The organism is Streptomyces sp. NPDC038135, assembly GCF_055601245.1.
In genome coordinates, this window is sequence record NZ_JBVJXS010000011.1 from 56,863 (window position 1) to 287,548 (window position 230,686).

The 230,686-nt window shown below is 72.4% G+C and carries 194 protein-coding genes, 5 tRNA genes and 5 pseudogenes (2 of these 204 running past the window's edge); 144 read left to right on the forward strand and 60 right to left on the reverse strand.

All coding sequences use genetic code 11. The annotated features are described in order from the left end of the window. From ACZ7JA_RS29415 to ACZ7JA_RS29435, 5 genes are all read left to right on the forward strand, one after another. Positions 1-383, forward strand: the 3' portion of a protein-coding gene (locus ACZ7JA_RS29415; RefSeq protein WP_351664511.1) for an LOG family protein. Its footprint begins 157 nt before the window's first position; only the last 383 of its 540 coding nucleotides appear in the window; the start codon falls outside the window, past its left edge; its stop codon occupies positions 381-383. A gap of 7 nt (positions 384-390) precedes the next feature. Continuing rightward, positions 391-1,089, forward strand: coding sequence for an SDR family oxidoreductase (locus ACZ7JA_RS29420; protein ID WP_351664509.1), 699 nt, complete (start codon positions 391-393; stop codon positions 1,087-1,089). Between the two features lie 43 nt (positions 1,090-1,132). Continuing rightward, on the forward strand, positions 1,133-2,131 hold the full coding sequence (locus tag ACZ7JA_RS29425) for a methionine synthase (RefSeq protein ID WP_470811407.1): 999 nt from the start codon (positions 1,133-1,135) through the stop codon (positions 2,129-2,131). Between the two features lie 15 nt (positions 2,132-2,146). After that, positions 2,147-4,342 (forward strand): NAD-dependent DNA ligase LigA, encoded by a 2,196-nt coding sequence (ligA, locus tag ACZ7JA_RS29430; RefSeq protein WP_450742854.1) that lies wholly within the window; start codon positions 2,147-2,149, stop codon positions 4,340-4,342. Positions 4,343-4,603: 261 nt separating this feature from the next. Then, a complete protein-coding gene (locus ACZ7JA_RS29435) occupies positions 4,604-6,844 on the forward strand; it encodes a putative bifunctional diguanylate cyclase/phosphodiesterase (RefSeq protein WP_351664503.1) in 2,241 nt (746 codons plus the stop codon). A gap of 13 nt (positions 6,845-6,857) precedes the next feature. Here the strand turns inward: ACZ7JA_RS29435 and ACZ7JA_RS29440 are convergent, their stop codons facing one another. Next, positions 6,858-7,436, reverse strand: a complete 579-nt coding sequence (locus ACZ7JA_RS29440; RefSeq protein ID WP_351664501.1) for a TetR/AcrR family transcriptional regulator — start codon at positions 7,434-7,436, stop codon at positions 6,858-6,860. Positions 7,437-7,523: 87 nt separating this feature from the next. Between ACZ7JA_RS29440 and ACZ7JA_RS29445 the strand changes: the two genes are divergently transcribed. The 6 genes from ACZ7JA_RS29445 (at position 7,524) to gatB (ending at position 12,103) form a co-directional block, all read left to right on the forward strand. Further along, entirely contained in the window at positions 7,524-7,895 is a 372-nt protein-coding gene (locus ACZ7JA_RS29445) for a DUF4267 domain-containing protein (RefSeq protein WP_351664499.1), read from the forward strand. A gap of 32 nt (positions 7,896-7,927) precedes the next feature. Next, the gene (locus ACZ7JA_RS29450) at positions 7,928-8,422 is read left to right on the forward strand and encodes a cupin domain-containing protein (protein WP_470811410.1); all 495 of its coding nucleotides are present in this window, start codon (positions 7,928-7,930) and stop codon (positions 8,420-8,422) included. A 115-nt stretch (positions 8,423-8,537) separates the two neighbouring features. After that, a complete protein-coding gene (gene gatC / locus ACZ7JA_RS29455; protein WP_018544665.1) occupies positions 8,538-8,834 on the forward strand; it encodes an Asp-tRNA(Asn)/Glu-tRNA(Gln) amidotransferase subunit GatC in 297 nt (98 codons plus the stop codon). Further along, positions 8,831-10,336 carry an Asp-tRNA(Asn)/Glu-tRNA(Gln) amidotransferase subunit GatA gene (gene gatA / locus ACZ7JA_RS29460; RefSeq protein ID WP_351664616.1) on the forward strand — a complete coding sequence of 502 codons (1,506 nt, stop codon included), beginning with the start codon at positions 8,831-8,833 and terminating at the stop codon, positions 10,334-10,336. The genes gatC and gatA overlap by 4 nt, the downstream gene beginning before the upstream one ends. Then, positions 10,333-10,572: a hypothetical protein gene (locus tag ACZ7JA_RS29465; RefSeq protein WP_351664495.1), complete on the forward strand. Its 240-nt coding sequence runs from the start codon at positions 10,333-10,335 to the stop codon at positions 10,570-10,572. The genes gatA and ACZ7JA_RS29465 overlap by 4 nt, the downstream gene beginning before the upstream one ends. 16 nt (positions 10,573-10,588) lie before the next feature. Next, complete coding sequence (gatB, locus tag ACZ7JA_RS29470; protein WP_351664493.1) at positions 10,589-12,103, forward strand: Asp-tRNA(Asn)/Glu-tRNA(Gln) amidotransferase subunit GatB; 1,515 nt, start codon at positions 10,589-10,591, stop codon at positions 12,101-12,103. Between the two features lie 247 nt (positions 12,104-12,350). Here gatB and ACZ7JA_RS29475 read toward each other — a convergent pair whose 3' ends face one another. Further along, positions 12,351-13,154, reverse strand: a complete 804-nt coding sequence (locus ACZ7JA_RS29475) for a methyltransferase domain-containing protein (RefSeq protein WP_351664491.1) — start codon at positions 13,152-13,154, stop codon at positions 12,351-12,353. Positions 13,155-13,230: 76 nt separating this feature from the next. On the opposite strand from ACZ7JA_RS29475, the gene ACZ7JA_RS29480 reads away from it, so the two are divergent. The 5 genes from ACZ7JA_RS29480 (at position 13,231) to ACZ7JA_RS29500 (ending at position 18,505) form a co-directional block, all read left to right on the forward strand. After that, a complete protein-coding gene (locus ACZ7JA_RS29480; RefSeq protein WP_351664489.1) occupies positions 13,231-13,605 on the forward strand; it encodes a hypothetical protein in 375 nt (124 codons plus the stop codon). 67 nt (positions 13,606-13,672) lie between these two features. Then, positions 13,673-14,248, forward strand: a complete 576-nt coding sequence (locus ACZ7JA_RS29485) for a GNAT family N-acetyltransferase (protein WP_351664487.1) — start codon at positions 13,673-13,675, stop codon at positions 14,246-14,248. A 35-nt stretch (positions 14,249-14,283) separates the two neighbouring features. Then, positions 14,284-14,928 carry a hypothetical protein gene (locus tag ACZ7JA_RS29490; protein WP_351664485.1) on the forward strand — a complete coding sequence of 215 codons (645 nt, stop codon included), beginning with the start codon at positions 14,284-14,286 and terminating at the stop codon, positions 14,926-14,928. A gap of 197 nt (positions 14,929-15,125) precedes the next feature. Continuing rightward, complete coding sequence (locus ACZ7JA_RS29495) at positions 15,126-15,317, forward strand: hypothetical protein (protein WP_351664483.1); 192 nt, start codon at positions 15,126-15,128, stop codon at positions 15,315-15,317. A 143-nt stretch (positions 15,318-15,460) separates the two neighbouring features. Further along, positions 15,461-18,505 (forward strand): helix-turn-helix transcriptional regulator, encoded by a 3,045-nt coding sequence (locus ACZ7JA_RS29500; protein ID WP_470811415.1) that lies wholly within the window; start codon positions 15,461-15,463, stop codon positions 18,503-18,505. 40 nt (positions 18,506-18,545) lie between these two features. Here ACZ7JA_RS29500 and ACZ7JA_RS29505 read toward each other — a convergent pair whose 3' ends face one another. Next, positions 18,546-19,715, reverse strand: coding sequence for a PQQ-dependent sugar dehydrogenase (locus ACZ7JA_RS29505; RefSeq protein ID WP_470811417.1), 1,170 nt, complete (start codon positions 19,713-19,715; stop codon positions 18,546-18,548). Between the two features lie 98 nt (positions 19,716-19,813). Next, on the reverse strand, positions 19,814-20,812 hold the full coding sequence (locus ACZ7JA_RS29510; RefSeq protein ID WP_351664477.1) for an aldo/keto reductase: 999 nt from the start codon (positions 20,810-20,812) through the stop codon (positions 19,814-19,816). A gap of 74 nt (positions 20,813-20,886) precedes the next feature. On the opposite strand from ACZ7JA_RS29510, the gene ACZ7JA_RS29515 reads away from it, so the two are divergent. The 6 genes from ACZ7JA_RS29515 to serA all read left to right on the forward strand — a co-directional run bounded on the left by ACZ7JA_RS29515 (position 20,887) and on the right by serA (position 30,825). Next, positions 20,887-21,840: a 2-hydroxyacid dehydrogenase gene (locus ACZ7JA_RS29515; protein WP_351664476.1), complete on the forward strand. Its 954-nt coding sequence runs from the start codon at positions 20,887-20,889 to the stop codon at positions 21,838-21,840. Positions 21,841-22,214: 374 nt separating this feature from the next. Next, the gene (locus ACZ7JA_RS29520) at positions 22,215-25,244 is read left to right on the forward strand and encodes a putative bifunctional diguanylate cyclase/phosphodiesterase (RefSeq protein WP_450742870.1); all 3,030 of its coding nucleotides are present in this window, start codon (positions 22,215-22,217) and stop codon (positions 25,242-25,244) included. Positions 25,245-25,487: 243 nt separating this feature from the next. After that, positions 25,488-27,335, forward strand: a complete 1,848-nt coding sequence (locus ACZ7JA_RS29525) for an acetolactate synthase large subunit (protein ID WP_351664473.1) — start codon at positions 25,488-25,490, stop codon at positions 27,333-27,335. 28 nt (positions 27,336-27,363) lie between these two features. Continuing rightward, positions 27,364-27,888: an acetolactate synthase small subunit gene (ilvN, locus tag ACZ7JA_RS29530; RefSeq protein WP_030216544.1), complete on the forward strand. Its 525-nt coding sequence runs from the start codon at positions 27,364-27,366 to the stop codon at positions 27,886-27,888. A 118-nt stretch (positions 27,889-28,006) separates the two neighbouring features. Continuing rightward, positions 28,007-29,005, forward strand: coding sequence for a ketol-acid reductoisomerase (gene ilvC, locus ACZ7JA_RS29535; protein ID WP_351664471.1), 999 nt, complete (start codon positions 28,007-28,009; stop codon positions 29,003-29,005). Positions 29,006-29,235: 230 nt separating this feature from the next. Next, positions 29,236-30,825: a phosphoglycerate dehydrogenase gene (gene serA / locus ACZ7JA_RS29540; protein WP_351664469.1), complete on the forward strand. Its 1,590-nt coding sequence runs from the start codon at positions 29,236-29,238 to the stop codon at positions 30,823-30,825. Between the two features lie 71 nt (positions 30,826-30,896). Here the strand turns inward: serA and ACZ7JA_RS29545 are convergent, their stop codons facing one another. Next, entirely contained in the window at positions 30,897-32,444 is a 1,548-nt protein-coding gene (locus tag ACZ7JA_RS29545; protein WP_470811420.1) for an MFS transporter, read from the reverse strand. Between the two features lie 98 nt (positions 32,445-32,542). Here ACZ7JA_RS29545 and ACZ7JA_RS29550 point away from each other — a divergent pair, with 98 nt between their 5' ends. Next, on the forward strand, positions 32,543-33,124 hold the full coding sequence (locus ACZ7JA_RS29550; protein ID WP_351664465.1) for a TetR/AcrR family transcriptional regulator: 582 nt from the start codon (positions 32,543-32,545) through the stop codon (positions 33,122-33,124). Positions 33,125-33,165: 41 nt separating this feature from the next. On the opposite strand, the gene ACZ7JA_RS29555 is transcribed toward ACZ7JA_RS29550, so the two are convergent. Then, positions 33,166-34,383, reverse strand: coding sequence for a PucR family transcriptional regulator (locus ACZ7JA_RS29555; RefSeq protein ID WP_470811422.1), 1,218 nt, complete (start codon positions 34,381-34,383; stop codon positions 33,166-33,168). 166 nt (positions 34,384-34,549) lie between these two features. Here ACZ7JA_RS29555 and ACZ7JA_RS29560 point away from each other — a divergent pair, with 166 nt between their 5' ends. From ACZ7JA_RS29560 to ACZ7JA_RS29575, 4 genes are all read left to right on the forward strand, one after another. Further along, complete coding sequence (locus tag ACZ7JA_RS29560) at positions 34,550-35,476, forward strand: proline dehydrogenase family protein (RefSeq protein WP_393441227.1); 927 nt, start codon at positions 34,550-34,552, stop codon at positions 35,474-35,476. Between the two features lie 39 nt (positions 35,477-35,515). Beyond that, on the forward strand, positions 35,516-37,147 hold the full coding sequence (pruA, locus tag ACZ7JA_RS29565) for an L-glutamate gamma-semialdehyde dehydrogenase (RefSeq protein WP_351664459.1): 1,632 nt from the start codon (positions 35,516-35,518) through the stop codon (positions 37,145-37,147). 93 nt (positions 37,148-37,240) lie between these two features. Continuing rightward, positions 37,241-37,525 (forward strand): alpha/beta fold hydrolase, encoded by a 285-nt coding sequence (locus tag ACZ7JA_RS29570; RefSeq protein ID WP_470811425.1) that lies wholly within the window; start codon positions 37,241-37,243, stop codon positions 37,523-37,525. Positions 37,526-37,743: 218 nt separating this feature from the next. Beyond that, the gene (locus ACZ7JA_RS29575) at positions 37,744-38,109 is read left to right on the forward strand and encodes an alpha/beta fold hydrolase (protein ID WP_470811427.1); all 366 of its coding nucleotides are present in this window, start codon (positions 37,744-37,746) and stop codon (positions 38,107-38,109) included. Here the strand turns inward: ACZ7JA_RS29575 and ACZ7JA_RS29580 are convergent. Next, positions 38,069-38,947: an alpha/beta fold hydrolase gene (locus ACZ7JA_RS29580; RefSeq protein ID WP_470811429.1), complete on the reverse strand. Its 879-nt coding sequence runs from the start codon at positions 38,945-38,947 to the stop codon at positions 38,069-38,071. The two genes, ACZ7JA_RS29575 and ACZ7JA_RS29580, sit on opposite strands and share 41 nt — an antisense overlap. 83 nt (positions 38,948-39,030) lie before the next feature. Here ACZ7JA_RS29580 and ACZ7JA_RS29585 point away from each other — a divergent pair, with 83 nt between their 5' ends. The 10 genes from ACZ7JA_RS29585 (at position 39,031) to ACZ7JA_RS29630 (ending at position 49,245) form a co-directional block, all read left to right on the forward strand. Continuing rightward, entirely contained in the window at positions 39,031-39,573 is a 543-nt protein-coding gene (locus tag ACZ7JA_RS29585) for a GNAT family N-acetyltransferase (protein ID WP_470811431.1), read from the forward strand. Positions 39,574-39,899: 326 nt separating this feature from the next. Continuing rightward, entirely contained in the window at positions 39,900-40,031 is a 132-nt protein-coding gene (locus ACZ7JA_RS29590) for a hypothetical protein (RefSeq protein WP_351664451.1), read from the forward strand. A gap of 146 nt (positions 40,032-40,177) precedes the next feature. Then, positions 40,178-41,221 carry a 3-isopropylmalate dehydrogenase gene (locus tag ACZ7JA_RS29595; protein WP_470811433.1) on the forward strand — a complete coding sequence of 348 codons (1,044 nt, stop codon included), beginning with the start codon at positions 40,178-40,180 and terminating at the stop codon, positions 41,219-41,221. A gap of 246 nt (positions 41,222-41,467) precedes the next feature. After that, positions 41,468-42,556 carry a branched-chain amino acid aminotransferase gene (locus ACZ7JA_RS29600; RefSeq protein ID WP_389305001.1) on the forward strand — a complete coding sequence of 363 codons (1,089 nt, stop codon included), beginning with the start codon at positions 41,468-41,470 and terminating at the stop codon, positions 42,554-42,556. A 214-nt stretch (positions 42,557-42,770) separates the two neighbouring features. Continuing rightward, on the forward strand, positions 42,771-43,481 hold the full coding sequence (gene ureA, locus ACZ7JA_RS29605; protein ID WP_470811435.1) for an urease subunit gamma: 711 nt from the start codon (positions 42,771-42,773) through the stop codon (positions 43,479-43,481). Next, positions 43,478-45,199, forward strand: a complete 1,722-nt coding sequence (locus tag ACZ7JA_RS29610; RefSeq protein WP_470811437.1) for an urease subunit alpha — start codon at positions 43,478-43,480, stop codon at positions 45,197-45,199. The genes ureA and ACZ7JA_RS29610 overlap by 4 nt, the downstream gene beginning before the upstream one ends. 15 nt (positions 45,200-45,214) lie before the next feature. Next, positions 45,215-46,234 carry an agmatine deiminase family protein gene (locus ACZ7JA_RS29615; protein WP_470811439.1) on the forward strand — a complete coding sequence of 340 codons (1,020 nt, stop codon included), beginning with the start codon at positions 45,215-45,217 and terminating at the stop codon, positions 46,232-46,234. A gap of 9 nt (positions 46,235-46,243) precedes the next feature. Continuing rightward, positions 46,244-46,855 (forward strand): TetR/AcrR family transcriptional regulator, encoded by a 612-nt coding sequence (locus ACZ7JA_RS29620; protein WP_351664439.1) that lies wholly within the window; start codon positions 46,244-46,246, stop codon positions 46,853-46,855. Positions 46,856-47,192: 337 nt separating this feature from the next. After that, positions 47,193-48,803: a citramalate synthase gene (gene cimA / locus ACZ7JA_RS29625; protein WP_389304989.1), complete on the forward strand. Its 1,611-nt coding sequence runs from the start codon at positions 47,193-47,195 to the stop codon at positions 48,801-48,803. 13 nt (positions 48,804-48,816) lie between these two features. Continuing rightward, positions 48,817-49,245: a VOC family protein gene (locus ACZ7JA_RS29630; protein WP_351664435.1), complete on the forward strand. Its 429-nt coding sequence runs from the start codon at positions 48,817-48,819 to the stop codon at positions 49,243-49,245. Position 49,246: 1 nt separating this feature from the next. Here the strand turns inward: ACZ7JA_RS29630 and ACZ7JA_RS29635 are convergent, their stop codons facing one another. The 3 genes from ACZ7JA_RS29635 to ACZ7JA_RS29645 all read right to left on the reverse strand — a co-directional run bounded on the left by ACZ7JA_RS29635 (position 49,247) and on the right by ACZ7JA_RS29645 (position 52,314). Next, a complete protein-coding gene (locus ACZ7JA_RS29635) occupies positions 49,247-49,846 on the reverse strand; it encodes a GPP34 family phosphoprotein (RefSeq protein WP_351664433.1) in 600 nt (199 codons plus the stop codon). A 443-nt stretch (positions 49,847-50,289) separates the two neighbouring features. After that, positions 50,290-50,412, reverse strand: coding sequence for a hypothetical protein (locus ACZ7JA_RS29640; protein WP_389450807.1), 123 nt, complete (start codon positions 50,410-50,412; stop codon positions 50,290-50,292). 33 nt (positions 50,413-50,445) lie between these two features. Beyond that, positions 50,446-52,314, reverse strand: coding sequence for a lectin (locus ACZ7JA_RS29645; protein WP_470811442.1), 1,869 nt, complete (start codon positions 52,312-52,314; stop codon positions 50,446-50,448). Positions 52,315-52,549: 235 nt separating this feature from the next. Between ACZ7JA_RS29645 and ACZ7JA_RS29650 the strand changes: the two genes are divergently transcribed. Beyond that, positions 52,550-55,561 (forward strand): glycoside hydrolase family 3 N-terminal domain-containing protein, encoded by a 3,012-nt coding sequence (locus ACZ7JA_RS29650; protein ID WP_470811444.1) that lies wholly within the window; start codon positions 52,550-52,552, stop codon positions 55,559-55,561. A gap of 58 nt (positions 55,562-55,619) precedes the next feature. After that, positions 55,620-56,993 (forward strand): hypothetical protein, encoded by a 1,374-nt coding sequence (locus tag ACZ7JA_RS29655; protein WP_470811446.1) that lies wholly within the window; start codon positions 55,620-55,622, stop codon positions 56,991-56,993. A gap of 123 nt (positions 56,994-57,116) precedes the next feature. Here ACZ7JA_RS29655 and ACZ7JA_RS29660 read toward each other — a convergent pair whose 3' ends face one another. Beyond that, positions 57,117-57,722 carry a YceI family protein gene (locus ACZ7JA_RS29660; protein WP_389450820.1) on the reverse strand — a complete coding sequence of 202 codons (606 nt, stop codon included), beginning with the start codon at positions 57,720-57,722 and terminating at the stop codon, positions 57,117-57,119. Positions 57,723-57,987: 265 nt separating this feature from the next. Here ACZ7JA_RS29660 and ACZ7JA_RS29665 point away from each other — a divergent pair, with 265 nt between their 5' ends. The 4 genes from ACZ7JA_RS29665 to ACZ7JA_RS29680 all read left to right on the forward strand — a co-directional run bounded on the left by ACZ7JA_RS29665 (position 57,988) and on the right by ACZ7JA_RS29680 (position 62,842). Then, on the forward strand, positions 57,988-58,494 hold the full coding sequence (locus tag ACZ7JA_RS29665; protein WP_351664421.1) for a hypothetical protein: 507 nt from the start codon (positions 57,988-57,990) through the stop codon (positions 58,492-58,494). Between the two features lie 24 nt (positions 58,495-58,518). After that, on the forward strand, positions 58,519-60,846 hold the full coding sequence (locus ACZ7JA_RS29670; protein WP_470811449.1) for a polysaccharide lyase 8 family protein: 2,328 nt from the start codon (positions 58,519-58,521) through the stop codon (positions 60,844-60,846). Between the two features lie 154 nt (positions 60,847-61,000). Continuing rightward, entirely contained in the window at positions 61,001-62,596 is a 1,596-nt protein-coding gene (locus tag ACZ7JA_RS29675; RefSeq protein WP_351664417.1) for an acyl-CoA carboxylase subunit beta, read from the forward strand. Positions 62,597-62,653: 57 nt separating this feature from the next. After that, a complete protein-coding gene (locus ACZ7JA_RS29680; RefSeq protein WP_199212144.1) occupies positions 62,654-62,842 on the forward strand; it encodes an acyl-CoA carboxylase subunit epsilon in 189 nt (62 codons plus the stop codon). Between the two features lie 169 nt (positions 62,843-63,011). On the opposite strand, the gene ACZ7JA_RS29685 is transcribed toward ACZ7JA_RS29680, so the two are convergent. The 8 genes from ACZ7JA_RS29685 to ACZ7JA_RS29720 all read right to left on the reverse strand — a co-directional run bounded on the left by ACZ7JA_RS29685 (position 63,012) and on the right by ACZ7JA_RS29720 (position 73,575). Continuing rightward, a complete protein-coding gene (locus ACZ7JA_RS29685) occupies positions 63,012-63,593 on the reverse strand; it encodes a GTP-binding protein (RefSeq protein ID WP_009314218.1) in 582 nt (193 codons plus the stop codon). Beyond that, the gene (locus tag ACZ7JA_RS29690) at positions 63,574-64,143 is read right to left on the reverse strand and encodes a DUF742 domain-containing protein (protein WP_351664414.1); all 570 of its coding nucleotides are present in this window, start codon (positions 64,141-64,143) and stop codon (positions 63,574-63,576) included. The genes ACZ7JA_RS29685 and ACZ7JA_RS29690 overlap by 20 nt, the downstream gene beginning before the upstream one ends. Positions 64,144-64,237: 94 nt before the next feature. After that, positions 64,238-64,651 carry a roadblock/LC7 domain-containing protein gene (locus ACZ7JA_RS29695; protein WP_005479603.1) on the reverse strand — a complete coding sequence of 138 codons (414 nt, stop codon included), beginning with the start codon at positions 64,649-64,651 and terminating at the stop codon, positions 64,238-64,240. Positions 64,652-64,661: 10 nt separating this feature from the next. After that, a complete protein-coding gene (locus ACZ7JA_RS29700) occupies positions 64,662-67,943 on the reverse strand; it encodes a nitrate- and nitrite sensing domain-containing protein (RefSeq protein WP_470811453.1) in 3,282 nt (1,093 codons plus the stop codon). A 375-nt stretch (positions 67,944-68,318) separates the two neighbouring features. Next, positions 68,319-68,894: a GTP-binding protein gene (locus ACZ7JA_RS29705; RefSeq protein WP_351664410.1), complete on the reverse strand. Its 576-nt coding sequence runs from the start codon at positions 68,892-68,894 to the stop codon at positions 68,319-68,321. Further along, the gene (locus ACZ7JA_RS29710) at positions 68,875-69,273 is read right to left on the reverse strand and encodes a DUF742 domain-containing protein (protein WP_143635912.1); all 399 of its coding nucleotides are present in this window, start codon (positions 69,271-69,273) and stop codon (positions 68,875-68,877) included. The genes ACZ7JA_RS29705 and ACZ7JA_RS29710 overlap by 20 nt, the downstream gene beginning before the upstream one ends. 111 nt (positions 69,274-69,384) lie before the next feature. Beyond that, a complete protein-coding gene (locus ACZ7JA_RS29715; RefSeq protein ID WP_003973453.1) occupies positions 69,385-69,798 on the reverse strand; it encodes a roadblock/LC7 domain-containing protein in 414 nt (137 codons plus the stop codon). Positions 69,799-69,807: 9 nt separating this feature from the next. Further along, on the reverse strand, positions 69,808-73,575 hold the full coding sequence (locus tag ACZ7JA_RS29720; RefSeq protein WP_470811456.1) for a sensor histidine kinase: 3,768 nt from the start codon (positions 73,573-73,575) through the stop codon (positions 69,808-69,810). Positions 73,576-74,142: 567 nt separating this feature from the next. On the opposite strand from ACZ7JA_RS29720, the gene ACZ7JA_RS29725 reads away from it, so the two are divergent. From ACZ7JA_RS29725 to ACZ7JA_RS29765, 9 genes are all read left to right on the forward strand, one after another. Beyond that, positions 74,143-74,334 carry a hypothetical protein gene (locus ACZ7JA_RS29725; protein ID WP_351664614.1) on the forward strand — a complete coding sequence of 64 codons (192 nt, stop codon included), beginning with the start codon at positions 74,143-74,145 and terminating at the stop codon, positions 74,332-74,334. A 450-nt stretch (positions 74,335-74,784) separates the two neighbouring features. Next, positions 74,785-75,570, forward strand: coding sequence for a fumarylacetoacetate hydrolase family protein (locus tag ACZ7JA_RS29730; protein WP_351664406.1), 786 nt, complete (start codon positions 74,785-74,787; stop codon positions 75,568-75,570). Then, positions 75,563-77,047: a glutamate--tRNA ligase gene (gltX, locus tag ACZ7JA_RS29735; RefSeq protein ID WP_389304969.1), complete on the forward strand. Its 1,485-nt coding sequence runs from the start codon at positions 75,563-75,565 to the stop codon at positions 77,045-77,047. The genes ACZ7JA_RS29730 and gltX overlap by 8 nt, the downstream gene beginning before the upstream one ends. Positions 77,048-77,175: 128 nt before the next feature. Then, positions 77,176-77,910, forward strand: a complete 735-nt coding sequence (locus ACZ7JA_RS29740; protein ID WP_389450835.1) for an HAD family hydrolase — start codon at positions 77,176-77,178, stop codon at positions 77,908-77,910. 90 nt (positions 77,911-78,000) lie between these two features. Beyond that, positions 78,001-78,072: transfer RNA gene (locus ACZ7JA_RS29745), tRNA-Gln, on the forward strand. Positions 78,073-78,110: 38 nt separating this feature from the next. Then, positions 78,111-78,183 (forward strand) — tRNA-Glu (locus ACZ7JA_RS29750). 62 nt (positions 78,184-78,245) lie between these two features. Further along, a tRNA-Glu gene (locus ACZ7JA_RS29755) sits at positions 78,246-78,318 on the forward strand. Positions 78,319-78,339: 21 nt separating this feature from the next. Beyond that, a tRNA-Gln gene (locus tag ACZ7JA_RS29760) sits at positions 78,340-78,411 on the forward strand. Positions 78,412-78,439: 28 nt separating this feature from the next. Further along, positions 78,440-78,512: transfer RNA gene (locus ACZ7JA_RS29765), tRNA-Glu, on the forward strand. Between the two features lie 53 nt (positions 78,513-78,565). On the opposite strand, the gene ACZ7JA_RS29770 is transcribed toward ACZ7JA_RS29765, so the two are convergent. After that, positions 78,566-79,210: a MerR family transcriptional regulator gene (locus tag ACZ7JA_RS29770; protein ID WP_470811458.1), complete on the reverse strand. Its 645-nt coding sequence runs from the start codon at positions 79,208-79,210 to the stop codon at positions 78,566-78,568. Positions 79,211-79,298: 88 nt separating this feature from the next. Here ACZ7JA_RS29770 and ACZ7JA_RS29775 point away from each other — a divergent pair, with 88 nt between their 5' ends. Next, positions 79,299-79,823: a DUF4188 domain-containing protein gene (locus tag ACZ7JA_RS29775; RefSeq protein ID WP_351664398.1), complete on the forward strand. Its 525-nt coding sequence runs from the start codon at positions 79,299-79,301 to the stop codon at positions 79,821-79,823. Positions 79,824-79,912: 89 nt separating this feature from the next. Here the strand turns inward: ACZ7JA_RS29775 and ndgR are convergent, their stop codons facing one another. Next, positions 79,913-80,629: an IclR family transcriptional regulator NdgR gene (ndgR, locus tag ACZ7JA_RS29780; RefSeq protein ID WP_009320373.1), complete on the reverse strand. Its 717-nt coding sequence runs from the start codon at positions 80,627-80,629 to the stop codon at positions 79,913-79,915. A gap of 192 nt (positions 80,630-80,821) precedes the next feature. Between ndgR and leuC the strand changes: the two genes are divergently transcribed. The 4 genes from leuC to ACZ7JA_RS29800 all read left to right on the forward strand — a co-directional run bounded on the left by leuC (position 80,822) and on the right by ACZ7JA_RS29800 (position 84,131). Then, on the forward strand, positions 80,822-82,246 hold the full coding sequence (gene leuC / locus ACZ7JA_RS29785; RefSeq protein WP_403675549.1) for a 3-isopropylmalate dehydratase large subunit: 1,425 nt from the start codon (positions 80,822-80,824) through the stop codon (positions 82,244-82,246). A 6-nt stretch (positions 82,247-82,252) separates the two neighbouring features. After that, entirely contained in the window at positions 82,253-82,846 is a 594-nt protein-coding gene (gene leuD / locus ACZ7JA_RS29790; RefSeq protein WP_351664393.1) for a 3-isopropylmalate dehydratase small subunit, read from the forward strand. Between the two features lie 264 nt (positions 82,847-83,110). Then, positions 83,111-83,341: an SCO5555 family protein gene (locus ACZ7JA_RS29795; protein WP_351664391.1), complete on the forward strand. Its 231-nt coding sequence runs from the start codon at positions 83,111-83,113 to the stop codon at positions 83,339-83,341. Positions 83,342-83,477: 136 nt separating this feature from the next. Then, positions 83,478-84,131, forward strand: coding sequence for an HU family DNA-binding protein (locus ACZ7JA_RS29800; RefSeq protein WP_401132473.1), 654 nt, complete (start codon positions 83,478-83,480; stop codon positions 84,129-84,131). An 82-nt stretch (positions 84,132-84,213) separates the two neighbouring features. Here the strand turns inward: ACZ7JA_RS29800 and ACZ7JA_RS29805 are convergent, their stop codons facing one another. After that, positions 84,214-84,417 carry a hypothetical protein gene (locus ACZ7JA_RS29805; RefSeq protein ID WP_351664387.1) on the reverse strand — a complete coding sequence of 68 codons (204 nt, stop codon included), beginning with the start codon at positions 84,415-84,417 and terminating at the stop codon, positions 84,214-84,216. Between the two features lie 110 nt (positions 84,418-84,527). Then, on the reverse strand, positions 84,528-85,166 hold the full coding sequence (gene cofC / locus ACZ7JA_RS29810) for a 2-phospho-L-lactate guanylyltransferase (RefSeq protein ID WP_351664385.1): 639 nt from the start codon (positions 85,164-85,166) through the stop codon (positions 84,528-84,530). Between the two features lie 218 nt (positions 85,167-85,384). Between cofC and ACZ7JA_RS29815 the strand changes: the two genes are divergently transcribed. From ACZ7JA_RS29815 to ACZ7JA_RS29825, 3 genes are all read left to right on the forward strand, one after another. Beyond that, a complete protein-coding gene (locus ACZ7JA_RS29815) occupies positions 85,385-86,227 on the forward strand; it encodes a lysophospholipid acyltransferase family protein (protein WP_389450845.1) in 843 nt (280 codons plus the stop codon). After that, on the forward strand, positions 86,224-87,234 hold the full coding sequence (locus ACZ7JA_RS29820) for an NAD(P)H-dependent glycerol-3-phosphate dehydrogenase (protein WP_351664381.1): 1,011 nt from the start codon (positions 86,224-86,226) through the stop codon (positions 87,232-87,234). The genes ACZ7JA_RS29815 and ACZ7JA_RS29820 overlap by 4 nt, the downstream gene beginning before the upstream one ends. Before the next feature lie 126 nt (positions 87,235-87,360). Further along, positions 87,361-88,518, forward strand: coding sequence for a D-alanine--D-alanine ligase family protein (locus ACZ7JA_RS29825; RefSeq protein WP_351664379.1), 1,158 nt, complete (start codon positions 87,361-87,363; stop codon positions 88,516-88,518). A 10-nt stretch (positions 88,519-88,528) separates the two neighbouring features. Here the strand turns inward: ACZ7JA_RS29825 and ACZ7JA_RS29830 are convergent, their stop codons facing one another. Next, positions 88,529-89,047, reverse strand: coding sequence for a DUF3515 domain-containing protein (locus ACZ7JA_RS29830; protein ID WP_351664377.1), 519 nt, complete (start codon positions 89,045-89,047; stop codon positions 88,529-88,531). 20 nt (positions 89,048-89,067) lie between these two features. Then, positions 89,068-89,301 (reverse strand): Lrp/AsnC family transcriptional regulator, encoded by a 234-nt coding sequence (locus tag ACZ7JA_RS29835; RefSeq protein ID WP_143635949.1) that lies wholly within the window; start codon positions 89,299-89,301, stop codon positions 89,068-89,070. Between the two features lie 205 nt (positions 89,302-89,506). Here ACZ7JA_RS29835 and ACZ7JA_RS29840 point away from each other — a divergent pair, with 205 nt between their 5' ends. Together ACZ7JA_RS29840 and thiD are read left to right on the forward strand one after the other, a co-directional pair. Then, positions 89,507-90,472, forward strand: a complete 966-nt coding sequence (locus tag ACZ7JA_RS29840) for a thiamine-phosphate kinase (protein ID WP_351664375.1) — start codon at positions 89,507-89,509, stop codon at positions 90,470-90,472. Continuing rightward, on the forward strand, positions 90,469-91,260 hold the full coding sequence (gene thiD / locus ACZ7JA_RS29845) for a bifunctional hydroxymethylpyrimidine kinase/phosphomethylpyrimidine kinase (RefSeq protein ID WP_351664373.1): 792 nt from the start codon (positions 90,469-90,471) through the stop codon (positions 91,258-91,260). Before ACZ7JA_RS29840 ends, thiD begins: the two co-directional genes overlap by 4 nt. A 106-nt stretch (positions 91,261-91,366) precedes the next feature. On the opposite strand, the gene rpmB is transcribed toward thiD, so the two are convergent. Beyond that, a complete protein-coding gene (gene rpmB, locus ACZ7JA_RS29850) occupies positions 91,367-91,552 on the reverse strand; it encodes a 50S ribosomal protein L28 (protein ID WP_003993230.1) in 186 nt (61 codons plus the stop codon). Positions 91,553-91,811: 259 nt separating this feature from the next. On the opposite strand from rpmB, the gene ACZ7JA_RS29855 reads away from it, so the two are divergent. Further along, positions 91,812-93,512 carry a DAK2 domain-containing protein gene (locus ACZ7JA_RS29855; RefSeq protein WP_470811463.1) on the forward strand — a complete coding sequence of 567 codons (1,701 nt, stop codon included), beginning with the start codon at positions 91,812-91,814 and terminating at the stop codon, positions 93,510-93,512. 23 nt (positions 93,513-93,535) lie between these two features. Here the strand turns inward: ACZ7JA_RS29855 and ACZ7JA_RS29860 are convergent, their stop codons facing one another. Then, a complete protein-coding gene (locus ACZ7JA_RS29860; protein ID WP_470811465.1) occupies positions 93,536-96,484 on the reverse strand; it encodes a tetratricopeptide repeat protein in 2,949 nt (982 codons plus the stop codon). Further along, the gene (locus ACZ7JA_RS29865; protein WP_470811467.1) at positions 96,484-98,310 is read right to left on the reverse strand and encodes an HSP90 family protein; all 1,827 of its coding nucleotides are present in this window, start codon (positions 98,308-98,310) and stop codon (positions 96,484-96,486) included. The genes ACZ7JA_RS29860 and ACZ7JA_RS29865 overlap by 1 nt, the downstream gene beginning before the upstream one ends. 202 nt (positions 98,311-98,512) lie before the next feature. On the opposite strand from ACZ7JA_RS29865, the gene recG reads away from it, so the two are divergent. The 8 genes from recG to mutM all read left to right on the forward strand — a co-directional run bounded on the left by recG (position 98,513) and on the right by mutM (position 105,806). Then, positions 98,513-100,729, forward strand: coding sequence for an ATP-dependent DNA helicase RecG (gene recG / locus ACZ7JA_RS29870; RefSeq protein ID WP_351664365.1), 2,217 nt, complete (start codon positions 98,513-98,515; stop codon positions 100,727-100,729). A gap of 107 nt (positions 100,730-100,836) precedes the next feature. Beyond that, positions 100,837-101,424: a 16S rRNA (guanine(966)-N(2))-methyltransferase RsmD gene (gene rsmD / locus ACZ7JA_RS29875; protein ID WP_470811469.1), complete on the forward strand. Its 588-nt coding sequence runs from the start codon at positions 100,837-100,839 to the stop codon at positions 101,422-101,424. A 26-nt stretch (positions 101,425-101,450) separates the two neighbouring features. Further along, positions 101,451-101,930 carry a pantetheine-phosphate adenylyltransferase gene (gene coaD, locus ACZ7JA_RS29880; protein WP_470811572.1) on the forward strand — a complete coding sequence of 160 codons (480 nt, stop codon included), beginning with the start codon at positions 101,451-101,453 and terminating at the stop codon, positions 101,928-101,930. Positions 101,931-101,987: 57 nt separating this feature from the next. Continuing rightward, positions 101,988-103,100 (forward strand): ATP synthase F0 subunit B, encoded by a 1,113-nt coding sequence (locus tag ACZ7JA_RS29885; protein WP_351664361.1) that lies wholly within the window; start codon positions 101,988-101,990, stop codon positions 103,098-103,100. A 146-nt stretch (positions 103,101-103,246) separates the two neighbouring features. Further along, a complete protein-coding gene (locus ACZ7JA_RS29890; protein ID WP_351664359.1) occupies positions 103,247-103,891 on the forward strand; it encodes a YceD family protein in 645 nt (214 codons plus the stop codon). 2 nt (positions 103,892-103,893) lie between these two features. Further along, positions 103,894-104,067: a 50S ribosomal protein L32 gene (gene rpmF / locus ACZ7JA_RS29895; RefSeq protein ID WP_007493396.1), complete on the forward strand. Its 174-nt coding sequence runs from the start codon at positions 103,894-103,896 to the stop codon at positions 104,065-104,067. An 8-nt stretch (positions 104,068-104,075) separates the two neighbouring features. After that, entirely contained in the window at positions 104,076-104,867 is a 792-nt protein-coding gene (gene rnc / locus ACZ7JA_RS29900; protein WP_389450865.1) for a ribonuclease III, read from the forward strand. Positions 104,868-104,948: 81 nt separating this feature from the next. Continuing rightward, a complete protein-coding gene (gene mutM / locus ACZ7JA_RS29905) occupies positions 104,949-105,806 on the forward strand; it encodes a bifunctional DNA-formamidopyrimidine glycosylase/DNA-(apurinic or apyrimidinic site) lyase (protein WP_470811473.1) in 858 nt (285 codons plus the stop codon). Between the two features lie 230 nt (positions 105,807-106,036). Here the strand turns inward: mutM and ACZ7JA_RS29910 are convergent, their stop codons facing one another. Then, entirely contained in the window at positions 106,037-106,435 is a 399-nt protein-coding gene (locus tag ACZ7JA_RS29910) for a winged helix-turn-helix transcriptional regulator (RefSeq protein WP_351664353.1), read from the reverse strand. Positions 106,436-106,550: 115 nt separating this feature from the next. On the opposite strand from ACZ7JA_RS29910, the gene ACZ7JA_RS29915 reads away from it, so the two are divergent. Next, positions 106,551-107,135, forward strand: coding sequence for a flavodoxin family protein (locus ACZ7JA_RS29915; protein ID WP_351664351.1), 585 nt, complete (start codon positions 106,551-106,553; stop codon positions 107,133-107,135). Between the two features lie 33 nt (positions 107,136-107,168). Here ACZ7JA_RS29915 and ACZ7JA_RS29920 read toward each other — a convergent pair whose 3' ends face one another. Further along, the gene (locus ACZ7JA_RS29920) at positions 107,169-107,471 is read right to left on the reverse strand and encodes a muconolactone Delta-isomerase family protein (protein WP_470811475.1); all 303 of its coding nucleotides are present in this window, start codon (positions 107,469-107,471) and stop codon (positions 107,169-107,171) included. Between the two features lie 157 nt (positions 107,472-107,628). Here ACZ7JA_RS29920 and ACZ7JA_RS29925 point away from each other — a divergent pair, with 157 nt between their 5' ends. Beyond that, positions 107,629-108,018 carry a DUF7144 family membrane protein gene (locus tag ACZ7JA_RS29925; RefSeq protein ID WP_351664347.1) on the forward strand — a complete coding sequence of 130 codons (390 nt, stop codon included), beginning with the start codon at positions 107,629-107,631 and terminating at the stop codon, positions 108,016-108,018. On the opposite strand, the gene ACZ7JA_RS29930 is transcribed toward ACZ7JA_RS29925, so the two are convergent. Continuing rightward, positions 108,012-109,112 carry a CAP domain-containing protein gene (locus tag ACZ7JA_RS29930; protein WP_470811477.1) on the reverse strand — a complete coding sequence of 367 codons (1,101 nt, stop codon included), beginning with the start codon at positions 109,110-109,112 and terminating at the stop codon, positions 108,012-108,014. The genes ACZ7JA_RS29925 and ACZ7JA_RS29930 overlap by 7 nt on opposite strands. Positions 109,113-109,293: 181 nt before the next feature. Here ACZ7JA_RS29930 and ACZ7JA_RS29935 point away from each other — a divergent pair, with 181 nt between their 5' ends. From ACZ7JA_RS29935 to ACZ7JA_RS29950, 4 genes are all read left to right on the forward strand, one after another. Beyond that, positions 109,294-109,575, forward strand: a complete 282-nt coding sequence (locus ACZ7JA_RS29935) for an acylphosphatase (protein WP_351664343.1) — start codon at positions 109,294-109,296, stop codon at positions 109,573-109,575. Positions 109,576-109,956: 381 nt separating this feature from the next. Next, entirely contained in the window at positions 109,957-110,160 is a 204-nt protein-coding gene (locus tag ACZ7JA_RS29940; protein ID WP_018544743.1) for a hypothetical protein, read from the forward strand. 243 nt (positions 110,161-110,403) lie between these two features. Next, positions 110,404-114,177, forward strand: a complete 3,774-nt coding sequence (locus ACZ7JA_RS29945; protein ID WP_470811478.1) for an AAA family ATPase — start codon at positions 110,404-110,406, stop codon at positions 114,175-114,177. Between the two features lie 226 nt (positions 114,178-114,403). Beyond that, a complete protein-coding gene (locus ACZ7JA_RS29950) occupies positions 114,404-115,822 on the forward strand; it encodes a sugar porter family MFS transporter (protein ID WP_351664338.1) in 1,419 nt (472 codons plus the stop codon). Positions 115,823-116,485: 663 nt separating this feature from the next. On the opposite strand, the gene ACZ7JA_RS29955 is transcribed toward ACZ7JA_RS29950, so the two are convergent. Further along, positions 116,486-117,961, reverse strand: coding sequence for a cytosine permease (locus ACZ7JA_RS29955; RefSeq protein ID WP_470811479.1), 1,476 nt, complete (start codon positions 117,959-117,961; stop codon positions 116,486-116,488). Positions 117,962-118,131: 170 nt separating this feature from the next. On the opposite strand from ACZ7JA_RS29955, the gene ftsY reads away from it, so the two are divergent. Beyond that, a complete protein-coding gene (gene ftsY / locus ACZ7JA_RS29960; RefSeq protein WP_351664332.1) occupies positions 118,132-119,334 on the forward strand; it encodes a signal recognition particle-docking protein FtsY in 1,203 nt (400 codons plus the stop codon). Between the two features lie 378 nt (positions 119,335-119,712). Here the strand turns inward: ftsY and ACZ7JA_RS29965 are convergent, their stop codons facing one another. Then, entirely contained in the window at positions 119,713-120,378 is a 666-nt protein-coding gene (locus ACZ7JA_RS29965; protein WP_351664330.1) for a bifunctional DNA primase/polymerase, read from the reverse strand. A 457-nt stretch (positions 120,379-120,835) separates the two neighbouring features. Between ACZ7JA_RS29965 and nsdA the strand changes: the two genes are divergently transcribed. From nsdA to ftsH, 6 genes are all read left to right on the forward strand, one after another. Next, the gene (gene nsdA, locus ACZ7JA_RS29970; RefSeq protein WP_351664611.1) at positions 120,836-122,314 is read left to right on the forward strand and encodes a transcriptional repressor NsdA; all 1,479 of its coding nucleotides are present in this window, start codon (positions 120,836-120,838) and stop codon (positions 122,312-122,314) included. Between the two features lie 331 nt (positions 122,315-122,645). After that, positions 122,646-123,995, forward strand: a complete 1,350-nt coding sequence (locus tag ACZ7JA_RS29975; protein ID WP_351664328.1) for an ammonium transporter — start codon at positions 122,646-122,648, stop codon at positions 123,993-123,995. Next, the gene (locus tag ACZ7JA_RS29980) at positions 123,992-124,330 is read left to right on the forward strand and encodes a P-II family nitrogen regulator (protein WP_389450882.1); all 339 of its coding nucleotides are present in this window, start codon (positions 123,992-123,994) and stop codon (positions 124,328-124,330) included. The genes ACZ7JA_RS29975 and ACZ7JA_RS29980 overlap by 4 nt, the downstream gene beginning before the upstream one ends. Positions 124,331-124,356: 26 nt before the next feature. Further along, entirely contained in the window at positions 124,357-126,807 is a 2,451-nt protein-coding gene (locus ACZ7JA_RS29985) for a [protein-PII] uridylyltransferase (RefSeq protein ID WP_470811482.1), read from the forward strand. Between the two features lie 126 nt (positions 126,808-126,933). Then, the gene (gene ffh, locus ACZ7JA_RS29990; protein ID WP_351664324.1) at positions 126,934-128,481 is read left to right on the forward strand and encodes a signal recognition particle protein; all 1,548 of its coding nucleotides are present in this window, start codon (positions 126,934-126,936) and stop codon (positions 128,479-128,481) included. Between the two features lie 91 nt (positions 128,482-128,572). After that, complete coding sequence (ftsH, locus tag ACZ7JA_RS29995) at positions 128,573-130,510, forward strand: ATP-dependent zinc metalloprotease FtsH (protein WP_470811484.1); 1,938 nt, start codon at positions 128,573-128,575, stop codon at positions 130,508-130,510. 27 nt (positions 130,511-130,537) lie between these two features. On the opposite strand, the gene ACZ7JA_RS30000 is transcribed toward ftsH, so the two are convergent. Next, positions 130,538-131,422 (reverse strand): class I SAM-dependent methyltransferase, encoded by an 885-nt coding sequence (locus tag ACZ7JA_RS30000; RefSeq protein WP_351664319.1) that lies wholly within the window; start codon positions 131,420-131,422, stop codon positions 130,538-130,540. Positions 131,423-131,947: 525 nt separating this feature from the next. Between ACZ7JA_RS30000 and ACZ7JA_RS30005 the strand changes: the two genes are divergently transcribed. The 17 genes and pseudogenes from ACZ7JA_RS30005 (at position 131,948) to ACZ7JA_RS30085 (ending at position 145,065) form a co-directional block, all read left to right on the forward strand. Then, positions 131,948-132,544 carry a hypothetical protein gene (locus ACZ7JA_RS30005; protein WP_351664318.1) on the forward strand — a complete coding sequence of 199 codons (597 nt, stop codon included), beginning with the start codon at positions 131,948-131,950 and terminating at the stop codon, positions 132,542-132,544. A gap of 325 nt (positions 132,545-132,869) precedes the next feature. Beyond that, positions 132,870-133,289, forward strand: coding sequence for a 30S ribosomal protein S16 (gene rpsP, locus ACZ7JA_RS30010; RefSeq protein ID WP_132889815.1), 420 nt, complete (start codon positions 132,870-132,872; stop codon positions 133,287-133,289). A gap of 5 nt (positions 133,290-133,294) precedes the next feature. Continuing rightward, positions 133,295-133,534 (forward strand): RNA-binding protein, encoded by a 240-nt coding sequence (locus ACZ7JA_RS30015; protein WP_109381758.1) that lies wholly within the window; start codon positions 133,295-133,297, stop codon positions 133,532-133,534. A gap of 84 nt (positions 133,535-133,618) precedes the next feature. Continuing rightward, positions 133,619-134,164, forward strand: coding sequence for a ribosome maturation factor RimM (gene rimM, locus ACZ7JA_RS30020; RefSeq protein WP_470811488.1), 546 nt, complete (start codon positions 133,619-133,621; stop codon positions 134,162-134,164). Continuing rightward, on the forward strand, positions 134,161-134,994 hold the full coding sequence (trmD, locus tag ACZ7JA_RS30025; RefSeq protein WP_351664313.1) for a tRNA (guanosine(37)-N1)-methyltransferase TrmD: 834 nt from the start codon (positions 134,161-134,163) through the stop codon (positions 134,992-134,994). The genes rimM and trmD overlap by 4 nt, the downstream gene beginning before the upstream one ends. 135 nt (positions 134,995-135,129) lie before the next feature. Next, on the forward strand, positions 135,130-135,480 hold the full coding sequence (gene rplS / locus ACZ7JA_RS30030) for a 50S ribosomal protein L19 (protein ID WP_199212174.1): 351 nt from the start codon (positions 135,130-135,132) through the stop codon (positions 135,478-135,480). A gap of 45 nt (positions 135,481-135,525) precedes the next feature. After that, complete coding sequence (gene lepB / locus ACZ7JA_RS30035; protein WP_470811491.1) at positions 135,526-136,230, forward strand: signal peptidase I; 705 nt, start codon at positions 135,526-135,528, stop codon at positions 136,228-136,230. Continuing rightward, positions 136,223-137,317, forward strand: a pseudogene (gene lepB / locus ACZ7JA_RS30040) (signal peptidase I); the annotation flags it as partial. The gene lepB (ACZ7JA_RS30035) and the pseudogene lepB (ACZ7JA_RS30040), both read left to right, overlap by 8 nt. Next, positions 137,208-138,215 (forward strand): signal peptidase I, encoded by a 1,008-nt coding sequence (lepB, locus tag ACZ7JA_RS30045; protein ID WP_401132520.1) that lies wholly within the window; start codon positions 137,208-137,210, stop codon positions 138,213-138,215. The pseudogene lepB (ACZ7JA_RS30040) and the gene lepB (ACZ7JA_RS30045), both read left to right, overlap by 110 nt. 111 nt (positions 138,216-138,326) lie before the next feature. Next, complete coding sequence (gene lepB, locus ACZ7JA_RS30050) at positions 138,327-139,103, forward strand: signal peptidase I (protein ID WP_351664307.1); 777 nt, start codon at positions 138,327-138,329, stop codon at positions 139,101-139,103. After that, positions 139,093-139,617 (forward strand): NUDIX hydrolase, encoded by a 525-nt coding sequence (locus tag ACZ7JA_RS30055; protein ID WP_351664305.1) that lies wholly within the window; start codon positions 139,093-139,095, stop codon positions 139,615-139,617. Before lepB (ACZ7JA_RS30050) ends, ACZ7JA_RS30055 begins: the two co-directional genes overlap by 11 nt. A gap of 56 nt (positions 139,618-139,673) precedes the next feature. Then, entirely contained in the window at positions 139,674-139,982 is a 309-nt protein-coding gene (locus ACZ7JA_RS30060) for a DUF2469 domain-containing protein (RefSeq protein ID WP_003965949.1), read from the forward strand. A gap of 114 nt (positions 139,983-140,096) precedes the next feature. Next, positions 140,097-140,462 (forward strand): YraN family protein, encoded by a 366-nt coding sequence (locus tag ACZ7JA_RS30065; protein ID WP_389450898.1) that lies wholly within the window; start codon positions 140,097-140,099, stop codon positions 140,460-140,462. A gap of 1 nt (position 140,463) precedes the next feature. Beyond that, the gene (locus ACZ7JA_RS30070) at positions 140,464-142,089 is read left to right on the forward strand and encodes a YifB family Mg chelatase-like AAA ATPase (RefSeq protein WP_470811494.1); all 1,626 of its coding nucleotides are present in this window, start codon (positions 140,464-140,466) and stop codon (positions 142,087-142,089) included. Next, positions 142,086-143,246, forward strand: a complete 1,161-nt coding sequence (dprA, locus tag ACZ7JA_RS30075) for a DNA-processing protein DprA (RefSeq protein ID WP_389450904.1) — start codon at positions 142,086-142,088, stop codon at positions 143,244-143,246. Before ACZ7JA_RS30070 ends, dprA begins: the two co-directional genes overlap by 4 nt. 353 nt (positions 143,247-143,599) lie before the next feature. Further along, complete coding sequence (whiG, locus tag ACZ7JA_RS30080; protein ID WP_351664297.1) at positions 143,600-144,442, forward strand: RNA polymerase sigma factor WhiG; 843 nt, start codon at positions 143,600-143,602, stop codon at positions 144,440-144,442. 65 nt (positions 144,443-144,507) lie between these two features. Next, a complete protein-coding gene (locus ACZ7JA_RS30085; protein ID WP_351664609.1) occupies positions 144,508-145,065 on the forward strand; it encodes a TetR/AcrR family transcriptional regulator in 558 nt (185 codons plus the stop codon). A 236-nt stretch (positions 145,066-145,301) separates the two neighbouring features. Here ACZ7JA_RS30085 and ACZ7JA_RS30090 read toward each other — a convergent pair whose 3' ends face one another. After that, entirely contained in the window at positions 145,302-145,865 is a 564-nt protein-coding gene (locus ACZ7JA_RS30090) for a peptidoglycan DD-metalloendopeptidase family protein (protein WP_470811574.1), read from the reverse strand. A gap of 300 nt (positions 145,866-146,165) precedes the next feature. Here ACZ7JA_RS30090 and rpsB point away from each other — a divergent pair, with 300 nt between their 5' ends. The 5 genes from rpsB (at position 146,166) to ACZ7JA_RS30115 (ending at position 150,887) form a co-directional block, all read left to right on the forward strand. Then, complete coding sequence (rpsB, locus tag ACZ7JA_RS30095) at positions 146,166-147,080, forward strand: 30S ribosomal protein S2 (RefSeq protein ID WP_351664293.1); 915 nt, start codon at positions 146,166-146,168, stop codon at positions 147,078-147,080. Between the two features lie 173 nt (positions 147,081-147,253). Beyond that, positions 147,254-148,090: a translation elongation factor Ts gene (tsf, locus tag ACZ7JA_RS30100; RefSeq protein WP_351664291.1), complete on the forward strand. Its 837-nt coding sequence runs from the start codon at positions 147,254-147,256 to the stop codon at positions 148,088-148,090. Positions 148,091-148,282: 192 nt separating this feature from the next. Beyond that, positions 148,283-149,041, forward strand: a complete 759-nt coding sequence (gene pyrH / locus ACZ7JA_RS30105) for a UMP kinase (RefSeq protein WP_351664289.1) — start codon at positions 148,283-148,285, stop codon at positions 149,039-149,041. Positions 149,042-149,226: 185 nt separating this feature from the next. Further along, positions 149,227-149,784 (forward strand): ribosome recycling factor, encoded by a 558-nt coding sequence (gene frr / locus ACZ7JA_RS30110; protein ID WP_067041614.1) that lies wholly within the window; start codon positions 149,227-149,229, stop codon positions 149,782-149,784. After that, positions 149,784-150,887, forward strand: coding sequence for a phosphatidate cytidylyltransferase (locus ACZ7JA_RS30115; RefSeq protein ID WP_351664287.1), 1,104 nt, complete (start codon positions 149,784-149,786; stop codon positions 150,885-150,887). Before frr ends, ACZ7JA_RS30115 begins: the two co-directional genes overlap by 1 nt. A 70-nt stretch (positions 150,888-150,957) precedes the next feature. On the opposite strand, the gene ACZ7JA_RS30120 is transcribed toward ACZ7JA_RS30115, so the two are convergent. Then, positions 150,958-151,611: a YceI family protein gene (locus ACZ7JA_RS30120; protein WP_351664285.1), complete on the reverse strand. Its 654-nt coding sequence runs from the start codon at positions 151,609-151,611 to the stop codon at positions 150,958-150,960. Positions 151,612-151,951: 340 nt separating this feature from the next. On the opposite strand from ACZ7JA_RS30120, the gene ACZ7JA_RS30125 reads away from it, so the two are divergent. The 6 genes from ACZ7JA_RS30125 (at position 151,952) to ACZ7JA_RS30150 (ending at position 159,112) form a co-directional block, all read left to right on the forward strand. Beyond that, positions 151,952-153,091, forward strand: a complete 1,140-nt coding sequence (locus tag ACZ7JA_RS30125; RefSeq protein ID WP_351664283.1) for a PP2C family protein-serine/threonine phosphatase — start codon at positions 151,952-151,954, stop codon at positions 153,089-153,091. A 123-nt stretch (positions 153,092-153,214) separates the two neighbouring features. Further along, positions 153,215-154,321, forward strand: a complete 1,107-nt coding sequence (gene rlmN, locus ACZ7JA_RS30130) for a dual-specificity RNA methyltransferase RlmN (protein ID WP_351664281.1) — start codon at positions 153,215-153,217, stop codon at positions 154,319-154,321. Between the two features lie 212 nt (positions 154,322-154,533). Beyond that, complete coding sequence (locus ACZ7JA_RS30135; protein ID WP_470811500.1) at positions 154,534-155,619, forward strand: thiamine ABC transporter substrate-binding protein; 1,086 nt, start codon at positions 154,534-154,536, stop codon at positions 155,617-155,619. Between the two features lie 47 nt (positions 155,620-155,666). Then, positions 155,667-157,268 carry an ABC transporter permease gene (locus tag ACZ7JA_RS30140; RefSeq protein ID WP_470811576.1) on the forward strand — a complete coding sequence of 534 codons (1,602 nt, stop codon included), beginning with the start codon at positions 155,667-155,669 and terminating at the stop codon, positions 157,266-157,268. Further along, the gene (locus ACZ7JA_RS30145) at positions 157,268-158,290 is read left to right on the forward strand and encodes an ABC transporter ATP-binding protein (protein ID WP_389304883.1); all 1,023 of its coding nucleotides are present in this window, start codon (positions 157,268-157,270) and stop codon (positions 158,288-158,290) included. Before ACZ7JA_RS30140 ends, ACZ7JA_RS30145 begins: the two co-directional genes overlap by 1 nt. Before the next feature lie 24 nt (positions 158,291-158,314). Continuing rightward, the gene (locus ACZ7JA_RS30150; RefSeq protein WP_470811502.1) at positions 158,315-159,112 is read left to right on the forward strand and encodes a maleylpyruvate isomerase family mycothiol-dependent enzyme; all 798 of its coding nucleotides are present in this window, start codon (positions 158,315-158,317) and stop codon (positions 159,110-159,112) included. A 75-nt stretch (positions 159,113-159,187) separates the two neighbouring features. Here ACZ7JA_RS30150 and ACZ7JA_RS30155 read toward each other — a convergent pair whose 3' ends face one another. The 7 genes from ACZ7JA_RS30155 to ACZ7JA_RS30185 form a co-directional block, all read right to left on the reverse strand. Then, the gene (locus ACZ7JA_RS30155; RefSeq protein WP_389304881.1) at positions 159,188-159,880 is read right to left on the reverse strand and encodes an LAETG motif-containing sortase-dependent surface protein; all 693 of its coding nucleotides are present in this window, start codon (positions 159,878-159,880) and stop codon (positions 159,188-159,190) included. Positions 159,881-160,041: 161 nt separating this feature from the next. After that, a complete protein-coding gene (locus ACZ7JA_RS30160; RefSeq protein ID WP_351664273.1) occupies positions 160,042-161,166 on the reverse strand; it encodes an LOG family protein in 1,125 nt (374 codons plus the stop codon). 44 nt (positions 161,167-161,210) lie between these two features. Further along, on the reverse strand, positions 161,211-161,618 hold the full coding sequence (locus ACZ7JA_RS30165; RefSeq protein ID WP_351664272.1) for a VOC family protein: 408 nt from the start codon (positions 161,616-161,618) through the stop codon (positions 161,211-161,213). Positions 161,619-161,729: 111 nt separating this feature from the next. Next, positions 161,730-163,145 (reverse strand): hypothetical protein, encoded by a 1,416-nt coding sequence (locus ACZ7JA_RS30170; RefSeq protein WP_470811505.1) that lies wholly within the window; start codon positions 163,143-163,145, stop codon positions 161,730-161,732. Next, positions 163,127-163,867, reverse strand: coding sequence for an ABC transporter ATP-binding protein (locus ACZ7JA_RS30175; RefSeq protein ID WP_351664268.1), 741 nt, complete (start codon positions 163,865-163,867; stop codon positions 163,127-163,129). The genes ACZ7JA_RS30170 and ACZ7JA_RS30175 overlap by 19 nt, the downstream gene beginning before the upstream one ends. Positions 163,868-164,076: 209 nt before the next feature. Then, positions 164,077-165,459: an aspartate aminotransferase family protein gene (locus ACZ7JA_RS30180; RefSeq protein ID WP_351664266.1), complete on the reverse strand. Its 1,383-nt coding sequence runs from the start codon at positions 165,457-165,459 to the stop codon at positions 164,077-164,079. After that, on the reverse strand, positions 165,444-165,965 hold the full coding sequence (locus ACZ7JA_RS30185) for an Lrp/AsnC family transcriptional regulator (protein ID WP_351664264.1): 522 nt from the start codon (positions 165,963-165,965) through the stop codon (positions 165,444-165,446). The genes ACZ7JA_RS30180 and ACZ7JA_RS30185 overlap by 16 nt, the downstream gene beginning before the upstream one ends. A 205-nt stretch (positions 165,966-166,170) precedes the next feature. Here ACZ7JA_RS30185 and ACZ7JA_RS30190 point away from each other — a divergent pair, with 205 nt between their 5' ends. Together ACZ7JA_RS30190 and ACZ7JA_RS30195 are read left to right on the forward strand one after the other, a co-directional pair. Continuing rightward, positions 166,171-167,610, forward strand: a complete 1,440-nt coding sequence (locus tag ACZ7JA_RS30190; RefSeq protein WP_389450969.1) for a gamma-aminobutyraldehyde dehydrogenase — start codon at positions 166,171-166,173, stop codon at positions 167,608-167,610. Between the two features lie 166 nt (positions 167,611-167,776). Continuing rightward, the gene (locus tag ACZ7JA_RS30195) at positions 167,777-168,964 is read left to right on the forward strand and encodes an ABC transporter substrate-binding protein (RefSeq protein ID WP_351664260.1); all 1,188 of its coding nucleotides are present in this window, start codon (positions 167,777-167,779) and stop codon (positions 168,962-168,964) included. Here ACZ7JA_RS30195 and ACZ7JA_RS30200 read toward each other — a convergent pair. Both ACZ7JA_RS30200 and ACZ7JA_RS30205 read right to left on the reverse strand, forming a co-directional pair. Further along, positions 168,961-170,076 (reverse strand): acyltransferase family protein, encoded by a 1,116-nt coding sequence (locus ACZ7JA_RS30200; RefSeq protein WP_470811509.1) that lies wholly within the window; start codon positions 170,074-170,076, stop codon positions 168,961-168,963. The two genes, ACZ7JA_RS30195 and ACZ7JA_RS30200, sit on opposite strands and share 4 nt — an antisense overlap. 60 nt (positions 170,077-170,136) lie before the next feature. Continuing rightward, complete coding sequence (locus ACZ7JA_RS30205) at positions 170,137-172,536, reverse strand: ATP-binding cassette domain-containing protein (RefSeq protein WP_389450975.1); 2,400 nt, start codon at positions 172,534-172,536, stop codon at positions 170,137-170,139. Between the two features lie 173 nt (positions 172,537-172,709). Between ACZ7JA_RS30205 and ACZ7JA_RS30210 the strand changes: the two genes are divergently transcribed. Next, positions 172,710-173,237 (forward strand): hypothetical protein, encoded by a 528-nt coding sequence (locus tag ACZ7JA_RS30210; RefSeq protein ID WP_351664254.1) that lies wholly within the window; start codon positions 172,710-172,712, stop codon positions 173,235-173,237. 33 nt (positions 173,238-173,270) lie between these two features. Here ACZ7JA_RS30210 and ACZ7JA_RS30215 read toward each other — a convergent pair whose 3' ends face one another. Continuing rightward, positions 173,271-173,957, reverse strand: a complete 687-nt coding sequence (locus ACZ7JA_RS30215; RefSeq protein ID WP_351664252.1) for a glycerophosphodiester phosphodiesterase — start codon at positions 173,955-173,957, stop codon at positions 173,271-173,273. 127 nt (positions 173,958-174,084) lie between these two features. Beyond that, positions 174,085-175,241 (reverse strand): annotated as a pseudogene (locus ACZ7JA_RS30220) (adenosine deaminase). A 123-nt stretch (positions 175,242-175,364) separates the two neighbouring features. Here ACZ7JA_RS30220 and ACZ7JA_RS30225 point away from each other — a divergent pair. Further along, complete coding sequence (locus ACZ7JA_RS30225; RefSeq protein WP_470811512.1) at positions 175,365-176,153, forward strand: DUF4190 domain-containing protein; 789 nt, start codon at positions 175,365-175,367, stop codon at positions 176,151-176,153. Positions 176,154-176,196: 43 nt separating this feature from the next. Here ACZ7JA_RS30225 and ACZ7JA_RS30230 read toward each other — a convergent pair whose 3' ends face one another. Beyond that, positions 176,197-176,760, reverse strand: coding sequence for an NADAR family protein (locus ACZ7JA_RS30230; protein ID WP_389304866.1), 564 nt, complete (start codon positions 176,758-176,760; stop codon positions 176,197-176,199). A gap of 211 nt (positions 176,761-176,971) precedes the next feature. Here ACZ7JA_RS30230 and ACZ7JA_RS30235 point away from each other — a divergent pair, with 211 nt between their 5' ends. The 8 genes and pseudogenes from ACZ7JA_RS30235 to ACZ7JA_RS30270 all read left to right on the forward strand — a co-directional run bounded on the left by ACZ7JA_RS30235 (position 176,972) and on the right by ACZ7JA_RS30270 (position 186,636). After that, positions 176,972-178,510: a gamma-aminobutyraldehyde dehydrogenase gene (locus ACZ7JA_RS30235; RefSeq protein WP_351664246.1), complete on the forward strand. Its 1,539-nt coding sequence runs from the start codon at positions 176,972-176,974 to the stop codon at positions 178,508-178,510. A 51-nt stretch (positions 178,511-178,561) separates the two neighbouring features. Continuing rightward, complete coding sequence (locus tag ACZ7JA_RS30240) at positions 178,562-179,809, forward strand: ABC transporter substrate-binding protein (protein ID WP_470811514.1); 1,248 nt, start codon at positions 178,562-178,564, stop codon at positions 179,807-179,809. Beyond that, positions 179,806-180,969 (forward strand): ABC transporter ATP-binding protein, encoded by a 1,164-nt coding sequence (locus ACZ7JA_RS30245; protein WP_351664243.1) that lies wholly within the window; start codon positions 179,806-179,808, stop codon positions 180,967-180,969. Before ACZ7JA_RS30240 ends, ACZ7JA_RS30245 begins: the two co-directional genes overlap by 4 nt. Before the next feature lie 2 nt (positions 180,970-180,971). Continuing rightward, entirely contained in the window at positions 180,972-181,901 is a 930-nt protein-coding gene (locus tag ACZ7JA_RS30250) for an ABC transporter permease (protein ID WP_351664242.1), read from the forward strand. Then, complete coding sequence (locus tag ACZ7JA_RS30255; protein WP_351664241.1) at positions 181,902-182,702, forward strand: ABC transporter permease; 801 nt, start codon at positions 181,902-181,904, stop codon at positions 182,700-182,702. Between the two features lie 23 nt (positions 182,703-182,725). Beyond that, on the forward strand, positions 182,726-184,156 hold the full coding sequence (locus ACZ7JA_RS30260; RefSeq protein ID WP_351664240.1) for an NAD(P)/FAD-dependent oxidoreductase: 1,431 nt from the start codon (positions 182,726-182,728) through the stop codon (positions 184,154-184,156). Between the two features lie 123 nt (positions 184,157-184,279). Further along, a pseudogene (locus ACZ7JA_RS30265) lies at positions 184,280-184,752 on the forward strand (hypothetical protein). 69 nt (positions 184,753-184,821) lie between these two features. After that, the gene (locus tag ACZ7JA_RS30270; protein ID WP_470811517.1) at positions 184,822-186,636 is read left to right on the forward strand and encodes a chitinase; all 1,815 of its coding nucleotides are present in this window, start codon (positions 184,822-184,824) and stop codon (positions 186,634-186,636) included. 73 nt (positions 186,637-186,709) lie between these two features. Here ACZ7JA_RS30270 and ACZ7JA_RS30275 read toward each other — a convergent pair. Further along, positions 186,710-187,549 (reverse strand): annotated as a pseudogene (locus tag ACZ7JA_RS30275) (phosphatase PAP2 family protein); the annotation flags it as partial. A 64-nt stretch (positions 187,550-187,613) separates the two neighbouring features. Next, positions 187,614-188,948, reverse strand: coding sequence for a 4-aminobutyrate--2-oxoglutarate transaminase (gene gabT / locus ACZ7JA_RS30280; protein WP_470811519.1), 1,335 nt, complete (start codon positions 188,946-188,948; stop codon positions 187,614-187,616). Positions 188,949-189,236: 288 nt separating this feature from the next. Between gabT and ACZ7JA_RS30285 the strand changes: the two genes are divergently transcribed. The 3 genes from ACZ7JA_RS30285 (at position 189,237) to ACZ7JA_RS30295 (ending at position 194,673) form a co-directional block, all read left to right on the forward strand. Then, positions 189,237-191,363: a type IV secretory system conjugative DNA transfer family protein gene (locus ACZ7JA_RS30285; protein ID WP_351664236.1), complete on the forward strand. Its 2,127-nt coding sequence runs from the start codon at positions 189,237-189,239 to the stop codon at positions 191,361-191,363. A gap of 139 nt (positions 191,364-191,502) precedes the next feature. Further along, complete coding sequence (locus ACZ7JA_RS30290; RefSeq protein WP_351664235.1) at positions 191,503-193,074, forward strand: PucR family transcriptional regulator; 1,572 nt, start codon at positions 191,503-191,505, stop codon at positions 193,072-193,074. Between the two features lie 153 nt (positions 193,075-193,227). Then, positions 193,228-194,673 carry an aldehyde dehydrogenase family protein gene (locus ACZ7JA_RS30295; protein ID WP_351664234.1) on the forward strand — a complete coding sequence of 482 codons (1,446 nt, stop codon included), beginning with the start codon at positions 193,228-193,230 and terminating at the stop codon, positions 194,671-194,673. 237 nt (positions 194,674-194,910) lie between these two features. Here the strand turns inward: ACZ7JA_RS30295 and ACZ7JA_RS30300 are convergent. After that, a pseudogene (locus ACZ7JA_RS30300) lies at positions 194,911-195,049 on the reverse strand (LacI family transcriptional regulator); the annotation flags it as partial. Positions 195,050-195,271: 222 nt separating this feature from the next. Here ACZ7JA_RS30300 and ACZ7JA_RS30305 point away from each other — a divergent pair. Next, positions 195,272-197,209: an acyl-CoA dehydrogenase family protein gene (locus ACZ7JA_RS30305; protein WP_389304851.1), complete on the forward strand. Its 1,938-nt coding sequence runs from the start codon at positions 195,272-195,274 to the stop codon at positions 197,207-197,209. A 30-nt stretch (positions 197,210-197,239) separates the two neighbouring features. Here ACZ7JA_RS30305 and ACZ7JA_RS30310 read toward each other — a convergent pair whose 3' ends face one another. Beyond that, a complete protein-coding gene (locus ACZ7JA_RS30310; protein ID WP_351664232.1) occupies positions 197,240-197,701 on the reverse strand; it encodes a hypothetical protein in 462 nt (153 codons plus the stop codon). Positions 197,702-197,977: 276 nt separating this feature from the next. On the opposite strand from ACZ7JA_RS30310, the gene dxr reads away from it, so the two are divergent. The 3 genes from dxr (at position 197,978) to ispG (ending at position 201,872) form a co-directional block, all read left to right on the forward strand. Further along, the gene (dxr, locus tag ACZ7JA_RS30315; protein WP_470811522.1) at positions 197,978-199,243 is read left to right on the forward strand and encodes a 1-deoxy-D-xylulose-5-phosphate reductoisomerase; all 1,266 of its coding nucleotides are present in this window, start codon (positions 197,978-197,980) and stop codon (positions 199,241-199,243) included. After that, a complete protein-coding gene (locus tag ACZ7JA_RS30320; RefSeq protein WP_351664230.1) occupies positions 199,240-200,544 on the forward strand; it encodes a M50 family metallopeptidase in 1,305 nt (434 codons plus the stop codon). Before dxr ends, ACZ7JA_RS30320 begins: the two co-directional genes overlap by 4 nt. Before the next feature lie 170 nt (positions 200,545-200,714). Further along, positions 200,715-201,872 (forward strand): flavodoxin-dependent (E)-4-hydroxy-3-methylbut-2-enyl-diphosphate synthase, encoded by a 1,158-nt coding sequence (gene ispG, locus ACZ7JA_RS30325; RefSeq protein WP_470811524.1) that lies wholly within the window; start codon positions 200,715-200,717, stop codon positions 201,870-201,872. 213 nt (positions 201,873-202,085) lie between these two features. Here the strand turns inward: ispG and ACZ7JA_RS30330 are convergent, their stop codons facing one another. After that, positions 202,086-203,936, reverse strand: coding sequence for a SpoIIE family protein phosphatase (locus ACZ7JA_RS30330; RefSeq protein ID WP_351664228.1), 1,851 nt, complete (start codon positions 203,934-203,936; stop codon positions 202,086-202,088). After that, positions 203,933-204,088: a hypothetical protein gene (locus ACZ7JA_RS30335; protein WP_470811527.1), complete on the reverse strand. Its 156-nt coding sequence runs from the start codon at positions 204,086-204,088 to the stop codon at positions 203,933-203,935. Before ACZ7JA_RS30335 ends, ACZ7JA_RS30330 begins: the two co-directional genes overlap by 4 nt. A 113-nt stretch (positions 204,089-204,201) precedes the next feature. Between ACZ7JA_RS30335 and ACZ7JA_RS30340 the strand changes: the two genes are divergently transcribed. From ACZ7JA_RS30340 to ACZ7JA_RS30350, 3 genes are all read left to right on the forward strand, one after another. Next, a complete protein-coding gene (locus ACZ7JA_RS30340; protein ID WP_470811529.1) occupies positions 204,202-205,050 on the forward strand; it encodes a GNAT family N-acetyltransferase in 849 nt (282 codons plus the stop codon). Positions 205,051-205,070: 20 nt separating this feature from the next. After that, complete coding sequence (locus tag ACZ7JA_RS30345; protein WP_351664225.1) at positions 205,071-205,604, forward strand: GNAT family N-acetyltransferase; 534 nt, start codon at positions 205,071-205,073, stop codon at positions 205,602-205,604. A gap of 109 nt (positions 205,605-205,713) precedes the next feature. Beyond that, entirely contained in the window at positions 205,714-207,417 is a 1,704-nt protein-coding gene (locus tag ACZ7JA_RS30350; RefSeq protein WP_351664224.1) for a proline--tRNA ligase, read from the forward strand. 391 nt (positions 207,418-207,808) lie between these two features. On the opposite strand, the gene ACZ7JA_RS30355 is transcribed toward ACZ7JA_RS30350, so the two are convergent. From ACZ7JA_RS30355 to ACZ7JA_RS30365, 3 genes are read right to left on the reverse strand one after another with little or no spacing between them, the layout of a single operon-like run. Beyond that, entirely contained in the window at positions 207,809-208,717 is a 909-nt protein-coding gene (locus ACZ7JA_RS30355; RefSeq protein WP_351664223.1) for an aminoglycoside phosphotransferase family protein, read from the reverse strand. A gap of 52 nt (positions 208,718-208,769) precedes the next feature. Then, a complete protein-coding gene (locus tag ACZ7JA_RS30360; RefSeq protein WP_351664222.1) occupies positions 208,770-209,255 on the reverse strand; it encodes a ferritin-like domain-containing protein in 486 nt (161 codons plus the stop codon). Then, positions 209,252-209,794, reverse strand: a complete 543-nt coding sequence (locus ACZ7JA_RS30365) for a hypothetical protein (protein WP_351664221.1) — start codon at positions 209,792-209,794, stop codon at positions 209,252-209,254. The genes ACZ7JA_RS30360 and ACZ7JA_RS30365 overlap by 4 nt, the downstream gene beginning before the upstream one ends. A gap of 224 nt (positions 209,795-210,018) precedes the next feature. On the opposite strand from ACZ7JA_RS30365, the gene rimP reads away from it, so the two are divergent. The 9 genes from rimP to ACZ7JA_RS30410 all read left to right on the forward strand — a co-directional run bounded on the left by rimP (position 210,019) and on the right by ACZ7JA_RS30410 (position 223,015). Further along, on the forward strand, positions 210,019-210,528 hold the full coding sequence (gene rimP / locus ACZ7JA_RS30370; protein ID WP_351664220.1) for a ribosome maturation factor RimP: 510 nt from the start codon (positions 210,019-210,021) through the stop codon (positions 210,526-210,528). Between the two features lie 2 nt (positions 210,529-210,530). Then, complete coding sequence (nusA, locus tag ACZ7JA_RS30375) at positions 210,531-211,529, forward strand: transcription termination factor NusA (protein WP_351664219.1); 999 nt, start codon at positions 210,531-210,533, stop codon at positions 211,527-211,529. Between the two features lie 101 nt (positions 211,530-211,630). Beyond that, on the forward strand, positions 211,631-211,936 hold the full coding sequence (locus ACZ7JA_RS30380) for a YlxR family protein (protein WP_351664218.1): 306 nt from the start codon (positions 211,631-211,633) through the stop codon (positions 211,934-211,936). 149 nt (positions 211,937-212,085) lie between these two features. Next, the gene (infB, locus tag ACZ7JA_RS30385; protein WP_470811533.1) at positions 212,086-215,136 is read left to right on the forward strand and encodes a translation initiation factor IF-2; all 3,051 of its coding nucleotides are present in this window, start codon (positions 212,086-212,088) and stop codon (positions 215,134-215,136) included. A gap of 213 nt (positions 215,137-215,349) precedes the next feature. Then, on the forward strand, positions 215,350-215,643 hold the full coding sequence (locus tag ACZ7JA_RS30390) for a DUF503 domain-containing protein (RefSeq protein ID WP_351664216.1): 294 nt from the start codon (positions 215,350-215,352) through the stop codon (positions 215,641-215,643). A 46-nt stretch (positions 215,644-215,689) separates the two neighbouring features. Then, positions 215,690-216,151, forward strand: a complete 462-nt coding sequence (rbfA, locus tag ACZ7JA_RS30395) for a 30S ribosome-binding factor RbfA (protein WP_351664215.1) — start codon at positions 215,690-215,692, stop codon at positions 216,149-216,151. Next, positions 216,148-217,053 (forward strand): tRNA pseudouridine(55) synthase TruB, encoded by a 906-nt coding sequence (gene truB / locus ACZ7JA_RS30400; RefSeq protein ID WP_351664214.1) that lies wholly within the window; start codon positions 216,148-216,150, stop codon positions 217,051-217,053. Before rbfA ends, truB begins: the two co-directional genes overlap by 4 nt. 1,401 nt (positions 217,054-218,454) lie before the next feature. Next, the gene (locus ACZ7JA_RS30405) at positions 218,455-221,937 is read left to right on the forward strand and encodes a trypsin-like peptidase domain-containing protein (RefSeq protein ID WP_470811578.1); all 3,483 of its coding nucleotides are present in this window, start codon (positions 218,455-218,457) and stop codon (positions 221,935-221,937) included. Positions 221,938-222,067: 130 nt separating this feature from the next. Then, positions 222,068-223,015 carry a bifunctional riboflavin kinase/FAD synthetase gene (locus ACZ7JA_RS30410; protein WP_351664213.1) on the forward strand — a complete coding sequence of 316 codons (948 nt, stop codon included), beginning with the start codon at positions 222,068-222,070 and terminating at the stop codon, positions 223,013-223,015. A gap of 74 nt (positions 223,016-223,089) precedes the next feature. On the opposite strand, the gene ACZ7JA_RS30415 is transcribed toward ACZ7JA_RS30410, so the two are convergent. The 3 genes from ACZ7JA_RS30415 to eccE all read right to left on the reverse strand — a co-directional run bounded on the left by ACZ7JA_RS30415 (position 223,090) and on the right by eccE (position 229,108). After that, complete coding sequence (locus ACZ7JA_RS30415) at positions 223,090-226,593, reverse strand: SCO5717 family growth-regulating ATPase (RefSeq protein ID WP_470811536.1); 3,504 nt, start codon at positions 226,591-226,593, stop codon at positions 223,090-223,092. 365 nt (positions 226,594-226,958) lie between these two features. Then, on the reverse strand, positions 226,959-227,738 hold the full coding sequence (locus ACZ7JA_RS30420; RefSeq protein WP_351664211.1) for a hypothetical protein: 780 nt from the start codon (positions 227,736-227,738) through the stop codon (positions 226,959-226,961). Beyond that, positions 227,738-229,108 carry a type VII secretion protein EccE gene (gene eccE / locus ACZ7JA_RS30425; protein ID WP_351664210.1) on the reverse strand — a complete coding sequence of 457 codons (1,371 nt, stop codon included), beginning with the start codon at positions 229,106-229,108 and terminating at the stop codon, positions 227,738-227,740. Before eccE ends, ACZ7JA_RS30420 begins: the two co-directional genes overlap by 1 nt. 206 nt (positions 229,109-229,314) lie before the next feature. On the opposite strand from eccE, the gene eccB reads away from it, so the two are divergent. Next, a protein-coding gene (eccB, locus tag ACZ7JA_RS30430; protein WP_351664209.1) for a type VII secretion protein EccB crosses the window boundary here: on the forward strand, positions 229,315-230,686 show its 5' portion. The gene runs 152 nt beyond the window's last position; 1,372 of the gene's 1,524 nt are visible here — the first part of the coding sequence; its start codon is at positions 229,315-229,317; its stop codon lies off the right edge, out of view.

Sequence of the window (230,686 nt, forward strand, 5' to 3'; positions counted from 1 at the left end):
AGGCGGGCGGCAGGCTGCTGGGCGTCTCCGTGGAGTTCCTCGCGTCGAAGGCGCGCCCCGGCGCCGACGAGATGGTGATCGCCGCAGACCTCGCCGAGCGCAAGAGGCTGCTGCTGGAGAAGGCCGACGCGGTGGTGATCATGGTCGGCGGCACCGGCACGCTGGACGAGGCCACCGAGATCCTGGAGCTGAAGAAGCACGGCCGCACCGAGAAGCCGGTGGTGCTGCTGAACACGGCGGGTTTCTACGACGGGCTCCAGCAGCAGTTCCTCCGCATGGACGCGGAGGGCTTCCTGCCCCGCCCGCTCGCCGAGCTGATGTACTTCGCCGAGGAGCCGGCGGCCGCCCTGGCCCACCTCGAGCAGTCACTGGCGTCCGGCTGATGCGAGCATGGCGGGCATGGCTACTCATGTGATCACCGGGGCCGGTTCCGGCATCGGCGCGGCCGTCGCCCGCCGCCTGCACGCGCGCGGGGACGAGATCGTCCTGCACGCGCGCGACGCGGGCCGCGCCAAGGAGCTGGCGGCCGAGTTCCCCGGCGCGCGCACCCTGGTGGGCGACCTCGCCGACCCCGATAAGCTCTCCTGGGCCTTCTCCCACCAGGCGCTCCCGGAGCGGGTCGACTCGCTCCTGCACATCGCCGGCGTCGTGGACCTCGGCGAGGTCGGCGAGCTGACCCCCAAGTCCTGGCGCCACCAGCTCAACGTCAACCTGATCGCCCCCGCCGAGCTGACCCGGCACTTCCTGCCCCAGCTCCGGGCCGCCCGCGGCCATGTGATCTTCGTCAACTCCGGATCCGGCCTGAACGCCAACGCCGGCTGGTCCGCGTACGCCGCCTCCAAGCACGGCCTGAAGGCGCTGGCCGACTCCCTGCGCCAGGAGGAGCACGGCAACGGCGTCCGCGTCACCTCCGTCTACCCCGGGCGTACGGCCAGCCCCATGCAGGCCAAGGTGCACCAGCAGGAGGGCAAGGAGTACGACGCCTCCCGGTGGATCGACCCCGAGTCGGTGGCGACCACCATCCTCACCGCCCTGGACCTGCCGAGGGACGCGGAGATCAACGACCTGACGGTGCGCCCCGGCCGCTGACCGCCGGTCACCGGGGGCGCGCCGGCTACGTAGGCTTCACCCCGTGGACGACAACATTCGCTTCGGTGCGGCCACCGGGATCGGCTCCATGCCCGGTGGGGACGCCCGGGAGGCCGCCAGGACCGTCACCGGCAGTTTCGAGGACTTCCCCTTCCTGCCCGAGCTGCCCGCGCGCGGGCCCGGCGCCGACATGATCGGGCGCACCGCCGGGATGCTCGTCGAGCTGTACGCGCGCGTGGAGCCCAGCGGCTGGCGGATCGGCGACCGGCCGGGCCGGGACACCAAGCGGGCCCGGTCGTGGCTGGGGGAGGACCTCGACGCGCTGGAGGAGTTCACCCAGGGCCACGAGGGCGACCTCAAGGTGCAGGCCGTCGGGCCCTGGACCCTGGCCGCCGCCCTGGAGCTGAGGAACGGAGAGGCGGCGCTTTCGGACCCGGGCGCCTGCCGCGACCTCGCCGCCTCGCTGGCCGAGGGGCTGCGGCTGCACCTCGCCGAGGTGCGGCGCCGCGTCCCCGGCGCCCGCCTCGTGCTCCAGCTCGACGAGCCCTCGCTCACCTCCGTACTGCGCGGCCAGGTGCGGACCGCCAGCGGCTACCGCACCCACCGGGCCGTGGACCGGCAGGTGGTCGAGGCCACGCTGCGGGACGTGATCGCGGTGCACGACGGCCCGGTCGCCGTCCACTCGTGCGCCCCCGACGTGCCCTTCGCCCTGCTGCGCCGGGCCGGCGCGGACGCGGTCTCCTTCGACTTCTCGCTCCTCACCGGACGTGACGACGACGCCGTCGGCGAGGCCGTGGAGGCCGGCGTGCGCCTGTTCGCCGGTGTCGTGCCCGGCGCGGGCGGTCCATTGTCAGACCCTGCCGGTAGCGTCATGGGTGTCAGGACGCTGTGGCGCAGGCTGGGGCTGCGTCCCGGGCTGCTCGCGGAGGCGGTCACGGTGACCCCGGCGTGCGGTCTCGCGGGTGCTTCTCCCGCGTACGCACGCCAGGTGCTCGCCCACTGCGTCCGGGCGGCGAGGTCCCTCGCGGACAACCCAGAGTAACGGGAGGACGACACGGTGGCCGGCGACAAGCAGCAGGCGGAGACGGCAGTGCCCGCCGAGGCACGGGAGAAGCACGCGCAGCTCGCTGAGCAGATCGAGGAGCACCGCTTCCGGTACTACGTGAAGGACGCCCCGGTCGTCAGCGACGCGGAGTTCGACCAGCTCCTGAAGAGCCTGGAGGAGCTGGAGGAGCGGTACCCGGAGCTGCGCACGCCGGACTCGCCGACCCAGAAGGTCGCCGGGTCCTACGCGACGGAGTTCACCGCGGTCGAGCACCGCGAGCGGATGCTGTCCCTGGACAACACCTTCAACGACGAGGAACTGGCCGCCTGGGCCGACCGCATCGCCCGGGAACTGGGCGAGCAGGAGTACCACTTCCTGTGCGAGCTGAAGGTCGACGGCCTCGCCGTCAACCTCACCTACGAGAACGGCCGGCTCACGCGCGCGGCGACCCGCGGCGACGGCCGCACCGGCGAGGACATCACACCCAACGTCCGGACCATCGCCGACATCCCGGACCGCCTGAAGGGCGACGAGGTCCCCGCCCTGGTGGAGATCCGCGGCGAGGTCTACTTCCCGATGGAGAAGTTCCTCGAGCTCAACGAGCGCCTGGTCGCGGCCGGGGACAAGCCCTTCGCCAACCCCCGCAACGCCGCCGCCGGTTCGCTGCGCCAGAAGGACCCGCGCGTCACCGCCACCCGCCCGCTGCACATGGTGGTCCACGGCATCGGCGCCCTGGAGGGCTTCACCGGCATGACCCGGCTCTCCCAGGCCTACGGCCTGCTGAAGACCTGGGGCCTGCCCACCTCCCCGCACAACCGGGTGGTCGACGACCTCGACGGCGTCCGGGAGTTCATCGCCCACTACGGCGAGAACCGGCACTCCGTGGAGCACGAGATCGACGGCGTCGTCGTCAAGCTGGACGAGCTGCGCCTCCAGGGCCGCCTCGGCTCCACCGCGCGGGCCCCGCGCTGGGCGATCGCCTACAAGTACGCCCCGGAAGAGGTCAACACCAAGCTCATCGACATCAAGGTGGGCGTCGGCCGCACCGGCCGGGTCACGCCGTACGCCCAGGTCGAGCCGGTCACGGTCGCGGGCAGCGAGGTCGAGTTCGCCACCCTGCACAACCAGGAGGTCGTCAAGGCCAAGGGAGTGCTCATCGGCGACACCGTCGTGCTGCGCAAGGCCGGTGACGTCATTCCCGAGATCCTCGGTCCGGTGGCCGACCTGCGCGACGGCGGCGAGCGGGAGTTCGTGATGCCGGGCGAGTGCCCGGAGTGCGGCACCCCGCTGCGGCCCATGAAGGAGGGCGACATCGACCTCCGCTGCCCCAACGCCCGTACCTGCCCGGCCCAGTTGCGCGGGCGCCTGTCCTATCTCGCGGGCCGCGAGTGCCTGGACATCGAGCACTTCGGCGACGTGGCCGCCGCCGCGCTGACCCAGCCGCTGGAGCCGGCCGACCCGCCGCTGGTCGACGAGGGCGACCTGTTCGACCTGACGGTGGAGAAGCTGCTGCCCATCAGGGCCTATGTGCTGGACCCGGACAGCGGCCTGCCCAAGCGGGACCCCAAGACCGGCGAGGACAAGGTCGTCGCGGTCTTCGCCAACCAGAAGGGCGAGCCGAAGAAGAACACGCTGGCGCTGCTGGAGAACATCGAGGCGGCGAAGACCCGTCCGCTCGCCCGCTTCCTGAACGGGCTGTCCATCCGGCACGTCGGCCCGGTCGCGGCTCAGGCCCTCGCGCGCGAGTTCCGCTCGATCGACCGCATCGAACAGGCCACCCAGGAGGAGCTGGCCACCACCGACGGCGTCGGCCCCATCATCGCCACCGCCCTCAAGGAGTGGTTCGCCGAGGACTGGCACCGCGAGATCGTCCGCAAGTGGAAGGCGGCCGGCGTCCCGCTGGAGGACGAGTCGTCCGGCGAGGACGAGGGCCCGCGTCCGCTGGAGGGGCTCACCGTCGTCGTCACCGGCACCCTGGAGAACTTCACCCGGGACGGCGCCAAGGAGGCGCTGCAGAGCCGCGGCGCCAAGGTGACCGGTTCGGTGTCGAAGAAGACCTCGTTCGTGGTCGTCGGCGACAACCCGGGATCCAAGTACGACAAGGCGATGCAGCTCAAGGTGCCCGTGCTGAACGAGGCGGGTTTCGGCGTCCTGTTGGAGCAGGGGCCCGACGCGGCGGCCGAAGTGGCGCTTCCGACCGAGGAGTAGCGGTTGAAGGCCACCCGATCGGTGCATATCAGATGCATACGGGTGGCCCGGGCGCATTCGGGCAACCGTCGACGACCGCTGCCCGAGGAAGCCTTCTGCGGCCTACTGTTGAGGTGTGCGCCTGCCGTGCCCCCAAGCGGTCGGGGCATCCCCCCTGCCCGCCAGGGGCGCGGGGAGAGGATTGCCGGGCGCGGAGCCGCTGATGGTTGTCGGGCACCGGGCCGCGTGGCGTGGGCACCGCCGGCTGTGAGAGGGACGGGAATGGAACCGACCGAGAGCGCCGCCCCGCACGCACGGCTGCGCCTGCGCCGCCGTGCGGGCGCGTGGCGGGCGGCCCGGTGGACGGGACGGGGCGCCGCACGCACCCCCGCCCTGCCCCGCCCGGCCCGAGCGGGCGCCGCGCCCGAGTCGCACCCCACGGTCCCGCCGGCCGCCGAGGCCGCCCGGACACCGTCCGGCGCCGACCCCGAACGCCTGCCGCCCTGGCCCGCGTCGCACGCGGCCCTCGTGGCCGCCGCCGCGCTCTCCCTCGCCGCCGGCTTCTACCGCGCCTTCGCCGGCCACCACGCCCTGTTCCCGTGCGAGACGCCGGGCTGGTCGCTGGCCGTGCTCACCGGCATCATCGTCGGCCACCTCGTGATGCTCGGCCGCGCCCGCTGGTGGGGCGGCACGGGCTCCGGCGCGGCCCTCACCCTGGCCGTCCTGCTGCTGTACGGCTGGATGCCGGCCGGGATGGTCAGCCTCACCGTCGTCGTCCTGGTCGGCATGGCCAGGCGGCAGCGCTGGCGGCAGGGCGTGCTGCACGGCGCGGTCGACATCCTCGGCATCGGCGCCGGCGCCCTGGTCCTGAGCTTCTTCGGGCGCGTGCCGAGCGTCGAGGAGCCCTGGCGCCCCGACAGCTGGGGCCTCACCACCGCACCGGAGGTGGTGTTCGTCGCGGCCGCCTACCTCGCGGTCAGCCGCGGCCTGCTGTGGTACTCGCACGCCCCGCGCGGCGGCCCCCTGCCCACCGTCGCCCGCTCCGCCCTGGTCCGCCAGGGTCTGCTCGCCGTGGCGCTGCTCGGCATCGCACCTCTGGTGTGCGTGGTCGCCGACGCGCGGCCGATCCTGCTGCCGCTGTTCGCCATCCCGCTGATCGCCCTCGACTCCACGCTGTGGATGGCCCGGGCCCGCGCCGAGGAGCAGTTGCGCGACCCGCTGACCGGGCTGCCCAACCGGCAGTGGCTGCTGGAGCGGATCTGGACCGCCCTGGACGACGCCGAGCGGATCGGCGCCCGCGCCGCGCTCATGCTGATCGACCTCGACCGGTTCCGCTCAGTCAACGACACCCTCGGCCATCTCGCCGGCGACCGGCTGCTGCTGCAGATCGCCGACCGGCTCCGCCAGGCCCTGCCGCGCGGCGCGGAGGCCGCCCGGCTCGGCGGCGACGAGTTCGCCGTCTTACTGCCCGTCGCGGACTCCACCACCTCGGCGACCCGCGTCGCCCGCGGCCTCGTCGCGGAACTCAGCTCCCCGCTCGACCTCGACGGCCTCACCCTCGTCCTGGAGGCCAGCGCCGGCGTCGCCGTCTTCCCCGACCACGCGCTGGACGCCGAAGGCCTGCTGCGGCGGGCGGACGTGGCGATGTACCAGGCGAAGCGGGACCGCACCGGCGTCGAGGTCTACGAGTCCAAGCGGGACTCCAACACGCCCGACCGGCTGGGCCTGCTGGGCGACCTGCGCCGGGCGCTGGACGCCCACGAGGTGCAGTTGCACTACCAGCCCAAGGTGCGGTTCGACGGGCAGGTCGCGGGCCTCGAGGCGCTGGTCCGCTGGGTGCACCCCGAGCGCGGGAAGGTTCCGCCGGACGAGTTCATAGCGATCGCCGAGTCCTCCGGTCTGATGCCCCATCTGACCGAGTACGTGCTGGAGACCGCTCTCGGGCAGGTCGCCGCCTGGCGGGCGCAGGGGCTGCGGGTGCCGGTGGCGGTCAACGTCTCCCCGCGGGACGTGCACACGCCCGGCTTCGCCGGCTCGGTCGCCGCCCGCCTGGCGCGGCACGGGGTCCCGGCCGGGGCGCTCCAGCTGGAGATCACCGAGCACGTCCTGCTGGAGGATCCGCAGCGGGCCGCCGACACCCTCGCCGCGCTCACCGGGCACGGCGTGAAGATGTCTCTGGACGACTTCGGCACCGGCTACTCCTCGCTGGTGCACCTGCGCCGGCTCCCGGTCAGCGAGCTGAAGATCGACCGTTCCTTCGTGGCCCGGCTGGCCGTGGACACCGAGGACGCGGAGATCGTGCGCTGCACGGTCGACCTGGCGCACTCGCTCGGGCTGCTGGTCGTCGCCGAGGGCGTGGAGGACGACGAGACCTGGGAGCGGCTGCGGGACCTGGGCTGCGACGCGGTGCAGGGCTGGCTGGTCGCCGCCGCGATGCCGCCGGACGAGACGACCGCGTGGCTGCGGGCCCGCGGGGCGCAGGGCTGGCAGCGGCCGCGGGCCGCGCTGCCGGCCGCCGAGTAGCGGCCGCGGGCGGTCAGCCCGCCGCGAAGTGCCCGACCAGCAGGGCCAGTCGGCGCTCGTGCGCCTCCTCCGGCAGCCGTCCGCTGCGCATCAGCGTCACCTGCCCGTGCAGCGCCGCCCAGAACGTCTCCGTGAGCAGACCCGGTTCGTCGCCCTCCGCCGCGACCGGCTCCACCGCGAGCAGCAGCTCCCCGAACGCGTCCTGCAGCGGCGCCGGCGCCTCAGGCGTGGCGAACGGCAGGTCCACCAGGTGGGTGAACATCGCGTCGTAGAGGGCCGGCCGGCGCCGCGCGAAGGACGTGTACGTCCGCGCCACCGCCGCCAGTGACTCCCGTGCGCCCCGGGCCCCGGCGCGTGCCGTGCGCAGCTCGTCCGCCAGGTCGGCGCAGCCCTGCACCGCGACCGCGGCCATGATCGCGCCCTTGCCCTTGAAGTGGCTGTAGAGGACGGGCTGGCTGTACTCGATCTCGGCGGCCAGCCGGCGCGTGGTGACCGCGTCCCAGCCCTCCGCCTCCGCGAGTTCCCGTGCGGCCGTGACGATCAGCCGCTCGCGTTCCGCTCGTTCGCGCTCTCGGCGCGTCTGGATCGACATGACTGTGATTCTAGCACTGCTAGTGTTTCTATCGACGATCTGCTAGCGTCGCTTTCATCACTAGCACTGCTAGCAAGGAGAGATGACATGACCGTCACCGCGTACACCCTGGCTGTCGTGCTCGACCTGTTCTGCCTGTTCCTCGGCTACCGCTTCCTGTTCCGGCCCGGGCCCGCCGCGGCCGGGTACGGCGTCGCGGCCGACCCGGCCGGCGACGCCGGGGCGTACCTCACGATCAAGGGCCTCAGGGACGGCGCCTTCGGCGTGCTGGGCCTGGTGCTGCTGGCCTTCGCCGGAGCGCGGGCGGAGGCCTGGTTCATGCTCTGCGTGGCGCTCGTGCCGCTCGGTGACACGCTGATAGTCCTGCGGCACGGCGGTGCGCGGGCCGTCGCGTTCGGCGTCCACTTCGCCACGGCGGCCGTCGTGCTGATCAGCGCCGCGCTGCTCTTCCTCGTCTGACCACGGCGCCACCGTCACCAGGGGGTTCGAAGATGTCGCTGTTCGTTCCGAAGTTCGACGAGACCGTGATCGTCCGCGAGGCCGAGGCCGAGGTGGTCGGCCGCGCGCCCATCACCATCCGCCTGCTGGCCGACAGCAGCGCGACCGGAGGCGCCCTGTCCACCCAGCGCGTCACCCTCCGGGAGGGCGCCGACGGCGCCAAGCCGCACTGGCACGACAACTCCGCCGAGATGTTCTTCCTGCTCGACGGCGCCGCCGACATTCTCTCCGGCGACGACGTCGTCACCGCGGGACCGGGCGACCTCGTCGTCGTACCGCCCGGCAGGCCGCACGCCTTCGCCGCCGTACCCGGAGCCGACGCCGACCTGCTGATCGTCCTCACCCCGGGCGTCGAACGCTTCGAGTACTTCCGCCACCTCCGGCGCATCGCCGTCGGCGAGGCCACGCCCGAGAGCCTGCTGGAGGTGCAGGAGCTGTACGACAACCACTTCCTGAGCAGCCGCGCCTGGGACGCCCGGCGCCACTGAACCCCAGGCGTCGCCGCCGTGGGGCGGGGGCACGGGCAAACCGTTTCACGGGCACCGCCCCCCGCCCCATAGGATTGAGCCCAAACCACACACACTCACCCCAGAGGAACGCTGCATGCCTGGCATCACGCGCGAGGAGGTCGCCCACCTCGCCCGGCTGGCGCGTCTGGAGCTGAAGCCCGAAGAACTCGACCACTTCGCGGGCCAGCTCGACGACATCATCGGCGCGGTCGCCCGCGTCAGCGAGGTCGCCGACCAAGACGTACCGCCGACCTCCCACCCGCTGCCGCTGACGAACGTCATGCGCGCGGACGAGGTCCGTCCCTCGCTCACCCCCGCGCAGGCGCTCTCCGGCGCCCCGGCCCAGGAGCAGCAGCGTTTCAAGGTGCCGCAGATCCTGGGGGAGGACTGACCATGACGGACAGCAACATCATCAAGCTCACGGCGGCGCAGACCGCCGAGAAGATCGCCTCCGGCGAGCTGACGGCCGTCGAGGTCACCGAGGCCCACCTCGCCCGCATCGAGGCCGTCGACGAGAAGGTGCACGCCTTCCTGCACGTCGACCGCGAGGGCGCCCTCGCCCAGGCCCGCGCCGTGGACGAGAAGCGGGCCCGCGGCGAGAAGCTCGGCCCGCTGGCCGGCGTCCCGCTCGCGCTCAAGGACATCTTCACCACCGAGGGCGTGCCGACCACCGTCGGCTCGAAGATCCTCGAGGGCTGGATCCCGCCGTACGACGCGACGCTCACCAAGCGGCTGAAGGCCGCCGACGTCGTCATCCTCGGCAAGACCAACATGGACGAGTTCGCCATGGGCTCCTCCACCGAGAACAGCGCCTACGGCCCCACCGGCAACCCCTGGGACCTCACCAAGATCCCCGGCGGCTCCGGTGGCGGTTCCTCCGCCGCGCTCGCCTCCTTCCAGGCCCCGCTCGCCATCGGCACCGACACCGGCGGCTCCATCCGCCAGCCGGCCGCCGTCACCGGCACCGTCGGCGTGAAGCCCACCTACGGCGCGGTCTCCCGCTACGGCATGGTCGCCTTCTCGTCCTCCCTGGACCAGGGCGGGCCCTGCGCCCGCACGGTGCTGGACGCGGCGCTGCTGCACGAGGTCATCGCCGGTCACGACCCGCTCGACTCGACCTCCATCGACGCCCCGGTCCCGCCGGTGGTCGAGGCCGCGCGCAACGGCAGCGTCGAGGGCATGCGGATCGGCGTCGTCAAGCAGTTCCGCGGCGAGGGCTACCAGGCCGGCGTCGTGCAGCGCTTCGACGAGTCCGTGGAGCTGCTGAAGGAGCTGGGCGCCGAGATCGTCGAGCTGGACTGCCCGTCCTTCGACCTCGCGCTCTCCGCGTACTACCTGATCGCGCCGTCCGAGTGCTCCTCCAACCTCGCCCGCTTCGACGGCCTGCGCTACGGCCTCAGGGTCGGCGACGACGGCGGCCACTCCGCCGAGGAGGTCACCTCCCTCACCCGTGAGGCGGGCTTCGGCCCCGAGGTGAAGCGGCGCGTCATGCTCGGCACCTACGCCCTGTCGAGCGGTTACTACGACGCCTACTACGGCTCCGCGCAGAAGGTCCGCACGCTCATCACGCGTGACTTCGAGAAGGCCTTCGAGCAGGTAGACGTCATCGTGTCGCCGACCACGCCGACCACCGCCTTCGCGATCGGCGAGCGCGCCGACGACCCGATGGCGATGTACCTGGCCGACCTGTGCACCATCCCGACCAACCTGGCGGGCAACGCGGCCATGTCGCTGCCCTGCGGCCTCGCCCCGGAGGACAACCTCCCGGTGGGCCTGCAGATCATCGCCCCGGCGCTCAAGGACGACCGGCTGTACAAGGTCGGTGCCGCCGTCGAGGCCGCCTTCGTGGAAAGGTGGGGGCACCCGCTGATCGAGGAGGCTCCGTCGCTGTGAGCGCACTGAACAAGGCCAAGGGCTTCAAGAAGTCGAAGTCCGGCACGTACCTGTCGATGGCCGGGACCGCGTTCAGCGCGTTCGGTGTGGCCAAGCAGATCAAGAAGGCGCGCGCCGAGCAGGACACACTCCGGCTGATCGACGCCACCGTGTCCGCCGTCGCGATCGTCACCGGCCTCGCCATCCTCTACCGCGAGCTGAAGCGGCTGGGCGACGACGACGTCCTGCTGGGCTGAGAGGGAAGTTTTCACCGTGACCACCACGACCGACCTGGTGTCGTACGAGGACGCGCTGGCGTCGTACGACCCCGTCATGGGCCTCGAGGTCCATGTCGAACTCGGCACCAAGACCAAGATGTTCTGCGGGTGCTCGACCGAGCTGGGCGCCGAGCCCAACTCGCAGACCTGCCCGGTCTGCCTCGGCCTGCCCGGCGCGCTCCCGGTCGTCAACGCGACCGGCGTCGAGTCCGCCATCAAGATCGGCCTCGCGCTGAACTGCGAGATCGCCGAGTGGTGCCGCTTCGCCCGGAAGAACTACTTCTATCCGGACATGCCGAAGAACTTCCAGACCTCCCAGTACGACGAGCCGATCGCCTTCAACGGCTACCTCGACGTGCAGCTGGAGGACGGCGAGAGCTTCCGCGTGGAGATCGAGCGCGCCCACATGGAGGAGGACACCGGCAAGTCGACGCACGTCGGCGGCGCCACCGGCCGTATCCACGGCGCGTCCCACTCGCTGCTGGACTACAACCGCGCGGGCATCCCGCTCATCGAGATCGTCACCAAGCCGATCGAGGGCGCCGGCGAGCGCGCCCCCGAGGTCGCCCGGGCGTACGTCCGGGAACTGCGCGAGCTCATCAGGGCGCTCGGCGTCTCCGAGGCCCGTATGGAGATGGGCCAGATGCGCTGCGACGTGAACCTGTCGCTGCGCCCGAACGGCACCGAGAAGTTCGGCACGCGTTCGGAGACGAAGAACGTCAACTCGCTGCGGTCCGTCGAGCGGGCGGCCCGCTTCGAGATCCAGCGGCACGCGGCCGTGCTGTCGTCCGGCGGCACGATCGTGCAGGAGACCCGGCACTTCCACGAGGACACCGGGTCCACCACCTCCGGCCGGGTGAAGGAGGAGGCCGAGGACTACCGGTACTTCCCGGAGCCCGACCTCGTCCCGGTCGCCCCGTCCCGCGAGTGGGTCGAGGAGATCCGCGCCGCGCTGCCGGAGATGCCGCTGGCCCGCCGCACCCGGCTGCTCGCCGAGTGGGGCATCTCGGCCACCGACATGCAGGCGATCCTGAACGCCGGCGCGCTGGACCCGATCGTCGCCACGATCGACGCCGGTGCCGACGCGGCCTCCGCCCGCAAGTGGTGGATGGGCGAACTGGCGCGCAGCGCCAACGAGTCCGGCAAGGCGCTGGACGAGCTGGCCATCACGCCGCAGCAGGTCGCCCGGGTCACCGAGCTGGTCACCAAGGGCGACCTGAACGACAAGCTGGCCCGCCAGGTCATCGAGGGCGTCCTCGCGGGCGAGGGCACCCCGGACGAGGTGGTCGACAAGCGCGGTCTGAAGGTCGTCTCCGACGAGGGCGCGCTGACCGCCGCCGTCGACGAGGCCATCGCCGGCAACCCGGGCATCGCGGACAAGATCCGCGGTGGCAAGGTGGCCGCGGCCGGCGCCCTGGTCGGCGCGGTCATGAAGGCGACCCGGGGTCAGGCGGACGCGGCCCGCGTCAAGGAGCTGATCCTGGAGAAGCTGGGCGTCAGCGAGGGCTGAGGTCACGACGGCCCCGGAGGCATCCCCCTCCGGGGCCGTCGCGCTGCCCGCCGTCCGTTCGCGGCGTACGGCGGGCGGCCCTCCCCGCGCGGCCCGTGCCGGCCTGCCGTGCTGCCCGTGCCGGCCTGCCGTGCTGCCCGTGCCGGCCTGCCGTGCTGCCCGTGCCGGCCCGCCGTACTGCCCGTGCCCGCCCGCCGCGCTGCCCATGCCGGCCCGCCGTGCTGCCCGTGCCGGCCCGCCGCGCGGCCTACGCCTGCTCGCGGCGTCCCACGACGCGGGCGAACCCGAGCGCCCGGCCCCGGTCCGCCCGCAGCAGCTCCACCGAGTCGCGTGCCATCCCCGCCATGAACTCGCTCGGGCTCTCCTGCGCGCAGACCTCGCTCCACAGCAGCCAGTCGCGCCAGCCGTCCTCCAGCCAGTCGGCCGTCTCCACGCGCACGGCCCCCGTGCGGGTCCAGTTCCGCCGCCACCACTCGGGGGAGTGGAACGCCCAGAACCCTGGGTCCCAGTGCGGCCGGAGGTGCTCCGGCGGCTCCGTCCCGTCGATCTCCTCCCGCAGCGCGGGCACGACGATCCCGATCCGCCCGCCGGGCTTCAGCAGCCGGGTCACGGTGGGCAGGTACAGGTCGGTGGTGCCGAAGTACTGGTAGGCGTCCACGGACACGACGGCGTCGAAGGAGCCCTCGGCGAAGGGCAGGTCGTGCGCCTCCGCGAAGACCGGCAGCACGCGGTCGGCGACACCGGCCTCGGCGAGGCGCTCGGCGTTGTCGCCGGGCTTCACCCACAGGTCGGCCGCCACCACCCGCAGTCCGTACTCCTTGGCCAGGAAGACGGACGTCATGGCACGTCCGCACCCCAGGTCGAGTACCCGGGCACCGGGCGGCAGCCGGTCGAGGCCCAGCGCCGGCGCCAGCCACTCCAGCAGCCACAGCGCGTGCGGGCCCATCTGGTTCTCGATGGTCCAGCGGGCGTCGTAGCGGCTGCTGCGCGGGTAGTCGGGGTGGGCGAGGCGGGCGGTGAGTCCGTCCCGGATGTTCGTCGTCTCGGTCACGAAGGACCATGGGTACCAGCCGGAGACCCGGCCCCGCACCGGGTTTTCGGTGACCGGCGTTATACGCTCACCCGCCATGAGTGGACGTACCGATTCCGATGCCGAACCCGCCATAGCCGAGGCGGACGGGCCGGACGGCCACGACGACGTGCACGGCGCGGACGACATGGACCACGCGGACGACATTGACGACGTGGAGGACGCGGGGGAGGCCCGCAGGGCCCGGTGGACCGCGGCCGGCACCGGAGGCCTGCTCTTCCTCGCGGGCTGTGCCGCCGCGCTGCTCCGGCTCACCGGCGCGTCCCCGGCCCTCGTCCCCGCCGCCTACGCCCTCGGCGCCGCCCTGTGCGCCCTCGCGGCCGTCCTCGGCGTTCGCGGCCGCACGCGCCGGGCCCTGTGGCTGCTGGTCGCCGGTACGGCGGTCATGGCCCTCGGAGACCAGTTCGACTGAGCGGCCCGCGCCCATGAGAGGGTGAGCGGCGTCCGGACGGTGGTACAGCGGGAGGAGCGGCAGCGCGATGTACGCGATGTCCCTGGGTGACGACGGCGCCGAACTGCGGCCCCTGGAGGTCTGGCACGCGGCGGACCTGCTCGCCAACATCGACCGGGGGCGCGAGTTCATCGGTCGGCACGTCGGACTGCCTGACGTGGTGACCGACCTGGACGCCGCCCGCGCCTACCTCGCGTCGTACGCCGAGAAGCGCGGCGCCGACACCGGCAGCCTGCACGGCGTGTGGCTGGACGGGAGGCTGGCCGGGGGACTGCTGTTCCGGGTCTGGGACACCCCCAGCGGAGTCTGCGAGGCCGGCTGCTGGCTGGAGCCGGCGGCGGCCGGGCGCGGGCTGGTCACGCGCGGGATGCGGGTGCTGCTGGACTGGGCGTTCGAGGAGCGCGGCATGCACCGGGTGGAGTGGCACGTGTCGTCGGCCAACGAGCCCAGCATCGGCGTGGCCCGGCGCCTCGGCATGACCCGGGAGGGCGTGCTGCGGGAGAACTACCCGTACCGGGGCGTGCGCACGGACACGGAGATCTGGTCGGTGCTGGCGCCCGAGTGGCGTGCGGCACGCGCGCGTACCGCGCCGGACGATCATTAAGGGACCTCTCAGACGGCGTCCGTACGGTGCCGGGCATGGCAACGAACACGCAGGACGTCAACAGGACCGACGACGAGAGGGCGGCGGAGGAGGCAGCGGCCGCCGCCGGGGCGGACGCCGCGAACGGAGCGGACGGCGCGGGACCGGCCGGGCGGCGGGCCGGCGAGGGCGAGGAGCCGCGCGGGGCCTGGCGGACGCCGGAGGCCGAGGGGCGCGAGGAGCCCGAGGGGCCGGAGGCTTCCGGGGAGGACGACGCCTTCGAGGAGGAGCCCGCCCGCAAGGAGCCCTCCGAGGTCGGAGCGGGCGCCGGCGCCGTGGTCTCCGCCGGGCTGGGCCTGGTCTCCCTCACCGGTGGCTGGATCGGCACCGTCGCCGCCGCCCGCGAGACCCTGGTCGGCCAGCTCCGGACCTCCTCCGGCGCGAGCGTCGCCCAGCAGATCAAGGAGGTCTACGGCGACGCGTGGCACACCACCGCCCTGTGGGCCGGCCTGTTCGCGCTGGCCGCCCTGGTCACCGGCGCGGTCGTGCTCGTCCGGCAGGCGCTCGGCGCCCCCGGCCGCCCGCAGGCCGCGTGGATCAGGTCGGTCGCCTGGGGCGGCGTCTCGCTCGGCGTCATCGGCCTGCTGCTGGCCGTCCTGAAGTACTCCGACGCGCTGCTCGCCCTGCCCTCCACGGGCTGAGCACCCCGGGTCCGCGCAGGGGCCTTAGGGAATATCCGAGCACCTTAGGGATCCCCTGGGGCCCCTTACCCGCGTCGGGCGCCGGACGCAGGCCCCCGAGATGCGGAACCCTCCCGATGTGGCGCACCCCCCTGGGGGACGAGTGTGGAGGCATCGCAAGGAGCGACGCCGACACCGGCCTCCGGAAGGACCACGCCATGTACGAGTTCGAGACCCACCGGTTCCGCCACGCCGAGCTGCGCCGTGCGGCCGCCCGGGAACGCCTGGCCCGTGAGGCCGTCGACGCCCGGCGCGCCGCGCGCCGCGCGGAGGAGACGCTCACGGGCGCCCCCGGTGCCGAACCCCATACCGGCCGCCCCCGCCGGCACCGGCTCCCGCGCACCGCGTGAGCGCCGGGCCCGCGGGTGCCGGTACCGGCGCGGGTGCCGGTACCGGCGCGGGTGCCGGTACCGGCACGGCCGTCCCGGCCGTTCGTAGGACCATCGCACCGAGTCTGTGGAAAACGGGTCCCGCGCCCCGCGGACCTCGTGCGATGCTCGGGCCCGTGGAGAACAGGTCCGTCAGTCCCGTGTTCGTCGGCCGAGCCGACGAGTTGGACACCTTGAACGACGCGCTCGCCCGTGCCGCCGCGGGCGAGCCGCAGGCGCTGCTGCTCGGCGGCGAGGCGGGGGTCGGCAAGACCCGCCTCGTCGAGGAGTTCGCCGCCGTCGCCCATCGCGGGTCGGCGGTCGTCGCCGTGGGCGGCTGTGTGGAGATCGGCGCCGACGGGCTGCCCTTCGCCCCCTTCTCCAGCGCGCTGCGCGCCCTGCGCGACGCCCTGCCCGAGGAGTTCGCCGCCGCCGCGGCCGGACAGCAGGAGGAACTGGCCCGGCTGCTGCCCGAGCTGGGCGAGGCCGCCTCCAGCCGCCACGACGAGCAGGGCACGGCCCGCCTGTTCGAACTCACCGCCCGGCTGCTGGAGCGGGCCGCCGCCGAGCGCACGGTCGTGCTCGTCCTGGAGGACCTGCACTGGGCCGACGCCTCGACCCGCCACCTGCTCGCCTACCTCTTCCGCACCCTGCGCACCGGCCACCTCCTGATCCTGGCCACCTACCGGGCCGACGACGTCCACCGCCGCCACCCGCTGCGCCCCCTGCTCGCCGAACTCGACCGGCTGCGCACCGTCCGCCGCCTCGAACTCGCCCGGTTCACCCGCGAGGAGGCGGCCCGCCAGATCGCCGGCATCCTCGCCGCCGAACCCGACCCCGCCCAGGTCGACGCCATCTTCGAACGCTCCGACGGCAACGCCTTCTTCATCGAGGAGCTGGCCGTCGCCGCCTGCGAGGGCTGCTGCACCGGCCTCTCCGACTCCCTGCGCGACCTGCTCCTGGTCCGGGTGGAGAAACTGCCCGAGAGCGCCCAGCGGGTCGCCCGGATCGTCGCCGAGGGCGGCTCCACCGTGGAGTACCGGCTGATCGCCGCCGTCGCCCGGTTCACCGAGGACGACCTCATCGAGGCGCTGCGGGCCGCCGTGGGCGCCAACATCCTCACCGCCACCCCGGACGGCGACGGGTACCGCTTCCGGCACGCACTGGTCCGCGAGGCCGTCGCCGACGACCTGCTGCCCGGCGAGCGCTCCCGCCTCAACCGCCGCTACGCCGAGGCCCTGGAGGCCGACCCCTCGCTGGTGCCGGCCGGCGCCCGCGTGATGCGCCTGGCCAGCTACTGGTACCACGCCCACGACCCCGCCAAGGCCCTGCCCACCGTCCTCGAAGCCTCCGTCGTGGCCCGCCGCCGGCACGCCTACACCGAACAACTGCGGCTGCTGGAGCGGGCGATGGAGCTGTGGGACACCGTGCCCGAGGAGGTCCGCTCCGCCCTGCGCCCGGTCGACTACACCGGCGTCTACCCCCCGTGCGGCTGCGACCCGGCCACCACCCCGCTGCGCTATCTGGATCTCATGGCCGAGGCGGCGGTCGCGGGCCGCTTCGGCGGTGAACGCGAACGCGCCCTGAAGATCGTCAGGCGGGCGCTGCAACTGCTCGAGGACGATCCGGACCCGCTGCGCGCCGCCTGGTTCTGGGTCCAGCGCTCCCGCCTGGTCCAGGCGCTGGCCCGCGGCGACGGCTGGCAGGAACTGGCCACCGCGCAGGAGCTGGTGCGGGGCCTGCCGCCCTCCGAGGTGCACGCCGAGGTGCTGACGGAGTCCGCCGGCTGGTCCATGCTGCACCGGCCCGGCCCCGAGGCCCTCGCGGACGCCGAACAGGCCGTCGAGTACGCGCGCATGGTGAACGCCCGCGAGATCGAGCTCAACGCCCGCCTCACCCTGGGCGGCCTCATGGTCGACGCCGGGGACATCGAGGCCGGGCTCGCGGAGATGGTCAGGGTCAAGGACGAGGCGATCGCCGAGGGCGTGTCCCAGGTGGCGGGCCGCGCCCATGTGAACCTGCCGGGCTCGCTGCAGTCCGTCGGCCGGGACCGGGACGCCGAGCCCATCCTGCGCGAGGGCATCGCCTTCACCCGCAGGTACGGGCTGCCCGACTCCCAGGCCTGGGTGTGGGGCAACCTCTCCGACGCGCTGTACTCGACGGGCCGGTGGGAGGAGGCCGCCGAGGCGGCCGGCCAGGCGATCCGCATCGGGCGCAGCGCCAAACCCCGCGGCGCGGGCGCCCTGCGCCTGGCCCACCTCGCCCTGGCCCAGGGCGACGGCGCGGAGGCCGCCCGCCAACTGGCCACCGCCCGCGCCCACTACGGCACCCGCGATCCGATGCCCCAGAACGGGCTGCCCCTGGCCCGCATCGCCGTGGGCGTCGCCGCCTGGGAGGGCCGGCTCCTCGACGCCCGCGCCGAGTTCCTGGCCGCCCTGGAAGGCGGCTTCCCGGCCGGCACTCAGCGCTACGCCTGGCCCCTGCTGCTGGCGATGGCCACCGCCGAGGCCGACGCCGCCACCCTGCCCGCCGCCGAAGCAGGCCGGGCGGACCTGCTCGGCCGGCTCTCCGCGGCGGCCCGCCGGCTCATCGCCGACGCCCCCCTGTGGTGCGCCTACGACCAGTGGACCCGCGCCGAACTGCGCCGGGCCGAGGGCCGCGACACCGACGCCACCTGGTCACCGGTGGTCACGGCGTTCGAGAGCCTGGACCGCCCCTACGACCTGGCCCGGGTGCGCCACCGTCTCGCCCAGGCGCTGCTGAACGGCGGCGGCGAGGAGCACCGGGAGCGGGCCGTGGAACTGCTCCGGCTGTCCGGGGCGGTCGCCGGCCACCTCGGGGCCCGTCCGCTCGCCGACGCGGTCGCCCGCCTCGCCCAGCGCGCCCGGCTCACCCTCGGCCACGCCCCGCGCCGGTCCCTCGTGCCCCCCGATCCGGTGGCGGCCCTCGGCCTCACCAGCCGGGAGCGGGACGTCCTGCGCCTGGTCTCCGCAGGCCGCACCAACCGCCAGATAGCCGAGGAGCTGTTCATCTCCCCGAAGACCGCGAGCGTGCACGTCTCCAACATCCTCGCCAAGCTGGGCGTCTCCGGCCGGGGCGAGGCGGCGGCGGTGGCACACCGGCTCGGGCTCTTCCCGCCGGACGCCGAGGAGCGGCTGGTGGCGGGCTAGCGGCGGCGGACACGAGCGGCGCGCGACGGGGGGCGGCCGGTCAGCGGACCGAGACCTCCAGCACCCGGTCGTCCCCCTTCTTCGGCTTGCCCCGGCCGTCGGTGTTGCTCGTGACCAGCCAGACCTTGCCGCCGCCCGCCGGAACGACGGTGCGCAGCCGGCCGTACTCGCCGGTGAGGAACGCCTGGGGAGCGGCCGAGGCGGAGGTGCCGCGCAGCGGGACGCGCCACAGCCGCTCGCCCTTGAGTGCGGCCATCCAGATCACCCCGTCGACGTAGGCGATCCCGCTAGGGGAGGCCTCGTCGGTGTGCCACTCGGCGACCGGGTCGCGGAAGCGGGAGCCGGAGGACCGCCCCTCGGCGTCCGGCCAGCCGTAGTTGCCGCCCGGCACGATCGCGTTCAGCTCGTCCCAGGTGTCCTGGCCGAACTCCGAGGCGAACAGGTGCTGCCTGGAGTCCCAGGCCAGCCCCTGGACGTTGCGGTGGCCGTACGAGTACACGGGGGAGCCGGGGAACGGGTTGCCGGGGGCCGGTTCGCCCTCCGGGGTCAGGCGGAGGATCTTGCCGCCCAGCGACTTCCTGTCCTGGGCCAGGCCGCGGTCGCCGCTCTCGCCCGTGCCCGCGTACAGCATCCGGTCCGGGCCGAAGGCGATCCGGCCGCCGTTGTGGATGAACCCCTTGGGGATGCCCTTGAAGACCGTGTCCGGGGCGCCCAGTTGCTCACCGGCCGGCTTGCCCGCGTCGTACAGCATCCGGACGATGCGGTTGTCCGAGGCCGAGGTGAAGTAGGCGTAGATCATGTGGTCCGAGGCGAAGCCGGGGGAGAGGGCGATGCCGAGCAGCCCGCCCTCGCCCTCCGGCGCGACCCCGGAGACGGTGCCCACCAGGGTCTCGCGGCCCGTCTTCTCGTCGACGCGGATGATCGTGCCGTCGTTCCGGGAGGAGACCAGCAGACCGCCGCCGGGGAGCGGGGCCAGGCCCCACGGCGTCTTCAGGCCCTCGGCGACGGTGCGCAGCACCTTCACGGAGCCCTTGGCCGGCGGCGCCGACTCGCTCGCCCGGCCGGACGGGGCGGTGGCCGTCGCCGTCCCCCTCGGCGCGGTGCTCCCGCCGCCACCGGGCAACCTCTCGCCGCCGGAGGAGCAGCCCGCCGTCAGCAGGAGCGCGGTCGCGGCCAGCACGGCCGTCACAACTCGGCGTTGCACGATCATGGTCCCTTCGCAGCGGCGGACGTACGACAGCTTCTCCCTCTCATACTCCGCGCGTCCCGCCCGGGTTCCCGCCCGGTGCGCACCGCATGCCGGACCGCTCAGTCCCAGGAGCCGCGCGCGGCCGGGAGCCGGGAGACCTCCGCCAGGTCCTCCGCGGTCAGGCGCAACGCGGCCGCCGCCGCGTTCTCCGCGGCCCAGCGCTCCCGCTTGGCGCCGGGCAGCGCGATCACCTGACGGCCCTGTGCCAGCACCCAGGCCAGCGCCACCTGCGCCGGGGTGACGTCCGTGCCGTGCCGGGCGGCGATGCGGCGCAGACCGGCGACGATCGGCTGGTTGGCCGCCATCATCTCGGCCGTGAAGCGGGGGTGCCGGGCGCGCACGTCGTCCGGTTCGAAACCCTCGCCGGGCGTCAGCGTGCCGGTCAGGAAGCCGTTGCCCAGCGGCATCGCGGCCAGGAAGCCCACGCCCCGCGCCTCGCACCACGGCAGCAGCGTGTCCAGAGCCTCCGGCGACCACACCGACAGCTCCGCCTGCACCGCGCTCACCGGGAAGACCTGCTGCACCCGGTGCAGCTGACGCAGCGTGGTGTCGTGGACCCGGCTGCCCGAGCGGCGGCCGGCCCGCGCCCCCACCGCGCACAGGCCCAGCGCCCGCACCTTCCCGGCCCGCACCAGGTCGGCCATCGCGCCCCAGGTCTCCTCCACGGGGACCTCGGGATCGGCGCGGTGCAGCTGGTAGAGGTCGATCACATCCGTCTGCAGCCGCCGGAGCGAGGCGTCGCAGGCCCGTTTCACATAGCCCGGGCGGCCGTTGGCCACGATGTGCTGCTCGCCCACGAGCAGCCCCGCCTTGGTCGAGACGAAGGCGTCGCGGCGCCGCTCCCTGAGCACCCGGCCCAGCAGCAGCTCGTTGGTGAACGGGCCGTACATGTCGGCCGTGTCCAGCAGGTTCGAGCCCGCGTCCAGCGCCCGGTGCACGGTTCTGAGCGACTCGTCGCCCCGCTGCCGGGAGCCGGTGTAGGCCCAGCTCATCGGCATGCACCCGAGTCCGACGGCCCCCACCGCGAGCGCACCCGCGCCGATCGTCCTGCGCTCCACCTGCTCGTGAACCTCCCTCGTCCGGTCCCCCAACCTAACGCCCCGCCTCCGTACGCCTGACATAGCCTCCTGCCATGACACAAGACGTGTGGCTTCCCATCGCGCCGGAGGAGATCGAGGGGCTTCCCCAGGGGCCCCGCTACCTGTTCTGGGACGGAGGCGACGACGGCGAATCGGAGTTTCCCGGCGATCCCGCCGACTGCGCGTTCTACGTCGTGCCGTACATGCGTCCGAGCACCGTCGGCCTGCGGCCGATGGCCCGCATGAGCACCGTCCGGGTCGTGCAGACGCTGTCGGCCGGCGTCGACCACGTGAGCCCGGGTCTGCGGCACCTGCCGCCGGGAGTCCGGCTGTGCAACGCGCGCGGGGTCCACGAGGCCAGCACGGCCGAACTGGCCCTGGCGCTCGTCCTCGCCTCCCTGCGGGGCATCCCCGACTTCGTCCGGGCGCAGGACCGGGGCGAGTGGCGCGGGGGCTTCCACCCCGCCCTCGCCGACAGGACCGCCCTGATCATCGGCTACGGCGCCATCGGTGCCGCCATCGAGGACCGGCTCGTGCCCTTCGAACTCGCGCGGGTGGCGCGCGTCGCGCGCTCAGGGCGCACAACGGCGCGCGGTCCCGTCCACGCGCTCACCGAGTTGCCCGCACTGCTTCCGAAAGCCGATGTCGTGATCCTCTCCACGCCGTTGACGGAGGCGACCAGGGGTCTGGTGAACGCGGACTTCCTGAGCCTGATGAAGGACGGGGCGCTGCTCGTCAACGTCTCCCGCGGCCCTGTCGTGGACACGAACGCGCTGCTCACCGAGGTGCAGAAGGGACGCATCACCGCCGCCCTCGACGTCACCGACCCCGAGCCGCTGCCGCCGGGACACCCGCTGTGGACGGCGCCCGGTGTGCTCATCAGCCCGCACGTCGGCGGTCCCACCTCCGCCTTCCTGCCGCGCGCCAAACGGCTCCTGGTGGACCAGTTGCACCGATTCGTGAACCACGAGCCCCTGCGGAACGTGATCCTCACTACGGGGACCTGACACACTCCCGGCACCCTCCGCAATCTTTCGAGCGCGGAACGTGTTGACATCTTGGCTGATCGTCACGGAGCGTAGAGAAGCTATGTCCCTGAGTGACGATCCTGGTGTATCGTCCCGACAGGGGCTGCGCCGCCGACCCGTTCGGCGCCGGGGATGGACAGATCGGACCTGTGAGGGGGGCGACGGGCGATGCACGGCCTATGGACGAACGATCCGACGCGGCGGAGCCGCCGGCGGGGACCCTGGCGCACGACCGCGCGCAGACGCGGCCACCACACGAGCCATCACTGCCACCGCAAACCGGCGGGCCGCGGCAGGCACGCGGCGCACCGGGACACCGGGGAGCCGGGAGCGGCACGCACCGGGAGGCCCCGGTGAACGCCCCGCCCGCCCTGACAGGCGCCCTCGACGGCGCGCCGCTCGCCGCGCCCGCGCCGCCGGCACCGGCGCCCGCGCGCCGGCCGTCCGCCGCCGAGGGCCCGCGGCTGGTGCCCCAGCTCGTCCTCGCCCTGGTCTGCGGGGCCTACGCGATCGGCTCCATGTTCGACTGGGGCTCGGAGAAACTCGCCCTGTTCATGGGTGACTTCGGGCTGAGCGCCGCGGCCGGCGCCGCCGCCGTCTCCTGCTTCCGCTACGCCCGCGCCCCCCGGATCCGGTTCCGGCCGGCCTGGCTGCTCTTCGCGCTCTCCTCCACCATGGCGTCCCTCGGCAACGCGGTCTGGGGGTGGTACGAGGTCGTCCTGGAACGGCCCGTGCCCAGCCCCAGCTACGCCGACCTGTTCTTCCTGTGCTTCGCGCCGCCGGCCATCGTGGGCCTGCTGGTCCTCGCCCAGCGGCCGGCGAACCGGGCCGGCTGGATCTGCCTGGCGCTGGACGCCTGGCTGATCGGCGGCTCGCTGCTCACTCTGTCCTGGAGCCTCGCGCTGGCCCAGGCCGCCCGGTTCGACGGGCCGAGCGTGGCGCACACCGCGCTGTCACTGGCGTACCCGCTGCTGGACATCGCGCTCGTGAGCATGGTGCTCGCGCTGCACTTCCGCCGCTCCCCGGGCAACCGCACGGCGGTCAACACCGCGATCGGCGCGCTCGCCCTGACGGTGATGTGCGACGCGCTGTTCACCTCGCCCCTGCTGCACAGCAGTTACCACTCCGGGCAGCTGCTGGACGCGGGCTGGTTCGCCGGTTCGCTGCTGCTCGCCTACGCCCCCTGGGCCGCACCCCACCGCACCGGGGCGCCGGACGGCGAACGGCGCGGGCCCGAAGGGCACTCCCGCGTGGTCCACGAGCACGTGCCGGGGCAGCGCGGCCCGGGCCAGCCGCACGTGCCACCGCCGCCGCCCGCGCAGGGCGGCGGCGACCACCCGCGGTACCTGCCCGGCCGGCCGATCACCGGCTCACTGGCCGCGCTCACGCCGTACCTGGCCGCCGCCGTGTGCACCCTCGGCATCCTGTACAACGTGCTCAACGGCCGACGGCCCGACCACGTCGTGCTGATCACGGCGGGCGCCGTCGTGCTGGCGCTCGTCATGCGGCAGGGCATCATGCTGCTGGACAACATCACCCTCACCCAGGAACTGGCGCAGAAGGAGAACCACTTCCGCTCCCTGGTGCAGGGCTCCAGCGACGTCATCATGATCGCCGCGCCCAACGGCATCCTGCGCTACGTCTCCCCGGCCGCCGCCGGGGTCTACGGACGGCCCGCCGAGGACCTGGTGGGCACCGAACTGGCCGCTCTGATCCACTCGGAGGACCTGGGCTGCGTGGTGCACGAGGTGCGCCGCTTCCTCGCCGCCAGCCCGCTCGACGAACCCACCACCCGCATCGAGTGCCGCTTCCGGTCGGGCGACGGAGGCTGGCTCAACGTCGAGTCCACGGTCAACCGCCACCACGGCGGTCTGATCTTCAACAGCCGCGACGTGACCGAAAGGGTGCGCCTCCAGGCCCAGTTGCAGCACAACGCCGAGCACGACCCGCTCACCGACCTGCCCAACCGCGCGCTGTTCACCCGGCGCGTCCAGCAGGCCCTCTCCGGCCGCCGCGCCACCGACCGGGGCGCCGCCCTGCGCGGCACCGCCGTGCTCTTCATCGACCTGGACGGCTTCAAGGCCGTCAACGACACGATCGGGCACCAGGCCGGGGACGAGCTGCTCGTCCAGGCCGCCCGCAGACTCCAGGACGCCGTACGGCAGGGGGACACCGCGTCCCGGCTGGGCGGCGACGAGTTCGCGGCCCTGATCGCCGGGGACGGCACCCGCGACCCGGCCGCCCGGGAGCGGAACATCCTGGAGCTCGCCGACCGCCTCAGGACCACGCTCTCCCAGCCCTACTGCATCGACGGCAACGATGTCCGGGTCAACGCCTCCATCGGCGTCGCCTTCGCCGAGCCGGGACTCGGCGCGGGCGAGCTGCTGCGCAACGCCGACCTCGCCATGTACCGCGCGAAATCCGCCGGGAAGGGCCGCGTCGAGCTGTACCGGCCGCAGATGCAGCAGGACGTCGTACGCAAGGCGGAGCTGGCCACCCGGCTGCGCGCCGCGCTGCACGACGGCGAGTTCGCGCTGCTGCACCAGCCGGTGGTCAGCCTCGGCAACGGCCGGATCACGGCGGTCTCCGCGCAGGCGCGCTGGCGCTCCTCGCAGGGGGTGCTGTTCACTCCGGCCGAGTTCCTGAGAGTGGCCGAGGACGGCGACAAGACCGCCGAGCTGGACCGCTGGATCCTGCGGGAGGCGGTGGACCGGGCCGCCGAGCGGGCCGCCGCCGGCCACGTCGTGCCGGTCGCCGTGCGGCTGAGCGCCCGGCGGCTGCTGGACCGCTCGATGCCGCTGGGCACCGTGGAGGCGCTGCTGACCCGGCACGGGCTGCCGCCCGGCGCGCTGATCCTTGAGCTGTCCGACACCGACCACCGGACCTCCCTCGAGGAGCTGGAGCGGCGGCTGACCGCGCTCAGCCGGCTCGGCGTGCGGATCGCGCTCGACGGCTTCGGCAGCGGCCACGCGGCCATCACGGCCCTGCGGCGGCTGCCCGTGGACATCCTCAAGCTGGACCGCGGCCTGGTCGAGGGGGTCGTGGAGTCGGCCAGGCTGCACAAGATCACCAGCGGGCTGCTCCGCATCGCCTGCGACCTCGGGCTCCAGTCCGTGGCCGAGGGCGTGGATCTGCCGGAGCAGGTGACCGCGCTGCGCGCGATGGGCTGCACCCACGGCCAGGGCAGCGCGTTCGCGGGTCCGCTGGACGAGTACCGGCTGCGGAGGGCGCTCGGATCCGGCCACTATCCGGTGCCGCACACCCCGGTCGAACCGGCGTTCGCTGGCGGCACGGCCGGGGTGTACACCGGAGGAGTGTCCGCCGTCATCGGAGGTGGCAGTGCCCGTCGCTCACATAGTGAGACGCCCGTCCCACCCACTTGACACGTGGTGCGTGCCGGGGGGAGGGTCAGTGCCATGCGCACCCGAATTCTCGTACTTGGACAGCGCGTCGGCTGAGCTGGGACCCACCGGAGGACGATCCGGAATCCCCAGCGACCTCCCCGGCGCGCTCCCCTCGCTTGCCTTCCGGCACGAGGGGTTTTTTGTTGCACGAGCGCCTTTCGTGCAGCGCTTCGACTCCGCCCAAACCTCGCATAAGACCTCAGCATCGAGAAGAGAATGCCGATGACCGAGCAGGCCACCGGGGCCCATCCGCAGCCCCGGCCCCGATCCGGAGGACCTCAGTCCGCCCCCGTCGAGCACGTCACGGGTGCGCAGTCCCTCATCCGCTCCCTCGAGGAGGTCGGCGCGGACACGGTATTCGGCATTCCGGGCGGGGCGATCCTGCCCGCGTACGACCCGCTGATGGACTCCACCCGGGTCCGTCACGTCCTGGTCCGGCACGAGCAGGGCGCCGGCCACGCGGCCACCGGCTACGCGCAGGCCACCGGCAAGGTCGGCGTCTGCATGGCCACCTCGGGTCCCGGCGCGACCAACCTGGTCACCCCGATCGCCGACGCGCACATGGACTCGGTGCCGCTCGTGGCGATCACCGGCCAGGTCGCGTCCAAGGCGATCGGCACGGACGCCTTCCAGGAGGCGGACATCGTCGGCATCACCATGCCGATCACCAAGCACAACTTCCTCGTCACCAAGGCCGAGGACATCCCCCGGACCATCGCGGAGGCCTTCCACATCGCCTCCACCGGCCGCCCCGGCCCGGTCCTGGTGGACATCGCCAAGGACGCCCTCCAGGCGAAGACCACCTTCTCCTGGCCGCCGGTCACGGACCTGCCCGGCTATCGCCCGGTGACCAAGCCGCACGCCAAGCAGATCCGCGAGGCCGCCAAGCTGATCACCACGGCGAAGCGCCCCGTCCTCTACGTCGGCGGCGGCGTCCTCAAGGCGCGGGCCACCGCCGAGCTGAAGGTCCTCGCCGAACTCACCGGAGCGCCCGTCACCACCACCCTGATGGCGCTCGGCGCGTTCCCCGACAGCCACCCGCTGCACGTGGGAATGCCGGGCATGCACGGTGCGGTCACCGCCGTCACCGCGCTGCAGAAGGCCGACCTGATCGTCGCCCTCGGAGCCCGCTTCGACGACCGCGTCACCGGCAAGCTGGACAGCTTCGCCCCGTACGCCAGGATCGTCCACGCCGACATCGACCCCGCCGAGATCGGCAAGAACCGCGCCGCCGACGTGCCGATCGTCGGGGACGCCCGCGAGGTCATCGCCGACCTGGTCCAGGCCGTGCAGAAGGAGCACAGCGAGGGCAACAAGGGCGACTACACCGCCTGGTGGAGCGACCTGAGCCGCTGGCGCGACACCTACCCGCTCGGCTACGACCAGCCCGAGGACGGCTCGCTGTCCCCGCAGGCGGTCATCGAGCGGATCGGGCAGCTCGCGCCCGAGGGCACGATCTTCGCCGCGGGCGTCGGCCAGCACCAGATGTGGTCCGCGCACTTCATCCAGTACGAGCGGCCCGCCACCTGGCTGAACTCCGGCGGCGCCGGAACCATGGGGTACGCGGTCCCGGCCGCCATGGGCGCCAAGGCCGGACAGCCCGAGCACACGGTGTGGGCGATCGACGGCGACGGCTGCTTCCAGATGACCAATCAGGAGCTGACCACCTGCGCCCTGAACAACATCCCGATCAAGGTCGCCGTCATCAACAACGGCGCCCTCGGGATGGTCCGCCAGTGGCAGACCCTGTTCTACAACCAGCGGTACTCCAACACCGTCCTGCACTCCGGTCCGCAGGACGTCAACCCGGAGGCCCGCGGCACCCGCGTCCCCGACTTCGTGAAGCTGTCGGAGGCGATGGGCTGTCACGCGATCCGCTGTGAGCGCCCGGAGGACCTGGACAAGGTCATCGAGGAGGCGAACTCCATCAACGACCGCCCGGTCGTCGTCGACTTCATCGTCCACGAGGACGCGATGGTGTGGCCGATGGTCGCCGCCGGCACCTCCAACGACGAGATCATGGCCGCCCGGGACGTCCGCCCGGACTTCGGCGACAGCGAAGACGACTGAGCCGGAAGAGCGAAGAGGAAGACCAGACATGTCCAAGCACACGCTCTCCGTCCTGGTGGAGAACACGCCCGGCATCCTCGCCCGGATCGCCGCCCTCTTCTCCCGTCGCGGCTTCAACATCGACTCGCTCGCCGTGGGAGTCACCGAGCACCCCGACATCTCCCGGATCACCATCGTGGTCAGCGTCGAGGAGTTCCCGCTGGAGCAGGTCACCAAGCAGCTCAACAAGCTCGTCAACGTGCTGAAGATCGTGGAGCTGGAGCCCGGGCAGGCCGTCCAGCGCGAACTCGTCCTGGTGAAGGTCCGCGCCGACAACGAGACCCGCTCCCAGATCGTGGAGATCGTCCAGCTCTTCCGCGCCAAGACCGTGGACGTCTCCCCGGAGGCCGTGACCATCGAGGCCACCGGGTCCAGCGACAAGCTGTCCGCCATGCTCAAGATGCTGGAGCCGTTCGGCATCAAGGAGCTGGTGCAGTCCGGCACGATCGCGATCGGCCGCGGCGCCCGTTCGATCACGGACCGGTCGCTTCGCGCTCTGGACCGATCCGCGTAAGGCTGGGTACGGGCGGCCGGCCCGCACCGGCCGCCCGTATGCCGAGACCCCGAAACTTCCTTCCCCCTCACCGGCATACGGTGGGAGCAGAAACTGCACACCAAGGAGAGAACCCAAAGTGGCCGAGCTGTTCTACGACGCTGACGCCGACCTGTCCATCATCCAGGGCCGCAAGGTCGCGGTCATCGGCTACGGCAGCCAGGGCCACGCCCACGCGCTGTCGCTGCGCGACTCCGGTGTCGACGTCCGTGTCGGTCTGCACGAGGGCTCCAAGTCCAAGGCCAAGGCCGAGGAGCAGGGCCTGCGCGTGGTGACCCCCGCCGAGGCCGCCGCCGAGGCCGACGTCATCATGATCCTCGTCCCGGACCCGATCCAGGGCCAGGTCTACGAGGAGTCCATCGCCCCGAACCTGAAGGACGGCGACGCGCTGTTCTTCGGCCACGGCTTCAACATCCGCTTCGGCTTCATCAAGCCCCCGGCCGGCGTGGACGTCTGCATGGTCGCCCCGAAGGGCCCGGGCCACCTGGTCCGCCGCCAGTACGAGGAGGGCCGCGGCGTTCCCTGCATCGCCGCCGTCGAGCAGGACGCCTCCGGCAACGCCTTCGCCCTCGCCCTGTCCTACGCCAAGGGCATCGGCGGCACCCGGGCCGGCGTCATCAAGACGACCTTCACCGAGGAGACCGAGACCGACCTGTTCGGCGAGCAGGCCGTCCTCTGCGGTGGCACCGCCGCGCTGGTGAAGGCGGGCTTCGAGACCCTGACCGAGGCGGGCTACCAGCCCGAGATCGCCTACTTCGAGTGCCTGCACGAGCTGAAGCTGATCGTGGACCTCATGTACGAGGGCGGCCTGGAGAAGATGCGCTGGTCCATCTCCGAGACCGCCGAGTGGGGCGACTACGTCACCGGCCCGCGCATCATCACCGACGCCACCAAGGCCGAGATGAAGAAGGTCCTCGCCGAGATCCAGGACGGCTCCTTCGCCAAGAACTGGATGGACGAGTACCACGGCGGTCTGAAGAAGTACAACGAGTACAAGCAGCAGGACTCCGAGCACCTGCTGGAGACCACCGGCAAGCAGCTCCGCAAGCTGATGAGCTGGGTGAACGAGGAGGCGTAAGCCCCACGTCAGGGGGTCGGGGCACACTGCTCCGGCCCCCTTTGTCCACCCCGTCCAGCCACGGACGGGTGATCCTTCCGCAGAGGCGCAAGACGGCCTCCGGCACGCCACTAGACTGCTGCACAACATACGCGTCAGGCCCACAGCGTCGTGCGTCTTCCGCGGCTAGCCCCCCTCCACCGCCAGCGGCCGTCGGGACGGCCGTCCGCATTGGACTTGTGAGGACTCACGTGAGCTCGAAACCCGTCGTACTCATCGCTGAAGAGCTGTCGCCCGCCACCGTCGACGCGCTTGGCCCGGACTTCGAGATCCGGCACTGCAACGGCGCGGACCGCGCCGAGCTGCTCCCCGCCATCGCCGACGTCGACGCGATCCTGATCCGGTCCGCCACCAAGGTCGACGCGGAGGCCGTCGCCGCCGCGAAGCAGCTCAAGGTCGTCGCGCGAGCCGGCGTCGGCCTGGACAACGTCGACGTCTCCGCCTCCACCAAGGCCGGCGTGATGGTCGTCAACGCCCCGACCTCCAACATCGTGACCGCCGCCGAGCTGGCCTGCGGCCTGCTCCTCGCCACCGCCCGCAACATCCCGCAGGCCAACGCCGCGCTGAAGAACGGCGAGTGGAAGCGCAGCAAGTACACCGGTGTCGAGCTGGCCGAAAAGACCCTCGGCGTCGTGGGCCTGGGCCGCATCGGCGCCCTCGTCGCCCAGCGCATGTCCGCCTTCGGCATGAAGGTCGTCGCCTACGACCCCTACGTGCAGCCCGCGCGGGCCGCGCAGATGGGCGTCAAGGTGCTGTCCCTCGACGAGCTGCTCGAGGTCTCCGACTTCATCACCGTCCACCTGCCGAAGACCCCCGAGACCCTCGGCCTCATCGGCGACGAGGCGCTGCGCAAGGTCAAGCCCAGCGTGCGCATCGTCAACGCGGCCCGCGGCGGCATCGTCGACGAGGCGGCGCTGTACGCGGCGCTCAAGGAGGGCCGGGTGGCCGGCGCCGGCCTCGACGTGTACGCGAAGGAGCCCTGCACGGACTCCCCGCTGTTCGAGCTGGACCAGGTCGTCTGCACCCCGCACCTCGGCGCGTCCACGGACGAGGCCCAGGAGAAGGCCGGCATCGCCGTCGCGAGGTCGGTGCGCCTGGCGCTCGCCGGCGAGCTGGTGCCGGACGCGGTGAACGTCCAGGGCGGCGTCATCGCCGAGGACGTCAAGCCGGGTCTGCCGCTCGCCGAGCGCCTGGGCCGCATCTTCACCGCCCTCGCGGGCGAGGTCGCGGTCCGCCTCGACGTCGAGGTGTACGGCGAGATCACCCAGCACGACGTGAAGGTGCTCGAGCTGTCCGCGCTCAAGGGCGTCTTCGAGGACGTCGTCGACGAGACGGTGTCGTACGTCAACGCCCCGCTGTTCGCGCAGGAGCGCGGTGTCGAGGTTCGCCTGACCACCAGCTCCGAGTCCGCCGAGCACCGCAACGTGGTGACCGTGCGCGGCACGCTGGCGGGCGGCGAGGAGGTGTCGGTCTCCGGCACGCTGGCCGGCCCGAAGCACCTGCAGAAGATCGTGGCGGTCGGCGACTACGACGTCGACCTCGCCCTCGCCGACCACATGGTCGTCCTGCGCTACGAGGACCGTCCGGGTGTCGTCGGCACCGTCGGCCGCATCCTCGGCGAGGCCGGCCTCAACATCGCCGGCATGCAGGTCGCCCGCGCGGCGGCGGGCGGCGAGGCGCTGGCCGTCCTGACCGTCGACGACACGGTGGCCGCCGGTGTGCTGGCCGAGGTCGCCGAGGAGATCGGGGCCACGTCGGCCCGCTCGGTGAACCTGGTCTGACCGGACCGCGACCGGGAAGCGCCGGACGGGTCGTGGACCCGTCCGGCGCTTCTTCGTGTCCGCCCCGCGCCTCAGGCCGCGGTCTCCATCTCGGCCGGGTCCGCCTGCGCGCGCCGCGTCCCGGTCCCGCGCAGCGTCACCGCTGCCGCCACGGCCGCGAGCACCAGCACCGCCGCCCCCGCGATCGCCGCCCCGTGCATCCCAGTGGTGAACGCCTCCCGGGCCGCGACCGCCAGGGCGTCACCCGTGCGCCCCGGCAGCCGGCCGGCGACCGCGAGCGCGCCGCCCAGGGTCTCGTGCGCCTCGGCCGGGGCCGCGGCCGGCATCTCGTGTCGGTAGAGCGCCGTGCCGATGGAGCCGAGGACCGCCATGCCCAGCGCGCCGCCGAACTCCTGGCCGGTCTCCAGCAGCGCCGATGCCGCGCCGGCCCGCTCCACCGGAGCCGTGCCCATCGCCAGGTCCGTCATCTGGGACATCACCATGACGATGCCGGACGCCAGCACGCCGCACGCGGCGAGGACGAGCCAGAGCGAGTCCGTGCCGGTCAGGGCCAGCATCCCGTAGCCGGCCGCCGCGACGGCGAAGCCGGCGGTGACCACGTAAGCGCGGTCGACGCCCCGCTGGACCAGGGCGGTCGCGGCGGGGGCCGCCAGGCCGATCGGCACCGACGGCAGCAGCGACCACAGGGCCGCCTCCATCGCGCTCTTGTCCAGCACCGACTGCAGGTACTGCGTGGTGAAGAACGCCGAACCCATCATCGCCAGCGCGGAGACGAGGTTCAGGACGACGGCGGGGGCGAAGCCGCGGCCCCGGAAGAGGGCCGGCGGGATCATCGGGGAGGCGGCGGTGCGCTGCCGGTGCACGAACAGCGCCGCGAACAGCAGGCCGACGGTGACCGGGACGACGTAGCGCGGGTGCCAGCCCTCGGACGGGATCTCCTTGAGGCCGTAGACCACCGGGAGCACCGCGGCCATCGACAGCGGCACGCTCAGCAGGTCGAAGCGCCCGGGCTCCGGGTTCCTCGACTCGGGCAGCAGCACCGGGCCGAGGAGCAGCAGCAGCGCCATCGCGGGCAGGTTGACCAGGAAGACCGAGCCCCACCAGAAGTACTGCACCAGGACGCCGCTGAGCACCGAACCGAGCGCGATGCCGCCGGTCATGACGCCCGACCAGATCCCAATAGCCTTCGCCCGCTCAGCGGGGTGGGTGAACATCGTGCGCAGCAGCGCCATGGTCGACGGCATCAGGGTCGCGCCGCCGACACCGAGCACGGCGCGGGCCGCGATCAGGGTCTCCGCGCTGTTCGCGTAGGCCGCCACCAGGGACGCGGCGCCGAAGGCGGCGGCGCCGGCCAGCAGCAGCCGGCGCCGGCCGACGCGGTCGCCCAGCGAGCCCATCGTCATCAGCAGGCCGGCCAGGACGAAGGCGTAGATGTCGAAGATCCACAGCTGCTGGGTGCCGCTCGGCCGCAGGTCCGCGCTGATCGCCGGGATGGCGAAGTACAGGACGGAGACGTCCATCGAGACCAGCAGCAGCGGCAGCATCAGCACGCACAGCGCGGTCCATTCGCGGCGGCCGGCCCGGCCGCCGGGGGAGTCGGTGCTCGTCGAGTTCGTCATGACGGTGACTGTACGGACGTCTTAAACGCTTGTCTAGAACACTTGTATAAGTCAGTTGTCTAGGACGGCCGTATGGATCCGGCGCTAGGCTTGCCCGCATGGGACACCGTGAGGATCTGCTGGAAGGCGCCAAGAGCTGCCTGCTGGAGAAGGGCTTCGCGCGCACCACGGCGCGCGACATCGTCAAGGCGTCGGGGACCAACCTGGCCTCGATCGGCTACCACTACGGCTCGAAGGACGCCCTGCTGGCCAAGGCGTACGTCGCGCTGGTGGAGGGGCTGTCCGGCGCGTTCGACGGAGGGGGCGCGGTGGAGCCGGAGGGCGCGCCCGGCTCCCTGGAGCGCTTCCGGTGGGTGTGGTCGAACATCGTCGCCACCATGCGCGAGCCCGGCTCGATGTGGCGGCTCAGCATGGAGATCGTGGTCATGGGCGACCAGTTGCCCGAGGTGCGCGACCATCTGGCGCTCGCCCAGCGGGAGGCCGGCCGCGGTCTCATCCCGATGCTCATGGGCGGCCGCGAGGAGGACGTGCCGGACGAGACGGCGGACACCCTCGGCCGGTTCTATCTGACCCTGATGACCGGGCTCATCGCCCAGTGGACCTTCGACCCGAAGACCGCGCCCGACGGGGACGCGCTGACCGAGGGCCTGCGCCTGATCGTGGCGGCCGCGAGCCGCTGACCCCCGGCCCGGTCCGCGCTGACCCCGGCGCGGTCCGCCGGTCAGCTCAGCCGCGCCCGCTTCAGCGCCATGTGCAGCAGCAGCCGGTCCTCGCCGTCGTCCAGGTCGAGGCCGGTGAGCTGCTCGACGCGGGAGAGGCGGTAGTAGAGGGTCTGCCGGTGGACGCCCAGCTCGGCCGCCGTGCGGCCGGCCTGCCCCGCGCAGTCGAGGTAGACCTCGGCGGTGCGGGCCAGCTCCCGGTGGGCCGGGGCCAGCAGCGGGCCGACCGCTGGGTCGTGGGCGGTCTGCGGCGGCAGCGCGGTCAGCAGCCGGTACGGCCCGACCCGGCCCCACTCGGCGACCGGCCCGAACCGCGGCTCGGCCAGCGCCGCCAGCGCCGCGGCGGACGCCTCCTGCCAGACGTCGCCCAGCTCGGCGAGCCCGACACGGGGCTCGCCGACCCCGGCGGCCGCGGCATCCCTGGTCCGCCGCGCGCCGCGCGTCCCCGCGGACTCCTTCAGCACCCGGGACGCCGCCGTCAGGGCCGGGGCCGCCACGTCCGCCGAACGGAGCCGCACCAGCACCGCAAGGCTCTGCTCCGCGGCCCCCCACGGGACCGTGCACAACGCCGTGGCGTGCGGGACGGTGCGGACGGACGGCGCGTCGTCCGGGTCGGCCGACGGCCAGGGGGCGACGCAGACCAGCGTGTGCGGACCGTCCGCGCGCGTCCCGAGGGCGGTGCGCAGTTCGGCCACCGCCATGTCCTGCTGCCAGCCGCGTTCCGCGGTCAGCACCGCCCGCAGCTCCCGGCCCAGACCCGCCCCGGCCCGCTGCTCGTCCGCGAGCAGGGCGCCGATCCGGCCCGTCACCTGCATGGCGGCGGCCAGTTGCGCCTCCGACGGGCCCGGGTCGTCGTCCAGCAGCCAGACGTAGCCGAGGACCACACCGCGATGGCGCACCGGCAGGCAGATGCGGCCGCGGTACACGCCGGCCTCCGGGGTCGGCGGGATGCGCACCGGTCCGGTCGCGCGGGTGATGCCGAAGCCCTCGAACCACTCCCGCACCGCCGCGGTGGAGCGCCGGGTCAGGATCGAGCGGGTGCGCACCGGGTCCAGGGCCGACGGGTCCAGGTCGCCCTCGCTGTCGTACGCACCGAAGGCGATCAGCTCGAAGTCCCGGTTCTCCAAGGTCGCCGGGACCCCCAGCAGCTCCGAGATCTCGTCCACCAGCTCCTGGTAGTCAGCCTTGTAGTCCGACGTCACCCCCGCATTCTCCCGCATCCTCCCGCGCTCTTCATACATCTGTCTGAGATCGCGGCCACGGAAGCGTGACAGCTGTCGATGGCCGACGATCGGAGAAATCCATAGGTTTCACGGTGGTTCTCCGTGCCGCACCCGAATCGTCGGGCCCGGCCCGTCTTCGGTGTTTCTGTAGTGGAGGTGCCCCGTGCTGGGTCCCGTGATTCTCGCCGCGTCGCGCAGCGACCGGATGCGACGCCTGATCTCGGCGGCCCCCGTGACCAAGCAGGTCGTGGACCGCTTCATCCCCGGCGAGAGCGTGGCCGACATCGTCCCGATCATCCGGGACCTGACGGCCAAGGGCCTTGAGCTGACGATGGACGTCGTCGGCGAGGACATCACCACCCCCGAGCAGGCCTCCGCCGCCCGGGACGCCTACCTGGAGCTGGTCGCACGGCTCGAGGAGCTGGAGCTCGGCGACAAGGTCGAGATGTCCGTCAAGCTGTCCATGTTCGGACAGGCGCTGGAGGGCGGCCACGAGCTCGCCCTCGCCAACGTCCGCCCGGTCGTCGAGGCCGCCGCGGCCATCGGCACCACCGTCACGCTCGACGCCGAGGACCACACCACCCTGGACTCGATGTTCGCCATCCACGAGGAGCTGCGGAAGGACTTCCCGCAGACCGGCTGCGTCATCCAGGCCTACCTCTTCCGCACCGAGGCCGACGCCCGCCGCCTCGCGGAGGCCGGCAGCCGGGTGCGCCTGGTGAAGGGCGCTTACAAGGAGCCCGCCGAGGTCGCCCACCAGCAGAAGCACGAGATCGACAAGGCGTACGTGCGTATCCTGAAGACGCTGATGGAGGGCGAGGGCTACCCGATGATCGGGTCCCACGACCCGCGCCTGATCTCCATAGCCCAGGAGCTGGCCCACCAGGCCGGCCGCAAGCTGGACGAGTACGAGTTCCAGATGCTGTACGGCATCCGCGGCGACGAGCACCTGCGGCTGGCCGCCGAGGGCCACCGCATGCGCGTCTACACCGCCTACGGCACCGACTGGTACGGCTACTTCATGCGCCGTCTCGCGGAGAAGCCGGCGAACCTGCGCTTCTTCCTGCGCAGCATGGTCAGCAAGGGCTGAGCCCGAACACCCGCTCACGCACAAGGAGTCAAGGAACCCATGGACGCTGTGACCCAGGTCCCCACCCCGGTCAACGAGCCGGTGCACGGCTACGCCCCCGGCTCGCCCGAGCGCTCCCGCCTGGAGGTCAAGCTCAAGGAGCTGGCCGAGAACCCGATCGAGCTGCCGATGACCATCGGCGGCGAGAAGCGCCTCGGCGGCGGTGAGCCCTTCCAGGTCGTCCAGCCGCACAACCACAAGGCCGTCATCGGCACCGGCCGGCACGCCACCCAGCAGGACGCCCGGGACGCCGTCGACGCCGCCCTCGCCGCCGCCCCGGCCTGGCGCGCCATGTCCTTCGACGACCGCGCCGCGATCATCCTGCGCGCCGCCGAGCTGCTGTCCGGCCCCTGGCGCGAGACCATCGCCGCCTCCACCATGCTCGGCCAGTCCAAGACCGCCCAGCAGGCCGAGATCGACAGCCCCTGCGAGCTCGTCGACTTCTGGCGCTTCAACGTCCACTACGCCCGCCAGATCCTCGCCGAGCAGCCCCCGGCGAACTCCCCGGGCGTCTGGAACCGCATGGACCACCGCCCGCTGGAGGGCTTCGTCTACGCGATCACGCCGTTCAACTTCAGCGCCATCGCCGCGAACCTGCCCACCGCCCCCGCGCTCATGGGCAACGTCGTGGTGTGGAAGCCGTCCCCGACGCAGACCCACGCCGCCGTGCTGCTCATGCAGCTCCTGGAGGAGGCGGGCCTGCCCAAGGGCGTCATCAACCTCGTCACCGGCGACGGCATCGAGGTCTCCAAGGTCGCCCTGGAGCACCGGGACCTCGCGGGCATCCACTTCACCGGTTCGACCAAGACCTTCCAGTACCTGTGGAAGACGGTCGGCAACAACATCGAGAAGTACCGCTCCTACCCGCGTCTGGTCGGCGAGACCGGCGGCAAGGACTTCGTGGTCGCCCACCCGAGCGCCGACCGCGCGATCCTGAAGACCGCCCTGACCCGCGGCGCCTTCGAGTACCAGGGCCAGAAGTGCTCGGCGACCTCCCGCGCCTACATCCCGGCGTCCATCTGGAACTCCGGTTTCAAGGAGGAGTTCGCGGCCGAGGTCGACGGCCTCGCCATGGGTGACGTCACCGACCTGTCGAACTTCATCGGCGCCGTCATCGACGAGCGGTCCTTCGCCAAGAACAAGGCCGCCATCGACCGCGCCAAGGCGGACGAGACCTGCACGATCGTCGCGGGCGGCACCTACGACGACTCGGTCGGCTACTTCGTCCGCCCGACCGTCGTCGAGTGCACCGACCCGGAGAACGAGGTCTTCACCACCGAGTACTTCGGCCCGTTCCTCGCCGTGTACGTCTACGAGGACGACCGGTACGACGAGATGCTGACCCAGATGGAGTCGGTCTCCGACTACGCCCTCACCGGCTCGGTCATCGCCAACGACCGCGCCGCGGCGGCGTACACCATGGAGAAGCTCCGCTTCGCCGCGGGCAACTTCTACATCAACGACAAGTCGACCGGCGCCGTGGTCGGCCAGCAGCCCTTCGGCGGCGGCCGCGCCTCCGGCACCAACGACAAGGCGGGCGCCCCGCAGAACCTGATGCGCTGGACCCTGACCCGCGCCATCAAGGAGACCCTGGTCCCGCCGACCGACTACTCCTACCCGCACATGGGCTGACCTCCGCCCGCCCCGTGAACTCGGGCCGGGAAGCCTGACCCCCGAGCAGGCTTCCCGGCCCGTTGCCAATTCCGGCCCTGCCACAATGCGTTCATGACGGTGACGGCGGACGACGGGGTGCGGCTGTGGGCGGAGCGGTCGGGCGGAGCCGGTGACCCGCTGGTGCTGTGCCACGGCGGGCCGGGCCTGTGGGACATGTTCGGCGACCTCGCCGCACTGCTCGCGGACGTAACCCCGGTGGTCCGCTGGGACCAGCGCGGCTGCGGCCGCTCGGAGCGCTGCGACGGCCCCTGGACCAGCGCCCGGTTCGTCGCCGACCTCGACGCCGTACGGCGGCACTTCGGCCTGGAGCGGATGGCGCTGCTCGGCCACTCCTGAGGCGCCCAGCTCGGCCTGAGCTACGCGCTGGCGCACCCGGACCGGGTGAGCGCGCTGGTGTACGTCTCGGGCACCGGCATCGGCCCGGACGCCGACTGGCGCCCCGGGTACAAGGAGAACTTCCTCGCCCGCCTCGCCGACCACCCCGAACGCCTCCCCGCTGGCGGGAGCTGTCCGGCGTCGCCGAGCGCACGCCGGACGCGGAGCGGGAGCGGGCCGTGCTGCACTGGTCCGTGGAGTTCGAGGACCGGGACCGGGCCCTGGAGCCGGCCGGGCGCATGGCCGAGCCGTGGTTCGGCGTCAACTCCGAGTGCGCCGGCGCCCTCAGCGCGGAACGCGAGCGCACCTGGGGGACCCCCGCGCTGCACGCCGCCTGCCGGGACCTCGGGGTGCCGGTGCTGATCGTCGACGGCGCCCATGACATCCGCCCCCGGAGCGCCGTCGACTCCCTCGCCGTCTCGCTGCCGCACGTCCGCCGGGTCACCCTTCCGCGGGCGGGGCACATGCCGTGGGTGGACGATCCCGAGGGCTTCCGCGAACTGCTCAGCCGGTGGGCAGGTGACGGCCGAGGAAGTCCCGCATGAGCGCGGCGATAGCGTCCGCGTGCGTCTCCAGGGCGAAGTGCCCGGCGGGCAGCAGGTGCACCTCGGCCTCCGGCAGGTCCCGCTGGAAGGCGAGCGCGCCGGCCGGCACGAAGATCTCGTCGTGTCCGCCCCAGACCGCGAGCAGCGGGACCCGGCTGGTCCGGAAGTAGTCGTGGAAGGCCGGGTAGAGGGCGAAGTTGGCGCCGTAGTCGGAGATCAGGTCGAGCTGGATCTCCGACTGGCCGGGGCGGCCCAGCAGCGCCGCGTCGTGCTCGTAGGCGTCCGGGCTGACCAGTGAGGGGTCCGGAACGCCGTGCAGGTACTGCCACTTGACGCCCTCGGGGGAGTAGATCTCGCGTACCGGAGCCTCCGTCCGGGGCGTCCGCTTCTCGATCAGGGCGAGCACGGGCGCCCAGGCCTCCTCGCCGAGCCCCTCTTCGTAGGCGTTGCCGTTCTGCGTGACGATCGCGGTCACCCGGTCGGGGTGCGCGAGGGCCAGGCGCAGGCCGATCGGGGCGCCGTAGTCCTGGATGTAGAGGGCGTACCGCTCCAGCCCGAGCCGCTGAGTGAACTCGTCGGTGACGGCGGCGAGTTCGGCGAAGGTGTACGAGAACTCCGCCGGACCGGGCGCTGCCGACCGGCCGAAGCCGATGTGGTCGGGGGCGATCACCCGGTACCGGTCCGCGAGCAGCGGGATCAGGTCGCGGAACATGTGCGAGCTGCTCGGGAAGCCGTGCAGGAGCAGCAGCACCGGGGCGTCGGAGGGGCCCGCCTCGCGGTAGTACACCTCGAGACCGCGGACGGTGACGGTGCGGTGGTGGACCCGGTGAGTGGACATGGGTGCAGTCCAGCACGCGTCTGTCTAACCTGTCAAGAATAATTTGACGGTTAGGTCGAACCGGCGGGGGCGATACTGGGGTCATGACGCCTCGCCTGCGCACCGCCCACACCTCCGCCTTGACGCCCGCCGAACTCCGCTGCGTGCGGGCCCTGTTGGACGAGGCCTTCGACGGCGACTTCAGCGACGAGGACTGGGACCACGGACTCGGCGGCATGCACGCCCTCGTCCACGACGGCGCCGGGCTCGCCGCGCACGGCTCGGTCGTGATGCGGCGGACGCTGCACCGCGGCCACTGGCTGCGCACCGGATACGTGGAGGCCGTCGCCGTGCGCGCCGACGTGCGCCGGACCGGGCTGGGCGGGCGGGTGATGTCGGCCCTGGAGCACGTCGTCGACCGGGCCTACGACCTCGGAGCGCTCTGCGCGAGCGAGGACGGCGCCCCGCTGTACACGGCCCGGGGCTGGCGGTGGTGGGGCGGGCGCGTGTGCGCCCTCTCGCCCTCCGGCGTCGTCCGCCTGCCCGAGGAGGAGGGGAACGTCCTCCTCCGGCCCGTCCGCACCGGGCGGCCGCTCGACCCCGGGCACGACCTGGTCTTCGACTGGCGGGACGGCGACGTCGTCTGATCCCGCCCTCGCAGGATCGCTCGGACCGTCCGCCGCGCCCTCCCCTCGGACAAGGCGCAGGTCATGGCCGTGTGACGGGATCCGCCGTCTCAGATAGTAGGAAGTCCGAGTAATTGTGCAGACAGGCGCGACGGGCTCGCTTAGTTTTGTAGGAGTCGAACGTCTCGCTCGATCCAGCGAGCGGCGGTCGTGAGCCGGGCCCCGTGCAGGCAACCCCTGCGGCACCGCTCCCCGCCCTCAGGGGCCCCCGCCCGTGCCCATCAGGCAGTGGGGGAGTCTCGCAACCCCCTTGCCGCACTCCGGTTTCCCGAAGGAGTCGATTCACCATGGCCGAGACGACCAGCCGCCGCCGAGTCCGCCACGTTTCCCGCTCGACCGAGTCCGAGCGCAAGAACGCCGCCGCCGCACTCCAGCGCGCCCTCGACCGCCGGGACAACGGCGGCGAGACCGGCCACTGAGCCGCCACCGATCCGGGAGCCGCATCCCCTCCGTGGCGCGGCGCGGCCCCGCCGTCGCGCCGCGCCGCTGGAGGCGGCCGGCGGCTCTCATGTCCGCATCGCGGACAGGGCATGTCATCCTCTGGGACGAGGAGTAGGGTGCCGACATGTCTCGCAGCATCAATCTCGCAGTGATCCCCGGTGACGGCATCGGCCAGGAGGTCGTGGCCGAGGGTCTGAAGGTCCTCTCCGCCGTCCTGCCGCAGGATGTGAAGCTGGAGACCAAGGAGTACGACTTCGGCGCCAAGCGCTACCACGCCACCGGTGAGACCCTCACCGACGCCGACCTCGACGCCCTCAAGCAGCACGACGCCATCCTGCTCGGCGCCATCGGCGACCCGTCGGTCCCCTCCGGCGTCCTGGAGCGCGGCTTCCTGCTCAAGCTCCGCTTCGCCTTCGACCACCACGTCAACCTGCGCCCGTCGAAGCTGCTGCCCGGCGTCTCCACCCCGCTGGCCGGCCAGCCGGAGATCGACTTCGTGGTCGTCCGCGAGGGCACCGAGGGCCCCTACACGGGCAACGGCGGCACCATCCGCAAGGGCACCGAGCACGAGGTCGCCACCGAGGTCTCCGTCAACACGGCCTACGGTGTCGAGCGCGTGGTCCGCGACGCCTTCGCCCGCGCCCAGGGCCGCCCGCGCAAGAAGCTCACGCTGGTCCACAAGAACAACGTGCTGACCTTCGCCGGGCACCTGTGGACGAACGTCTTCAACAAGGTGGCCGCGGAGTACCCCGAGGTCACCACCGACTACATCCACGTGGACGCGGCGACCATCTACCTGGTCACCGACCCCGCCCGCTTCGACGTGATCGTCACCGACAACCTCTTCGGCGACATCATCACCGACCTCGCCGCGGCCGTCTCCGGCGGCATCGGCGTGGCCGCCTCGGGCAACATCAACCCCGGCCGCGAGTTCCCGTCCATGTTCGAGCCGGTCCACGGCTCGGCCCCGGACATCGCGGGCCAGGGCAAGGCCGACCCCAGCGCCACGGTCCTCTCCGTCGCGCTGCTGCTGCGCCACCTCGGCCACGACGCCGAGGCCGACCGCATCGACGCCGCGGTCGCCGCCGACCTCACCGAGCGGGTGGGCAAGCCCGCCCGCAGCACCTCCGAGATCGGCGACGCCCTCGCCGTACGCGTAGCCGGCTGACCCGCCGCGCCACGCTCAAGCCGTCGGGTCGCACACGCACCCGGCGGCTTCTTTTGTGCCTCGCCGGGTGCCACCATCAACCACTGGGCCGCTTTCACCCCGATTCCGTCCGCCGTGGTCCGCGCGCGATAATCGAACGCGGAGCCGCGACATGAGGGAAAGCTCGGATGTCCTAGCACCGGCCACCGGCCGGTGCGGGGCGTGAGCGCGGCCCGGTCACTACTCACCGGTGAAGGACACCCACTCATGACGACGCCCACGATCGAGCTCAAGCCCTCCGCCCACCCGCTCGCCGCCGCGGAGCGCGAGGCGATCCTGGCCAGCCCCGGATTCGGCCGCCACTTCACCGACCACATGGTGACGATCAAGTGGACCGAGGGGCGCGGCTGGCACGACGGCCAGCTCGTTCCGTACGCGCCGATCCCCCTCGACCCGGCCACCAACGTCCTGCACTACGCCCAGGAGATCTTCGAGGGCCTGAAGGCCTACCGCCAGCCCGACGGCTCGGTCGCCACCTTCCGCCCGGACCAGAACGCCAAGCGCTTCCAGCGTTCCGCGCGCCGTCTCGCCATGCCGGAGCTGCCGGTCGAGACGTTCGTCGAGGCCTGCGACCTCCTGGTCCAGCAGGACAAGGACTGGGTGCCCGCGCACGGTGGCGAGGAGTCCCTCTACCTGCGCCCGTTCATGATCGCCACCGAGGTCGGCCTGGGCGTCAAGCCCGCCAACGAGTACCTGTTCATCGTGATCGCCTCCCCGGCCGGCGCCTACTTCCCGGGCGGGGTCCGGCCGGTGTCGATCTGGGTCTCCGAGGACCGCGTCCGCGCCGTCCCCGGCGGCATGGGCGACGCCAAGACCGGCGGCAACTACGCCGCGTCTCTGCTCGCCCAGGCCGAGGCCGCCGCCAAGGGCTGCGACCAGGTCTGCTACCTCGACGCCGTGGACCACAAGTGGGTCGAGGAACTGGGCGGCATGAACCTGTACTTCGTGTACGGCGACAAGATCGTCACGCCCACCCTGACCGGTTCCATCCTGGAGGGCGTCACCCGTGACTCCCTGCTCGCCGTCGCCCGCGACCTCGGCTACACGTCCGAGGAGGGCCGGGTCTCGGTCGAGCAGTGGCAGCGCGACTCCGAGAACGGCACCCTCACCGAGGTCTTCGCCTGCGGCACCGCGGCCGTGATCACCCCGGTCGGCACCGTCAAGCGGGCCGGCGCCGAGTGGCAGCAGAGCGGTGGCGAGCCCGGCGAGGTCACCGTCCGCCTGCGCCAGGCCCTCCTGGACATCCAGCGCGGCAAGGCCGAGGACCGGCACGGCTGGATGCACAAGCTGGGCTGACGCCCGGCCGGCACGCACATGGGGCCGCCCCGGACCACGCGTCCGGGGCGGCCCCATGTGCGTTCGGAGACGCTTCGCCCCGGACTCATCTCAGACGGTTTAGAGCAACGCTCAATGTGACATTCGGCGAGCCGAACCGGCCAGCACACCTCTTGCTTCCGGACTGCGTTTAGAGTGATGCTCTAAACGTCGGACGACAAGGAGGTGCCGTGCCGTGAGACTGACTCCCACCGAGCGGGACCGGCTGCTGCTCTTCGGGGCCGCCGAACTGGCCCGGGCCCGCCGGGCGCGCGGTCTCCAGCTGAACGTGCCGGAGGCCACCGCGCTGATCGCGGACACGGTCTGCGAGGCGGCCCGCGACGGCCGGCGGCTCGCCGAGGCCGTCGAGGCGGCCCGCTCGGTGCTCGGCCCCGAGGACGTGCTGCCGGGCGTCGCCGACGTCGTCACCGAGGTGATGGTCGAGGCCGTCTTCGACGACGGCTCCCGGCTCGCGGTGGTCTCCGACCCCATCGGCGGCGGACCGGGGGAGCGGGCGCCGGGTGCGCTGCTGCCCGGTCCCGAGCACGCCGACCCCGCGCCGGCCGTCCGGCTCCGGGTCACCAACACCGCGTCCGTGCCGGTCTCGGTCACCTCCCACTTCCACTTCTTCGAGGCCAACCCGCGGCTCGACTTCGACCGCGCGAGCTCCTACGGCATGCGCCTCGCCGTGCCCGCCGGCTCCTCGGTGCGGTTCGGGCCGGGGGAGAGCGAGGAGGTCGGCCTGGTGCCGATCGGCGGCGAGCGGATCGCGATCGGCTTCGCCGGCCTGGTCGACGGCCCGCTGGACGCGCCCGGCGCGCGGCGGGAGGCGCTGCGCAGGGCCGCGGCCTGCGGATACCTCGGAGTCGCTGAGCAGGACGCAGAGGACGGAGGCGAGGAGCGATGAGCCGCTCGAAGGGACGCGAGGTGAGCCGGTCGATCCACGTCGACCCGCATGCCTACGCGGCGACCCACGGACCCCGGGCGGGTGACCGCGTCCGCCTGGGCGACTCCGGGCTGACCGTCCGGATCGAGTCGGACGCCCAGCGCTACGGCGACGAGTTCCTCGCCGGGTTCGGCAAGACGGCGCGCGACGGGCTGCACCTGAAGGCCGCCGCCGTCCGTGACACCTGCGACGTCGTGATCAGCAACGTCGTCGTGATCGACGCGGTCCAGGGCATCCGCAAGGTGTCCATCGGCATCCGCGAGGGGCGCATCCACGCGATCGGCCGGGCCGGCAACCCCGACACCCTGGACGGCGTCGACGTCGTCGTCGGCACCGGCACGTCCATCGTGTCCGGGGAAGGGCTGATCGCCACCGCCGGCGCCGTCGACACCCATGTGCACCTGCTGTCGCCGCGGATCATGGAGGCCTCCCTCGCCTCCGGCGTGACCACGATCATCGGGCAGGAGTTCGGCCCGGTGTGGGGCGTGGGCGTCAACTCGCCCTGGGCGCTGCGGCACGCGTTCGGCGCCTTCGACGCCTGGCCGGTCAACATCGGCTTCCTCGGCCGGGGTTCGTCGTCCCACGAGGCGCCGCTGGTCGAGGCGCTCGCCGAGGGCGGGGCGAGCGGCTTCAAGGTGCACGAGGACATGGGCGCGCACACGCGCGCGCTCGACACGGCCCTGCGGGTGGCCGAGGAGCACGACGTCCAGGTCGCCCTGCACAGCGACGGCCTGAACGAGTGCCTGTCCGTGGAGGACACCCTCAGGGTGCTGGAGGGCCGTACGATCCACGCCTTCCACATCGAGGGCTGCGGCGGCGGCCACGTGCCGAACGTGCTCAAGATGGCCGGCGTCCCGAACGTCATCGGCTCCTCCACCAACCCCACCCTGCCCTTCGGCCGGGACGCGGTCGCCGAGCACTACGGCATGATCGTCTCCGTCCACGACCTGAAGACCGACCTGCCCGGCGACGCCGCCATGGCCCGCGACCGCATCCGGGCCGGCACGATGGGCGCCGAGGACGTCCTGCACGACCTGGGCGCGATCGGCATCACCTCGTCCGACGCGCAGGGCATGGGCCGCGCCGGCGAGACGGTCCGCCGCACCTTCGCCATGGCCGGCAAGATGAAGGCCGAGCTGGGCCCGCTGGAGGGCGACGGCGAGGGCGACGACAACGCCCGCGTCCTGCGCTACATCGCCAAGCTGACCATCAACCCCGCCATCGCGCACGGCCTCTCCCACGAGGTCGGCTCGATCGAGACGGGCAAGCTCGCCGACATCGTGCTGTGGCGCCCGGAGTACTTCGGCGCCAAGCCGCAGCTCGTCCTCAAGTCCGGCTTCCCGGCCTACGGCGTGACCGGCGACCCCAACGCGGCCACCGACACCTGCGAACCCCTGGTGCTGGGGCCGCAGTTCGGCGCGTACGGCGCCACCGCGGCCGACCTCTCGGTGGCCTTCGTCGCCCGCGCCGCCGAGCAGGGGAGCGACACGATGCCCACCCGGCGCCGCCGGGTCGCGGTCCGCGGCACCCGCGGCATCGGCCCGGCCGACCTGCGGCTCAACTCCCGTACCGGGGCGGTCGACGTGGACGGGCGCACCGGCCTGGTCACCCTCGACGGCGACCCGCTGCGTTCCGAACCCGCCGAGTCCGTGTCCCTCAACCGGCTCTACTTCCTCTGATCCAAGGACCTGCCCATGACCTACCGCATGCCCCCCGAGTGGGCCCCGCACGAGCGCACCTGGATGGCCTGGCCGGGGCCCAACCCGACCTTCGCCGACGACGAGGAGCTGGCCGCGGCCCGCGCCGCCTGGGCGGACGTGGCCCGCGCCGTGCGCCGCTTCGAGCCGGTGACGATGGTGCACGGCCCCGGCCAGGGCGAGTCGGCGCGCGCGCTGCTCGGCCCGGACGTCGAGCTGGTGGAGCGGGAGCTGGACGACGCGTGGATGCGCGACATCGGCCCGACCTTCGTGCTCGACGAGCAGGGCAGGACGGCCGCCGTGGACTGGGTGTTCAACGGCTGGGGCGGCCAGGACTGGGCCCGCTGGGAGCACGACTCCAAGATCGCCCGCCAGGTCGCGGACCTGGCCGGGGTGCCCGTGCTGAGCAGCGGACTCGTCAACGAGGGCGGCGCGATCCACGTCGACGGCGAGGGCACGGTCCTGCTCACCGAGACGGTCCAGCTCGGGGCCGGCCGCAACCCCGGCTGGAGCCGCGAGCGGGTGGAGGCGGAGATCCACACCAGGCTCGGCACCAGCAAGGCGATCTGGCTCCCGCACGGCCTGTCCGGCGACTACGGCAGGTACGGCACCCAGGGCCACGTCGACATCGTCGCGGCCTTCGCCCGCCCCGGCACGGTCCTCGTCCACACCCAGCGGGACCCCGCCCACCCGGACCACGCCCGCTCGCTGACGTACCTGGAGATCCTGCGCGCCGAGACCGACGCCCAAGGGCGCCCGCTGGAGGTCGTCGAGGTGCCGGCCCCCACCGTCCTGAAGGACGAGGAGGGCGACTGGGTCGACTACTCCTACATCAACCACTACCTGTGCAACGGCGGCGTCGTGCTCTGCGCCTTCGACGACCCGAACGACGAGGTGGCGGCGGGCGTCTTCCGCCGTCTCTTCCCCGGCCGGGAGGTGACGCAGGTGGACGCCCGTACGATCTTCGCCGGCGGTGGAGGCATCCACTGCGTCACCCAGCAGCAGCCGAAGAGCTAGGAGCAGCCGATGGCCGGTGCGCGCAGGAACGCGCCGCCGCGCGAGGACGTCCTCGCCGCCGCCATGGACATGATCGCCGAGCGCGGTCTGGAGAAGCTCACCATGGCGGCGCTCGGCCGTGAGGTCGGGATGAGCAGCGGCCATCTGCTGTACTACTTCCGTTCCAAGGACGAGCTGCTGCTGCGCACCCTGGAGTGGAGCGAGGGCCGGCTCGGCGCCGAGCGCGGCCGGCTGCTCACCCGTGCGGGCTCCGCCCGCGAGCGGCTGGAGGCCTACGTCGGCCTGTACGTCCCGGACGGGCACCGCGACCCGCACTGGACCCTGTGGCTGGAGGTCTGGAACCGCTCGCAGAACGCCGCCGAGGAGGCCCGGGAGCGACAGGCCGCCATCGAGGGCGCCTGGCACCGCGACCTGGTCGCGCTGATCGCCGAGGGCGTCTCGCGCGGCGAGTTCCGGCCGGTCGACGCGGACCGCTTCGCCACCCGGCTGCGCGCCCTGCTCGACGGTTTCTCCATCCACGTCGCCATCGGCCTGCGCGGCACGGACCGCGAGCAGGTGATCGCCCATGTGCGGGACCTCCTCGCCGAGTCGCTGCACGCACCGCGGGAGCGGGACGACTGACGTCCGGGGCGGGCCGGGCGGCACCCGTCCACCGCGGCGACCGGATGCTGAGACACCCGGCCGGGCGGGGCCGGGACTGTGCGAAACTTCCTCCGTGCCCTCGTTCGCCATGATTATCGGCAGCAGGCGCGCCGGTCCGCAGTGACCATCTCGTACTACCAGGTGCGGGTGGCCATCGTCGTCTCAGACCCGCGCGCAGACCTCTCGCACCCGCGAGGGGTCTTTTCGTTTTCCGGCTCACCCACGGCCGGGAGGCGGGGCGCGAGGAGTATCGCAGGGGCGGTGGAGCCGGACATTCCGGTAAGACCGAAGATTCACAATCAGGAGCCTTGAACTCATGACCGAGACGGTAACCAGCGAGCTCGACGACTCGTTCCACGTCTTCGACACCACGCTGCGCGACGGCGCGCAGCGCGAGGGCATCAATCTCACGGTCGCGGACAAGCTCGCCATCGCACGGCACCTGGACGACTTCGGCGTGGGCTTCATCGAGGGCGGCTGGCCCGGCGCCAACCCGCGCGACACCGAGTTCTTCGCGCGGGCGCAGGCGGAGATCGACTTCCGGCACGCCGAGCTGGTCGCCTTCGGCGCCACCCGCCGCGCCGGTGCCAAGGCGGCGGACGACCCCCAGGTCAAGGCCCTGCTCGACTCCGGCGCCCCGGTGATCACGCTGGTCGCCAAGTCGCACGACCGGCACGTCGAGCTGGCGCTGCGCACCACGCTGGACGAGAACCTGGAGATGGTCCGGGACACCGTGTCCTACCTGCGCGAACAGGGCCGCCGGGTGTTCGTGGACTGCGAGCACTTCTTCGACGGCTACCGCGCGAACCCCGAGTACGCCAAGGCGGTCGTGCGCACGGCCGCGCGGGCCGGCGCCGACGTCGTCGTCCTCTGCGACACCAACGGCGGCATGCTGCCCGCCCAGGTCCACGCGGTCGTCTCCACCGTCCTCGCCGACACCGGCGCACGGCTCGGCATCCACGCCCAGGACGACACCGGCTGCGCGGTCGCCAACACCCTGGCCGCCGTCGACGCCGGCGCCACCCACGTGCAGTGCACGGCCAACGGCTACGGCGAGCGCGTCGGCAACGCCAACCTGTTCCCGGTGGTCGCGGCCCTGGAGCTGAAGTACGGCAAGAAGGTGCTGCCCGAGGGCCGGCTGCGCGAGACCACCCGGATCTCGCACGCGATCGCCGAGGTCGTCAACCTCACCCCCTCCACGCACCAGCCGTACGTCGGCGTCTCCGCCTTCGCCCACAAGGCCGGGCTGCACGCCTCCGCGATCAAGGTCGACCCCGACCTGTACCAGCACATCGACCCCGAGCTGGTCGGCAACACCATGCGCATGCTGGTCTCCGACATGGCCGGCCGCGCCTCCGTCGAGCTGAAGGGCAAGGAGCTCGGCATCGACCTCGGCGGCGACCGGGAACTGGTCGGCCGGGTGGTCGATCGGGTGAAGGAGCGCGAGCTGCGCGGCTACACCTTCGAGGCCGCCGACGCCTCCTTCGAGCTGCTGCTCAGGGCCGAGGTCGAGGGCAGGCCGCTGCGGTACTTCGAGGTCGAGTCCTGGCGGGCCATCGTCGAGGACCGGCCGGACGGCACCCACGCCAACGAGGCCACCGTGAAGCTGTGGGCCAAGAGCGAGCGGATCGTCGCGACCGCGGAGGGCAACGGCCCGGTCAACGCCCTGGACCGGGCCCTGCGGGTGGCGCTGGAGAAGATCTACCCGCAGCTCGCCAAGCTGGAGCTGGTGGACTACAAGGTCCGCATCCTGGAGGGCGTGCACGGCACCTCCTCCACCACCCGGGTCCTCATCTCCACCTCCGACGGCGGCGCCGAGTGGTCCACGGTGGGCGTGGCGGAGAACGTCATCGCCGCGTCCTGGCAGGCCCTGGAGGACGCCTACACCTACGGGCTGCTGCGGGCGGGCGTGGAACCGGCCGAGTAGGCACAGTGGAGGGATGACCGAAGACGACGGCGCCCTCCTGTCCGGCGCCCGCGTGGCGACCCGGCTGCCCGCCGCGGACCTGGACCGGGCCAGGCGCTTCTACGCCGAGAAACTCGGCCTGCGGCCCGTCGACGAACGTCCCGGCGGGCTGCTGTACCGGTGCGGCGGAACGGACTTCGTGCTGTTCCGCTCCACCGGGTCCTCGCCCGGCACCTTCACCCAGATGGGCTTCGAGACCGACGGCGACCTCGACGCGGTCGTGGCGGAGCTGAGGCGGCGCGGGGTGGTCTTCGAGGAGGTCGACGCGCCCGGGCTCCGCACCCGGGACGGCATCGCCGAGATCGAGGGCAACTACCCGAGCAAGGGCGCCCGCGGCGAGCGCGGCGCCTGGTTCCGGGACAGCGAGGGCAACCTGCTGGGCATCGGGCAGCCGGTGCGCTGACTCAGGGCGCCCGCCAGATGTTGTCGAAGGCCGCGTTCTCGATCTCCCGGCGCTGCCGCACGGCGGTCAGCTCGGTCACCGCGTCGCCGACCGCGGCCAGCACGGTCACGACCGGCTCGTCGGTGAACTCCTCCCCGGCCCCCTCCCCGCTCCCGATGCCCAGGGCGGCCGCGAGGGTGACGAGGACCGGCTCGCGGCCCTCCCAGCGGTCGGTGGCCTGCCGCCGGGCCGCGGTGTCGGCGGCGGCGGTCCGCGGCCGGCGCGGGAACCAGGGCCTGCGCTCGCCGGTGAGCTGCCCCTCGGTGTCCAGGACGTCGAAGTAGGCCGAGGCCAGCCCCTCGCCCCGGCGCCACAGCCAGTCCTCGGCCGTCTCGTACGGCTCCTGCCGGACCAGCGCCGAGCCCGCCTCGTCCAGCATCCGGTCGTCCAGGGCCAGCGGCGGCCCCGGTACCAGGCGCTCGCCCTCCAGGGACACGGCCCGGGCGCCGAGCAGGTCCACCAGCTCGGCGCCCGCGAGCGCCAGCGACAGCTCGCCCTGCTCCACGGGGCGGTCGCCCGAGACGTCGGTCGCGACGATGAACAGATCCCGTGCTGTGGTCATGTGGCGCGCTCCCGGTCCCGGACGGCTTTTCCTACGACCACCATGAAACGTGGGAGGCCGATCCGCGACAAGGCGGCGCCACTCAGCAGGACCCCGCCGCGAGCCGCTCGAAGCCGGCCCGGCTCATCACCCGGCCGCCGGCCCAGACCTGCCCCGGCCGCGGCCGCCCGATCCGCTCCCCGGTGGACTCCACCCTCCCGTTGTACGAGTCCCGGTCACGTAGTGCCCGAAGCCCGGCTCGCACCGGTGGCGGGGGAGCAGCCGCCGTTCGCCCCGGTGCCGGGCCCGCCGGCTCCCGGGCGGCGTGAACAGCGGGAAGTCGGCGTCCCCGTGCGGACCCTCCTGCCGCACGTCCCCTCCCGTGGTGACGGGCCCTTCACCGCCGCCAGGCGGCCGCCCGACCAGGTGGGGACCCTGGCGGGCGTCGTCGCCGCACGGCCGGATCAGCGCGTACGGCGCGCCGTCCGCCCCGATCCCCACTCCGGAACCGGCGGCAGGTCGACCGCCGCGCAGCCGCCGAGCAGCAGACACCCGGCGACCGTCGCCACCACGGCACTCCCGCGCACGTCCCGCCCCTCACGGGCGGGAGGCGCCCCGCCCTACCGCAGCTTCCACTTCTGGTTGGCGGCGCCCGTGCACGACCAGATCTGGGCCCGCGCCCCGTTCGCCGACGAGTTGTCGGTGACGTCGAGGCACTTGCCGGCCGCCGTGTTCACCACATCACCGGTGGCGTCGTTGTACGACCACCGCTGGGCACCGGTTCCATTGCAGTCGTACAGCTGCACCTTCGCCCCGTCCGCCGTCGAGCCGGACGTGACGTCGAGGCACTTGCCGAGCGCCTGGACCGAGCCGTCGGCCGCGACCGTCCACCTCTGCGCCGCGCTGCCGTTGCAGTCGTAGAGCTGCACCGCCGTGCCGTTGGCGCTGGAACCGCCCGCCACGTCAAGGCACTTGCCGGCGAGCCCGACGAAGGAGCCGCTGCTCGCGGAGCCGCCGGACTGGGCGCCGGACCAGGTGAACGTGGCCGAGGTCCTGCCGGGCAGCGAGTAGGTGGCGTGCTGGGAACCCCAGTTGACGGTCACCGTCCTCGCCGAGGCCGAGTCGTTGTAGGCGATCAGCGCCTTGCTCCCGTCGGGGTTGCGCCACGCCACGTTGGGCACGGCGCTCGACGCGGTGGAGGCGATGCGCTGGGCGCCAGGCCGGACGAACTTGGTCAGGTGGCCCATCGTGTAGTACTCGACGGTGTAGTCGACGGTCCCGCTCGCCCCGTCGCCGTCGTGCACGGTGACCAGGCCGGTGCAGGTGCCGCAACCGCCGTTGTGCGGGCCCATGTTCTGGTCCACCGCGAGGGACCACTTGGTCACCGATTTCGCCCAGTTGCGGGTGTAGTCGATGATGTCGTTCATGTCCTCGCGCTGCTGGTTGGCGATCCAGGTGCCGCCGGAGTGCTCGGTGCCGAACGCGTCCAGGTTGGGGTACCGGTTGTGGACGGCGGTCTGCTCGGCGACGTCACCGCCGTAGCCGTGCCAGGCGATGCCGCCGAAGTTGGGGTGGTCGCGGATCGCCGGGTCGTCGACGCTCTGGGCCGCGTAGGTGTCGTAGACGTCCCAGTTCCAGTCGTGGGCCAGCACCTTGGTCCGCAGGCCCGCGGACTGGAGTCGGGGCAGCAGCTCGCTCTTGAGGAAGTACTGGATGCCGGAGGCGTTCCAGCTCATCGAGGGATAGCCGGAGCAGCACGTCGGCTCGTTCTGCGGGGTGACGTACGAGACGTCGATGCCCTGGCTCCTGTACGCCTGGAGGTACTTCACGAAGTACGAGGCGTAGGCGCCGTAGTCCTCCGCCTTCAGCCAGCCGCCGTTGAGCGAGCCGCTGTCCTTCATCCAGGCCGGAGCCGTCCACGGCGAGGCCATGACCGTCAGGGCGGGGTTGAGCTGCAGGGCCTGCCTGGTCAGGGGGACGACGTCCGCGAGGTCGTGCGCGATGGAGAAGCCGTTGAGGTTCGGGTCCGTCTGCCCGGCCGGCACGTCGTCGTACGTGTACCCGTACCGCGCGAGGTCCGAGGCGCCCATCGGATTGCGCAGGAACGACAGCCCGATGCCGTCCGTGGGCGAGAACAGCTTCCGCATCGTCGCGTCCCGCGTCGCCTGCGAGAGCGCGCCGCTGCTGTTCATCAGCCAGGCGGCGGTGTCGGTGAACGACGCGCCGCCGCCGGTGAAGGTCTGGTAGCGGGTGTTCTCGTCGACGGTGATGTTCTCGCCGCTGCCGCCGGCCCCGGACTGGAAGGCGAACGGCGTCTGCGCCTGGAGGCCGCGCACGACGTGGCGTCCGCCGGAGTCGTCGGTGGTGGTGAGCCAGGCCGTGACCTGCTCGCCGGCCGCGTGCGCGGAGGGCATGCCGACGGCCGTGAGCCCGGCGGTGGTCAGCAGGCCGGCGAGCAGCAGCCGGGCCGTGCGCAGGGGTCGCCTCATGGAGCGCCGCCCTTCGGGAGGTGGGGGATGGGGGCGTGCGAGCCGTGAGTAAATGACGGCTTCGGGGGCGCGTCAAGAGGTTGCGCATTCAGCTTCCGAACACACAACCGCCTTCATCCGGCCATGAGTTGACCTCGTACCACTTCTGACGTGAAGTATTGACGGCGTCGTGTTGACCCAGTTAACTCACGACGTGATCTAAGTCATGAGTGAATCAAGAGCCGAGGGAAGGTACATGCGAAGAACCGCCCTGCTCGTCTCCGCCGCACTCCTCACCGGGCTGCTCCCGTGGGCGACCGCCCGCGCCGCCGACGATCCCGCCCCCGTCCCCGTCGACCGCTTCGAGGGCGAGGTCCCCTTCGCCGCCCAGCCCGCCGAGGGCATCTTCACCTGGGGCGGCGACACGGACGACCCGCCGGCTCTCGAACTGGCCGCCCGAGCCGACGCCCCCGAGGGCGCCAAGGTCCTCGGCGGCTCCTACGACATCAGCGGCTACGGGGGCTTCACCCACGACTTCGCCGCCACCGAGGCCGGCCACGACTGGTCCGCCCACCGGGGCATCCGGTTCTGGTGGGACGGCCAGGACAACGGCAGGAAGGTCGCCTTCGAGATCAAGGACGGCGGCGCCCACGGCGAGGCCTCCGAGCTGTGGACCACCTCCTTCACCGACGACTTCACCGGCTGGAAGCAGATCGAGCTCCCCTTCGCCGACTTCACCTACCGCACGGACTACCAGCCCGTCGGCGGCATCGACCACGTCCTCGGCCTCGACCGGATGTGGGGCTACGCGGTCACGCTCCCGACCGGCGTCAAGGGCCGCTTCGCCATGGACGACGTGGAGCTGTACGGCAAGGCCGACCAGACGCTGCGCGCCTCGGTGAGCACCGGCGCGGCCGTGTACCCCGTCGAAGAGGGCGGAACGGCGAAGGTCGGGGTCACCGTGACCACCACCGGCGCCCGGCCCCTGGACGAACCCGTGACCGTCACGTACACGACGGCGGGCGGCACCGCCGGCCCCGGCAGCGACTACACCCCGGTCTCCGGCACCCTCACCTTCCCGGCGGGCACCGCATCCGGCACCTCGCGGACCGTCCGGGTGCCCACCCTGCGGGACAAGGCCGCCGAGCCCGCCGAGACCGTCCCGCTGAAGCTCACGGTGACCGGCGCCAAGGCGCCCGCCGAGACGCCGCAGGTCGTCATCGACGCCCACGGGCTGCCCTACCTCAACGCCGGCACGCCGGTGAAGAAGCGGGTGGCGGACCTGCTGGGCCGGATGTCCCTGGCGGAGAAGGCCGGGCAGATGACCCAGGCCGAGCGGGGCGCCCTGACCGACCAGGGCGACATCGCCGGGTACGCGCTCGGCTCGCTGCTGTCCGGCGGCGGTTCGACGCCCACGCCCAACACCCCGGACGCCTGGGCCAAAATGATCGACGGCTTCCAGCTCCGCGCGCAGGCGACCCGCTTCCAGATCCCGCTGATCTACGGCGTGGACGCCGTCCACGGCCACAACAACCTGGTCGGCGCGACGATCATGCCGCACAACGTCGGCCTCGGCGCCACCCGTGACCCGCGCCTGGCCGAGCGGACCGGCGCGGTGACGGCGGCGGAGGTCCGGGCCACCGGCATCCCCTGGGACTTCGCGCCCTGCCTGTGCGTGAGCCGCGACGAACGCTGGGGACGCTCCTACGAGTCCTTCGGCGAGGACCCGGCGCTGGTGGAGTCGATGGAGACCGTCGTCCAGGGCCTCCAGGGCCGGGCCGACGGCAGGGACCTGAACCGCGGTGACAAGGTGCTCGCCACCGCCAAGCACTTCGTCGGCGACGGCGGCACCGAGTACGGCTCCTCGACCACCGGCACCTACACGATCGACCAGGGCGTCACCAAGGTCACCCGGCAGCAGCTCGAGGCCGTCCACCTGGCGCCGTTCGCGAGCGCCGTCGACCGCGGCGTCGGCACGGTCATGCCGTCGTACTCCTCGCTCGACGTCATCGGCGACGGCCAGGGCCCGGTGAAGATGCACGCCCGGGCCGACATGATCAACGGTGTGCTCAAGGGCCGGATGGGCTTCGACGGGTTCGTCATCAGCGACTGGAACGCCATCGACCAGCTCCCCGGCGACTACGCCGCCCATGTCCGCACCTCGGTCAACGCGGGCCTGGACATGATGATGGTGCCGTACACGTACAAGGACTTCACCAGCACGCTCGTCGACGAGGTGCGGGCCGGCCGGATCAGCGAGCGGCGGATCGACGACGCCGTCTCCCGCATCCTCACCCAGAAGTTCCGGCTCGGCCTCTTCGAGCACCCGTACGCCGACACCCGCGGCGCCGCCGCCATCGGCTCCCCGGCGCACCGGGCGGTGGCCCGCGAGGCGGCGGCCGAGTCCCAGGTGCTGCTGAAGAACAGCGGAGGGCTGCTGCCCCTGAGGAAGGGCCGGAAGGTCTACGTCGCCGGGTCGAACGCCGACGACATCGGCAACCAGACCGGCGGCTGGACCGTCACCTGGCAGGGCGGCTCGGGGAAGACGACCACGGGCACCACGATCCTCGACGGCATGCGCGAGGCGGGCGGGGACGTCACGTACTCCAAGGACGCCTCCGCGCCGACCGGCGGCTACGACGCCGGTGTGGTCGTCGTCGGCGAGACCCCGTACGCGGAGGGGGTCGGCGACGTCGGCAACGGACACCGGCTCACCCTCTCGGCCGCAGACCAGGCCGCCGTGGACAAGGTGTGCGCGGCCATGAAGTGCGTGGTGCTGATCGTCTCCGGGCGACCGCAGCTCATCGGCGACCGGCTCGGCCGGATCGACGCCCTGGTCGCCGCCTGGCTGCCGGGCACCGAGGGCGCCGGCGTCGCCGACGTCCTCTACGGCAGGCGGCCGTTCACCGGACAGCTCCCGGTCACCTGGCCCCGCTCGGAGGCCCAGCTCCCGATCAACGTCGGCGACGCGTCGTACGACCCGCAGTACCCCTACGGCTGGGGTCTGACCACGCTCACCCCCGTCCCGCGGGGCGGCGCGGCCACGCTGCGGGCGCTCGCACTGGCGGCGACGGCGGCGGAGCGGACGGGCGCCGACCGGGCCGGACGGGAGCTGGTCACCCGGGCCCGGCTGATCGTCCAGCACCAGGCGGGCGACCGGATGACGGCGGCGGTGGCGAAGCCCTTCGCCGACGCGGACCACCTGCTGCTGACCGGCCACTACGGAAAGGCGGTGCAGAAGCTCACGGAGGCGTACCGGGCCGCGTGAGTCCCCCCGCCGCTCCGCTTGAATGACTGGTTCGGGAGGCTTCGGGTAGTTTCGAAGGGTGAAGGCCGTCCTTCGGACCCGAAGCCTCCCGGCGCTGCTGCTGGCCGCACTGGCGCTGGTCGTCGCGACCACCCTGGCCCCGGGCGCGATGGCGGCCACCAGCGTGTCCGGCATCGCCCAGGCCCTGCGCCAGAGCCCGGTCTACGTGGACCCGGCGGCCTCGGGCCAGCTGTCCGGGACCGCCGCCGACGGGCTCGCCAAGCAGATCAGGGGCGCAGGCAAACCCCTCTTCGTCGCCGTCCTGCCCGCCGGTTACCCCACCGCGAACCTCTTCTCCGACCTGCGCACGGCCACCGGCGTCACCGGTCTGTACGCCATCCGGCTCGGCGACCGCTTCGACGCCCGCGCGGATTCCTCGGTCCTCTCCCGCACCGCCGTGCGCAACCTGGTCGCCGGCGTCCAGGGCGAGGACGCCCGGACCCAGCTCACCGACTTCACCGACCGCGCCCTGACCAACATGGGCGGCCGCGCCCCCGCGAGCTGGGGCGGCCAGGGCGGCGGGTCGGGCGCGTCCAGCACGGCGCTGATCACGGCGGGCGTCGTCCTGGTGGCCGCCGGCGCCGGCGCCTACACCCTGGTCCGCCGCGGCCGCCGCCGTCGCGACGAGGAGCAGCGGGCCGCGCTGGACCGGCTGCGGGTGGTCGTGGACGAGGACATCACCGCGTTCGGCGAGGAGCTGGACCGGCTGGACTTCCACCCGGCCGAACCGGGCGCCGACGACGCGATGCGCGCGGACTACGAACGGGCCCTGGACGCCTACGACAAGGCCAAGCAGTACATGGCCGGCGCGCGCAGGCCCGAGGACGTCCGGCCGGTCACCGAGGCCCTGGAGGACGGCCGTTTCTCCCTGGCGCAGCTGGCCGCCCGCCGCGAGGGCCGCCCCCTGCCGGAGCGCCGTCCGCCCTGCTTCTTCGACCCCCGCCACGGCCCCTCGGTCACCGACGCGGCCTGGACCCCGCCCGGCGGCAGCACGCGCGAGGTCCCGGTCTGCGCCGCCGACGCCACCCGCCTTGCCGACGGCCGCGACCCGGTGGTCCGCGAGGTCGACACCGACTACGGCCGCCGCCCCTACTGGGACGCAGGCCCCGCCTACGGACCCTGGGCCGGCGGCTATTTCGGCGGCGGCATCCTCCCGGGCCTCCTGGTCGGCACCCTGCTCGGCAGCATGATGTCCACCCCGTCCTACGCCTCCGACTACGGCGCCGGCTACGGCGACTTCGGCACGGCGGGCTACCAGGGCGGCGACGTCTCCGGCGCGGACTTCGACCCGGGCGACTTCGGCGGAGGCTTCGGCGACGGCGGCGGCGGCTTCGACGGCGGAGGCGGCTTCGACGGCGGAGGCGGCGGCGGAGACTTCGGCGGCGGCTTCTGACCCGCCTTCACCAGTGGTGCGCCCGGGCCCGAGGCACGGCAGCGCCCGCCCTCCCGTTCGGGGGAGTAGGAGGGCGGGCGCGGTCCGGGAGGGCCACCGGGGGCGCGGTGCGGCGCCGTGGGCTCAGGCGTTCTTGATGGCCGAGATGTCGAAGACCAGCTTGATCTTGTCGGAGACCAGGACGCCGCCGGTCTCCAGGGCCGCGTTCCAGGTCAGGCCCCACTCGGAGCGCAGGATCTCGGTCTTGCCCTCGAAGCCGACGCGCTCGTTGCCGAAGGGGTCCTTGGCGGCGCCGTTGAACTCCAGGTCGATGGAGATCGGCTTGGTGACGCCGAGGATGGAGAGGTCGCCGGTGATGCGGTAGTCGTCGCCGCCGAGGGCTTCGGCCTTGGTGGAGCGGAAGGTCATCTCGGGGAACTCGTCGGTCTTGAAGAAGTCCGCGGACTTCAGGTGCCCGTCGCGGTCGGCGTTGCCGGTGTCGATGCTGTCCATCCGGACGTCGAGGGTGGCGGTCGACTTCGAGGGGTCGGCGCCGTCCAGGTGCAGCGCGCCGGTGAACTCGTGGAAGTTGCCCTTGACGTTCGTGACCATCGCGTGGCGGGCCACGAAGCCGATCGTGGTGTGGGCCGGGTCCAGCGTGTACTCGCCGGTCAGCGCGGCCAGCTCGGGATTGGCGGCGGCGGGGGCCTGGGTGGCGGGGGTGTTTTCCTTGCGGCCGAAGATGCCCATGTGACGCTCCTTGGGGACGGCCGCGGCTCCGTGGGGCAGCCGCGACGGTTTCTGTTTAACGTTCAACTAGACCAACGACTCCGACGGTAGACCTATTCCGTTGAGTTTTCAACATCATCCGCCACGTGTTTCCGCGTAACCGGAGAGTAACCGGGTACGCCCTCTGGCGAACGCGCGTAGACCTCGGGCACCATCTCCTTGCGCACCCGCACCACCTGCACAGCCGAACCACAGGAAGCCCGGCCCACCGCAGGAAGGTCTCCCCATGAAGGCCCTGAAAGCCCGCTCCGTCCTCACCGCTCTCGCCCTCGTCGTCGCCCCCGGCGTCGCCGTGGTCGGCACCGCCACCGACGCCTTCGCCGTCACCAAGATCAGTCACTCCACCGCCACCGGGATGTTCCGCGCCTCGGGCATCACCTGGTCGTCCTCCGGCAACTGCTCCGACCGGTACAACTCCACCTGCACCTCCTTCGAGCAGCTCAACCTCGCCACCGCCCAGGGCGCCCAGACCCTGAAGTCGGCCAGCGGCTGCGCCCTCAACATCACCGGCGGCACCGAGACGGGCCACGCCTCGGGCACCTACTCGCACTGGAACGGCTACAAGCTCGACTACGGCAAGAACACCTGCGTCACCTCGTACATCAAGAACAACTTCAGCTACATCGGCCTGCGCGGCGACGGCGCTCCGCAGTACAAGTCCGGCTCCGGCAACATCTACGCCGACGAGGGCAGCCACTGGGACGTCCTGTACTACAACTGCGGCGGCTGCTGAGCCGGGAGGGCGGTGACCGGCCGCATGAGCACCGGACCCAGCCGACGCGCACTGCTGCTGGCCGCCGCCCTCACCGCCGCCGCGGCGCCCGTGGCCCGCGCGGCGGCGGCCGGCGCCGACCCCTTCGACGTCCTGCGCCGCCGGTGGCTCGACATCGCCCTCGGCACCGGATACGACCCGGCCGCCGAGCCGTACGCCGCCCGCCTCGCCCAACTCGGCTCGACGGCACGCGGGTTCCACGCCGGGATGGCACCCGCCGCCGGCTCCCTGTGGCCCGGCCACCCCTTCGACCCGCCCGCCGGGATCACCTTCAGCTACGGCCGCCTGTGGACCATGGCCCAGGCGTACGTCCAGCCCGGCACCGGATCCACCGGCGACGACGCCCTCCTCGCCGGCGTGCTGCGCGGCCTCGACCACCTCTCCGCGACCGTCTACAACCCCGCCACCACGCGCTACGGCAACTGGTGGGAGTGGCAGATCGGCAGCCCCCGGCTGCTGACCGACATCACGGCCGCCCTGTACGACCGGCTCGGCGCGGAGCGTGTCGCGGCCGCCTGCGCCGCCGTCGACCACTTCGTCCCGGACGCGATGCTCACCGAGTACTCCGGCACCTCCACCGGCGCCAACCGCGTCGACCTGTGCCGCTCCGTCGCCCTGCGCGGCATCCTCGGCAGGGCCGGCGACCGCCTCGCGCTCGCCCGCGACGCCCTCTCGCCCGTCTTCCCGTACGTCACCGAAGGCGACGGCCTCTACGCCGACGGCTCCTTCGTGCAGCACACCTGGGTGGCCTACTCCGGCACCTACGGCCAGGTCCTGCTGGACGGCCTGGGCCGGCTCTTCGCGCTGCTGGCCGGCTCCCCGTGGGAGATCACCGACCCCGCCCGGCGGAACGTCCTGGACGGCGTCGACCGCGCCTACGCCCCGCTGATCCACGACGGACTGGTGATGGACTGCGTCAACGGCCGTGCCGTCAGCCGGGGTTACCTGCGCGACGACGACCAGCACATCATGCGCGGCGACCACTACCACGGCCAGGCGCTGATCGCGGCGATCGCCCTGCTGGCCGGCGGCGCCGGCGAGGAGGAACGGCAGCGCTGGTACGGCCGCGTCAAGGGCTGGATCGAACGGGACACGGTCACACCGCTGCTGACCGCTCCTCAGTTCGGAATCGCGGACCTGGCGAGGCTGCAGGCGGTCGCCGCCTCGCCCGTGCCGGCGGCCCCCGAACCCCTCGGCCACCGGCTCTTCCCGGCCATGGACCGCGCCGTCCACCGCCGTCCGCGCTTCACCGCGGCGCTCGCCATGGCCGGCGACCGCATCGCCCACTACGAGTGCGGCAACGGCGAGAACCCGCGCGGCTGGCACACCGGCTCCGGGATGCTCTCCTGGTGGCCTGCGGGGCCCGGCACGCGGTCCGCCCAGTACACGGACTGGTACTGGCCCACCGTCGACTGGTACCGGCTGCCCGGCACCACCGTCTCCACCCGGCGGCTCGCCGACCGGGCCGGCGGCGAGTGGGGCGCGCCCCGGCCGGACGTCCGCTGGGTCGGCGGCACGACCGACGGCGAGTACGCGGCCGTGGGCCAGCACCTGAAAGGGCTCGGATCCACGCTCGAGGCCCGCAAGTCCTGGTTCTTCCTCGACGACGCGGTGGTCTGCCTCGGCGCCGGGATCCGCTGCGCCGACGGCGTCCCGGTGGAGACGGTCGTCGACAACCGCAACCTCGGCGAGGGCGGCGCCCAGACCCTCGTGCGCGGCCCCGGCTGGGCCCATCTGGAGGGCCACGGCGGCTGGCTGCTGCCGCACGGCGGCGTGCTGCGCACCCTGCGCGAGGACCGCACCGGCGCCTGGTCCGACATCAACACCACCAGCACCGACGAGCGGCGCACCCGCCGCTGGCAGACCCTCTGGCTCGACCACGGCACCGATCCGGCCGACGCGGCCTACGTCTACGTCCTGATGCCCGGAGCGGGCCGCGGCGAGGTCGCCGCCCGGGCCGCGGACCGCCACTGGCTGCGCGTCCTCGCCAACGACGCCCGCCGCCAGGCCGTCGCAGTCCCCTCCCTCGGCGTGACCGCCGTCAACTTCTGGCAGGCCGGCGCGGCCGGCGGCCTGAACGCCGCCGCGGGCGCGAGCGTCCTCCTCCGCCGCCGGGGCCGGAGCGCTACGCTGTGGATCAGCGAGCCGCCGCGCACCGGCGCGCCGCTGGAGATCGTCTGGGACCGTCCGGTGCGCTCCGTCGTGCACGCCGACGACACCGTCGAGGTCCTCGCCGCCGACCGCCGTCTGAGGCTCCGTGTCACTCCAGGGATGGCATGTGCCACCCACCAATGTGAGGTCTTTCTCGGGTGACGCCTTTGTCGCGCCCCTACAACGGAAGTGCCCTCTGAGCAGTCGGAACGCCTGCATGTCGCTGTGGTTCTGTTCAGTCGTACCAGGAAAACGGTCCGGAGACTGTACGGAGTCGACGGCTCGCTTTCCTTGGTGTCCTTCGTAAGGTCACTACATGACCGTTTTGGAAGAGACGACGGGTGAGCCGACCGCGGAGCCGGCGGACGCGCGTGGGCGGGTCGCCGAGCTGCACGAGATCCGTGCCCGGGCCGTGGCCGGTCCCAGCGAGAAGGCGACCGCCGCCCAGCACGCCAAGGGCAAGCTGACGGCGCGGGAGCGCATCGAGCTGCTCCTGGACCCGGGATCCTTCCAGGAGGTGGAGCAGCTGCGCCGGCACCGGGCGAGCGGCTTCGGCCTGGAGGCGAAGAAGCCCTACACCGACGGTGTCATCACGGGCTGGGGCACGGTGGAGGGCCGTACGGTCTTCGTCTACGCCCATGACTTCCGGATCTTCGGCGGCGCCCTGGGCGAGGCCCACGCCACGAAGATCCACAAGATCATGGACATGGCCATCGCGGCCGGCGCGCCGCTGGTCTCCCTCAACGACGGCGCGGGCGCCCGTATCCAGGAGGGCGTCTCCGCGCTCGCCGGCTACGGCGGCATCTTCCAGCGGAACACGAAGGCCAGCGGTGTCATCCCGCAGATCTCCGTGATGCTGGGCCCGTGCGCGGGCGGCGCGGCCTACAGCCCGGCGCTGACGGACTTCGTCTTCATGGTCCGCGAGACCTCGCAGATGTTCATCACCGGCCCGGACGTCGTCAAGGCGGTCACCGGCGAGGAGATCACCCAGAACGGCCTCGGCGGCGCCGACGTGCACGCCGAGACCTCCGGCGTCTGCCACTTCGCCTACGACGACGAGGAGACGTGCATCGCCGAGGTGCGCTACCTCCTGTCGCTGCTGCCGCAGAACAACCGCGAGAACCCGCCCGGCACCGACTCCTCGGACCCGGTGGACCGCCGCTCCGACGTCCTGCTCGACCTGGTCCCGGCCGACGGCAACCGCCCGTACGACATGACCAAGGTGATCGAGGAGATCGTCGACGACGGCGAGTACCTGGAGGTCCACGAGCGCTGGGCGCGGAACATCATCTGCGCGCTGGCCCGGCTGGACGGCCAGGTCGTCGGCATCATCGCCAACCAGCCCCAGGTGCTGGCGGGCGTGCTGGACATCGAGGCGTCCGAGAAGGCCGCCCGTTTCGTACAGATGTGCGATGCCTTCAATATCCCGATCATCACTCTTCTGGACGTACCCGGCTTCCTCCCCGGCGTCGATCAGGAGCACGGTGGAATCATCCGGCACGGTGCCAAGCTGCTGTACGCCTACTGCAACGCCACCGTGCCGAGGATCTCGCTGATCCTGCGCAAGGCGTACGGAGGTGCGTACATCGTGATGGACTCCCAGTCGATCGGCGCCGACCTCACCTACGCCTGGCCCACCAACGAGATCGCCGTGATGGGCGCCGAGGGCGCGGCCAACGTCATCTTCCGCCGGCAGATCGCCGACGCGGAGGACCCCGAGGCCATGCGGCAGAAGATGGTCAAGGAGTACAAGGCCGAGCTGATGCACCCCTACTACGCGGCCGAGCGCGGCCTGGTCGACGACGTGATCGACCCCGCCGAGACCCGCGAGGTGCTGGTGAAGTCGCTGGCGATGCTGCAGTCCAAGCACGCCGACCTGCCCTCCCGCAAGCACGGCAACCCCCCGCAGTAACCGAGCGGACCCGCCGCGGCAACCCCGCGGACCTCTTCCTGACGGAGACTGACACCCATGAACACTGACATCCGCGTCGAGAAGGGCCACGCCGAGCCCGAGGAAGTCGCCGCCATCACGGCCGTCCTGCTGGCCCGTGCGGCCGCCCAGCCCGCCGCCCCGGCGCACCGCGGCCGTGCCAAGGCCGGCTGGCGCCGGCTGGAGCGCGAGCCCGGCTTCCGCGCCCCGCACAGCTGGCACGGCTGACCGGCGCAGGCCCCACGGGCCGCCCCGCACGACACGAGAAGGGCCCCTCCGGGACGGAGGGGCCCTTCTCGCTGTGCCCACGCGGGAGGGGACGAGGGAAGCGGAGAAACGGGGAAAAGAAGAACCCGCGCCCCTCTCCGGGACGCGGGTTGTCTCAAGTACCGGCCTGCTAGCGAAGGCGCGCCATGAGCGCGTGCTCCACCAGCGTGATCAGCGCCGACTTGGCGTCCGCGCGGTGCCGGGCGTCGGTCGTGATGATCGGGGTGTCCGGGCCGATCTGCAGGGCCTCGCGGACCTCGTCCGGGTTGTACGGCTGCTGTCCGTCGAAGCCGTTGAGGGCGATGACGAACGGCAGGCCGCTGTTCTCGAAGTAGTCGACAGCGGGGAAGCAGTCGGCGAGACGGCGGGTGTCGACGAGGACGATCGCGCCGATCGCGCCGCGGACCAGGTCGTCCCACATGAACCAGAAGCGGTCCTGACCGGGCGTACCGAAGAGGTACAGGATCAGGTCCTGGTCCAGGGTGATGCGGCCGAAGTCCATGGCCACCGTGGTGGTGGTCTTGTCGCCGGTGTGGGTGAGGTCGTCGATGCCGGCCGAAGCGGACGTCATGACGGCCTCTGTGCGCAGCGGGTTGATCTCCGAGACGGCGCCGACGAACGTGGTCTTGCCCACGCCGAAGCCGCCCGCCACCACGATCTTCGCGGAGGTGGTGGAGCGGGAAGGACCGCCGCTAGAGCTTGCGAAGTCCACTGAGCACCCTTTCGAGCAGTGTCACGTCTGGCTGGCCACCGGCGTTCTCGTCGCCGCCGGGCTGATGGATGGCGACCAGGCCCGCCTCCGCCAAGTCGGCGACGAGAATCCTGGCGACGCCGAGGGGGATCGTGAGCAGGGCCGAGACCTCGGCCACCGACTTGATCTCCCGGCACAGGTTGCAGATCCGCTGATGCTCGGGCAGCTGGCCCTGCATCTGGTGCGGAGCGGCGGTGGTGTGCACCAGTGCCTCGATGGCGAGCTGGTAGCGCGGGCGGGTCCGGCCGCCGGTCATGGCGTACGGACGCACCAGGGGGTTGTTCGATGCGGACGCGGGCGCCGGCTCGGGGCGGCGCTGCGGCTGCACCGGCTGGATCCGCGGGGCCGGCGGCTGGTCGTACGGCGAGGGCCCGGGGCCCTGCGGAGCGTACGGCTGGCGGTTTCCAGGAGTGGAGGGGAAGTTGTACCCGTTCGCCGAACCGTCGCTCTGGCCCTGGGCAGGGCCGTACGACCAGTTCCCCGAATGCGAACCGCCTGGGGGTGTTGCCACTTTCTCCTCCTCCGACTGTGCCGGGCACCCATCCGTGTGGAGCCGCGTCCCGAAACCTTACGGCCCCGGGACGCGAATACACACCGTTCGTCTGTTAGTTGAGAAGGCTTCCCTGGAGCTCCGCGCGGAGATCCGGGGTGAGAACCGTGCCCGCGCGGTCCACGAGAAGTGCCATCTCGTACCCGATGAGGCCGATGTCCGCTTCCGGATGGGCCAGAACGGCGAGGGAGGAACCGTCGGAGACGGACATGATGAAGAGGAATCCCCGCTCCATCTCCACAACTGTCTGGTTCACGCTGCCGCCCTCGAAGATGCGGGAGGCGCCTGCCGTCAGCGACGTCAGGCCGGAGGCGACCGCCGCGAGCTGGTCCGCGCGGTCGCGGGGAAACCCTTCGGACATCGCCAGAAGGAGTCCGTCGGCGGAGACCACCACCGTGTGGGACACCCCCGGGGTGTTGTCCACGAAGTTGGTGATCAACCAGTTCAGGTTCTGTGCCGCCTGGCTCATCGGGCTCACACTAACGCTCCTGGTTGTAGGTGCTGTCAGGACCACTGTGCTGATTCCCAGTGGCCTGGCCGTTCGTTTCACTGCCTGCGCTGCGTCCGCGCTGGACGCCCCGACGCAGGTTGCTCAGCCTGCCCCGGACGTCCTCCGGGGCGCGGGAGACCTGAGGGCCTCCCTGAGGGGTGCTCTCGGCCGTGCCCTCGACCAGGTTGGCCTTGGGTACCCGCCGGGGCAGGCCGGAGGCGGTGACGCCGCCCGCCTTCGGCTTGCGGAGCTGCGAAGCCTGCTGCCAGCGCTCGTCGTTGGCCGACCGCCAGTCGCCGTCGCCGTTGCCGTTGCTCTGCGGGGTGTTCGCCGCGGGAGCCGGCGCCTCCGGCTGCACGCGCCCGGCGCCGTTGGCGCCCGAGGGACCGCTCGCTGACCCGCGACGGGGGAGGCCGGCGTCGGTCATCCGGGGAGCCGCGGAAGCGGCCGTTCCCGGACGGTCGAAGCCTACGCCGTTCCGCTCGCCCGCGTCAGCGGACCGGGATTCCGTTTCCGGAGCGTAATGGGCCGGGTAACCGTTCTGGTAGCTGTCCTGCTGCGGCCAGTCGTCCTGGTAGGACCGGCTCTCGTAGGAGCCGAACCCGTCGGACCCGGAGCCGTGAGCGGGGGCCTGCTCCTCCTGGGCGGGTTCCGCATACGCGGGCTCGGAGTAGCCGCCGCCGTTCGGGGCGAAGCCGTCGTCGTGCGGCATGCCGTCGTTCGGCGCGTAGTACTGGTCGTCGTAGGACGGCTCGTACCCGGCGTTCCGGTGCTCGTCGTACGCCTGCCGCTGGTCGCCGTAGGCCTGCTGCCCGTCGTAGGCGGCGGGCTGGGCGGGCTGCTCGCCGAAGCCGGCGGCGGCGTCGTAGCCGGCCTGCCGGGCGTCGAACTCGTCCGCGTACCCGCGCTGCCCGTCGGCCTCCTGCTGCGGCTCGCCGTGCGACTGGGCCTCCAGCGCGGCACGGCGCTCCTCGCGCATCAGGGAGCGGCCCACGGGGTCCAGGTCGCGCAGGTCGTCGGGGACCTCCGCGTAACGGCTGTCGTCGAAGCCGAGTTCGGCGGCGGTGCGCATCGGCTGGTGCTGCACCTGGGCGAAGTCCTCACCCCGGAACTGCTGCTCCGGGATGATCTGCGAGACCGTGAACTCCTCGCGGTCCAGCGGCGCCTCGCCGCCGCCGCCGTGCGTGATCGCGTCCGGCAGCATGACCAGCGAGGTGGTGCCGGCCTGCTCGCCCGAGGGGCGCAGCTGGACCCGGATGCCGTGCCGGTCGGACAGCCGGCCGACCACGAACAGGCCCATGCGCTGGGAGATCGCGGCGTCCACGGTCGGCGGGTTGGCCAGCTTGTGGTTGATGTCCGCGAAGTCCTCGGCGGTCAGGCCGATGCCCTTGTCGTGGATCTCGACCATGACGCGGCCGTCGGGCAGTCGGGTCGCGGTGACGCGCACCTTGGTCTGCGGCGAGGAGAAGGTGGTGGCGTTCTCCAGCAGCTCGGCCAGCAGGTGCACGAGGTCGGTCACGGCGCGGCCGTGGATCTCGGCCTCCGGCACGCCGGACAGCTCGATGCGCTCGTACTGCTCCACCTCGGAGGAGGCGGCGCGCAGCACGTCGACCAGCGGGACCGGCTGGTCCCAGCGGCGGCCGGGCTCCTCGCCGGCGAGGACCAGGAGGTTCTCGCCGTTGCGGCGCATACGGGTGGCCAGGTGGTCCAGCTTGAAGAGGTTCTCGAGCTGGTCCGGGTCCGCCTCGTTGTTCTCCAGGTCGGTGATGAGAGTCAGCTGGCCCTCGATCAGCGACTGGTTGCGGCGGGACAGGTTGGTGAAGATCGCGTTGATGTTGCCCCGCAGCAGCGCCTGCTCGGAGGCGAGCCGTACGGCTTCGCGGTGGACCTGGTCGAAGGCGCGGGCGACCTCGCCGATCTCGTCCTTGGTGGTGATCGGGATCGGGGCCACCCGGGTGTCGACCCGGCCCGGGTCGGTGCGGGAGAGCTGGTCGACCAGCATCGGCAGGCGCTGCTCGGCGATGCCGAACGCGGCGCTGCGGAGCTGGCGCATCGCGCGGCTCATCTGGCGGGCCACGGCGCCGGCCAGGATGAAGGCGAGGAGCAGGGCCACGACGACCACGGCGCCGGTGGTGATGGCCGAGGTCTTGGCGTCGTCGGCGATGCCGGACGCCTCGTTCACGGCCTTGTCCGCGAGGTCCGACTCGATCTGGCGGTAGGCCTTGTACTTGAGGGTGTTGACCGCCCACCAGTTCTTGGCCGTCACACCGCCCGCCGCCAGCTGCTGGCGGGTGAGCGGGGTGGTGTCCTTCATCGTCGCCAGCGCGGACACCATCGCGTTCGGCTTGGACGGCGGCGCGACGTACTTCGGGTCCTTCTGCTTCTCCTGCGCGACCAGCGCGGCGCCGTCCGTCTTGATCTTCGCCTGCGCGTCGGTCAGCTTCTGCGCGTCCTCGTCGGTGCCACCGCCGAGGTACTCCTCCAGCGCGATCCGCTCCAGGTAGGCGTACGAGGAGAGGGAGACCCGCTGCGTCGCCAGGTTGGGGTCGTCCGGACCGGGCTTGACCAGCAGGTGCATGCCGATCGACCGCTCCAGCGACAGCGCCGCCTTGGTGAGCGACATGGCGTAGACGGTACGGCCGTAGGAGGTGATGTTGCCGGTGCCCAGACCGAGTTCGTTGGCGAACTCCATCAGGGGGTGCGCGACCTCGACGTAGCCCTCTTCGGTCTTCACGCCGGTGGTGTTCTTGCTGTACGCGACCTTGCGCAGCGTCTGCAGCGTGGGCTCGGCCTTGCGGAAGAGCTCCAGACGCCGCGTGACGCCGGGCTTGTCCGGCACGTTCTGCGCGGCCTCGTGGAAGACGGCGGCCGCCTGGTCCGTCTGCTTGCGGGCCGCGGTGACGACGTCCTTCTGGTTGCCCAGCAGCAGCGGGGCCGCGGTGACGTCACGCTCGTTCTCGAGGGCGTCGGCGTAGCTGAGGGAGGCGCGCACCAGGCGGGCGGTGTTCTCCGCGTCCCGGGCCTCGTTCCAGGTGTCGATCGAGCTCTTCACCTGGAAGCCGCCCATGATGAGGCCGACGGCCACGGGTATGAGCAGGATGGCGTTCAGGCGGGTGGGCACCCGCCAGTTGCGCGGTGAGAAACGGCCACCGCCGGCCGGGGGAGCGGCCGAGGGCTCCGCACCCGGCACAGGGGTGGGCACCGCAGCGCGCGGCGGCGGGGTGAAGTTGCCCCGTGCCGACGGCTCGGGACCGTTCTTGCTTCGCCTCACTCGACCAACAACCTCTCGGCGGTCGGCACCTACGTCGTGCCGCAGTCTCTCAGAGCCCGGTTCGCCATCGACCTCAGTACGTCTTTGACTAATGGGCAGTTCAGGCATTCCAGCACGTCGGCAACCGCTCCACCAAACACTCGGAACCTGAGGTTCCGAGCGATGTAAGCCCTAGATAAAACGGGCATAAAGAGCGAGCCCCGCCAAAAGACGGGGCGGTCGTGCGCGCAGCGGCACCGTCCGACCGCGTCGCGTGGCGAAGAACGGCGATTCCTCTGCCGAACTGTTATGAACACCGGAGCCGACCGTGTCAAAGGCCACAGCCGGCTCCGCTTGCGCTACGACAACTGCCGTACGGCACGTTCCAATTGGGTGTTACCGCAGACGGGCCATGAGGGCGTGCTCGACCAGCGTGATCAGCGCACTCTTGGCGTCCGCGCGGTGCCGGGCGTCCGTCGTGATGATCGGGGCGTCCGGACCGATCTGCAGCGCTTCCCGTACTTCTTCGGGGGTGTAGGGCTGCTGTCCGTCGAAGCCGTTGAGGGCGATGACGAACGGCAGGCCGCTGTTCTCGAAGTAGTCGACCGCGGGGAAGCAGTCGGCGAGACGGCGGGTGTCCACGAGGACCACCGCGCCGATCGCGCCGCGGACCAGGTCGTCCCACATGAACCAGAAGCGGTCCTGACCGGGCGTACCGAAGAGGTACAGGATCAGGTCCTGGTCCAGGGTGATGCGGCCGAAGTCCATGGCCACCGTGGTGGTGGTCTTGTCGCCGGTGTGCGTCAGGTCGTCGATGCCGGCCGAAGCGGACGTCATGACGGCCTCTGTGCGCAGCGGGTTGATCTCCGAGACGGCGCCGACGAACGTGGTCTTGCCCACGCCGAAGCCGCCCGCCACCACGATCTTCGCGGAGGTGGTGGCCCGGCCCGCGTCAGAGCTTGCGAAGTCCACTGAGCACCCTTTCGAGCAGCGTCACGTCCGGAGCGCCGCCGTTGTTCTCGTCGCCACCCGGCTGGTGGATGGCGACCATGCCGGCCTCTGCGAGGTCGGCGACCAGGATCCGGGCCACGCCGAGCGGCATGGCCAGCAGCGCCGACACCTCCGCGACCGACTTGACCTCACGGCAGAGGTGGCAGATGCGCTGGTGTTCCGGGAGTAGTCCCATGAGCGCTGCCGGGTCGGCCGTGGTGCTGATCAGCGCCTCGATGGCGAGCTGGTAGCGCGGCCGGGTCCGGCCGCCGGTCATCGCGTACGGACGTACCAGCGGCTGGTCGCCCTCGTCCCCGTACGGCTCCGCGTACGGATCATGAGAGGCGGTGGGCGGGGTCATGAATCCTCCGGGCGGGACAGCAAGTCGGTCAGTCGAGCCGTCGGAAGGGGCCGGTGGGGGGATTGTGGCGGCCGGACGGTGTTTTTGTGAGGCGGGTGGTGCCGGGGCCGGTCAGTGAAGCAGACTGCCTTGGAGTTCGGCGCGCAGGTCCGGGGTGAGTACCGCCCCCGCGCGGTCGACCAGCAGTGCCATCTCGTAGCCGACCAGGCCGATGTCGCACTCGGGGTGGGCCAGGACCGCGAGGGAGGACCCGTCCGAGACGGACATGAGGAAGAGGAACCCGCGTTCCATCTCCACGACCGTCTGCGCCACGTTGCCGCCCTCGAAGATCCGGGACGCCCCGGCGGTCAGCGAGGTCAGGCCGGACGCGACGGCCGCCAGCTGGTCGGCGCGGTCGCGCGGAAAACCTTCGGACATGGCCAGCAGAAGGCCGTCGGCGGAGACCACCACCGTGTGCGACACCCCGGGGGTGTTGTCCACGAAGTTGGTGATCAACCAGTTCAGGTTCTGTGCCGCCTGGCTCATCGGACTCAACTAACGCTCCTGCTGGTGAGTGGGGCTCGGGAAGCTGCCGGACTGGCCGTTGCCGGCCTGACGGCCCTGCGCGATGCCCCGACGGAGATTGGTCAGCCGGCCGCGTACGTCGTCAGGCGCACGCGAGACCTGCGGACCGGCTTGGTGCTGTTGCTGCTGAGCCGTGCCCGGGACGAGGTTCGCCCGGGGCACCCGGCGCGGCAGGCCGGAGGTGGTGACGCCGCCCGCCGCGGGCTGCCGTACGCGCTCCGCCTGCCGGACGAGTTCGTCGTTCGGCGAGGTGCGCCAGGAACCGGTGGCGGCGGGACGTTGCGGGGCCGGCGCGGGCGCCTGCTGCTGCGGCGCCGCGGCCGGGGTGCTGTCCGGCTGCCGCTCCTGCTGGTGACCGTGGAACCAGTTGGTCTCCAGCGTGTCGTACAGCGGGGTGCGGCCGTCGCCCGGACCGGCGGCCGGCGGCAGCGCCTCCGGCTCACGGCGGACGGGACGCTGCTGCTGGGGCTGCGGCTGCTGCTGCGGGGCCGGCGGACGGGGCGCGCCGAAGTCGGCGCGGGGGCCGGGCTGCGGGCGCTCGAACTGGCCGGTGTCGGACGGGGACTGGCTGCCGGGCAGCGCGTGCTGACCGGTGGAGCCGCCGTTGTACGCCTGCGGGGCCGCGAACTGGCCGGTGCTCTGCGGGTCCTGCTGCCCGGACGCCGAGGTGCCGAAGACGTCGGAGCGGACGAACTGGCCGTTGTCGCCCTGCTGGCCGTACTGGCTGTTGCCGTCCTGCTGGCCGTACTGGCCGTTGTCCCGCGGTGCGGCCGGACGCTGGAACTGCCCGGTCTGCTGCGGGTTCTCGGCGCCGGGACGCGCGAACTGGCCCGTGGAGCCGTTCATCCCGAAGTCCGGGCGGGGGAACTCGCCGGTCGAGGACGGACCCTGGGAGTCGATCCGCGGCATCTCCGCCGTCGAGCCCGGGCCCTGCCGGTCGTCGAAGCGCGGCATGTGCGAGGTCTGCCCCGGGTCCTGCTCGTCGTGGCCGCGCGGGGCGTCCAGCGAGGCGCGTGACATCGGCGCCTGGGCGTTGCCGCGCCAGTCGGCGGGGTCGGCCTGCGGGTTGCCGCCGGGCAGTTCGGCCCGGGGGCCGCCGCGCGGCGGAAGCTGGGGCTGACGGCCCTGGTCGGGGGCGCCCGCGCCACCGCGCTGCGCCGCCGGACCGCGACCGCCGAACATGTCCTGCTGCGGACCGCCCGCGGCCTGCTGGCCCTGAGCGCCCGGCATCTGACCGCCGAAGCCGCCCGCGCCCGCGCCGGCCGGAGCCGGCCGGCCCTGCTGCGGGCCGGCCGGGCCCTGCGGACCGCGCGCTCCGCCCGGCGCACCGGGACGGCCGCCCTGGCCCGTGCCGGGCAGCGCGGCCCGCGGACCCTGGGCGGAGCCGACCTGGCCACGGGGGCCCTGACCGGCGCCGATGCGCCCGGCCGACGGCGCGCCGCCGAGGGCGCCGCCCTGGCCGCCGCCGTTGTTGCGGCGGGCGGCGGCGACACCGGCCGCGGCCTGCGCGGCGGCGGGGCCACCGGTCGCCGCGGGCGCGCCGGGCTTGCCCGGAGCGGGCTTCTTGCCGCCCTGGGCGACGTCGACGGGCAGCATGACCAGCGCGGTCGTGCCACCGGAGTCGGACGGGCGGAGCTGGATGCGGATGCCGTGCCGCTGCGACAGACGGCCGACCACGAACAGACCCATGCGGCGGGACACCGACACGTCCACCGTGGGCGGCGAGGCGAGCCGCTCGTTGATCGCCGCGAGGTCCTCGGGGGAGAGGCCGATTCCGGTGTCGTGGATCTCGATCAGGACGCGGCCGTCGGGCAGCGCGTGACCGGTGACCTTGACCTTGGTCTGCGGCGAGGAGAAGGAGGTGGCGTTCTCGAGCAGCTCGGCGAGGAGGTGCACGAGGTCGTTGACCACGCGGCCGGCGACCTCGGTGGTCGGCACGGCGGCCAGCTCGATGCGCTCGTACTGCTCCACCTCGGACGCGGCGGCACGGAGCACGTCGACCAGCGGGACCGGGCGGGTCCACCGGCGGCCGGGCTCCTCACCCGCGAGGACGAGGAGGTTCTCGCCGTTACGGCGCATACGGGTCGCGAGGTGGTCGAGCTTGAACAGCGAGGAGAGCTGGTCCGGGTCGGCCTCGCGGGACTCCAGTTCGGAGATCAGCGAGAGCTGACGTTGGATCAGACCCTGGGAGCGGCGCGAGAGGTTGGTGAACATCGCGTTGACGTTGCCCCGCAGCAGGGCCTGCTCGGCGGCGAGGCGGACCGCCTCGCGGTGCACGTCGTCGAAGGCCGCGGCCACCTGGCCGATCTCGTCCCGGGAGTGCACACCGACCGACTCCACGGACGTGTCCACGTCCTGCGGGTCGGACTCGGAGAGCTGCTTGACCAGCTCGGGCAGCCGGTCCTGGGCGACCTTGGTGGCCGTGTCCTGCAGCCGGCGCAGCGAGCGGATCATGGACCGGGCCACGACGAAGGCGCCGACCAGCGAGACGCCGAGCACGATGAGGATCAGCGCACCGGAGAGGATCGCCTCCTGCTCGGAGGACGACTTCAGCTCGCGGGCCTTCTGCTCCATGTCCTCGAGCAGCGAGTGCTCGATGTTCTTCATCTGCTGGATCTTGGTGGAGCTGTCGTCCACCCAGTCGCGGTAGGAGCGCGCGGGCAGGTCGTTGAGGCCGCCGGGCGACTCCAGGACGCGCTTGGCGTAGAGGTCCGCCGCCTGGATCGTCGGGTTGGTGTCCTCGATCGGCTTGAGGAGCTCGTCCGGGTTGTGGCTGCTGTAGATCTTGCGGAAGATCGCGATCTGCGACTTCTCGCTCGAGTACGCCGACTCGCCGTAGAGCTGGTCGTTCTTGGACAGCTCACCCTTGGAGGTGTTGCTGGAGGTCAGGGCCGCCGCGATGACGGCTCGCTGCACGGAGGCGTACTCCTTGGCGCTGGAGAACGCGGCCAGGGCGCGGGTGCGCGAGATCATCTCCGGGTTGCTGGACGCCTCGGCCATCGACTGGGAGAGGTCGATCAGCTGGGTGATCAGCCGGTGGTACGCCTCGACCGTCTGCGTCGAGTTGTTCTTCGACTGGTAGGCGTCCTGGCGGATCTTGGCGAGGCCGTCGAGCTGGTTGGCGAGGCTGACCAGGGTGTCGCGGACGCCCTGGAGGTTGCCGTTCTTGCTCGCCTCGTCGATCTGCTCGGAGGAGTCGAGGAAGTTCTCCCGGGCCCGGTCCGTCTTGTCCTGGTAGCCCTTGACCGTGTAGTCGGTCGACTTCAGGCCGTGCGCCAGCGGGCCGGCGGACTGGTCGCGCTCGTCCTGGAGCGCCATGGCCAGCTCGGTCGCCTGCTTGGTCATGAGCGTCAGCAGCTTCATGTTGTCGAGCTGCTGGATGTCGTCCATCGAGTCGCCGATGCGCAGCGCGCCCAGCGAGGTCGCCGCGACGACGGGGAGCGCCAGCAGCGACACCAGGCGCGTGGAGATGCGCCAGTTGCGCAGTGCCATGCGCGAGCCGGGGCCGCTCGGGCTCTTGCCGGCCGGCTTGGCGGCCGGGGTGGGGTTCTGGGCCTTCGCCGAACCTGCCGGGCCCGCCGTGGACGACGTGCCGGAGCGCCCGGAGCGCTCGCCGCTGTCGCCGGACTGGGCCGGGCCCGGGTTCTGGGCGTGCTGGGGGGAGGAACCGCGGTCGGTCCCGCCGTGCGCCTCCGGCTCCGCCGAAGCGCTGCCATCCCTCTTGAAACGTCCCTGCACTAGCGTCGCAACCTCTGGACCAGGCGCCTCCCCGCGCGAACGGAGAGACACGGTGTCGGCGTCTTGGAGAGCGCCCTGAATACGCCCCCCGGTGGTCTTGAGTGACCCGGCGCTGGTTCCCCCTTCTCGCCGCCACTCGGCGCTGCGTTGCGCCCCCTGCGCGCCGGCTCGATCCCGCGGCGGTCCGTGGAATTCCAGCACAGTGCCGGATCTCCAACAAGGGCCGTGAGCCGAGCTGTGACCTACGTGACGGAACGTGAGGCCCAGGCTACGACCTGTGTAAGTCGATCTCCCGCAAAACGGACGTATCGCGGCGACTCGCCGGTCACCATCCGGTGTCCCAGTCGCCATGATCGGGAGCGGAATGAGCGCTTCAGGGGGTCAATGTCCGTTTCCCTGCAAAGAGGCGTGAGTCGGAATTGCCCGAATTGCCCATGAGGTCGTGAGCAAACTCACATGAAGATCCTGTGGAGTTCACGTCCGTGGCGGGGAATCCGATGTTTAGCCTTGCGCTTTACAGGATGAGATGCCCTGTCAACCCCCACCCTCGGCCACAGGATGACAACGGTGAAGACGACGATGATGTTCCGCAACATAGCCAACCCGCGGCGCACGACGCTGGCGCACCTCGAGGACGCCGACGAACTGCAGACGCCGGAGCTGCCGGAGCACTCCGTCGACCTCCCGGCCCAGACGGCCAACCCGCGGCGCACCGTCCTCATGGAGGTCCCGGTCGGCGCCGCCGCGGCCGGCGAGTAGCCGAGCCCGGCACCGGACACACCGAGCGCGGCCCGGAGATCGCATGATCTCCGGGCCGCGCTCGTTTTCCACCGGCATTCTCTCTCCCGCCTCTTTTTCCTCCCGCCCCGGATTCGGCGCCACCGCCACCGGTCCGATACGCGGGCGCGGTGGCCGCGCGTCATTTCGGCGTCCGCGACGGGCGGCGGCGTCCCAAGGCGCCCGCCCCGCCGCCCGGCCCGGCCGCCGTCCTGGGAAGGCCCCTGGCCCGGGCGCCGCACGGCCCCGCCGCGAATTCCCCGGGTAATCGGCGAATGGCCCGTGCGGGTAATCCCGCGGAATTCGGGATCGCCGCAGGCGGATCCGCGAACCGGAAAAGGACGCCACGCCGCACTGCCCGAACGCCGCGGGGCCCGACCGGTTAACCTGGGGCGTCAGTACGCCGGTTCTAGTTGAGGGGCGCAGGATCCCGTGCGCATCGCCAGGTTCTCCATCGACGGGAACGTAGCCTTCGGCGCGGTCGAGGGCGACAAGGAGGACGAACTCGTCCTCGACATCATCAAGGGCATCCCGTTCGCGGACCACGAGCTGTCCGGCACGAAGGTGCCGCTCAGCAAGGTCAGGCTGCTCCCGCCGGTGCTCCCCAACAAGGTCGTGGCGTTCGGCCGCAACTACGCCGAGCACGCGCGCGAGCTGGGCAACGAGGTGCCCGACGCCCCCTTCGCCTTCTTCAAGCCCTCCACCTCGGTGATCGGCCCCGGCGACGAGATCCGGTACCCGTCCTTCTCGCAGGAACTGCACCACGAGGCCGAGCTGGCCGTCGTCATCGGGCGCATGTGCCGCGAGGTCCCGCGCGAGCGCGTCAAGGACGTGATCCTCGGCTACACCTGCGCCAACGACGTCACCGCGCGCGACGTGCAGCGGCGCGAGAAGCAGTGGGCGCGGGCCAAGGGCTTCGACTCCTCCTGCCCGCTCGGCCCCTGGGTGGAGACGGACCTGGACCTGGAGCGGGCCAACGATCTCACCGTCCAGCTCACCGTCAACGGCGAACAGCGCCAGCTCGGCCGTACGAGCGAGATGATCCACCCCATCGAGGACCTGGTCGTCAACATCTCCGAGGCGATGACCCTGCTCCCCGGCGACGTCATCCTCACCGGCACCCCCGCGGGGGTCGGCCCCCTGAACGTCGGCGACGAGGTCGCCGTCACCATCGAAGGCATCGGCACTCTCACCAACAAGGTTGTCAAGCGTGGCTAGCGCACCCGGCTCCCCCGTACGCGTCCGTTTCTGTCCCTCGCCCACCGGTAACCCTCACGTGGGCCTGGTCCGCACCGCCCTGTTCAACTGGGCGTTCGCCCGGCACCACCAGGGCACCCTGGTCTTCCGCATCGAGGACACCGACGCGGCCCGCGACTCCGAGGAGTCCTACAACCAGCTGCTCGACGCGATGCGCTGGCTGGGCTTCGACTGGGACGAGGGCCCCGAGATCGGCGGCCCGCACGCGCCGTACCGCCAGTCGCAGCGCATGGACCTCTACAAGGACGTCGCCCAGAAGCTCCTGGACGCCGGGCACGCCTACCACTGCTACTGCTCCCAGGAGGAGCTGGACAGCCGCCGCGAGACCGCGCGCGCCGAGGGCCGGCCGTCCGGCTACGACGGCCACTGCCGCGACCTGGGCGAGGCGGAGGTCGAGGAGTACAAGGCCCAGGGGCGCACCCCGATCGTCCGCTTCCGCATGCCCGACGAGACGATCACCTTCACCGACCTGGTCCGCGGCGAGATCACGTACCTCCCGGAGAACGTCCCGGACTACGGCATCGTGCGCGCCAACGGCGCCCCGCTGTACACGCTGGTGAACCCGGTCGACGACGCCCTGATGGAGATCACCCACGTCCTGCGCGGCGAGGACCTGCTCTCCTCCACCCCGCGCCAGGTCGCCCTGTACAAGGCGCTGACCGAGCTGGGCATCGCCAAGGGGATCCCGGCCTTCGGGCATCTGCCGTACGTCATGGGCGAGGGCAACAAGAAGCTCTCCAAGCGCGACCCGCAGTCCTCGCTGAACCTCTACCGCGAGCGCGGCTTCCTGCCCGAGGGCCTGCTCAACTACCTCTCCCTGCTGGGCTGGTCGCTCTCGGCCGACCAGGACATCTTCTCGGTCGAGGAGATGGTCGCCGCCTTCGACATCGCGGACGTGAACCCGAACCCGGCGCGCTTCGACCTGAAGAAGTGCGAGGCGATCAACGCCGACCACATCCGGATGCTGGAGGTCAAGGACTTCACCGAGCGCTGCCGGCCGTGGCTGAAGGCCCCGGCCGCACCGTGGGCGCCGGAGGACTTCGACGAGGCCAAGTGGCAGGCGATCGCGCCGCACGCGCAGACCCGCCTGAAGGTCCTGTCCGAGATCACCGACAACGTCGACTTCCTCTTCCTCGCCGAGCCGGTCTTCGACGAGGCGTCCTGGACGAAGGCGATGAAGGAGGGCAGCGACGCCCTGCTCCGCACGGCGCGCGAGAAGCTGGAGTCGGCGGACTGGACCTCGCCCGAGTCCCTGAAGGAGGCGGTCCTGGCCGCCGGCGAGGCCCACGGCCTCAAGCTCGGCAAGGCCCAGGCCCCGGTCCGCGTCGCCGTCACCGGCCGCACGGTCGGCCTGCCCCTCTTCGAGTCGCTCGAGGTCCTGGGCAAGGAGAAGACGCTGGCCCGCATCGACGCGGCGCTGGCGCGGCTCGCGGCGTAACGGAACACACGTCGAGGGCGGCACCCGGTACGGCCGGGTGCCGCCCTTCGCCGTGTCCCTCCCCGGTCCGCGCACCGGGCGCGTCCCGTGCCCGGACAAGGCGGCCGCCCGCCGGTTACGGTCGGGGCATGAGCATTCGCGCCGTGGTCTGGGACGTCGACGACACCCTCTTCGACTACACCACCGCCGACCGCGAGGGCATGCGCGCCCATCTGGTGGCCGAAGGGCTCCTCGCCGGGTACGGGTCGCCGGACGAGGCGCTCGCGCGCTGGCGGGAGATCACCGACCGGCAGTGGGCCCGCTTCGCCGCCGGCGAGGTCGACTTCCTCACACAGCGGCGCGACCGCGCCCGGGTCTTCCTGGACCGGCCGGAGCTGACGGACGCCGAGGCCGACGACTGGTTCCAGCGGTACGTGCGGCACTACGAGGCCGCCTGGTCCCTGTTCCCGGACGTCCTGCCGGTGCTGGACGCCCTGGCCGCCAGCCACCGGCACGCGGTGCTGTCCAACTCCAGCCTGACCGTCCAGGACCGCAAGCTGCGCCTGCTCGGCGTGCGCGACCGCTTCGAGGCCCTGCTCTGCGCCGCCGAGCTGGGCGTCTCCAAGCCCCGGGCCGGTGCTTTCCTCGCCGCCTGCGACGCGCTCTCGCTCGCCCCGCACGAGGTCGCGTACGTCGGCGACCACCCGGAGATCGACGGCCGGGGCGCCGCCGACGCGGGGCTGCTGTCGGTCTGGATCGACCGCGGCGGCGCCTACGCGACCCTGGACCCGCCCACCGGACCGCACCGCATCGCGTCCCTCTCCGAACTGCCCGGGCTCCTCGGCGCGGATAGTCGTTTTGGAGCCCCGTCCACCTTCAGGTAATGTTCTTCCTGCGCCGCCGGGGAGCGGGCCGAAAGGCCGGAGCCGGAGGAGCGAACTAGAACGAGAACCCTTCAGGGGCTTGAGTTCCAGTGGCCTATGGTGTAATTGGCAGCACGACTGATTCTGGTTCAGTTAGTCTTGGTTCGAGTCCAGGTAGGCCAGCTCGCAGAGCTCATCTGCGCCGCGGATCACATCCGCAAGCCCCCGTTGTGTAGCGGCCTAGCACGCTGCCCTCTCAAGGCAGTAGCGCCGGTTCGAATCCGGTCGGGGGTACAGATCCTTCCCGCGAGGAGAGTTCGGGTAGCTCCCCCTCACCTCGATGCAGGATCGCTAGGGCCCCCGTTGTGTAGCGGCCTAGCACGCCGCCCTCTCAAGGCGGTAGCGCCGGTTCGAATCCGGTCGGGGGTACTGACTGGTCTAAACCATCATTGGTCTATGGTGTAATTGGCAGCACGACTGATTCTGGTTCAGTTAGTCTTGGTTCGAGTCCAGGTAGACCAGCTCGGACCTGCGGAAACGCAGTGTCCACGCCCCCGTTGTGTAGCGGCCTAGCACGCCGCCCTCTCAAGGCGGTAGCGCCGGTTCGAATCCGGTCGGGGGTACAACACGAAGGCCCTTCGCTTCGGCGGAGGGCCTTCGCCGTGCCCGGCGCCGGCTACTCGAAGCCGTACCGCCGCGCCGACTCCTCCTCCTGTGCCAGCCGGTGCAGCGCCCGCAGCACCGGTTCGTTGAGGATCGCCCCCAGGACGGCGAACTCCACCCGCTCCGCCTCCGAGGGGTGCGCCTCCATGTTGTCCAGGTCGAGCACGGCGGTCCGGTGCATCAACTCGGCGTACGGGGCGAGCTGTTCGGCTCCCCAGTCGTAGCCGAGCCGGCGGAACGCGGCCACCGCCACCACCAGTGAGCGGTACGCGGGGGAGATGGTCGTCAGCCGCCTGGCGTTCCCCCAGCCGAGCCGCTCGAGCAAGGCGCCGACCTCCTCGTGCGCGGCCCGGACGGCCTCGTCCTCCTCGTCGGGGTCCGGCACCTGCGGCAGCGCCCACAGGGCAGCGCCCAGCCGGATGGTGCGGCCCAGCGAGTCGTCGTCGACGTGGCCCAGCACCTCGCGGACCGTCGCCACCGGGATCCGGCCGACCTGGATCATCGCCCGCACCAGGCGCAGCCGCCGCAGGTGCTCCTCGTCGTACTCCGCCGTCGTGGCGTTGATCTGCCGGCCCGGGGCCAACAGCCCCTCACGCAGGTAGTACTTGATCGTCGCGGTGGACACACCGCTGCGCTCGCTCAGTTCGGCCAGCCGCATCTCTTGCGCCTCTCCTCGGGGAGTGTCACTATCCAAGCATCAGCCGAATGGATAGTGGCGCTATCCGATCAATGCGCAGGGGGTCGCGATGTCCGCGAAACCGGTACTCGGCCGCACCACCGCGGCGGCGGAGGGCGACGTGGTCGTCCTCCTGATCGGCATGCGCGTCAACCACTTCTGGGCGGTGCACCAGTGGCTCCCGGTCATGCTGGCGATGTTCCGCATGCTGGGCGAGCTCGCCCGGGACGAGGACCGGGGACTGCTGGGGCGCGTCCTGCTCACGGCCTCGCCGCGGACCTACTACGTCGTCCAGTACTGGGAGTCCAAGGAGAAGCTCTACGCCTACGCGACCGCGCCCGACGCCTTCCACCACCGGGTCTGGGCGCTGATCAACCGCAGGGAGCGGGCCGGGAAGGTGCGCGGGCACGTCGGCATCTGGCACGAGACGTACGTCGTCCCGGAGGGCCGCTACGAGTCCGTCTACGGCGACATGCCGGCCTTCGGGCTGGCCGCCGCCCACGGGCAGGTGCCGCTGGAGAAGCGCGGGCGGTACGCCAGGGACCGGTTCGCGTACCGCTCGCAGCGGACGGCGGAACCCGAGAAGACCGTCTGACGGGGGTGCCGGGGGGGCCGGGTACCGGGAAGGGCTCGCCGCGGCGTCGGGGCGGGCCCTCCCCGGTGACGTTCCCGGGGCGCCCGGGCTCAGCCCGAGCGGCGCAGCGCCTCAGAGAGACGGGCCGCCGCGTCGATGACCGCCTGGGCGTGCATACGGCCCGGGTGACGGGTCAGGCGCTCGATCGGGCCCGACACGGACACCGCGGCCACCACGCGGTTGGAGGGGCCGCGCACGGGCGCGGAGACGGACGCCACGCCCGGCTCGCGCTCGCCGATGGACTGGGCCCAGCCGCGCCTGCGCACACCCGACAGGGCCGTCGCCGTGAAACGGGCGCCCTGCAGACCGCGGTGCAGCCGCTCCGGCTCCTCCCAGGCCATCAGGATCTGGGCCGAGGAACCGGCCTTCATGGTCAGCGTGGAGCCGACCGGGACCGTGTCCCGCAGGCCGGACAGGCGCTCCGCCGCGGCCACGCAGATCCGCATGTCGCCCTGGCGCCGGTAGAGCTGCGCGCTCTCGCCGGTGACATCGCGGAGGTGGGTGAGCACGGGGCCCGCCGTGGCGAGCAGGCGGTCCTCGCCGGCCGCCGCCGCCAGTTCCGCGAGGCGCGGGCCGAGGATGAACCGGCCCTGCATGTCGCGTGCCACCATGCGGTGGTGTTCCAGGGCCACGGCCAGGCGGTGGGCCGTGGGTCGTGCCAGTCCGGTCGCGCCGACCAGACCCGCGAGGGTGGCCGGACCGGACTCCAGAGCGCTCAGGACGAGGGCCGCCTTGTCCAGAACGCCGACGCCGCTACTGTTGTCCATGCAACGATACTCGCGTCTCACTCTGTGAAACGCAAGTTCAATTTTCCGTGGAACGCGCCACCCTGGAATCACACAGCGGCCCGTGCACCACAGGGCCCGGCGGCGGACGTCCGATACACACCGGGGCGCGGGCGCCGTCACCCCAAGATCTCGAGTTGGGCCGGAGGACGTTCGCCGGCCGGAGGGAAAGCGATGGGTAGGACACTCGCGGAGAAGGTCTGGGACGACCACGTCGTCCGGCGCGCCGAGGGCGAGCCCGACCTCCTCTACATCGATCTGCACCTGCTGCACGAGGTGACCAGCCCGCAGGCCTTCGACGGGCTGCGCAAGAGCGGTCGTCAGGTGCGCCGCCTCGACCTCACCATCGCGACCGAGGACCACAACACCCCGACCCTCGACATCGACAAGCCCATCGCCGACCCGGTCTCCCGCGCCCAGCTGGAGACGCTGCGCAAGAACTGCGCCGAGTTCGGGGTGCGGCTGCACCCGCTGGGCGACGTCGAGCAGGGCGTCGTGCACGTCGTCGGCCCCCAGCTCGGTCTGACCCAGCCCGGCACCACCGTGGTCTGCGGCGACTCCCACACCTCGACGCACGGCGCGTTCGGCGCGCTGGCGTTCGGCATCGGCACCTCCCAGGTGGAGCACGTGCTGGCCACCCAGACGCTGCCGATGGCCCGCCCGAAGACCATGGCCATCACCGTCGACGGCGAGCTGCCCGACGGCGTCACCGCCAAGGACCTGATCCTGGCGATCATCGCGCGGATCGGCACCGGCGGCGGCCAGGGCTACATCCTGGAGTACCGCGGCTCCGCCATCGAGAAGCTCTCGATGGAGGCCCGGATGACCATCTGCAACATGTCGATCGAGGCCGGTGCCCGCGCGGGCATGATCGCCCCCGACGAGACCACCTTCGAGTACCTCAAGGGCCGCCCGCACGCCCCCGAGGGCGCCGACTGGGACGCCGCGGTCGAGTACTGGAAGACCCTGCGCACGGACGAGGACGCCGTCTTCGACGCCGAGGTCGTCATCGCCGCCGACGAGCTGTCGCCGTTCGTCACCTGGGGTACCAACCCCGGGCAGGGCGCGCCGCTTTCGGCGTCCGTCCCCGACCCGGCTTCGTACGAAGACGCTTCGGAGCGCCTCGCCGCCGAAAAGGCCCTGGAGTACATGGGGTTGGAGGCCGGCCAGCCGCTGCGCTCGATCGGTGTGGACACCGTCTTCGTAGGCTCCTGCACCAACGGCCGCATCGAGGACCTGCGGGCCGCCGCCGAGCTGCTGCGCGGCCGCAAAGTCGCCGACGGCGTACGGATGCTGGTCGTCCCGGGTTCCGCCCGGGTCGGTCTGCAGGCCGTCTCCGAGGGTCTGGACGTGGTCTTCAAGGAGGCCGGCGCCGAATGGCGGCACGCGGGCTGCTCGATGTGCCTCGGCATGAACCCCGACCAGCTGGCCCCGGGCGAGCGTTCCGCGTCCACCTCCAACCGCAACTTCGAGGGCCGGCAGGGCAAGGGCGGCCGCACCCACCTGGTGTCGCCGCAGGTCGCGGCGGCCACCGCGGTCCTGGGCCACCTGGCCTCGCCCGCCGACCTGTCCGACGCCCCCGTGCCCGCTGGAGTCTGAGAGATCATGGAAGCCTTCACCACCCACACCGGCCGGGCCGTCCCGCTGCGCCGCGGCAACGTCGACACCGACCAGATCATCCCCGCCCACTGGCTCAAGAAGGTGACCCGGGACGGCTTCGAGGACGGGCTGTTCGAGGCCTGGCGCAAGGACCCGGAGTTCGTGCTCAACCGCCCCGAGCGGCAGGGCGCGACCGTCCTGGTCGCCGGTCCCGACTTCGGCACCGGCTCCTCCCGGGAGCACGCCGTCTGGGCGCTGCAGAACTACGGCTTCAAGACCGTGATCTCCTCCCGCTTCGCGGACATCTTCCGGGGCAACTCGCTGAAGAACGGCCTGCTCACGGTCGTGCTCGACCAGAAGGTCGTGGACGCGCTGTGGGAGCTCACCGAAGCGGACCCGCAGGCCGAGATCACCGTGGACCTGCAGAGCCGCGAGGTGCGCGCCGCGGGCGTCACCGCCTCGTTCGAGCTGGACGAGAACTCCCGCTGGCGGCTGCTGAACGGGCTGGACGACATCTCCATCACCCTGCGGAACGAGTCTGACATCGCCGACTACGAGGGCAAGCGGCCCGCCTACAAGCCGCGCACGCTCCAGGTCTGACCCGGAGCCCCCGGCAGGTCGACTTTCGGCCACCCCAACACACCGGCTGTACCCCCGATCGCCACGATCGGGGGTACAGCCGTATTCGTACCCGAACGGCCCCGCGCCGGTCCCTCGGCCCGCGCAACGTCCCACGTTAGAGCGGTGGTTGGCCGGGTAGCCGGACCGCGGGGACGGCGTCCGCGCGAGCGCCGACAGGACTCTCCGGCGCGGCAGTTGCACCCTGCGCAGGCGACAACTCGCCCCAGATGGCACAATCTGTGCATGGAACACGACGGCCAACTCGAGCTCTATACGGCGGTCGCGGACCAACTCAAGGAAGCGCACTCAAGGGTGCGCGCACTGCAAGTCCCGGAGGGCGTACGGATGGCGCTGACCCGGAAGCTGCTGGTCATTACGGCCGCGGCCAAGCACGATCTCGCCGGTGCGGCAAGGCGACTGGAGCGGTTCAACGCGGACCTCGACGAGGGACGGATCCCCGAAGAGGATCACTGAGCGTTCCGGGGCAGCCGATTTCGCTGCGGCACAAGGGTGATAAGCCCGTTTCGTGTTTGATTTGCGGTATATATCTGCCTAACGTGCGAAAAAGCTTGAACACTTTCGTTCTGGCGATGTCTCCGAAGGGGAAGACGTGAACAAGGCGCAGCTCGTAGAAGCGATTGCCGACAAGATGGGCGGCCGCCAGCAGGCCGCCGAGGCTGTCGATCATGTCCTGGACGCCATCGTCCGCGCGGTCGTCGCGGGCGAGCGGGTCTCGGTCACCGGCTTCGGGTCCTTCGAGAAGGTGGACCGCCCGGCCCGTTACGCGCGTAACCCCCAGACGGGCGAGCGGGTTCGCGTCAAGAAGACCTCCGTGCCGCGCTTCCGCGCGGGCCAGGGCTTCAAGGACCTGGTGAGCGGCTCGAAGAAGCTGCCCCGGGGCGGCGAGGTCTCGGTGAAGAAGGCGCCCAAGGGCAGCCTGACCGGCGGCGCTTCCGCCACGGTCAAGAAGGCCGCCGCCAAGAAGACGACGAAGGCGGCCGCCGCGAAGAAGGCCACCGCCAAGAAGGCGGCACCGGCCAAGAAGACCACCGCCGCCGCCGCGAAGAAGACCACGGCGAAGAAGACCACCGCCAAGAAGGCCCCGGCGACCGCCAAGACCGCCGCGGCGAAGAAGACCACCGCGAAGAAGGCGACGGCCCAGAAGGCCCCGGCCAAGAAGGTCACCGCCAAGAAGGCCCCGGCCAAGAAGTCGACGGCCCGCAAGACCACCGCCAAGAAGGCCACCGCCCGCAAGGCCTCCTGAGGCCGCCAGGGCACTCACGCGCCGGGCCGGACTCCCCTGGGGAGCCCGGCCCGCGGCGTGTGTGCGGCCTTGATCAACACCCCTAGAACGTCTGCAGGGTCACCAGGGTGATCCGCACGGCCGCGCCCTCGCGCTCCGTCTCGATCCGCACCCGCTGCCCGGGCCGCAGCAACCGCAGCCCGCCCGCGTCGAACGCCGCCGCGTCGAAGGGCAGTGGGGTCCCGTCGTCGAGCAGCACCTGCCCGCTGCGGGTGCCGGAGTCGTACGTGTAAGCGGTGGCCTGCATGACGGCCAGCGTAGTGCCTGACGACCACCCGCCGTCGGGCCGCGGTACGCGCGCCGAGGCCGGTCCGTCGTGGCGGTTCGCGCCGTTCCCCGCGCCTTTCGGTGCGCCGTTCAGGACCCCGGAATCAGCAGCCCCGCGGACACCGCCGCCGTGTACGGCCCCACCCCCAGCGCCAGCGCGGCCCGCAGATCCTCACCGGTGTCCACGTCCTGCCGTACGGAATTCACCTCCGCGAGGCCGAGTTCCGCCGCCCCCGACGCCCGGTGCCGGGCCCGGGAATCGGTGCCGAATGCCGGCCGCAACGGCCGTCCCGGCGCCGCACTCAGCAGAGTCGTGCCCACCGCGGCCGCGTCCGCGAGAAAGGCACGCGGATATTCGGCCGCCGCGTCCAGCACCCGGGACAATTCCATTGGGCGCAGCGCCGGGAGATCCGCGTTCAGCGCCGCGACCGCGGCGGCCGGGCGCGATTGCCGTACGACCGAGGCCCCGTGCCCGAGCGCGGCGTTCAGCCCGCTGCCCGGTGCGTCCGGGACGATGCGGGCGCCCAGTGCCCGGAGCGTCCGCTCCGCCAGCTCGTCGTCCGTGACGACCACCACATCCTCGACCGCCGCGCAGGCCAGCGCCGCGGCCACCGTGTCCTGCGCGAACGCCAGCGCCAGCCCGGGGCGCACCCCGTCCGCCGCGGTGTCCGCGAGCCTGCTCTTGGCCCGCGCCAGAGGCTTCAGGGGGATGACCAAGGTCCACTGCACCGGCGTACCGTCCCTCTCTTGTCGCGCTCATTGTCACCCGGCCGCGTCCGGCCGGGCGGGCTACCGGTGCGGACGCGACGCTCACGGCGGGGCGGTGGCCGGGGACGGGCGGGCGTACGGTGTTCTCGACAGACCGGCCGCCTGGGGCGACACTTGTGCGGCCCCCCGGCCGAGGTGCCGAGGTGACAGCCCTTAGAGGCCTAGAGGAAGGTGTCCGCGTGCCCCGCCGCCAAATCGGGTTCTGGTACCGCTTCGCTGCGGTCCTGTGCAAACCGCCGCTGGTGGTTCTGATCAAGCGGGACTGGCGCGGAATGGAGCACATTCCGGCCGAGGGCGGATTCATCACCGCGGTGAACCACAATTCACACGTGGACCCCTTCGCGTATGCGCACTATCAGTACAACACCGGACGGGTTCCGCGATTCCTGGCGAAGAGCGGCCTTTTCAAGAAGGGATTCGTCGGCGCCGCCATGCGCGGCACCGGGCAGATCCCCGTCTACCGCGAGAGCACGGACGCGCTCAGCGCGTTCCGGGCCGCGATCGACGCCGTGGAGCGCGGCGAGTGCGTCGCCTTCTACCCCGAGGGCACCCTCACCCGCGACCCCGACGGCTGGCCCATGACCGCCAAGACCGGCGCCGCCCGCGTGGCCCTGCAGACCAAGTGCCCCGTGATCCCGGTCGCCCAGTGGGGCTGCAACGAACTGCTGCCGCCCTACGCCAAGAAGCCCCACCTCCTGCCGCGCAAGACGCACCGGGTCCTGGCCGGCCCGCCCGTGGACCTCTCCCGCTTCTACGACAAGGAGATGACCGCCGACGTCCTCAAGGAGGCCACCGAGGTCATCATGGCGGCCATCACCCGCCAGCTCGAGGAGATCCGCGGCGAGAAGGCGCCCGACACCCCCTACGACCCGCGCCGCGAGCGGATCGAGCAGCGCCGCAGGACCGCCGCGCAGGCCGCGCGAGCTGCGGCCGGCGCCGAAGAGGCCGCCGCCGGCCCGGAGGCCGCGCAGGCCGGCCGGGAAGTCTCGCGGACCGGCACGGAAGAGGAGAGCGGCAAGTGAGCAAGACCGTCCGTGCCGCAGTCATGGGCACCGGCTCGTGGGGCACCGCGTTCGGCATGGTTCTCGCCGACGCGGGCTGCGAGGTGACCCTGTGGGCCCGCCGCCCGGAGCTGGCCGAGGCGGTCAACTCCACCCGCACCAACCCCGACTACCTGCCCGGCGTCGAACTCCCGCGCAACCTCCGGGCCACCGCCGACGCCGCCGAGGCGCTGCGCGGCGCGGACTTCACCGTCCTCGCCGTCCCCTCGCAGACCCTGCGCGCCAACCTCGCCGAGTGGACCCCGCTGCTCGCCCCGGGCACCGTGCTCGTCTCCCTGATGAAGGGTGTCGAACTCGGCTCCACCATGCGGATGAGCGAGGTGATCGACGACGTCGCGAAGGTCGGCGCCGACCGCATCGCCGTCGTCACCGGGCCCAACCTGGCCCGGGAGATCGCCGCCCGCATGCCCGCCGCCGCCGTCGTGGCCTGCACCGACGAGGCCGTCGCCCGGCGGCTCCAGGCCGCCTGCCACACGCCGTACTTCCGGCCGTACACCAACACCGACGTGATCGGCTGCGAACTCGGCGGCGCGGTCAAGAACGTGATCGGCCTCGCGGTCGGCATCGCCGACGGCATGGGCCTCGGCGACAACGCCAAGGGCTCGCTCATCACCCGCGGCCTCGCCGAGACCACCCGGCTCGGCATGGCGCTCGGCGCGGACCCGCTGACGTTCTCCGGACTCGCGGGCCTCGGCGACCTGGTGGCCACCTGCTCGTCGCCGCTGTCCCGCAACCACACCTTCGGCACCAACCTCGGCAAGGGCATGACCCTCGAGCAGACCATCACGGTCACCAGGCAGACCGCCGAGGGCGTCAAGTCCTGCGAGTCCGTGGCGGATCTGGCCCGCCGGCACGGCGTCGAGATGCCCATCACCGAGACGGTCGTGGACATCGTGCACGAGGGCAAGCCGCCGGTGGTCGCCGTCAAGGAGCTGATGTCGCGCAGCGCCAAGCCCGAACGGCGCTGAACCCCCGGTCCGCGCGGCGCCGCGCCTCCGTCCGCGCGACGCTGAGCGACCGTCCGTGCGACGCTGAGCGACCGCGCCGGAGCGGCCGCTGACTTGGGGGATACCACCGGGTACTCTCAACGCGATATGAGCACCGAGAACCTCCCCCAGAGCCCTGACCAGCCGTCCCGCAAGCCGCGTGTGGCCGTCGTGTTCGGCGGGCGCAGCTCCGAGCACGGGATCTCCGTGGTCACCGCCGGCGCCGTCCTCAAGGCCATCGACCGGACGAAGTACGACGTCCTGCCGATCGGCATCACCGCGGACGGCCGTTGGGCGCTGACGGCCGACGAGCCGGACCGGATGGCCATCACCGACCGCCGCACCCCGAGCGTGGCGGAGCTGGCCGAGTCGCACGAGGGCGGCGTGGTGCTCCCCGTCGACCCCGCGAACCGCGAGGTCGTCTACAGCGAGCCCGGCTCGGTGCCCAAGGCCCTCGGCGAGGTCGACGTCGTCTTCCCGGTGCTGCACGGCCCGTACGGCGAGGACGGCACCCTGCAGGGCCTCCTGGAGCTGTCCGGGGTGCCGTACGTGGGCTCGGGCGTGCTCGCCTCGGCCGTCGGCCAGGACAAGGAGTACATGAAGCGGGTGTTCACCTCCTTCGGGCTCAAGGTCGGCCCGTACCTGGTGATCCGCCCCCGCGAGTGGGAGCGGGACGAGTCCGCGGCCCGCAAGCGGATCGTCGACTTCGCCGGCGAGCACGGCTGGCCGCTGTTCGTGAAGCCCGCGCGCGCGGGCTCCTCCATCGGCATCACCAAGGTCGACGGCCTGGCCGGCCTCGACGAGGCGATCGCCGAGGCCCAGTCGCACGACCCGAAGATCCTGGTCGAGGCCGCCGTGCGCGGCCGCGAGATCGAGTGCGGCGTGCTGGAGTTCGAGGACGGGCCGCGCGCCTCCGTGCCGGCCGAGATCCCGCCGCCGGACGCGCACGCGTACTACGACTTCGAGGCCAAGTACATCGACTCCACGCCCGGCGTCGTCCCCGCCCCGCTCACCGACGAGGAGACCGCCGAGGTGCGGCGGCTCGCGGTCGAGGCGTTCGAGGCGGCCTCCTGCGAGGGCCTGGTCCGCGCCGACTTCTTCCTCGACGAGGACGGCGAGTTCGTGATCAACGAGATCAACACCATGCCCGGCTTCACGCCCATCTCGATGTACCCGAAGATGTGGGAGGCCACCGGGATCAGCTACCCGGAGCTGGTGGACCGGCTGGTGCAGGCGGCCCTGCGCCGCCCGACCGGACTGCGCTGACCCCGCACGCTCACCGCATGGAGGCGATCCCCACGGGGATCGCCTTCTTCACGGCTCCCGCCAGTTCCGTGAGCACCGAGGCGCCCTCGTCCTGCGCCGACATCCCCGCGGGCAGGCTCACCTGCGCGTAGGCCACGCGGTTCGCCGTGGTGAACCGCCAGGTGCCGTCGCCCTGCTTCTCCATCAGCCAGCCCACACCGTTCACCTCGCCCGCGACGGCGTCCGGATCGCCGCCCTCGGCCACCCTGGGGTCGACCATCTTCGGCGGCCGTACGACACCGCAGCGCAGTATGATCGCCGGGCTTCCCCAGCCCGCCGTGTAGGCGGACCGGGGCTCGGGGTCGTGACGGCTCCGTCCGTCGAGCTTCCCGGGCAGTGCCCGGTGCAGGTCCCGGCAGACCTTCGCCGTCTTCGCGTCAGGGGTGGGAACCGCGACCGTGGAGCTGTCGTCCGCTGTGGAACAGCCCGCGACCGCGATCAGCAGCGCGGGCGCGAGCAGACCGAACGGCCGGTGGCGGAAGAAGTTCACCGGCCAAGCGTAGACGGGGGCTACAGATGGACGACCGGGCAGGTCAGGGTGCGGGTGATGCCGTCCACTTGCTGGACCTTGGCGACCACCATGCGGCCGAGCTCGTCGACCGTGTCGGACTGGGCGCGCACGATGACGTCGTACGGTCCCGTGACGTCCTCGGCCTGGATCACTCCAGGGATCTTGCCGATCGTCTCGGCGACGGTCGACGCCTTGCCGACCTCCGTCTGGATCAGGATGTACGCCTGTACCACGGAACCTCCAGGGCGGCCACGAGGATCATGTGGGGAAAAGGAACGCCACGGTATCGCGTCGCCGCTCCCCGCGGGGAGACCCGCGGGGACCGGGCTTGCGCGCCAGGGGTGCAGGCACGACAGAAGTTGACGGTCACCTCGACGGTATCGGGGAGACTGAGGACGCGCGACCGGGCACGCAGAGGCACAGAAGGGGCTTGAGGCAATGAAGGGCACAGTGGGTGAGCTGGGTGAGTTCGGGCTCATCCGGGAGCTGACCTCCCGTCTCACCACGACCCCGGTGGTCCGGGTCGGCCCCGGTGACGACGCCGCGGTGGTCGCCGCGCCCGACCGCAGGGTGGTGGCGAGCACCGACATCCTGCTGGAGGGACGGCACTTCCGCCGCGACTGGTCCACGGCGTACGACGTCGGGCGCAAGGCCGCGGCGCAGAACCTGGCGGATATCGCCGCGATGGGCGCCGTGCCGACCGCGCTGCTGCTCGGCCTGGTCGTCCCGGCCGAACTTCCGGTCACCTGGCCGACCGAGCTGATGGACGGCCTGCGCGACGAGTGCCAGGTCGCCGGCGCCGCCGTTGTCGGCGGGGACGTCGTGCGCGGGGACACCATCATGGTGTCGATCACCGCGCTCGGCGACCTGCGCAACCAGGAGCCGGTGACCCGGGCCGGCGCCCAGCCCGGCGACCTCGTGGCCGTCACGGGCTGGCTGGGCTGGTCCGCGGCCGGCTACGCGGTGCTCTCCCGCGGCTTCCGCTCGCCGCGCGCCTTCGTGGAGGCGCACCGGCGCCCCGAGCCGCCGTACCACGCGGGTCCGGCCGCCGCCGCGCTCGGCGCCACCGCGATGTGCGACGTCAGCGACGGCCTGATCGCCGACCTAGGGCACATCGCCGAGGCCAGCAAGGTGCGCATCGACGTCCGCTCCGGCGCGATCGACATCCCGACCCAGATGAACGACATCGGGCAGGCCGTCGGCGTCGACCCGCTCCAGTGGGTGCTGACCGGGGGAGAGGACCACGCGATCGTGGCCACGTTCCCGCCCGACGCCAAGCTCCCGGCCCGCTGGAAGGTCATCGGCGAGGTCCTCAACCCCTCGGCGCTGCCCCAGGTGACGGTCGACGGCGCCCCGTGGACCAGCAAGGGCGGCTGGGACCACTTCGGGGACATCGAGTCGTGATCCCCCGGGTGCTCACGGTCGCCGGGTCCGACTCCGGCGGCGGCGCGGGCGTGCAGGCCGACCTGAAGACGATGCTGGCGCTCGGCGTCCACGGGATGAGCGTGATCACCGCGGTGACCGCGCAGAACTCGCTGGGCGTGCGGGGCGTCTGGGAGCTGCCGGTGGAGGCCGTGCGGGCCCAGTACCGCAGCGTCGTCGACGACATCGGCGTACAGGCCGTCAAGACCGGGATGCTCGCCTCGGCCGAACTGGTCGAGGCGGTGGCCGAATTGATCTCCGGCACCGACGCACCGGCCGTGGTGGACCCGGTGGGCGTCTCCAAGCACGGCGATCCGCTGCTCGCCGCCTCCGCCCTGGACTCGGTCCGCGGCAGTCTGCTGCCGGTGGCGACCGTCGCCACGCCCAACCTCGACGAGGTGACCCAACTCACGGGGATCAGGGTCGAGTCCGAGGGCGATCTGCGCCGCGCCGCGGCGGCCGTGCTGGAGTACGGGCCGCGATGGGTGCTGATCAAGGGCGGCCATCTGTCCGGCGACGCGGTGGACCTGCTCACGGACGGCTCGCAGGAGCACTGGCTGCGGGCCCCGCGCCACGACAACCGGCACACGCACGGCACGGGCTGCACGCTCGCCTCGGCCGTGGCGTCGGAGCTGGCGAAGGGCCTGACCGTGCCGGAGGCGGTGACCCGGGCCAAGGAGTACGTGACCGGGGCGATCGCCGCCGGATTCGCGCTGGGCGCCGGCATCGGACCGGTGGACCACGGGTGGCGGTCGCGCTCACCGGAGTGATCCCGGGTACGGCGGAGTGATCCCGGGTACGGCAAAAAGCCGGCCCACCCGGAGGTGGACCGGCTCAGTGCAGCGAACCAGCAGTGGCCGCGCGCTCAGCTATGCGTCAGCGCGAGACCTTGCCGGCCTTGATGCACGAGGTGCAGGCGTTCACGCGCTTCGGCGTCCCGCCGACCACGGTACGCACACGCTGGATGTTCGGGTTCCAGCGGCGGGACGTACGGCGGTGCGAGTGCGAGATGTTGTTGCCGAAGCCCGGCCCCTTGCCGCAGACGTCGCAGTTGGCAGCCACGGGTCACTCCAAAGACTTCAGATGCACTTACGGTTGATCCCGGCATGCCGGGATCGAGATCCAGGGATCTGAGATCTTGAGTGGCGTTGCCAGGGGGAATGGCCCGACCAGGATCGGGCAACCGGAGCAGCATACAACGGCTGCGTCCGTACCGCGAAACTACCACGGCAGCTCAGGGGTCCGCTCCCGGCCCTCTTCCGGAGGCCACCGCTCCGGGGTCTACGCTGCGTCCACGTCCGAGCAGCTCAGGGAGGCGCAGGTGGCGCAGGTGCCGCAGACACTGGACGCTCTCGCGGTGCGCACCTGGTGCGGTCTGGCGCTGCGCGCGCTCGGGCGGGCGCGCGAGGAGATCGACGCGATCAACGTCTATCCCGTGGCCGACGGGGACACCGGGACCAACCTCTACCTGACCGTGGAATCGGCCGCCACCGCCGTCGAGGCCGTGTTCGCCGGGTACGGGACCGGGACCGAGGAGCCCTCCCTCGCGGACGCCGCGCGCGCGATGGCCCACGGGGCGCTCATCGGGGCCCGGGGCAACTCCGGCACGATCCTCGCGCAGCTCCTGCGGGGGATGGCCCAGGTGCTCGCCGGGGGAGAGGCGGGCGAGGCGTCCCACTGCGACGGCGCCGGGCTGCGCCGGGCCCTGCGGCACGCCGCCGACTCCGCCCGCCGGGCCGTGGCCCACCCCGTCGAGGGCACCGTGCTCACCGTCGCCGCGGCCGCCGCGGCCGCCGCCGAGGAGATGGAGGGCGACTGCGGGGCGGTCGCCCGGGCCGCCTACGAGGGCGCCGGCCTGGCCCTGGCGCAGACCCCGGACCGGCTCGCCGTGCTGCGCCGGGCCGGAGTGGTCGACGCGGGCGGCCGGGGACTGGTCACGGTGCTCGGCGCGCTGGTGGAGGCCTGCACGGGAGAGGCGGTCAACGAGATCACCCGGGCGCGGGAGACCGTCCGCGAGTCCGCGGCCGCCGTCGCCGAGGCGCACGCGCGCGTGGAGGCCGTCTCCGGCGCCGGCGCCTGCGCCGACGGCGCCGAGGACGACGGCCCCGCCTACGAGGTGATCTACCTCCTGGAGGCCGGCGACGAGGCCGTGGCCCGGCTGCGCGCCCGGCTCGACGCCCTCGGCGACTCCCTCGTCGTGGTCGGCGGCGACGGACTGTGGAACGTGCACGTGCACGTCGACGACGCGGGCGCCGCCGTGGAGGCCGGCGTCGAGGCCGGCCGGCCGTACCGGATCCGGATCACCCACTTCGGGGCCGGGGACGTGCACACCGGCAGCGAGCGGCCGCCGCGCGAGCGCGCCCAGCGGGCGGTCGTCGCGGTCGTGCCCGGTGAGGGCCTGGCCGGGCTGTACGGCGAGGCGGGCGCGACCACCGTGCTCGCCCGCCCCGGGGAGCCGCCCGCCAGCGGTGAGCTGGTCCAGGCCGTACGGCGTGCCCACGCGCGCGAGGTGGTGCTCCTGCCCAACGACGCCGAGCTGCGCCACACCGCCGCCGCTGCCGCCGAGCAGGCCCGCGCCGAGGGCATCCGGGTCGCCCTCATCCCGACCCGCTCGGCCGTGCAGGGCATCGCCGCGCTCGCCGTGCACGAGCCGGAGCGCCGCTTCGACGAGGACGTCGTCCAGATGACCTCGGCGGCGGGCGCCACCCGGTACGCCGAGGTCATCGTCGCCGAACGCCAGTCCTGGACGTCGGCCGGCATCTGCCAGGCCGGAGACGTGCTGGGCCTGATCGACGGCGACGTGGCGGTGATCGGGCCGGACCTCACCGCCACGGCCGAGACCCTCCTGGACCGCATGCTCCGGGCGGGCGGCGAACTCGTGACCCTCGTCGTCGGCGACGAGGCCCCCGAGTCCGTCGCCGCCCACCTGGAGACCCATGTCCGCGAGTCCTACCTGGCGGTGGACACCCTGGTCTACCGAGGCGGCCGGCAGGGATCCCCGCTGCTCATCGGCGTGGAGTGACCCCGGCGCCGTGAGCCGCCCGCTCAGTGGTCCGGCAGGGCGCCGAGCAGCGCCTCGGCCTCGGCGCGGCGGGAGCGGGCCGTGTCGTCTGGGGCCCCGGCGCCCTCGTACGCCGCGAGAACCCCGCGCGCGCGTGCCGCCGCCCGAGCCGGACGGCCGAGGTCGGCCTCCAGCCGGCCCGCGGCCAGTTCGGCGCCGGTGCGGTCGTGCAGCCCCTCGGCGCCGAGCGTGCCGAACAGCCCGGCCGCTCGGTCCACCTGCTCCAGCGCCGCCTCGAAGGCCTCCTCGAAGTCCCGGTCCCCGTCCCCGTCGCCCGCGGCCGACCGGGCCAGCAGATCACCGAACTGGCGGTGTGTGTTCGCCAGTTCCGCGGTGAGCTCGTCCCGGGCCGCCGGCTCCGCCGCCGCCAGGGCGTGCTCGCACTCGCGCACCGCCTCCGCCATCAGCTCCCGCGCCGGGTCCGCGGGCCCCTCGCCGCGCGAGGCCAGCCAGGCGCGGGCGCGCAGCGAACGCACTAGGAAGTACGGGTTGCCGAGCCCGCGCCACAGCTCGCCGGCGCGCGCGTAGGCACGGTCCGCGTCCGTGAGCAGCCCCGCGTCGCCCAGCGACTCGGCGGCGAGATGGGCGAGCGTGGCGTGGTCCTGCTGCTCGGGCCAGTGCCGGGCGATCTCGGCCGCCCCCAGACGCCGTTCGGCCGCCGCACGGTGCTCGCCCAGCTCGCTCAGGCAGTCCCCGAGCCACCACCGCGCCTGTACGACGGCCTCTTCGCCGTGCGTCTCGGCGGTCAGGTCCGGCAGCACCGACTCCAGCACCTCGGCGGCCTCCGCGTACCGCCCGTCGCGCAGCAGGAGCCCGCCGAGCTGGTGGCGTGCCCACGCGCCCAGGGTGCCGCTCTCGCCCGCCTCGTCGGCCCAGTGCGCGGCCTCCAGCGCGTGCTCCGCGGCCTCCCCGGTCCCGCCCCGGCCGCCGATCACCTCGGCGAGCTGGAGATGGAGCTGGGCCCGCCCGGCCGGCTCCAGGTACGGGCCGCCGTGCTCCAGCGCCGACCGCAGCGCCCGCTCGGTCCCGGCCGGGTCGCCCAGCCCGTGGGCCAGCCCGGCCGCCTCGACCTCGTGCTCCACCGCGAACCAGGGCAGACCGGCCGCCACGTACTCGGCGGCGGCCCGCCGGTTGCCCTCGGCGGCCCGCTCCGCGTCCCCGGCGAGCGCGGCCAGCCCGGCGAGCATCCCGCGCGCCTCGGCGGACCGGGCGGCCAGCCGTACGTCGCCGTCCGCGTGTCCCCCGACGAGCGCGAGCACCTCCCGCACGGCCCGCCCGGCCTCGGCGAGCGCCTCCCGCGGATCACCGCCCACGCCGCCGCCGTCGCCGTACTCCCGCAGCCGCCGCACGAGGACCCGCGCCCGGCTCATCAGCACCGCCGCCGTCTGCCGCACCCCGGTGCCCTCCGCGGCGTACAGCGCGAGCACCTCGTCGCGGAGCGCGGCGACCGCCGGCACCGCGGCGTCCACCTCGCCCGCCAGCGCCCGCACGTACGCACCGCGCGCGCGTGCCGCCAGTGCCTCGCCGGGATCGCCAGCCTCCGCGTACAGCGCGGCGGCCCGCTCGAACAGAGGCAGGCCCTCGGGGCCGCGCTCCATCGCCTGGTGGTCCGCGATCTCCGCCCGGGCGCGCGGCTCCAGCTCGGCTCCCTCGGCCGCCCGCGCGACCGCCGCCCACGCCTCCAGCGCGTGCGGTCGCAGCGTCTGGGACAGCCGGCGCGCCTCGGCCAGCAGCGCGGCCAGGCCGGACTCGCCGGAGGCCGTGGCTGGTTCGGGCGCCTCCGGCGCGGGCGGCGCGACCACCGGGGCGGGGTGGGCGCGCGCCGTGCGCACCCCCAGCGGCAGCCGCTCCGCCGACGGCTCCTGGGCCATCCGCGCGCGGACGCGGTCGCCGACGTACGTCGTGCCGTTGCGCGCGTCGAACCGCGCGGCCAGCTCCACCGCCTCCGCGCGCGCGTGGGCGGCCAGTTCCCCGGCGGTCCAGGCCCGCCCGGCCGGCCCCGGCACCGGCCGCCCGCCGAGACCGAGCACGGTCAGCCGGTCCATCAGCAGGGCCACCACGGCCAGGAAGTCCAGCCGGCTGCGCGGATGCCCGGTGTCCGTGAAGTACGCCGGCCGCTCGGCCAGCAGCTCGAGACCGCGCGCCTCGTTGCCGGTCAGCGCGCAGAACTCGACATGGTCGGCGTAGGCGCCGCGCATGCTCTCCATGGGACGCACCAGGCGGAAACCGCGCAGGTGGTGGGCGCGGGCCTGGTCGGTCCTACCGAGGCGCAGCAGCGGCGCCAGCGAGGAGGCCAGCACGGTGTGCGGCTCGTGGGCGCAGCCGTACTCGCCCTCCAGCACCGGCCGCCACAGCCGCAGCGCCTCGGCGTCCTCGCCGCACTCGACCTGCCAGGCGCCCTGCACGTGCAGCTCGCAGGCGTGGCAGTCGGCCATCGCGTCCCGGTCCGCGGCCAGCCAGGCGGCGTACGCCCGCCGCGCCCGGGGCAGGTCGCCGATGTGCGAGGCCACGCCGAACTCGGAGGCCCGCACGGCCCGTTCGGAGTGCCCGGCGAGCCGGTAGCGGTGCTCCATCTCGCCGAGCCACTTCTCGACCGCGGCCAGCGGCACGTGCGGCTGGTCCAGCATGCCCGCCGACATCCACTTGAAGACCCAGTGCAGCGAGTGCGTCTCGTACTCGTCGAAGTCCCCCGGCCGTTCGTCCCACAGGCGCAGCAGCCGCGCGAACGGGACGAACATCCTGTCCTTCTCGGAGCTGTAGTTGTAGACCTTCAGCTGGTGCCCGAGCGCCTCGATCACGGCGAGCGGGATGTTCAGCCGCTCGGCCTGCGCGAGCAGCTCCTCCGCGCGCGCGTTGCGGGCCGGCCCCTCCGGCCGCTCCGCGTTCTCCGCCATCGCCCGGCGCAGCGCGTCGAAGTCCGCGATCCCGTCCATCAGTCACCGTTCTCCCCGTGTGTGGCCCACTCCAGCAGGCCGATGAACGCCCGGTTCAGCAGCGCCGAGTCCGCCGGCCTGAGCGGGCGCTGCGCCATCAGCAGCGCCTGCCCGTACAGCGACTCGGTGGCGGTGCCGATCAGCTCCGGGTCCCGGACCGCGGCGATCCGCCGGACCAGCGGGTTGAGGTGGTTGAGCACCAGCCGCGCGCGCGGTGCGCCGCCGCGCAGCGAGCCCAGGATGCCCGCCCACAGGTCGTCGGCCCGCTCCTCGGCCTCGGCCCGGGCCTGTTCGTGCCGGGCGGCCCGGTCGTCCAGGTGCAGCGCGGGCACCGACAGCGGGTGGAACGCGCGCAGTACGACGTCGCAGCCCAGCGGGCCGAGCTTCGCGCGCGCCGCCGCCAGGAAGCCGGACAGGGCCAGTTCCTCCGCCGGGTCCACCGCGTCCAGGTGCGCGGTCACCGTGTCCGCGTCCAGCTCGGCGACCACCGTGCCCGGCCGCACCGAGGGCAGCGCCTCCACCAGCTCGCTGTCGTACGTGTAACCGCCGTTGACCACCCCGACGCCCTGCGCGGAGGCGATCGGAGCGACCTGCCGGTACTCCTCGACCGTCCGCGTGAAGTGCACGACCGGGTGCCGCTGCGCGAACTCCTCCAGGGAGATCCGGCCGTCGGTGGTCTCGAACGGCAGCCACGGCAGCATCGTGCGCAGCATCTCCCCGTCGTGCCGGGCCAGGGACTTCACCCCCAGATGGTGCACGGCGAGGAAAGCGCCCAGCCGCTCCGGATCGCCGGCCGCCAGCCCGGTCAGCCAGGACCTGATCCGCTCGCCCAGCGCCTCCCGCACGGCCGCCAGCGTCTCGTCCTCGTACAGCGCCTCGCGCGAGGCCGTGGGCCGCAGGCTGTCGGTGTCCAGCACGCAGCGCACGAAGAACGCCCAGTCCGGCAGGAGCTGTTCGGCCCGCTCGGTGAGCAGCATGCCCTTCAGGTGCACCCGGTGCGTGGCCCGCTGCGCCGGGCTGACCGCCGACGGCAGCACGTACGCCACCCCGCGGATCCCGGCGACCGGTACGTCCAGGCCGATCGAGTCCAGCGGCGTGAACCCGAACAGCTCCTGGCAGTGCCGGGCCAGCGCCACCCGCCGGGCGGTCGGCGACGGGTGGGGCCGGTCCCAGGGCGCCGGCAGGTCGGTGACCGCCTCCTCGCCCACCCGGACGTCGTACGGCAGCAGCGAGCCGAAGTCCCGGGCCAGGTCCAGGACCCGCTCGGGCGACAGCCACTCCTTCGCACCGGCCCGCGCCACCAGGTGCACGGTGGTGCCCGGTTCGGGCCGCTCCGCGTCCGGCAGCGTGCGCACGGTGTACGAACCGTCGTCGCACGCCGTCCACTCCACCGGCGGCGCCCCGGGCGTACGGGCGCTTCGGCTGACCACCCGGATCCGCTCGGCGACCACGAAACAGGCCAGCAGACCGATGCCGAACTGCCCGAGGAAGTCGGCCCGGGCCTCCTGCACGCCGTCCGCCCGCTTGGAGCTGCGGCCGATGGTCGCCAGCAGGCCGTGCACGTCCGACTCGGTGAGCCCGACGCCGGTGTCCTCCACCCGCAGCGTCCCGTCCGCCGCGTGCAGCCGCACCCGCGCCGGGGCGCCGGGATCCCCGGACCGCCGGGCCGTGATGGCGTCCACGGCGTTCTGCAGCAGCTCGCGCAGATAGACCCTGGGGCTGGAGTACAGGTGATGGGAGAGCAGGTCCACCAGACCGCGCAGGTCGACCTGGAACGTGTGGGGTGACGGGGATGCCTGGGGTGACTGTGGGATCTGGGAGTCCATCGTCGCGGCGCCGGCGGGGGGAGCGTGCGTTCGGCGCGGGGTCGGGCGGTCCCGGGTGGGGCGGTGACCGCGGGGGATGGCCGGAGCGCGCCATCCTAGGGCCGGAACGAGCCGCCTGACCAGCGGTTTCCCGAATCCTTACGAGGCGCGGACCCGATGCCGCCGGGCGTTCGCTACGGCTTTGTCAGTGCGGTGGTGTGCAATGGATCTCGTGCCCGCACTGGAAGAACCACTGAAGCAGTCACTGAAGTCAGTGCTCGGCCCCGCCACCGCGAAGGTGATGGCCGAGCACCTCGGCCTGGCCACCGTCGGCGACCTCCTGCACCACTACCCGCGCAGATACGAGGAGCGCGGCCGGCTCACCCCCCTCGCCGAGCTCCCGATGGACGAGCACGTCACGGTGGTCGCCCAGGTCGCCGACGCCCGCCTGCACACCTTCGCCTCGTCCAGGGCCCCGCGCGGCAAGGGGCAGCGCCTCGAGGTCACGATCACCGACGGCAGCGGCAGGCTCACGCTGGTCTTCTTCGGCAACGGCGTGCACAAGCCCCACAAGGAGCTGCTTCCGGGCACCCGCGCGATGTTCGCCGGCAAGGTGTCCGTCTTCAACCGCCGCCTCCAGCTCGCCCACCCGGCCTACGAACTGCTGCGCGGCGACAGCGAGGAGACCGTCGAGACCTGGGCCGGCGCCCTGATCCCGATCTATCCGGCGACCGCCAAACTGGAGTCCTGGAAGATCGGCAAGGCGGTCCAGACGGTGCTGCCCACCGCCCAGGAGGCCGTCGACCCGCTGCCGCCCTCCCTCCAGCAGGGGCGCGGCCTGGTCACCCTCCCCGAGGCCCTGCTCAAGATCCACCGCCCGCACACCCAGGCCGACATCGCCGACGCCCGGGCCCGCCTGAAGTGGGACGAGGCCTTCGTCCTCCAGGTCGCCCTCGCCCGCCGCCGGCACGCCGACGCCCAGCTCCCGGCGGTGGCCCGCAGACCCCGGCCCGACGGCCTCCTCACGGCGTTCGACGACCGGCTGCCCTTCACCCTCACCGAGGGCCAGCGCAAGGTCTCCGAGGAGATCTTCGACGACCTCGCCACCGAGCACCCGATGCACCGCCTCCTCCAGGGCGAGGTCGGCTCCGGCAAGACGCTCGTCGCGCTGCGCGCCATGCTCGCCGTGGTCGACGCGGGCGGCCAGGCCGCGATGCTCGCGCCCACCGAGGTCCTCGCCCAGCAGCACCACCGCTCGGTCACCGAGATGATGGGCGAGCTGGCCGAGGGCGGGATGCTGGGCGGCGCCGAGCACGCCACCAAGGTCGTGCTGCTCACCGGCTCGATGGGCGCGGCCGCCCGCCGCCAGGCCCTGCTGGACCTGGTCACCGGCGAGGCCGGCCTGGTCATCGGCACCCACGCCCTGATCGAGGACAAGGTCCAGTTCCACGACCTCGGCCTGGTGGTCGTGGACGAGCAGCACCGCTTCGGCGTCGAGCAGCGCGACGCCCTGCGCGGCAAGGGCAAGCAGCCCCCGCACCTGCTGGTCATGACGGCGACCCCCATCCCGCGCACGGTCGCCATGACCGTCTTCGGCGACCTGGAGACCTCCGTCCTCGACCAGCTCCCGGCCGGCCGTTCGCCGATCGCCAGCCATGTCGTCCCCGCCGCCGACAAGCCGCACTTCCTCGCCCGCGCCTGGGAGCGGGTGCGCGAGGAGGTGGAGAACGGCCACCAGGCCTACGTGGTCTGCCCGCGGATCGGCGACGAGGAGGACGAGTCCGGGAAGGGCGCCAGGAAGTCCGCCGAGGACGAGGCCGAGAAGCGCCCGCCGCTCGCGGTGCTCGAGGTGGCCGACCAGCTCGCCCGCGGCCCGCTGCGAGGACTGCGGGTCGAGGTGCTGCACGGCAGGATGCACCCGGACGACAAGGACGCCGTCATGCGCCGCTTCGCGGCCGGCGAGGCGGACGTCCTGGTCGCCACCACGGTCATCGAGGTCGGCGTCAACGTGCCCAACGCCACCGCCATGGTGATCATGGACGCGGACCGCTTCGGCGTCTCCCAGCTCCACCAGCTCCGCGGCCGGGTGGGCCGCGGCTCGGCCCCCGGCCTCTGCCTCCTGGTCAGCGAGATGCCCGAAGCGAGCGCCGCCCGCCAGCGGCTGAACGCCGTCGCCTCCACCCTCGACGGCTTCGAGCTCTCCCGCATCGACCTGGAGCAGCGCCGCGAGGGCGACGTCCTCGGGCAGGCCCAGTCCGGCGCCCGCACCAGTCTGCGCGTCCTCGCGGTCATCGAGGACGAGGAACTCATCGCCGAGGCCAGACAGGAGGCGGCGGCGGTGGTGGCGGCCGACCCCGAGCTGGAGGGCCTTCCGGGACTGCGGACCGCTCTGGACGCCCTGCTGGACGCGGAGCGGGAGCAGTACCTGGAGAAGGGCTGACCAGGGCCGACGAGGGGGCGCCCGGCCGTACAGCGTATGCGGCTACCGCCGCGCGGGCGCGACCGGCGACAATGAGGCGTACCACCGCCCACGGAGAAGGACCCCACATGACCCGCGTGATCGCCGGCCGGGCCGGCGGACGGCGCCTGTCAGTACCACCCGGCACCGGAACCCGCCCCACCTCCGACCGCGCCCGCGAGGGTCTCTTCTCCACCTGGCAGTCCCTGCTCGGCGGCCCCCTCGACGGCGAACGGGTCCTCGACCTCTACGCCGGATCCGGCGCCGTGGGCCTGGAGGCCCTCTCCCGGGGCGCGGGCCACGCCCTCCTGGTCGAGGCGGACGCCCGCGCGGCGAGGACCGTCCGGGACAACGTGCGCAGCCTGGGCCTGCCCGGCGCCGAGGTGAGAGCGGGCAAGGCGGAACAGATGATCAGAACGGCACCGCCGGCCGCCCCCTACGAACTGGCCTTCCTGGACCCCCCGTACGCCGTCACGGACGACGATCTTCGGGAGATTCTGCTCACACTCCGCACGGAGGGCTGGCTCGCCGAGGAAGCCCTCGTCACCGTGGAGCGCAGCACCAGAGGCGGCCCGTTCCACTGGCCGGACGGCTTCGAGGCGATCCGGTCCCGTCGTTACGGCGAGGGAACGTTTTGGTACGGTCGCGCCGCCTCTACGTGCGAAGACGCACGATGACCGGACCGGAGAGCGAGGGATCACTAGTGCGCCGCGCCGTCTGTCCCGGGTCGTTCGACCCGATCACCAACGGACACCTCGACATCATTGCCCGCGCCTCGCGTCTGTACGACGAGGTCTACGTGGCGGTGATGATCAATCAGTCCAAGAAGGGCCTGTTCGAGATCGAGGAGCGGATCGAGCTGATCCGCGAGGTCACCGCCGAGTACGGAAACGTCCGGGTCGAGGCCTTCCACGGCCTCCTCGTCGACTTCTGCAAGCAGCGCGACATCCCCGCCATCGTCAAGGGCCTGCGCGCGGTCAGCGACTTCGACTACGAGCTGCAGATGGCCCAGATGAACAACGGCCTCACCGGTGTCGAAACGCTGTTCGTGCCCACCAACCCCACCTACAGCTTCCTCTCCTCCTCACTGGTCAAGGAGGTCGCGGCCTGGGGCGGCGACGTCTCCCACCTGGTGCCGCCCGCGGTTTTCGAGGCCCTGAACGGACGTCTGCACAAGGGCTGATGGGACTACAGTCGTCCCGTCCGTCTCCAACACAGCAGTAGAGAGTGGCGAGCACAGGTGGACGTCCAGAAGAAGCTCGACGAGATCGTCTCCACGGTCTCCGGCGCCCGGTCCATGCCGATGTCTGCCTCGTGCGTGGTCAACCGCGCCGAGCTGCTCGCGCTGCTCGAAGAGGTGCGCCAGGCGCTGCCCGGCTCCCTCGCACAGGCGCAGGAGCTGATCGGCGACCGTGAGCAGATGGTCGAGCAGGCCCGCGCCGAGGCCGGGCGGATCATCGAGAACGCCCACGCCGAGCGCGGCTCGCTGATCTCCGACACCGAGATCGTCCGCCGCTCCCAGGCCGAGGCCGACCGGATCCTCACCGAGGCCCGCACGGAGGCCGAGGAGATCCGCGCCGAGGCCGACGACTACGTCGACTCCAAGCTCGCCAACTTCGAGGTCGTCCTCACCAAGACCCTCGGCTCGGTCGGCCGTGGCCGGGAGAAGCTGCTCGGCACCGGCCCCGGCCTGGACGAGAACGGCTACGAGGACGAGGACGCGCCCGAGCGCAGCCAGGACCCCGAGACCCTGCGCCACAACGCCGACGCGTACGTCGACGTCAAGCTCGGCGCCTTCGAGGCGGTCCTCGCCAAGACCCTGGAGGCGGTCGGCCGCGGCCGGCAGAAGCTGCACGGCCGGATCGCCACGGACGACCTCGGCGCCCTCGCCGACGACACCACGACCTTCCAGCACTCCAGCGACGCCGACTACCTCGCCGACCTCGCGGCCCTCGCCGACACCCCGGCCGAGCGCCCCGCCCCGGCACGGCCGCAGCAGCCCGCCCAGCCCCCGCAGCCGTCGTACGAGCCGCAGCCGGCCTACGGCTATCAGCAGCAGCCCGACGCCTACGGGTCCTTCCCGCAGCAGCCCGACTACGCGCAGCAGGACCAGTACGGCTATCAGCAGGCCGACCCCTACGCCTACCAGGGCGGCTACGACCCCCAGCAGGCCGCCTACGACCCGCAGCAGGCGCCGTACGACCCGCAGCAGGTCCACCAGTCCCAGCAGCCGCACCAGTCCCAGCAGGCGCAGGACCAGCAGGGCTACGCCCTCGACGAGACCAGCCTCTTCGACACCGGCATGATCAGCGCGGAGCAGCTGCGGGCGTACGAACAGGGGCGCGGCCTGTAGGCCCGGGCCCCCTGAGCCACCACCGGATTGGGCCCTGAGCGAAAGGTCCAGTATCCTGGCTCTTCGGTCGCGTGTACGTCCGCGATCTCCGCTGCCCGGAACACCGTCGGGCGGCGGCCCTCCGAGTTCGAAGATCGAAAGCAGGAATGGCTTCCAACGCACGGCTGGACCACCGCAACCCCCTCGTGTTCGACACGCACGAGCTGGGTCGGCGTCCTGGCGCGCTGCAGCGCCTGACCCGCACGATCGACGCCCCCAGGGACCTCGGTCTGCAGGGAGTCATCGGAGTGCCGGAAGGCGCCCCGGTGGAGCTCGAACTCCGGCTCGAGTCGGTCATGGAAGGGGTGCTCGTCACAGGCACCGCCCGTGCACAGGCCGAGGGGGAGTGCGTAAGGTGTCTGGAGCCGGTCGGGCTTGAGCTCGAAGCGGACTTCCAGGAGCTGTTCTCGTACCCTGACGCCGACGACCGGGGCCGCGTGATCGCGGAACCGGGCGACGACGCCGAGGACGACGAGGACAGGTTCTACCTCGAGGACGGACTCTTCGACCTCGAACCTCTGCTGCGCGATGCGGTGGTGCTCGCACTGCCGATGCAGCCGGTGTGCCAGGAAGACTGTCCGGGCCTGTGCTCCGAGTGCGGAGCGCGGCTCGCGGACGACCCGGACCACCACCACGACGCCGTCGACATTCGTTGGGCGGCATTGCAGGGACTCGCCGGCACCATGCAGGACGGCGAGAAGGACGAGATGAGCGGCGCCGAACCGGGCGTCGACGAGAAGCAGGAGAAGTAGCCGTGGCTGTTCCGAAGCGGAAGATGTCGCGCAGCAACACGCGCCACCGCCGGTCGCAGTGGAAGGCTGCGGTCCCCACCCTGGTTGCGTGCGAGCGCTGCCACGAGCCCAAGCTGCAGCACATCGCGTGCCCGTCTTGCGGCACCTACAACAAGCGCCAGGTCCTCGAAGTCTGAGCGGGCTGGTGAGAGGCACTGTGTCCAGTCCCAAGAAGGCGACGGAAAACCAGGCCTCGTCCCACACGCTTCTGGAAGGGCGGCTCGGCTATCAGCTCGAGTCCGCCCTTCTGGTGCGTGCGCTGACCCACCGTTCCTACGCGTACGAGAACGGCGGTCTGCCGACGAACGAGCGGCTGGAGTTCCTCGGGGACTCCGTGCTCGGCCTCGTCGTCACGGACACGCTGTACCGAACCCACCCCGACCTGCCCGAAGGCCAACTGGCCAAGCTGCGGGCCGCGGTGGTCAACTCGCGTGCGCTGGCGGAGGTGGGCCGCGGCCTCGACCTGGGCGCCTTCATCCGGCTCGGCCGGGGTGAAGAGGGCACGGGCGGCCGGGACAAGGCGTCCATCCTCGCCGACACCCTTGAAGCGGTGATCGGCGCGGTCTATCTCGACCAGGGCCTCGACGCGGCCTCCGAACTGGTGCACCGCCTGTTCGACCCGCTGATCGAGAAGTCCTCGAATCTCGGCGCCGGCCTGGACTGGAAGACCAGTCTCCAGGAGCTGACCGCGACCGAAGGGCTCGGCGTCCCCGAGTACCTGGTCACGGAGACCGGCCCGGATCACGAGAAGACCTTCACTGCTGCCGCCCGCGTCGGAGGCGTCTCGTACGGCACCGGCACCGGCCGCAGCAAGAAGGAGGCGGAGCAGCAGGCCGCCGAGTCCGCCTGGCGGGCCATCCGGTCCGCCGCGGACGAGCGCGCCAAGGCGGCCGCGGAGGCCGTCCAGGACGACGACACGTCGTCCGCGCCCGCCTGACGAGCAACACCGAGCGCCCGCCCCGCCGTTCACGCCGGGGTGGGCGCTCGCCTTCATCCCACGGTTCGTACGGGGGTCACGATGCCCGAGTTGCCCGAGGTCGAGGTCGTCCGGCGCGGCCTGGAGCGGTGGGTCGCCCACCGCACGGTCGCCGAGGTCGAGGTACTGCACCCGCGTGCCGTGCGCCGGCACGTCGCCGGCGCCGACGACTTCGCGCACCGGCTCAAGGGCCACCACATCGGCACGCCCAGCCGGCGCGGCAAGTACCTGTGGCTGCCGCTGGAGGAGACGAACCAGTCCGTCCTCGCCCACCTCGGCATGAGCGGCCAGCTCCTGGTGCAGCCGCACGAGACGGCGGACGAGAAGCACCTGCGCGTCCGGGTCCGGTTCGCCGACTCCCTCGGCACCGAGCTGCGCTTCGTCGACCAGCGCACCTTCGGTGGGCTCTCGCTGCACGACAACACCCCCGACGGGCTGCCCGACGTCATCGCGCACATCGCCCGCGACCCCCTCGACCCGCTGTTCGACGACGAGGCCTTCCACCTGGCCCTGCGCCGCAAGCGCACCACCATCAAGCGGGCCCTGCTGGACCAGTCGCTGATCAGCGGGGTCGGCAACATCTACGCGGACGAGGCCCTGTGGCGCTCCCGCCTCCACTACGAACGGCCCACGGCCGGCCTCACCCGGCCGCGCACCGCCGAACTCCTCGGCCACGTACGGGACGTGATGAACGCGGCCCTCGCCGTCGGCGGCACCAGCTTCGACAGCCTCTACGTCAACGTCAACGGCGAGTCGGGCTACTTCGACCGGTCCCTTGACGCCTACGGCCGCGAGGGCCTGCCGTGCAAGCGGTGCGGCACGTCCATGCGCCGCCGCCCGTGGATGAACCGGTCCAGCTACTTCTGCCCGAAGTGCCAGCGGGCGCCGCGCGCCCAGTAGCCGACGCGCCCGGTAGCCGAGCGGAGGCCTAGGCCGTGTCCGCGAAGTCGCGTCTGCGTCACGACGCCCGGCACGCACTCTCGCCGCACCGGCCGAAAGCCCGAGTACACCCAGTACGAGGGCATCCGGCCGGCACTCCCCCAGCCTTCGGCCGGGGGGACCCCCAGAGCACGCACCGGACGCCGCGACGCCCGCCCTGCGGGCGAACGACGCGACTTTGCGGACACGACCTAGGACGGCTGCCGGGCGTCGTAGGCCGCGCGGGACGCGAGCACGTCGTCCATCGAACCCTCCACGCAGTGGATGAGGGCGAGCAGCCGCTCCGCGACGCGGTGGCCGAGCGGGGTCAGTTCGTAGTCCACGCGGGGCGGGTTGGTCGGCTGGGCCTCGCGGTGCACCAGACCGTCGCGCTCCAGCGCGTGCAGCGTCTGGGACAGCATCTTCTCGCTCACGCCGTCGACCCGGCGGCGCAGCTCGTTGAAGCGCAGCGAGCCCTCGTGGAGCGCGCCGAGGGTCAGTCCGCCCCAGCGGCCCGTGACGTGCTCGAGGGTGCCGCGCGAGGGGCACGCCTTGGCGAACACGTTGAACGCGAGGTCGTCCCCGATGGCGGGCTGCTGGTCTGTGCTCATACCACAAGCGTACGCGAACGCAGCGCTCACCACCAGGTTGCACTAACCAGAAGTTAGTGCTTTCCTTTCGTCATCTTCAGTGAGCAGCCCCTTCGTGAACCTCCGAGGAGTTCCCATGACCACGCCCGTTGTCTCCATCGCCTACCACTCCGGCTACGGCCACACCGCCGTGCTCGCCGAGGCCGTCCGCGCCGGTGCCGTCGAGGCGGGCGCGGAGGTCCACCTGATCAAGGTCGACGAGATCACCGACGAGCAGTGGGAGACGCTGGACCGCTCCGACGCGATCGTCTTCGGCTCGCCCACCTACATGGGCACCGCCTCCGGCGCCTTCCACGTCTTCGCCGAGGCGTCCTCCAAGCGCTGGTTCGGCCAGGACTGGAAGGACAAGCTGGCGGCCGGCTTCACCAACTCCGGTTCCAAGAGCGGCGACAAGCTGCACACGCTGCAGTTCTTCCAGATCCTCGCCGGGCAGCACGGCATGCACTGGGTCAACCTCGGCCTGCACCCGGGCTGGAACAACAGCGAGGGCTCCGAGCACGACCTCAACCGCCTCGGCGTCTTCGCGGGCGCCGCCGCCCAGACCAACGTGGACGAGGGCCCGGACGCCGTGCACAAGGCGGACATCGCCACGGCGGAGCACCTGGGCCGCCGGGTCACCGAGACCGCCCGCGTCCTGGTCCGCGGCCGCGCGGCGGCCTGAGCGAGCGGGAAGCGGTGGGGCAGGCCCGCGCGATCACGCCGTGACGTCGGGCCTGCCCGGGTCGTTCGGATGGGGTTCGACCGCGGTGACGGTCAGGGTCATCCACGACCTGAGCGGCAGCGTGCCGAGCACCTTCTCGTGCAGCTCCGCATCGTCGGCGGCCCGCCACAGGCCGATGCTCCGCAGCTCGCCGACCGGGCGCCAGAGCCGGACCAGGTTGCCGGTCGCCGCCAGCTCATTCGCCCGGACCGCTTCGGCGGCTCGGCGCCGGTCGACCTCGGCGGGGTCGGTGCCCTCTGGGATGTCGGTGACGATCTCCACCAGGAACTCGCGCATGCGATCAGGCTACGACCGGCCGTGCCGGTGCGCAGGGCCGCCCGGGAGGCGGGGCGTCCCGGGAAGATCCATCATGAAAGCCGGGAACGCGATCGGGCCGTACAGGAAGGCTGCTGCCATGACAACGGTGCCTGACGGAACGCGGCGAGGACACGGGGTGTCCGGCGGCGATGAGATCAACGACGAGGCCTCCCGCTTCGCCGGGATCCTGATGCTCCTCAGCGGGCCCCTGAGCATCCTGATGGGCGCGGCCGGGATCGCGCATGACACCCTGTTCGCCGCCTCCCAGTACGCCTATCGGTTCAACGTGACCGCCTGGGGCTGGATCCACCTGGTGATCGGAGTGGTACTCGTGATCGCCGGCCTGGGAGTCCTGTCGGACCGGAGCTGGGGGCGCGGGGCCGGTGGAGCGGTGGCCGCGGTCAGCCTGATCACCCAGTTCATGTTCGTTCCGTACTACCCGCTGTGGGCCATCCCCGTGATGACGCTCGACCTCCTGATCCTGTTCGCGCTGACGAGGATCCACATCGAGCGGAGGGCTCAGTAGCCGAAGTCCTGCGTCCACCAGGGGCCGCCCGGGCCCGTGTGCACGCCGACTCCGAGGGTCTTGAAGTCGCAGTTCAGTATGTTGGCGCGGTGGCCGGGGCTGTTCATCCAGGCTTCCATCACCGCTGCCGCGTCCGCCTGGCCGCGGGCTATGTTCTCGCCGCCGAGGTCGGTTATGCCCGCCTTCGCGGCCCGGTCCCAGGGGGTGGCCCCGTCGGGGTCGGTGTGGTCGAAGAAGCCTCGCGCGGCCATGTCGTCGCTGAACGCCTCGGCCAGCGCGGTCAGCGAGGAGTTCGCCGACAGGGCGCTGCACCCGACCTTGGCCCGCTCCTCGTTCACCAGCTTGAGCACCTCCGCCTCGACGGCGGCCTGCGTCGACACCGTCACCGGCGCGGAGGTCGCCTTCGGGGGCGTCGTCGCCGGGCGCGACGGGATGCTCTTCCGCTCGGGGGCCTTCGCCGTCGGCGAGGGCTTCTTCGACGGCGTCCTGGTCGGGGTGGGGGAGGCCGAGGCCGACCTGGAGGCGGCGCCGGAGGGAGCGGACGAGGCCGCCCGCCCGCTGTCGCGGCTCGCGGCGGAACCGCCGCCGCCCGGGCGGTCCGCGCTGCCCGAGTTTCCGCCCTGCTCGGACGCGGTGTTGCTGGGGGAGTCCGCCGCCTGCACCCGGTCGCCGCCGGTGGTGTTCGTGCCGCCGCCGAGCTGGTAGTTCTCCAGTCCGGGCACGACACCGGTGGCCACCGCCACGGTGCCGAGGGCCACGGCGGCGGAGACGCCGAGCAGTCCGGTGCGTACCGGGGTGGCCGCCCTCTTCTTGCGCCGGCGGCCGTGGGACGGGCCGTCGGCCGGGGCGAAGCCGCCGTCGCCGGCCACCCGCGCGGGCTCGTCGTCCACCGAGTACAGGTAGGCGGTGCTCCGGGCGGTGGTCTCGGCGTACGCCTCGGGGTGCAGATACGGCGCGATGCCCATGGGCTCGCGGTCGCCCGCGTACGGCTCCTGCGGGTTCTCGCCGCCCGTGGCCGAGTGGTGCGTCTGTGTGACCCCTGTGGCCCGGCCGGTGGCGGCGCGGCCGGCGGCGGAGCGTCGGTGGCGTCCCATGCCCTTGCCCTCTTCCTCGTCTCGCGGCCGTCCCGGCGCTCACCTGGTGGGCGACTCCGAATGGCCAACTCCACTCACTCGAACGAGTGAGTTTCATATGAGATTCATTGGGTCCGGACGGTACCGCATGCCACTGGGGCGGGATGTGTCCCGAGTGACATTGGCCGGTTAGGTTGCACCCATGAGCGAGGATGTTCGACTCGTCGCCTGGGTGAGGGGACGCGTCCAAGGTGTGGGTTTCCGCTGGTTCACGCGGGCCAAGGCGCTGGAGATCGGCGGCCTGAGTGGTTTTGCTCTCAATCTGGGCGACGGACGGGTCCAGGTCGTCGCCGAGGGGTCCCGGAAGGGCTGCGAAGGTCTGCTCGACTGGCTCCAGGACGGCGACACGCCCGGACGCGTCGACGGCGTCACCGAGATCTGGGACACACCCCGCGGCGGGTACGACGGCTTCGCCATCCGGTGAACCGATTCTGTAAAGCCGCCCAGGCCACCGCGCGGTGACCTGCCTCTGGCACGTGCCGGCAGCAGAAAGGGGCTGGTGGTTGCCAAGAAGAGCGCCACGTGGCAGGCTCCGCTGGTACAGCTGATCGCCACGCCCCGAGGGCCCCGCAGGAGACGCAGCGCCACGTTCCGGTGGCCGTGCGCCCCGGGTTCGCCCGCCAATACGGGGTGTGATCGTGTTGACCGTCAAACTTTTTGGTGAGACGCTGAAAGCCCCGCGCACCTCAGCTGTTTGGCATGTAGGAACGCAGAGCAACACTCGAGTGTGCCAAGCACCGCGGGTGCGAATCCCTCACGACCCACACCGCATCGGTCGGTCACTCATTGTGGAGGACCATCCATCATGGCAAAGGCGCTTCTCGGTTACGTCGGCGGCTCCGACCCTCGACTCCTCGCCGAGATGCGACGGCTGCAGCAGCGTGTACAGGACCTGGAGTCCGAGCTCGTACGGATCCAGGCGGAGAACGACGCGCTGGCGGCTGCCGCCTCTCAGGACAGGATCATGGAGAGCATCGACGCACACCAGGCGGAGCCTGCGCTCACCTGATCGCTGCATCGCTCCACGAAAGCAGTCGCAGCGGTTGGGGTGCCCGTATCAACCGCACTAGTTGACGGCGTCCGCGACCCGGTCGTCAGAGTTGCAAGGGACGCTTCGGCGTCCCTTCTTTCTTCCCCCGCGCATCCTTTCACCCTCTTCAACGTTTGATTTGCCCTCCGTGTTCACTGGCGAAACCGTGCGGTTGCGAGTGTCCGTGGAGTGAGATAGCGGCGGCGGGTAGAGTCCAGCGGCGTGCACCTCAAGGCCCTGACTCTCCGCGGGTTCAAGTCGTTCGCCTCCGCGACCACGCTCCGGTTCGAACCGGGGATCACGTGCGTCGTCGGTCCGAACGGCTCGGGCAAGTCCAACGTGGTGGACGCGCTGAGCTGGGTCATGGGCGAGCAGGGCGCCAAGTCGCTGCGCGGCGGCAAGATGGAGGACGTCATCTTCGCCGGCACCACCGGCCGCCCGCCGCTGGGCCGCGCCGAGGTGTCCCTGACCATCGACAACTCCGACGGCGCACTGCCCATCGAGTACGCCGAGGTCACCATCACGCGGATCATGTTCCGCAACGGCGGCAGCGAGTACCAGATCAACGGCGACACCTGCCGACTGCTGGACATCCAGGACCTGCTCTCCGACTCCGGCATCGGCCGCGAGATGCACGTCATCGTCGGCCAGGGGCAGCTCGACTCCGTCCTGCACGCGGACCCCACCGGCCGCCGGGCGTTCATCGAGGAGGCGGCGGGTGTCCTCAAGCACCGCAAGCGCAAGGAGAAGGCGCTGCGGAAGCTCGACGCGATGCAGGCCAACCTGGCGCGCGTGCAGGACCTCACCGACGAACTGCGCCGCCAGCTCAAGCCGCTCGGCCGGCAGGCGGCGGTGGCCCGCCGCGCCGCCGTCATCCAGGCGGACCTCCGCGACGCCCGGCTGCGTCTGCTCGCCGACGACCTGGTACGCCTGCGCGAGGCGCTGAAGTCCGAGATCGCCGACGAGGCGGCCCTGAAGGAGCGCAAGGAGACCGCCGAGCGGGAGCTGCGCAAGGCGCTCCAGCGGGAGACCGCCCTGGAGGACGAGGTACGGCGGCTCGCCCCGCGCCTGCAGCGCGCCCAGCAGACCTGGTACGAGCTGTCCCAGCTGGCCGAGCGGGTGCGCGGCACCGTCTCGCTGGCCGACGCCCGGGTGAAGAGCGCCACCTCCGCGCCCCCCGAGGAGCGCCGCGGCCGCGACCCGGAGGACATGGAGCGCGAGGCCGCCCGCATCCGCGAGCAGGAGGCCGAGCTGGAGGCGGCTCTGGAGGCCGCCCAGCGGGCCCTGGACGACACGGTCGCCCACCGCGCCGAGCTGGAGCGCGAACTCGCCGTCGAGGAACGCCGGCTGAAGGACGCCGCCCGCGCCATCGCCGACCGGCGCGAGGGCCTCGCCCGCCTCTCCGGACAGGTCAACGCGGCCCGCTCGCGCGCCGCCTCGGCCCAGGCCGAGATCGACCGGCTGGCCGCAGGCCGCGACGAGGCCCAGGAGCGCGCGGTCCGGGCCCAGGAGGAGTACGAGGTCCTGAAGGCCGAGGTCGACGGACTCGACGCCGACGACGCCGACCTCGCCGGGCGGCACGAGACGGCGAAGCGGGCGCTCGCGGAGGCCGAGGCCGCGCTGACCGAGGCCCGCGAGGCGGCCACCGCCGCGGAACGCCGGCGCGCCGCGACCCAGGCCCGGCACGAGGCGCTGTCGCTGGGCCTGAGGCGCAAGGACGGCACCGGCATACTCCTGGGCGCCCGGGACCGCATCACCGGAGTCCTGGGCCCGGCGGCCGAACTGCTGACGGTGACCCCCGGCCACGAGGCCGCGCTGGCCGCGGCCTTCGGCGCGGCGGCCGACGCCGTCGCCGTGACGTCCCCGGCCTCGGCGGCCGAAGCGATCCGCCTCCTGCGCAAGCAGGACGGGGGCCGGGCCGCCCTGCTGCTGACCGACACCCGGCAGGACGCCTCCGGCGACGCCGCGGCCGGCACCGGTGTTCCCGGCCGTCCGGCCGGCGTGAACGGCGGGGCCGGCCCGGACGCGCCCCGCCCCGGCGCCTCGGCGGCACCTGCGCCTCCCGCGACCGATCCCGCCGGCGGGACGGGCTCGACGGGCGCCGACGGGACGGGCCGGACCGGCGCCGGCGACCCCCCGCCGGCGGCCGACGTGGACGTTCATCGCGGTGGCGCGGCCGGCGAGGAGAGCCCTGCCCCGCTCTACGCCGCCGACCTGGTGAAGGGTCCGGCCGAGCTCATGCCCGCCGTGCGGCGGCTGCTGCACGGGATCGTGGTCGTCAGCACCCTGGAGGACGCCGAGGACCTGGTCCAGGCGCACCCCGGGCTGACCGCCGTCACCGCCGAGGGCGACCTGCTCGGCGCGCACTTCGCGCACGGCGGCTCGGCCGGCGCGCCCAGCCTGCTGGAGGTGCAGGCCTCCGTGGACGAGGCGGCCGCCGAGCTGGAGGAGCTGGCCGTCCGCTGCGAGGAGCTGACCGGGGCCCAGCACACGGCGGCCGAGCGGCGCACCGACGCCGCCGCGCTCGTGGAGGAGCTGGGGGAGCGGCGCCGGGCCGCCGACCGGGAGAAGTCGGCCGTGGCCCAGCAGCTCGGGCGGCTCGCCGGGCAGGCGCGGGGCGCGGCGGGGGAGGCCGAGCGGTCGGCCGCGGCCGCGGCACGCGCGCAGGAGGCGCTGGACAAGGCAGTACAGGAGGCCGAGGAGCTGGCCGAACGGCTCGCCGTCGCCGAGGAGACGCCGGTCGACGAGGAACCGGACACCTCGGTGCGGGACCGGCTCGCCGCCGACGGCGCCAACGCGCGGCAGACCGAGATGGAGGCCCGCCTCCAGGCCCGTACGCACGAGGAGCGGGTCAAGGCACTCGCCGGACGGGCCGACTCGCTGGACCGGGCCGCCCGGGTGGAGCGCGAGGCACGCGCGCGTGCCGAGCAGCGGCGGGCCCGGCTCCGGCACGAGGCCGCCGTCGCGGAGGCCGTCTCCTCCGGCGCCCGGCAACTGCTCGCGCACGTCGAGGTGTCCCTCGGCCGGGCGGAGGAGGAGCGGGCCGCCGCCGAGGCCGCGAAGGCCCGCCGGGAGCAGGAGCTGGCCGCCGCCCGGAACACGGGCCGCGAGCTGAAGTCGGAGCTCGACAAGCTGACGGACTCGGTGCACCGGGGCGAGGTGCTCGGCGCCGAGAAGCGGCTGCGGATCGAGCAACTGGAGACGAAGGCGCTGGAGGAGCTGGGCGTCGAGCCGGCGGGGCTGGTCGCGGAGTACGGCCCGCACCAGCTCGTGCCGCCCTCCCTGCCCGCCGCCGGCGAGGAGCTGCCGGAGGATCCGGAGCACCCGCGCAACCTGCCCCGGCCGTTCGTGCGGGCCGAACAGGAGAAGCGGCTCAAGGCCGCCGAGCGCGCCTACCAGCAGCTCGGCAAGGTCAACCCGCTGGCGCTGGAGGAGTTCGCGGCGCTGGAGGAGCGGCACAAGTTCCTCAGCGAGCAGCTCGAGGACCTGAAGAAGACCCGCGCCGACCTCCTTCAGGTGGTGAAGGAGGTGGACGAGCGCGTCGAGCAGGTCTTCACCGAGGCCTACCGGGACACCGCCCGGGAGTTCGAGGGCGTGTTCAGCCGGCTGTTCCCGGGCGGCGAGGGCCGCCTGGTGCTGACGGACCCGGACAACATGCTCACCACCGGCGTGGACGTCGAGGCGCGCCCGCCGGGCAAGAAGGTCAAGCGGCTGTCCCTGCTCTCGGGCGGCGAGCGCTCGCTGACCGCCGTGGCGCTGCTGGTGTCGATCTTCAAGGCCCGGCCCAGCCCGTTCTACGTCATGGACGAGGTCGAGGCGGCCCTGGACGACACCAACCTCCAGCGGCTGATCCGGATCATGCAGGAGCTCCAGGAGAGTTCGCAGCTCATCGTGATCACCCACCAGAAGCGCACGATGGAGGTCGCCGACGCGCTCTACGGCGTCTCCATGCAGGGCGACGGCGTGTCGAAGGTCATCTCGCAGCGCCTCCGCTGACCGGCAATCCAAGATCAACTCACCTCGTGTTCACTTTTTGAAGACGAGGTGATCGGCCACGTCTCAAAACTCACAGCCGTACGGGTATTGACTTCGAAACTTGAAGGCATAGTCTCTGCAACGTTGCTTTTACCTTCAGGTGTAAGTGGTGTGAACGCGGCATCACTGGATACCTGTAAGGGCTCACCCCCACACGGCAGCGTTGCCGTGGCCCGAGGAGTTATTCGTGACCAGCACAGCGCAGGCACCCAAGCCACGAGCCGGGACGGCTCACCCCGATCATCTCGGGCACGTCATCTTCATCGCGGCGGCGGCCGCCATGGGCGGTTTCCTGTTCGGCTACGACAGCTCCGTGATCAACGGCGCCGTCGAGGCCATCCGGGACCGTTACGACATCGGGTCCGCGGCCCTGGCCCAGGTCATCGCCATCGCCCTGATCGGCTGCGCCATCGGTGCCGCGACCGCCGGCCGGATAGCCGACCGGATCGGCCGCATCCGCTGCATGCAGATCGCCGCCGCGCTGTTCACGGTCAGCGCCGTCGGCTCCGCGCTGCCCTTCGCGCTGTGGGACCTCGCGTTCTGGCGCATCGTCGGCGGCTTCGCCATCGGCATGGCCTCCGTCATCGGCCCGGCCTACATCGCCGAGGTCGCCCCGCCCGCCTACCGCGGCCGGCTCGGCTCCTTCCAGCAGGCCGCGATCGTCGTCGGCATCGCCATCTCCCAGCTGGTCAACTGGGGCCTGCTGAACGCCGCCGGCGGCGACCAGCGCGGCACGCTGATGGGCCTCGAGGCCTGGCAGGTCATGCTCGGCGTCATGGTGGTCCCCGCCGCCCTGTACGGCCTGCTCTCCTTCGCCATCCCCGAGTCCCCGCGCTTCCTGCTCTCCGTCGGCAAGCGTGACCGCGCCCGCGCGATCCTCGCCGAGGTCGAGGGCAAGGACGTGGACCTGGACGCCCGCGTCGCCGAGATCGAGCACGCGATGAAGAGCGAGGACAAGTCCACCTTCAAGGACCTGCTCGGCGGCGGCTTCTTCTTCAAGCCGATCGTCTGGGTCGGTATCGGCCTGTCGGTGTTCCAGCAGTTCGTCGGCATCAACGTCGCGTTCTACTACTCCTCGACGCTGTGGCAGTCGGTCGGCGTCGACCCGACGGACTCGTTCTTCTACTCCTTCACGACGTCGATCATCAACATCGTCGGCACCGTGATCGCGATGATCTTCGTCGACCGCATCGGCCGCAAGCCGCTCGCCCTCATCGGCTCCGTCGGCATGGCCGTGGGCCTGGCGCTGGAGGCCTGGGCGTTCTCGTACCACCTCGTCGACGGCAAGCTGCCCGCGACCCAGGGCTGGGTCGCCCTGGTCGCCGCCCACGTCTTCGTGCTCTTCTTCGCCCTGTCCTGGGGCGTGGTCGTCTGGGTCATGCTCGGCGAGATGTTCCCGAACCGGATCCGTGCCGCCGCGCTGGGCGTGGCCGCCGCCGCCCAGTGGATCGCCAACTGGGCGATCACCGCGAGCTTCCCGTCGCTGGCCGACTGGAACCTGTCCGGCACGTACGTGATCTACACGTTCTTCGCCGCGCTCTCCATCCCGTTCGTCCTGAAGTTCGTCAAGGAGACGAAGGGCAAGACGCTGGAGGAGATGGGCTGACCGCCCGCCGAGTCCCGAGGAGAAGGGCCAAGTCCCCGCTGCCCCTCTCCTCGAACCCCCGCCGCCCCCGCTCGGTCACTGCCCGAGCGGGGGCGGCTTCGCTGTCCGGCGCAGGCCGGCGGGCGGCCCCGCCGGGATCGGTCGCCCTGCGCGCACTGCTCGGCGGCGAGAATCCGGTCCACCCCCTCCGCGCGCGGGTAGCGCACCGTCGTCGTGGCCGCCGAGCGCGTCCCGCCGGACCGCCGGAAGGCGTACGTCCGCGCCTCGTGCGGCAAGTGCTGGCCGTACTCGGCCCGGGCCCGGTCGGGGCCATCGCCGTCCAGTCCCCGGTGCCGCACTCGCTGAGCGGCTCTTCGCAGTAGGCCGCCGGCTGCGGCAGGGACGCGCTGTGGAAGCGGATCGTGCCGCGGGCCGATCGCCACGACCGTCACGGAGATCCGGAGGCACGGGCACGGAGGTGACCCCGTGCCCGTCGGCGCAGGTGGTCCAGCGCGGTGCGGTAGCGCGCGGAGAGGGGGGCCGGGGCGGCGCCGTGCTCGGCCAGGTCGCGACGTACGACCGTGACGGGCATGACGGCGTCCCCCTGCACCGGGTGGGTGCAGGGGGACGCCGACTGGCGGAACGTCAGATGGCCGTCGACGCGAACCGGCGGGGCGGGCGCGCTCAGACGCCGGCGGTCGCGGGCGCCTCGGCGGGCTCGCCGGATCCGGCGGCGGGCTCGTGGGCGGCCTCCGCCGGGCGCACCACGGCCGGCTTCGGCAGAGCGGTGTACAGCAGCCCGGAGATCACGACCGTGGCGACCCAGCCGAGGCCGTACTCGCCGATGACGTTGTTCTTCGCCAGCGGCCCGGTGAACCAGTCCGAGGTGGTGAACAGCAGTCCCGCGACCAGGCCGACCGCCCAGGCCGCCACCGCGGCGGGGGAGAAGCCGCCCCGGTACCAGTAGGCGCTGGTGCGCGTGGTGTCGGCCATGGCCCGGCCGTCGTACTCCGTGCGCCGCAGCATGTCCGCGCCGAACACGCCGACCCAGGCCGAGAAGGCGACCGCCAGCAGGGAGAGGAAGGCGATGAACGAACCCATGAAGCTCGTCGCCACCAGCATCAGCACGCCGCCGAAGACCAGCGAGATCACGGCGTTCACCGAGACCGCCCAGTGCCGCGGCACCCGGAAGCCCAGGGTCTGCGCGGTGAAGCCCGCCGAGTACATCGACATGGAGTTGATCAGCAGCATGCCGATCAGCGCGATGAGCAGGTACGGCACGGCGATCCACGTCGGCAGGATCTCGCCGAGGAAGGAGACCGGGTCCGCCGCCGAGGCCAGGTCGGGCGTCGAGACCGCCATCACCGCGCCCATCAGCACCATCGGCAGTACGACGATCCCGGCGCCGCCCACCGCGGTGCCCACGATCGCCTTCGACGAGGCGGTGCGCGGCAGGTAGCGGGTGAAGTCCGGCGCGGACGGGATCCAGCTGACCCCGCCCGCCGCGATCATCCCGATGCCGGTGATCACGGCGGCCGTGGAGCCCGCGCCGTGGTGCATCACCTTCGACCAGTCCGTGGTCGCGGCCAGGTAGCCGAGGACCAGCACGGAGAAGACGCCGAACACGTAGGTCGCGTACTTGTTGCACTTCTGCACGGCGTTGATGCCGAGACCGGAGATCGCGAAGGTCGCGACGACGAAGGCCAGCAACATCACCATGTCCAGCACGCTGTTCGCCCTGATGCCGAACACGATGTCCAGGATGGTCAGCATCGCGTACGCGCCGGTCACCGCGTTGATCGTCTCCCAGCCCCAGCGGGCTACCCAGATCAGCGAACCCGGCAGCAGATTGCCGCGCTGGCCGAACACCGCGCGCGACAGCGCCATGCCCGGGGCGCCGCCCCGCTTGCCGGCGATGCCGATCAGGCCGACCAGCCCGTACGCCACGACGGGCGCGGCGGCCGCGACGACGAGGGCCTGCCAGATGTTCAGGCCGTACGCCACCACCAGGCTCGCGCCCATGGTGAGCAGCAGCACGCTGATGTTGGCGCCGACCCAGGTCGGGAAGAGCTCGCGGGTTCTCGCGGTCCGTTCGTCGTCGGGTACCTGCTCGATGCCTCGGGTCTCGAGTGCGCCTTCGGCCTCGGCTGTCTTGCTCATGAAAGAGGGTGCCTCGGTGTGGGGGACGGGGACGTCGGGGACTCTACGCGGGGGAACGGAGCCGGAACCATCGTACTTTGATCCGACTGATGACTTCCTGTGGCTTTTGTCTCTCGGAGGAAGCCACGAACCCCGGCAGCCGCCTACCCATGGCCGATACTGGACGCGTTATGGAAACCATCATCCTTGCTGTAGTCATCGCCGTGGTCGTCCTCGGCGCGCTCGGCGGGCTCATCGTCGGCAGCCGGCGCCGCAAGCCGCTGCCCCCGCCGCCGCCCAGGACGCCCGACATCACCGCGCCCCCGGCCGAGCCGCACGTCGGCGAAGAGGCCGAGACGCCGCGCGACGAACCGCGCCGGACGATCGAGGAGGTGGATCTTCCCGGCGGCCCCGCCCCGGTCGTCGTCGAGGAGCCGCCCACCGTCGAGGCTCCCGAGATCGAGATCCCGGAGCCCACCGCGGGGCGGCTGGTCCGCCTGCGCACCCGTCTCTCCCGCTCGCAGAACGCCCTGGGCAAGGGCCTGCTCACGCTGCTGTCCCGCGAGCACCTCGACGAGGACACCTGGGAGGAGATCGAGGACACGCTGCTCACCGCCGACGTCGGTGTGCAGCCCACCCAGGAGCTGGTCGAGCGGCTGCGCGAGCGGGTGAAGGTGCTCGGCACCCGCACCCCGCAGGAGCTGCGCGGCCTGCTGCGCGACGAGCTGCTCAAGTTGGTCGGCACCGAGGCCGACCGCTCGGTCAGGACCGAGCCCGAGGGCCGCAAGCCCGGCATCGTGATGGTCGTCGGGGTCAACGGCACCGGCAAGACCACCACCACCGGCAAGCTCGCCCGGGTGCTTGTGGCCGACGGCCGCACCGTCGTGCTCGGCGCCGCCGACACCTTCCGGGCAGCCGCCGCCGACCAGCTCCAGACCTGGGGCGAGCGCGTCGGCGCCTACACCGTGCGCGGTCCCGAGGCCGGCGACCCCGCCTCCGTCGCCTTCGACGCGGTGAAGGAGGGCAAGGAGATGGGGGTCGACGTGGTCCTCATCGACACCGCCGGCCGGCTGCACACCAAGACCGGTCTCATGGACGAGCTGGGCAAGGTCAAGCGCGTGGTCGAGAAGCACGCGCCGCTGGACGAGGTGCTGCTCGTCCTGGACGCCACCACCGGCCAGAACGGACTGGTGCAGGCCCGCGTGTTCGCCGAGGTCGTGGACATCACCGGCATCGTGCTGACCAAGCTGGACGGCACCGCCAAGGGCGGCATCGTGGTCGCGGTCCAGCGCGAGCTGGGCGTCCCGGTCAAGCTCATCGGTCTCGGCGAGGGCGCGGACGACCTGGCGCCGTTCGAGCCGGAGGCGTTCGTGGACGCGCTCATCGGTGACTGACGACGGGGTGTGCTCACCCGCCGGATCGACGAAGCGCCCGCCCACAGGACAGTGGGGCGGGCGCTTCGTCGTTCCCGGTCCGCAGCCGCGGGACACTCGCGGCCGGCGCCCGGGCGGGCGGCGCTCGTGCGGAGGGCCTTCACGTGGACGGCGCGTACGCCGAGGATCCGGCGGAGGGCCTTCACGTGGACGGCGCTCTCGCCGACAAGGCGTCCCCGTGGACGGCGCGTACGCCGAGGACCCCGCGGAGGGCCTCTACGCGGACGGCGCTCTCGCGGACCGGGCGTTCACGTGGACGGCGCGTGCGCCGAGGCCCCTCCCGTGGAGGGGTTTCGCGCGGCCGGCTGCCCGTGCGGCCGGACTTCACGCGGAGGGCGTTCAGGAGGCCCTGGCCGCCGACCGGTGGGCCACGTAGGCCAGCGTGCCCAGCAGCAGCCGGGCGGCGGGCGGCCGGGTCGCGCAGTCCAGCGCGGGCGGGCGCAGCCAGCGCACCGGGCCGAGGCCGCCCCGGTCCGAGGGGGGCGCGGTGACGTACGTGCCCGGGCCGAGGCCGCGCAGGTCCAGCGCCGAAGGGTCGTCCCAGCCCATGCGGTAGAGCAGCTGGGGGAGGTCGGCGGCGGCGCCGGGGGCGACGAAGAAGTGGGCGCGTCCGTCGGGGGTCGCGGTGACCGGGCCGAGCGGGAGGCCCATGCGCTCCAGCCGGACCAGCGCGCGGCGCCCGGCGGCCTCGGCCACCTCGATGACGTCGAACGCGCGACCCACCGCGAGCATCACCGACGCGCCCGGGAACCCGGCCCAGGCCCTGGTCACCTCGTCGAGGGTGGCGCCGGCCGGCACCGGCGGCGCGAAGCCGAGCGGATGCGCTCCGGGAGCCCGGCAGCCGGCGTGCCCGCAGGAACAGACGCCCGCCGCGGCCCGTGCGCCCGGCACCACGTCCCAGCCGCACAGGCCGGTGAACTCCGCGACGGCCGTGCACTCCGACGAACGGAAACGCCGGCGCGTGCCGGAGCGGATCTCGCGAATGCCGCCGATCGTGAAGCCCATGCCCCCTCCAACGGGTCCGGCGCGCCGGTGGTTACGACGCGGAACGAGACGGAAGCGGAACGTGACGCTACGGCCGCGGTTCCGCTCGCTCCGTGAGGCCGAGGCGGCGCGTCGAAGCATCTCGGGTGGTGCGAGGAGGAACGTGCGCCCCCGCGTGCATCACCCCGCCGACGTCCTGTCGTCCTATGTCAAGTGAATCGCGTTGTGCGGACGGTGAGTTCATTCGAAGGGGTGGCGAATGGTGGCGTTTCCAGGTTCGCCATGGCTGGACGGGTGATCGTGGGATTACTGTGAGTGTGTGAGGCCTGAGGGCACATGCTCTCGCGGGTATGCCGGAGGCAAGGCCGTCGGTTCGTTCGAAGGGTGAGAACCGGCGGACGGGAGGCCCTATTTACCGGCATTCTGATAGGGCTTGGCGCACTCGGCGACAAGTGGTCTCAGGGATGGGGGCGTGCCAGTGGGCGGCAACGGCGGAAGCGGGACGATCGCTGACAAGCGCCCCAACGAGCTGCTCGGTTCGTGGTTCGTGCGCAGCGGCTGGTCCAAGGGCGAGCTGGCCCGCCAGGTGAACCGCAGGGCCCGCCAGCTCGGCGCCAACCACATCTCCACGGACACCTCGCGAGTGCGTCGCTGGCTGGACGGGGAGAACCCGCGCGAGCCGATCCCGCGGATCCTGTCCGAGCTGTTCTCCGAGCGCTTCGGCTGCGTCGTCTCCGTCGAGGACCTCGGTCTGCGCGCCGCCCGCCCGGCACCCTCCGCGTCCGGCGTCGACCTGCCCTGGACGGGCCCGCAGGCGGTGGCCCTGCTCAGCGAGTTCTCGCGCAGCGACCTGATGCTGGCGCGGCGCGGCTTCCTCGGGACCTCGCTGTCCCTGGCCGCGGGCCCGTCCCTGGTCGAGCCCCTGCAGCGCTGGCTCGTGCCCGCCCCCTCCTCGGCGGCCCCGTCCGAGCCCGAGACCGTCCTCGACTCGCGCAGGCCGGGCCGGCTGTCCAAGCCCGAGCTGGACCTGCTGGAGTCCACCACGCGGATGTTCCGCCAGTGGGACGCCCAGTGCGGCGGCGGCCTGCGCCGCAAGGCGGTCGTCGGCCAGCTGCACGAGGTGACCGACCTGCTCCAGGAGCCCCAGCCCGAGGCGACCAGCCGCAAGCTCTTCAAGGTCGCCGCCGAACTCGCCGAACTCGCGGGCTGGATGTCGTACGACGTGGGTCTCCAGCCCACCGCGCAGAAGTACTTCGTCCTCGCCCTGCACGCGGCGAAGGAGGCCGGCGACAAACCGCTCGGCTCCTACGTGCTGTCCAACATGAGCCGCCAGATGATCCACCTCGGCCGGCCCGACGACGCCCTGGAGCTGATCCACCTCGCGCAGTACGGCAGCCGCGACTGCGCCAGCCCGCGCACCCAGGCCATGCTGTATGCGATGGAGGCCCGCGCCTACGCCAACATGGGCCAGCCCGGGAAGTGCAAGCGGGCGGTCCGCATGGCCGAGGACACCTTCGCCGACGCCGACGACTGGGACGAGCCGGACCCCGACTGGATCCGCTTCTTCTCCGAGGCCGAGCTGTTCGCGGAGAACTCGCACTCCTACCGCGACCTCGCCTACGTGGCCGGCCGCAGCCCCACCTACGCCTCCCTGGCCCAGCCGCTGATGGAGCGGGCCGTGGAGCTGTTCGCCGAGGACCGCGAGCACCAGCGGTCGTACGCGCTGAACCTGATCGGCATGGCCACCGTGCACCTGCTGCGGCGCGAGCCCGAGCAGAGCACCCAGTACGCCTCCGACGCCATGCGCGTCGCCAAGAAGGTGCGCTCCGAGCGGGTCAACACCCGGATCCGCAAGACGGTCGACACCGCCGTGCGCGACTTCGGCGACCTCACCGCCGTCGTCGACCTCACCGACCAGCTCGCCGTGGACCTGCCGGAGGCCGCAGAGGCTGTCTGACCCCGCAGGACACCCAAGCGCCGGCCGCGGCCGGTCCTCCCGAACCGCCCGACTCGGCTCCCCCGCGCCAGGTCATCGGAGAGGCCCGCCGCGGCCGGTTCTCTTCGCACCGTGGAGGTTGCGCCACGATAACGATCCCGCAGCCGGACATCCCGCTCTTCACCGACGCGTAACACGCAGGGCGCCTTCGTCACCCCGGCGAAACAACGAGGGGCTTCCACCGAAACGGCGCTGCGCGAGTCTCATGGCGCAGAACAGCCCCACCCCTCACCCGACCGGACCGCCCAGGCACCGCCCGCACGGGGCCGTACCAACCGACGAGGAGACGCCGATGGCACCAGCCATCACGCTTGCCGCGGAGGCACCCAAGTTGTCCGCCGCGAACACAGGCTTCATGCTCATCTGTTCCGCCCTGGTACTGATCATGACCCCGGGCCTGGCCTTCTTCTACGGAGGCATGGTCCGCGTCAAGAGCACCCTGAACATGTTGATGATGAGCTTCATCAGCATGGGCATCGTCACCATCCTCTGGGTGCTCTACGGCTTCTCCCTCGCCTTCGGCTCGGGATCCGGCCTGCTCGGGTGGAACGCCGACTGGCTCGGCCTCAGCAACATCGGCCTGACGGAACTCTGGGACGGCTACACGATCCCGATCTACGTCTTCATGGTCTTCCAGCTGATGTTCGCCATCATCACGCCGGCCCTGATAAGCGGCGCGCTCGCCGACCGCGTCAAGTTCTCGGCCTGGTCGCTCTTCATCGCGCTGTGGGTCACGATCGTCTACGTCCCGGTCGCCCACTGGGTCTGGGGCGCCGACGGCTGGGCCTACAAGCTCGGTGTGATCGACTTCGCCGGTGGTACCGCGGTCCACATCAACGCGGGCGCCGCGGCCCTCGGCGTCATCCTGGTCATCGGCAAGCGGGTCGGCTTCAAACGGGACCCGATGCGCCCGCACAGCCTGCCGCTGGTCATGCTCGGCGCCGGTCTGCTGTGGTTCGGTTGGTTCGGGTTCAACGCCGGCTCCTGGCTCGGCAACGACGACGGCGTCGGCGCGCTGATGTTCGTGAACACGCAGGTCGCCACCGCCGCCGCCATGCTGGCCTGGCTCGCCTACGAGAAGATCCGCCACGGCGCGTTCACCACGCTGGGCGCCGCCTCCGGCGCGGTCGCCGGCCTGGTCGCGATCACCCCGTCGGGCGGCGCGGTCTCCCCGCTCGGCGCGATCGCCGTCGGCGCCATCGCCGGTGTCGCCTGCGCAGCGGCCGTCGGCCTGAAGTTCAAGTGGGGCTACGACGACTCCCTCGACGTCGTCGGCGTCCACATGGTCGGCGGCATCATCGGCTCGCTGCTCATCGGCTTCTTCGCCACCGGCAAGGGCCAGTCCGACGCGACCGGCGTCTTCTACGGCGACCACTCCTTCGACCAGCTGTGGAAGCAGTGCGCCGGCGTCTTCGCGGTCCTCGCCTACTCCCTGGTCGCCTCCGCCGTCCTCGCCTTCCTGATCGACAGGACGATGGGCATGCGGGTCACCGAGGACGAGGAGGTCTCCGGCATCGACCAGGCCGAGCACGCCGAGAGCGCCTACGACTTCAGCGGCACCGGCGGCGGCGTCATCGGCTCCGCAGCCCCGGCCCCCGGCCCGGCCGCGGCCGCCAAGCCCTCCAAGAAGGTGGACGCATGAAGCTCATCACCGCCGTCGTCAAGCCGCACCGGCTGGACGAGATCAAGGAGGCCCTCCAGGCCTTCGGCGTCCACGGACTGACGGTCACCGAGGCCAGCGGCTACGGTCGTCAGCGGGGCCACACCGAGGTCTACCGCGGTGCCGAGTACACCGTCGACCTGGTTCCCAAGATCCGCATCGAGGTACTGGCCGAGGACGACGACGCCGAGCAGGTGGTCGAGGTCATCGTCAAGGCGGCCCGCACCGGCAAGATCGGTGACGGCAAGGTCTGGTCGCTGCCGGTGGAGACGGCCGTACGGGTCCGCACCGGCGAGCGCGGCCCGGACGCGCTCTGACACGACGCGAGGACAGGAGTCGCTGGGTGACGGGTACGGATGTACGCAAGGACACGGACGACTCGGGACCCGGCGGCTACGCGGCGGCCCGGCTGCGTCTCCTCAACGAGGAGGCGCGGCCAGGGCCGCCGCGCCGTTCCGCCCTCGCCGGGCTGACCGACGACTGGCTCGCCGGCCTCTTCACGGCCGCGGCCCGGGAACCGAGAGGCGTCTCGCTCGTCGCCGTCGGCGGCTACGGCCGCGGGGAGCTGTCGCCGCGCAGCGACCTCGACCTCCTGCTGCTGCACGACGGCGGCGACCCCGGCGCGATCGCCGCCCTCGCCGACCGCCTCTGGTACCCGGTCTGGGACCTCGGCCTGGCCCTCGACCACTCCGTGCGCACCCCGGCCGAGGCCCGCCGGACCGCCGGTGAGGACCTGAAGGTCCAGCTCGGCCTGCTGGACGCCCGGCACCTCGCCGGAGACCTGGGCCTCACCGCCGCACTGCGCACCGCCGTCCTGGCCGACTGGCGCAACCAGGCCCCCAAACGCCTCCCCGAGCTGCAGGAACTCTGCGCCGAGCGCGCCGAACGGCAGGGCGAGCTGCAGTACCTCCTGGAGCCCGACCTCAAGGAGGCCCGCGGCGGCCTCCGCGACGCCACCGCCCTGCGCGCCGTGGCCGCCTCCTGGCTGGCCGACGCCCCGCGCGAGGGCCTCGCGGACGCCCGCCGGCGGCTGCTCGACGTCCGGGACGCCCTGCACCTGGCCACCGGCCGCGCCACCGACCGGCTCGCGCTCCAGGAACAGGACCAGGTCGCGGCCGGGCTCGGCCTGCTGGACGCCGACACCCTGCTGCGCCAGGTGTACGAGGCGGCGCGCGTCATCTCGTACGCCAGCGACGTCACCTGGCGCGAGGTGGGGCGCGTGCTGCGCTCGCGCGCCGTCCGTCCGCGCCTGCGCGCCATGCTGGGCGGCGGGAAACCGGCCACCGAACGGTCGCCGCTGGCCGAGGGCGTCGTCGAGCAGGAAGGCGAGGTGGTGCTCGCCCGCGCCGCACGCCCCGAACGCGACCCCGTGCTGCCGCTGCGCGCCGCGGCCGCCGCGGCCCAGGCCGGCCTTCCGCTCTCCCTGCACGCCGTACGGCGCATGGCCGCCACCACGCGCCCGCTGCCCACGCCCTGGCCCGCCGAGGCCCGCGAACAACTGGTCACCCTGCTCGGCTCCGGCCGCCCCACCATCGACGTCTGGGAGGCGCTGGAGGCGGAGGGCCTGATCAGCCGGCTTCTGCCCGACTGGGAACGGGTCCGCTGCCGGCCGCAGCGCAACGCCGTCCACATCTGGACCGTGGACCGGCACCTCATCGAGACCGCGGTCCGCGCCTCCGAGCTCACCCGCCGCGTCAGCCGCCCCGACCTGCTCCTCGTGTCCGCGCTGCTGCACGACATCGGCAAGGGCTGGCCAGGCGACCACTCCGTGGCCGGTGAGATCATCGCCAAGGACGTGGCCGCGCGGATCGGCTTCGACCGCGCCGACGTCACGGTGCTCGCCACGCTCGTCCGGCACCACCTGCTGCTGATCGAGACGGCCACCCGGCGTGACCTGGACGACCCCGCCACCGTCCACGCGGTCGCCGAGGCCGTCGGCAGCCAGAGCACCCTGGAGCTGCTGCACGCCCTCACCGAGGCCGACGCGCTCGCGACCGGCCCCGCCGCCTGGTCCGCCTGGCGCGGCTCCCTCGTCGCCGACCTGGTCCGCCGCGTGGCCGCCGCCCTGGCCGGCGACGTGGCCGAGGAACCCGAGCCCGCCGCGCCCACCGCCGAGCAGGAACGCCTCGCCATCGAGGCCTTCCGCACCGGCGGCCCCGTCCTCGCGCTGCGCGCGCAGCCCGAACCGGCGCCCGAGGAGGAGGGCCCGGGCGAGCCCGAACCGCTCGGCGTCGAGCTGCTCATCGCCGTACCGGACCAGCCGGGTGTGCTCCCGGCGGTCGCCGGCGTCCTCGCCGTGCACCGGCTGACCGTCCGCACGGCCGGGCTGCGCGCCCTGCGCCTGCCCCACGACGTCGAGGACGCGTCGGTCCTGCTGCTGAACTGGCGGGTCGCCGCGGAGTACGGCTCCCTGCCGCAGGCCACCCGGCTGCGCGCCGACCTGGTCCGCGCCCTCGACGGCTCCCTCGACATCGCCGGCCGCCTCGCCGAGCGGGACGCCGCCTACCCGCGCCGCCGCGGATGGGTGGCCCCGCCGCCCCGGGTGACGGTGGCCTCGGCGGCCTCCCACCACGCCACGGTGATCGAGGTGCGCGCCCAGGACGCCCCCGGGCTGCTGTTCCGCATCGGCATGGCCCTGGAGAAGGCGGCGGTGCGGGTGCGCAGCATGCACGTCAGCACCCTGGGCGCCAACGCGGTCGACGCCTTCTACGTGACGACGGGCGCCGGGGCGCCGCTGCCGCCGGAGGACGCGGCGTCGACGGCCAAGGTGCTCGAGGAGACCCTGCGCGGATGACGCGGCGTCGCGCTCCCCGCCCGCCGCACGCGGCGGGCGGGGAGCGGGCGGGGGATATCCGCTCTCCGGGCGGATATCCTGGAGGGCAGCCCAGAACGCCCCCGACTCCCGAGGACCGACGCCGCCGTGTTCGATACCCTCTCCGACCGCCTCAGTGCGACCTTCAAGAACCTCCGTGGGAAAGGCCGACTGAGCGAAGCGGACATCGACGCCACGGCGCGCGAGATCCGCATCGCACTCCTCGAAGCCGACGTCGCCCTGCCCGTCGTCCGGACGTTCATCAAGAACGTCAAGGAACGCGCGCTCGGCGCCGAGGTCTCCAAGGCGCTGAACCCCGCCCAGCAGGTCCTCAAGATCGTCAACGACGAACTGGTGACCATCCTCGGCGGCGAGACCCGCCGGCTCCGCTTCGCCAAGCAGCCGCCCACCGTGATCATGCTCGCGGGTCTGCAGGGCGCCGGTAAGACCACCCTCGCGGGCAAGCTCGGCCGGTGGCTGAAGGAGCAGGGCCACTCGCCGCTGCTCGTCGCCGCCGACCTCCAGCGCCCGAACGCCGTGAACCAGCTCAGCGTCGTCGCCGAGCGCGCCGGCGTCGCCGTCTACGCGCCCGAGCCGGGCAACGGCGTCGGCGACCCGGTGAAGGTCGCCAAGGACTCCATCGAGCACGCGCGGACCAAGGTCCACGACATCGTGATCGTGGACACCGCGGGCCGGCTCGGCATCGACCAGGAGATGATGCAGCAGGCCGCGGACATCCGCGACGCCGTCTCCCCGGACGAGATCCTGTTCGTCGTCGACGCGATGATCGGCCAGGACGCCGTCAACACCGCCGAGGCCTTCCGCGACGGCGTGGGCTTCGACGGCGTGGTGCTCTCCAAGCTCGACGGTGACGCCCGCGGTGGTGCGGCCCTGTCGATCCGGCAGATCACCGGCAAGCCGATCATGTTCGCGTCGAACGGCGAGAAGCTCGACGACTTCGACGCCTTCCACCCGGACCGGATGGCCTCCCGCATCCTCGACATGGGTGACCTGCTCACCCTGATCGAGCAGGCGGAGAAGACCTTCAGCCAGGAAGAGGCCGCCAAGATGGCCTCGAAGCTGGCGTCCAAGAAGGGCCAGGACTTCACCCTGGACGACTTCCTGGCCCAGATGGAGCAGGTCAGGAAGATGGGCTCCATCTCCAAGCTGCTCGGCATGCTCCCGGGCATGGGCCAGATCAAGGACCAGATCAACAACCTGGACGAGCGGGACGTCGACCGCACCGCCGCGATCATCAAGTCGATGACGCCGGTCGAGCGGCAGGACCCGACGATCATCAACGGCTCCCGGCGCGCCCGTATCGCCAAGGGTTCCGGTGTCGACGTCAGCGCGGTGAAGAACCTCGTCGAGCGGTTCTTCGAGGCCCGCAAGATGATGTCCCGCATGGCGCAGGGCGGCGGCATGCCGGGCATGCCGGGGATCCCGGGCATGGGCGGCGGCCCCGGCCGTACCAAGAAGCAGCCGAAGAAGGCCAAGGGCAAGCAGCGCTCCGGCAACCCGATGAAGCGCAAGCAGCAGGAGCAGGAGGAGGCGGCCCGGCGCGCGGCGGCCGCCGAGGGCGGCGCCTTCGGGCTGCCGCAGCAGGGCGGCCAGGAGTTCGAGCTGCCCGACGAGTTCAAGAAGTTCATGGGCTGATTCCCGCCCGCACGTCCCTGAGGGCGCCCTCCCGGACCGGGGGGCGCCCTCAGCGCATGCCGAGGCAGGCGCGGTGCCGTAACGTCCAGGTATGAGCAATGCGGCGCCACCCCGCAAAGCCCCTGACCAGCCGTGGCGCGCCGAGGGCACCCCGGACGAGAGACCCCGGCCGGCCGGCGGCGGACTGCGCGGCGGCAAGTGGTGGGGCCTGCTCGTCACCGCGGTGATCGTCTTCCTGCTGGCGTACGTCGGCCTGAACTACCTCGGCCAGGGAAACGAACCGACGATCTCCTACACGGAGTTCAGCCGGGAGGTCGGCGCCGGCAACGTCGCCAAGATCTACTCCAAGGGCGACGCGATCCAGGGCCAGCTCAAGAGCCCCCGGGCCAACCCCGACGGCGGCGGCGACTACACCAAGTTCCGGACGCAGCGGCCCGCCTTCGCCGACGACAGGCTGTGGCAGAACCTCGCCAGCCACGGCGTCACCGTGACGGCGCGTCCCGTCGTGCAGGAGCGCGGGCTCCTGTCCAACCTGCTGATCTCCCTGATCCCGATCGTGCTGCTGGCGGCCGTGTGGATCTTCATCGCCCGGCGGGTCGGCACGGGGCTGGGCGGCGCGGGCGGCATGTTCGGGCGCAAGGCGCCGCCCAGACCGGTCGAGCTGCGGCCCGGCACCGGGCGCACCACCTTCGCCGACGTGGCCGGCATCGACGAGGTCAAGGGCGAGCTGGACGACGTCGTCGACTTCCTGAAGCACCCCGACACCTATCGCAGGATGGGCGCCAAGCTGCCCCGCGGAGTCCTGCTCGCCGGATCCCCGGGCACCGGCAAGACCCTGCTCGCGCGCGCGGTCGCGGGCGAGGCCGGGGTGCCGTTCTTCTCGGCCTCGGCGTCCGAGTTCATCGAGATGATCGTCGGCGTCGGCGCCTCCCGGGTCCGCGAGCTGTTCGCCGAGGCCCGCAAGGTGGCGCCGTCGATCATCTTCATCGACGAGATCGACACCATCGGCCGGGTGCGCGGCGGCGGCGCCTCGATGAGCGGCCACGACGAGCGCGAGCAGACCCTGAACCAGATCCTCACCGAGATGGACGGCTTCTCCGGCTCCGAGGGCGTGATCGTCATCGCGGCGACCAACCGCGCGGACATCCTCGACCCGGCGCTGACCCGGCCCGGCCGCTTCGACCGGGTGGTCAGCGTGGCCCCGCCGGACCGCGGCGGACGCGAGGCGATCCTGCGCATCCACACCCGCGAGATGCCGCTCGCCGGCGATGTGGACCTGGCGCAGCTGGCCCGGGTGACGCCCGGCATGACGGGTGCGGATCTGGCCAACCTCGCCAACGAGGGCGCGCTGCTCGCGGTCAAGGCCAAGCGGGAGCGGGTGACGCGGGCGGATCTGTCCGAAGCGCTGGAGAAGGTCCAGCTCGGCGCCGAGCGCACCCTGGTCATGCCCGAGGAGGACCGCCGCCGCACCGCGTACCACGAGAGCGGCCACGCCCTGCTCGGCATGCTGCAGACCGGCGCCGACCCGGTCCGCAAGATCACCATCGTGCCGCGCGGCCGGGCGCTCGGGGTGACCATGTCCACGCCCGAGGTGGAGCGGTACGCCCACTCGGAGGGCTACCTGCGCGGCCGCATCATCGGCGCGCTCGGCGGCATGGCCGCGGAGGAGGTCGTCTACGGAGTCGTCACCACCGGCGCCGAGAGCGACCTCGAGCAGGTCACCAACATCGCGCGTGGGATGGTGGCCCGCTGGGGCATGAGCGAGCGCGTGGGCCGGCTCTCCGCGCTCCCCAGCGACGCCCAGCAGGCGTACGGACTGTCGGCCGCCCCGCGCACCCTCGACGTGATCGACGACGAGATGCGCCGCATCGTCGACCAGTGCTACGAGGAGGCCTGCCAGAAGCTGCGCGACCACCGCGGCCGGCTGGACGCGCTGGCGCACGCGCTGCTGGAGAACGAGACGCTGGAGGAGGCGGACGCCTACCGGATCGCCGGCATCACCCGCCTGACCAAGGACGTGGAGGCCTAGCGGGCGGGCCGATCGCCGCAAGCGCCTCTACGGCACGCGGGCGACGAGATAGCGGAAGACGTTCGGCATCCACACCGTCCCGTCCGCGCGCCGGTAGGGATGCAGCGCCTCCGCCAGCTCCTTGTCCACCTGCTTGCCGTCGGTGGCCGCGATCGCCGCGTCGAAGAGCCCGGTCGACAGCAGGCCGCGCACGGCGCTGTCGGCGTCGGCGTACCCGAACGGGCAGGCCACCCGTCCCGAGCCGTCCGGTTTCAGCCCCGCCCGCTGGGCGACCTCCTCCAGGTCGTCGCGGCGGGCCGGCCGCCAGCTCCGCGCGCTGCGCAGCGGATCGGCGAGCTTCGTCGCCACCCGCAGCACCGAGGAGGTGGCGCAGCGCTCGGGCGGCCCCCAGCCGGCGAGCACCACGGCCGCGCCGCGCGCGGCCAGCGGCAGCGCGCCCGACAGCAGGCCGCCCAGGCCCTCGGAGTCGCCCGCCAGACAGCCGATCGGCTCGAAGACGGTCACCAGCGTGTACCCGCGCGTCCCCGCGCCGGCCGCGTCCCCCGGCAGTTCCTCGACCAGCCGCGTGCGCGTGCCCGCGTCCGCCTCTGCGCCCGCACGCGCGCGCGTGCCGCGCCCCGGGTCCGGTGACAGGCGCCCGCGCGCGAGGGCGAGCAGTTCCCGGCAGGAGTCGACGCCGGTCACGGCGGCCCCTCTGGAGGCCGCCATCAGCAGGGCCAGGCCGGAACCGCAGCGCAGGCCCAGCAGCCGTGTCGCCGGGCCCACGTCGAGCCGTTCGTACACCGCCTCGTAGAGCGGGACCAGCATCCGCTCCTGGATCTCGGACCAGTCACGCGCGCGTGCGCACGGGTTCACTCCGGGTGGTGCTGAACCCGGGTGGGCCAAGTGCTCCCGCGCGAGCGTAGGTGTCATGGGTAAGCGCCCCTATCCGCCGACAGTTCGTCGCAGTGCCCGATTGCGAGGCCCCCGTGCCGATCGCTCGCACCCTCCACCTATGTCAGGTAACTCCCGGCTCGCGGTGCCGTCCAGGGGGCGTGGGGCCCCGCTTGGGGACTGAGCGCACATGTGGCGAGATTTCACATCCACGCAACCCGGGCGACCGGTACGGTGTCCGCTCCCGTGGGGGCGGGCCGGTGACGAGGGGCGCGGGCCCACCCGGTAACGTCGCGATCGGCGCGGACGCCCGCACGGGCGACGGCGCCACGCGAGAGCGACCGAAACACGCCTTGCGCACCGGCCGCCCCCGTCCACAGCACCGCTTACACGCCGCGTCGTACGTCGGACTACGCACCGGCTTGGTATGAGCTGTGAGGCTTCTCCGCAGATCAGCGCACCCGCCCTCGTCAGGACGCATCAGCGGCAACTGACGGGTACGTGCAAATTATTTGGGATGCCCCGGAATAGGAACACAGTGGCACCCACGCTCGTTGTCATTACGTGAGCACGACACAGACACCACCTGTTCTCGCCGCAGAGCTGGCACAGGCGTGGGCCGACATTCAGCGGTACCACCCCGAACTGCCGGACCTTGCCGCGCCAGAGTCCCTGATCGGGGAGTCGTCGTCCGCGTGCGGTCACGAACTCTCCTTCGAGCGCCTGCTCCACGAGGCCGTCCACGGCATCGCCGCCGCGCGAGGTGTCCGCGACACCTCCCGCGCCGGCCGCTACCACAACCGCCGCTTCCTGGCCGTCGCCGAGGAACTGGGCCTGGACCACCCCGACGAGCCGCATCCCAGCAGTGGCTTCTCGCTGGTCACGCTCAACCCCGAGGCGAAGCGGCGCTACCGTCCGACCATCGAGCGCCTGCAGCGCGCCCTGAAGGCCCACACGGCGGCCACCTCCGCCGACACCTCCCGCACCTTCCGGGGCCCGGCCGCCCGCCACGGCTCCTCCGGCGGCGGCGTCCGCGTCAAGGCGGTCTGCGACTGCGGCCGCAACGTCCGCGTGGTGCCCTCGGTCCTGGCCCAGGCCCCCATCGTGTGCGGCGGCTGCGGCAAGCCGTTCCGGATCCCGGAGGTCGTGGGAGTGGCGTAGCCGCGAGCCGCGAGTACCGGCATCTCGTGGGTGCCGGAAGCGGACTCGTCCCCGCGCGGCCGCCGGCGGCGGTCCGCGGCGCCGAGCGGCGCACCCGACGCGGCCTCACCCCCGCGCCGGGTGCCGCTCCGGCGTGCCCTGGTCCGGCCCTCACCCCGTGGCGGGGAGTGACTCGGTGCGTATGGCACAATGGCTAGCTGTACTCGACAGTCGCACAGGACCCCTCTCTCCTCCGGCTGACGCGTCCATCGGGCATTCGGGTACCGCAACCCCACGCGGCAACTCGCCGTGCCCAACCACGTCAAAACCAGGAGAATCCACTCCCGTGGCAGTCAAGATCAAGCTGAAGCGTCTGGGCAAGATCCGTTCGCCTCACTACCGCATCGTCGTCGCCGACTCCCGTACCCGCCGTGACGGCCGGGCCATCGAGGAGATCGGCAAGTACCACCCGACCTACAACCCGTCGGTCATCGAGGTGGACGCCGACCGTGTGGCGTACTGGCTGGGTGTCGGCGCGCAGCCGACCGAGCCCGTCCTCGCCATCCTGAAGAAGACCGGCGACTGGCAGAAGTTCAAGGGCGAGCCGGCTCCCGCGCCGCTGCTCGTCGCGGAGCCGAAGTCGACGCGCCCGTCGTTCGAGGCTCTCGGCGGTGACGACGAGGGCAAGGGTGAGGCCATCACCCAGAAGAAGAAGGCTGAGAAGAAGGACGAGGCCGCTGCCGAGTCCGAGTCGACCGAGGCCTGAGCACCATGCTCGAAGAGGCGCTTGAGCACCTCGTGAAGGGCATCGTCGACAACCCTGACGATGTGCGGGTCGCCTCGCGTGACCTGCGCCGCGGGCGCGTGCTGGAGGTCCGGGTCCACCCCGACGACCTCGGCAAGGTGATCGGCCGCAACGGCCGTACCGCGCGTGCTCTGCGCACCGTCGTGGGTGCCATCGGCGGCCGCGGTGTCCGTGTCGACCTTGTCGACGTGGACCACGTCCGCTGACGCTCAACGCAGCACCGGCTCGGGCCGGGGAGGGCCACAGGGCCGTCCCCGGCCCGTAGTCGTATCGACAGGAGATCAAGCACAGTGCAGCTGGTAGTCGCACGGATCGGCCGCGCCCACGGCATCAAGGGCGAGGTCACCGTCGAGGTACGTACCGACGAGCCCGAGCTGCGGCTCGCCCCGGGCGCCGTTCTGGCCACCGAACCGGCCTCCGCCGGACCCCTCACCATCGCCACCGGCCGGGTGCACAGCGGACGGCTCCTGCTGCGCTTCGAGGGCGTCGGGGACCGCAGCGCCGCCGAGGCCCTGCGCAACACCCTGCTGATCGCCGAGATCGACCCCGAGGAACTGCCCGAGGGCGAGGACGAGTACTACGACCACCAGCTCATGGACCTCGACGTGGTCACCGAGGACGGCACGGGGGTCGGCCGGATCACCGAGATCTCCCACCTGCCCTCCCAGGACCTGTTCATCGTCGAGCGCCCGGACGGCAGCGAGGTGATGATCCCCTTCGTCGAGGAGATCGTGACCGAGATCGACCTCGAGGAGCAGAAGGCCGTCATCGCGCCCCCGCCGGGTCTGATCGACGACCGCGCCGAGATCGCCTCGTCCCGGGAAGAGGACGCATGAGGCTCGACGTCGTCACGATCTTCCCCGAGTACCTGGAGCCGCTGAACGTCTCCCTCGTCGGCAAGGCACGCGCGCGCGGGCAGCTCGACGTCCACGTCCACGACCTGCGCGCGTGGACGTACGACCGGCACAACACCGTCGACGACACCCCCTACGGCGGCGGACCCGGCATGGTCATGAAGACCGGGCCCTGGGGCGACGCGCTGGACACGGTGCTCGCCGACGGTTACGAGTCCGGCGACCGCACCCCCGCCCTGATCGTGCCCACCCCCAGCGGCCGACCTTTCACCCAGGAACTGGCGGTCGAACTCTCCGAGCGCCCCTGGCTGATCTTCACGCCGGCCCGCTACGAGGGCATCGACCGGCGCGTCATGGACGAGTACGCGACCCGGATGCCCGTCTACGAGGTCTCCATCGGCGACTACGTGCTCGCCGGCGGCGAGGCGGCCGTCCTGGTCGTCACCGAGGCCGTGGCCCGGCTGCTGCCCGGGGTCCTCGGCAACGCCGAGTCCCACCGGGACGACTCCTTCGCGCCCGGCGCGATGGCCGCCCTCCTGGAGGGCCCCGTCTACACCAAGCCGCCCGTCTGGCGCGGCCGGGACATCCCCGAGACGCTGCTCAGCGGCCACCACGGCCGGATCGCCCGCTGGCGCCGCGACGAGGCCCTGCGGCGCACCACGGCCCACCGGCCCGACCTGATCGAGCGCTGCGACCCCAAGGCCTTCGACAAGAAGGACCGCGAGATGCTCTCCATCCTGGGCTGGGAACCGGACCCGGAAGGCGAGCCGTACGGCCGGTTTTGGCGCCACGCCGACGACGTGGAACAATAGGCCGCTGTTGTGCGTCCGTCCGGCGTGCGCCCCTGCCACAGGGGGACACGACGCCCGCACCGACCCGCACGGCAGTCCTCCTGGAAACCTAGTTCCCGTTGATGACCTGTGGCATCAGCGAAGAAAGCAGACGAAATGTCTCACCTGCTCGACACCGTCGACGCCGCGTCGCTGCGCAGCGACGTCCCCGCCTTCCGCCCGGGTGACACCGTCAACGTCCACGTCCGCGTCATCGAGGGCAACCGCTCCCGTGTGCAGCAGTTCAAGGGCGTTGTGATCCGTCGCCAGGGCTCCGGTGTCCGCGAGACCTTCACGGTCCGCAAGGTCTCGTTCTCCGTCGGCGTCGAGCGCACCTTCCCGGTGCACACCCCGATCGTCGAGAAGATCGAGCTGGTCACCCGTGGTGACGTGCGCCGCGCCAAGCTGTACTACCTCCGTGAGCTGCGCGGCAAGGCCGCGAAGATCAAGGAGAAGCGCGAGAACTGAGCGCTTTTCCTTCGGTCGCATCGGGGCGGATAGCATCTGGCTCCGATGGACACCGAAGCACAGCTGACGCAACGCGACCGCACCTCCCGACCCGGTACTCCGGGGACGGAGGGGCGGTCGCGTTTCGCGTTGGTGCCGCGGCTCGCCGCATGGCTGCCGGGCGGCCGGGCCACCCTCACCCTCTTCGTCTGCCTGGCGTTTTTGCTCCTCCTCAACGCTTTCGTGGTGCAACCGTTCCAGATTCCGAGCGGATCCATGGAACAGGGATTGAGGATCGGTGACCGCGTCCTCGTAAATAAGTTGGCGTACCGTTTCGGGGCCCAGCCGCTCCGCGGTGACGTGGTTGTCTTCGACGGGACCGGGTATTTCGGGGACGCCGACTACATCAAGCGCGTTGTGGGGGTAGGGGGAGACCACGTGGTCTGCTGCGATAAGGAGGGGAGGCTCCAGGTGAACGGCCGGCCGGTCGACGAGACGGCGTTCCTCCATCCCGGGGACAGCCCGTCCAGCGTCCCCTTCGACGTCGTCGTGCCCGCGGACCGCCTGTTCCTCCTCGGGGACCACCGCAGCCGCTCCAGCGACTCCCGCGACCACCTGGGCTCACCCGGCGGCGGCATGATCCCCGTGGAGGACGTCGTCGGCCGGGCCGACTGGATCGCCTGGCCGCACGGCCACTGGCGGCACCTGACCCGGCCGTCGGCCTACGCGCGCGTGCCCGCGGCCGCCTCTCCGGACGGCGCGCATGGGTAACCGTGGCAGGCCGCGCGGAGCGCCGGCGACCGCAGCCGAGAGCCTGCTGCCCACCGGGACCCGCCGCACCGGCTCCGGAACGGGCGGCGGCCGCACGCGCGCGGAGCGCCGCAAGCTCCAGCGCAAGGTGAAGCGCAAGCGCAGGCGGTCAGCCGTTCGGGAGATCCCCCTTCTGGTCGGTGTCGCGGTGCTCATAGCCCTCGTCCTGAAGACGTTCCTCGTGCAGGCGTTCGTCATCCCGTCCGGCTCCATGGAGCAGACGATCCGGATCGGCGACCGCGTGCTGGTCGACAAGCTCACCCCGTGGTTCGGCTCCAGGCCGCAGCGCGGGGACGTCGTCGTGTTCCACGACCCGGGCGGCTGGCTGGCCGACGAGCAGACCACCCAGAAGAAGGACGACCCGGTCGTCGTCAAGCAGTTCAAGGAAGGCCTCACCTTCATCGGCCTGCTGCCCTCCGACAACGAGAAAGACCTGATCAAGCGGGTCATCGGGGTCGGCGGGGACCACGTCAAGTGCTGCGACGCCGAGGGCCGGGTCACCGTCAACGGAAGTCCGCTCAGCGAGACCGGTTACCTGAATCCGGGCAGCGCCCCGTCCGTCACCCCCTTCGACATCACCGTGCCGCAGGGACGGCTGTGGGTGATGGGCGACCACCGCGACAACTCCGCCGACTCCCGCGCCCACCAGAACACGCCGTACGGCGGCACGGTCTCCGAGGACTCGGTCGTGGGCCGCGCCATGGTGATCGGCTGGCCCATCGGCCACTGGACCAGCCTCGACGAACCTAAAACCTTTGCAAGCGTTGCCGACTCCGTGTCGGGGTCGACCGCGGCCCCTGCGCTGTCGCATAGGGTTGCCTACGGCGATCCGAACGGAACGACCCGCCTCCCGACCCCTGCGGAACTCCCGCTCGTTATGGGAGTGGTGGGCCTGCACCGTGGATGGCGCAGGCGGCGGCAGAGAGTAAGGAGTTGGCGTGGGGGATGTGGCGGTTGGCGCACGGTCGGGACACGACGGCGAGGAGCACCGCGGGCACCCCGTGGAGGCGAACTCCCCCGCTCCGGACGGCGCCGTGATGTCGGGGAGTTCCGGCCACCCGGCGTCCGGGGACGGCGAACCGGAGGCGCAGCGGCACCAGAGCGACGGCACGGACGGGACGGCGAACCAGCCGAAGAAGCCGCGCTCCTTCTGGAAGGAACTGCCGATCCTGATCGGCATCGCGCTGGTCCTGGCGCTGCTGATCAAGACGTTCCTGGTGCAGGCGTTCTCGATTCCCTCGGACTCGATGCAGAACACCCTCCAGCAGGGTGACCGCGTCCTGGTCGACAAGCTCACCCCGTGGTTCGGCTCCGAGCCCGAGCGCGGCGAGGTCGTCGTCTTCCACGACCCCGACGACTGGCTGGCGGGCGAGCCCGCGCCCAACCCGAACCCGGTCCAGAAGGTCCTGAGCTGGATCGGCCTGATGCCGTCCGCCGAGGAGAAGGACCTGATCAAGCGGGTGATCGGGGTCGGCGGCGACACGGTCGAGTGCAACAAGACCGGCCCGCTCACGGTCAACGGCAAGGCGCTGAACGAGCCGTACGTCTATCCGGGCAACACGCCGTGCAGCCTGGACGACCAGGGCGGCCAGTTCAAGGTGAAGGTCCCCAAGGGCTACATCTGGGTGATGGGCGACCACCGCCAGAACTCCCGCGACTCCCGCTACAACCAGTCCGACAGCCACCACGGCATGGTCCCCGTCGACAAGGTCGTCGGCCGTGCCATCGTGCGCGCCTGGCCGATCAACCGCTGGGGCACGCTGCCGGTGCCGGACACCTTCGACCAGCCCGGCCTCGACTCGCAGTCCTCCGCTGCGGCGACCCTGACCGTGGCGCCGCAGGGCGTGGCGCTGGCTGCCGTGCTGCCGGTGGCGGTCTGGCGGCGCAGGCGTGCGGACCGGCTCCGCACCGGCGTCCGGACCACCGCGGCCACCGGAGGGCGCTGAGCCTGCCCGCCGTACGTGTGGAGCCCCTCTGTGAAGCTCTGGGAAAGCTGTTCCCAGGGTCCTGAAAGAGGGGCTCCCCCCGTTCGGTACCGGCAGGTAGGGTGCGGGTCCATGAGCGGCGAGAGCACGACGCGTACGGCCCCGCACACCGCGGGCACAGACACGGCACGGGCCGGCGGCGGCCGGCTCGCGGAGCGGCTGTCCGGGGTGGCCATGGCGCTGGGCCTGGTGCTGTTCCTCGGCGGCTTCGCCTGGGGAGCCGTGGTCTACCGGCCGTTCACCGTGCCGACCAGCTCGATGGCGCCGACCATCGACGCCGGCGACCGGGTCCTGGCCCAGCGCGTCGACGGCGCCGAGGTGCGGCGCGGCGACGTGGTCGTCTTCCGCGACAAGAGCTGGGTCACCAACGCCAACGTGGTCAAGCGGGTCGTCGCGGTCGGCGGCGACACCGTCTCCTGCTGCACCGACGGCAAGCTCACCGTCAACGGCAAGCAGATCGACGAGCCCTACCTGCCCGTGGGCAGCCCGGCCGAGATCAAGAAGATCCCGGCCATCACCGTCCCCAAGGGCCGGCTGTTCCTCCTCGGCGACGAACGCCAGGGCTCCCTGGACTCCACCGCCCACCTCACCGACGCCGCGCGTGGCACGGTGTCGCGCGGCGCCGTCTCCGCCCGCGTCGACTCCGTCGTCTGGCCCATGAACGGCATGCTCGAGCGCCCCACCGGCTTCGAGACGCTGGGCGCCCTCTCGCAGCCGGGCCCGCTGAGGACCATCGAGCTGATGATCGTCGGCGGCGCCGTCCTGGTGCTCGGCGGCGGCGCGTTCGGCTCGATCGCCAAGCGGCTCGGCCGCGGGCGCAACCGTCCGGGGCCCGCAGGTGCCCGCTGAGGCCGCGCGGCCGGGCGAGGACACCTACCAGGGCGGACTGCGCCGGGTGGCCCGGGTGGTCCTGCTCGACCCCGAGGACCGCATCCTGCTGCTGCACGGTCACGAGCCGGACGACCCGGCCGACGACTGGTGGTTCACCCCCGGCGGCGGTCTGGAGGGCGACGAGACGCGCGAACAGGCCGCGCTGAGGGAACTCGCCGAGGAGACCGGCATCACCGACGTCGCCCTCGGCCCGGTGCTGTGGCGGCGGCGCTGCTCCTTCCCGTTCGCGGGCCGGCGCTGGGACCAGGACGAGTGGTACTACCTGGCCCGCACCACCCAGACGGCCACCGCGGCGCTGGGCCTGACCGAGCTGGAGCGGCGCAGCGTCGCCGGAGCGCGCTGGTGGACGTGCCAGGAACTGACCCGGGCACATGAGACGGTGTATCCGACCAGACTCGCCGGGCTGCTGCGCACGCTGCTCGACGAAGGTCCCCCCGCCAGGCCCGTGACCCTGGACACGGAAATCGTCTGAGGGCTCGTCGGACTGGCGCACAATGGGGGGATCGCACGGCTGAAGGGGAACATGCCATGAGCGCCGAGGACCTCGAGAAGTACGAGACCGAGATGGAGCTGAAGCTCTACCGGGAGTATCGAGATGTCGTCGGTCTGTTCAAATACGTGATCGAGACCGAGCGGCGCTTCTACCTCACCAACGACTACGAGATGCAGGTGCACTCGGTCCAGGGCGAGGTGTTCTTCGAGGTGTCCATGGCGGACGCCTGGGTCTGGGACATGTACCGGCCGGCCCGGTTCGTGAAGCAGGTGCGTGTCCTCACGTTCAAGGACGTGAACATTGAGGAGCTGAACAAGAGCGACCTCGAGCTTCCGGGCGGCTGACGGCCCTGATTCCGTCGATCGGGTGACGGGGATGTCCACAACCCGCGAGTAGCTCACCAAGATCCACTTCTGTCGGCCCGCTGCGTGACCGTGGGTGCCGGAGGTGGTGCCGACATGAGCAGGGCACGCAGTGGACTCGGCAGGTACGGCGAGGATCTCGCCGCGCGGCGGCTGACCGAGACGGGGATGACCATCCTGCGGCGCAACTGGCGCTGCGGTCGCTCCGGCGAGATCGACATCGTGGCCCGGGACGGGGACACGCTGGTCGTCTGCGAGGTGAAGACCCGCAGGGCCGACGGCTTCCAGCACCCCATGGCAGCCCTCACGCCGCAGAAGGCACGACGCCTGCACGCCCTGGCCGAACGCTGGATCCAGGCCCACGGCGGGGCCCCGCCGGGCGGCGTCCGCATCGACCTGGTCGGCGTGCTGCTGCCCCGCCGGGGCGCCCCGGCCGTCGAGCACGCGCGGGGGGTGGTCTGACATGGGCTTCGCCCGTACGTGCTCCGTCGCCCTCGTCGGCGTCGAGGGCGTGGTCGTCGAGGTGCAGGCCGACCTGGAACCAGGAGTGGCGGCCTTCACCCTGGTGGGCCTGCCGGACAAGAGCCTGACGGAGAGCCGGGACCGGGTCCGGGCCGCGGTGGTGAACTCGGGCGGCGAATGGCCGCAGAAGAAGCTCACCGTCGGACTGAGTCCGGCGTCCGTGCCCAAGGCCGGCTCCGGCTTCGACCTGGCCGTCGCCTGCGCGGTCCTCGGCGCCGCCGAGCGGATCGACCCCCGCGTCCTCGCCGAGATCGTGATGATCGGCGAGCTGGGACTGGACGGCCGCGTACGGCCGGTGCGGGGCATCCTGCCCGCCGTCCTCGCCGCCGCCGACGCGGGGTACGAACAGGTGGTCGTGCCCGAGAGCGCCGCCGCCGAGGCCGCGCTGGTCCCCGGGGTGTCCGTGCTCGGCGTGCGCAGTCTGCGCCAGTTGATCGCCGTCCTCACCGACGAGCCCGTGCCGGAGGAGGAACCGGAACCGGACGGGCAGGGCCGCCCGGACCCCCTGCTGGCAGGCCTGCGCGTGCCCGGCGCCGGGGCGGCCACCGGCATGGACGGCGGCGGCGCCCAGCAGCCCGAGCACGATCTCGCCGACGTCGTGGGCCAGACCTCGGCGCGCACGGCCGTCGAGGTGGCCGCCGCCGGCGGGCACCACCTGTTCCTCGAGGGCCCGCCGGGCGCGGGCAAGACCATGCTCGCCGAGCGGCTGCCCGCGGTGCTGCCCCCGCTCACCCGGCAGGAGTCGCTGGAGGTCACGGCGGTCCACTCGGTGGCCGGACTGCTGCCACCCGGCAAACCCCTCGTCCAGGTCGCGCCCTACTGCGCCCCGCACCACTCGGCCACGATGCAGTCCCTCGTCGGGGGCGGCCCGGGCGTGGCGCGCCCCGGCGCGGTGTCCCTGGCCCACCGGGGCGTGCTGTTCCTGGACGAGGCGCCCGAGTTCCACGGCCAGACCCTGGACGCCCTGCGGCAGCCGCTGGAGTCCGGGCACGTGGTGATCGCCCGCAGCGCGGGAGTGGTCCGGTACCCCGCCCGGTTCCTGATGGTGCTCGCGGCCAACCCCTGCCCCTGCGGGCGGTTCTCGCAGCGGGACTCCCTGTGCGACTGCCCGCCGTCCGCGATCCGCCGGTACCAGGCCCGGCTCTCCGGCCCGCTGCTCGACCGGGTCGACCTGCGGGTCGAGGTGGACCCCGTCACCCGTGCCCAGCTCACCGCACCCGGGGCCCGGGGCGAGTCCTCGGCCGCCGTCGCCGGGCGGGTCCGGGCGGCCCGGGAGCGGGCCGCCGCCCGCCTCGCCGGAACTCCCTGGAGCACCAACAGCGAGGTACCGGGAAGAGAGCTGCGCAGCCGCTTCCACGCCGCCGCCGGCGCGATGGACGAGGCCGAGCGCAGCCTCGAACGGGGCGTGCTCACGGCCCGCGGCGTCGACCGGGTGCTCCGTGTCGCCTGGACGGTCGCGGACCTCGTCGGCCACGACCGCCCGGACGCCGGCGACGTCCGCCTCGCCCTGCAACTGCGCACCGGGATCCCACGCGGCGCGCCCATGGCCCTCGGGGCCCTGGCATGAGCGCCGGGGCCGATGCGGGGGAGGAGCGGCTGGGGCGGGCGTTCCTCGCCCGGGTCATCGAGCCGGGGGACGAGGCCGGCGGGCGGTGGCTGCGGGAGTTCGGGGTGGCGGAGGTGGTCCGGCGGCTGCGCGACGGCGGGCGGCCGCTGCCGGGGGTGGGCGGCAGACGCTGGGCCGGGCTGGTGGCGCGGGCCGGGCGGGCCCAGCCGGAGCGTGACCTTCACGAGGCGCGTGACGCCGGGGTGCGGTTCGTGTGCCCGGGTGACACCGAGTGGCCGGGCCGGCTCGACGACCTGGGCGACGCAAGGCCCACTGGCCTGTGGGTGCGCGGCACGCCCAGCCTGCGGATATGGGCGCTCGGCTCCGTCGCCGTGGTCGGGGCGCGCGCCTGCACCGAGTACGGGACGCATGTGGCGGCCACCCTCGCCGCCGAGCTGGCCGAGCGCGGATGGGTGGTCGTGTCCGGCGGCGCCTATGGCGTCGACGGGGCCGCCCACCGGGGCGCCCTCGCCGCCGGCGGGGCCACCGTCGCCGTACTGGCCTGCGGCGTCGACCGGCCCTACCCGCGCGGGCACACCGCGCTGATCGACCGGATCGCCGAGCAGGGCCTGGTGGTGGGCGAGCTGCCGCCCGGCGATCACCCGACACCGAGCCGGTTCATCCTGCGCAACCGGGTGATCGCGGCGCTCACCCGGGGCACGGTCGTCGTGGAGGCCGCCTGCCGCAGCGGCTCGCTGGTCACCGCGCGGGCCGCCGAGCGGCTCGGCAGATACACGATGGGCGTCCCCGGGCCCGTCACCAGCTCGCTCTCCGCCGGTGTGCACGAACTGCTGCGCGGCGGGGCCACGCTGGTCACCGATGCCGCGGACGTCATCGAACTCGTGGGGGACATGGGTGAGCTGGCCCCGCCCCGGCGCGGCCCCGTCCTGCCCCGTGACCTGCTGGAACCGGCCGCGCGGGCCGTCCTCGCCGCGCTGCCCGGCAATCGCCCGGCCGGCGCCGCGGAGATCGCGCGCGGCGCGCGGACCACTCCGGACGAGGCGATCGCGAGACTGTACGAACTCCGAGCACTTGGTTACGTCGAACGACACGACGACGGTTGGAAGTTGACACGCCAGGCGCTGATCTCGGCTCGAAGTGGCCCGACTCCGTGTTGACCGACCGTGTTCGGCCGTCCGGGGGAATGGCCTAAGCCCTTGGCATTCCCCGGAGTTGGCGCATCCGGGTGGTCACGCAGAGCGATCCGCCCGCTGCGGTGGCACGACCCGCGGAGGAGCTCCGCGCAGGGGTGGTGCCTCGTTGTTCGCACACCGCGACTCCGCAGTCACGCTACGCTCACGAAGTCCGGGCGCAGACCGCGCCGACCCGACTCCAGACCGGCAGCTCACCCGGGTGCCCCACCGCACCCCACGGTGACGCACCGCGCACCACCTCCGCCCACCACCACCCGACCCGGCAGCACCGCACGGCAGATCACGGCACTTCACGGCAGAACGGCACAAGGCGACGAATGCCCCAGCACACCTCCGGCTCCGACCGGGCGGCGGTCCCACCAGCCGCCCGCGACGGTGGCAGCGTGCGGCCGCCCGCTCCCTCGACGCTCGACGAACTGTGGCGGTCGTACAAGGCGACGGGGGACGACCGGCTGCGGGAGCAACTGATCCTGCACTACTCGCCGCTGGTCAAGTACGTGGCGGGCCGGGTCAGCGTCGGTCTGCCGCCCAACGTGGAGCAGGCCGACTTCGTCTCCTCGGGAGTGTTCGGACTTATCGACGCGATCGAGAAGTTCGACATCGACCGCGAGATCAAGTTCGAGACGTACGCGATCACCCGGATCCGGGGCGCCATGATCGACGAGCTGCGGGCGCTGGACTGGATCCCGCGGTCCGTCCGGCAGAAGGCCCGCAACGTCGAACGGGCCTACGCCACCCTGGAGGCGCGGCTGCGGCGGACCCCGACGGAGGGGGAGGTCGCCGCCGAGCTGGACATGGAGGTGGAGGAGCTGCACGCCGTGTTCAGCCAGCTCTCGCTGGCCAACGTGGTGGCGCTGGAGGAGCTGCTGCACGTCGGCGGCGACGGCGGCGACCGGCTCAGCCTCATGGACACGCTCGAGGACACCGCGGCCGACAATCCGGTCGAGGTCGCCGAGGACCGGGAACTGCGGCGGTTCCTGGCGCGCGCGATCAACACCCTGCCGGAGCGGGAGAAGACCGTGGTCACGCTCTACTACTACGAAGGGCTCACCCTCGCCGAGATCGGCAACGTGCTCGGCGTCACCGAGAGCCGGGTCAGCCAGATCCACACCAAGTCGGTGCTGCAGCTGAGGGCGAAGCTGGCGAGCTTCGGACGCTGAGTCGCTCCCGTTCGCGGGGGCGCGTCCGTAAAGTGGTGGACGTGCCAAGGATTCGAGCGGCCTCCGTGGCCGAGCACCGGTCGATGCAGCGAGCCGCCCTGCTGGACGCGGCTCGGTCCCTGCTGTCCGACGGCGGGACCGACGCGCTGACCTTTCCCGCGCTGGCCGAACGGACGGGCCTGGCGCGGTCGTCCGTGTACGAGTACTTCCGCTCCCGCGCCGCCGTGGTCGAGGAGCTGTGCGAGGCCGACTTCCCCGTCTGGGCGGCGGAGGTCGCGGCGGCGATGGAGCGCGCGGCGACGCCCGAGGCCAAGGTCGAGGCGTATGTGCGCCGGCAGCTCGCGCTGGTCGGGGACCGCCGGCACCGGGCCGTCGTGGCGATCTCGGCGAGCGAGCTGGACGCGGGGGCGCGCGAGAAGATCCGCGCGGCTCACGGCGGCCTGGTCGCGATGGTCGTCGAGGCGCTGGCGGAGATGGGGCACGAGCAGCCCCGGCTGGCGGCCATGCTGCTGCAGGGGGTCGTGGACGCGGCCGTGCGGCGGATCGAACTGGGCGCGGCCGAGGAGCCGGCCTGCATTACGGACGCCGCGGTGCGCATGGCCCTGCGGGGGGTCCAGGGCTGAGCGGCGAGTCCGAGCCGGCCGGCTGCGGGCATGCGTGCCGCCCGGGCGGCACGGGTGGGCGCAGCGGCGCCCCGCAGGCGCGGGCAAGCTCGACGCCCACCGGCCCGGAGCAGCACAGGGCGCCCCTGAGAGCGGAGCGGGTCCCGCACCCACCAGCGGGCACGCGCCACCCGGGGAGCAATGGGGCAGCCCGGCCCCGCACGCCTCAGCCGGCGGCGGCACTCCGCTCCTCGCCGCTACGCCGGCACCCTCAGTACCGGGAGCAGTCGCGACGGCCCGCTGTGCAGCAGCCACGGGGGGAGCAGGGCCAGGGGGTTCAGGTAGGTCTCGCCGGTCAGCAGGCCCCAGTGCAGGCAGGTGGTGGGGCAGTGCGGGGGCGCCGCCTCCACCGTGCCGACCACGTCGCCCGCGCCCACCTCGTCCCCCTCGCGCACCGACGGGACCACCGGCTCGTACGTCGTGCGGAGCTCCGTCCCCGCCAGTCGCACCGCGACCACGCCCCGCCCCGCCACCCGCCCCGCGAAGGACACCCGGCCGGGCGCCACCGCCCGTACCGGGGCGCCGGCCAGCGCGCCCAGGTCCACACCGCGGTGCCCGGGGCCATACACCGTCGCCGGCGGCTCCCAGCCCCGTACCACCACCGGCCTGACCCCCACCGGCCAGGCGCGGGCGATGGCCGGGACCGGCGCCCGCGAGGGCGCCGGGGGCGCGGGGGCAGGGGTGTCCGCGGAGGCCAGGGAGGTCGGCGCGAGTGCCGCGAGACCGAGCACCAAGCCCGCCCACCCACCCGAATGCCGCATCGCTCGTCGCATGCCCGAACCCTCCCGTACCCACGCGATCCCGGCCGGGACCTGTGGACGACCGCCCGGTTGTGGGCAGCGGCGTCACCCGGTACCCCGCGGGTCCCGTACACTTCTTCTGGCGATCCGGGTCACCGGGTCGACTTCGCACGCCCCAATGCGGGTCTCGTCGGACGGTGTCCGTCGGACGGTCCGCATCAGCGCCCCTCGGTCCTTCGTGGCACCGGCGCGACGCGGGCGTCAGGCGCGACGGCCGACCGGCTGTCGCGGCACAACCGAGAAATTCAAGGAGATACGGCCATGGCCGTCGTCACGATGCGGGAGCTGCTGGAGAGCGGCGTCCACTTCGGTCACCAGACCCGTCGCTGGAACCCGAAGATGAAGCGCTTCATCTTCACCGAGCGCAACGGCATCTACATCATCGACCTGCTCCAGTCGCTGTCGTACATCGACCGCGCCTACGAGTTCGTCAAGGAGACCGTGGCCCACGGCGGCACGGTCATGTTCGTCGGCACGAAGAAGCAGGCGCAGGAGGCCATCGCCGAGCAGGCGACCCGCGTCGGCATGCCCTACGTCAACCAGCGCTGGCTGGGTGGCATGCTCACCAACTTCTCGACCGTCTACAAGCGTCTGCAGCGCCTCAAGGAGCTCGAGCAGATCGACTTCGAGGACGTGGCCGCCTCCGGCCTCACCAAGAAGGAGCTGCTGGTCCTCTCCCGCGAGAAGGCCAAGCTGGAGAAGACCCTCGGCGGTATCCGCGAGATGCAGAAGGTGCCCAGCGCCGTCTGGATCGTGGACACCAAGAAGGAGCACATCGCCGTCGGTGAGGCCCGGAAGCTGAACATCCCGGTCGTCGCGATCCTCGACACCAACTGCGACCCCGACGAGGTCGACTACAAGATCCCGGGCAACGACGACGCGATCCGCTCCGTCACCCTGCTCACCCGCGTGATCGCCGACGCGGTCGCCGAGGGCCTCATCTCCCGCTCCCGTGTCGCCACCGGCGACAAGGGCGAGAAGGCCGCGGGCGAGCCGCTCGCCGAGTGGGAGCGCGACCTGCTCGAGGGCGAGAAGAAGGCCGACGAGGCTCCGGCCGCCGAGGCCGAGAAGCCGGCTGAGGCCCCCGCCGCCGAGGCCCCCGCCGCCGAGGCCGAGAAGCCGGCCGAGGCTCCCGCCGCCGAGGCCGCTCCGGCCGCCGAGGGCGAGCAGGCCTGACGTCAGCGTCGACAGTGGGGGCGGTGAGGAATCGACCGCGCCTCGGGCGCGGAGAGTCCGCCCCCACTGTTCACCCGTAGGTCGGCACGCCGTCCGTGATCCACGGCTACAAGTGGACACGGACCGTGCTCATCTCCGATCTTTCGAAGACTTCGAGAAAGACTCACAGACTCATGGCGAACTACACCGCCGCCGACGTCAAGAAGCTCCGTGAGCTGACCGGCGCCGGCATGATGGACTGCAAGAAGGCGCTGGACGAGGCCGAGGGCAACGTCGACAAGGCCGTCGAGGCGCTGCGCATCAAGGGCCAGAAGGGCGTCGCCAAGCGCGAGGGCCGCTCCGCCGAGAACGGCGCCGTGGTCTCCATCATCGCCGACGACAACTCCTCCGGCGTCATCGTCGAGCTGAAGTGCGAGACGGACTTCGTGGCCAAGGGCGACAAGTTCCAGGCCGTGGCCCGGACCATCGCCGAGCACGTCGCGAAGACCTCCCCGGCCGACATCGAGGCCCTGCTCGCCTCCGAGATCGAGGCCGGCAAGACCGTCCAGGCGTTCGTGGACGAGGCCAACGCCAACCTCGGCGAGAAGATCGTCCTGGACCGCTTCGCGCAGTTCTCCGACGGCTACGTCACCGCGTACATGCACCGCACGATGCCCGACCTGCCCCCGCAGATCGGTGTCCTCGTCGAGCTGGACAAGCCGAACGCCGAGGTCGCCAAGGGCATCGCCCAGCACATCGCCGCCTTCGCGCCGAAGTACCTCGCCAAGGAGGACGTGCCGGCCGACGTCGTCGAGTCGGAGCGTCGCATCGCCGAGGAGACGACCCGCGCCGAGGGCAAGCCCGAGGCCGCGATCGCCAAGATCGTCGAGGGTCGCGTCAACGGCTTCTTCAAGGACGCCACGCTGCTCGGCCAGCCCTACGCGCTGGACAACAAGAAGTCGGTCCAGAAGGTGCTGGACGAGGCCGGTGTCACCCTGAAGCGCTTCACGCGCATCAAGGTCGGCATCTGAGTCCGTACCGCGATCGACGCGCGACCCCTATAGGGTCGACAGCAGTCGTCCGCGCACACCGCCGCACCCGGGCATGTGGCGGACGGCAGCAGATCTGACGAGGAGGCCATTGCCGCGCATGGGAGCGAAAAGCGACCCCAACCGGCAATGGCCTTCTTCGTATGTGCAACACGTGAAAGAGGCGGGATCTCCATGACCACCAAGGCCCAGAAGAGCGACGACGGCAAAGTACGCGGCCGGTTTCTGCTGAAGCTGTCCGGAGAGGCCTTCTCCGGGGGCGGGGGCCTGGGCGTGGACCCGGACGTGGTGCACAAGATCGCCCGCGAGATCGCGGCCGTCGTCCGGGACGGCGCCGAGATCGCGGTCGTCATCGGCGGCGGCAACTTCTTCCGCGGCGCCGAACTCCAGCAGCGCGGCATGGACCGCGCCCGCTCCGACTACATGGGCATGCTCGGCACCGTGATGAACTGCCTCGCCCTCCAGGACTTCCTGGAGAAGGAGGGCATCGACAGCCGGGTGCAGACCGCCATCACCATGGGCCAGGTCGCCGAGCCGTACATCCCGCTGCGCGCCGTGCGCCACCTGGAGAAGGGCCGCGTGGTCATCTTCGGCGCCGGTATGGGCATGCCGTACTTCTCCACCGACACCACCGCCGCCCAGCGCGCCCTGGAGATCGACGCCGAGGCGCTGCTCATGGGCAAGAACGGCGTGGACGGCGTCTACGACTCCGACCCCAAGGCCAACCCCGACGCGGTCAAGTTCGACGCCCTCGGCTACGGCGAGGTCATCACCCGGGACCTCAAGGTCGCCGACGCCACCGCCATCACCCTGTGCCGTGACAACAGCCTGCCGATCCTCGTGTTCGAGCTCCTCGCCGAGGGCAATATCGCCCGGGCCGTCAAGGGTGAGAAGATCGGCACGCTGGTGGGTGACCAGGGCAGCCGGGACTGACCGGCACACCCCGGGCGCCCGGGGTACGGCGCCTGTCCGGGGGACGGACGGGACGCACCCTGGCCGGGGGATGGACAATGTCCTGCCGGTCGGGAAACGTGCAGGAAGAAGACGCGACGCAGCCGGCCGCCGTACGACTTCAGGAACCGCAGCCGGGCCTTACTCAAGACACGCAGGAGCAAGTGGTGATCGAAGAGACCCTCCTCGAGGCCGAGGAGAAGATGGAGAAGGCCGTCGTGGTCGCCAAGGAGGACTTCGCCGCGATCCGCACCGGCCGTGCGCACCCGGCGATGTTCAACAAGATCGTGGCCGACTACTACGGCGCGCCGACGCCGATCAACCAGCTGGCCTCGTTCTCCGTGCCGGAGCCGCGCATGGCGGTCGTGACCCCGTTCGACAAGAGCGCGCTGCGCAACATCGAGCAGGCGATCCGGGACTCCGACCTGGGCGTCAACCCGAGCAACGACGGCAACATCATCCGCGTGGTGTTCCCCGAGCTCACCGAGGAGCGCCGCCGCGACTACATCAAGGTCGCCAAGGGCAAGGCGGAGGACGCCCGGGTGTCGATCCGTTCGGTGCGCCGCAAGGCCAAGGACGCCATCGACAAGCTGATCAAGGACGGCGAGGTCGGTGAGGACGAGGGCCGCCGTGCCGAGAAGGAGCTCGACGACACCACCGCGAAGTACGTCGCGCAGGTTGACGAGCTGCTGAAGCACAAGGAAGCGGAGCTGCTCGAAGTCTGATGAGCCACTCTTCCTGGGGGGCGCCGCCGACGGCGGGGCAGACCGGTTACTGGGGGCCCGCCGGCGGTGGGCCTGTCCAGGGGGCTGCCCCGGCGGGTCCCGCGTACGATGCGCCAGAGGCGCAGCAGACTCGCCCCATGCCCATCGTGCCCGACGTACCCGCACCCGGCGGAGACCAGGACGACGACCGGGGGGCCGCTCGGCTGAGCGGCCCCTTGTTCCGCGACGAGACGCAGAATCCGGAGCCCATGCCCGACGCCCCGCAGCCGGCGCCCGCGCCGCAGAAGAAGAGCGCGGGCCGCGACCTGAGCGCCGCCATAGGCGTCGGGGTCGGGCTCGGTGTGGTGATCATCGCGTCCCTCTTCGTCGTCAAGGCCGTCTTCGTGGGTGTCATCGCGGTCGCGGTGGTCGTCGGGCTGTGGGAGCTGACCAGCAGGCTGCGGGAGCGCAAGGACATCGGGGCGCCGCTGGTGCCGCTCGCGGTGGGCGGCGCGGCGATGGTCGTCGCCGGGTACGTCCGCGGCGCCGAGGGCGCGTGGGTCGCGATGGCGCTGACCGCGCTCGCGGTCCTGGTCTGGCGCATGACGGAACCGCCGGAGGGCTACCTCAAGGACGTCACCGCCGGCGTCTTCGCCGCGTTCTACGTGCCGTTCCTGGCTACGTTCGTCGCGATGATGCTCACCGCCGACGACGGCTCCTGGCGGGTCCTGACCTTCCTGCTCCTGACGGTCGTCAGCGACACCGGCGCCTACGCCGTCGGCTGGCGCTTCGGCAGGAACAAGCTCGCCCCGCGCATCAGCCCCGGCAAGACCCGCGAGGGCCTACTCGGCGCCGTGGCGTTCGCCATGGTCGCGGGCGCGCTGTGCATGCAGTTCCTGATCGACGACGGCCGCTGGTGGCAGGGCCTCCTCCTGGGCCTCGCCGTCGCCGCCAGCGCCACTCTCGGGGACCTCGGCGAATCCATGATCAAGCGCGACCTGGGCATCAAGGACATGGGCACCCTGCTCCCCGGTCACGGCGGCATCATGGACCGCCTGGACTCGCTGCTGCCGACGGCGCCGGTGGTCTGGCTCCTCCTGGTGCTGTTCGTCGGCTCCGCCTGAGCCTCACCGCCTACGACGACGGGCCCCACCCTGGTCGCAGGGTGGGGCCCGTCGTCGTAGGCGGTGAGGCTCAGGAAGCGGTGCGGATGGCGGCGATGTCGAACTGGAGGCGGACCTTCTCGCTCACCATGGCCCCGCCCTGGGCGAGTCTGGCGTCGTAGGTCAGACCCCAGTCGCACCGGTTGATGGTGGTGGTGCCGTCGAAGCCGACGCGCTCGTAGCCGAACGGGTCCGTCACATGGCCGATGTAGGTGAGCTCGAGGTCGACGGGGCGGCTGACGTTCTTGATGGTGAGCTCGCCGCTCATCCGGTAGACGTCGTCGCCCGCGAGCCGCACGGCGTTGCTCGTGAAGGTCATCCGCGGGTACGTGGCCGCGTCCAGGAACTCGCGGCCCACCAGGTGGGCGTCGCGCTGCTCCACCCCGGTGTCGACGCTCGCCGTGTACATCACGATGTCGGCCCGGGAGCGGGCCGGGTCGCCGGCGTCGAAGTAGAGCCGGCTCTCGTACTCGGTGAAGGCGCCGCGCACCGTGGTCACCATCGCGTGCCGCACGGAGAACCCGATCCGGCTGTGCGCCGGGTCGATCGCCCACTCCCCGGTGAGGGACGCCAGACCGGGGTCGGGCAGGACGGCGGTGGCGCCGGACGCCGAGGCAGTGTGCGCGGCGGGGGAGGCGGACGCCTCCGGACGCCGCTGGAAGGGGGTGCGGCCGAAAAGGTTCATAGAGCACCTTGCTACGGCAGCGCGCCCGGTCCGGCAAGACCCGACCAGAAAACCCGACCGTTCACCCACAGAACTTCACAGGTGCGGAGGGACTCACTGCTCCGCAGCCGACGAGGCCGCACCGGCGCCCCGACGCCCGGACCCGCCCCGAAGGGCAGCCCGTGGCGGACGGGCTTCGTGAGCAACGTCTTCAACCCGAAGATCGCCGTCTTCTACACGGGTCTGCTAGGCCGCCGCCCCCGGCGGGTCCGTCTGGCCCAGACGCCGTCGCGTCTGCTCGTCGGGCGTCCCCGACGGTGGCAATGTGGGAGTTGTGAAAGCTGAGGACAGCTCAGCCGGCATGTGGCAGCTACGGCGCTCGAACTACGCGCTGCTGCTGATTCCGATCGCCCTCATCGTGGTGATCACGGCGGTCGACCAGCTCGTGCCGGAGGATATCCACCTCGGCCCGCTGCTCGTGATCGCCCCCGCCATCACCGCCTCGTTCACCGGCGCCTGGCTCACCGGCGTGGTCGGCGCCCTGGCGGTGGCGGCGCAGGCCTACATCGGCTGGCACTTCGGCGTCCTCTTCTCCCGCAACGTGCTGGTCCAGATCCTCGCCCTGGCGGTGCTCTCGGCGCTGAGCGTGGTCTTCTGCCTGATGCGCGAGCGACGCCAGCGCCAGCTCGCCCAGGTGCGGTCGGTAGCGGAGGCCGCGCAGCACGGCCTGCTGTGGCCGCTGCCGGAGCGCATGGGCGCGCTGCAGATCGCCTGCCTGTACCTCGCCGCCGAGGACGAGGCGAAGATCGGCGGCGACCTCTACGCGGCCACCCGCGTCACCGGCGGCGTGCGCCTCATGATCGGCGACGTCCGGGGAAAGGGGCTGTCCGCCATCGGCGAGGCCGCCCTCCTCCTCGGCGCCTTCCGCGAGGCCGCGCACCGGCACGCCACCCTCCCCGACCTGGCGGCCACGCTGGACCACAGCGTGACCCGCTACCTGGCCGACTTCGAGCCGACCGCGGAGGCCGGCGAGCGTTTCGCGACCATGCTGCTGCTGGAACTCCCCGACGACGACCACACCATCCGGATGATCAGTTGCGGCCACCCCCCGCCGCTGCTGCTCAGCCCGACCAGCGCCCTCACGGTCCCGAGCCTGCACCCCGCGCCGCCACTGGGGACCACGGAGACGGGACCGGAGGCCTACGCCATCGACACGGCCTCCTTCGAGCCCGGCGACACACTCCTGCTCTACACCGACGGGGTCATCGAGGCCCGCGACCGCGACGGCCGCTTCTACCCCCTGGAGACCCGCGTCGCCCGGTGGAACACGAGCGGCCCCGAGTCGCTGCTCCACCACATCCACCGCGATCTGCTCTCCCACACCCGCGGCCGCCTCAACGACGACGCCGCCCTCGTCGCCCTCCACCGCCACTCGGACCGCCAGGCACACCGCCGCCACGGCCGCGTCATCCACTCGAGCGGCTTCGGCCACACCCCGTGAGGGGTCGCGCCCACCGAGAAGCCCGTCGTCAACGGGCGCTGACGACCGCGCCGACGACCGACGACGGCCCCGGCCGGCGACGGCCACTGGTCACCCGATTGGATCTGCGACACTGGTACCACCATGCCCAAGCCCGGAGAACTCACTTTCGTCGCCCCCCGCGGAGCCAAGAAGCCGCCGCGGCATCTCGCTGATCTCACGCCCGCCGAGCGCAAGGACGCCGTGGCCGAGATCGGTGAGAAGCCGTTCCGTGCCAAGCAGCTTTCGCAGCACTACTTCGCGCGGTACGCGCACGACCCGGCGGAGTGGACGGACATCCCCGCCGCCGCGCGCGGCAGGCTGCAGGAGGCGCTGCTGCCCGAGCTGATGACCGTCGTGCGGCATCTGTCGACCGACCAGGGGACGACCCGCAAGACGCTGTGGCGGCTGTTCGACGGCACGCTCGTGGAGTCCGTGCTGATGCGGTACCCGGACCGGGTCACCATGTGCATCAGCTCGCAGGCCGGGTGCGGGATGAACTGCCCGTTCTGCGCGACCGGGCAGGCCGGTCTGGACCGGAACCTGTCCACCGCGGAGATCGTGCACCAGATCGTGGACGGGATGCGGGCGCTGCGGGACGGAGAGGTGCCCGGCGGGCCGGCGCGGCTGTCCAACATCGTCTTCATGGGGATGGGCGAGCCGCTCGCCAACTACAAGCGGGTCGTGGGCGCCGTCCGGGCGCTGACCGACCCCGCTCCCGACGGGCTCGGGCTGTCGCAGCGCGGCATCACCGTGTCGACGGTCGGGCTGGTCCCGGCCATCCACCGGTTCTCCGACGAGGGCTTCAAGTGCCGGCTCGCGATCTCCCTGCACGCCCCCGACGACGAGCTGCGCGACACCCTCGTCCCCGTGAACACGCGGTGGAAGGTGCGTGAGGTGCTGGACGCCGGGTTCGAGTACGCCGAGAAGACCGGGCGCCGGCTGTCCATCGAGTACGCGCTGATCCGGGACATCAACGACCAGGCCTGGCGCGGCGACCGGCTCGGCCGGCTGCTGCGCGGCAAGCCCGTCCACGTCAACCTCATCCCGCTGAACCCGACGCCGGGCTCGAAGTGGACCGCCTCGAGGCCCGAGGACGAGAAGGCGTTCGTGGAGGCCATCGCGGCCCATGGTGTACCGGTCACGGTCCGGGACACCCGGGGGCAGGAGATCGACGGGGCCTGTGGTCAGCTCGCGGCCACCGAGCGATAATCTGGCCACGTCGAAACATCTGCATATTCCGACAGGGGAGCGCCACAGCGCTGAGAGTGCGGCAACCGGGCCGCAGACCCTCTGAACCTCGCCCAGGTCATTCTGGGTAGGAAGTTCGGTCTTCACTCGAGCTGTTGCGCCCTGCCCGGGACTCCCTCGCGGAGCCCGGGCAGGGCCGCGTCTCTTCCTGGCCAACCCCAGGAGGACATCCAGTGCACAACAAGACCCTCGTGGCCGCGGCCGCCGGGCTCGGCCTCCTCGCCCTGCCCGTGCTGACCGGGTGCGGCTCGGGCGACGCCAAGGGCTCCGCCGCGGACTCCAGGACCGTGACCCTCGTCAGCCACGACTCGTGGCTCGTGTCGAAGAGCGTCATGAAGGACTTCGAGCGGAAGTCCGGGTACAAGGTCAAGGTCCTCAAGAGCGGCGACGCCGGGCAGGCCGTCAACAAGGCGCTGCTGACCAAGGACAACCCGCAGGGCGACGTCTTCTTCGGCGTCGACAACACCCTGCTCTCCCGCGCCCTCGACAACGGCCTCTTCCAGTCCTACCAGCCGAAGGACGCCGGGAAGGTGCTGCCCCAGTACCGCGTCGACCAGGGCAAGCACCGCGTCACGCCCGTCGACACCGGTGACATCTGCGTCAACTACGACAAGGCCTACTTCAGCGAGCACGGGCTGACCCCGCCGCAGTCCTTCGCCGACCTGGCCGAGCCCGAGTACAAGAACCTCCTCGTCACCGAGAACGCCGCCACCTCCTCGCCGGGCCTCGGCTTCCTGCTGGGCAGCGCCGCGAAGTTCGGCGACGACCACTGGCAGGACTACTGGAAGAAGCTGAAGGCCAACGGCGTCAAGGTCGTCGACGGCTGGGAGCAGGCCTACTACCAGGAGTTCTCCGGGTCGTCGGAGGGCCGGAAGGCCGGCGGCGACCGGCCGCTGGTGGTGTCGTACGCCTCCTCGCCGCCCGCCGAGGTCATCTACGCGAAGAAGCGGCCCAGTACCGCCCCCACCGGGGTGTCCCAGGGCACCTGCTTCCGGCAGACCGAGTACGCGGGCCTGCTGAGCAACGCGAAGAACACCAAGGGCGGCAAGGCGTTCCTGGACTTCCTGCTCACCAAACAGTTCCAGGAGGACATGCCGCTCAACATGTTCGTCTACCCGGTGCGCGAGGGCGCGGCGGTGCCGCCGGACTTCGCGAAGTACGGGCCGCAGGCCAAGGACCCCGAGACCATGGCCCCCGGCACCATCGCCGCCAACCGTGACAGCTGGGTCAAGTCGTGGACGTCGCTCGTACTGAGGTAGCGGCGCGCAAGGGCACCGCGCGCGGGAGCGCGGCGCGGCTGGGGCTGATGGCCCTGCCCGTCGCGTTCTTCGCCGTGTTCTTCGCCTGGCCCGTCGCCGCGATCGTGTCGCGCGGGCTCAAGGCGGACGGCGTCTGGCAGTTCGGGCGGATCGCGGACGTCGTCACCCAGCCGGACATCCGGCACGTGCTGTGGTTCACCACCTGGCAGGCGCTCGCCTCCACCGCGCTGACCCTGCTGCTCGCCCTGCCCGCCGCCCATGTCTTCGCCCGCCTCGACTTCCCCGGCAAGCAGCTGCTCCGGGCCGTCGTCACGGTCCCGTTCGTGCTGCCGACCGTCGTCGTCGGCACGGCGTTCCTCGCGCTCGTCGGACACGGCGGCCTGCTCGACGACCTGTGGGGCGTACGGCTGGACACCACCGTGTGGGCGATCCTGCTGGCGCACGTCTTCTTCAACTACGCGGTCGTCGTACGGACCGTCGGCGGGCTCTGGGCCCAGCTCGACCCCCGGCAGGAACAGGCCGCGCGGATGCTGGGCGCCTCCCCGCTGACGGCGTGGCGGAAGGTGACCCTGCCGGCCCTCGCGCCCGCCGTGGCCGCCGCCGCGCTGATGGTCTTCCTGTTCACCTTCACCTCCTTCGGTGTGGTGCAGATCCTCGGCGGCCCCACGTTCTCCACCCTGGAGGTGGAGATCTACCGGCAGACCTCGGAGCTGTTCGACCTCTCCACGGCGGCCGTCCTGACCCTCGTCCAGTTCGTCGCGGTGGGCGCGATCCTCGCCGTGCACGCCTGGACGGTACGGCGGCGCGAGAGCGCCCTGCGCCTGGTCGACCCGAAGGTGACCGCCCGCCGGCCGCGCGGCGCGGGGCAGTGGGGGCTGCTCGCCGGGGTCCTGCTCACCGTCGTGCTGCTGCTCGTGCTGCCGCTCGCCGTCCTCGTGCAGCGCTCGCTGGACGCGCCCGGCCTCGGCTACTACCGGGCGCTGACCGACGCCGACGGCGGCACCTTCCTGGTGGCGCCGCTGCACGCCGTGTGGACCTCCCTGGAGTACGCCTTCGCCGCCACCGCCATCGCCCTGGTGATCGGCGGTCTCGCCGCCGCCGCGCTGGCCCGCCGGGACGCGGGACGGCTGGTGCGCGGCTTCGACGCCCTGCTGATGCTGCCGCTCGGCGTCTCCGCCGTCACCGTCGGGTTCGGCTTCCTCATCGCCCTGGACCGGCCCCCGCTGGACCTCAGGCAGTCCTGGATCCTCGTGCCGCTCGCCCAGGCGCTGGTCGGCGCCCCCTTCGTGGTGCGGACCATGCTGCCCGTGCTGCGGGCGGTGGACGGCCGGCTGAGGGAGGCGGCGGCCGTGCTCGGCGCCTCGCCCTGGCGGGTGTGGCGGGAGGTCGACCTGCCGCTGGTGCGGCGGGCGCTGCTGATCGCGGCCGGGTTCGCCTTCGCGGTGTCCCTGGGCGAGTTCGGGGCGACCGTCTTCATCGCGCGCCCCGACAACCCGACGCTCCCGGTCGCCGTGGCCCGGCTGCTGAGCCGGCCCGGCGAGCTCAACTACGGTCAGGCGATGGCCCTGTCCACGATTCTGATGGTGGTGTGCGCCGCCGCGCTGCTGCTCCTGGAGCGGCTGCGGACGGACCGGACGGGGGAGTTCTGATGCTGCTGAGCCTTGAGGCCGCGACCGTGCGCCTGGGCGGACGGCCCGTGCTCGACGCGGTCGGTCTCGACGTCGCCGAGCACGAGGTGGTGTGCGTGCTCGGGCCCAGCGGCAGCGGGAAGTCCACGCTGCTCAGGGCGGTGGCCGGGCTCCAGCCGCTGGACTCGGGGCGGGTGCTGCTCGACGGCCGGGACCAGGCGGGCGTGCCGGCGCACCGGCGCGGTGTCGGCCTGATGTTCCAGGACCACCAGCTCTTCCCGCAGCGGGACGTCGGCGGCAACGTCGCCTTCGGCCTGCGGATGCACGGGGTCGGCAAGGGCCGTCGGGACGCCGAGGTGGCGGAGTTGCTGGAGCTGGTCGGTCTGCCGGGAGCGGCCGGGCGGGCCGTGGCCGGGCTGTCCGGTGGTGAGCAGCAGCGGGTGGCGCTGGCCCGGGCGCTCGCGCCCCGGCCCCGGCTGCTGATGCTGGACGAGCCGCTGGGCCAGCTCGACCGCTCGCTCCGGGACCGTCTGGTCGTCGAACTCCGGCAGCTCTTCGACCGGTTGGGCACCACCGTGCTCGCCGTGACGCACGACCAGAGCGAGGCGTTCGCGCTGGCCGACCGGGTGGTGGTGATGCGGGACGGGCGGATCGCCCAGTCCGGCACGCCGCTGGAGGTGTGGCAGCGGCCCGCGGACGAGTTCGTGGCCCGCTTCCTCGGCTTCGAGAACGTGGTGCCCGCGACCGTCTCCGACGGCGCGGCGGACACCCCCTGGGGCAAGCTGCCCGTCCCCGACGGATCGTCCCAGGGCGACCGGCCGCTGCTGGTCCGGCCCGCCGGTGTGCGGCTCGTGGCCGCCGACGAGGGCCTGCCCTGCGCGGTGACCGCCCGCACCTTCCGGGGCACCCATGTGGCCGTACGGCTGCGGCCCCTGGACGGCGGGCCGCCCCTGGAGGCGGCCTGCGCGCTGCGGGCCGCGCCGGAGCCCGGGGCCGAGCTGGGCGTCGCGTTCGACGTGGCCGAAATCGTCGTGCTCGGGTGATCACCGTGTGCCTAGGGTGAAGGCATGACCTTGCTCGCACATGACCGGTACTGCGACGAAATCGAGCTGCAGGTGCGGCAGTTGAGAGCCGTGGTGACCTCCGGCGCCGATCTCGCCGCCACCGTGCCCACCTGCCCGGAGTGGTCGCTGGAGGACCTGGTGCGCCACATGGGCGGTGCCCTGCGCTGGGTGGACACCCTGGTGCGCGCCCGGGCGCAGGAGAACATCCCGCTGGAGCGGGTGCCCTCCGGGTCCGGGCCCGAGGAGCGGGGCGACGCGGCCGCCCTGGACAAGTGGCTGGCGGAGACGGGCGAGTCGACCGTGGCCGCACTGCGTGAGGCGGGGGCCGGCACAGCGGTGTGGACGTGGGCGGGAAACCTCGACTCCGGCTTCTGGGCGCGGCGCATGGCCCACGAGATCACCGTGCACCGCGCCGACGCGGCTCTCGCGGCGGGCCTGCCCTACGACGTGGCGCCCGACATCGCCGCCGACGCGGTGGACGAGTGGCTCCAGCTCGTGGAGTGGGTGCAGCGGAACGCGGCCCATCCGGCGGCGGCCGAGCTGCGCGGCCCGGCCCGCAGCATCCACCTGCACGCCACGGACGCCGGACCGGAGCTGAACGCAGAGTGGATCGTCGAGCTGGGCGAGGAGGGGGTCCGCTGGCGCCGCGGCCACGAGAAGGCCACCGTCGCCCTGCGCGGCCCGCTCACCTCGGTGCTGCTCGCCTTCTACCGGCGGCTGCCGCTGGACGCCCCCGGTCTCGAAGTGCTGGGCGAGCGCGCGGTGCTGGAGTTCTGGCTCGAGCGGACCAGCTTCGGCTGAACACGACCGCGGCCCGCCCCCCGGGGATACGGGGACGGGCCGCGGTGTTGCACGAGCGGTGTGCGAAGTCGGGCGTCAGCCGCCGTTCTTCGCCCCACGGCGGCGCATGCCGAGGAAGACGGCGCCACCGCCGACGACGACCAGCGCGCCGGCGACACCGGCGATCATGCCGGTGTTGGAGTTGGCGCCGGTCTCGGCGAGGTTCGAGTCGCCGGCCGCCGGGGACGGCGCGTTGTTCGAGGTGCCGGCCGGGGCGGTGCTGCTCTCCGACGCCGACGGAGCCGGCGTGGCGGACTCCGCCGGAGCGGACGGGGACGGCTTCTCCGACGGGCTGGCCGGCGCGCTCGGGGAGGAGGACTCCTCCTTCTTGCAGGCCGTGGCCGGGGTGGTCAGACCGCCCTTGATGTCCTCGTCGACGTTGAACCGGTCCGTCTTGACGTGGATGCGGTACGTCGCGTTCGGCTTCCAGTCCTCCTGGAAGGTCACCGTGGTGCCCTCCTTGGAACCCTTGACCACCTGCGGCTGGCCGACCGGCGTCTCACCGGCGTCGGTCTTCACGAACACCGTGATGGTGGCCGGGGTGCCGGAGCCGTCCTTGTCGGTGACGACGATGACGCCCTTGTCGCCGTCGCACTTGGCTTCGGCGGAGAACTCACTGATGTTGCATGCGAGCGCCTGGCCGGCGACACCGAGCGCCAGCGCGGCGGTGGCGGAGGCGACACCCAGGATGCGCACGGAACGACGTGCGTTACGGCGAGTTATGGACACGTTTGTCCTTTACAGAGTGCATAACTGCGGGGGGTAACGGGGGAGTTGGACCGCAGGATGAGACGCGGTCCCAGCACCCCCAAGAGACACACAGGTCTATAAGCGTTCCATAAGAAGTGTCAATGCATATGCCCGGCAGGCCCGTTGACTTTGCCTGCTTATTACATGCGGAGACGTTTCAGCGCCGCGGGAGCCTGCTCGATCCGGTCAACGAGGCTGATTCGGGACTCCATTGCCCGGCCCTCGGCCAGCGACCGCAGCAGTGGCCACGCGGGCAGCCGCCGTGTCCAGTGCTCCTCGTCCACCAGCACCATCGGCGTGGGCCCGCCCCGGGACTCGTAGTAGTTCGGCGTCGCGTTGTCGAAGATCTCCTGCACGGTCCCGGCCGCGCCCGGCAGGAACACCACCCCGGCGGTGGAGCGGGCCAGCAGGCCGTCCTCGCGGATGGCGTTGGTGAAGTACTTGGCGATGTGCGCGGCGAAGGCGTTCGGCGGCTCGTGACCGTAGAACCAGGTGGGGATGCCCACCGACTCGCCGCCGCCGGGCCAGCGGGTCCGCACCTCGAAGGCGGCCCGCGCCCAGTCGGTGACCGACGGCCGGAAGGACGGCGCCTTGGCGAGGAGCACGAGCGCCTCCTCGAGCATGCCGTCGGCGAAGGGCGCGGCGTACGCGCCGAGGTTCGCCGCCTCCATCGCGCCGGGCCCGCCACCGGTGGCGACCGTGAAACCGGCGCGCGCCAGCTCGCGGCCCAGCCGCGCCGCGCCCGCGTACTCGGTGGTGCCGCGGGCCATCGCGTGCCCGCCCATGACGCCCACCACCCGTGCGCCGGCGAGGAGTTCGTCGAGCGCGTCGGAGACCGAGTCGTCGTGGACGGCGCGCAGCATCGAGGCGAAGACGTCGCCGTCCGCCTTGGTGTGCTGGAACCAGGCATAGGCCCGCGCGTCGGGCGTCGCCTCGTAGCCGTCGTCGAGCGACGCGAACAACTCGTCGGGCGTGTAGGCGAAACCGCGGTACGGATCGAAGGGGAGGCCCGGTATCGGCGGGAAGACCAGGGCGCCGGCCGAGCGGACGTGCGCGGCGGCCTCGGGCTCCATCGGGCAGCCGAGGAAGACGGCGCCCGCGGTGTCGGCGGTGAGCAGCTCGTCCGTACGGGCCGTCAGATCGACCGCCTGGACGCGGAATCGGGTCAGTGTGCCGTGCGCGGCGACCACCTCGTCGAACTCGGCGAGGGACTCGATCTCACGGTCGTGGGCGGCTCGGTTCGGCTGGGCGGGTGTCTGATCCACCCGCCCATGCTAGGCGTGCGCCCGCGCGTGCCCGGCCGACGGGTTCAGCCCTGGACGGCGGCCGGGTCCATCCACATGACCTCCCAGCTGTGGCCGTCGAGGTCGTCGAAGGCGCGGCCGTACATGAAGCCGTGGTCCTGGGTCTCGCCGCTCGCCGAGCCGCCGGCCGCGATCGCCTTCTCGACCAGCTCGTCCACCTTCTCGCGGCTCTCCGCGCTCAGGCAGATCAGCACCTCGCTGGTCGTGGTGGAGTCCGCGATCTCCTTCTTGGTGAAGTCGGCGTAGCGCTTCTTGCTCAGCAGCATCGCGACGATCGTGTCGCTGATCACCACGCAGGCGCAGTCGTCGGTGCTGAACTGCGGGTTGATCGAGTAGCCGAGTTCGGTGAAGAACTTCTTCGACGCCTCGACGTCGTCGGTGGCCAGGTTCACGAAGATCATCTGCTGGTACACGGGGTGCCTCCCTGGGCTGCGGTCGCTGTTGTCGTGGGTTGGACACCGGACGGCGGGAAAACTCATCGCCGGGCGGCGGGATTTTTTTCCGCCCGGCTCCGGGGCGGGCGCTCAGCGGGCCGCGGCGGGCGCCGCGAGGTGCGCGAGCGCCAGCGTGAGCGGGGCGAACAGCGCCAGCAGGGCGGCCGCGCGCAGCGCGGCGGCGGTGCGCAGCATCCCCGCCGGGGCGCCGAGCCGCAGCAGGGCGGCGGTCGTCTCGGCACGGCACTGACGGGCCTCGACGGCGGCCGTCAGCAGCGTCGACACGGTGCAGCCGGTGACCACGATCGCGGCGAGCGCGGTGAGCGGGCCGGGGGACGCGGCCGGGCCGTCGTACAGGACGGTCACCGCGTAGGCGGCCGAGGCGGCCGCGCAGGCCACGCCGAGCGGCCGGCCGATCCGGGGGGCCTCCGCCATGAGCACGCGGCCCGCCAGCAGCCGGAGCGCTCCGGGGTGGGTGGACTGCAGCAGGCGTCCGCAGAGGTGGGTGAGGCCGGGGGCGGCGAGCACCAGCCCGGCGGCCATGAGCACCCAGCCGGCCAGGACGGCCATGGTCCCGGCGGGCAGGTGGGTGAGGGCGGCGGTGGCCGGGGGCCGGCCGGAGTAGGCCTGCACGGCGAGCCCGGCGGCGACGGCCGCGACGCCCCAGGGCAGTCCCGCGGGGGCGGTGGCCGGGGACGGCCGGCGGCCGGAGGCACGGGCTTCACCGGCCGACGGGACGCCGGCCTCGTGCACGTCCGTGCCGTTGACCTCCGTGACCTCCGTCCCGTTCACCTCGGCGCCGTGCGGCTCGGGATCGGTGACCGCCGTCGTGGTGGTTCCGTCGGCCGGGGGCCGCGCCGCGCCCCGCTTCGACTCCGCTGGTGTGCGCAGCCGCGCCCCGAACCTTCCGTACGTCCCGAACGTCTCGCGCGGAGCCGGGTGGCCGTACGCGCCGAAGCGGCCGAGGGCGCGCGGGGCGCCGGCCGGGGGGCGCGGGTCACGGGGGCGCAGAGCGGCCGCGACGGTCACGGCGGCGAGCGCCGGGACCGGGGTCAGCAGGGTGAGCGCCGCCGCCAGCGGCAGGGGCTGGTCCGTGGCGAGGAACCGGGCCGCCGCGCCGTGGAGCGGCGCGCCCGCCAGGTCGCCGCGCAGTTGCAGGAAGACCAGCAGGGCCACCAGCGAGCCCAGCCCGCAGGACAGGACCGTGGTCACGACCGAGACCGCCATCAGCCGCGCCGGGCCGAGCCCCACGGCCGACAGCCCCGGACGCGGCCTGGTGCCGGGGTCCGTGCGGGCCACGGCGAGCGCGAGGTGCACGGTGGCCGCGAGCGGGACCAGGCACCAGGCCAGCCGGGGCACCGCCGCGCCCGGCGCCCCGGGGTGGGCCAGCGCGTAGCCGAGGGAGGACAGCAGCAGGAACGAGGTGCCCGCCGAGGCGGCGGCCACCAGCAGCCGGCGCAGCTGTACGGCGGGCCGGGCCGCGCGGGTCAGACGGAGAGCGAGCACGCGGCCCGGCCTTCCGTCTCCGCCGCCTCCGGCAGCGGCACGGTCCGCACCCGCCGCCCGTCCAGCAGCGAGACGGTGCGGTCGGCGAGCGCGGCGGTGTCCGCGTCGTGCGTGGCGAGGACGACCGTGATGCCGTGCGAGCGGGCCGCCGTGGTGAGGGTGCGGAGCACGTGCGCCCGGTCACCGCGGTGCAGCGGGGCGGTCGGCTCGTCCGCGAAGAGGACCGTGGGCCCCGGGGCGAGCGCGCGGGCGATGGCCACGCGCTGGCGTTCGGCCTGCTGCAGCTCCCGCGGGTACCTGCGCGCGTGCTCGCCGGCGTCCAGGCGCTCCAGCCACTCCAGCGCGGCCACCTTGGCGCGCCGGCGGCCGGTGCCGCGCAGCATCAGGGGCAGCGCGGTGTTCTCCCAGACGTTCAGCTCGGGTACCAGGACCGGCGCCGGTTCGACCCAGCCGAAGTGGTCGCGGCGCAGCCGCTCGCGGGCCGCCGGGCCCATGGTGTGCACGGGCGAGCTGTTGAACCAGACCTCGCCGTCACGCACCGGGAGGAGCCCGGACAGGCACCGCAGCAGGGTCGTCTTGCCGCTGCCGCGCGGGCCGGCGACGGCCAGGATCTCGCCCACCCGCACGCCGAGCGAGACCCCGGCGAGGCCGGGGGAGCCGTCCTGGTGCCTGAAGTGCAGGGTGCGTGCCCACAGCACGTCGTTGTCCGGCGGGGCCTCCATGGCGTACACCTCGGTTCTGAGCCGTTTTCCCGTGCCTGATCGCTCGTCCGGGTGAACGAAGGCAGGGCCGATCGGTCACTGGCACGCTAGGCAGCCCGCCGCGGGAGCCCGGACAGCACACGGCCCCGGGCCCCCGTTCTCACTCGAACGGGTGGCACCGGGGCCGGTGTTGATCATCCGGTCGGATGATCCGGGCTCGCGCCGGAGGCTCAGAGCTTCGTCCACGCCTCCGTGAGGGTGGCGCGCAGGATCTGCTCGATCTCGTCGAACGTCTCCTGGTTGGAGATCAGCGGCGGGGCGAGCTGGATGACCGGGTCGCCGCGGTCGTCGGCACGGCAGTACAGGCCGTTGTCGAACAGCGCCTTGGAGAGGAAGCCGTACAGGACGCGCTCGGTCTCCTCGTCGTTGAAGGACTCCTTGGTGTGCTTGTCCTTCACCAGCTCGATGCCGTAGAAGAAGCCGTTGCCGCGGACGTCGCCGACGATCGGCAGGTCGTGCAGCTTCTGCAGGGTCTTCAGGAAGGCGCCCTCGTTGTCCAGCACGTGCTGGTTGAGGCCCTCGCGCTCGAACAGGTCGAGGTTGGCCAGGCCCACGGCCGCGGAGACCGGGTGGCCGCCGAAGGTGTAGCCGTGCAGGAAGGTGTTGTCGCCCTTGTAGAACGGCTCGGCGAGGCGGTCGGAGACGATGCAGGCGCCGATCGGGGAGTAGCCCGAGGTCATGCCCTTGGCGCAGGTGATCATGTCCGGGACGTAGCCGAACTTGTCGCAGGCGAACGTCGTGCCCAGGCGGCCGAAGGCGCAGATGACCTCGTCGGAGACGAGCAGGACGTCGTACTGGTCGCAGATCTCGCGCACCCGCTGGAAGTAGCCGGGGGGCGGCGGGAAGCAGCCGCCGGCGTTCTGCACCGGCTCCAGGAAGACCGCGGCGACGGTGTCGGGGCCCTCGAAGAGGATCTGCTGCTCGATCTGGTCGGCGGCCCAGCGGCCGAAGGCCTCCGGGTCGTCGCCGAAGAGCGGGGCGCGGTAGATGTTGGTGTTCGGCACCTTGTGCGCGCCCGGCACCAGCGGCTCGAAGGGGGCCTTCAGGCCCGGCAGACCGGTGATGGACAGGGCGCCCTGCGGGGTGCCGTGGTAGGCGACCGCGCGGGAGATGACCTTGTACTTGGTGGGCTTGCCGACCAGCTTGAAGTACTGCTTGGCGAGCTTCCAGGCGGTCTCGACGGCCTCGCCGCCGCCGGTGGTGAAGAAGACCTTGTTCAGGTCGCCGGGGGCCTCGTGGGCCAGCCGCTCGGCCAGTTCGACGGCCTTGGGGTGGGCGTAGGACCACACCGGGAAGAAGGCCAGCTCCTGGGCCTGCTTGGCGGCGGTCTCGGCGAGCTCGGTGCGGCCGTGACCGGCCTGGACCACGAACAGGCCCGCGAGACCGTCGAGGTAGCGCTTGCCCTTGTCGTCGTAGATGTAGGTGCCCTCGCCCCGGACGATGGTCGGGACGGGGGAGTTCTCGTACGAGGACATGCGGGTGAAGTGCATCCACAGGTGGTCGTACGCGGTGCGGCTGAGGTCCTTCTCGGTCACGGTTATCGGGTTCCCCACATGTAGGTCTGCTTCTTGAGCTTCAGGTAGACGAAGCTCTCGGTGGAGCGCACGCCGGGCAGCGCCCGGATGCGTTTGTTGATGACGTCCAGCAGGTGGTCGTCGTCCTCGCAGACGATCTCGGCGAGGATGTCGAACGAGCCCGCGGCCATCACCACGTACTCGACCTCCGACATGCCGGTCAGCGCGTCCGCGATCGACTCGACATCGCCCTCGACGTTGATCCCGACCATCGCCTGCCTGCGGAAGCCCACGGTGAGCGGGTCCGTGACGGCGACGATCTGCATCACGCCCTGGTCCAGCAGCTTCTGCACCCGCTGGCGCACGGCCGCCTCGGACAGGCCGACGGCCTTGCCGATCGCGGCGTACGGCCGGCGGCCGTCCTCCTGGAGCTGCTGGATGATGGCGAGGGAGACGGCGTCCAGCTGGGGGCTGTTGCCGTTCCTGGACTCGCGGGGCGAGTCCCTCTGGTCTGCGCTTCGACTGGCCACGGCCTCACTGTGCACGACGTCTCGACAGTTTTGCAAGGCCGTCGCGATGAATTTCGTTGTTTACGAGTCCCAACCTTGCGGATTTCGCAGAACGCATGGCGGCGGGGGTGTTGAAAACGTGGGTGTGCCGATTAGGGTGGGGTGTCTCAGTCTTCGGACAGCCGGAGCGGCTGGCCGGGCTGAAGAGCACGAACCCTCGAACCAGATCAGGAGGCCGGCAGTGAGCACCGAGCTGCGTCGTCTGCGCAACTACATCGACGGTGAGTTCCGGGACGCCGCCGACGGACGGACCACCGAGGTGGTCAACCCCGCGACGGGCGAGGCGTACGCGACCGCGCCGCTGTCCGGTGAGGCGGACGTGGACGCCGCCATGGCGGCCGCCGCCGCGGCCTTCCCGGCCTGGCGCGACAGCACCCCCGCGGAGCGCCAGAAGGCCCTGCTGAAGATCGCCGACGCGTTCGAGGAGCGCGCCGAGGAGCTGATCGCGGCCGAGGTGGAGAACACGGGCAAGCCCACCGGGCTCACCCGCTCCGAGGAGATCCCGCCGATGGTCGACCAGATCCGCTTCTTCGCGGGCGCGGCCCGGCTGCTCGAGGGCCGCTCGGCCGGTGAGTACATGGACGGGATGACCTCGATCATCCGCCGCGAGCCGGTGGGCGTCTGCGCCCAGGTGGCGCCGTGGAACTACCCGATGATGATGGCCGTGTGGAAGTTCGCCCCGGCCATCGCCGCGGGCAACACGGTCGTGCTGAAGCCCTCGGACACCACCCCCGCCTCGACCGTGCTGATCGCCGAGATCCTCGGCTCGATCCTGCCCAAGGGCGTCTTCAACGTCGTCTGCGGCGACCGCGACACCGGCCGCCTGATGGTCGAGCACCCGACCCCGGCGATGGCCTCCATCACCGGCTCGGTCCGGGCCGGCATGTCGGTCGCCGAGTCCGCGTCGAAGGACGTCAAGCGCGTCCACCTCGAGCTGGGCGGCAAGGCCCCGGTCGTGGTCTTCGAGGACACCGACATCGCCAAGGCGGTCGAGGACATCTCCGTGGCGGGCTTCTTCAACGCCGGCCAGGACTGCACCGCCGCGACCCGCGTCCTGGTCCACGAGTCGATCCACGACGAGTTCGTCTCGGCGCTGGCCAAGGCCGCCGCCGAGACCAAGACCGGGCAGCCGGACGACGAGGACGTCCTCTTCGGCCCGCTGAACAACCCCAACCAGCTCAAGCAGGTCGCCGGCTTCATCGAGCGGCTGCCCGCGCACGCCAAGGTGGAGGCCGGCGGCGAGCGGGTCGGCGACAAGGGCTACTTCTTCGCCCCGACCGTGGTCTCCGGCCTGAAGCAGGACGACGAGATCGTCCAGAACGAGGTCTTCGGCCCGGTCATCACCGTGCAGTCCTTCGCGGACGAGGACCAGGCCGTCGAGTGGGCCAACGGCGTCGAGTACGCCCTCGCCTCCTCGGTGTGGACCAAGGACCACGGCCGCGCGATGCGCATGTCCAAGAAGCTCGACTTCGGCTGCGTGTGGATCAACACCCACATCCCGCTGGTCGCCGAGATGCCCCACGGCGGCTTCAAGAAGTCCGGCTACGGCAAGGACCTGTCGGCGTACGGCTTCGAGGACTACACGCGCATCAAGCACGTGATGACGTCGCTCGACGCCTAGCCTCCCGGCGCCTGAGCCGCGGCCCCGGACGGGACACCTCCCCGCCCGGGGCCGCGCGCTTGTGTGCGGCGCCTTCGAGGCCGGTGGACAGGGTGTCGGGTACGGCCCGGTCCGCTCGACGCACCGTCAATTGCCGTGCCGGGCACGGCGCCCGCATCCTTCCGTGGTGACCCGGACTCCGCCGCCCGCCCCGTCCCGCCGTTCCGTGCTGCGCTCGCTCACCGGCGCCGCCGCGCTCGGCACCCTCGCCGGCTGCGGGGTGCCCGCCGCCTACGTCGAGCCCGGCGACCGGTCCGTGCCCGACGAGTCCGCCGCCGACCGCAGGCTCGCCTGGGCGAACTGGCCGCTGTACATCGACACCGACGACGACGACGCGAGCCGCCGGCCCACGCTGGACGCCTTCGAGAAGCACACCGGGATCTCCGTCGGCTACACGGAGGAGATCAACGACAACGACGAGTTCTTCGGCAAGATCAGCCCCGCGCTGATGAACCACCAGCGCACCGGGCGCGACCTGATCGTCATCAGCGACTGGATGTGCGCGCGGTTCGTCCGGCTCGGGTGGGTGCAGCGGATGGACCGGTCCCGCCAGCCCAACGTGGCCGAGCACCTGGACCCGCTGCTGCGCTCGCCCGCCTTCGACCCCGGCCGGAGGTCCACGGTGCCGTGGCAGTCCGGCATCACCGGCATCGCCTACGACCGCCGCCGGCTGGGCCGCGAGATCAGGGGAGTGGCGGACCTCTGGGCGAGCGACCTGAAGGGCAGGGTGACCCTGCTCTCCGGACTGGACGAGGCGTTCGCGCTGCTGATGCAGGGCGACGGGGTGGACATCACCCGGTGGACCGCGGACGACTTCCACCGGGTCTGCGACCGGGTGGAACGGGAGGTCCACCGGGGCCAGATCCGCCGCTTCACCGGGAACGACTACACCAAGGACCTGGTCAGCGGCGACGTCCTCGCCTGCCAGGCCTACTCCGGCGACGTCATCCAGCTCCAGGCGGACAACCCCGACATCCGCTTCGTCGTCCCCGAGGAGGGCGCCGAACTGTGGTCGGACTCCCTGATGATCCCCGACCGGGCCCGCCACAAGTCCAACGCCGAGCGCCTGATCGACTACTACTACGAACCCGAGGTCGCCGCGAGGCTCGCCGCCTGGGTCAACTACGTCTGCCCCGTCCCGGCGGCCAGGGAGGTCCTGGCCGCATCCAGGGACAAGGACACCGCCGCGCTGGCCGGCAACCCCCTGATCTTCCCCGACTCCACCCTGCGCGGGCGGCTGGCCGTCGCCCGCGACATCACCTCCGCGGAACGCCCGGAACTGGCGAAGCGGTGGAACACGATCGTGGGGCTCTAGCGGGACCCCAGCGGCGCCGGCCGGAAGGCCCAGTCCATCCTCGGTTCCAGCGCGAACCGGAAGACGCGGCGGACGGGCGGGGCGCACAGCGCGGTCACCAGGGCGGCGGCCAGCACGGAGACGGTGATCTCACCGACGGGGGTGTGCGGCCAGAGGTGGCCGGACCAGTGCCAGTGGTTCGCGGCCTGGACGAAGAAGCCGTGCAGCAGGTAGCCGTAGAGCGTGCCCGCGCCCAGCGAGGTGAACCACAGACGGCGTCCCGGTACCCAGGCGAAGAAGCACGCGGTCAGTGTCACGGAGCAGCCGAACAGCGCCGCGGTCATCACGGGCCCGTACCAGGCGGGCACCGCGAAGGCCGCGGCGGCGGAGCGGTGGAAGAGCCACGCGTCGTCCATCCTGGGCACCGCCCAGTAGGCGAAGGCGAGCGCGCCCGCGAACACCGGTACGGCGAGGACGCGCACCCGGCGGCGGCGCACCAGCCGGAAGTGCTCCCGCCTCAGGCACAGGCCCAGCACGAAGTACGGCAGGAACTGCAGCGTGCGCTGCAGGTCGAGGTCCTTGCCGATGGACGGGGACAGGGTCGCCAGCGCCGCCACACCGAGCGCGAGCGGCAGCGGATGGGGCACGAGCCTGAAGACCGGCGAGAGAAGCCGCCAGATCAGCAGGGCGGCCAGGAACCAGGTCAGGTACAGCGGGTCCAGCAGGCTGACCGGCCGGTCCGGCACGCCGTCGGTCCACCGGGTGAAGTAGGTGTACGCCGTCTCGAAGACGACGTAGGGGACCACGACGCCGGTGACGAGACGCCTGATGTTCTTCGGAGTGGCCTCGAAGGTGCGGGAGAAGTAGCCGGAGATGACGATGAACGCCGGCATGTGGAAGGCGTAGACGAACATGTAGAGCGCGCTGACCGCACGGCTTCCGGAGCGCAGCGGCTCCCACGCGTGTCCCATCGCGACCAGGACGATCGCCAGGTACTTCGCGTTGTCGAAGAACGCGTCCCGCCGCGCGGGCGGTTGGCGATCGGCGTGCGGCGCGGGCACGGGCACGCTCGCGGCGGCGTCGCCGGCCGGTCTCGCGTCGCCGGCCGCCGTCCTGGCCTCGAAGTGCGGCATTCCGTGCGTCTGACCGCTCCCGGGCGCGCCAAACGCGTGCCCGGGAGCGGACGGGAGGGGTCAGTTCCTCCCGCCGTCGCCGACGTACGCCGCCAGGTGCTCGCCCGTCAGGGTGGAGCGGGCCGTGATCAGATCGGCGGGGGTGCCCTCGAAGACGATCCGGCCGCCGTCGTGGCCGGCGCCGGGGCCGAGGTCGATGATCCAGTCGGCGTGCGCCATGACCGCCTGGTGGTGCTCGACCACGATGACCGACTTGCCGGCGTCGACGAGCCGGTCGAGCAGGCCCAGCAGTTGCTCGACGTCGGCGAGGTGCAGGCCGGAGGTGGGTTCGTCGAGCACGTAGACGCCGCCCTTGTCCCCCATGTGGGTGGCCAGCTTCAGCCGCTGCCGCTCGCCGCCGGACAGGGTGGTCAGCGGCTGGCCGAGGGTGAGGTAGCCGAGCCCGACGTCCGAGAGCCGGGTGAGGACGCGGTGCGCGGCCGGGGTGCGCGCCTCGCCGTCGCCGAAGAACTCCTCGGCCTCGGAGACGGACATCGCGAGCACCTCGCTGATGTCGCGGCCGCCGAGGCGGTACTCCAGCACCGACGCCTCGAACCGCTTGCCCTCGCACTCCTCGCAGGTGGTGGCGACGCCGGCCATCATCGCCAGGTCGGTGTAGACGACGCCGGCGCCGTTGCAAGTGGGGCAGGCACCTTCGGAGTTGGCGCTGAACAGGGCCGGCTTGACGCCGTTGGCCTGGGCGAACGCCTTGCGGATCGGGTCGAGCAGCCCGGTGTAGGTCGCCGGGTTGCTGCGCCGCGAGCCGCGGATCGGGGTCTGGTCGACCGACACCACGCCGGCGCCGGCCGGGATCGAGCCGTGCACGAGGGAGCTCTTGCCGGACCCCGCGACACCGGTGACGACGGTGAGCACCCCGAGCGGGATGTCGACGTCGACGTCGCGCAGGTTGTTCGCCGACGCCCCGCGGATCTGCAGCGTGCCGGTCGGCTCGCGCACCGTCTTCTTGACCGCCGCCCGGTCGTCGAGGTGACGGCCGGTCAGCGTGCCGCTGGCGCGCAGGCCGTCGAGGGTGCCCTCGAAGCAGACGGCGCCACCGGCCGTTCCGGCGCCGGGGCCGAGGTCGACGACATGGTCGGCGATGGCGATCAGCTCCGGCTTGTGCTCCACGACGAGCACCGTGTTGCCCTTGTCCCGCAGCCGCAGCAGGAGTTCGTTCATCCGCTGGATGTCGTGCGGGTGCAGACCCGCGGTGGGCTCGTCGAAGACGTACGTGACGTCGGTGAGCGAGGAGCCCAGGTGGCGGATCATCTTCACGCGCTGCGCCTCGCCGCCCGAGAGCGTGCCCGCCGGCCGGTCGAGGGCGAGGTAGCCGAGGCCGATCTCCACGAACGAGTCCAGGGTCTGCCGCAGCTTCGCCAGCAGCGGCGCCACCGACGGCTCGTCCAGGCCGCGCACCCACGCGGCCAGGTCGCTGATCTGCATCGCGCACGCGTCGGCGATGCCGACCCCGCCGATCTTCGACGACCGGGCTCCCTCGTTGAGCCGGGTGCCGTCGCAGTCGGGGCAGGTGGTGAAGGTGACCGCGCGGTCCACGAACTCCCGGATGTGCGGCTGCATCGCCTCCCGGTCCTTGGCGAGCATCGACTTCTGGATCCGCGGGATCAGACCCTCGTAGGTCATGTTGATGCCCGCGATCTTCATGCGGACCGGCTCGTGGTGCAGGAAGTCCCGCAGCTCCCTCTTGGTGTACTTGCTGATCGGCTTGTCCGGGTCGTAGAAGCCCGACTCGCTGTAGAGCCGGTAGTTCCAGCCGCCCGCCTTGTAGCCGGGGATGGTGAGCGCCCCCTCGCTCAGCGACTTGGAGTCGTCGTAGAGCTGGGTGAGGTCGATGTCGGAGACCTTGCCACGGCCTTCGCAGCGCGGGCACATGCCGCCGGTGATGCTGAAGCTGCGGCGCTCCTTCACGGTCTGCCCGGCGCGCTGCACGGTGACCGCGCCCGCTCCGCTGATCGAGGCGACGTTGAAGGAGAACGCCTTGGGGGAGCCGATGTGCGGCCGCCCGAGCCGGCTGAAGAGGATGCGCAGCATCGCGTTGGCGTCGGTGGCGGTGCCGACCGTGGAACGCGGGTCGCCGCCCATCCGCTGCTGGTCGACGGTGATCGCCGTCGTCAGCCCGTCGAGCACGTCGACGTCGGGCCGGGCGAGAGTCGGCATGAAGCCCTGAACGAAGGCGCTGTACGTCTCGTTGATCAGCCGCTGCGACTCGGCCGCGATGGTGTCGAACACCAGTGAGCTCTTGCCGGAGCCGGAGACACCGGTGAACACCGTCAGCCGGCGCTTGGGGAGCTCGATGCTGACGTCCTTGAGGTTGTTCTCGCGCGCGCCGTGCACCCGGATCAGGTCGTGGCAGTCGGCGACGTGCGGCGCAGGCGGCTGGGTGGCGTCCGTCCTCGTGGCCATGTCCTTGGTGTCTCCATCCGTCGGGGGCGTCGCCCGGCTCGGTCCCTCGGCTCGGTCCTGGCAGCACGCTAGCCGCGCGTCCCGGCCCGGCGCTTCTCGATTCCTGACGGGTCCGCCGATTTCTCGTCCTGACGTAGTTTTGAACATGTTCAAATCATGGGTACGCTGCTGCCATGAGCGACAGAGCCGCCCTGCTCCGGGGCATCCGCGTCTGGTTGGTCCTCTTCGTCGTGTGCCTCGTGCTCAGCGGGGCCACCGCGTTTCCGCTGGTGCACGAGCTGCGCTGGACGGAGAGCGGACTGCGGGCGCTGAACGCGCCCGAACTGCTGCCGGGACTCATGGAGTGGATCTCGCGGGTGCGCGAGGGGCTCGACGCCGCCGACGCCGAATATCCGTTCGTCCTCTACGGCACGGACTGGCTGGCCTTCGCGCACCTCGTCATCGCGGTCGCCTTCTACGGGCCCTACCGCGACCCGGTGCGCAACGTCTGGGTCGTCGAGTTCGGGATGATCGCGTGCGCCGGGATCATCCCGCTCGCCCTCGTGTGCGGGCCGGTCCGACAGATTCCCTTCTGGTGGACGCTGATCGACATGTCCTTCGGGGTGTTCGGCGTCGTCCCGCTGTACGTCGTCCGCCGGAAGATCAAGCGGCTCGAGGCGCTCACGGTGCCGGCCGCCGCGGCGCCGGCGCCCGCGGGCTGACCGGCGCGCTGACCGGCGCCGCGGCCGGCCGGATCAGCCGGCCACGCGCAGCGCGTGCAGGGCGTCGACGCGGTTCGTGGTGATCGAGTCGACGCCCAGGCCGAGCAGCCGGCGCAGGGAGCGGCGGGTGTCCGGGGTCCACACGGACAGCAGATACCCGTCCCGGTGGACGCGGGCCGCCAGGTCCCGGTCGACCAGGGAGAAGCGGTAGTTGAGCCAGCGGGGGCGCACCGCGTCCAGCAGCGCGGGGCGCGGCGGGGCGAGCGTCGTCCAGGTCAGGGCGATCTCGGCGGCCGGATCGGCGGCCCGGACGGCGAGCATGGCCTCGGCGCCCGCGCAGTAGTACACCCGGTCCCCGGCGCCGCTCTGCCGGACCACGTCCATGACCGCCCGCACGGTCCGGCGGTCGACCCGGCCGCACAGGTCCACCATCACCCGGCTGCCGTCCGTCGCGGCCAGCGCCTGCTCCAGCGTCGGCACCCCGCCCGCCGTGAGCCCGCTCAGCTCGGCCGCCGACAGCGAGCGCAGCGGCCGGCGGTGCCCCCACAGCCGCTCCAGCGTCTCGTCGTGCAGCAGCACGGGGACGCCGTCGCGGGTGAGCCGTACGTCGATCTCGACCGCGTCCGCGCCCAGGCCGGACGCGCAGCGCAGCGAGTCGAGGGTGTTCTCGCGGAAACGGTAGGGGGCGCCGCGGTGGGCCACGGCGGTCACGGTCTGCATGGCCCCCATTGTGCGGGGCGCCCCCGCCGGGCAGCCCTCCGGGCGGTGCGCCGGGCGGCGCACCGGTCGGGCCCCAAACCGGTGTCCGACCGGGGCCTCAGGGGGCGAGCCGGCCCCGGCCCGGGTTTCAGGGGGCGAGCCAGGCCTCGGTGTAGGCGTCGATCTCCGCCGCGATGCGCGTCTTGCCCGCCGCGTCCAGGAAGGACGCCTCGACGGCGTTCTTCGCCAGGCCGGCCAGTCCCCGCTCGTCCAGTTCGAGCAGGCGCGCGGCCACCGCGTACTCGTTGTTGAGGTCGGTGCCGAACATCGGCGGGTCGTCGGAGTTGATCGTGACGAGCACCCCGGCCCGGGCGAACTCCTTGATCGGGTGCTCGTCCAGGGCGGCGACCGCGCGGGTGGCGATGTTGGAGGTCGGGCAGACCTCCAGCGGGATGCGGTGCTCGGCGAGGTGGGCGAGCAGCCGGGGGTCCCGGGCGGAGCTGGTGCCGTGCCCGATGCGCTCGGCACGCAGCTCGGTCAGCGCGTCCCACACCGTCTCCGGGCCGGTCGTCTCGCCGGCGTGCGGGACGGAGTGCAGGCCGGCGGCGATGGCGCGGTCGAAGTACGGCTTGAACTGCGGGCGCGGTACGCCGATCTCGGGGCCGCCGAGTCCGAACGACACCAGGCCCTCCGGGCGGATCCGGTCGTCGGTGGCCAGCCGGGCGGTCTCCTCGGCGGACTCCAGACCGGCCTCGCCGGGGATGTCGAAGCACCAGCGGAGCACGGTGCCGAACTCGGCCTCGGCCGCCTTGCGGGCGTCCTCTATCGCCGACATGAACGCCGTCTCCTCGATGCCGCGCCGGATCGAGGAGAACGGGGTGATGGTCAGCTCGGCGTACCGCACCTGCTGCCGGGCCAGGTCGCGGGCCACCTCGTAGGTCAGCAGCCGGACGTCCTCCGGGGTGCGGATGAGGTCCACCACGGACAGGTAGACCTCGATGAAGTGCGCGAAGTCGGTGAACGTGAAGTAGTCGGCCAGGGCCTCGGGGTCGGTGGGGACCTTGGAGTCCGGGTGGCGGGCGGCCAGTTCGGAGACGATGCGCGGGGAGGCGGAGCCGACGTGGTGGACGTGCAGTTCGGCCTTGGGCAGTCCGGCGATGAAGGCGTGCAGATCGCGGTCGGGCGTGCCGGCGGCGGGTACCGAGCGGGATGCGGCGCTGCGGTCGGTCAAGGGTTCCTCCCCGGGAACGGCGCCCGCGGACCGAGATCCGTGGTCCGGGCGCGGGTGATCGGCTGATCGGTGATCCGGGGGTCATCGTAGGCCGGGCCGGCGGCGGCGCCCGTGGCGCCCGGGGGAACGGCGACCCGGCGCGGGGCCGCGGAACCGACGCTTTACCATGGCCTGACCATCGATGGAGGGGCGGGGACGTGGCGGACCAGGGACAGCAGGGCGCGGGCGGGGGCGGGGGCTTCGACCCGTGGGCGCCGCCGGAGAGCAAGCCTTCGCTGGAGAAGGGCCCGCGGCCGGGCGCGCCCGGGCAGCAGCCCCCCGCGCAGCAGCCCCCGGTGCAGGACCAGCCGCCCGGTCAGGCCCCGCAGCCCCCGGCCGCCGGTCCGCAGCAGCCGCCGGCGCCGCAGCCGTCCGTGCACGACCAGGCCACCATGATCTCGGCGCCGGGCCCCGGCTTCGGCGCGCCGAACTACGGTCCCCCGGCCCCGCCGCCCCCGGCCCAGGGCTTCCAGGGCTGGTCCGAGTCCGCCATGCCGCCCCCGCCGGCCGCGCCCGGCGGCCCGGGCCCCGCCGCCCCCGGCGGGTACGGCTACCCCGCGTACCCGCAGCAGGGCTACGGCTGGCCGGGCATGCCGATGGGCCCGCAGAACGGCATGGGCACCGCGGCGATGGTGCTCGGCATCCTGTCCATATGCCTGTTCTGCCTCTACGGCGTGGTGTCGCTCGTGCTCGGCGTGATCGCGGTGGTGCTCGGGGTCAAGGGCAAGAAGCGGGCCGAGCGGGGCGAGGCCACCAACCACGGCCAGGCCCAGGCCGGCTTCATCACCGGCATCATCGGGATCATCGTCGGCCTCGCCACCATCGCGTTCTTCGTGTTCGTCATCGCGGTGGCCGTCAACGAGGACAAGAAGCACGACAGCGAGTACGACGACCCGTACTACAACTCCGCGCCCCGGGTCTCGGCACCCGTGCTGACGCAGGGCTGATCCCGGTCCCGGGGGCGGCCCGGTCCAGGGCCGCCCCCGGGGCTCAGCGCGCGGACGCGGCGAGCCGCTCGCGCGCCTCCATCAGCGCGAACCCCAGCAGGTTCGGCCCCCGCCAGCGCTCGGGGTCCGAGGCCGCCTCGTCGCCGGCCGCCAGCCCGATGCCCCACACCCGGTCCACGGGGCTCGCCTCCACCAGGACCCGGTCGCCGGTGCCGAGCAGGAACGCGCGGAGGTCCGCATGCGCGGCGAACTTGTGCGCACTGCCCTCGACCACGATCCGGAAGCGCTCCCGCTCCCAGGTCGCCCCGTCGAAACCGCGGACCAGCCGCCCCGCCTTCTTGGCCTCCGCGGGGTGCTCCGCCGCGAGCACCCGGCGCTCCGCCTCCGCGTCCCCGAACAGCCGGGCCTTCTGCGCCATCATCCAGTGCTCGGCCGTCGCGTAGTGAACCTCCTCCACCACGAACGGTGACGGCCACCACTGGCTCAGACAGCTCGCGCCGATCCGGCCGTCCGGCAGCGGCCGGTGCCCCCAGAAGTGCAGGTACTTGATCCGGGCCCCGGCCCGTACCTCTCTGATCAGGGCCTCCACCCCGTCGATCCTCCCCATGCACGCGAGTGTGGCACGCACCACTGACACTCCGTCCGTCCTTTTCCGTGCCGACTCGACACCTGGTCGACAGATTCCGTCGCGTAACCAAAAGGCAACAACGGAATCACTTGTTGGAGTGCACTCCCTCTGTCAGGATCGGCACTCAAATCGAGCTGGAGCTACGCCACCCACCCCTCGGGGAACGGGACGAACGGCGGAGGAGAGCGACATGCACAACCCGGGCAGCACCGCCAACCCGGAGCGATTTCCCGCCCAGGACCGCCTCGCGGACGGCGCGCAGTTCATCGCCGGCCGGCTGACGAAGGGCACCTCGGGACGCACCCACACCGTGGTCGACCCGGCCACCGGCGAGGAGGTGTACACCTACGACCTGGCCGGCGCCGACGACGTCGACGCGGCCGTCGCCGCGGCGCGCGCGGCCTTCCCCGGCTGGGCCGGCGCCACCCCCGGCGAGCGCTCCGACGCCCTGCACCGGTTCGCCGCCGTGCTCGCCGAGCGCGCCGAGGAGTTCGCCCGCGCCGAGTCCCTGCAGTGCGGCAAGCCGCTGAAACTCACCCGCGAGTTCGACGTGCCGGGGACCATCGACAACACCGCCTTCTTCGCCGGCGCCGCCCGCCATCTGCAGGGACAGGCGGCCGGCGAGTACTCCGGCGACCACACCTCGTACGTCCGGCGCGAGCCGATCGGCGTCGTCGGATCGATCGCGCCCTGGAACTACCCGCTGCAGATGGCCGCCTGGAAGATCCTCCCGGCCGTCGCCGCGGGCAACACCATCGTGCTGAAGCCCGCCGAGCTGACGCCGCTCACCTCGCTGCTGTTCGCGCAGGCCGCCACGGACGCGGGCATCCCGGACGGCGTGATCAACATCGTCACCGGCACCGGCCGGGAGGCCGGCGAGCGCCTCGTCGGCCACCCGGACGTGGCCATGACCTCCTTCACCGGGTCCACCGCCGTGGGCAAGCGGGTCGCCGAGCTCGCCACCGCCACGGTCAAGCGCCTCCACCTGGAGCTGGGCGGCAAGGCGCCGTTCGTCGTCTTCGACGACGCGGACCTGGAGGCGGCCGCCAACGGCGCCGTCGCCGGCGCCCTCATCAACACCGGCCAGGACTGCACGGCCGCCACGCGCGCGTACGTGCAGCGACCGCTGTACGAGGCCTTCGTGGAGCGGACGGCCGCGCTGATGGAGACCGTGCGGCTCGGCGACCCGTTCGCGCCCGGCACCGACCTCGGCCCGCTCGTCTCGCACGCCCAGCGCGACCGGGTCGCCGGCTTCGTGGACCGGGCGCGCGGCTACGCGCGCGTGGTGACCGGCGGCGAGGCCCCCGGCGGAGACCTGGGCAAGGGCGCCTACTACCGGCCCACCCTGGTCACCGGCGCGGCCCAGGACAGCGAGATCGTCCAGTCCGAGATCTTCGGCCCGGTGCTGGTCGTCCTGCCGTTCGACAGTGACGACGAGGGCATCCGGCTGGCCAACGACACCCCGTACGGCCTGGCCGCCTCCGCCTGGACCGGCGGCGTGTACCGGGCCGGGCGCGCCACCCGCGAGATCAAGGCCGGCTGCGTGTGGATCAACGACCACATCCCGATCATCAGCGAGATGCCGCACGGCGGCTACAAGGCCTCCGGCTTCGGCAAGGACATGTCGGCGTACTCGTTCGAGGAGTACACCCAGGTCAAGCACGTAATGTTCGACAACACCGCGGTGGCAAGGAAGGACTGGCACCGCACCGTGTTCGGGGACCGCTAGCGACAACCGGCCGCAGACCAGGCCGACCCCATCCGAAAGGGCACCACGCGCATGGAGCAGTACGAGCCCGACCGCCTCACCCCGGCCCAAGTGGCCGCCATGCGGCGCAGTCTGCGCAACGGCAGGGCCGCGATGACCCGCCGGTCGCTGCTGCGCGCCTCCGCGGGCGGCGCGCTCGCGGTCGGCGGTCTCGCGGCGCTGAGCGGCTGCGGCATCCCCGCGGCGGGCAAGACCGCGGGCGGCACGTCAGCCGAGGACCACTCGGCGCAGGAGAAGACCGTGAACTTCTCCAACTGGACCGAGTACATCGACGTCGACGACAGCGGCAAGCACCACCCCACGCTCGACACGTTCCGCAGGCGGACCGGCGTCACGGTCAAGTACACCGAGGACATCAACGACAACAACGAGTTCTTCGGCAAGATCAAGCCGCAGCTCGCCGCCGGCCAGGCCACCGGCCGCGACCTCGTCGTCCTCACCGACTGGCTGGCCGCCCGGCTGATCCGCCTCGGCTGGGTCCAGAAGCTGGACCCGTCCAACCTGCCGCACGCCTACACCAACCTGTCGCCGCAGTTCCGCGATCCCGACTGGGACCCCGGCCGCGCCTACTCGTACCCCTGGCAGGGCATTCCCACGGTCATCGCCTACAACAAGAAGGCGCTCGACGGCATCGAGGTGAAGTCGGTCTCCGACCTGCTCGACAACCCGAGGCTCAAGGGGCGCGTCTCCTTCCTGTCCGAGATGCGCGACAGCATCGGCATGACCCTGCTCGACATGGGCAAGGACCCGGCGAAGTTCACCGGCGACGACTTCGACGCGGTGACAGCCCGGCTGCAGAAGGCCGTCGACAAGGGCCAGATCCGGCGCTTCACCGGCAACGACTACACCTCGGACCTGACCAAGGGCGACATCGCCGCCTGCGTCGCCTGGGCCGGGGACGTGGTCCAGCTCAAGCACGACAGCCCGGACGTCGACTTCGTCATCCCGGACAGCGGCTACATGACGTCGACCGACAACATGCTGGTGCCCAACAAGGCGCGCCACAAGACGAACGCCGAGCGGCTGATCGACTTCTTCTATGAGCCGGAGCAGGCCGCCGCGCTCGCCGCGTACATCAACTACGCGACTCCCGTCGACGGCGTGAAGCCCTACCTTGCGAAGATCGACAAGGACGCGGCGAACAACCCGCTGATCGTCCCGGACAAGGCCATGCAGGCCAAGTCGCACTCCTTCCGCTCGCTGAGCCAGAAGGAAGAGACGGCCTACGAAGAGAAGTTCGCGAAGCTCACAGGGGCGTGACGACCATGACGACAGACACCAGCGGCGACGTCCGCCTCTCCGGTATCAGCAAGACCTACGACAACGGCTTCACCGCTGTGCAGCCGCTCGACCTGACCGTGCCGCAGGGTTCCTTCTTCGCCCTGCTCGGCGCCTCCGGCTGCGGCAAGACGACCACCCTGCGCATGATCGCCGGCCTGGAGGACCCCTCCTCCGGCACCGTGCACCTCGGCGACCAGGACGTCACCCGGCTGCCGCCGTACAAGCGCCCGGTGAACACGGTCTTCCAGTCCTACGCCCTCTTCCCGCACCTCGACATCTTCGAGAACGTCGCCTTCGGCCTGCGCCGGCGCGGCGTCAAGAGCGTCAAGAAGCAGGTCGAGGAGATGCTGGAGCTGGTCCAGCTCGGCGAGCAGGCGCGCAAGAAACCGCACCAGCTCTCCGGCGGCCAGCAGCAGCGGGTCGCGGTGGCCCGTGCCCTGATCAACCACCCGAAGGTGCTCCTCCTCGACGAGCCCCTCGGCGCCCTCGACCTCAAGCTCCGCCGCCAGATGCAGCTCGAGCTCAAGCGCATCCAGACCGAGGTCGGCATCACCTTCGTGCACGTCACCCACGACCAGGAGGAGGCCATGACGATGGCCGACACGGTCGCGGTGATGAACGCCGGCCGGGTGGAGCAACTGGGCTCGCCCAGCGACCTGTACGAGAACCCGCGCACGACCTTCGTGGCGAACTTCCTCGGCACCTCCAACCTCATCGAGGCCGAGGTCGACACCAGCAGCGGCGACGACATCGTGCTCAAGGCCGGCGGCGGCAAGCTGGTGCTGCCCCGGGCCCGGTGTTCCGCGCCGGCGACGGCCGGAGGCAAGGTGCTGGTCGGCGTCCGCCCCGAGAAGATCGCACTCGCGCACGCCGACGACGCCGGCACCATCCCCGAGGGCCGCAACCGCCTCACCGGCAGGATCGCCGACGCCAGTTTCATCGGCGTCTCCACGCAGTACGTCATCGACAGCCCCGTCTGCGACGAACTCGCGGTCTACGTCCAGAACATCGAGCGCGACGGCCGCCTGGTCCCGGGCGCCGAGGTCGTCCTGCACTGGAACCCGGCGCACACCTTCGGCCTGGACGCGGCCCAGGACATCGACGCGGGTGTCGAGACCGTCGAGGAAGAGGCCGCCTGACCATGTCGACGCTGCAAGAGGCGCCACCGCCCCTCGCCACCGCCGAACCGGCGCCGAAGCCCCCGCGCGGGCGCGGCCGGTTCACCCCGTACTGGCTGCTGCTGCCCGGCCTGCTGTGGCTGGTCGTGTTCTTCGCGCTGCCGATGATCTACCAGGCCTCCACGTCCGTGCAGACGGGCTCCCTGGAGGACGGCTACAAGGTCACCTGGCACTTCGCGACCTACTGGGACGCCCTGGCCGAGTACTGGCCGCAGTTCCTGCGCTCCGTCCTGTACGCGGTCGCCGCGACCGTCCTGTGCCTGCTGCTCGGCTACCCGCTGGCCTACCTCATCGCCTTCCGGGCGGGCCGCTGGCGCAACCTGATCATGGTGCTGGTGATCGCGCCGTTCTTCACCAGCTTCCTGATCCGCACCCTGGCCTGGAAGACGATCCTCGCCGACGGCGGTCCGGTCGTGCACGCGCTGAACTCGCTGCACATCCTGGACCTGACCGACTGGATCGGCTGGACGGCGGGCGACCGCGTCCTCGCCACCCCGCTGGCGGTGGTCTGCGGTCTCACGTACAACTTCCTGCCGTTCATGATCCTGCCGCTGTACACCTCGCTGGAGCGGATCGACGGCCGGCTGCACGAGGCGGCCGGCGACCTGTACGCCAAGCCCTGGACCACCTTCCGCAAGGTGACCTTCCCGCTGTCGATGCCGGGCGTGGTCTCCGGCACGCTGCTCACCTTCATCCCCGCCACCGGCGACTACGTCAACGCCGAACTCCTCGGCTCCACCGACACCCGCATGATCGGAAACGTCATCCAGACCCAGTTCCTGCGGATCCTGGACTACCCGACCGCGGCTGCGCTCTCCTTCATCCTCATGGCCGCGATCCTGCTCATGGTCACGGTCTACATCCGCCGGTCCGGGACGGAGGATCTGGTCTAAATGCCCTTCGTCACCTGGCTCAAGCGCCGTCTCGTGGTCATCGCCGGACTGTGCACCCTCGCCTATCTGCTGCTGCCGAACATCGTCGTCACCGTGTTCTCCTTCAACCGGCCGAAGGGGCGCTTCAACTACGAGTGGCAGCAGTTCTCCACGGCGGCCTGGAAGGACCCGTGCGGGGTCGCCGACATGTGCGGCTCGCTGTCCCTCAGCCTCCAGATCGCCTTCTGGGCGACGGTCGGGGCCACCCTCCTCGGCACCATGATCGCCTTCGCGCTGGTCCGCTACCGCTTCCGCGCACGGTCCGCCGTGAACTCGCTGATCTTCCTGCCGATGGCCATGCCCGAGGTCGTCATGGCGGCCTCGCTGCTCACCCTGTTCCTCAACATGGGCGCCCAGCTCGGCTTCTGGACGATCCTGATCGCGCACATCATGTTCTGCCTCAGCTTCGTCGTCGTCGCGGTCAAGGCGCGCGTGATGTCGATGGACCCGCGTCTGGAGGAGGCCGCCCGGGACCTGTACGCCGGCCCGGTGCAGACGTTCCTGCGGGTGACCCTGCCGATCGCGGCGCCGGGCATCGCGGCGGGCGCGCTGCTGTCGTTCGCGCTCTCCTTCGACGACTTCATCATCACCAACTTCAACGCCGGCTCGACCGTCACCTTCCCCATGTTCGTGTGGGGCTCGGCGCAGCGCGGAACGCCGGTGCAGATCAACGTCATCGGCACGGCCATGTTCCTGGTCGCCGTGCTGTTCGTGCTGGTCTCGATGCTCATCACCAACCGCCGTAGCAGCCAGAAGGCGTAACAGCCCTGTAGGGAGTTGAAATCATGGCCCCGAGCGCCATGAGTCGTGGCAAAGACAACTGGATCTCCGCCCTCTCCGAAGCCCAGCCGGTGCCGTACTGGCTGGAAGACCCGGGCAAGCCCCGCCCGGAGCCCGCGCTCACCGGCGCCGAGACCTGCGACCTGCTGGTCGTCGGCGGCGGGTACAGCGGACTGTGGGCCGCGCTCGTCGCCAAGGAGCGCGATCCGCAGCGGGACGTGGTGCTGCTGGAAGGCCGCGAGGTGGGCTGGGCCGCCTCCGGCCGCAACGGCGGCTTCTGCGCTGCCTCGCTCACCCACGGCCTGCCCAACGGCCTGACCCGCTGGCCGGACGAGATCCACCGGCTGGAGGAGCTGGGCCGGCGCAACCTCGACGGCATCGAGGCCGCCGTCGCCCGGTACGGCATCGACTGCGACTTCGAGCGCACCGGTGAGATCGACGTGGCCACCGAGACCTACCAGGCCTGGGAACTGCGCGACTGGCACCGGGAACTGGAGGAGAAGGGCCTCGCCGACGGCATCGAGTTCCTGGACGCCGACGCGGTGCGCGAGCAGGTGAACTCGCCCACCTTCGAGGCGGGCCTGTGGGACCGCCGGGGCGTGGCCATGCTGCACCCGGCCAAGCTGGCCTGGGGCCTCAAGCGGGCCTGCCTGGAACTCGGGGTGCGCGTCTACGAGCACACCCCCGCCCTCACCCTGAAGCAGTACGGCGCCGGGATGGCCGTACGCACCCCGTACGGCACGGTCCGCGCCCGCGGGGTCGCGCTCGGCACGAACATCTTCCCGAGCCTGCTGCGGCGCGTGCGCTCGTACACCGTCCCGGTCTACGACTACGCGCTGATGACCGAGCCGCTGAGCGCCGGTCAACTGGAGTCCATCGGCTGGAAGAACCGCCAGGGCCTCGGCGACTCGGCTAACCAGTTCCACTACTTCCGGCTGTCCGCCGACAACCGGATCCTGTGGGGCGGCTACGACGCCGTCCACCACTACGGCGGCCGGGTGCGCGCCGAGTACGACGACCGCCCGGAGACCTACGCCAAGCTCGCCGGGCACTTCTTCACCTGCTTCCCGCAGCTCGAGGGCGTCCGCTTCACCCACGCCTGGGGCGGCGCGATCGACACCTGCTCGCGCTTCTCCGCGTTCTTCGGCACCGCCCACCAGGGCAAGGTGGCCTACGCGGCGGGCTACACCGGCCTCGGCGTCGGCGCCACCCGCTTCGGCGCCGAGGTGATGCTGGACCTGCTGGACGGGGAGCGCACCGAGCGGACCGAGCTGGAGATGGTGCGCCGCAAGCCGCTGCCGTTCCCGCCGGAGCCCTTCGCGTGGACCGGCATCGCCCTGACCAAGTGGTCGCTGGCCCGCGCGGACGCGCACGGCGGCCGGCGCAACCTGTGGCTGCGCACGATGGACCGGCTCGGGCTCGGCTTCGACAGCTGACCCCGGCGCGGGGTGAGGCGGCTCACTCGAAAGAGAAGCGGCAACCCGCGTAATGCACCCAGGACGGCCTCCTTCTTCCTTCTGGACGCGACCGCGTCCGGAACGCAGAGGGAGGTCTTCTTGATGAGTACGGCCAAGACGGCGATCGAATGGCTGGTGGCCGTCGCGCCGGACCGGACGCCTGCCGCTGGGCGTGGGAGCGCAATCCGCTCGGAGTCGCGCTGCTGCCCGCCGGCCGGGCCTGGGACGTGCTGATCCTGCCGGGGGAGCTCGGGTATCCGACGCTCGACGTGCTCACCCGCGTGCTCGGCCGCCCCGGCCCGGTGCTCGTCGACTTCGGCGACAGCCGGGTCGGCTTCTTCGTGCCGCCCGGCACCGCGGCCCGCTGGCTGGGCACCGGCGTCCGCACCGCCGGAGCCGGGACCTGGATCGTCGTGCCGTACCCCGGCCGGGCGACCCGGAGCGTGCGCTGGCTGGTGCCGCCGGACGGCTCGGGGACGCTGACCGACCCCGCGCTGCTGGAGCTCGCGATGCACGAGGCGGCGGCGGAGCTGGCCCGGGGCGGGCGAGGGACGGACAGCGGCTCGACCCCTTGACAACCGGATTGGTCTGGACCAAGTTGAGTGCGCTCCGCTCCTCCAACTCCCCCCGCACCGGAGGCCCTTGTGGACCGCGCCAGACGCGACCGACGCCCCAGATCCCCGCTCGCCCTGTTCACGGCCGCGCTGCTGGCCGTACCAGGCGTCACCGCGCTCTCGTCGGCCGCCCACGCGGCCGACGCGGACCTCGCGAAGAACGGCGGCTTCGAGTCCGGCCTCGACGGCTGGACCTGCACCGCCGGGACGACGGTCACCTCACCCGTGCACACCGGCGCTTCCGCGCTGCAGGCCACCCCGGCCGGCAGCGACAACGCCCAGTGCGCGCAGACGGTGACCGTGCGGCCGAACGCGCAGTACACCCTGTCCGGCTACGTCCGCGGGTCCTACGTCTACCTGGGCGCGACCGGCACCGGCACCACCGACGTCTCCACCTGGACCCAGTCCGCCGCCGACTGGCAGAAGCTGACCACCACCTTCACCACCGGCGCCGCCACCACGAAGGTGACGGTGTACACGCACGGCTGGTACGGCACCGGCGCCTACTACGCCGACGACATCTCCCTGACCGGCCCGGGCGGCGGCACGCAAGCGCCGCCCGCCGCGCCCACCGGCCTGAAGACCGGCGCCGTCACCTCGTCCTCCGTCGCCCTGTCCTGGTCGGCGGTGGCCGGCGCCACCGGCTACGCGGTCTACCGGGACGGCGTCAGGGTGCAGACGGCGAGCGGCACCTCGGCCACCGTCACCGGACTCGCGCCCTCGACGGCGTACGGCTTCCAGGTCACCGCGACCAACGACGCGGGCGAGTCCGCGAAGTCGGCCACCGTGACCGCCACGACCCCGGCCGGCACCGGCGGCGGCTCGCCCGGCCTGCCCGCGCACGCGCTGGTCGGCTACCTCCACACCACCTTCGCCAACGGCTCCGGCTACACCCGCCTCGCCGACGTGCCCGACAGCTGGGACGTCATCGACCTCGCCTTCGGCGAGCCGACCTCGGTCACCTCCGGCGACATCCGGTTCGACCGCTGCCCGGTCACCGAGTGCCCGAACGTGGAGAGCGACGCCGACTTCAAGGCGGCCGTCAGGGCCAAGCAGGCGGCCGGCAAGAAGGTGCTGATCTCCATCGGCGGCCAGAACGGCCAGGTCCAGCTCACCACCACGGCCGCGCGGGACGCCTTCGTCGCCTCGGTCTCGAAGATCATCGACGACTACGGCCTGGACGGCCTCGACATCGACTTCGAGGGCCACTCGCTCTCCCTGAACACGAACGACACGGACTTCAGGAACCCCACCACCCCGGTGATCGTCAACCTGATCTCGGCCCTGAAGACCCTGAAGGCCAGATACGGCTCGAAGTTCGTGCTGAGCATGGCGCCGGAGACCTTCTTCGTGCAGAACGGCTACCAGTACTACGGCACCGGCAAGTGGGGCGGCCAGGACCCGCGCTGCGGGGCGTACCTCCCGGTCATCCACGCCCTGCGCGACGACCTGACGCTGCTGCACGTCCAGGACTACAACTCCGGCCCGATCATGGGCCTGGACAACCAGTACCACTCCATGGGCGGCGCCGACTTCCACATCGCGATGACCGACATGCTGCTCACCGGCTTCCCGGTGGCCGGCGACGCGAACAACGTCTTCCCGCCGCTGCGCCCCGACCAGATCGCCATCGGCATGCCGGCCTCGGTCAACGCGGGCAACGGCTACGTCTCGCCGTCCGAGGTCACCAGGACCCTGGACTGCCTCACGAAGAGGACGAACTGCGGCTCGTACGCGACCCACGGGACCTGGCCCGCCCTGCGGGGTCTGATGACGTGGTCGGTGAACTGGGACCGCTACGCGAACTGGGAGTTCGAGAAGAACTTCGACGCGTACTTCGGCTGAGCACGACGCGCGGTACGAGGAACAGGGCGGTCAGCAGCACGGTGCTCAGGCACCAGCTGGCCACCACGTCCAGCGGCCAGTGCCAGCCCCGCCGGACCAGACCGTAGGAGACGCCGAGCACGAGGGCCGCGCAGCAGCCGACGAGGAGCCGGCGGGCGGCGGGGGAGCGGAGCCAGGGAAGCAGCAGCAGGGCCGTGGAGCCGTACGCGATCGCCGCCGTCGCCGTGTGGCCGGACGGGAAGTACCCGGTCCCCGGGGGCACCACCGGTGTCCCCGGGCGGGCCGTCCACTCCTTCAGCGGGACCACGATCGCCGGGACCAGCGCCATCAGGGCCGCCGCGACGGCCGGCCGCAGCCACCACAGGTCCGCTCCCGCCGTCCGGCCGCGCCAGGCGACGTACCCGGCGGCCAGGAGCAGCACGGGGACCGCCACCTCGACGTTGCCGAGGTCGGAGAGGCCGCCGGAGAACCGGTCCGGATGGACCAGGGCCTGGCTGAGCCGCTCGTCCACACGCGTCAGCGGACCGCCGTCGATCACCTGCCAGGTGATCACCGCGAAGAGGGCGAGAAGGACGAGGCACAGACCCAGGAGCACAGTCATGAGGGACAGACTGGCAGGTTTCGGCCGGGAAGGAGGTCGGCCGCCCAGGAACAGGGGGGGTGGTTCCGGGGCGGCCGTCCGGACCGGAACGTCGCTCGCCCCGGGGGGTTTGGGGCGGCGACCGTCCGATCGGTGAGGAGATCCCGGAGCCGTCAGGCCCCGGTTGTGTGCGCGAGGGCACGACCAGGTCGAAGCTGGGGAGGCCCCGGCCTGAGCTCGCCCGCAGTCCCCTGCGGGCGGGGTGTATCTCTCATCTGGGTAGAACCTACGGCAGGCCGGGACGCTTGGGCAGACGGAATCGCGTCCCGCCATCCACCCCGCACACCTTCTTCACACGGCCTGCCGCAGGGACTGTCCATCGGTGCGGCCGGGTCGCTCAGATGCGCGAGAAGGCCTGCTCGATGATGTCGAGGCCCTCGTTCAGCAGGTCCTCGCCGATCACCAGCGGGGGCAGGAAACGCAGCACGTTGCCGTAGGTGCCGCAGGTGAGCACCAGCAGGCCCTCGGCGTGGCAGGCCTTGGCGAGCGCCGCGGTGGCCTCCGGGTTCGGCTCCTTGGTGGCGCGGTCCTTGACCAGTTCGATGGCGATCATCGCGCCGCGTCCGCGCACGTCGCCGATGATGTCGAACTTCTCGGCCATGGCGCCGAGGCGGGCCTTCATGACCGCCTCGATGTCCTTGGCCCTGGCGTTGAGGTCCTGCTCCTTCATCGTCTCGATGGCGCCGAGCGCACCGGCGCAGGCCACCGGGTTGCCGCCGTAGGTGCCGCCGAGGCCGCCCGCGTGCGCGGCGTCCATGATCTCGGCGCGACCGGTGACGGCGGCCAGCGGCAGACCGCCGGCGATGCCCTTCGCGGTGGTGATCAGGTCCGGGACGATGCTCTCGTCCTCGCAGGCGAACCACTGGCCGGTGCGGCAGAAGCCGGACTGGATCTCGTCCGCGACGAACACGATGCCGTTGTCGGCGGCGAACTGGCGGATGGCCGGCAGGAAGCCCTTGGCCGGCTCGATGAAGCCGCCCTCGCCGAGCACCGGCTCGATGATGATCGCGGCCACGTTGTCCGGGCCGACCTGCTTGGTGATCTGGTCGATGGCCTGCTTGGCGGCCTCCGGACCGGCGTTCTCCGGGCCGGTCGGCCAGCGGTAGCCGTAGGCGACCGGGACGCGGTAGACCTCGGGGGCGAACGGACCGAAGCCGTGCTTGTACGGCATGTTCTTCGCGGTCAGCGCCATGGTCAGGTTCGTGCGGCCGTGGTAGCCGTGGTCGAACACGACGACCGCCTGGCGCTTGGTGTACGCACGCGCGATCTTGACGGCGTTCTCGACCGCCTCGGCGCCGGAGTTGAACAGCGCCGACTTCTTGGCGTGGTCGCCCGGGGTCAGCTCGGCGAGGGCCTCGGCGACCGCCACGTAGCCCTCGTACGGGGTGACCATGAAACAGGTGTGGGTGAAGTCGGCGAGCTGGGCGCTCGCACGCCGCACGACGGCCTCGGCGGAGGCGCCCACCGAGGTCACGGCGATGCCGGAACCGAAGTCGATCAGGCGGTTGCCGTCGACGTCCTCGATGATGCCGCCGCCGGCGCGGGTGACGAAGACCGGCAGCGTGGAGCCCACGCCCTGCGCGACCACGGCGGTGCGTCGGGCCTGAAGTTCCTGCGACTTCGGGCCGGGGATGGCGGTGGCGACGCGGCGCTCCTGCGGAAGTGCGGTCATGGGGGGCTCCCTGTGATCTTGCGTACCGGGTGTTCCCGGGGGTTCCGGACGGTGCGTTTTTCGGACGCTTGTCTCTTTATTCGCAGGTTAGGGCCGGGGAAGGAGGGTGGGCATGCTCCATGTGGGCGTTGTCGGCCGGGCCCGTTGTCCGTCGTGGACATAGCGACGGACGGCGAATGCGCCAGGACCGTCCGTCCGCCCGGCCGCGTAAGCGGTGAACTCCCGTTCCCGGGGCGTTAGATTGGCTCGCTGACGGTGGACGGAACGGCAGGTCAGGGGGAAAGGGCCATGGACAGCGACCGGACGCGGGACGCGCGCGGCACGCATGCGAATCCGGTGCCGCGTCCGGCGGTGCCGCCGGAGGGCGCCGCCCTGCCGCCCATGCCCCCGGTTCCGCCGGGCGCGCCGCCGCGACCGGACGGCTCGGCCTTCCTCGCCTGGCTGCGGGCGTCCAGGCCACAGGCGGCGCCGGGCGTGTGGCGGTTCGGGCACCGGCCGCGGCCCGAGCAGGAACCCGAGCTGATCCCCGCCCGGCAGCTGCTGAGCGGCGCGCTGATCGCGTTCCTGGTGGGCTGGCTGGTGTGGTCCCTGCTGTGGAACGGCTACCTCGGCGGCTGGTGGGTGCTGCCGCTCGAGCTGTTCACCCCGGACTCCTGGCGCCAGGGCAACAGCCGCGTCGGCAACGCCGTCCTCTGGTACTCGTACTACACGCTCATCGCCGTCGTCATCATGCTCGTCGTCGGCCGGCTCGGCCGCTGGGGCGAGGTCTGGCGGCGCTTCGGCCCGCCCGCCTGGCGTCCGGCCGCGCCCGCCGCCGAACCGCCTCCCGCACCCGAGCAGGACCCCGCCGAGTGGCCGCAGCTGCGTGCCTCCGGCGCGCACGAGGCCGCGGCCCGGCTGGCCGCCGACGCGCGGGCCGGGCTGATGCGGGACGTCGACCACGCCCGGATCAGCCGGGCCTGGCAGGGCGTGCGGTCCGGCGCGCACAGCCTCGCCGCCTTCACCGGCGCCGTGCTGAAGGACGGCGCCGCCGCCTGCCCGCACCCCTCCGGCGAGCGCGACCTGCCGGCCCGGCAGGCCCGGCACGACCTGCTCACCGGCCAGGTGCGGCTCGGCACCACCGCCGACGACCCGCGCAACCCTTACCACTACCGGGGCGCCGGTCTCGCCCTCGGCCCCGAGCTGCTCGGCACCTCCCTGCTCGCCGTCGGCCCGGCCGGTTCCGGCAAGACCGGCTCCGTGATCCGGCCGCTCGCCGAGTCGCTGTGCCTGCACGCGCTCGCCGGACAGGCCGCGCTCGTCGTCGTCGGCGCGGCGGGCTCCGGGCTCGGGCCGGCCGAGGCCTACGACGTCGTCGTGCGGGTCGGGCACCCCGACTCCGTCTACGACCTCGACCTATACGGCGGCACCACCGACCCCGACGAGGCCGCCGCCATACTCGCCGAGGCACTCGTCGGCGACCTCGCCGACCCGCACCCCGGCAGCGACAGCCGCCGCTCCACCACGGTCCTCGCCCAGATCCTCGGCCCCTTCCGGGCCGTCCACGGCCGCTTCCCCTCCGTCCCCGAGCTGCGCCAGCTCCTCGACGGCACCCCCGGCCCGCTGGCCGCCCTGCGCAAGGCGCTCACCGACACCGGGCACGCCTCGCTGCTGCGCGAACTGGACGCCCGCGAGCGGCAGATGGCCCACCCGGGCGACGTCGGCACGGTGCTCGCCGACCGGGTCGCACTGCTCGACCGGCCCGCCTTCGCCGCCTTCTTCGACACCTCCGGGCAGTCCCGGCCGTTCTCGCTGAAGGCCCTGGACCACCCGGTGCGGGTCCGCATCGACCTGCCGCAGCGCGGCCACGCCGACGCCTCCCGGATCCTGGCCCGGCTGGTGCTCGCCCAGTTCACGGCCGGCGTGACGGCGCGGGAGGACCGGTCGCTCTTCGCCTGCCTGCTGCTGGACGACGCCTCCGGCGTGGTCACTCCCGAGGCGGTCCGCGGCATCCAGCGGCTGCGGTCGGCGGGCGCGGGCGCCGTGCTGACGCTGCGCACCCTGGACGACGTGCCCCGGCCGCTGCGCGGCCCGCTGCTCGGCTCCACCGGGTGCCGGATGGCGCTGTCCGGGCTCACCCCCTGGGACGGGCAGGACTTCGCCGAGGTGTGGGGCAAGGAGTGGACCGAGACCCGGGACGTCACCGACCGGCAGATCATCGCCGAGACACCGGCCGGCAAGGCCGTGCACATGCTGCGCCGGGTCATCACCGGGCAGGCGCCCACGGCCCGGGCCGTCACCGTCCGCCAGGTGGAGCGCGAGCGCTGGTCCGCCTCCGAGCTGGCACACGGGGTGCCGCCAGGGCACGCGGTGCTGTCGCTGACCACCGTGCGGGGTGAGCACGCGCCGCCGCTGCTGGTGGACCTGCGGGGCTGAGGAAGGGCCGAACGGCCATCGGCGGACCGTACGGTGCGGCAGAATCGGCATAGGCTGTTCGTACGCGGCGGCCAAATGATCCCGATCCGGCCGTCACCCGGACCCCCGTCCGGCCGGTTCACCACGACCTGAAGGCCCCATGCCCCCGACGCTCGCCTCGCTCGTCCACCACTCCGCGCTCAAGCTGACCGTGCGCGCGGGCGAGGACCGCCTCGACGTGCCCGTCAAGTGGGCGCACGTGAGCGAGCTGGCCGACCCCGTGCCCTACATGGAAGGCGGCGAGCTGCTGCTCATCACCGCGCTCAAGCTGGACGCGGAGGATCCGCAGGCCATGCGGCGGTACGTGCGGCGGCTGGCCGGGGCGGGAGTCGTCGGGCTCGGCTTCGCGGTCGGCGTCAACTACGCGGAGATTCCCGAGGCACTCGTCGCCGCCGCCGAGGAGGAGGGGCTGCCGCTGCTGGAGGTGCCGCGCCGCACCCCCTTCCTCGCCATCAGCAAGGCCGTCTCCGCCGCGATCGCCGCCGACCAGTACCGGGCCGTCACCGCGGGCTTCGCCGCCCAGCGCGAGCTGACCCGGCAGGCGCTGAACGCCGGCCCCGAGGGACTGCTCGGCGCGCTCGCCGCGCAGATCGACGGCTGGGCGGCGCTGTACGACGCCTCGGGCGCCGTCGTCGCCGCGGCGCCCGAATGGGCCGGCCGGCGCGCCGCCCGGCTCACCGCCGAGGTGGAGCGGCTGCGGGAACGGCCCGCTCCGGCGTCCTCGGTGGTGGGCGGACCGGAGAACGAGGACCGGGTGGAGCTGCACTCCCTGGGGACGGGGAAGCGCCCGCGGGACGCGCTCGCCGTGGGCACGGCGGCCGCCCTGGGCACCGCCGAGCGCTACGCCCTGCACTCCGCGATCGCCCTGCTCACCCTCACCACCGAACGCTCCCGCTCGCTGCACGCGGCCGAACAGCGGATCGGCGCCGCGGTGCTGCGCATGCTGCTCGCCGGCGAACCCGACCACGCCCGGGCGGTCGCCGGGGACCTGTACGGCGGGCTGCTCGACGCGCCGTTCCGGATGGTCGTCGCCGAGTCGGTGTCCGGCGGCGACCCGCTGGGCGCGCTCGCGGAGACCGTCGAGGCCGCGGCGGCGCGCTCGGGTGAGGCGGTGCTCGTGGTGCCGGAGGGGGAGCGGCTGGTGGTGCTGGTCGCCGACGGGGGCGCGGCGGCGAGCGCGTGCACCGGGTACGCGTCGGCCCTGGAGAGCGCGCGGGCCGGGTCCGAGCAGGGGGCGGCGGAGGAGGACGACCTGGTCGTCGGCCTCTCGGCGCCGGCCGGCCCGATAGCCGCGGCCGCCGCCTACAAGCAGGCGGAGCAGGCGCTCTCGGTGGCGCGGCGGCGCGGCCGGGTGCTCGTCGGGCACGACCAGCTCGCCGCGGGTTCGGTGCTGCCGCTGCTGGCCGACGACGCGGTGAAGGCCTTCGCCGACGGGCTGCTGCGGCCCCTGTACGAGCACGACGCCACCGGCCGCGGGGACCTGGTCGCCTCGCTGCGCGCCTGGCTCTCCCGGCACGGCCAGTGGGACGCGGCCGCCGCGGACCTGGGCGTCCACCGGCACACCCTGCGGTACCGGATGCGGCGCGTCGAGGAGATCCTGGGCCGCAGCCTCGACGACCCCGACGTCCGCATGGAACTGTGGCTGGCCCTGAAGACGACGTCCACCGAGTAGCGGAGAGCGGCGGCCGCACCCCACCGTGCCAAACCGGCGCACCCGGGACCCCGACTGCTACGACTCGGACAAGCGCCCGCCGCCCGCGCCCGCCCTACCGTTGACCTCGAACCGAACGCACACCCACAACGCGGAAGGGCCGGGACGACTCACATGACTTCCACCCACGCCTTCTGGCTCGCCGGCCGCCAGGCCACCGGCGAGGACACCTTCGACGTCACGTCCCCGTGGGACGGCCGTCTCGTCGGCAAGGTCAGCGTGCCGACCGAGGCCCAGGTCGAGGAGGCCGTGGCCGCCGCGTACGCCGTCCTCGAGGACTTCGCCGCCACCCCGGCCCACGTGCGCGCCGCCGCCCTCGACCACGTCAGCAGGCGTCTGGCCGAGCGCACCGAGGAGATCGCCCAGCTCATCTCCGCCGAGAACGGCAAGCCGATCAAGTGGGCCCGGGGCGAGGTCGGCCGTGCCGTCTCCGTCTTCCGGTTCGCCGCCGAGGAGGCCCGCCGCTTCAACGGCGGCGAGGCCCAGCGGCTGGACACCGACGCCGGCGGCCAGGGCCGGCTGGCGCTGACCCGCCGCTTCCCGAAGGGCGTCGTCCTCGGCATCGCGCCGTTCAACTTCCCGCTGAACCTGTGCGCGCACAAGATCGCCCCGGCCATCGCCGCCGGCGCCCCGATCATCCTCAAGCCCGCCCCGGCCACCCCGCTGTCCGGCCTCATCCTCGGCGACCTGCTCGCCGAGACCGAGCTGCCCGCCGGCTCCTGGTCGATCCTCCCGGTCTCCAACGACCGCATGCCCGCCCTGGTCCAGGACGAGCGCCTGCCGGTGATCTCCTTCACCGGTTCGGAGAAGGTCGGCTACGCGATCATGGACTCGGTGCCGCGCAAGCACTGCACCCTGGAGCTCGGCGGCAACGGGGCGGCCGTCGTGCTCGGCGACTTCGCGAGCGACGAGGACCTGGACTGGGCCGCGACCCGTATCGCGACCTTCTCCAACTACCAGGGCGGCCAGTCCTGCATCTCCGTGCAGCGGGTCATCGCGGACGCCGCCGTGTACGACCGCCTGCTGCCGCGCATCGTCGCCGCCGTCGAGGCCCAGGTCACCGGTGACCCGAGCGACGCCAAGACGGACGTCGGCCCGCTGGTCAGCGAGGACGCCGCCAAGCGCGTCGAGTCCTGGGTCGACGAGGCCGTCGCCGCCGGGGCGAAGCTGCTCACGGGCGGCGAGCGCGACGGCGCCTCCTACGCGCCGACCGTCCTCGCCGAGGTGCCCGCCGACACCACCCTCGCCTGCGAGGAGGTCTTCGGACCGGTCCTCACCGTGCGGAAGGTGGACGGCGAGGCCGAGGCCTTCGCCGCCGTCAACGACTCCAAGTACGGCCTCCAGGCGGGTGTGTTCACGCACGACCTGCAGGTCGCCTTCCGCGCCCACCGCGCCCTCGAGGTCGGCGGCGTCGTGATCGGCGACGTGCCGTCCTACCGCGCCGACCAGATGCCGTACGGCGGCGCCAAGCAGTCCGGCGTGGGCCGCGAGGGTGTGCGGTTCGCGATGGACGACTACACATACGAGCGCGTGCTGGTCCTCACCGGGCTCGCGCTCTGACCTGACACCAGCAGGTCACCGAGACGGCCGGAGCCCACTGTGCGGGGGCTCCGGCCGTCTCGTTCCTCCGGGCCGTCCCTCAGCCGGAGAAGCCCGCGTGCGCGAGGCATAGCGGTCCGCGCAGGCGGAGGCGGACGTCGTGCAGTCCCTCGGCGGGGAACGGCGCGTCAGCGGTGACGTAGGTGCACTCGTCGGCCGTAGCGACGGCGAGGGTGAGCACGGCGAGCGGCGGGCCGCCGCCCAGCTCCACGTCCATCAGGATCATCGCGTCGGCGAGCCCGCTGCCGGTGACCCGGCGCACCGCGACGGGACCCTCCTCGCCCGTGAGCAGCAGAACGTCGTACCCGTGGGCGCGGGCCGTGGTGGCCACCGCGAGGGTGTCCATAGGCTGTCGAGGCGCTTCGACGGCAATTCCCGGAGGCGGGATGTGCCGGGCGAAACCAGTACAGCGCGCCGTCACCCGCCTTGCGCGGCCATTCCACCTGAACGGCGCGCGAGGGGTGGTGGGGTCGGCCCGTTTCGGGTACCAACGATCCAGTAGCACCGGTCGGTAACGAACGACCGTCAATGATCCCTCTTCGCGGCGAGGTGAGCCTCAATGTCCGCCCCCACCACCCAACGCACCAACGTCAGCGAACGCGAGGCCCGGCAGGTGGCGGAGGCCGCCCGGGAACAGGACTGGCACAAGCCGAGTTTCGCCAAGGAGCTGTTCCTCGGGCGCTTCCGGCTCGACCTCATCCACCCCCATCCGCTGCCCGACGACGAGTCCGTCCGGCGCGGCGAGGAGTTCCTGGCGAAACTGCGCGCGTTCTGCGAGTCGTCGGTCGACTCCGCCCGCATCGAACGCGAGGCCCGCATTCCCGACGAGGTCATCACGGGCCTGAAGGAACTCGGCGCCCTCGGCATGAAGATCGACCCGAAGTACGGCGGTCTCGGCCTGACCCAGCTCTACTACAACAAGGCGCTGGCCCTGGCCGGCTCCGCCAGTCCCGCCGTCGGCGCCCTGCTCTCCGCCCACCAGTCGATCGGCGTGCCGCAGCCGCTGAAGATCTTCGGCACCCAGGAGCAGAAGGACGCCTTCCTGCCCCGCTGCGCCCGCACCGACATCTCGGCCTTCCTGCTCACCGAGCCGGACGTCGGCTCCGACCCGGCGCGCCTTGCCACCACGGCCGTGCCCGACGGCGACGACTACGTCCTCGACGGGGTCAAGCTGTGGACCACCAACGGCGTCGTCGCCGACCTGCTCGTCGTCATGGCCCGGGTGCCGAAGTCCGAGGGCCACAAGGGCGGCATCACCGCCTTCGTGGTGGAGGCCACCGCCGAGGGCATCACCGTGGAGAACCGCAACGCCTTCATGGGGCTGCGGGGCATCGAGAACGGCGTCACCCGCTTCCACCAGGTCCGGGTCCCCGCCGCCAACCGCATCGGCCCGGAGGGCGCGGGTCTGAAGATCGCGCTCACCACCCTCAACACCGGCCGGCTGTCGCTGCCCGCGATGTGCGCCGGAGCCGGCAAGTGGTGTTTGAAGATCGCCCGGGAGTGGGCGGCGGAGCGCGAGCAGTGGGGCAAGCCGGTCGCGCTGCACGAGGCCGTCGGCTCCAAGATCAGCTTCATCGCGGCCACCACCTTCGCCCTGGAGGCGGTGCTCGACCTGTCCTCGCAGATGGCCGACGAGGACCGCAACGACATCCGCATCGAGGCCGCCCTCGCCAAGCTGTACGGCTCCGAGATGGCCTGGCTGATGGCCGACGAACTGGTCCAGATCCGCGGCGGCCGCGGCTACGAGACCGCCGAGTCCCTCAGGGCGCGCGGCGAGCGGGCCGTGCCCGCCGAGCAGATGCTGCGCGATCTGCGCATCAACCGCATCTTCGAGGGCTCCACGGAGATCATGCACCTCCTGATCGCCCGCGAGGCCGTCGACGCCCACCTCTCGGTCGCCGGCGACCTCATCGACCCCGAAAAGACCCTCTCGGACAAAGCGAAAGCGGGCGCGAACGCGGGCGTCTTCTACGCCAAGTGGCTGCCGAAGCTGGTCGCCGGCCCGGGACAGCTGCCGTCCTCGTACGGCGAGTTCAAGCGCGAGGTCGACCTCTCCGGCCACCTGCGCTACGTCGAGCGGCACGCCCGGAAGCTCGCCCGCTCCACCTTCTACGCCATGTCCCGCTGGCAGGGCCGGATGGAGACCAAGCAGGGCTTTCTCGGCCGGATCGTGGACATCGGCGCCGAACTCTTCGCGATGAGCGCGGCCTGCGTCCGTGCCGAGCGGCTGCGCGTCGACGGCGAGCACGGCCGCGAGGCCTACCAGCTCGCCGACGCCTTCTGCCGCCAGTCCCGCATCCGGGTCGAGGAACTCTTCGGCCGGCTGTGGGCCAACACCGACGACCTCGACCGCAAGGTGGTCAAGGGAGTCCTCGGCGGCGCCTACACCTGGCTCGAGGAGGGCGTCATCGACCCGTCCGGGGACGGCCCGTGGATCGCCGACGCGACCCCCGGACCGTCCGCACGGTCCAACGAACGGCGCCCCTTCGGCGCCTGACCATCCCGTCCCGGACCGGGGCGCCCGGGCTCAGACGCCCCAGGTGCCCTGGTTCGAGGCGCAGTTCCAGCCCGTGCCCTTCAAGGTGAACTTCACCTTGTAGGAACGGGTGTTGAGCAGATGCGTGGGCACCTTCACCCCGAGGCTGGTCTTCTTCTTGAGCGTCGAGGTGTACACGGCCACCGTCTTGGTCGTGTTCTTCGTGACCTTGCCGTTCTTCGCCTTGGCGGTGCCGAAGCGGATGTTGCGGACGTTCGTGACGGTGAAGGTGACCTTCTGGAAGCTCTTGGTGGTGCTCTTGTTCTTGATCCCGAAGTACAGGCCGCCGTTGGTCACCCAGCCGTGCGAGTCGACGTAGAAGCGGCTCGGGTAGACCAGGTCGACCGGGCAGCCGGTGCTCGTCGCCGTCGCGGCCGAGGCCACCCCGGCGAAGCCGAGCTGAGCTGCGGTGACGACCCCCGCCGCGGCCAGGACGGTCGCGGTCGTGCGCATGCGGTTCATCGTGAAGTCTCTCCTCCCCCTGTGAGCCATTCGGACTTGGCTCCAGCGGGCAGAATGCCATGACCGAGCGCCACACGCCCGGGAATTCACCCGGTCCGGCGGTACTCGCCGCCGTGCCGTTGACGCCCGGCCGCGGACGATCCTCACGTCGGACCCCTATCAGGAGAGATGGGGACGATCACCCCGTCCGGCGGCGAAAACGGTGACACGGCCCTACACGGGGGACGCCCTGTCCGGGCGGCCGCGGCTTGCGGCGACAATGGGGGGATGACCGACAGTCCCGCCAGCCCCGCGCCCCTCGCCGACCCGCACCTCGTGTACGACCCGCTCGCGGGAGACGGCCCGAAGGACGTGGTGATCCTCGGCTCCACGGGGTCCATCGGAACCCAGGCCATCGACCTCGTGCTGCGCCATCCCGACCGCTTCCGGGTCACCGCCCTCTCCGCGAACGGCGCCCGGCCGGCCCTGCTCGCCGAGCAGGCGCACCGCCTGCGGGCGCGGACCGTCGCGGTGGCCCGAAAGGACGCGGTGCCGGCCCTGCGCGAGGCGCTGACCGGGCTCTACGGTGTTGCGGAGCCGCTGCCCGAGATCCTCGCCGGACCGGACGCGGCCACCCAGGTCGCCGCCTCCGACTGCCACACCGTGCTGAACGGCATCACCGGGTCCATCGGCCTCGCGCCGACCCTGGCCGCCCTGGAGGCGGGCCGCACCCTCGCGCTCGCCAACAAGGAGTCGCTGATCGTCGGCGGTCCGCTGGTCAAGGCGCTCGCCAAGCCGGGGCAGATCATCCCGGTCGACTCCGAGCACGCCGCGCTCTTCCAGGCGCTCGCCTCCGGCACCCGCGCCGACGTGCGCAAGCTCGTCGTCACCGCCTCCGGCGGCCCCTTCCGCGGCCGCACCAAGGCCGAGCTGGCGAACGTCACCGTGAAGGACGCCCTCGCGCACCCCACCTGGGCGATGGGCCCGGTGATCACGATCAACTCGGCGACCCTCGTCAACAAGGGCCTGGAAGTCATCGAGGCGCACCTGCTCTACGACATTCCCTTCGACCGCATTGAGGTCGTCGTGCACCCGCAGTCGTATGTCCACTCGATGGTCGAGTTCACCGACGGATCCACGATCGCCCAGGCGACGCCCCCCGACATGCGCGGGCCGATCGCCATCGGTCTGGGCTGGCCCGAACGCGTCCCGGACGCGGCGCCCGCCTTCGACTGGAGCAAGGCCTCCACATGGGAGTTCTTCCCGCTCGACGACGAGGCCTTCCCCTCGGTGAACCTCGCCCGGCACGTGGGGCGGCTCGCGGGCACCGCGCCGGCGGTGTTCAATGCCGCCAACGAGGAATGCGTCGAGGCCTTCCGCAACGGCGCACTGCCCTTCAACGGCATCATGGAGACCGTCACGCGGGTGGTGGAGGAGCACGGCACCCCGGCCACGGGAACTCCGCTCACCGTGTCGGACGTCCTCGAAGCGGAGACCTGGGCGCGGGCCCGGGCCCGCGAACTGACAGACCGGACCGCGGAGGCGCGTGCATGACGACCTTGATGTTCATCCTCGGCATAGTGGTCTTCGCGGTCGGCCTGCTCGTCTCCATCGCGTGGCACGAGCTGGGGCACCTGTCCACGGCCAAGCTCTTCGGCATCCGCGTCCCGCAGTACATGGTCGGATTCGGCCCGACCATCTGGTCGCGCCGGAAGGGCGAGACCGAGTACGGCATCAAGGCCGTGCCGCTCGGCGGCTACATCCGCATGATCGGCATGTTCCCGCCCGACGACGCCGGCCGGGTCTCCGCCCGCTCCACCTCCCCGTGGCGCGGCATGATCGAGGACGCCCGGTCCGCCGCCTTCGAGGAGCTGAAGGAGGGCGACGAGACGCGCATGTTCTACACGCGCAAGCCGTGGAAGCGCGTCATCGTCATGTTCGCGGGCCCGTTCATGAACCTGGTGCTCGCGGTCGCGCTGTTCCTCACCGTGCTGATGGGCTTCGGCATCCAGCAGCAGACCACCACCGTCGCCTCCGTCTCGCCCTGCGTCATCGCGCAGAGCGAGAACCGCGACACCTGCAAGAAGTCCGACCCCGCCTCCCCGGCGGCGGCCGCCGGCATGAAGAACGGCGACCGCATCGTCTCCTTCGCCGGCACGCCGACCAGGGACTGGAACACGCTGTCCGACCTCATCCGGGACAGCGCGGGCAAGGACGTCGCGATCGTCGTCGACCGCAAGGGCCAGGAGCTGACCCTGCACGCGAAGATCGCCACGAACCAGGTCGCCAAGAAGGACTCCAGCGGCACCTACGTCCAGGGGAAGTACGTCAAGGCGGGCTTCCTCGGCTTCAGCTCGGCCACCGGCGTGGTCAAGCAGGACTTCGGCCAGTCCGTGACCTGGATGACCGACCGGGTGGGCGACGCCGTCGACTCGCTCATCGCCCTGCCCGGCAAGATCCCGGCCCTGTGGGACGCCGCCTTCGGCGACGGCCCGCGCGAACCGGACTCCCCGATGGGCATCGTCGGCGCGGCCCGGGTCACCGGCGAGATCGCCACGCTGGACATCCCGGCCTCGCAGCAGCTCGCCATGGCCGTGTTCGTGGTCGCCGGGTTCAACCTCTCCCTGTTCCTGTTCAACATGCTCCCGCTGCTCCCGCTCGACGGCGGGCACATCGCGGGCGCCCTGTGGGAGTCGCTGCGGCGCAACGTGGCCCGGGTGCTGCGGCGCCCGGACCCGGGCCCCTTCGACGTGGCGAAGCTGATGCCGGTGGCGTACGTGGTGGCGGGCGTCTTCGTCTGCTTCACGGTCCTCGTGCTGATCGCCGACGTCGTCAACCCGGTGAAAATCTCCTAGCCGCCGGATGGCGGAAGGCGGCCCGGAACACCGTGTTCCGGGCCGCCTTCCCATGAGTGTGTTTGCCGGGTGGGATGTGCTCGCGGCCGCGCCCGTGCCGTAATCTCGGAGCCTGGAGCCCGCTGCTGACGGGACCGGACCTTGATCCACGACTTGGGGTTGCACAGCAGATGACTGCGATTTCTCTCGGCATGCCGTCCGTTCCGACCAAGCTGGCCGAGCGCCGGAAGAGCCGGCAGATCCAGGTCGGATCCGTGGCGGTCGGCGGGGACGCGCCCGTCTCGGTCCAGTCGATGACCACGACCCGCACCTCCGACGTGGGCGCCACCCTGCAGCAGATCGCCGAGCTGACCGCGTCCGGCTGCCAGATCGTCCGGGTCGCCTGCCCCACGCAGGACGACGCGGACGCCCTCGCGACCATCGCGAGGAAGTCGCAGATCCCGGTGATCGCGGACATCCACTTCCAGCCGAAGTACGTCTTCGCCGCCATCGAGGCCGGCTGCGCCGCCGTCCGGGTGAACCCCGGCAACATCAAGCAGTTCGACGACAAGGTCAAGGAGATCGCGCGGGCCGCGAAGGACCACGGCACCCCGATCCGGATCGGCGTCAACGCGGGCTCCCTGGACCGCCGGCTGCTGCAGAAGTACGGCAAGGCCACCCCCGAGGCGCTGGTCGAGTCGGCCCTGTGGGAGGCGTCCCTCTTCGAGGAGCACGACTTCCGCGACATCAAGATCTCGGTCAAGCACAACGACCCGGTCGTGATGATCGAGGCCTACAAGCAGCTCGCCGCCCAGTGCGACTACCCGCTGCACCTCGGCGTCACCGAGGCCGGCCCGGCGTTCCAGGGCACGATCAAGTCGGCCGTCGCCTTCGGCGCCCTGCTCTCCCAGGGCATCGGCGACACCATCCGCGTCTCGCTGTCCGCGCCTCCGGTGGAGGAGGTCAAGGTCGGCAACCAGATCCTGGAGTCCCTGGGACTGCGGCAGCGCGGCCTGGAGATCGTCTCCTGCCCGTCCTGCGGCCGCGCCCAGGTCGACGTCTACAAGCTCGCCGAAGAGGTCACCGCCGGTCTGACCGGCATGGAGGTCCCGCTCCGCGTCGCCGTCATGGGCTGCGTCGTGAACGGCCCCGGTGAGGCCCGCGAGGCCGACCTCGGCGTCGCCTCCGGCAACGGCAAGGGCCAGATCTTCGTCAAGGGCGAGGTCATCAAGACCGTCCCGGAGTCCAAGATCGTGGAGACCCTCATCGAGGAGGCCATGAAGCTCGCCGAGGCCATGGAGGCCGACGGAGTGGCCTCCGGCGAGCCCGAGGTCTCGGTGGCGGGCTGACCCTCCGGGCCCCGCTTCCCAACGCCGGGCCCCCCCGCACCCACCCCGCGCCCCGCTCCGGAAGCCCCGGCGAACGTCTCCGGGGGTGGACCGGCCCGGGGCGTCCGGCTGTCACGAGCCACGGAGGGGCCGGGCGCCAGGCTGTTTTCCCGAGCGGCCTGCGCAACGAGGCGGGGACTCTTCCCCGCGGGCCGGCCCCTGCGTGAAGGCCCCTCACTCCTCTTCCTCGTCCCGTGTCGGGTCCTGTACCGGGGCGTCCTGCTGGACGGAGCCCGGGGCGGCGCGGTCGGGGGCGGCGGGGCTGTAGGAGGACTGCGGTGGCGGTGGGGCGCTGCGGTCGCCGGGAGCGCCCGCGCCCGCGGCCGGTACGCGCAGGGCGAGCAGGGCGACGTCGTCGCCGCTCGGCTTTATCCGCTTCAGCAGCTCGTCGCAGAAGTCGTCCACCGTCCCGTCGCCCAGCCGCCCGGCCAGCATGGCGGCGTGGTGGCGCAGCTTGGCCATGCCCAGGTCGATCGGGCGGTCCCGGCTCTCCACGAGGCCGTCGGTGTAGAGCAGCAGCGTGCACTCGGCGGGCAGTTCCGCGATGGCGTCCGGCCAGGTCAGGCCCAGGTGCAGGGTGGCGCTCATGCCGATCAGCGGCCCGTGCCCGTCGGTCAGGAACCGCGCGTCGCCCTCGCGGGTCACCAGCAGCGGCGGCGGGTGCCCGGCGTTCACCCAGCTCAGCCGCCAGGGCCCGCCCTCGGGACCCTCGACCCGGGCGAAGAGCAGCGTGGCCATGGGGGCGTCACTGGTGTTCGTCACCGCCTCGTCGAGGCGGCGCATGATCACGCTGGGCGGCTCCCGGTCGACCCAGGCGAGGCCCCGCAGCATGTTGCGGACCTCGGCCATGTGGGCTGCGGCCTTCAGATCGTGGCCCACCACGTCCCCGATCACCAGGGCCATCACCCCGTCGCCGAGCAGGAACGCGTCGTACCAGTCGCCGCCGATCTCCATCGCCCGCTGAGCGGGCAGGTAGCGCGCGGCCATCCGCAGGTGGTTCACCTGCGGCAGCGGAGCCAGCAGTTGGCGCTGCATGGTCGCGGCGACGTTGCGCTGCTCCTCGTAGAGCCGCTCGTTGTCCAGCACCAGCGCCACCCGCCAGCCCAGGTCGGCGAGGAGCCGTACCTCGGCGTCGGTGAACGCGGGGGACGCCTCGGCGCGGCCGACGGTCAGCATTCCGTAGTGATGCCGGCGGGCGCGCAGCGGCACCACCACGGCCGAGTGGCCGCCGAGCCGCTCGAACAGCGGCCCATGCGTCGCGGCGAGCGGGGCGTCCCGGTCCCGCAGCTCCTCCGCGAGCAGCAGTACGGGCTCCTCGGAGCCCGCCGCCCGCGCCAGCGCCCGGCGGGTCCTGGGCGGCAGCGGTGGCAGCGGCCCCTCCAGCCGCCTCGCCCGGTGCGGGTACGCGAGAGAGCGGACGGCGACCCGCTCCAGCGCCCCGGTCCGCTCCGAACGCAGGGCCACCGCGGCCCAGTCGCCCAGCTCCGGTACGAGCATCCGCAGCACCCGGCGCACCTGCCCGGTCGGATTCCGCGCCGAAATCAGCACCGAGGAGATCCGCGACACCAGGTTCAGCCGGGCCGTCAGCGCCTCCAGGGCGGCGGTGCGCGCCGCCGCCCGCCGCTCGGCCTCCCGGTGCAGGCTGAAGTCGCTGAAGACGATCGCCAGCCCGGCTCTGCGGCCCGCCAGCCGCAGGGGCGTGGTCGCCCAGATGATCGGCAGGGTCGTGCCGTCGGCGCGCAGGAAGTACTCCTCGCTGCCCTGCTCGACCGACCGGTTGTCGTGCAGCGGAGTCCGCATCAGGCACTGCTCGCGGGGCACCGGGCTGCCGTCGGGGCGGCGGTGCAGCAGGTCGTGCGCGTCCTGGCCGAGCATCTCGCCGGCGGACCGTTCCAGGAGCTGCTCGGCCCACGGGTTGACGTACGTGATCAGTCCGGCCAGGTCGATGGTGAAGACGCCGGTGCCGAGATCGCGCAGGATCGCGTGCGGGAACTCCGGCTCACGGCTCGGGTCAGCCCCGCTCATGTCCTCACGCCCTTGTCCTCCTCACCGGAGGCCGTCCGGTGCTCCGGCGCCGCGCGTTCCGGCACCGCATCCATCACGTTCCCGCCGTCGCCCGAAAAATGGCTTCTTATGTCATTTTCACCTTTCTTCGCGGAGCGCTCCGCCTTCGGCACGGCGTGTTGCCTCCCGCCCCCTGCCGGCCCGGGCCCGGTACCGGGGGCGGCGCCGCCAGGAATCCGCAGGTACAGTGCGGAGATCAGCAGAACCCCAGCGTGAGGCCCCGTCCGTGTTGACCCAGACCACCTCCCGGGTGCTCGAACCGAGCGATCTCGACGCCGCGCTCGCCGTCCTCGACCGCGAGCCGGTCGCGAACGCCTTCGTGACCTCCCGGGTGCAGGTCGCCGGCCTCGACCCCTGGCGGCTCGGCGGCGAGATGTGGGGCTGGTACGAGGACGGCATGCTCACGTCCCTCTGCTACGCGGGCGCCAACCTGGTCCCCATCTGCGCCACCCCGCGCGCGGTGCGCGCCTTCGCCGACCGCGCCCGCCGGGCCGGCCGCCGCTGCTCCTCCATCGTCGGGCCCGCCGACTCCACCGCCCAGTTGTGGCGCCTGCTCGAACCGCACTGGGGCCCGGCCCGCGAGGTCCGCGCCCAGCAGCCCCTGATGGTCACCGACTGCATGCCCGACGACATCGCCCCGGATCCCTACGTCCGCCGCATCCGCAAGGACGAGATGGAGACGATCATGCCGGCGTGCGTGGCGATGTTCACCGAGGAGGTCGGGGTTTCCCCGCTGGCCGGGGACGGCGGCCTGCTGTACCAGGCACGGGTCGCCGAACTCGTCGGCTCCGGCCGCTCCTTCGCCCGCCTCGACGAGCACGGCAAGGTCGTCTTCAAGGCGGAGATCGGCGCGGCGACCCCCCAGGCCTGCCAGATCCAGGGCGTGTGGGTCGCCCCCGAGTACCGCGGCCTGGGCCTGGCGGCGCCCGGCATGGCGGCGGTGCTGCGCTACGCCCTGGCCGACGTCGCGCCCGTGGTCAGCCTCTACGTGAACGACTTCAACACGGCGGCGCGGCGCACCTACCGCCGGGTGGGCTTCCAAGAGGTGGGAGCCTTCATGAGCATCCTCTTCTGAGCCCCCTGTACCCTCCCCGCATGGACCTCGTGATCGGCCCCCTGGACCTCGCAGCCCACGTCGACGAGGCCTTGTCCGTCCAGGCCCTCGCCTTCGGACTGGGCCCGGAGGAGGTCGCCGTACGCCGCCAGATCGTCCAGCGCCACATGCAGTACCCGGGCGCCCGGGCCCTCGGGGCGACGACCCCGCAGGGCCACCTGGTGGGCTTCGTCTACGGCATGCCCAACTCCCGCGGCCACTGGTGGTCCACCGTGGTGGAGCCCTACCTCCGCGCCCAGCGCAACGAGTCCTGGCTGGACGACTCCTTCGTCATCACCGAGCTGCACGTCCACCCCGATCACCAGAACCGGGGCATCGGCCGCCGCCTGATCACCACCATCACCGACGGCGCCGACGAACCGCGCTCGATCCTCTCCGCGATCGACGTCGAGAGCCCCGCCCGCGGCCTCTACCACTCCCTCGGCTACATCGACCTCGCCCGCCAGGTGCACTTCCCGAGCGCCGCCAAGCCGTACGCCGTGATGGGCGCCCCCCTGCCGCTGCGCCGGGGATAACCGATTTCCACCGGCACGACCCGCCCGGCTAACCTCCTATGCCATAACCCTCCCCCCTCTCGACCGTGCTCGAGCGGAGGGACCCACATCCCGCAGGAGTACGAGAACCATGGCGAACGCACCGGTCCAGCGCATGTCCCAGTTGATGGCGAAGACTCTGCGCGACGACCCGGCGGACGCCGAGGTCCTCAGCCACAAGCTCCTCGTCCGCGCGGGCTACGTCCGCCGCACCGCCGCCGGCATCTGGTCCTGGCTGCCGCTCGGCAAGAAGGTCCTCTCCAACGTGGAGCGGATCGTCCGCGAGGAGATGGACGCCATCGGCGGCCAGGAGGTCTCCCTCCCCGCGCTGCTGCCGCGCGAGCCCTACGACGCGACCGGCCGCTGGGACGAGTACGGCCAGGAGCTGTTCCGGCTGAAGGACCGCAAGGGCGGCGACTACCTCCTGGGCCCGACCCACGAGGAGATCTTCACCCTGCTGGTCAAGGACCAGTGCACGTCCTACAAGGACCTGCCGGTGATCCTCTACCAGATCCAGTCGAAGTTCCGCGACGAGGCCCGCCCCCGCGCCGGCATCCTGCGCGGCCGCGAGTTCCTGATGAAGGACTCGTACTCCTTCGACCTCGAGGACGAGGGCCTGGCGAAGTCCTACGCCCTGCACCGCCAGGCCTACCAGCGCATCTTCGACCGGCTCGGCCTCGACTACCGCATCTGCGCGGCCACCGCCGGCGCCATGGGCGGCTCCAAGTCCGAGGAGTTCCTCGCCCCGGCCGAGGCCGGCGAGGACACCTTCGCGGACTGCCCGAACTGCGACTTCGCCGCCAACACGGAGGCGATCACCTACGAGCTGCGGCCCGTGGACGGCTCGGACGTCCCCGCGCTCGAGGAGATCCCCACCCCCGACACCCCGACCATCGAGACCCTCGCCGCCTCGCTCGGCGTCCCGGCCTCGGCCACCCTGAAGAACCTGCTGGTGAAGGTGGACGGCGAGATCGTCGCCGTCGGCGTGCCCGGCGACCGCGAGGTCGACCTCGGCAAGCTGGAGGAGCACTTCGCCCCGGCGGCCGTCGAGATGGTCACCGAGGCGGACTTCGCAGGCCGCCCCGACCTGGTGCGCGGCTACGTCGGTCCGCAGGGCCTGGGCGACAAGGTCAAGTACGTCGCCGACCCGCGCGTGGCCCCCGGCACCGCCTGGATCACCGGCGCCAACAAGGAGCACACGCACGCCAGGAACGTGGTCGCCGGCCGTGACTTCGAGGTCGACGAGTACGTGGACGTCGTGGTGGTCCGCGACGGCGACCCCTGCCCGAAGTGCGGCACCGGCCTGAAGCTGGACCGCGCCATCGAGATCGGCCACATCTTCCAGCTCGGCCGCAAGTACGCCGACGCCCTGAAGCTGGACGTGCTCGGCCAGAACGGCAAGCCGGTCCGCGTGACCATGGGCTCCTACGGCATCGGCGTCTCCCGCGCCGTCGCCGCCCTCGCCGAGCAGCACGCCGACGAGCACGGCCTGGTCTGGCCCAAGGAGGTCGCCCCGGCCGACGTGCACGTCGTCGCCGCGGGCAAGGCGGTGCAGACCGAGCTGGCGCTCGACGTCGCCGAGCGGCTGCGGGCCGCCGGCCTGCGCGTCCTGGTCGACGACCGGGCCGGGGTCTCCCCGGGCGTGAAGTTCACCGACGCCGAGCTGATCGGCGTGCCGCAGATCCTGGTGGCCGGCCGCCGCTCCGCGGAGGGCGTGCTGGAGCTGAAGGACCGCAAGACCGGCGAGCGCGAGGAACTCTCCGTCGAGGACGCCATCACCCGCCTCTCCGCCTGACACCCGGCGCCCGCTTGGCGCCCCGCGCCCCGTCGGGGACGCGGGGCGCTCCGCCGTGCCCCCGTCCTACGAGGAGCCGCCGGGTGGACGGCTCGTGGACCCTGCCGGGGAGCGGGGGCTCGGCGTCCGCCGGAGTCCCGCGTCCGGCGCCGTTCCCGGGCTCGCAGCCGGCGGACCGGGTCGCGGCGCGGTCGTCGCGCGGCCGGCGTCCGCGAGAGGGGAGCCGGAGAGGGGGTCCGCGTGCGGTCGCGCGTGCCGTTGCCGCGGCGCGGTCATCGGGCGCATCCGGCGTCCGCGAGAAAGGAGCCGGAGCGGGGAAGGCAGCCTCCGCGGGGCCGCGCGTGCCGTTGGCGCGGACCATCTCGGCGTGGCCGCCGCCGGCCCGCCGGCGCTACAGCCAGCCCGCGAACTCGAGCAGGAGTTCCGCGTCCTTCGTGCGGCCCACCCGCAGTGCCCGGGCCCCGGACTCCACCGCGCGGAACAGGGTCCAGCCGCGCAGCCGGTCCTGGTCCACCTCCAGTGACTCCGCGAGCCGCTTGATCCGGCGCCGGGTGGTGGACGCGCCGGACGGGTTGGCGATCAGGTCCTCCACCCGGTCGCGCACCAGCCGCGCGAGATCGAAGGCGCACTCGCCGACCACCGGGTCCGGGCCCACCGCCAGCCAGTGCATCCGCTCCGCGGCGAGCACCTTGCTCTGCCGGAACGTGCCGTGCAGCAGCCGGTGCTCCGGCGGCGCGGCCAGCAGCTCCGCGCGGGCCGTGAGCGCCGCGTCCACCAGCGGCGCCGTCTCCGGCGCGGCCGGCGCGCCCGCCCGCATCGCCTCGGCCTGCCGCCCGGTCCGCTCCGCCACCGTCTCGAAGGCGTGGCCGTCCGGCGGCTCGACCCACAGCCGCCGCAGCGTCCCCGCCGCCTCCAGCAGCGCCTTCGCCTCCGGCAGCGACCGCACGGACACGTCCGGGTGCAGCCGCTCCAGCAGCAGCGCCCCGTCCGCGCTGTCCTCGGCGTCCGACTCCAGCAGCTGTACCGCGCCCCGTCCCGCCCAGTGGGCCAGGGCCGCCCGCTCGCTCTCCGGCCGGGCCCGGCCGGGCGCGAGCTTCAGCACCGCCGGAGTGCCGTCGGCCCGCCGGACCAGTACCACCAGGCTGCTGCGGCCGCCGGGCACCTGCACCCGCTCCACGCTCAACTCGCGTCGCGCGACCGTCCGTTCGGCCGTCTCCGGCAGCCGTGCCAGCCAGTCGTCCCCGGCCGGCGCCGTCTCACCGAGCGCCCGCACCAGCCGCCGGGGCGGTTCGAAAACCATGCGCGAGTCGTTTCCTTCCTCTCCCGGGCCTGCCCCACGGGCGGCCCCGCCGTCACCTCGACGGAGACGCCGAAGTACTCGGTCCCGCCGCACCCGTGTCGTCACCGGTCCGCTCGGCGAGCCCAGGGAAGGCTACGCTCTCCCCGCTCCAGCGCACCGCCCGCACCGCGGCCTCCCGCAGCGACCCGGCGGCCGCGCCGCGCCGCTGACCGGTCGTCGCACGCACCAGGTCCGAGTAGACGCCGGCCACCCGCTCCTCCAGATCGGCGGCGAGGCGTACCGCGGCCGCGGAGTCCGCGACCTGGAACGGCAGCGCGTACGCGGCGCTCGCGGCGACCGGCTCGCCGCCCAGCTCGCGCACCTCGCGCACCAGCGCGTCCCGGCTGGCCCGGTGGGCGTCGTAGGCCGCCCGCGCCTGCTTCAGCCGCTTGTCGCCGACCAGCCCGCCGACGACGCCGTAGCCGTACACCGCGGCGTGCTCCGCCGCCAGCGCGGCCTGCAGCGCGGTCAGTTCGGCCGGTCTGTCCCGCTCGCTCACTTGGCCCCCTCGGTCAGCAGGTACGCGTGCGCCGCCCCGGCAGCCGCCGCCGACGCCATCAGCCGGGCCAGTTCGCCCGGCACGTCCAGCAGGTCCTTAGCCCGGCGGTCGGCCAGGCTCCGCTCGGCGGTCGCGAGGAACGCCAGCGCGTCCTTCTCGCCGGCGGGCACGGCCAGGGCCGGCGAGGAGGCGGCCGTGGGCGTGGCGGAACCGGGAGCGGCGGACGCGGGCGCCTGCGTGCCGGTGGCGGCGGCGCGGCCGGCGAACGCCGCCCGGTGCGCCGCGACCTGAGCCCGCAGCGGTTCCAGCGGCTCCGCCAGCGCGGGGTGCGCGGCGAGCACCGCGTCGTACCGCTCCAGCAGCCCCTCGCTGTCCCGGGCGGCACGCGCGCGCGCCCGCTCGGTCACCGAAGTCGTCCCGCCGTCGGCGGAGTCGGGACCGGCCGAGCAGCCCACCAGCAGGGCGGCCCCGGCGGCCGAGGCGATGAGGGATCTTCTGCGCGGACCCGAGGGGGTGCGCGCCGGCGGGGGGTACGACACTGCGGACGTCCTCGGGCACTCGTGCGAAACGGCGGGGAACGGCAAGGAGGGGAACGGCCGTCGGGGCGGCCTGTCCGTGATCACCGTACCCGCGCCCCGCCGGTACGCCACTCACCGGCACCGCGCGTACACAGGTGGACGGCAACACTCCCTGCGACCGGATACCCTTTGACCAGACACGCGACCCATCCCACAACAGCACACGCGGCCGAGGAGTCACCCGGATGAGCACCACCCAGAGCGAGAGGCTGCGAGAGCTGCTCGAACCGCTCGTCACCTCTCAGGGGCTCGACCTCGAAGAGATCACCGTGGAATCCGTCGGACGCAAGCGTGTGCTGCGCGTGACCGTCGACTCCGACGCCGGAGCGGACCTGGACCGGATCGCCGATGTGAGCCGCGCGCTCTCGGCGAAGCTCGACGAGACCAACGCGATGGGTGACGACGCGTACGACCTGGAGGTCGGCACCCCCGGCGCGGAGCGCGCCCTGACCGAGCACCGGCACTACGTGCGCGCCACCGACCGGCTGGTGAGGTTCCAGCTCGCCGAGGGCGGCGAACTGGTCGCGAGGATCCTCGAGGTGGACGAGGAGGGCGTCGACGTCGAGGTGCCCGGGGTGAAGGGCCGCAAGGCGACCGCCCGCAGACTCGGTTTCCCGGAGATCGCGAAGGCGCGCGTGCAGGTCGAGTTCAACCGCAAGGACAAGAAGGACATGAAGGAAGAGGAGGAGGCGTAGCCGTGGACATCGACATGAGCGCCCTGCGGGGCTTGGTGCGGGAGAAGGAGATCTCCTTCGACCTGCTGGTCGAGGCGATCGAGTCGGCCCTCCTCATCGCGTACCACCGCACCGAGGGAAGCCGCCGGCACGCACGCGTGGAGCTCAACCGGGAGACCGGGCACGTGACCGTGTGGGCGAAGGAGGACCCGGAGGACCTCGAGGAGGGCCAGGCGCCCCGCGAGTTCGACGACACCCCGTCCGGCTTCGGCCGGATCGCCGCCACCACCGCCAAGCAGGTGATCCTGCAGCGGCTGCGCGACGCCGAGGACGACGCGACGCTCGGCGAGTACGCCGGCCGCGAGGGCGACATCGTCACCGGCGTGGTCCAGCAGGGCCGCGACCCCAAGAACGTGCTCGTGGACATCGGCAAGCTGGAGGCCATCCTGCCGGTGCAGGAGCAGGTGCCCGGCGAGACGTACCCGCACGGCATGCGCCTGCGGTCGTACGTCGTCCGGGTGGCCAAGGGCGTCCGCGGCCCCTCCGTGACGCTCTCGCGCACGCACCCCAACCTGGTGAAGAAGCTCTTCGCCCTGGAGGTGCCGGAGATCGCCGACGGCTCGGTCGAGATCGCCGCGATCGCCCGCGAGGCCGGTCACCGCACCAAGATCGCCGTACGGTCCACCCGTTCGGGCCTGAACGCCAAGGGCGCCTGCATCGGCCCCATGGGCGGCCGGGTGCGCAACGTCATGGGCGAGCTGAACGGCGAGAAGATCGACATCGTCGACTGGTCGGACGACCCGGCCGAGATGGTGGCGAACGCGCTGTCACCCGCCCGGGTGAGCAAGGTGGACGTCGTGGACCTGGCCGCCCGGTCCGCCCGGGTGACCGTGCCGGACTACCAGCTCTCGCTGGCGATCGGCAAGGAAGGGCAGAACGCGCGGCTCGCCGCCCGGCTGACCGGCTGGCGGATCGACATCCGGCCGGACACCGAGCAGGCCGGGGACCGCGACGGGGAATAGATCTCGGCCTGGTGACGCTGAGATCACGTCAGCCTGCAGCAAGCGACTGTTCGACTTTTCCCCCGTAGGGGTGAGGTCGGTGCGGGGAGGTAGACTTAAGGGTGTCTGGCCGGACGCGAGCCCGCGCATGCCCTGAGCGCACCTGTGTGGGGTGCAGGCAGCGAGCGGCCAAGGACGCTCTGCTGCGGATCGTGGCGGATCAGGAACAGTGCGTTCCCGATCCTCGCGGTACGCTGCCCGGCCGGGGTGCGTACGTACACCCCGACCCGGTCTGTATCGACCAGGCGGTGCGCCGCCGGGCGTTCCCTCGGGCGCTCCGCGTCCCCGGGCCGCTCGACGTAAAGGCGTTGCGCCACTACGTCGAGCGACAGACAGTTGCCGAGCAGGCAACGCAGGCAACACCGTAAAAAGCGAGCCGTGCGGAACCCCCCGTGCGGCCTGGTACCTCGCGAGTCGAAAGCAGGTCGAGATTGCGATGAGCACTCGATGAGTACGCGATGAGTACGCCCATGAACTAGCGACGGTCCGGCCGCAACCCGGACCTCAGAGGAGCGAAGTGGCTAAGGTCCGGGTATACGAACTCGCCAAGGAGTTCGGTGTGGAGAGCAAGGTCGTCATGGCCAAGCTCCAGGAACTCGGTGAATTCGTCCGTTCGGCGTCTTCGACGATCGAAGCGCCCGTAGTACGCAAGCTGACCGACGCATTCCAGGGCGGTGGCTCCGGCAAGTCCGCCGGTAAGCCCGCCCCCCGTAAGGCTGCCCCCAGGCCCGCCGCGCCCTCTCCGGCGCAGGCGGCCCGTCCGGCTGCCCCGAAGCCGGGCGCCCCCAAGCCGCCGGCTGCCGCGCAGCCCGCGGCTCCGTCGGCTCCCGCGGCCTCGACGCCGGCCCCCGGCCCGCGTCCGGTCCCGGGTCCGAAGCCCGCGCCGCGTCCGGCGCCGGCCGCCCCGGAGTTCACCGCGCCGCCGGCCCCGCCCGCGCAGACCCCGCAGGCTCCGGCCGCGCAGGGCCCGCGTCCCGGCGCCCGTCCGGGTGCGCCGAAGCCCGGTGGCCGTCCCGCGGCTGCCGGCCAGGGCCAGGGTGGCCGTCCGGGCCAGGGTGCCCAGCGCCCCGGTGGCCAGGGTCAGCGTCCGGGCGCCCGCCCGGCCGGCCCGCGTCCGGGCAACAATCCCTTCACCTCCGGTGGTTCCACCGGCATGGCGCGCCCGCAGGCGCCCCGCCCGCAGGGCGGCCCGCGTCCCGGTGGTCCCGGTGCCCCCGGCGCCGGTCCCCGTCCGCAGGCTCCCGGCCAGGGCGGCGGTCCCCGTCCGCAGGCTCCCGGCGGTAACCGTCCGTCGCCGTCCGGCATGCCCCGCCCGCAGGGCGGCCCGCGTCCCGGCCCGGCCGGTCCGCGTCCGAACCCCGGCATGATGCCGCAGCGTCCGGCTGCCGGCCCGCGTCCCGGTGGCGGTGGCCCCGGCGGCCGCGGTCCCGGTGGCGGCGGTCGTCCCGGTGGCGGCGGCGGTCGTCCGGGTGGCGGCGGCTTCGCCGGTCGCCCGGGTGGCGGCGGTGGCGGCTTCGCCGGTCGTCCCGGCGGTCCCGGTGGTGGCGGTGGCGGCTTCGCCGGCCGTCCCGGTGGTCCCGGTGGCGGCGGTGGCCGTCCCGGCTTCGGCGGCCGTCCCGGCGGTCCCGGTGGCCGTGGTGGCACGCAGGGCGCCTTCGGCCGTCCCGGCGGTCCCGCGCGTCGCGGCCGCAAGTCGAAGCGGCAGAGGCGCCAGGAGTACGAGGCCATGCAGGCCCCGAGCGTCGGCGGCGTGATGCTGCCGCGCGGCAACGGCGAGGCCATCCGCCTCTCCCGCGGCGCGTCGCTCACGGACTTCGCGGAGAAGATCAACGCCAACCCGGCGTCGCTCGTCGCGGTCATGATGAACCTCGGCGAGATGGTCACCGCCACGCAGTCCGTCTCCGACGAGACGCTGCAGCTCCTCGCCGACGAGATGAACTACACGGTTCAGATCGTCAGCCCCGAGGAGGAGGACCGCGAGCTGCTCGAGTCCTTCGACATCGAGTTCGGTGAGGACGAGGGCTCCGAGGAGGACCTGGTCGTCCGTCCGCCGGTCGTGACCGTCATGGGTCACGTCGACCACGGTAAGACCCGACTGCTCGACGCCATCCGCAAGACGAACGTCATCGCGGGCGAGGCCGGCGGCATCACCCAGCACATCGGTGCCTACCAGGTCGCGACCGAGGTCAACGACGAAGAGCGCAAGATCACCTTCATCGACACCCCGGGTCACGAGGCGTTCACCGCCATGCGTGCCCGTGGTGCGAAGTCGACCGACATCGCGATCCTGGTGGTCGCGGCCAACGACGGCGTCATGCCGCAGACGGTCGAGGCGCTCAACCACGCCAAGGCCGCCGAGGTGCCGATCGTCGTCGCGGTCAACAAGATCGACGTCGAGGGTGCCGACCCGACCAAGGTGCGCGGTCAGCTGACCGAGTACGGCCTGGTGGCCGAGGAGTACGGCGGCGACACGATGTTCGTCGACATCTCCGCCAAGCAGGGACTGCACATCGACTCGCTGCTCGAGGCCGTGGTCCTCACGGCCGACGCCTCGCTCGACCTGCGGGCCAACCCGAACCAGGACGCGCAGGGCATCTCGATCGAGTCCCGTCTCGACCGCGGCCGCGGTGCCGTGGCGACGGTCCTCGTCCAGCGAGGCACGCTGCGGGTCGGCGACACGATGGTCGTGGGCGACGCCTACGGTCGCGTGCGCGCCATGCTCGACGACAACGGCAACAACGTCGCCGAGGCCGGACCCTCGACGCCGGTCCAGGTCCTGGGCCTGACCAACGTCCCGGGTGCGGGCGACAACTTCCTGGTGGTCGACGAGGACCGTACGGCCCGTCAGATCGCCGAGAAGCGCGCCGCCCGCGAGCGCAACGCCGCGTTCGCCAAGCGCACGCGCCGCGTGTCGCTTGAGGACCTGGACAAGGTGCTCAAGGCCGGCGAGATCCAGCAGCTGAACCTGATCATCAAGGGTGACGCTTCCGGTTCCGTCGAGGCCCTCGAGTCCTCCCTGCTCCAGCTGGACGTCGGCGAAGAGGTCGACATCCGCGTCCTGCACCGCGGCGTCGGTGCGGTCACGGAGTCCGACATCGACCTGGCGATGGGCTCGGACGCCATCGTGATCGGCTTCAACGTCCGCGCGGCCGGCCGCGCGGCGCAGATGGCCGAGCGCGAGGGCGTGGACGTCCGGTACTACTCGGTCATCTACCAGGCGATCGAGGAGATCGAGGCGGCCCTGAAGGGCATGCTCAAGCCGGAGTACGAGGAGGTCGAGCTCGGCACGGCGGAGATCCGCGAGGTCTTCAAGTCGTCCAAGCTGGGCAACATCGCCGGTGTGCTCATCCGGTCCGGCGAGGTCAAGCGCAACACCAAGGCCCGCCTCATCCGCGACGGCAAGGTGGTCGCGGAGAACCTCAACATCGAGGGCCTGCGTCGCTTCAAGGACGACGTCACCGAGATCCGCGAAGGCTACGAGGGTGGTATCAACCTCGGAAACTTCAACGACATCAAGGTCGACGACGTCATCGCGACGTACGAGATGCGAGAGAAGCCGCGGGTGTAACACCCCACGGTTCGCCGCCGGCCGGCGGGACTGCGGTCCCGCCGGCCGGCGCGCCGTTGCCCGGGGGCGGAATCCCCGGGGCAGCGGTCCGGCCGACGGCGCCGCGGAAACCCTGTCGAGGCGCCGGCGGGTACGGGGTACCGTTCTTGGTGTCCCCGGCCATACGGATCCGGGGCCACCGATCCCGTACCGGCGGGTGAACCGGTTACACACATGTACGTGGGGACTCTGTCCTTCGACCTGCTCCTCGGCGACGTCCACTCGCTGAAGGAGAAGCGCTCCGTCGTCCGCCCGATCGTCGCCGAACTCCAGCGGAAGTACGCGGTGAGCGCGGCCGAGGTGGACCACATGGACCTCCACCGGCGAGCGATCATCGGCCTGGCCATGGTCTCCGGCGACACGGCGCACCTCACCGACGTACTCGACCGGTGCGAACGGCTGGTCGCCGGCCGCCCCGAAGTGGAGCTGCTGTCCGTGCGACGGCGCCTCCACGGCGAAGACGACTGACCAGACCCACATAACCCCAGAAGAAGAAAGAACGGGAGACGGACCAGTGGCCGACAACGCGCGGGCGAAAAGGCTGGCGGACCTCATCCGGGAGGTGGTGGCCCAGAAGCTGCAGCGCGGGATCAAGGACCCGCGGCTCGGCTCGCACGTCACCATCACGGACACCCGGGTCACGGGTGACCTGCGGGAGGCGACCGTCTTCTACACGGTCTACGGGGACGACGAGGAGCGGCAGGCCGCGGCCGCCGGACTGGAGAGCGCCAAGGGCATCCTGCGCTCCGAGGTCGGCCGCGCGGCCGGCGTGAAGTTCACGCCGACCCTCACCTTCGTCGCGGACGCCCTCCCGGACACCGCCCGGACCATCGAGGACCTCCTCGACAGGGCGCGCCAGTCCGACGCGAAGGTTCGCGAGGCCTCCGCCGGCGCGGCGTACGCGGGCGGCGCCGACCCGTACCGCAAGCCGGGCGAGGACGAGAGCGCCGAGACGGACGGCGACGCCGCGGAATGACCCAGAAGCACACCACGCCCGACGGCCTTGTCATCGTCGACAAGCCGTCGGGCTTCACTTCGCACGACGTGGTCGCCAAGATGCGCGGCATCGCCCGGACCCGCCGGGTCGGCCACGCCGGCACCCTCGACCCGATGGCGACCGGCGTCCTGGTCCTCGGAGTCGAGCGCGCCACCAAGCTCCTCGGGCACCTCGCGCTGACCGAGAAGGAGTACCTGGGCACCATCCGCCTGGGCCAGAACACGCTCACCGACGACGCCGAGGGGGAGATCACCTCCGCCACGGACGCCTCCAGGGTGACCCGGGACGCCATCGACTCCGGCATCGCCAAGCTGTCCGGCGACATCATGCAGGTGCCGTCCAAGGTCAGCGCCATCAAGATCAACGGCGTGCGGTCGTACAAGCGGGCCCGCGAGGGCGAGGAGTTCGACATCCCGGCCCGCCCGGTCACCGTGTCCTCCTTCGCGGTGTACGACGTCCGGGACGCCGTCGCCGAAGACGGCACCCCCGTGCTCGACCTGGTCGTCTCGGTGGTCTGCTCGTCCGGCACCTACATCCGCGCCCTCGCCCGTGACCTGGGCGCCGACCTGGGCGTCGGCGGCCACCTCACGGCGCTGCGCAGGACACGCGTCGGCCCGTACAAGCTCGACTCCGCGAAGACGCTGGACCAGCTCCAGCAGGAGCTGACGGTGATGCCCGTCGCCGAGGCGGCCACGGCGGCGTTCCCGCGCTGGCAGGTGGACGTCCGGCGCGCCCGGCTGCTGCTCAACGGCGTCCGCCTCGAGATGCCCGAGGAGTACGCGGGCGCCGGTCCCGTCGCCGTGTTCGATCTGGAGGGCCGCTTCCTCGCCCTCGTGGAGGAGCACAAGGGCAAGGCGAAGAGCCTGGCCGTCTTCGGCTGACGCCGATCGGAACCCGGCCTCGCGCCGGGCGCAAGCCTCTCCGTGGAGCGGCGGCGGCCACGGGGTACTGCCACTGCCGCCGCTCCACGGACCCCCCTCGGTTCCCCCACCCCTAGGCTGTCTCCGGCAGTCTCCGCTCATTCACCCGACCGGGCAGGCGCTCGGAGTGAACCGGGGGAGCGGAAGGGGGCGCTTTCGCCCTGTGAACTGTCCCGCTGATCATCCCCCGCCTACCGTCGAAGACGAGGGCACGTGTGTACGGGCGGGGAGGGTACGGCCATGGCGGCACGAGACGAAGAGCCAGAGCCCACCGACGTCTTCGCCCCGGGCCCGGGCGGCGGCGAGGCGGGCGGGGCCGCCGGTCCGGGGGGCGCAACGGGCGGCGTGGGTCGGATCGGCCACGCGGCCGTGGCCGGCGTCCCGAGGCGGACCGTCAACGCGAGTTGGGCCGGCCTCCCGGGCTGGATCGCCGCCCCGAGCGGACCTGTCGACGTGAGCCGACCCGCCGATCAGGGCCGGTCCGGTGGGTCCGGCGGTGTTTCCGGCTGGGCTGAGGGAGCGTGGCGGGTCCCTGTTCCGGTCCAGGTGGACGAGGCCGGTGCTGCCGCGGGCCAGGGGACGACCGGCGGTCGAGGCGGTGCCGGTGACTTGGTTCGGATCGCCGTTCCGGGTGCCGGCGAGCCGAGCCGTGCTGTCGTCCATGACCGGAGCGCTGAGTCCAGTGGTGGCGCAGAGCCGGTGGGGGCCGTTGACTCGGGTCGGGCCGGTGACGTGAGCCGCGTCGCTGTTCCGGGCCGTGTGGATGACTTCGCTTATACGGGGGGCCTGGAGCCGAACGGTGGTGGTCCGAGCGAGGCGGGTCTTGCCGGTGGTGCGGATGGCTTGAGGCGGGTTCCTGTCCCTGGCCCGGTCTGGACGGAGGACCTCGGCCGGCCCGGAGGCCCGGAGCCGACCGGCGGTCCGGGCGAGTCCGGTGAGTTGCGACGGATTGCTGTTCCGGGTGTTACCGGCGAGCCGAGCGGTGCCGTCGTCCGGGGCCGCTCCGGTGACATCGACGGTGCCGGGCCCTGGCGTGGCACCGGCGACTCGGGTTCGGTCGCCGGGGCGGGCGGGCCCGGGGCTCCGTGGGGTGCCGGCGGTCCGGTGCCCGTGGGCGGGCTCAACGGCACCGGTGGTCCGGAGCGGGCCGGTGGTCCGGTGCCGGCCGGCGGCGGACCGGGGCGCACTGGCGGACCGGGCTGGAGCGGCGGAACGGCGGGCCGGGTCGGTGACGCGGGCCGGGTCGGTGATGTGAGCCGGGCCGGTGATGCAGGCCGGGTCGGTGATGTTAGCCGGGCCGGTGTGGACGGGCTCGGCGGGCTCGACGGCGTGAGCCGGGCCGGACTCGACGGATTCGGCGGCGTGCGCCGTGCCGGACTCGACGGGATCGGCGGCGTGGGCCGTCCTGTGGTCGACGGGCTCGTGCAGATCCGGGATCTGGCGGGGCGGCCCCGTGGGACGGGGTTCCTCGCTGATCACCTCGGCACCCTGCTCACCAGCCACGAGGCCGTCGACGGGCTCGGCCGGCTCGTGCTGCACGCCGCGGGGCAGCGCACCTGCCTGGTCGGCGCCGAGGCCGTCACCGCACTGCCCGAGCTCGGGCTGGCCCTGGTCCGTACGCAGGGGCTGGACGTGGCCCCGCTGCCGCTGACCGTTCGCGAACGCGTCGAGGCCGGCACCTACGTCCGAGTCGCCGCCGGCTGCTGGCGCGAGGCACGGGTACTGGCGGCCACCGAGGTGACCTACACCGCCACGGACCGCTTCCACCTCATCGCGGACGCCTTGGAACTGGCCATCGGAACGGCGGGCCAGGACGCGCTGCGGCTCGGTGGCGGCGCGGCCGGGGGACCGGTGCTCGACGCCGGGACCGGCGCGGTGCTCGCCGTGCTCGGCACCGCCCTGCACTCCGACCGGCGCGACACCGGGTTCGCGGTGCCCCTGCGACCGGCGGCCGAGGGCCCGCTCGCCGAACTGCTCGCCCGCAACGCCGCCACCGTGCCCGCCCACGGGTCCGACCTCAACCTGGCCGGCGTCCTCGAACTGACCGCCACCTCGGTGGGCCAGGACGGCCCGCCCGGCGCCCTGGCCGGACACACCGGGGCGGCCGGCCTCGCACCGGTACGCCCCGTCGAACGAGAGTCCGTGGCAGGCGAGTTGCATGCATTCGCCGACGGCGAGGGCGTCGCCGGCCGCGCCGTGCTCGGCCTGGTCGGCGCCCCGGGCAGCGGCCGTACGACGGAACTCGGAGCCCTCGCCGCCCGCCGCCACGGGGCCGAGCGGCCCGCCCCCACCCTGTGGCTGCGCGGCGCCGACCTCGGGGACACCGACGAGTCCGTGGCCGACGCGGTGCGCCGCGGTCTCGCGCGCGCCGCGCGCATCGTCGCCGCCGGCCCCGCCGCGCCGCCCGCCGACACCGCGGGCCTCAGCCCCGAGCGCGTGGCCGGCCTCGCCCGGCGGGCCGGCCGCCCGCTGCTGCTCCTGCTCGACGGACCCGAGGAGATGCCGCCCGCCCTCGCCCAGCGACTGCCCGAGTGGATCTGGAACACGGCGCAGTGGCTCACGGAGACCGGTGCGCGGCTCGTGGTGGCCTGCCGGGAGGAGTACTGGGAGCACGCCGGGGCCGAGTTCCCCGCCGGACTGCTGCACGCGCCCACGGCCACGGACGCCGGATGCCCGCTGCCGCCGTGCGTGCGGATCGGCGACCTCACCCGGGAGGAGGCCCGCGAGGCCCGTGCCCGCTACCGCATCCCCGGGGGAGCCCTCGCCGACCGCGACGCCCGGCACCCGCTCACCCTGCGCCTGCTCTCCGAGGTCCGCGCCGCACTTCCGGGCGACGCCCCGCCCGCCGGTCCCGTCGACCGGCACGAGGTATTCGCCGCTCACCTGGACCTCGTGTGCCTGCGCGTCGCCGTCCGTCTCGCCGCCGAGAACGGCGTGCGCGGCACGGCCGTACGGCGGCTCGCCGCCCGGGTGGCCGGGCAGGTGCACGAGGCCGCCCGGCGCAGCCTCGGCACCGAACAGGGCGAGCTGGACCAGGCATCCTTCGAGGCGGTGTTCCCCTGGGGACCCGCGCCGGCCCGGCTGGGCGGCGGCACCGGCTGGGCTTCCGCCGTCCTCGCCGAAGGCCTCCTGACCCCGGCCGGCGACGGCTACCGCTTCGCCCACGAGGAACTCGCGGACTGGATCCAGGGCCTGCACCTCGACCTGGACGAGGCACTCGACGTCCTCGTCCACCGCCCCTCGCGGGACCCGCACCCCGCGCCCCTGCCGCACCACCGCGCCGGCCCGGTGGTCCAGGCCCTGCTCCTCCTCGCACGCCAACAGGGCCACCGCGAACTCGGGCTGCGGCTGCGCGAGTTGGTGGACGCCCTGGACATGGAGCCGAGCTCCTGGTGGCCCGCCCGGCTCCTCGCCCGTACCCTGCTGGCCGTGCCGGACGCGACGCCGTACACCGGTGTGCTGCGCGTCCTCGCCGACCACATCGTCACCTGGCGCCGCGAACAGCGGCCCGTTTCCGCCGAGTTCGGGCCCGCCTTCTGGACCGCACTGCCCGCACCGGTCGAGGAGCGGCTCTCGCTGCTGCGCGAGCTGGTCCTGGCGGACGCCGGGCCACCGGAGCCGGCCGACGCGGGCGGACGCCACCTCGACGCCGTGGCCCGGCTGCTCGCCGCCCGGCCCGACGTCGTACAGCCGTACCTGACCGGCTGGTTCGACGACGAGCGGCCGCTGCCCGCAGCCCCGGACGCCACCGTGGCGACCGCCGCGCAGGCGCTGCTGCACACCCACCGGCACGGCGCCCTGGACGACCTCACCGAGGTGCTCGCGGCCAGTGAGCACCCGCGGGCCGACGAGCTGCTCGCCGTCCTCGCCGAGGACGAACCCTCGGCGGTCTGCCGGGCCGTCGACCGCTGGGCGCACGACGCGCGCCCCGCCCGCCGCGCCGCCGCCGTCGCCTCCGCGCTGCGAGCGGCCCCCCACGTCCACTCGGCGGCCGACCGGGAGCTGCTGCGCTACGCCGCCCTCACCCTGCTCGCCCGCCCCGCCGACCGCTCCCTGCACGGCGGCGCCCTCGCCCTCCTGGTGCGCGACCCCGAGACCCGCGACCGGCATCTGACCGACGCGCTGCGCCACTTCGCCGAAGCCGACCCGCTGTTCCCGCCCGGCGCCCTGCTCCCGGCCCTGACCACCCACCCCGAGCCGGTCCTGGAGGCGTTCCGCGCCCGCCTGAGCGGCGCCGGCGTCCCGGTCGCCGGGGAGGCCCTGCGCACCCTCGCCGACGTCACCCACCACGCCGTCGCCGGCCGGGTCGCCGCCCTGGTGCGGGAGGCGGCGCGGACACGCCCGGAGCTGGCCGCGCCCGCCGCCGACTACGTGGACCGCTGCCTTGACCGGGGCAGCGCCGCCCGCCCCGCCCTGCTGCCCCTGGTCACCGCACTGCTCGACGACGGCCCCGAGGAGGTCCGGGCGGCCCTGGCCACCGTTCTGGCCGCACCCGGAACCCCCGCGTCCCGGCCGCTGCGGCACGAGCTGCTGGACCTCCTGCTCGCACACGAGCGGGAGCCGTCCGTCCTGGACGCCGTCCTGTACGCGGCGGCCCCGCACGGGGACGGCCGGGAGACGGAGCTGCGGGCGCTGGTCCACCGCACCGGCCTGCTCCTCGTCCGCACCCCCGACGGCGCCACCCGCTTCGACTGCGCGCTCGTCGACCTGGCCCGGCACGCGCCCGGCTTCGCCGCCCGGATGGCCCGCTGGCTGAGCGAGGCCCCCGAGGACTGGGCCGCCGTGGTGGGCCCCAGCGCCCACCGCATGATCGACAACCTGGCCGGCGTCCGCGTACCGGCCTGACCTGCCCGGTGAACGTGCGCCCGGTCACAGCCTCCATGCCGATGCGGGCGCCGGGCACCCGGCATGGCACCCTTAGACCTGCACAAGAGGTCAACGGTAGACACGGACAAGGGTTCGAGGAGCGGTCACAGTGCAGCGCTGGCGTGGCTTGGAGGACATCCCCCAGGACTGGGGGCGCAGCGTCGTCACCATCGGTTCCTACGACGGCGTCCACCGCGGCCACCAGCTGATCATCAAGCACGCCGTCGACCGCGCCCGCGAGCTGGGTGTCCCGGCCGTCGTCGTCACCTTCGACCCGCACCCCAGCGAGGTCGTCCGCCCCGGCAGCCACCCGCCGCTGCTCGCCCCGCACCACCGCCGGGCCGAGCTGATGACGGAGCTGGGCGTCGACGCGGTCCTGATCCTCCCCTTCACGACCGAGTTCTCCAAGCTGTCGCCCGCCGACTTCGTGGTCAAGGTCCTGGTGGACAAGCTGCACGCCAAGGCGGTCGTCGAGGGCCCGAACTTCCGCTTCGGCCACAAGGCGGCCGGCAACGTCGAGTTCCTCACCGAGCAGGGCGAGATCTACGACTTCGAGGTCGAGGTCGTCGACCTGTACGTCACCGGCGAGGCGGGCGGCGGCGAGCCGTTCTCCTCGACCCTGACCCGGCGCCTGGTCGCCGAGGGCGATGTGAACGGCGCCCGCGAGATCCTGGGCCGTCCGCACCGCGTGGAGGGCGTGGTGGTGCGCGGCGCCCAGCGCGGCCGTGAGATGGGCTTTCCCACGGCCAACGTGGAGACGCTCCCGCACACCGCCATCCCGGCCGACGGCGTGTACGCCGGTTATCTGCACGCGCAGGGCGAGATCATGCCGGCCGCGATCTCGGTCGGCACCAACCCGCAGTTCGACGGCACCGAGCGCACGGTGGAGGCGTACGCCATCGACCGCGTCGGGCTCGACCTGTACGGCCTGCACGTCGCCGTCGATTTCGTCGCCTACGTGCGCGGCCAGGCGAAGTTCGAGTCGCTCGAGGCGCTGCTGGAGCAGATGGCCGACGACGTGAAGCGGTGCCGGGAGATCGTGGCCGCGGAGGCGTAGCAACCCGGACAGGGAAGGGCGGCCGGTGCGATACGCACCGGCCGCCCTTCGTCGTACCGTCCCCTGGCCGGGGCCTACTGCTGCGGCGGAGCCTGCGGAGGCGGGGCCTGCGGCGGCTGTGCCTGGGGCTGACCGGGCTGCGGCGGGTAGGGCCGGCCGGGAGCGCCCTGCGGCTGCGGCGGGCCCGGCTGGGCCTGCTGCTCCGGATAGGGCTGCGCCTGGCCCGGCTGGGGCTGCTGCGGCGGGTACGGCTGCTGTTGCGGCGCGTACGGCTGGCCGGGTTGCGGCGGGTAGGACTGGCCCTGGTGGGACTGGCCCGGATACGCCTGCCCGGGCATCGGCTGGCCGGGATGCGGCTGGTCCGCCGTGGGCCGGCCCGGATACGGCTGGTCCGGCATGGGCTGGCCCGGGTACGGCTGGTCCGGCATGGGCTGGCCCGGGTACGGCTGGTCCGGCATGGGCTGGCCCGGGTACGGCTGCCCGGGCATCGGCTGACCAGGGTACGGCTGGCCGGGCATCTGCTGGCCCGGCATCGGCGGGGCGGCCACCGGCGGCGGGTTGCCGTCGTTGGTCCACAGACCGTGCATCTGCTGGTGCCGCACGAAGTCCTCGGCGACCATGGCCGCGAGGTTGAAGTACGACTCCCGCACCTTCGGCCGCATCATGTCGAGGTCGACCTCGGCGCCGGCGGCCAGGTGCTCGTCGAAGGGCACCACGATCACCCCGCGGCAGCGGGTCTCGAAGTGCGACACGATGTCCTCGACCTTGATCATCTTGCCGGTCTCGCGCACCCCGGAGATGACCGTGATCGACCGGGAGACCAGGTCGGCGTACCCGTGCGCGGACAGCCAGTCCAGGGTGGTGCTGGCGCTGCTCGCACCGTCGACGGACGGCGTCGAGATGATGATGAGCTGGTCGGCGAGGTCGAGCACCCCGCGCATCGCGCTGTACAGCAGGCCCGTGCCCGAGTCGGTGAGGATCACCGGGTACTGCCTGCCCAGCACGTCGATGGCGCGCCGGTAGTCCTCGTCGTTGAACGTGGTCGAGACGGCCGGGTCCACGTCGTTGGCGATGATCTCCAGACCGGAGGGCGCCTGCGACGTGAACCGCCGGATGTCCATGTACGAGTTCAGATACGGGATCGCCTGGACCAGGTCGCGGATGGTCGCCCCGGTCTCCCGGCGCACCCGGCGGCCGAGCGTGCCGGCGTCCGGGTTCGCGTCGATCGCCAGGATCTTGTCCTGCCGCTCGGAGGCGAGGGTCGAACCGAGGGCGGTGGTGGTGGTCGTCTTGCCGACGCCGCCCTTGAGGCTGATGACCGCGATCCGGTAGCAGGACAGCACGGGCGTGCGGATCAGGTCCAGCTTCCGCTGCCGCTCGGCCTCCTCCTTCTTCCCGCCCAGCTTGAAACGGGACCCGCCGGCGGCGGGCCGGCCGCTCTTCGCCTTCTGCCGCTTGTTGTTGAGCAGCCGGTCCGAGGACAGCTCCACGGCCGCGGTGTAACCCAGGGGCGCCGCACCGGGGTTGGTCGGCTGTCGCTGGTCGTGCTGGATCGGCTGCGGCCAGGCGGCACCGGCCCGGGGATCGACGGCCGGCTGCGCGGCCTGACCCGCCGCACCGGCCTCCGGATTCTGCGCGGGCGGCTGCGGGTGTCCGGGCTGGGGGAAGCCGTAGCCGCCGGGGGTCGGGCCGGGCTGTGGTTGTCCGGGCTGGGGGAAGCCGTAAGCGCCGGGCTGGGCCGGGGGGTTGGGCGTGCCGGGGTGGGGCGGCTGGGGTGCGGCCGTGTTGGGCTGCGGGTGTCCGGGCTGGGGGAAGCCGTAGCCGCCGGGGGTCGGGCCGGGCTGCGGCTGGCCGGGCTGGGGGAAGCCGTAAGCGCCGGGCTGGGCCGGGGGGTTGGGCGTGCCGGGGTGCGGCGGCTGGGGTGCGGCCGCGTTGGGCTGCGGCTGGCCGGGCTGGGGGAAGCCGTAACCACCGTGCGGAGTCGGGCCGGCGGGGCCCTCCTGCTGCCCCTGCTGCGGGAAGCCGTAACCGCCGGGCTGCTCGGGCGCGGGGCCCGGGTGGCCGGGTGCGCCGGCGGCCGGCGGCTGGCCCTGCTGGTGCCAGGCGGCGGGCGCGGGCTGCGGGGCCTGCGGCTGGAACGGCGGCTGCTGCCCGGGCACCGCTCCGGAACCCTGCGCGGCGGCAGGCTGCGCCTGACCGGCCGGCATCGGGCCCGGCTGCTGCGGCTGCGCCGCCTGAGCGGGCCACTGGGCGGCCGGCGCGGGGGCGGCGGGCTGGTACGACGGCGGCAGCGGAGGAAGCCCGTTCTGCGCCGGCGGGGGACCCCAGGCGGGCGGTGCGCCCTGGGGGGTGCCGGGAGCGGCCGGATCGGCGGGAGCGGTGCGCTGAGACGGGACATCGGCCTGCGGGGCCTCGCCCTCGGGCGTGCCCTCCGGCGCCGGGGTGTCCTCGGATTCCGCTACGCCCGGCTCGGCGTCGGCAGCCGTGCCGTCCGCCGACGCCGCAGTCGCGCCGACGGCCGCCTCGGCATCCTCGCTCCGGCTCTCGGGGGAGGTGCCATCCGCGGCCCCTGCCTCCGTGTCGCCTTCCGCTTCCGAACCCGTGAGACCCGCCCCGGCCGCACTCTCGGCGGACTCGTCGACGGCCTCGGCCGATCCGGCGGGTTGCACGGCCTCGGCCGGCTCCGCGGAAGCGGCCGCATCGGCGTCCGCACCGTCGGCGTCCCCGGCCGTCGCGTCGGCCTCGGAGCCGCCTTCCCCGTCACCGCTGCCGCTTCCGTCGCCGCGCTCCTCGGCGGAGCCGTCCGGCGAAGCGACCTCGCCCTCGGCCGCGCCGTCTGCGCCGAGCGGCCCGGCACCCGGCGCTGAAGTCTCGCCCGATGCTTCGGCGGCCTGCTCCTCGGCGGCCGCGCGCTCCGCGATCTCGGCCATCTCACGCTTCAGCGCGACAGCGGAGAACCGCATGGTCGCACCGCTCTCCAGGTCCCCGTTGTCCGGCTCGGGCGCGGCCGGCTGCGCGGCGGCCGCGGCCGTGCTCTCCTGCCGGGGCGGTTCGGCCGGCTGCGAGGGCCGCTGCGGCTCGAACCCATCGGGCAGCTGCGGCACCGGAACCGGACTCCCGGTCGGCGGCGCGGGAGGGGCGTACGGCGCACCGGGGCCGGCGGCCGGAGGCTGCGCGGCGAACGGCGCCCCGGTCGGTGGCACGAAGGGCGCGCCCGGCGCGTGCGCCGGGGGAGCGGGCGGGACCGGCGGGGCGTACGGGCCGCCCGGCGCAGCCGTACCGGCCGCCGGAGTCGTGTACGGCGACGGATCCGGCCCCGCCTCGGGCGGCCCGGACGGGAACTGCGGAAGCGGAGCCGCACCGGCACCGGGTCCGCCCGCCGGGCCGGAACCATGGCCGCCACCGGTGTCGCCCGCGGCACCGGAACCCGACGCCCCGGACGCGTTCTGCGTGTACCAGGCGGGCGGGGCGTAGTCGATGGTGAACTCGCCCGTGGTCTCGACGGCCGATTCCGCGTCGGGCTGGTCATCGCCGGGTGTGGCCCAGCCCCCGCGGATCCCGTCCCGATCGCTGCTCACAGTTCCTCCTGGTGTGGTCGGGCACCCTCATGCCGTGCTCGGGGCACCCCGTTCCGTCGTGCGATGTCGCCGGGGCTTCCCCACGTGGGCCACTGGCCCCCTCAGTCCGCGAAGCCGTTCCGCCCGCTGGCGGGAGTTCGCGACGCGCCCTGCCCCAGCCTAATCACCAAAAGCGCGGGTCCGGCAGGCCCGTCCGCCCCTTAGCCGCCGGCTCCGCGGTGTCCCGCCGGGCCGACGAGGGGCGCGGCACCTGTCGTCGTACACCAAAACGTGACGAAAACGCACCACGTTCAGCCCGCGCCGACGCCGGTATTGACGCGAAAAGTCGCCAATCCGGCACGAAAACGGGCCAAGTTGGATGCGGATCAGTCCATCCGGCGGGCCATGCCCAGCAGTCCGGTCTCGGCGTCCGTCGCCCGCGTCATCACGTACTGCCGGTCCCGCTCGGTGCACCACAGGGTCACGCCGTCCGGAAGCGTGGGCAGCGCCTCGAGCTCCGGGCGCGGCAGCGCCAGCACCCGCCCGATCTCCGCCGCCTCGTCCGGCGACACCCGCTGCACACCCACCAGACGCGCCTGACGCATCAACCGCGGCGCCACCGGGCTCAGATACGGCAGCAGCGTCAGCACCGACTGCCACGGCGCCGACGCCACCCGTCCGCGCGGCGGCCGCATACCGCAGTCCCGCACCACCAGCACCGGCGTCCCCGCCGAGGCGCCCTGCGGGGGCACCCGGCCGACGTCGTACACCGCGAGACCGTTCTGCCCGCCGCCCATGGCGTGCACCATCGGCATCCAGGCCTGGGCCCGCCCCGTCTCGACCGCCACCCGGGCACCCGTGGCGGCCGCGCGCAGGGCCATGACCTGCGCGGTCCACAGCCCGCCGATGAGCACCATGTCGAACGCCGTCGGACGGTTGACCCCGAGCACCGCGGGCTGACCCTCGGTGTCGACGCCGACCACCACACCGTCGTCGCCGATCGGCAGGGACAGCGCGTCGGCCTGCTCGACGGGCAGCGTGTGCCGGGGGTGGCGGGGACCCAGCAGGCCGAACCCGGTCCGCAGCCGCTCGCCGAGCCCCGCGCGAGACGGGGTCGCGCCCGGACGTGACCCACCCGGCTGGGTGGGCGAAGTCGTGATGGCCATCAGCGGGCACCTCCGAGCGGCAGGGTGGCCAGAACGCCGGGGAGCTGCTCCCGGTCCAGACGGGCGAGCCCGGTCCGCGCCTCGCGCGCCGCACGCTCCAGCTCGCGCCGGGCGTCGGTCAGTTCCTGGTTGCTGCGGCCGGTGATCCGCAGGTGTCCCGTGATGGACACGTTCTGCTGCGCGCCCCTGGCCAGGGTCAGGCTGAAGGTCGTCGCCAGCGCGGGCACCGACGTCAGCCGCGCCACCAACTGCGCCAGCGAGCCGTTGGAGCCGCCCAGTTGCGGCCAGCGGCGCACCCAGTAGGTGGTGTGCCGGCGGTTGTCGCAGCGCCAGCTGCGGCTGGACTCCTCCGTGCGGCGCTGCGGCGCCTCGCCCCGCCCGGCCTGGGCGGCCTGCGCCGTCACCATGGGATTGGCGCACGCCGAGGTGGCGATGGCAGCCGTCAGCTCCTCCTCGTTCAGCACGCTCGCCCGGAACCCGGCGCCGGTGAGCCGGCTCGACAGGTGCTCGGCGGAACGCGCCAGACACTTCTGCGCCCCCAGCAGCCCGCCACCGCGCGCGGCCACCGCCTCCGGGCAGAGTTCGGGATCGAGCTTCAGCGCGATCCACGTGATCCGCACCGCGGGGGAACCGGTCTCCGCCTGCAGCGGCGCGTAGTTGCTGACCACCACCGACTGCTGCGGCAGGTGCAGCGCGGGCGCGGGCTGCGTGTGCACCACGATCTGCGCCGACTCCAACCGGATCCCGTCGACTTCGAGGACGTCCCGCACCAGGGCCACCGGCAGCGGTCTGCGGCCGCGCTCCGCGCGCAGCGCGCCCGCGTCCGACTCCACCTGGATCACCGCGGTCAGGAAACCGCCGTCGCCCACCATGCCGATCGGCCGCTGATCGCGGTCGTCGCCGCGGCTGTGGCTGTACGTGCGCAGCGACGGGTCGCACTCCACGGCGGGCGCCAGACCGGAGTCGGTGCCCACCGGCACCGGCGTGCCCGCGGCCCGCCGGTTGCGGGCGCGCAGCGCCAGCAGGGTGCCCAGCCACTCCGGCAGGGAGCGTCCCCGGCGCCGCACGACGGCGAGCACCACCAGCACCGCGGCGATCGCGGCGGCGACGATCAGCGCGACCATGCCGACGAGCCAGCCGCACACCAGCAGCGCGCCCGCGATCTCCAGCAGCACCAGCCGCTGCACCGCGAACGAACCGCCGCGCCCGGAACGGGACTCCGGGTGCGGGGCGAACGCACCCTGGGACGACGCGGGTGCCTGCTCACCGCGCCGTCCGGAGGAAGAGGAGCCGCGGGCGCCCGACCGGCCCGCGTCACCCGATCGTGCCCCCGATTGCGATCGCGACCGGGCCCGCGTTGCGGAAGCCATCACTCCAAAACCCCCGAACTCTCCCGAAATCCCTTGCGCTCCGGTCCCTTCAAGCCCTGAGCACCCTACCCGTGCCACACGCACGTCCACGCAACAGGCATAGTAGGGGCCGGGTCTGACAGTCGAGGCACCAGAGGCAACCGAGGGCGGGGGACGGATCTTCACAGGTCCCCCACGGCTCCGCAACGGGGAGAGAGCGGACACAGATGGCATCACGGCGGGACGAACTCAACGCCTACACCTTCGCGAAGCGCCGCACGCTCGCGTCATTCCTGCAGCCCTCGCCCTCCGGTTCCGAGGAGGGCGCCCCGAAGCCGCTGAAGGCACTGGTGCCCGGCCTGGTCGTCGGCGCCGTCGTGCTCGCCGTGTTCGGCGCGATCGGCATGTTCAGCCCGACCGCCCCCAAGGGCTGGGACACCCCGGAAGAACACGTCATCGTCGCGAGCAAGTCCACCACCCGGTACGTCGTCCTGAAGACCGGCAAGCAGACCCAGCTCCACCCGGTCCTCAACATGGCCTCCGCCAAGCTCCTGCTGGCCCCCGGCAAGGACAGCGTCATCACCGTCGACGAGAAGATCCTCGACAGCGGCAAGCCCCCGCACGGCGCCACCATCGGCATCCCCTACGCCCCCGACCGCCTGCCCACCCCGGACGAGGCCTCGGCCACCAAGCGCTGGGCCGTGTGCGAGCGCCCCGGCGACGGCGGACGGGCCATCCAGAAGGCGGCGTTCGTCCTCGCGCAGAAGGAGTGGTCCAGGACGGACGGGCGCGACAAGCTCGCCCACGGCGACCTCATGTACGTGGTCGGCCCCGACGGCAAGACCCAGTACGTGGTCGACGCGCGGGGCACGGCGTACGAGATCGCCGACCCGTCCGACAAGGAACTCCTCAAGGCCCTCGACACCCAGGGCCGTGCCCCGCAGCGCGTCTCCCAGGACTGGCTCGACACCCTGCACAAGGGCGACCCGGTGTCCATCCCGCCGATCCAGGGCACGCCCGGCGAGAAGGCGGGCGCCTCCGAACTGCTGCGCCAGTACGACAAGGTCGGCGAGGTCATCAAGGCCTACGACGGCCAGACCATGCAGTACTACGTCGTCCTGAAGGGCAAGGTGGCCCGCGTCTCCGAGTTCACGGCCACGCTGCTGCTGAACAGCGGGGACCTCGTCGGCGTGGGCCAGGCGGGTGAGGCCCAGCAGGTCAGCCCCGGCGCGGTCGTCGACAGCACGACGTTCGACGGCGGCCGGAACTGGCCGGCGTACAAGCCGAGGACGGTGAACGACGGCTCCAGCACCACCAGCGGCCGCAACACCCTCTGCAACGTCATGCGCTCGATCGGCGCCAAGGGCGCCACCACCCTGTCCACCTGGGTCGGCAAGGACTTCCCCGCCCAGCTCCCCACCGGCTCCTCCAGCGCCTACGTCACCCCCGGATCCGGCCAGCTATACCGCCAGTTCCAGGGCACCGAGACCTCGGCCGGCGGCGTCTTCCTGGTCACCGACACCGGCCTGCGCTACGCCCTGCAGTCCAACAGCGACAGCACCACCGACGACCAGGGCATCGGCACCTCCGCCAAGCGGC

What these genes read in the sequence shown, in the direction of transcription:
- trmD (WP_351664313.1), top strand. Translation starts at nt 134,161, where the DNA reads ATGAGGCTCGACGTCGTCACGATCTTCCCCGAGTACCTGGAGCCGCTG.
- ACZ7JA_RS30205 (WP_389450975.1), bottom strand. Translation starts at nt 172,536, where the DNA reads ATGGCCACGAGGACGGACGCCACCCAGCCGCCTGCGCCGCACGTCGCC.
- ACZ7JA_RS30290 (WP_351664235.1), top strand. Translation starts at nt 191,503, where the DNA reads ATGCCCCCGACGCTCGCCTCGCTCGTCCACCACTCCGCGCTCAAGCTG.
- ACZ7JA_RS30345 (WP_351664225.1), top strand. Translation starts at nt 205,071, where the DNA reads ATGGACCTCGTGATCGGCCCCCTGGACCTCGCAGCCCACGTCGACGAG.
- ACZ7JA_RS29570 (WP_470811425.1), top strand. Translation starts at nt 37,241, where the DNA reads ATGACGGTGACGGCGGACGACGGGGTGCGGCTGTGGGCGGAGCGGTCG.
- ACZ7JA_RS30215 (WP_351664252.1), bottom strand. Translation starts at nt 173,957, where the DNA reads ATGCAGACCGTGACCGCCGTGGCCCACCGCGGCGCCCCCTACCGTTTC.
- ilvN (WP_030216544.1), top strand. Translation starts at nt 27,364, where the DNA reads ATGTCCAAGCACACGCTCTCCGTCCTGGTGGAGAACACGCCCGGCATC.
- ACZ7JA_RS29860 (WP_470811465.1), bottom strand. Translation starts at nt 96,484, where the DNA reads ATGGACGGGATCGCGGACTTCGACGCGCTGCGCCGGGCGATGGCGGAG.
- ACZ7JA_RS30285 (WP_351664236.1), top strand. Translation starts at nt 189,237, where the DNA reads ATGGACAGCGACCGGACGCGGGACGCGCGCGGCACGCATGCGAATCCG.
- ACZ7JA_RS29435 (WP_351664503.1), top strand. Translation starts at nt 4,604, where the DNA reads ATGGAACCGACCGAGAGCGCCGCCCCGCACGCACGGCTGCGCCTGCGC.
- ACZ7JA_RS29485 (WP_351664487.1), top strand. Translation starts at nt 13,673, where the DNA reads ATGTACGCGATGTCCCTGGGTGACGACGGCGCCGAACTGCGGCCCCTG.
- ACZ7JA_RS29615 (WP_470811439.1), top strand. Translation starts at nt 45,215, where the DNA reads ATGACCTACCGCATGCCCCCCGAGTGGGCCCCGCACGAGCGCACCTGG.
- ftsY (WP_351664332.1), top strand. Translation starts at nt 118,132, where the DNA reads ATGGAAACCATCATCCTTGCTGTAGTCATCGCCGTGGTCGTCCTCGGC.
- ACZ7JA_RS29695 (WP_005479603.1), bottom strand. Translation starts at nt 64,651, where the DNA reads ATGAGCCAGGCGGCACAGAACCTGAACTGGTTGATCACCAACTTCGTG.
- ACZ7JA_RS30235 (WP_351664246.1), top strand. Translation starts at nt 176,972, where the DNA reads ATGCACAACCCGGGCAGCACCGCCAACCCGGAGCGATTTCCCGCCCAG.
- ACZ7JA_RS29775 (WP_351664398.1), top strand. Translation starts at nt 79,299, where the DNA reads ATGTCCGCGAAACCGGTACTCGGCCGCACCACCGCGGCGGCGGAGGGC.
- dprA (WP_389450904.1), top strand. Translation starts at nt 142,086, where the DNA reads ATGAGCGCCGGGGCCGATGCGGGGGAGGAGCGGCTGGGGCGGGCGTTC.
- ACZ7JA_RS29915 (WP_351664351.1), top strand. Translation starts at nt 106,551, where the DNA reads ATGACCACGCCCGTTGTCTCCATCGCCTACCACTCCGGCTACGGCCAC.
- ACZ7JA_RS29480 (WP_351664489.1), top strand. Translation starts at nt 13,231, where the DNA reads ATGAGTGGACGTACCGATTCCGATGCCGAACCCGCCATAGCCGAGGCG.
- ACZ7JA_RS30420 (WP_351664211.1), bottom strand. Translation starts at nt 227,738, where the DNA reads ATGGCCATCACGACTTCGCCCACCCAGCCGGGTGGGTCACGTCCGGGC.
- ACZ7JA_RS29595 (WP_470811433.1), top strand. Translation starts at nt 40,178, where the DNA reads ATGTCTCGCAGCATCAATCTCGCAGTGATCCCCGGTGACGGCATCGGC.
- ispG (WP_470811524.1), top strand. Translation starts at nt 200,715, where the DNA reads ATGACTGCGATTTCTCTCGGCATGCCGTCCGTTCCGACCAAGCTGGCC.
- ACZ7JA_RS29865 (WP_470811467.1), bottom strand. Translation starts at nt 98,310, where the DNA reads ATGGACTCCCAGATCCCACAGTCACCCCAGGCATCCCCGTCACCCCAC.
- lepB (WP_351664307.1), top strand. Translation starts at nt 138,327, where the DNA reads ATGAGCGGCGAGAGCACGACGCGTACGGCCCCGCACACCGCGGGCACA.
- ACZ7JA_RS29920 (WP_470811475.1), bottom strand. Translation starts at nt 107,471, where the DNA reads ATGCGCGAGTTCCTGGTGGAGATCGTCACCGACATCCCAGAGGGCACC.
- ACZ7JA_RS30350 (WP_351664224.1), top strand. Translation starts at nt 205,714, where the DNA reads ATGGCGAACGCACCGGTCCAGCGCATGTCCCAGTTGATGGCGAAGACT.
- tsf (WP_351664291.1), top strand. Translation starts at nt 147,254, where the DNA reads ATGGCGAACTACACCGCCGCCGACGTCAAGAAGCTCCGTGAGCTGACC.
- ACZ7JA_RS30150 (WP_470811502.1), top strand. Translation starts at nt 158,315, where the DNA reads ATGACCTTGCTCGCACATGACCGGTACTGCGACGAAATCGAGCTGCAG.
- ACZ7JA_RS29580 (WP_470811429.1), bottom strand. Translation starts at nt 38,947, where the DNA reads ATGTCCACTCACCGGGTCCACCACCGCACCGTCACCGTCCGCGGTCTC.
- ACZ7JA_RS30260 (WP_351664240.1), top strand. Translation starts at nt 182,726, where the DNA reads ATGGCCCCGAGCGCCATGAGTCGTGGCAAAGACAACTGGATCTCCGCC.
- ACZ7JA_RS29445 (WP_351664499.1), top strand. Translation starts at nt 7,524, where the DNA reads ATGACCGTCACCGCGTACACCCTGGCTGTCGTGCTCGACCTGTTCTGC.
- dxr (WP_470811522.1), top strand. Translation starts at nt 197,978, where the DNA reads ATGACCGACAGTCCCGCCAGCCCCGCGCCCCTCGCCGACCCGCACCTC.
- ACZ7JA_RS30355 (WP_351664223.1), bottom strand. Translation starts at nt 208,717, where the DNA reads ATGGTTTTCGAACCGCCCCGGCGGCTGGTGCGGGCGCTCGGTGAGACG.
- ACZ7JA_RS30200 (WP_470811509.1), bottom strand. Translation starts at nt 170,076, where the DNA reads ATGCCGCACTTCGAGGCCAGGACGGCGGCCGGCGACGCGAGACCGGCC.
- ACZ7JA_RS29610 (WP_470811437.1), top strand. Translation starts at nt 43,478, where the DNA reads ATGAGCCGCTCGAAGGGACGCGAGGTGAGCCGGTCGATCCACGTCGAC.
- mutM (WP_470811473.1), top strand. Translation starts at nt 104,949, where the DNA reads ATGCCCGAGTTGCCCGAGGTCGAGGTCGTCCGGCGCGGCCTGGAGCGG.
- ACZ7JA_RS29495 (WP_351664483.1), top strand. Translation starts at nt 15,126, where the DNA reads ATGTACGAGTTCGAGACCCACCGGTTCCGCCACGCCGAGCTGCGCCGT.
- gatC (WP_018544665.1), top strand. Translation starts at nt 8,538, where the DNA reads ATGCCTGGCATCACGCGCGAGGAGGTCGCCCACCTCGCCCGGCTGGCG.
- ACZ7JA_RS29585 (WP_470811431.1), top strand. Translation starts at nt 39,031, where the DNA reads ATGACGCCTCGCCTGCGCACCGCCCACACCTCCGCCTTGACGCCCGCC.
- ACZ7JA_RS29680 (WP_199212144.1), top strand. Translation starts at nt 62,654, where the DNA reads ATGAACACTGACATCCGCGTCGAGAAGGGCCACGCCGAGCCCGAGGAA.
- ACZ7JA_RS30060 (WP_003965949.1), top strand. Translation starts at nt 139,674, where the DNA reads ATGAGCGCCGAGGACCTCGAGAAGTACGAGACCGAGATGGAGCTGAAG.
- ACZ7JA_RS29525 (WP_351664473.1), top strand. Translation starts at nt 25,488, where the DNA reads ATGACCGAGCAGGCCACCGGGGCCCATCCGCAGCCCCGGCCCCGATCC.
- leuD (WP_351664393.1), top strand. Translation starts at nt 82,253, where the DNA reads ATGGAAGCCTTCACCACCCACACCGGCCGGGCCGTCCCGCTGCGCCGC.
- ACZ7JA_RS29440 (WP_351664501.1), bottom strand. Translation starts at nt 7,436, where the DNA reads ATGTCGATCCAGACGCGCCGAGAGCGCGAACGAGCGGAACGCGAGCGG.
- ACZ7JA_RS30390 (WP_351664216.1), top strand. Translation starts at nt 215,350, where the DNA reads ATGTACGTGGGGACTCTGTCCTTCGACCTGCTCCTCGGCGACGTCCAC.
- ndgR (WP_009320373.1), bottom strand. Translation starts at nt 80,629, where the DNA reads ATGGACAACAGTAGCGGCGTCGGCGTTCTGGACAAGGCGGCCCTCGTC.
- ACZ7JA_RS30250 (WP_351664242.1), top strand. Translation starts at nt 180,972, where the DNA reads ATGTCGACGCTGCAAGAGGCGCCACCGCCCCTCGCCACCGCCGAACCG.
- ACZ7JA_RS29940 (WP_018544743.1), top strand. Translation starts at nt 109,957, where the DNA reads ATGGCAAAGGCGCTTCTCGGTTACGTCGGCGGCTCCGACCCTCGACTC.
- rimP (WP_351664220.1), top strand. Translation starts at nt 210,019, where the DNA reads ATGAGCACCACCCAGAGCGAGAGGCTGCGAGAGCTGCTCGAACCGCTC.
- ACZ7JA_RS29590 (WP_351664451.1), top strand. Translation starts at nt 39,900, where the DNA reads ATGGCCGAGACGACCAGCCGCCGCCGAGTCCGCCACGTTTCCCGCTCG.
- ACZ7JA_RS29890 (WP_351664359.1), top strand. Translation starts at nt 103,247, where the DNA reads ATGGCTTCCAACGCACGGCTGGACCACCGCAACCCCCTCGTGTTCGAC.
- ACZ7JA_RS29500 (WP_470811415.1), top strand. Translation starts at nt 15,461, where the DNA reads ATGCTCGGGCCCGTGGAGAACAGGTCCGTCAGTCCCGTGTTCGTCGGC.
- ACZ7JA_RS29910 (WP_351664353.1), bottom strand. Translation starts at nt 106,435, where the DNA reads ATGAGCACAGACCAGCAGCCCGCCATCGGGGACGACCTCGCGTTCAAC.
- ACZ7JA_RS29805 (WP_351664387.1), bottom strand. Translation starts at nt 84,417, where the DNA reads ATGCAGGCCACCGCTTACACGTACGACTCCGGCACCCGCAGCGGGCAG.
- ACZ7JA_RS30115 (WP_351664287.1), top strand. Translation starts at nt 149,784, where the DNA reads ATGAGCCACTCTTCCTGGGGGGCGCCGCCGACGGCGGGGCAGACCGGT.
- ACZ7JA_RS29740 (WP_389450835.1), top strand. Translation starts at nt 77,176, where the DNA reads ATGAGCATTCGCGCCGTGGTCTGGGACGTCGACGACACCCTCTTCGAC.
- ACZ7JA_RS29650 (WP_470811444.1), top strand. Translation starts at nt 52,550, where the DNA reads ATGCGAAGAACCGCCCTGCTCGTCTCCGCCGCACTCCTCACCGGGCTG.
- ACZ7JA_RS30070 (WP_470811494.1), top strand. Translation starts at nt 140,464, where the DNA reads ATGGGCTTCGCCCGTACGTGCTCCGTCGCCCTCGTCGGCGTCGAGGGC.
- ACZ7JA_RS29645 (WP_470811442.1), bottom strand. Translation starts at nt 52,314, where the DNA reads ATGAGGCGACCCCTGCGCACGGCCCGGCTGCTGCTCGCCGGCCTGCTG.
- ACZ7JA_RS29630 (WP_351664435.1), top strand. Translation starts at nt 48,817, where the DNA reads ATGACCGAAGACGACGGCGCCCTCCTGTCCGGCGCCCGCGTGGCGACC.
- rplS (WP_199212174.1), top strand. Translation starts at nt 135,130, where the DNA reads ATGTCTCACCTGCTCGACACCGTCGACGCCGCGTCGCTGCGCAGCGAC.
- ACZ7JA_RS30140 (WP_470811576.1), top strand. Translation starts at nt 155,667, where the DNA reads ATGGCCCTGCCCGTCGCGTTCTTCGCCGTGTTCTTCGCCTGGCCCGTC.
- ACZ7JA_RS30255 (WP_351664241.1), top strand. Translation starts at nt 181,902, where the DNA reads ATGCCCTTCGTCACCTGGCTCAAGCGCCGTCTCGTGGTCATCGCCGGA.
- ACZ7JA_RS29635 (WP_351664433.1), bottom strand. Translation starts at nt 49,846, where the DNA reads ATGACCACAGCACGGGATCTGTTCATCGTCGCGACCGACGTCTCGGGC.
- eccE (WP_351664210.1), bottom strand. Translation starts at nt 229,108, where the DNA reads ATGGCTTCCGCAACGCGGGCCCGGTCGCGATCGCAATCGGGGGCACGA.
- ACZ7JA_RS29420 (WP_351664509.1), top strand. Translation starts at nt 391, where the DNA reads ATGGCGGGCATGGCTACTCATGTGATCACCGGGGCCGGTTCCGGCATC.
- ACZ7JA_RS29670 (WP_470811449.1), top strand. Translation starts at nt 58,519, where the DNA reads ATGAGCACCGGACCCAGCCGACGCGCACTGCTGCTGGCCGCCGCCCTC.
- ACZ7JA_RS29620 (WP_351664439.1), top strand. Translation starts at nt 46,244, where the DNA reads ATGGCCGGTGCGCGCAGGAACGCGCCGCCGCGCGAGGACGTCCTCGCC.
- truB (WP_351664214.1), top strand. Translation starts at nt 216,148, where the DNA reads ATGACCCAGAAGCACACCACGCCCGACGGCCTTGTCATCGTCGACAAG.
- ACZ7JA_RS30175 (WP_351664268.1), bottom strand. Translation starts at nt 163,867, where the DNA reads ATGGAGGCCCCGCCGGACAACGACGTGCTGTGGGCACGCACCCTGCAC.
- pruA (WP_351664459.1), top strand. Translation starts at nt 35,516, where the DNA reads ATGGACGCTGTGACCCAGGTCCCCACCCCGGTCAACGAGCCGGTGCAC.
- ACZ7JA_RS30125 (WP_351664283.1), top strand. Translation starts at nt 151,952, where the DNA reads ATGTGGCAGCTACGGCGCTCGAACTACGCGCTGCTGCTGATTCCGATC.
- lepB (WP_470811491.1), top strand. Translation starts at nt 135,526, where the DNA reads ATGGACACCGAAGCACAGCTGACGCAACGCGACCGCACCTCCCGACCC.
- ACZ7JA_RS29555 (WP_470811422.1), bottom strand. Translation starts at nt 34,383, where the DNA reads ATGCGGGAGAATGCGGGGGTGACGTCGGACTACAAGGCTGACTACCAG.
- ACZ7JA_RS29550 (WP_351664465.1), top strand. Translation starts at nt 32,543, where the DNA reads ATGGGACACCGTGAGGATCTGCTGGAAGGCGCCAAGAGCTGCCTGCTG.
- ACZ7JA_RS29515 (WP_351664476.1), top strand. Translation starts at nt 20,887, where the DNA reads ATGACACAAGACGTGTGGCTTCCCATCGCGCCGGAGGAGATCGAGGGG.
- ACZ7JA_RS30330 (WP_351664228.1), bottom strand. Translation starts at nt 203,936, where the DNA reads ATGAGCGGGGCTGACCCGAGCCGTGAGCCGGAGTTCCCGCACGCGATC.
- ACZ7JA_RS30210 (WP_351664254.1), top strand. Translation starts at nt 172,710, where the DNA reads ATGAGCGACAGAGCCGCCCTGCTCCGGGGCATCCGCGTCTGGTTGGTC.
- ACZ7JA_RS30295 (WP_351664234.1), top strand. Translation starts at nt 193,228, where the DNA reads ATGACTTCCACCCACGCCTTCTGGCTCGCCGGCCGCCAGGCCACCGGC.
- ACZ7JA_RS30065 (WP_389450898.1), top strand. Translation starts at nt 140,097, where the DNA reads ATGAGCAGGGCACGCAGTGGACTCGGCAGGTACGGCGAGGATCTCGCC.
- ACZ7JA_RS29675 (WP_351664417.1), top strand. Translation starts at nt 61,001, where the DNA reads ATGACCGTTTTGGAAGAGACGACGGGTGAGCCGACCGCGGAGCCGGCG.
- ACZ7JA_RS29935 (WP_351664343.1), top strand. Translation starts at nt 109,294, where the DNA reads ATGAGCGAGGATGTTCGACTCGTCGCCTGGGTGAGGGGACGCGTCCAA.
- recG (WP_351664365.1), top strand. Translation starts at nt 98,513, where the DNA reads ATGGATCTCGTGCCCGCACTGGAAGAACCACTGAAGCAGTCACTGAAG.
- ACZ7JA_RS30120 (WP_351664285.1), bottom strand. Translation starts at nt 151,611, where the DNA reads ATGAACCTTTTCGGCCGCACCCCCTTCCAGCGGCGTCCGGAGGCGTCC.
- ACZ7JA_RS29930 (WP_470811477.1), bottom strand. Translation starts at nt 109,112, where the DNA reads ATGGGACGCCACCGACGCTCCGCCGCCGGCCGCGCCGCCACCGGCCGG.
- ACZ7JA_RS30000 (WP_351664319.1), bottom strand. Translation starts at nt 131,422, where the DNA reads ATGACACCTACGCTCGCGCGGGAGCACTTGGCCCACCCGGGTTCAGCA.
- ACZ7JA_RS29955 (WP_470811479.1), bottom strand. Translation starts at nt 117,961, where the DNA reads ATGAGCAAGACAGCCGAGGCCGAAGGCGCACTCGAGACCCGAGGCATC.
- ACZ7JA_RS30090 (WP_470811574.1), bottom strand. Translation starts at nt 145,865, where the DNA reads ATGCGGCATTCGGGTGGGTGGGCGGGCTTGGTGCTCGGTCTCGCGGCA.
- ACZ7JA_RS29710 (WP_143635912.1), bottom strand. Translation starts at nt 69,273, where the DNA reads ATGACCCCGCCCACCGCCTCTCATGATCCGTACGCGGAGCCGTACGGG.
- ACZ7JA_RS29980 (WP_389450882.1), top strand. Translation starts at nt 123,992, where the DNA reads ATGAAGCTCATCACCGCCGTCGTCAAGCCGCACCGGCTGGACGAGATC.
- gabT (WP_470811519.1), bottom strand. Translation starts at nt 188,948, where the DNA reads ATGACCGCACTTCCGCAGGAGCGCCGCGTCGCCACCGCCATCCCCGGC.
- ACZ7JA_RS29825 (WP_351664379.1), top strand. Translation starts at nt 87,361, where the DNA reads ATGAGCACCGAGAACCTCCCCCAGAGCCCTGACCAGCCGTCCCGCAAG.
- ACZ7JA_RS29840 (WP_351664375.1), top strand. Translation starts at nt 89,507, where the DNA reads ATGAAGGGCACAGTGGGTGAGCTGGGTGAGTTCGGGCTCATCCGGGAG.
- ACZ7JA_RS29770 (WP_470811458.1), bottom strand. Translation starts at nt 79,210, where the DNA reads ATGCGGCTGGCCGAACTGAGCGAGCGCAGCGGTGTGTCCACCGCGACG.
- ACZ7JA_RS30310 (WP_351664232.1), bottom strand. Translation starts at nt 197,701, where the DNA reads ATGCGCACGACCGCGACCGTCCTGGCCGCGGCGGGGGTCGTCACCGCA.
- ACZ7JA_RS30305 (WP_389304851.1), top strand. Translation starts at nt 195,272, where the DNA reads ATGTCCGCCCCCACCACCCAACGCACCAACGTCAGCGAACGCGAGGCC.
- cimA (WP_389304989.1), top strand. Translation starts at nt 47,193, where the DNA reads ATGACCGAGACGGTAACCAGCGAGCTCGACGACTCGTTCCACGTCTTC.
- ftsH (WP_470811484.1), top strand. Translation starts at nt 128,573, where the DNA reads ATGAGCAATGCGGCGCCACCCCGCAAAGCCCCTGACCAGCCGTGGCGC.
- ACZ7JA_RS29975 (WP_351664328.1), top strand. Translation starts at nt 122,646, where the DNA reads ATGGCACCAGCCATCACGCTTGCCGCGGAGGCACCCAAGTTGTCCGCC.
- ACZ7JA_RS30320 (WP_351664230.1), top strand. Translation starts at nt 199,240, where the DNA reads ATGACGACCTTGATGTTCATCCTCGGCATAGTGGTCTTCGCGGTCGGC.
- ACZ7JA_RS29490 (WP_351664485.1), top strand. Translation starts at nt 14,284, where the DNA reads ATGGCAACGAACACGCAGGACGTCAACAGGACCGACGACGAGAGGGCG.
- ACZ7JA_RS29450 (WP_470811410.1), top strand. Translation starts at nt 7,928, where the DNA reads ATGTCGCTGTTCGTTCCGAAGTTCGACGAGACCGTGATCGTCCGCGAG.
- ACZ7JA_RS29600 (WP_389305001.1), top strand. Translation starts at nt 41,468, where the DNA reads ATGACGACGCCCACGATCGAGCTCAAGCCCTCCGCCCACCCGCTCGCC.
- ACZ7JA_RS29660 (WP_389450820.1), bottom strand. Translation starts at nt 57,722, where the DNA reads ATGGGCATCTTCGGCCGCAAGGAAAACACCCCCGCCACCCAGGCCCCC.
- leuC (WP_403675549.1), top strand. Translation starts at nt 80,822, where the DNA reads ATGGGTAGGACACTCGCGGAGAAGGTCTGGGACGACCACGTCGTCCGG.
- ACZ7JA_RS29665 (WP_351664421.1), top strand. Translation starts at nt 57,988, where the DNA reads ATGAAGGCCCTGAAAGCCCGCTCCGTCCTCACCGCTCTCGCCCTCGTC.
- ACZ7JA_RS29795 (WP_351664391.1), top strand. Translation starts at nt 83,111, where the DNA reads ATGGAACACGACGGCCAACTCGAGCTCTATACGGCGGTCGCGGACCAA.
- ACZ7JA_RS30240 (WP_470811514.1), top strand. Translation starts at nt 178,562, where the DNA reads ATGGAGCAGTACGAGCCCGACCGCCTCACCCCGGCCCAAGTGGCCGCC.
- whiG (WP_351664297.1), top strand. Translation starts at nt 143,600, where the DNA reads ATGCCCCAGCACACCTCCGGCTCCGACCGGGCGGCGGTCCCACCAGCC.
- pyrH (WP_351664289.1), top strand. Translation starts at nt 148,283, where the DNA reads ATGACCACCAAGGCCCAGAAGAGCGACGACGGCAAAGTACGCGGCCGG.
- ACZ7JA_RS29505 (WP_470811417.1), bottom strand. Translation starts at nt 19,715, where the DNA reads ATGATCGTGCAACGCCGAGTTGTGACGGCCGTGCTGGCCGCGACCGCG.
- rlmN (WP_351664281.1), top strand. Translation starts at nt 153,215, where the DNA reads ATGCCCAAGCCCGGAGAACTCACTTTCGTCGCCCCCCGCGGAGCCAAG.
- ACZ7JA_RS30145 (WP_389304883.1), top strand. Translation starts at nt 157,268, where the DNA reads ATGCTGCTGAGCCTTGAGGCCGCGACCGTGCGCCTGGGCGGACGGCCC.
- rsmD (WP_470811469.1), top strand. Translation starts at nt 100,837, where the DNA reads ATGACCCGCGTGATCGCCGGCCGGGCCGGCGGACGGCGCCTGTCAGTA.
- ACZ7JA_RS29715 (WP_003973453.1), bottom strand. Translation starts at nt 69,798, where the DNA reads ATGAGCCAGGCGGCACAGAACCTGAACTGGTTGATCACCAACTTCGTG.
- ACZ7JA_RS29965 (WP_351664330.1), bottom strand. Translation starts at nt 120,378, where the DNA reads ATGGGCTTCACGATCGGCGGCATTCGCGAGATCCGCTCCGGCACGCGC.
- ACZ7JA_RS30230 (WP_389304866.1), bottom strand. Translation starts at nt 176,760, where the DNA reads ATGGGGAGGATCGACGGGGTGGAGGCCCTGATCAGAGAGGTACGGGCC.
- ACZ7JA_RS30015 (WP_109381758.1), top strand. Translation starts at nt 133,295, where the DNA reads ATGCTCGAAGAGGCGCTTGAGCACCTCGTGAAGGGCATCGTCGACAAC.
- rpsB (WP_351664293.1), top strand. Translation starts at nt 146,166, where the DNA reads ATGGCCGTCGTCACGATGCGGGAGCTGCTGGAGAGCGGCGTCCACTTC.
- ACZ7JA_RS29545 (WP_470811420.1), bottom strand. Translation starts at nt 32,444, where the DNA reads ATGACGAACTCGACGAGCACCGACTCCCCCGGCGGCCGGGCCGGCCGC.